Annotated in this window: 163 protein-coding genes, 6 tRNA genes and 1 pseudogene; 108 read left to right on the forward strand and 62 right to left on the reverse strand. The window is 71.1% G+C overall.

Features of this window, described 5'->3' with window-relative positions; genetic code table 11:
• Window positions 1–174 precede the first annotated feature (174 nt).
• The gene (gene corA, locus ACIP79_RS36835; protein ID WP_401230865.1) at window positions 175–1,173 is read right to left on the reverse strand and encodes a magnesium/cobalt transporter CorA; all 999 of its coding nucleotides are present in this window, start codon (window positions 1,171–1,173) and stop codon (window positions 175–177) included.
• A gap of 98 nt (window positions 1,174–1,271) precedes the next feature.
• Here corA and ACIP79_RS36840 point away from each other — a divergent pair, with 98 nt between their 5' ends.
• The 4 genes from ACIP79_RS36840 to mshC all read left to right on the forward strand — a co-directional run bounded on the left by ACIP79_RS36840 (window position 1,272) and on the right by mshC (window position 4,823).
• Window positions 1,272–1,958: a histidine phosphatase family protein gene (locus ACIP79_RS36840; protein ID WP_401230868.1), complete on the forward strand. Its 687-nt coding sequence runs from the start codon at window positions 1,272–1,274 to the stop codon at window positions 1,956–1,958.
• A gap of 132 nt (window positions 1,959–2,090) precedes the next feature.
• Complete coding sequence (locus tag ACIP79_RS36845; protein WP_383683071.1) at window positions 2,091–2,681, forward strand: DUF3090 domain-containing protein; 591 nt, start codon at window positions 2,091–2,093, stop codon at window positions 2,679–2,681.
• Window positions 2,645–3,463, forward strand: coding sequence for an SCO1664 family protein (locus tag ACIP79_RS36850; protein ID WP_401230871.1), 819 nt, complete (start codon window positions 2,645–2,647; stop codon window positions 3,461–3,463). Before ACIP79_RS36845 ends, ACIP79_RS36850 begins: the two co-directional genes overlap by 37 nt.
• A 130-nt stretch (window positions 3,464–3,593) precedes the next feature.
• Window positions 3,594–4,823: a cysteine--1-D-myo-inosityl 2-amino-2-deoxy-alpha-D-glucopyranoside ligase gene (gene mshC, locus ACIP79_RS36855; protein ID WP_383683066.1), complete on the forward strand. Its 1,230-nt coding sequence runs from the start codon at window positions 3,594–3,596 to the stop codon at window positions 4,821–4,823.
• Between the two features lie 103 nt (window positions 4,824–4,926).
• On the opposite strand, the gene ACIP79_RS36860 is transcribed toward mshC, so the two are convergent.
• The 8 genes from ACIP79_RS36860 to ACIP79_RS36895 form a co-directional block, all read right to left on the reverse strand.
• Window positions 4,927–6,060 (reverse strand): PAC2 family protein, encoded by a 1,134-nt coding sequence (locus ACIP79_RS36860; RefSeq protein WP_401230876.1) that lies wholly within the window; start codon window positions 6,058–6,060, stop codon window positions 4,927–4,929.
• A 226-nt stretch (window positions 6,061–6,286) separates the two neighbouring features.
• Complete coding sequence (locus ACIP79_RS36865) at window positions 6,287–6,958, reverse strand: FadR/GntR family transcriptional regulator (RefSeq protein WP_401230878.1); 672 nt, start codon at window positions 6,956–6,958, stop codon at window positions 6,287–6,289.
• Between the two features lie 123 nt (window positions 6,959–7,081).
• Window positions 7,082–8,383 carry an amidohydrolase gene (locus tag ACIP79_RS36870; RefSeq protein WP_401230881.1) on the reverse strand — a complete coding sequence of 434 codons (1,302 nt, stop codon included), beginning with the start codon at window positions 8,381–8,383 and terminating at the stop codon, window positions 7,082–7,084.
• On the reverse strand, window positions 8,380–9,141 hold the full coding sequence (locus ACIP79_RS36875) for a purine-nucleoside phosphorylase (RefSeq protein ID WP_401230883.1): 762 nt from the start codon (window positions 9,139–9,141) through the stop codon (window positions 8,380–8,382). Before ACIP79_RS36875 ends, ACIP79_RS36870 begins: the two co-directional genes overlap by 4 nt.
• Complete coding sequence (locus ACIP79_RS36880; RefSeq protein WP_401230886.1) at window positions 9,138–10,013, reverse strand: ABC transporter permease; 876 nt, start codon at window positions 10,011–10,013, stop codon at window positions 9,138–9,140. The genes ACIP79_RS36875 and ACIP79_RS36880 overlap by 4 nt, the downstream gene beginning before the upstream one ends.
• Window positions 10,013–11,137, reverse strand: coding sequence for an ABC transporter permease (locus ACIP79_RS36885; protein WP_401230889.1), 1,125 nt, complete (start codon window positions 11,135–11,137; stop codon window positions 10,013–10,015). Before ACIP79_RS36885 ends, ACIP79_RS36880 begins: the two co-directional genes overlap by 1 nt.
• A 1-nt stretch (window position 11,138) precedes the next feature.
• Window positions 11,139–12,689 (reverse strand): ABC transporter ATP-binding protein, encoded by a 1,551-nt coding sequence (locus ACIP79_RS36890; RefSeq protein WP_401230892.1) that lies wholly within the window; start codon window positions 12,687–12,689, stop codon window positions 11,139–11,141.
• Window positions 12,670–13,719 carry a BMP family ABC transporter substrate-binding protein gene (locus ACIP79_RS36895; protein WP_401230895.1) on the reverse strand — a complete coding sequence of 350 codons (1,050 nt, stop codon included), beginning with the start codon at window positions 13,717–13,719 and terminating at the stop codon, window positions 12,670–12,672. The genes ACIP79_RS36890 and ACIP79_RS36895 overlap by 20 nt, the downstream gene beginning before the upstream one ends.
• Window positions 13,720–14,023: 304 nt before the next feature.
• Between ACIP79_RS36895 and mtnA the strand changes: the two genes are divergently transcribed.
• On the forward strand, window positions 14,024–15,055 hold the full coding sequence (gene mtnA, locus ACIP79_RS36900; RefSeq protein ID WP_401230898.1) for an S-methyl-5-thioribose-1-phosphate isomerase: 1,032 nt from the start codon (window positions 14,024–14,026) through the stop codon (window positions 15,053–15,055).
• A gap of 433 nt (window positions 15,056–15,488) precedes the next feature.
• Here mtnA and mtnB read toward each other — a convergent pair whose 3' ends face one another.
• From mtnB to ACIP79_RS36915, 3 genes are read right to left on the reverse strand one after another with little or no spacing between them, the layout of a single operon-like run.
• Window positions 15,489–16,097: a methylthioribulose 1-phosphate dehydratase gene (mtnB, locus tag ACIP79_RS36905; RefSeq protein WP_401230901.1), complete on the reverse strand. Its 609-nt coding sequence runs from the start codon at window positions 16,095–16,097 to the stop codon at window positions 15,489–15,491.
• Window positions 16,094–16,813 carry an acireductone synthase gene (mtnC, locus tag ACIP79_RS36910; RefSeq protein WP_401230904.1) on the reverse strand — a complete coding sequence of 240 codons (720 nt, stop codon included), beginning with the start codon at window positions 16,811–16,813 and terminating at the stop codon, window positions 16,094–16,096. The genes mtnB and mtnC overlap by 4 nt, the downstream gene beginning before the upstream one ends.
• Window positions 16,810–17,409: an acireductone dioxygenase gene (locus tag ACIP79_RS36915; RefSeq protein ID WP_383683040.1), complete on the reverse strand. Its 600-nt coding sequence runs from the start codon at window positions 17,407–17,409 to the stop codon at window positions 16,810–16,812. The genes mtnC and ACIP79_RS36915 overlap by 4 nt, the downstream gene beginning before the upstream one ends.
• 614 nt (window positions 17,410–18,023) lie before the next feature.
• On the opposite strand from ACIP79_RS36915, the gene ACIP79_RS36920 reads away from it, so the two are divergent.
• The 4 genes from ACIP79_RS36920 to mtnK all read left to right on the forward strand — a co-directional run bounded on the left by ACIP79_RS36920 (window position 18,024) and on the right by mtnK (window position 23,004).
• Window positions 18,024–19,121 carry a substrate-binding domain-containing protein gene (locus ACIP79_RS36920; protein WP_401230908.1) on the forward strand — a complete coding sequence of 366 codons (1,098 nt, stop codon included), beginning with the start codon at window positions 18,024–18,026 and terminating at the stop codon, window positions 19,119–19,121.
• 136 nt (window positions 19,122–19,257) lie between these two features.
• Window positions 19,258–20,733 (forward strand): sugar ABC transporter ATP-binding protein, encoded by a 1,476-nt coding sequence (locus ACIP79_RS36925; protein WP_401231196.1) that lies wholly within the window; start codon window positions 19,258–19,260, stop codon window positions 20,731–20,733.
• A gap of 55 nt (window positions 20,734–20,788) precedes the next feature.
• Entirely contained in the window at window positions 20,789–21,832 is a 1,044-nt protein-coding gene (locus tag ACIP79_RS36930; RefSeq protein ID WP_401230911.1) for an ABC transporter permease, read from the forward strand.
• Between the two features lie 11 nt (window positions 21,833–21,843).
• Complete coding sequence (gene mtnK / locus ACIP79_RS36935) at window positions 21,844–23,004, forward strand: S-methyl-5-thioribose kinase (RefSeq protein ID WP_401230914.1); 1,161 nt, start codon at window positions 21,844–21,846, stop codon at window positions 23,002–23,004.
• Here mtnK and ACIP79_RS36940 read toward each other — a convergent pair.
• From ACIP79_RS36940 to ACIP79_RS36960, 5 genes are all read right to left on the reverse strand, one after another.
• Complete coding sequence (locus ACIP79_RS36940; protein WP_401230917.1) at window positions 22,972–25,917, reverse strand: NACHT domain-containing protein; 2,946 nt, start codon at window positions 25,915–25,917, stop codon at window positions 22,972–22,974. The two genes, mtnK and ACIP79_RS36940, sit on opposite strands and share 33 nt — an antisense overlap.
• A gap of 202 nt (window positions 25,918–26,119) precedes the next feature.
• Window positions 26,120–27,736: an FAD-dependent oxidoreductase gene (locus ACIP79_RS36945; protein ID WP_401230919.1), complete on the reverse strand. Its 1,617-nt coding sequence runs from the start codon at window positions 27,734–27,736 to the stop codon at window positions 26,120–26,122.
• Window positions 27,737–27,744: 8 nt separating this feature from the next.
• Window positions 27,745–29,313 (reverse strand): glycerol kinase GlpK, encoded by a 1,569-nt coding sequence (gene glpK, locus ACIP79_RS36950; protein ID WP_401230921.1) that lies wholly within the window; start codon window positions 29,311–29,313, stop codon window positions 27,745–27,747.
• Window positions 29,314–29,435: 122 nt separating this feature from the next.
• On the reverse strand, window positions 29,436–30,227 hold the full coding sequence (locus ACIP79_RS36955; protein ID WP_401230924.1) for an MIP/aquaporin family protein: 792 nt from the start codon (window positions 30,225–30,227) through the stop codon (window positions 29,436–29,438).
• A gap of 350 nt (window positions 30,228–30,577) precedes the next feature.
• Window positions 30,578–31,342 carry an IclR family transcriptional regulator gene (locus ACIP79_RS36960; protein WP_401230926.1) on the reverse strand — a complete coding sequence of 255 codons (765 nt, stop codon included), beginning with the start codon at window positions 31,340–31,342 and terminating at the stop codon, window positions 30,578–30,580.
• Window positions 31,343–31,610: 268 nt separating this feature from the next.
• Here ACIP79_RS36960 and metH point away from each other — a divergent pair, with 268 nt between their 5' ends.
• From metH to ACIP79_RS36980, 4 genes are all read left to right on the forward strand, one after another.
• Window positions 31,611–35,141, forward strand: a complete 3,531-nt coding sequence (metH, locus tag ACIP79_RS36965; protein ID WP_401230929.1) for a methionine synthase — start codon at window positions 31,611–31,613, stop codon at window positions 35,139–35,141.
• 98 nt (window positions 35,142–35,239) lie between these two features.
• Window positions 35,240–35,941, forward strand: a complete 702-nt coding sequence (locus ACIP79_RS36970) for an HAD family hydrolase (RefSeq protein ID WP_383691563.1) — start codon at window positions 35,240–35,242, stop codon at window positions 35,939–35,941.
• 454 nt (window positions 35,942–36,395) lie between these two features.
• Complete coding sequence (locus tag ACIP79_RS36975; protein ID WP_401230931.1) at window positions 36,396–38,000, forward strand: ABC transporter substrate-binding protein; 1,605 nt, start codon at window positions 36,396–36,398, stop codon at window positions 37,998–38,000.
• An 83-nt stretch (window positions 38,001–38,083) separates the two neighbouring features.
• On the forward strand, window positions 38,084–39,667 hold the full coding sequence (locus tag ACIP79_RS36980; RefSeq protein ID WP_401230934.1) for an ABC transporter substrate-binding protein: 1,584 nt from the start codon (window positions 38,084–38,086) through the stop codon (window positions 39,665–39,667).
• A 76-nt stretch (window positions 39,668–39,743) separates the two neighbouring features.
• On the opposite strand, the gene ACIP79_RS36985 is transcribed toward ACIP79_RS36980, so the two are convergent.
• Both ACIP79_RS36985 and ACIP79_RS36990 read right to left on the reverse strand, forming a co-directional pair.
• Complete coding sequence (locus ACIP79_RS36985) at window positions 39,744–40,415, reverse strand: response regulator transcription factor (RefSeq protein ID WP_266467029.1); 672 nt, start codon at window positions 40,413–40,415, stop codon at window positions 39,744–39,746.
• Window positions 40,416–40,429: 14 nt separating this feature from the next.
• Complete coding sequence (locus tag ACIP79_RS36990) at window positions 40,430–41,371, reverse strand: RecB family exonuclease (protein WP_401231198.1); 942 nt, start codon at window positions 41,369–41,371, stop codon at window positions 40,430–40,432.
• Between the two features lie 261 nt (window positions 41,372–41,632).
• Here ACIP79_RS36990 and ACIP79_RS36995 point away from each other — a divergent pair, with 261 nt between their 5' ends.
• The 3 genes from ACIP79_RS36995 (at window position 41,633) to ACIP79_RS37005 (ending at window position 44,868) form a co-directional block, all read left to right on the forward strand.
• Window positions 41,633–43,147 carry a site-2 protease family protein gene (locus ACIP79_RS36995; RefSeq protein WP_401231200.1) on the forward strand — a complete coding sequence of 505 codons (1,515 nt, stop codon included), beginning with the start codon at window positions 41,633–41,635 and terminating at the stop codon, window positions 43,145–43,147.
• 53 nt (window positions 43,148–43,200) lie between these two features.
• The gene (locus tag ACIP79_RS37000; RefSeq protein WP_383688854.1) at window positions 43,201–44,103 is read left to right on the forward strand and encodes a tRNA (adenine-N1)-methyltransferase; all 903 of its coding nucleotides are present in this window, start codon (window positions 43,201–43,203) and stop codon (window positions 44,101–44,103) included.
• A gap of 189 nt (window positions 44,104–44,292) precedes the next feature.
• Window positions 44,293–44,868: a hypothetical protein gene (locus tag ACIP79_RS37005; RefSeq protein WP_401230938.1), complete on the forward strand. Its 576-nt coding sequence runs from the start codon at window positions 44,293–44,295 to the stop codon at window positions 44,866–44,868.
• Between the two features lie 92 nt (window positions 44,869–44,960).
• Here the strand turns inward: ACIP79_RS37005 and ACIP79_RS37010 are convergent, their stop codons facing one another.
• Entirely contained in the window at window positions 44,961–45,260 is a 300-nt protein-coding gene (locus tag ACIP79_RS37010) for a ferredoxin (protein ID WP_383681886.1), read from the reverse strand.
• 260 nt (window positions 45,261–45,520) lie between these two features.
• Between ACIP79_RS37010 and arc the strand changes: the two genes are divergently transcribed.
• The 6 genes from arc to prcA all read left to right on the forward strand — a co-directional run bounded on the left by arc (window position 45,521) and on the right by prcA (window position 51,588).
• Complete coding sequence (arc, locus tag ACIP79_RS37015; RefSeq protein ID WP_387181427.1) at window positions 45,521–47,287, forward strand: proteasome ATPase; 1,767 nt, start codon at window positions 45,521–45,523, stop codon at window positions 47,285–47,287.
• Between the two features lie 234 nt (window positions 47,288–47,521).
• Window positions 47,522–49,033, forward strand: a complete 1,512-nt coding sequence (gene dop / locus ACIP79_RS37020; protein ID WP_387181424.1) for a depupylase/deamidase Dop — start codon at window positions 47,522–47,524, stop codon at window positions 49,031–49,033.
• A 167-nt stretch (window positions 49,034–49,200) separates the two neighbouring features.
• Complete coding sequence (locus tag ACIP79_RS37025) at window positions 49,201–49,419, forward strand: ubiquitin-like protein Pup (RefSeq protein WP_365577047.1); 219 nt, start codon at window positions 49,201–49,203, stop codon at window positions 49,417–49,419.
• 338 nt (window positions 49,420–49,757) lie between these two features.
• Window positions 49,758–49,934 (forward strand): endonuclease domain-containing protein, encoded by a 177-nt coding sequence (locus ACIP79_RS37030; RefSeq protein WP_401231202.1) that lies wholly within the window; start codon window positions 49,758–49,760, stop codon window positions 49,932–49,934.
• A complete protein-coding gene (gene prcB, locus ACIP79_RS37035) occupies window positions 49,886–50,731 on the forward strand; it encodes a proteasome subunit beta (protein ID WP_383681892.1) in 846 nt (281 codons plus the stop codon). The genes ACIP79_RS37030 and prcB overlap by 49 nt, the downstream gene beginning before the upstream one ends.
• A gap of 110 nt (window positions 50,732–50,841) precedes the next feature.
• Window positions 50,842–51,588, forward strand: a complete 747-nt coding sequence (gene prcA / locus ACIP79_RS37040) for a proteasome subunit alpha (protein ID WP_401230946.1) — start codon at window positions 50,842–50,844, stop codon at window positions 51,586–51,588.
• Between the two features lie 286 nt (window positions 51,589–51,874).
• On the opposite strand, the gene ACIP79_RS37045 is transcribed toward prcA, so the two are convergent.
• Window positions 51,875–52,897, reverse strand: coding sequence for a LacI family DNA-binding transcriptional regulator (locus tag ACIP79_RS37045; protein ID WP_401230949.1), 1,023 nt, complete (start codon window positions 52,895–52,897; stop codon window positions 51,875–51,877).
• A 108-nt stretch (window positions 52,898–53,005) separates the two neighbouring features.
• Here ACIP79_RS37045 and ACIP79_RS37050 point away from each other — a divergent pair, with 108 nt between their 5' ends.
• From ACIP79_RS37050 to ACIP79_RS37105, 12 genes are all read left to right on the forward strand, one after another.
• Entirely contained in the window at window positions 53,006–54,265 is a 1,260-nt protein-coding gene (locus ACIP79_RS37050; protein WP_401230952.1) for an MFS transporter, read from the forward strand.
• A gap of 9 nt (window positions 54,266–54,274) precedes the next feature.
• Entirely contained in the window at window positions 54,275–55,636 is a 1,362-nt protein-coding gene (gene pafA / locus ACIP79_RS37055) for a Pup--protein ligase (protein WP_383681898.1), read from the forward strand.
• A gap of 212 nt (window positions 55,637–55,848) precedes the next feature.
• Window positions 55,849–56,853, forward strand: coding sequence for an FKBP-type peptidyl-prolyl cis-trans isomerase (locus tag ACIP79_RS37060; protein ID WP_383681899.1), 1,005 nt, complete (start codon window positions 55,849–55,851; stop codon window positions 56,851–56,853).
• Window positions 56,854–56,922: 69 nt separating this feature from the next.
• Window positions 56,923–57,294, forward strand: coding sequence for an FKBP-type peptidyl-prolyl cis-trans isomerase (locus ACIP79_RS37065; protein ID WP_389633574.1), 372 nt, complete (start codon window positions 56,923–56,925; stop codon window positions 57,292–57,294).
• A gap of 160 nt (window positions 57,295–57,454) precedes the next feature.
• Window positions 57,455–58,408, forward strand: a complete 954-nt coding sequence (locus tag ACIP79_RS37070; protein WP_383681902.1) for a helix-turn-helix transcriptional regulator — start codon at window positions 57,455–57,457, stop codon at window positions 58,406–58,408.
• Between the two features lie 15 nt (window positions 58,409–58,423).
• On the forward strand, window positions 58,424–59,452 hold the full coding sequence (locus ACIP79_RS37075; protein WP_383681903.1) for a helix-turn-helix transcriptional regulator: 1,029 nt from the start codon (window positions 58,424–58,426) through the stop codon (window positions 59,450–59,452).
• Window positions 59,453–59,625: 173 nt separating this feature from the next.
• A complete protein-coding gene (locus tag ACIP79_RS37080; protein ID WP_383681905.1) occupies window positions 59,626–59,886 on the forward strand; it encodes a hypothetical protein in 261 nt (86 codons plus the stop codon).
• A gap of 103 nt (window positions 59,887–59,989) precedes the next feature.
• Window positions 59,990–60,184, forward strand: a complete 195-nt coding sequence (locus ACIP79_RS37085; RefSeq protein ID WP_383681907.1) for a hypothetical protein — start codon at window positions 59,990–59,992, stop codon at window positions 60,182–60,184.
• Window positions 60,185–60,423: 239 nt separating this feature from the next.
• On the forward strand, window positions 60,424–60,717 hold the full coding sequence (tatA, locus tag ACIP79_RS37090; RefSeq protein WP_266467080.1) for a Sec-independent protein translocase subunit TatA: 294 nt from the start codon (window positions 60,424–60,426) through the stop codon (window positions 60,715–60,717).
• 47 nt (window positions 60,718–60,764) lie between these two features.
• A complete protein-coding gene (gene tatC / locus ACIP79_RS37095; RefSeq protein WP_401230960.1) occupies window positions 60,765–61,715 on the forward strand; it encodes a twin-arginine translocase subunit TatC in 951 nt (316 codons plus the stop codon).
• Between the two features lie 31 nt (window positions 61,716–61,746).
• Window positions 61,747–62,637 (forward strand): diacylglycerol kinase, encoded by an 891-nt coding sequence (locus tag ACIP79_RS37100; protein ID WP_401230963.1) that lies wholly within the window; start codon window positions 61,747–61,749, stop codon window positions 62,635–62,637.
• A gap of 41 nt (window positions 62,638–62,678) precedes the next feature.
• A complete protein-coding gene (locus ACIP79_RS37105) occupies window positions 62,679–65,540 on the forward strand; it encodes a DEAD/DEAH box helicase (RefSeq protein ID WP_401230966.1) in 2,862 nt (953 codons plus the stop codon).
• 122 nt (window positions 65,541–65,662) lie between these two features.
• On the opposite strand, the gene ACIP79_RS37110 is transcribed toward ACIP79_RS37105, so the two are convergent.
• The 5 genes from ACIP79_RS37110 to ACIP79_RS37130 form a co-directional block, all read right to left on the reverse strand.
• Window positions 65,663–66,778, reverse strand: a complete 1,116-nt coding sequence (locus ACIP79_RS37110; RefSeq protein ID WP_401230969.1) for an LLM class flavin-dependent oxidoreductase — start codon at window positions 66,776–66,778, stop codon at window positions 65,663–65,665.
• Window positions 66,779–67,012: 234 nt separating this feature from the next.
• On the reverse strand, window positions 67,013–68,686 hold the full coding sequence (atzF, locus tag ACIP79_RS37115) for an allophanate hydrolase (protein WP_401230972.1): 1,674 nt from the start codon (window positions 68,684–68,686) through the stop codon (window positions 67,013–67,015).
• A gap of 56 nt (window positions 68,687–68,742) precedes the next feature.
• Window positions 68,743–72,267: a 5-oxoprolinase/urea amidolyase family protein gene (locus ACIP79_RS37120; protein WP_401230975.1), complete on the reverse strand. Its 3,525-nt coding sequence runs from the start codon at window positions 72,265–72,267 to the stop codon at window positions 68,743–68,745.
• Window positions 72,264–72,914 carry an urea amidolyase associated protein UAAP2 gene (locus ACIP79_RS37125; protein WP_401230977.1) on the reverse strand — a complete coding sequence of 217 codons (651 nt, stop codon included), beginning with the start codon at window positions 72,912–72,914 and terminating at the stop codon, window positions 72,264–72,266. Before ACIP79_RS37125 ends, ACIP79_RS37120 begins: the two co-directional genes overlap by 4 nt.
• Window positions 72,911–73,735: an urea amidolyase associated protein UAAP1 gene (locus ACIP79_RS37130; protein WP_401230980.1), complete on the reverse strand. Its 825-nt coding sequence runs from the start codon at window positions 73,733–73,735 to the stop codon at window positions 72,911–72,913. The genes ACIP79_RS37125 and ACIP79_RS37130 overlap by 4 nt, the downstream gene beginning before the upstream one ends.
• 145 nt (window positions 73,736–73,880) lie before the next feature.
• On the opposite strand from ACIP79_RS37130, the gene ACIP79_RS37135 reads away from it, so the two are divergent.
• From ACIP79_RS37135 to ACIP79_RS37160, 6 genes are all read left to right on the forward strand, one after another.
• Entirely contained in the window at window positions 73,881–74,507 is a 627-nt protein-coding gene (locus ACIP79_RS37135; protein WP_401230983.1) for a TetR/AcrR family transcriptional regulator, read from the forward strand.
• A 296-nt stretch (window positions 74,508–74,803) separates the two neighbouring features.
• On the forward strand, window positions 74,804–76,396 hold the full coding sequence (locus ACIP79_RS37140) for a sensor histidine kinase (RefSeq protein ID WP_401230985.1): 1,593 nt from the start codon (window positions 74,804–74,806) through the stop codon (window positions 76,394–76,396).
• Complete coding sequence (locus ACIP79_RS37145) at window positions 76,393–76,800, forward strand: roadblock/LC7 domain-containing protein (RefSeq protein ID WP_266467101.1); 408 nt, start codon at window positions 76,393–76,395, stop codon at window positions 76,798–76,800. The genes ACIP79_RS37140 and ACIP79_RS37145 overlap by 4 nt, the downstream gene beginning before the upstream one ends.
• Window positions 76,797–77,276, forward strand: coding sequence for a DUF742 domain-containing protein (locus ACIP79_RS37150; RefSeq protein WP_401230988.1), 480 nt, complete (start codon window positions 76,797–76,799; stop codon window positions 77,274–77,276). The genes ACIP79_RS37145 and ACIP79_RS37150 overlap by 4 nt, the downstream gene beginning before the upstream one ends.
• Complete coding sequence (locus tag ACIP79_RS37155; protein WP_383681924.1) at window positions 77,257–77,877, forward strand: ATP/GTP-binding protein; 621 nt, start codon at window positions 77,257–77,259, stop codon at window positions 77,875–77,877. Before ACIP79_RS37150 ends, ACIP79_RS37155 begins: the two co-directional genes overlap by 20 nt.
• Before the next feature lie 76 nt (window positions 77,878–77,953).
• Window positions 77,954–79,441, forward strand: a complete 1,488-nt coding sequence (locus tag ACIP79_RS37160; RefSeq protein ID WP_401230992.1) for a cytochrome P450 — start codon at window positions 77,954–77,956, stop codon at window positions 79,439–79,441.
• Here the strand turns inward: ACIP79_RS37160 and ACIP79_RS37165 are convergent.
• The 4 genes from ACIP79_RS37165 to ACIP79_RS37180 all read right to left on the reverse strand — a co-directional run bounded on the left by ACIP79_RS37165 (window position 79,435) and on the right by ACIP79_RS37180 (window position 84,757).
• Window positions 79,435–80,403, reverse strand: coding sequence for an RluA family pseudouridine synthase (locus ACIP79_RS37165; protein ID WP_401230995.1), 969 nt, complete (start codon window positions 80,401–80,403; stop codon window positions 79,435–79,437). The genes ACIP79_RS37160 and ACIP79_RS37165 overlap by 7 nt on opposite strands.
• A gap of 4 nt (window positions 80,404–80,407) precedes the next feature.
• Complete coding sequence (locus tag ACIP79_RS37170; protein WP_401230998.1) at window positions 80,408–81,961, reverse strand: amino acid permease; 1,554 nt, start codon at window positions 81,959–81,961, stop codon at window positions 80,408–80,410.
• Between the two features lie 967 nt (window positions 81,962–82,928).
• The gene (locus ACIP79_RS37175; protein ID WP_401231001.1) at window positions 82,929–83,765 is read right to left on the reverse strand and encodes a siderophore-interacting protein; all 837 of its coding nucleotides are present in this window, start codon (window positions 83,763–83,765) and stop codon (window positions 82,929–82,931) included.
• A 62-nt stretch (window positions 83,766–83,827) separates the two neighbouring features.
• Complete coding sequence (locus ACIP79_RS37180) at window positions 83,828–84,757, reverse strand: 5'-3' exonuclease H3TH domain-containing protein (RefSeq protein ID WP_401231204.1); 930 nt, start codon at window positions 84,755–84,757, stop codon at window positions 83,828–83,830.
• A 185-nt stretch (window positions 84,758–84,942) separates the two neighbouring features.
• Here ACIP79_RS37180 and ACIP79_RS37185 point away from each other — a divergent pair, with 185 nt between their 5' ends.
• From ACIP79_RS37185 to ACIP79_RS37205, 5 genes are all read left to right on the forward strand, one after another.
• A complete protein-coding gene (locus tag ACIP79_RS37185) occupies window positions 84,943–86,031 on the forward strand; it encodes a glycine betaine/L-proline ABC transporter ATP-binding protein (RefSeq protein WP_401231004.1) in 1,089 nt (362 codons plus the stop codon).
• Entirely contained in the window at window positions 86,024–88,633 is a 2,610-nt protein-coding gene (locus ACIP79_RS37190; protein WP_401231006.1) for an ABC transporter permease/substrate binding protein, read from the forward strand. The genes ACIP79_RS37185 and ACIP79_RS37190 overlap by 8 nt, the downstream gene beginning before the upstream one ends.
• A gap of 184 nt (window positions 88,634–88,817) precedes the next feature.
• Complete coding sequence (locus tag ACIP79_RS37195; RefSeq protein ID WP_401231008.1) at window positions 88,818–89,789, forward strand: hypothetical protein; 972 nt, start codon at window positions 88,818–88,820, stop codon at window positions 89,787–89,789.
• Between the two features lie 149 nt (window positions 89,790–89,938).
• Entirely contained in the window at window positions 89,939–90,517 is a 579-nt protein-coding gene (locus ACIP79_RS37200) for a helix-turn-helix domain-containing protein (RefSeq protein WP_401231011.1), read from the forward strand.
• Complete coding sequence (locus tag ACIP79_RS37205) at window positions 90,504–91,253, forward strand: helical backbone metal receptor (RefSeq protein WP_401231014.1); 750 nt, start codon at window positions 90,504–90,506, stop codon at window positions 91,251–91,253. The genes ACIP79_RS37200 and ACIP79_RS37205 overlap by 14 nt, the downstream gene beginning before the upstream one ends.
• On the opposite strand, the gene ACIP79_RS37210 is transcribed toward ACIP79_RS37205, so the two are convergent.
• Complete coding sequence (locus ACIP79_RS37210) at window positions 91,180–92,340, reverse strand: TDT family transporter (RefSeq protein ID WP_401231016.1); 1,161 nt, start codon at window positions 92,338–92,340, stop codon at window positions 91,180–91,182. The genes ACIP79_RS37205 and ACIP79_RS37210 overlap by 74 nt on opposite strands.
• A gap of 70 nt (window positions 92,341–92,410) precedes the next feature.
• On the opposite strand from ACIP79_RS37210, the gene ACIP79_RS37215 reads away from it, so the two are divergent.
• Entirely contained in the window at window positions 92,411–93,400 is a 990-nt protein-coding gene (locus tag ACIP79_RS37215; RefSeq protein ID WP_401231019.1) for a LysR family transcriptional regulator, read from the forward strand.
• Between the two features lie 130 nt (window positions 93,401–93,530).
• Here the strand turns inward: ACIP79_RS37215 and ACIP79_RS37220 are convergent, their stop codons facing one another.
• Complete coding sequence (locus tag ACIP79_RS37220) at window positions 93,531–94,211, reverse strand: gamma-glutamyl-gamma-aminobutyrate hydrolase family protein (protein ID WP_401231022.1); 681 nt, start codon at window positions 94,209–94,211, stop codon at window positions 93,531–93,533.
• A gap of 76 nt (window positions 94,212–94,287) precedes the next feature.
• Window positions 94,288–95,025 carry a FadR/GntR family transcriptional regulator gene (locus ACIP79_RS37225; RefSeq protein ID WP_401231024.1) on the reverse strand — a complete coding sequence of 246 codons (738 nt, stop codon included), beginning with the start codon at window positions 95,023–95,025 and terminating at the stop codon, window positions 94,288–94,290.
• Between the two features lie 77 nt (window positions 95,026–95,102).
• On the opposite strand from ACIP79_RS37225, the gene ACIP79_RS37230 reads away from it, so the two are divergent.
• Genes ACIP79_RS37230 through ACIP79_RS37245 form a run of 4 tightly spaced genes read left to right on the forward strand, consistent with a single transcriptional unit; the run spans window position 95,103 to window position 99,589 of the window.
• Complete coding sequence (locus ACIP79_RS37230; protein WP_401231027.1) at window positions 95,103–96,467, forward strand: glutamine synthetase family protein; 1,365 nt, start codon at window positions 95,103–95,105, stop codon at window positions 96,465–96,467.
• Window positions 96,468–96,475: 8 nt separating this feature from the next.
• Window positions 96,476–97,855, forward strand: a complete 1,380-nt coding sequence (locus ACIP79_RS37235; RefSeq protein ID WP_401231030.1) for an aldehyde dehydrogenase family protein — start codon at window positions 96,476–96,478, stop codon at window positions 97,853–97,855.
• Complete coding sequence (locus ACIP79_RS37240; RefSeq protein ID WP_401231033.1) at window positions 97,852–98,643, forward strand: 3-oxoacyl-ACP reductase; 792 nt, start codon at window positions 97,852–97,854, stop codon at window positions 98,641–98,643. Before ACIP79_RS37235 ends, ACIP79_RS37240 begins: the two co-directional genes overlap by 4 nt.
• Before the next feature lie 43 nt (window positions 98,644–98,686).
• On the forward strand, window positions 98,687–99,589 hold the full coding sequence (locus tag ACIP79_RS37245) for a DUF2510 domain-containing protein (RefSeq protein WP_401231207.1): 903 nt from the start codon (window positions 98,687–98,689) through the stop codon (window positions 99,587–99,589).
• A gap of 17 nt (window positions 99,590–99,606) precedes the next feature.
• On the opposite strand, the gene ACIP79_RS37250 is transcribed toward ACIP79_RS37245, so the two are convergent.
• The gene (locus ACIP79_RS37250) at window positions 99,607–100,809 is read right to left on the reverse strand and encodes an amino acid deaminase/aldolase (protein ID WP_401231036.1); all 1,203 of its coding nucleotides are present in this window, start codon (window positions 100,807–100,809) and stop codon (window positions 99,607–99,609) included.
• Between the two features lie 1,958 nt (window positions 100,810–102,767).
• Here ACIP79_RS37250 and ACIP79_RS37255 point away from each other — a divergent pair.
• Complete coding sequence (locus tag ACIP79_RS37255; RefSeq protein ID WP_401231039.1) at window positions 102,768–103,862, forward strand: hypothetical protein; 1,095 nt, start codon at window positions 102,768–102,770, stop codon at window positions 103,860–103,862.
• On the forward strand, window positions 103,859–105,061 hold the full coding sequence (gene mycP, locus ACIP79_RS37260) for a type VII secretion-associated serine protease mycosin (protein ID WP_401231041.1): 1,203 nt from the start codon (window positions 103,859–103,861) through the stop codon (window positions 105,059–105,061). Before ACIP79_RS37255 ends, mycP begins: the two co-directional genes overlap by 4 nt.
• An 11-nt stretch (window positions 105,062–105,072) precedes the next feature.
• Here mycP and ACIP79_RS37265 read toward each other — a convergent pair whose 3' ends face one another.
• Window positions 105,073–106,053 carry a serine hydrolase gene (locus ACIP79_RS37265; protein ID WP_401231043.1) on the reverse strand — a complete coding sequence of 327 codons (981 nt, stop codon included), beginning with the start codon at window positions 106,051–106,053 and terminating at the stop codon, window positions 105,073–105,075.
• A gap of 149 nt (window positions 106,054–106,202) precedes the next feature.
• Between ACIP79_RS37265 and ACIP79_RS37270 the strand changes: the two genes are divergently transcribed.
• Window positions 106,203–106,934, forward strand: a complete 732-nt coding sequence (locus ACIP79_RS37270; protein ID WP_401231046.1) for an SseB family protein — start codon at window positions 106,203–106,205, stop codon at window positions 106,932–106,934.
• A 93-nt stretch (window positions 106,935–107,027) separates the two neighbouring features.
• Here the strand turns inward: ACIP79_RS37270 and ACIP79_RS37275 are convergent, their stop codons facing one another.
• A complete protein-coding gene (locus tag ACIP79_RS37275) occupies window positions 107,028–107,396 on the reverse strand; it encodes a DUF1844 domain-containing protein (RefSeq protein WP_383686038.1) in 369 nt (122 codons plus the stop codon).
• Window positions 107,397–107,752: 356 nt separating this feature from the next.
• On the opposite strand from ACIP79_RS37275, the gene infC reads away from it, so the two are divergent.
• The 10 genes from infC (at window position 107,753) to ACIP79_RS37325 (ending at window position 119,126) form a co-directional block, all read left to right on the forward strand.
• Window positions 107,753–108,457, forward strand: a complete 705-nt coding sequence (gene infC, locus ACIP79_RS37280; protein WP_401231049.1) for a translation initiation factor IF-3 — start codon at window positions 107,753–107,755, stop codon at window positions 108,455–108,457.
• A 152-nt stretch (window positions 108,458–108,609) separates the two neighbouring features.
• Window positions 108,610–108,804 (forward strand): 50S ribosomal protein L35, encoded by a 195-nt coding sequence (rpmI, locus tag ACIP79_RS37285; RefSeq protein ID WP_003947156.1) that lies wholly within the window; start codon window positions 108,610–108,612, stop codon window positions 108,802–108,804.
• Window positions 108,805–108,914: 110 nt separating this feature from the next.
• Window positions 108,915–109,298 (forward strand): 50S ribosomal protein L20, encoded by a 384-nt coding sequence (gene rplT, locus ACIP79_RS37290; RefSeq protein ID WP_019066261.1) that lies wholly within the window; start codon window positions 108,915–108,917, stop codon window positions 109,296–109,298.
• 204 nt (window positions 109,299–109,502) lie between these two features.
• A complete protein-coding gene (locus ACIP79_RS37295; protein WP_401231054.1) occupies window positions 109,503–110,360 on the forward strand; it encodes a TrmH family RNA methyltransferase in 858 nt (285 codons plus the stop codon).
• A gap of 51 nt (window positions 110,361–110,411) precedes the next feature.
• On the forward strand, window positions 110,412–111,626 hold the full coding sequence (locus ACIP79_RS37300) for an ATP-binding protein (protein ID WP_401231057.1): 1,215 nt from the start codon (window positions 110,412–110,414) through the stop codon (window positions 111,624–111,626).
• A 155-nt stretch (window positions 111,627–111,781) separates the two neighbouring features.
• Entirely contained in the window at window positions 111,782–112,909 is a 1,128-nt protein-coding gene (pheS, locus tag ACIP79_RS37305) for a phenylalanine--tRNA ligase subunit alpha (protein ID WP_401231059.1), read from the forward strand.
• Complete coding sequence (gene pheT, locus ACIP79_RS37310; protein ID WP_401231062.1) at window positions 112,909–115,416, forward strand: phenylalanine--tRNA ligase subunit beta; 2,508 nt, start codon at window positions 112,909–112,911, stop codon at window positions 115,414–115,416. The genes pheS and pheT overlap by 1 nt, the downstream gene beginning before the upstream one ends.
• Before the next feature lie 352 nt (window positions 115,417–115,768).
• On the forward strand, window positions 115,769–116,791 hold the full coding sequence (locus ACIP79_RS37315) for a PP2C family protein-serine/threonine phosphatase (RefSeq protein ID WP_401231065.1): 1,023 nt from the start codon (window positions 115,769–115,771) through the stop codon (window positions 116,789–116,791).
• Window positions 116,792–117,122: 331 nt separating this feature from the next.
• Window positions 117,123–118,463 carry a transcriptional regulator gene (locus ACIP79_RS37320; RefSeq protein ID WP_401231067.1) on the forward strand — a complete coding sequence of 447 codons (1,341 nt, stop codon included), beginning with the start codon at window positions 117,123–117,125 and terminating at the stop codon, window positions 118,461–118,463.
• Between the two features lie 117 nt (window positions 118,464–118,580).
• Window positions 118,581–119,126: an NUDIX hydrolase gene (locus ACIP79_RS37325; protein ID WP_383685213.1), complete on the forward strand. Its 546-nt coding sequence runs from the start codon at window positions 118,581–118,583 to the stop codon at window positions 119,124–119,126.
• Between the two features lie 45 nt (window positions 119,127–119,171).
• Here the strand turns inward: ACIP79_RS37325 and ACIP79_RS37330 are convergent, their stop codons facing one another.
• Window positions 119,172–119,429, reverse strand: coding sequence for a hypothetical protein (locus tag ACIP79_RS37330; RefSeq protein WP_383685212.1), 258 nt, complete (start codon window positions 119,427–119,429; stop codon window positions 119,172–119,174).
• A 276-nt stretch (window positions 119,430–119,705) separates the two neighbouring features.
• On the reverse strand, window positions 119,706–120,566 hold the full coding sequence (locus ACIP79_RS37335; RefSeq protein WP_401231071.1) for a 3-hydroxybutyryl-CoA dehydrogenase: 861 nt from the start codon (window positions 120,564–120,566) through the stop codon (window positions 119,706–119,708).
• 169 nt (window positions 120,567–120,735) lie between these two features.
• On the opposite strand from ACIP79_RS37335, the gene ACIP79_RS37340 reads away from it, so the two are divergent.
• Entirely contained in the window at window positions 120,736–122,046 is a 1,311-nt protein-coding gene (locus tag ACIP79_RS37340) for a glycoside hydrolase family 10 protein (protein ID WP_401231074.1), read from the forward strand.
• Between the two features lie 104 nt (window positions 122,047–122,150).
• On the opposite strand, the gene ACIP79_RS37345 is transcribed toward ACIP79_RS37340, so the two are convergent.
• Window positions 122,151–122,345 carry a DUF1918 domain-containing protein gene (locus ACIP79_RS37345; protein ID WP_401231076.1) on the reverse strand — a complete coding sequence of 65 codons (195 nt, stop codon included), beginning with the start codon at window positions 122,343–122,345 and terminating at the stop codon, window positions 122,151–122,153.
• A gap of 204 nt (window positions 122,346–122,549) precedes the next feature.
• Here ACIP79_RS37345 and ACIP79_RS37350 point away from each other — a divergent pair, with 204 nt between their 5' ends.
• On the forward strand, window positions 122,550–122,987 hold the full coding sequence (locus ACIP79_RS37350) for a GNAT family N-acetyltransferase (protein WP_401231078.1): 438 nt from the start codon (window positions 122,550–122,552) through the stop codon (window positions 122,985–122,987).
• 62 nt (window positions 122,988–123,049) lie between these two features.
• Window positions 123,050–123,643 (forward strand): histidine phosphatase family protein, encoded by a 594-nt coding sequence (locus ACIP79_RS37355; protein WP_401231081.1) that lies wholly within the window; start codon window positions 123,050–123,052, stop codon window positions 123,641–123,643.
• Here ACIP79_RS37355 and ACIP79_RS37360 read toward each other — a convergent pair.
• A complete protein-coding gene (locus ACIP79_RS37360; protein WP_401231083.1) occupies window positions 123,625–124,116 on the reverse strand; it encodes a DUF6314 family protein in 492 nt (163 codons plus the stop codon). The genes ACIP79_RS37355 and ACIP79_RS37360 overlap by 19 nt on opposite strands.
• Before the next feature lie 137 nt (window positions 124,117–124,253).
• Between ACIP79_RS37360 and ACIP79_RS37365 the strand changes: the two genes are divergently transcribed.
• A complete protein-coding gene (locus tag ACIP79_RS37365) occupies window positions 124,254–126,728 on the forward strand; it encodes an alpha-L-arabinofuranosidase C-terminal domain-containing protein (protein ID WP_401231085.1) in 2,475 nt (824 codons plus the stop codon).
• Between the two features lie 97 nt (window positions 126,729–126,825).
• Here ACIP79_RS37365 and ACIP79_RS37370 read toward each other — a convergent pair whose 3' ends face one another.
• On the reverse strand, window positions 126,826–127,608 hold the full coding sequence (locus ACIP79_RS37370) for a LysR family substrate-binding domain-containing protein (protein WP_401231088.1): 783 nt from the start codon (window positions 127,606–127,608) through the stop codon (window positions 126,826–126,828).
• A 189-nt stretch (window positions 127,609–127,797) separates the two neighbouring features.
• On the opposite strand from ACIP79_RS37370, the gene ACIP79_RS37375 reads away from it, so the two are divergent.
• Complete coding sequence (locus tag ACIP79_RS37375; protein WP_401231090.1) at window positions 127,798–128,202, forward strand: DUF5997 family protein; 405 nt, start codon at window positions 127,798–127,800, stop codon at window positions 128,200–128,202.
• A gap of 91 nt (window positions 128,203–128,293) precedes the next feature.
• Here the strand turns inward: ACIP79_RS37375 and ACIP79_RS37380 are convergent, their stop codons facing one another.
• Window positions 128,294–129,058, reverse strand: coding sequence for an SAM-dependent methyltransferase (locus ACIP79_RS37380; protein ID WP_401231209.1), 765 nt, complete (start codon window positions 129,056–129,058; stop codon window positions 128,294–128,296).
• Between the two features lie 248 nt (window positions 129,059–129,306).
• On the opposite strand from ACIP79_RS37380, the gene argC reads away from it, so the two are divergent.
• From argC to ACIP79_RS37405, 5 genes are read left to right on the forward strand one after another with little or no spacing between them, the layout of a single operon-like run.
• The gene (gene argC / locus ACIP79_RS37385; RefSeq protein WP_401231093.1) at window positions 129,307–130,335 is read left to right on the forward strand and encodes an N-acetyl-gamma-glutamyl-phosphate reductase; all 1,029 of its coding nucleotides are present in this window, start codon (window positions 129,307–129,309) and stop codon (window positions 130,333–130,335) included.
• Complete coding sequence (argJ, locus tag ACIP79_RS37390; protein WP_401231096.1) at window positions 130,332–131,483, forward strand: bifunctional glutamate N-acetyltransferase/amino-acid acetyltransferase ArgJ; 1,152 nt, start codon at window positions 130,332–130,334, stop codon at window positions 131,481–131,483. The genes argC and argJ overlap by 4 nt, the downstream gene beginning before the upstream one ends.
• On the forward strand, window positions 131,480–132,391 hold the full coding sequence (gene argB / locus ACIP79_RS37395; RefSeq protein ID WP_383685194.1) for an acetylglutamate kinase: 912 nt from the start codon (window positions 131,480–131,482) through the stop codon (window positions 132,389–132,391). The genes argJ and argB overlap by 4 nt, the downstream gene beginning before the upstream one ends.
• On the forward strand, window positions 132,388–133,590 hold the full coding sequence (locus tag ACIP79_RS37400) for an acetylornithine transaminase (RefSeq protein WP_401231100.1): 1,203 nt from the start codon (window positions 132,388–132,390) through the stop codon (window positions 133,588–133,590). Before argB ends, ACIP79_RS37400 begins: the two co-directional genes overlap by 4 nt.
• Window positions 133,591–133,597: 7 nt before the next feature.
• Window positions 133,598–134,134, forward strand: coding sequence for an arginine repressor (locus tag ACIP79_RS37405; RefSeq protein WP_387181295.1), 537 nt, complete (start codon window positions 133,598–133,600; stop codon window positions 134,132–134,134).
• An 85-nt stretch (window positions 134,135–134,219) separates the two neighbouring features.
• Here the strand turns inward: ACIP79_RS37405 and ACIP79_RS37410 are convergent, their stop codons facing one another.
• The 8 genes and pseudogenes from ACIP79_RS37410 to ACIP79_RS37445 all read right to left on the reverse strand — a co-directional run.
• The gene (locus tag ACIP79_RS37410) at window positions 134,220–134,957 is read right to left on the reverse strand and encodes an FAD:protein FMN transferase (RefSeq protein ID WP_401231212.1); all 738 of its coding nucleotides are present in this window, start codon (window positions 134,955–134,957) and stop codon (window positions 134,220–134,222) included.
• 43 nt (window positions 134,958–135,000) lie between these two features.
• Window positions 135,001–135,816: an FMN-binding protein gene (locus tag ACIP79_RS37415; protein ID WP_401231103.1), complete on the reverse strand. Its 816-nt coding sequence runs from the start codon at window positions 135,814–135,816 to the stop codon at window positions 135,001–135,003.
• Between the two features lie 19 nt (window positions 135,817–135,835).
• Window positions 135,836–137,173 carry a ferric reductase-like transmembrane domain-containing protein gene (locus ACIP79_RS37420; RefSeq protein ID WP_401231215.1) on the reverse strand — a complete coding sequence of 446 codons (1,338 nt, stop codon included), beginning with the start codon at window positions 137,171–137,173 and terminating at the stop codon, window positions 135,836–135,838.
• A gap of 201 nt (window positions 137,174–137,374) precedes the next feature.
• The gene (locus ACIP79_RS37425; RefSeq protein ID WP_401231105.1) at window positions 137,375–138,076 is read right to left on the reverse strand and encodes a L,D-transpeptidase; all 702 of its coding nucleotides are present in this window, start codon (window positions 138,074–138,076) and stop codon (window positions 137,375–137,377) included.
• Between the two features lie 158 nt (window positions 138,077–138,234).
• Window positions 138,235–138,387 (reverse strand): hypothetical protein, encoded by a 153-nt coding sequence (locus tag ACIP79_RS37430; RefSeq protein ID WP_401231108.1) that lies wholly within the window; start codon window positions 138,385–138,387, stop codon window positions 138,235–138,237.
• Window positions 138,356–139,816, reverse strand: a complete 1,461-nt coding sequence (locus ACIP79_RS37435; protein ID WP_401231111.1) for a peroxidase family protein — start codon at window positions 139,814–139,816, stop codon at window positions 138,356–138,358. The genes ACIP79_RS37430 and ACIP79_RS37435 overlap by 32 nt, the downstream gene beginning before the upstream one ends.
• Window positions 139,817–140,028: 212 nt before the next feature.
• On the reverse strand, window positions 140,029–140,616 hold the full coding sequence (locus tag ACIP79_RS37440) for a pyridoxamine 5'-phosphate oxidase family protein (RefSeq protein ID WP_401231113.1): 588 nt from the start codon (window positions 140,614–140,616) through the stop codon (window positions 140,029–140,031).
• Window positions 140,617–140,745: 129 nt separating this feature from the next.
• A pseudogene (locus ACIP79_RS37445) lies at window positions 140,746–141,189 on the reverse strand (hypothetical protein); the annotation flags it as partial.
• Between the two features lie 384 nt (window positions 141,190–141,573).
• Between ACIP79_RS37445 and argH the strand changes: the two are divergent.
• The 11 genes from argH (at window position 141,574) to ACIP79_RS37500 (ending at window position 152,889) form a co-directional block, all read left to right on the forward strand.
• Entirely contained in the window at window positions 141,574–143,001 is a 1,428-nt protein-coding gene (gene argH, locus ACIP79_RS37450) for an argininosuccinate lyase (protein WP_401231115.1), read from the forward strand.
• Between the two features lie 174 nt (window positions 143,002–143,175).
• Entirely contained in the window at window positions 143,176–144,147 is a 972-nt protein-coding gene (locus ACIP79_RS37455) for an aldo/keto reductase (RefSeq protein ID WP_401231117.1), read from the forward strand.
• A gap of 87 nt (window positions 144,148–144,234) precedes the next feature.
• Entirely contained in the window at window positions 144,235–144,783 is a 549-nt protein-coding gene (locus ACIP79_RS37460; protein WP_383689024.1) for a TetR/AcrR family transcriptional regulator, read from the forward strand.
• A complete protein-coding gene (locus ACIP79_RS37465) occupies window positions 144,780–146,324 on the forward strand; it encodes an MFS transporter (RefSeq protein ID WP_401231119.1) in 1,545 nt (514 codons plus the stop codon). Before ACIP79_RS37460 ends, ACIP79_RS37465 begins: the two co-directional genes overlap by 4 nt.
• Before the next feature lie 100 nt (window positions 146,325–146,424).
• Window positions 146,425–146,679 (forward strand): hypothetical protein, encoded by a 255-nt coding sequence (locus ACIP79_RS37470; protein WP_401231120.1) that lies wholly within the window; start codon window positions 146,425–146,427, stop codon window positions 146,677–146,679.
• Window positions 146,676–147,686: an AAA family ATPase gene (locus tag ACIP79_RS37475; protein ID WP_401231123.1), complete on the forward strand. Its 1,011-nt coding sequence runs from the start codon at window positions 146,676–146,678 to the stop codon at window positions 147,684–147,686. Before ACIP79_RS37470 ends, ACIP79_RS37475 begins: the two co-directional genes overlap by 4 nt.
• Entirely contained in the window at window positions 147,683–148,597 is a 915-nt protein-coding gene (locus ACIP79_RS37480; RefSeq protein WP_401231126.1) for a DUF58 domain-containing protein, read from the forward strand. The genes ACIP79_RS37475 and ACIP79_RS37480 overlap by 4 nt, the downstream gene beginning before the upstream one ends.
• A 34-nt stretch (window positions 148,598–148,631) precedes the next feature.
• Window positions 148,632–149,582 carry a VWA domain-containing protein gene (locus tag ACIP79_RS37485; protein ID WP_401231129.1) on the forward strand — a complete coding sequence of 317 codons (951 nt, stop codon included), beginning with the start codon at window positions 148,632–148,634 and terminating at the stop codon, window positions 149,580–149,582.
• Between the two features lie 238 nt (window positions 149,583–149,820).
• A complete protein-coding gene (locus tag ACIP79_RS37490) occupies window positions 149,821–150,816 on the forward strand; it encodes a S1C family serine protease (protein ID WP_401231132.1) in 996 nt (331 codons plus the stop codon).
• Window positions 150,817–150,943: 127 nt separating this feature from the next.
• Entirely contained in the window at window positions 150,944–151,612 is a 669-nt protein-coding gene (locus tag ACIP79_RS37495) for a response regulator transcription factor (protein ID WP_383687001.1), read from the forward strand.
• Window positions 151,609–152,889: a sensor histidine kinase gene (locus ACIP79_RS37500; RefSeq protein ID WP_401231136.1), complete on the forward strand. Its 1,281-nt coding sequence runs from the start codon at window positions 151,609–151,611 to the stop codon at window positions 152,887–152,889. The genes ACIP79_RS37495 and ACIP79_RS37500 overlap by 4 nt, the downstream gene beginning before the upstream one ends.
• A 102-nt stretch (window positions 152,890–152,991) precedes the next feature.
• Here ACIP79_RS37500 and ACIP79_RS37505 read toward each other — a convergent pair whose 3' ends face one another.
• Window positions 152,992–153,681 (reverse strand): lysophospholipid acyltransferase family protein, encoded by a 690-nt coding sequence (locus ACIP79_RS37505; RefSeq protein ID WP_401231139.1) that lies wholly within the window; start codon window positions 153,679–153,681, stop codon window positions 152,992–152,994.
• A gap of 291 nt (window positions 153,682–153,972) precedes the next feature.
• Between ACIP79_RS37505 and ACIP79_RS37510 the strand changes: the two genes are divergently transcribed.
• The 3 genes from ACIP79_RS37510 to ACIP79_RS37520 all read left to right on the forward strand — a co-directional run bounded on the left by ACIP79_RS37510 (window position 153,973) and on the right by ACIP79_RS37520 (window position 156,337).
• The gene (locus ACIP79_RS37510) at window positions 153,973–155,136 is read left to right on the forward strand and encodes a glycerophosphodiester phosphodiesterase (RefSeq protein ID WP_401231142.1); all 1,164 of its coding nucleotides are present in this window, start codon (window positions 153,973–153,975) and stop codon (window positions 155,134–155,136) included.
• A 144-nt stretch (window positions 155,137–155,280) separates the two neighbouring features.
• The gene (locus ACIP79_RS37515; RefSeq protein ID WP_401231145.1) at window positions 155,281–155,787 is read left to right on the forward strand and encodes an RNA polymerase sigma factor; all 507 of its coding nucleotides are present in this window, start codon (window positions 155,281–155,283) and stop codon (window positions 155,785–155,787) included.
• A 46-nt stretch (window positions 155,788–155,833) separates the two neighbouring features.
• Entirely contained in the window at window positions 155,834–156,337 is a 504-nt protein-coding gene (locus ACIP79_RS37520; RefSeq protein WP_401231147.1) for a GNAT family N-acetyltransferase, read from the forward strand.
• A gap of 24 nt (window positions 156,338–156,361) precedes the next feature.
• Here ACIP79_RS37520 and ACIP79_RS37525 read toward each other — a convergent pair whose 3' ends face one another.
• The gene (locus ACIP79_RS37525; RefSeq protein ID WP_383687014.1) at window positions 156,362–156,733 is read right to left on the reverse strand and encodes a hypothetical protein; all 372 of its coding nucleotides are present in this window, start codon (window positions 156,731–156,733) and stop codon (window positions 156,362–156,364) included.
• Window positions 156,734–156,902: 169 nt separating this feature from the next.
• A complete protein-coding gene (locus tag ACIP79_RS37530) occupies window positions 156,903–157,262 on the reverse strand; it encodes a hypothetical protein (RefSeq protein WP_383687011.1) in 360 nt (119 codons plus the stop codon).
• A 68-nt stretch (window positions 157,263–157,330) separates the two neighbouring features.
• Between ACIP79_RS37530 and ACIP79_RS37535 the strand changes: the two genes are divergently transcribed.
• The 10 genes from ACIP79_RS37535 to ACIP79_RS37580 all read left to right on the forward strand — a co-directional run bounded on the left by ACIP79_RS37535 (window position 157,331) and on the right by ACIP79_RS37580 (window position 171,006).
• Window positions 157,331–157,978, forward strand: a complete 648-nt coding sequence (locus ACIP79_RS37535) for an HAD family hydrolase (protein ID WP_401231151.1) — start codon at window positions 157,331–157,333, stop codon at window positions 157,976–157,978.
• 371 nt (window positions 157,979–158,349) lie between these two features.
• Window positions 158,350–159,393 (forward strand): methionine ABC transporter ATP-binding protein, encoded by a 1,044-nt coding sequence (locus ACIP79_RS37540; protein WP_383689635.1) that lies wholly within the window; start codon window positions 158,350–158,352, stop codon window positions 159,391–159,393.
• Window positions 159,390–160,127, forward strand: coding sequence for a methionine ABC transporter permease (locus ACIP79_RS37545; protein ID WP_383689636.1), 738 nt, complete (start codon window positions 159,390–159,392; stop codon window positions 160,125–160,127). Before ACIP79_RS37540 ends, ACIP79_RS37545 begins: the two co-directional genes overlap by 4 nt.
• A 92-nt stretch (window positions 160,128–160,219) precedes the next feature.
• Entirely contained in the window at window positions 160,220–161,047 is an 828-nt protein-coding gene (locus ACIP79_RS37550; RefSeq protein ID WP_401231155.1) for a MetQ/NlpA family ABC transporter substrate-binding protein, read from the forward strand.
• A 94-nt stretch (window positions 161,048–161,141) separates the two neighbouring features.
• Window positions 161,142–161,975, forward strand: a complete 834-nt coding sequence (locus ACIP79_RS37555; RefSeq protein ID WP_401231158.1) for a MetQ/NlpA family ABC transporter substrate-binding protein — start codon at window positions 161,142–161,144, stop codon at window positions 161,973–161,975.
• A gap of 146 nt (window positions 161,976–162,121) precedes the next feature.
• Window positions 162,122–162,757: a GNAT family N-acetyltransferase gene (locus ACIP79_RS37560; protein WP_383686379.1), complete on the forward strand. Its 636-nt coding sequence runs from the start codon at window positions 162,122–162,124 to the stop codon at window positions 162,755–162,757.
• Window positions 162,758–163,023: 266 nt separating this feature from the next.
• Window positions 163,024–164,235, forward strand: coding sequence for a precorrin-6y C5,15-methyltransferase (decarboxylating) subunit CbiE (gene cbiE / locus ACIP79_RS37565; RefSeq protein WP_401231161.1), 1,212 nt, complete (start codon window positions 163,024–163,026; stop codon window positions 164,233–164,235).
• Between the two features lie 345 nt (window positions 164,236–164,580).
• On the forward strand, window positions 164,581–168,621 hold the full coding sequence (gene cobT, locus ACIP79_RS37570; RefSeq protein WP_401231163.1) for a nicotinate-nucleotide--dimethylbenzimidazole phosphoribosyltransferase: 4,041 nt from the start codon (window positions 164,581–164,583) through the stop codon (window positions 168,619–168,621).
• Between the two features lie 175 nt (window positions 168,622–168,796).
• The gene (cobA, locus tag ACIP79_RS37575; RefSeq protein WP_401231166.1) at window positions 168,797–170,032 is read left to right on the forward strand and encodes a uroporphyrinogen-III C-methyltransferase; all 1,236 of its coding nucleotides are present in this window, start codon (window positions 168,797–168,799) and stop codon (window positions 170,030–170,032) included.
• A 155-nt stretch (window positions 170,033–170,187) separates the two neighbouring features.
• Window positions 170,188–171,006, forward strand: a complete 819-nt coding sequence (locus tag ACIP79_RS37580; protein WP_401231169.1) for a TrmH family RNA methyltransferase — start codon at window positions 170,188–170,190, stop codon at window positions 171,004–171,006.
• A gap of 36 nt (window positions 171,007–171,042) precedes the next feature.
• Here ACIP79_RS37580 and ACIP79_RS37585 read toward each other — a convergent pair whose 3' ends face one another.
• Window positions 171,043–172,338, reverse strand: coding sequence for a serine/threonine-protein kinase (locus ACIP79_RS37585; RefSeq protein ID WP_383686386.1), 1,296 nt, complete (start codon window positions 172,336–172,338; stop codon window positions 171,043–171,045).
• Between the two features lie 196 nt (window positions 172,339–172,534).
• Between ACIP79_RS37585 and ACIP79_RS37590 the strand changes: the two genes are divergently transcribed.
• The 4 genes from ACIP79_RS37590 to ACIP79_RS37605 all read left to right on the forward strand — a co-directional run bounded on the left by ACIP79_RS37590 (window position 172,535) and on the right by ACIP79_RS37605 (window position 174,739).
• Complete coding sequence (locus tag ACIP79_RS37590) at window positions 172,535–172,774, forward strand: hypothetical protein (RefSeq protein WP_266824867.1); 240 nt, start codon at window positions 172,535–172,537, stop codon at window positions 172,772–172,774.
• Between the two features lie 244 nt (window positions 172,775–173,018).
• Complete coding sequence (locus tag ACIP79_RS37595) at window positions 173,019–173,228, forward strand: hypothetical protein (RefSeq protein ID WP_401231171.1); 210 nt, start codon at window positions 173,019–173,021, stop codon at window positions 173,226–173,228.
• Between the two features lie 208 nt (window positions 173,229–173,436).
• Window positions 173,437–174,372, forward strand: coding sequence for a phosphotransferase family protein (locus ACIP79_RS37600; RefSeq protein ID WP_401231174.1), 936 nt, complete (start codon window positions 173,437–173,439; stop codon window positions 174,370–174,372).
• 73 nt (window positions 174,373–174,445) lie between these two features.
• Window positions 174,446–174,739 carry a zf-TFIIB domain-containing protein gene (locus tag ACIP79_RS37605; protein ID WP_399211743.1) on the forward strand — a complete coding sequence of 98 codons (294 nt, stop codon included), beginning with the start codon at window positions 174,446–174,448 and terminating at the stop codon, window positions 174,737–174,739.
• A gap of 70 nt (window positions 174,740–174,809) precedes the next feature.
• Here ACIP79_RS37605 and ACIP79_RS37610 read toward each other — a convergent pair.
• The 5 genes from ACIP79_RS37610 to ACIP79_RS37630 form a co-directional block, all read right to left on the reverse strand.
• Window positions 174,810–174,884, reverse strand: a tRNA-Val gene (locus tag ACIP79_RS37610).
• A gap of 39 nt (window positions 174,885–174,923) precedes the next feature.
• Window positions 174,924–174,995: transfer RNA gene (locus ACIP79_RS37615), tRNA-Val, on the reverse strand.
• A gap of 34 nt (window positions 174,996–175,029) precedes the next feature.
• A tRNA-Val gene (locus ACIP79_RS37620) sits at window positions 175,030–175,101 on the reverse strand.
• Window position 175,102: 1 nt separating this feature from the next.
• A tRNA-Cys gene (locus tag ACIP79_RS37625) sits at window positions 175,103–175,176 on the reverse strand.
• Window positions 175,177–175,215: 39 nt separating this feature from the next.
• Window positions 175,216–175,288: transfer RNA gene (locus ACIP79_RS37630), tRNA-Gly, on the reverse strand.
• A 157-nt stretch (window positions 175,289–175,445) separates the two neighbouring features.
• Here ACIP79_RS37630 and ACIP79_RS37635 point away from each other — a divergent pair.
• The 3 genes from ACIP79_RS37635 (at window position 175,446) to ACIP79_RS37645 (ending at window position 178,303) form a co-directional block, all read left to right on the forward strand.
• Complete coding sequence (locus tag ACIP79_RS37635; RefSeq protein WP_401231177.1) at window positions 175,446–176,483, forward strand: chorismate-binding protein; 1,038 nt, start codon at window positions 175,446–175,448, stop codon at window positions 176,481–176,483.
• Window positions 176,484–176,596: 113 nt separating this feature from the next.
• Complete coding sequence (locus tag ACIP79_RS37640) at window positions 176,597–177,418, forward strand: aminotransferase class IV (RefSeq protein WP_401231180.1); 822 nt, start codon at window positions 176,597–176,599, stop codon at window positions 177,416–177,418.
• 60 nt (window positions 177,419–177,478) lie between these two features.
• The gene (locus ACIP79_RS37645; RefSeq protein ID WP_401231183.1) at window positions 177,479–178,303 is read left to right on the forward strand and encodes a GNAT family N-acetyltransferase; all 825 of its coding nucleotides are present in this window, start codon (window positions 177,479–177,481) and stop codon (window positions 178,301–178,303) included.
• Window positions 178,304–178,338: 35 nt separating this feature from the next.
• On the opposite strand, the gene ACIP79_RS37650 is transcribed toward ACIP79_RS37645, so the two are convergent.
• A complete protein-coding gene (locus ACIP79_RS37650) occupies window positions 178,339–178,857 on the reverse strand; it encodes a DsbA family protein (RefSeq protein ID WP_401231186.1) in 519 nt (172 codons plus the stop codon).
• A 212-nt stretch (window positions 178,858–179,069) separates the two neighbouring features.
• Here ACIP79_RS37650 and ACIP79_RS37655 point away from each other — a divergent pair, with 212 nt between their 5' ends.
• Both ACIP79_RS37655 and ACIP79_RS37660 read left to right on the forward strand, forming a co-directional pair.
• On the forward strand, window positions 179,070–179,525 hold the full coding sequence (locus ACIP79_RS37655) for a hypothetical protein (protein WP_401231189.1): 456 nt from the start codon (window positions 179,070–179,072) through the stop codon (window positions 179,523–179,525).
• A gap of 156 nt (window positions 179,526–179,681) precedes the next feature.
• Window positions 179,682–179,834, forward strand: coding sequence for a hypothetical protein (locus ACIP79_RS37660; protein WP_010988207.1), 153 nt, complete (start codon window positions 179,682–179,684; stop codon window positions 179,832–179,834).
• 84 nt (window positions 179,835–179,918) lie between these two features.
• On the opposite strand, the gene ACIP79_RS37665 is transcribed toward ACIP79_RS37660, so the two are convergent.
• On the reverse strand, window positions 179,919–180,479 hold the full coding sequence (locus ACIP79_RS37665) for a CGNR zinc finger domain-containing protein (RefSeq protein ID WP_387186835.1): 561 nt from the start codon (window positions 180,477–180,479) through the stop codon (window positions 179,919–179,921).
• 276 nt (window positions 180,480–180,755) lie between these two features.
• Window positions 180,756–181,169 carry an SsgA family sporulation/cell division regulator gene (locus ACIP79_RS37670; RefSeq protein ID WP_003959770.1) on the reverse strand — a complete coding sequence of 138 codons (414 nt, stop codon included), beginning with the start codon at window positions 181,167–181,169 and terminating at the stop codon, window positions 180,756–180,758.
• 191 nt (window positions 181,170–181,360) lie between these two features.
• Between ACIP79_RS37670 and ACIP79_RS37675 the strand changes: the two genes are divergently transcribed.
• Entirely contained in the window at window positions 181,361–181,795 is a 435-nt protein-coding gene (locus ACIP79_RS37675; protein WP_401231193.1) for a TIGR02611 family protein, read from the forward strand.
• A gap of 93 nt (window positions 181,796–181,888) precedes the next feature.
• A tRNA-Val gene (locus ACIP79_RS37680) sits at window positions 181,889–181,963 on the forward strand.
• Window positions 181,964–182,451 lie beyond the last annotated feature (488 nt).

Genomic DNA, 182,451 nt, shown 5'->3' on the forward strand with positions numbered 1-182,451 from the left:
CTTCGGCGGTGGTCGGGGGCGGGGCGGGTTTGCACACCCTCGGCGCCCCGGGGCGCCGGGCGGGGGGGGGGGCCCCCCGCCGCGCCCCCCGGCTGGGGGGGTGGGGGGCGCCCCCGGGCGCGCCCCCCCCCACTACCGCACCGGATCAGCGACGGTCCCTCCGAAGAGGCCGGTTCACAGCCAGCCCCGCTGCTTGAACTTGCCGTACAGGCCGACCTCCAACCCCACCATCAGCAGGATCACCGCCGGATACGCCCACACCCAGTGCAGCTCGGGCATGTGGTCGAAGTTCATGCCGTAGATGCCCGCGATCAGGGTGGGGACCGCGGCCATGGCCGCGAACGCGGAGATCTTCCGCATGTCGTCGTTCTGCCGCACGCTCATCTGCGCCAGGTGCGCCGAGAGGATGTCCGAGACGAGCCGGTCCAGACTCTCGACGGATTCGTTCACGCGCATCAGGTGGTCGTTGACGTCGCGGAAGAAGGGCTGTGCCCGCTCGTTCACGAAGGGCACGGCCGCCCCGTAGGGTCCCGTGCCCGCGAGCCTGGTCAGCGGGAGCGCCAGGGGGACGGTGGCCCTGCGGAACTCCAGGACCTGCCGCTTGAAGGTGTAGATCCGCGAGGCGGTCGTCCGCGAGCCGCCGAGATTCGGCGAGAAGACCTCCGTCTCCAGCTCCTCCAGGTCCGTCCCCAGTTCGGTCGCCACGTCCAGATAGTGGTCGACGACGGCGTCGGCGATCGCGTAGAGCACCGTCGTGGGCCCGTGCCGAAGCTGCTCGGGGTCGCTCTCCAGGAGACGCCGTACCGCCGCCAGGGGCGATCCCTCGCCGTGCCTGACGGTGACCACGAAGGAGTCGCCGATGAAGATCATGACCTCGCCGGTGGAGACCCGGTCGCTCTTCGGCTCGTACACGACCGGCTTGAGGACCACGAACAGTGAATCGTCGTACACCTCCAGCTTGGGACGCTGGTGCGCCTTCAGGGCGTCCTCGACGGCCAGCGGGTGCAGCCCGAACTCGTCGGTGACGAGATCGAACTCCCGTTCCGTCGGCTCGTGCAGCCCGATCCAGAGGAACGCGTCACCCTCGGCACGGGCTTCGGCCAGCGCGTCGGAGAGGTCGTCCGGCCCCTCGGTCCGGCGCCCGTCACGGTAGATGGCGAAGTCGACGATCACGGAGCGTATTCTCCCGTCGTGGTGGCCGGGGCGCACGCCGGGTACCGGGTGCCACCGCCCCGGCCGGGTCCCCGTGGCACCCGTTTACGCTGGGCCGCATGCCCACTCTGATCCTCGTACGGCACGGACGCTCCACCGCCAACACCTCCGGCCTGCTCGCCGGCTGGACGCCCGGCGTCGCCCTGGACGAGCGGGGCGCCCAGCAGGCCGCCGCACTGCCCGGACGGCTCGCGGCGCTGCCGATCTCCGAGGTCGTCGCAAGCCCCCTGCAACGCTGCCAGGAGACCGTTCAGCCGCTCCTGGACGCGCGGCCGGAACTCCGGGCGCACACCGAGGAGCGGATCGGGGAGGCCCACTACGGCGACTGGACCGGCCGCAAGCTCGCCGAACTCATGGACGAGCCGTTGATGGAGGTCGTCCAGACGCATCCGTCGGCGGTTGCTTTCCCGGGCGGGGAGTCGATGCGGTCCATGCAGACGAGGGCCGCGGAGGCGGTACGCGAGTGGAACGCGCGCGTGGAGCGCGATCACGGCGCCGACGCCGTGTACCTCATGTGCTCGCACGGCGACATCATCAAATCCCTTGTTGCGGAAGCACTCGGACTTCATCTTGACCTCTTCCAGCGGATCTCTGTCGAACCGTGTTCCATCACCGCGATCCGCTACACACGAATGCGACCCTTTCTCGTGCGCCTCGGGGACACCGGTGATTTCGCGTCCCTGGCGCCGCGCGAGGAACCCCCGAGCGGTGACGCCACGGTCGGGGGCGGTGCGGGCGCACCGTGATCGTCGGCCGCAGTAGGGTGAAGCGGTCGAAGCAGCGCAGTAGTTGTCATCCGTAGTGCATTCGTAGTTGTCAGCAGTCGATGCGGGCCGCGCCGTCAGCCGGTCCTCATGCCGAATCAATGGAGACAGGACGTGTCCCGTCAGGTGTTCCTCTACGACCCCCCGGACCGTTTCGTGGCCGGTACGGTCGGGTTGCCCGGGCGCCGTACCTTCTTCCTGCAGGCCACCTCGGGCCCCCGGGTGACCAGCGTGGCTCTGGAGAAGACGCAGGTGGCGGCGCTCGCCGAGCGGATGGACGAGCTCCTCGACGAGGTCGTACGGCGTACGGGGGGCAGCGCGCCCGTCCCGGCCGTGGCCCCCACCGAGGTGTCCGACACCGCTCCCCTCGACGCCCCCGTCGAGGAGGAGTTCCGGGTCGGCACCATGGCGCTGGCCTGGGACGGCGACGAGCAGCGCATGATCGTCGAGGCGCAGGCCCTCGTGGAGCTCGACGCGGACTCAGAGGAGGACCTCGCCGACGCCGAGGAGCGACTGCTCCAGGACGAGGAGAACGGCCCGCCGATGCTCCGGGTCCGCCTCACCGGCGCGCAGGCCCGTGCCTTCGCCAAGCGAGCCCTCGACGTCGTCAACGCGGGCCGGCCGCCCTGCCCGCTGTGCAGCCTCCCGCTCGACCCGGAAGGACACGTATGTCCGCGCCAGAACGGATACCGCCGCGGAGCGTGACCACGGCCGAGCTGCTCGCCAAGGGCGAGCTGAAGGTGCGCGGACGCATCCGCGAGGCCTCGAACGCGGTGCTCTACTGCTCCGTGTCCTACGAGGGCCGGGAAGCGTTCTGCGTCTACAAGCCCGTCGCCGGGGAGCAGCCCCTGTGGGACTTCCCGGACGGGAACCTGGCGCGCCGCGAGGTCGCCGCGTACGAGGTGTCCCAGGCGACGGGATGGGGGCTCGTGCCGACCACCGTGCTGCGCGACGGGCCGTACGGCGAGGGTATGTGCCAGCTCTGGATCGAGGCGGCGCCCGACGCGGAACTGCTGGCCCTGGTGGACGCCGAGGAGCCGGCGGAAGGCTGGAAGGCGATCGGGTTCGCCGAGGTCGAGGAGGGGAAGACGGCGCTGCTCGTGCACGCCGACGACGCGCGGCTGCGGAAACTCGCCGTCCTCGACGCCGTGATCAACAACGCGGACCGCAAGGGCGGCCATCTGCTGCCCGGCGGCGAGGGACGGCTGTACGGCATCGACCACGGCGTCACCTTCAACACCGAGAACAAACTGCGGACCCTGCTGTGGGGCTGGGCGGGGGAGTCGCTGACCGACGAGGCGCTCTCCGTACTGGCCGGCCTGCGGGACGCGCTGGCGCCCGGCGAGCCGCTCGCCACCCGGCTGGCCGAACTCGTCACGGCCGCCGAACTCGACGCCACGCGCGCGCGGGTCGAGGCGATGCTGGCGTCCGGGAAACATCCGGAACCGGGCGGGGAGTGGCCCGCGATTCCCTGGCCGCCGGTCTGACGGCACCCGGGGAGGCACACGACCCCGGTGACCCCGGCGCACATCGTCACGGGTCGCGCAAGAAGGCCTTCCCTGCCATCGGACCTGGTCCGGTTCGTATACGTAACTTCCGGCCGGTTACGCTCATGGCATGTATGCCTGGCCCGCTTCCGATGTCCCCGCCCTGCCTGGTGAGGGCCGCGACCTCCGGATCCACGACACCGCGACCGGGGGGCTCGTCCGTCTTGACCCCGGTCCCGTCGCCCGAATCTATGTGTGCGGCATCACGCCGTACGACGCGACCCATCTGGGACACGCGGCGACCTACAACGCGTTCGACCTCGTTCAGCGCGTGTGGCTCGACACCAAGCGGCAGGTTCACTACGTCCAGAACGTGACCGATGTCGACGATCCGTTGCTGGAGCGCGCGGAGCGGGACGGCGTCGACTGGGCGGCGCTGGCCGAGAAGGAGACCACTCTCTTCCGCGAGGACATGACCGCCCTGCGGATGCTGCCCCCGAAGCACTACATCGGCGCCGTCGAGGCGATACCGGGGATCGTTCCGCTCGTCGAGCGGCTGCGCGACGCCGGGGCGGCGTACGAGCTCGAAGGGGACGTCTACTTCTCCGTCGAGTCGGATCCGAACTTCGGCAAGGTCTCCAACCTGGACGCCGCCGCCATGCGCCTGCTGTCCGCCGAGCGCGGTGGCGACCCGGACCGTCCGGGCAAGAAGAACCCCCTCGACCCGATGCTCTGGATGGCAGCCCGTGAGGGTGAGCCCAGCTGGGACGGCGGCTCGCTCGGGCAGGGCCGTCCCGGATGGCACATCGAGTGTGTCGCCATCGCCCTCGACCACCTCGGAATGGGCTTCGACGTCCAGGGCGGCGGCTCCGACCTCGCTTTCCCGCACCACGAGATGGGCGCCTCGCACGCCCAGGTGCTGACCGGCGAGTTCCCCATGGCCAAGGCGTACGTCCACGCCGGCATGGTCGCGCTGCACGGCGAGAAGATGTCGAAGTCCAAGGGCAACCTCGTCTTCGTCTCCACGCTCCGGCGCGACGGGGTCGACCCGGCCGCCATCCGGCTCGCGCTGCTCGCGCACCACTACCGGGCCGACTGGGAGTGGACGGACTCGGTCCTCGAACAGGCCCTCGCGCGGCTGGAGGACTGGCGGGCCGCGGTCTCCCGCCCGGACGGGCCGTCCGCGGACGCCCTGGTCGAGGAGATCCGGGCCGCCCTCGCGGACGACCTGGACGCGCCGACCGCGCTCGCCGCGGTCGACCGCTGGGCCGCGCTCCAGCACGAGCGCGGCGGCACGGACGAGGGCGCCCCCGGCGTCGTGTCGCGCGCCGTGGACGCCCTCCTCGGAGTGGCCCTCTAGCAACGGACCGGCGCCGGGCGGGACTCGGGAACTGCTGAGGGGCGGTGCGCGTTGTGCGCACCGCCCCTCAGCCGTTCAGCTGTCGTCCTGGAGTCCTCGGCGGTCAGTCGTCCGAGGGGTCCGTGGGTCCCGTGGTACCCGAGGCATCCGTGGTACCCGAGGGCCCCGCGGAATCCGGAGAGTCCGTGGAACCCGGAGACTTCTTGGGCTTGTCGTCGGCGCTCTTGTCCGAGCCCTCATCGGCAGGCCCAGGCCCAGGCCCGGACTCCGCTTCCGGTTCCGCTTCCGGCAGTTGCGGCTTCCCCGGCCAGGGCCGGGGAGCGGGGCCGTCCCGGAGGAAGGAGGCGGCGTCGCCGCTCTCGGTCGCGTGGCCCCCGGGCTGGGTGGCCGGACCGCCGCCGTCCCGTCTGCGCAGATAGCGCTCGAACTCACGGGCGATCGCCTCGCCGGACGCCTCCGGCAGATCGGCGGTGTCCCGGGCCTCCTCCAACGACTGCACGTACTCGGCGACTTCGCTGTCCTCGGCGGCCAGCTGGTCGACGCCCAGCTGCCAGGCCCGCGCGTCCTCGGGCAGTTCGCCCAGCGGAATGCGCAGGTCGATCAGGTCCTCCAGACGGTTGAGGAGGGCCAGTGTCGCCTTCGGGTTCGGCGGCTGCGACACGTAGTGCGGTACGGCCGCCCACAGCGACACCGCCGGTACGCCCGCGTGCGTGCACGCCTCCTGGAGGATGCCGACGATGCCCGTGGGCCCTTCGTACTTGGTCTCCTCCAGGTCCATGGTGCGAGCGAGGTCCGCGTCGGACGTCACCCCGCTGACCGGCACCGGACGTGTGTGCGGGGTGTCACCGAGCAGGGCGCCCAGGATCACCACCAGTTCCACGCCGAGCTCGTGCGCGAAGCCGAGCAGTTCGTTGCAGAACGAGCGCCATCGCATCGACGGCTCGATACCCCGGACCAGCACCAGGTCACGCGGTTTCTCGCCGCCGACCCTGACGACCGACAGCCTGGTCGTCGGCCATGTGATCTTGCGTACACCGCCGTCCAGCCACACGGTGGGGCGGTTCACCTGGAAGTCGTAGTAGTCCTCGGCGTCCAGCGCCGCGAACACCTCGCCCTTCCATTCCTTGTCCAGATGCGCGACCGCGGTGGAGGCTGCGTCGCCGGCGTCGTTCCAGCCTTCGAACGCGGCCACCATGACCGGGTCGACCAGCTCGGGAACCCCCTCGAGCTCGATCACCCAGTGCCTCCTTCCGACGTGCCCTCACGTACGCCCCAACCTTACGGCGTGCGAAGGGGGCCTCCGCAGCCCCCTTGCACGGGGGAGTGAACGGATCACTGCCCCACCGGGGCACCGGAAACACGCGTGATCGTCACCGGGCGGCATCCTCGGGTCATCGGATGAGTCGCTCCGGGGGGCCGCCTGGATGACCGGGACTCCCTTCCGGCCGGGCCGGAGGGGCGGTTCACAGGGTCGAGCGCAGCCACTGTTCCACGCTCGCGATGTGCACCGTCGCCCACGACCGGGCCGCCTCCGCGTCGCGGTCGCGCAGGGCCGTGAGGATCGCGCGGTGCTCGCGCAGGGTGCGGCCGACCGCGTCCTCCTGGGTGAGGCCTCGCCAGACGCGGGCCCTGGTGGTGGGCCCGGAGAGGCCGTCGAGGAGGGAGCAGAGCACCGAGTTCCCGGAGCTGCGCACGATGCCGCGGTGGAACTCCAGGTCGCAGGCGACGAGTTCCTCCACCGAGGGTGTTTCGCCCAGTACGTCCAACTGGGCGGTCAGCGCGTCCAGTTGCTGTTCGCTGATGCGCGAGGCCGCCATCGCCGTGGCGGCCGGCTCCAGGATGCGGCGGACCGCGAGGAACTCGAGGACGGTGTCGTCGCGGTGGAAGTCGACGACGAAGCTCAGTGCCTCCAGCAGGAGTTGGGGATCCAGGCTGGTGACGTACGTGCCGTCGCCCTGCCGGACGTCCAGGATGCGGATGAGCGACAGGGCGCGCACCGCCTCGCGCAGGGAGTTGCGGGACAGCCCCAGTTCCGCGGCGAGTTCGCTCTCCTTGGGAAGCCGGTCGCCGGGGCGCAGCGAGCCGGAGACGATCATTCCCTTGATCTTCTCGATCGCCTCGTCGGTGACTGCCATGGCGGCCTCCCAGTCGTTCGCGATGCCTTCCGGGATGTCGCCAGGGCATCCGTTCAGAGATCCGATGTCTCGGCCCATTATGTGGGTCAGCGGGCTGAACAGGGGCCGGAATCCCCTGTCGGCTCAGGCGAGGGCCTCCAGGTCCGCCAGCGCGCCGGCCTCGTCCAGGGTGGTGAGCGCGCGGTCCCGCATCAGGATCCTGCCGTCGACGACCGTGTCCCGTACGTCCGCGCAGTGGGCGGCGTAGGCGAGCGTGGACCAGGGGTCGTGCAGGGGCCGCAGATGCGGCGCGGCGAGGTCGAGCACGATCAGGTCGGCGCGCTTGCCGGCCTCCAGCGAACCCAGGTGGTCGCCGAGGCCCAGCGCGCGGGCGCCCTCGATCGTGGCCATCCGCACGGCCTGTTCGGCACCGACCGCGGTGGGATCCCCGGCCGCCTTGTGGACGAGGGCCGCCTGCCGCACGGCACCCAGCATGTCCAGGGTGTTGGAGCTGACCGCGCCGTCCGTGCCGAGGCCGACGGTCACCCCGGCGCTGAGCAGCCGCGGAACCGGCGCGATCCCGCAGCCGAGCTTGAGGTTGGAGACCGGGCAGTGCGCGACCGACGTGCCGGTGCGGGCCAGGGCCGCGATCTCGGGGCCGGTCAGATCCACCGCGTGGGCGAGCAGCAGGTCGGGGCCGAGCAGTCCGAGCGAGTCGAGCAGCTCCACCGGGCGCCTGCCGTGGGCGACCTCGACGGTGGCGACCTCGGTGGCGTTCTCCGCCGCGTGGATGTGCAGCAGCGCGCCGAACTCCCTTGCCAGCGCTGCGATCTCGACGAGCTGGGCGGGCGAGAGCGTGTACGTCGAGTGCGCGAACAGGACCGGCCGGGCACCCGGCCGGGCCGTCACTCGGTCGGCCAGGTCGCGGCGTGCCCACTCCAGCCGGTCCTCGTACGCGATGCCGTCCGCGGGGCCGGGGACGTCCATGAAGGTCGGCCCGGTGTGCAGCCGCCAGCCCGCCTCACGCGCCGCCCGCTCGGCGGCCTCGTGGAACCAGTACATGTCGAGCGCGGAGGTCACCCCGGCCCGTACGCTCTCGGCGACCGCGACCCGGACGGCCGCCGCGACGTTCTTCGGCGACAGCAACTCCGCTTCCCAGCGCAGTACCCGCTCCAGGAATCCCTGGAGGGTGACGTCGTCGGCCCGGCCGCGCAGCAGCGTCATCGCCAGGTGGGTATGGGTGTTGACGAGTCCCGGCAGCACGAGGCAGCCGCTCGCGTCCAGGGTGTCCGTGGCCGCGTACCGCTCGCGGAGTTCCGCGGCGGGCCCGACCGCGAGGATCTCGCCGTCCCGGACGGCGACCGTGCCGGACCGTACGAAGGTCCCGGCCTGGTCGACGGTCAGTACGTCCCCGCCCTCGACCAGCAGGTCGGCCGGCTCGCTCATGCCGTCGGCTCCGCGTGCTCCTCGGCCAGCAGCCGCAATGCCTCCAGGGACACCACCGCGCCCCGCTCCACACCCTCCGCCACGACGTCGCGGTGCGGGTCGTAGCCGCCGGTGCTCTCCTCGTCGACCAGTTCGTCCGCGTTCGCGCCGTCGACGACGAGCACCCCGCCCGCCACGAGACCGCGCAGGGAGGCGGTGACCAGCAGCGCGGACAGCTCCATCTCGATCGCTGCGAGGCCCGCGTTGTCGTAGGCGTTGAGCGGGATCAGTCCGGGCTGGAACGCCGCCCGGGTCCACACGAGGCCACGGTGGTGCGGGGCGCCGGCCGCGCGGGCCGCGCGCTGGAGTGCGAGGACCGCCTCGGGGGCGGACACCGCCGGGTACTCCGGCGGCAGCAACTGCTGCGTCACACCGTCGTCCCGTACGGCCGCCTCCGCGATGACGAGGTCCCCGTCGCCGATACCGGGACGCATCGACCCGGCCGTGCCGAAGCGCAGGAAGGTCGTGACGCCCGCGTCGGCCAGCTCCTGGAAGAGCAGGATCGCGCCGGGCGCGCCCACCCCGTGCGAGGCGACGGTGACCGGCAGACCCTTCCAACTCCCGCTGAACACACGGTACTCGCGGTGGTACGACACTTCCTCGGCGGCGTCGAGCAGTGCGGCGACGGCCGCCGCGCGGGCCGGGTCGCCGACGACGAGGGCGTACGGCGCGAGGCCTGTGCGCGGTATGCGGGTGACGGGCAGCAGGTCCTGGGTCATGTGGCGGCTCCGGCGGGTTCGGTGGGGCGGGTACGGCGACGGCGGTGGGCCGTCGTGAGGAAGAGGGCGCCGAGCGTGACGACGTACGGCGCGGCGTCGGTCGCCTGCTGCGGCAGACCGAGGCCCTGGAGACGGAAGCCCGCGGCCTCCGCGAGGCCGAAGAGCAGCGCGGCGAGCAGCACACCGAGGGGCAGCGCGCGGCCGAGCATCACCGCGACGACGGCGATCCAGCCGCGCCCCGCCGTCATGTTTTCGGAGAACAACGTGACGTTGCCGAGCGCGAGTTGGGCCCCGGCCAGGCCGCACAGCACGCCGGAGACGAGCACGGCCGCGTACCGGTACCTCGCCGGGCTCACCCCGAGAGTGGCCGCCGCCTCGGGTGCCTCGCCGACCCCGCGCAGCCTGAGTCCCCACACGTGCCGGGACAGCATCAGCGCGGCGACACCGACCGAGGCCCACGCCAGGTAGGCGAGCGGCGAGAAGCCACCGACCAGTGGCAGCCCGGCGAGTGACGGATCGTCAAAAGTGCCCTGTACGCCGAAGACCGTACGCAGCAGGAAGCTGGTCAGACCCACGGCGAGGAGGTTCATGGCGATGCCCAGCACCACCGCGTCGCCGCGCAGGGTCACCGTGCCGACGGCGAGGATCAGCGAGTACGCGGCGGCGGCGAGCGCGGCGGCGAGGACGCCGAGCCAGGGGCTGCCGGTGAACCAGCTGGTGGTGACGGCGGTGAAGCAGCCCATCAGCATCATGCCTTCGAGGCCGATGTTGAAGACACCCGCGCGTTCGCAGACGGCGCCGCCCAGCGCCGCCAGCAGGATCGGGGTGAGTGCCCGCAGCGCGGACATGAGGAGATCGGAGTCGAAGAACATCACACGGCCTCCTTCCGCCGGAACCGGCGCAGCCACTTGTCCGGGAAGGTCAGCCGGGCGGCCAGGAACACGATGACGATGGCCTGGAGCACCTGCGTGAGTTCGCGCGGCACCTCGGTCGTGCGTTCCATGGAGAGCCCGCCGACCTCAAGTACGGCGAAGAAGAACGAGGCCAGGACCGTGCCCAGCGGGCCCGCCGCCGCGAGCAGCGCGGCCGTCAGGCCCGTCCAGGTGTATCCGGGGGCGGTGAGCGCGCCGTCGAGGAAGCGGTACGGGAAGCTCAACACCCCGATGGCGCCCACGAGTCCGGCGAGCGAGCCCGACACGGCCATCAGCCGGAGCGTCAGACCCTTGCGCTCGACGCCCGCGTACGCGGCGAAGCGGGAGTTGAGGCCGGTCATCCGGATCTCGTACCCCACCGCCGTACGGGAGTCCGCGAACCAGTACGCCGCCGCGGCGGCCACGATCAGCAGCAGGCCGACCGTCACGGTGGTGTCGCCGAAGGCGGGCAGGGCCACGCCGTCCGGGAGTTGACGGGTCTGGGGAAGGCTGGAGCCGGGTTCCTTGAGCGGATAGCGCACCAGGTAGGAGGCGAGCGAGGACGCCGGGTAGCTGAGCAGCAGGCTGCTCACCAGGAGCGGTACGCCGAGGTGGTTCTCGCAGAGCGCGGCCAGGGCCGCGTACCCGGCGCCCGCCGCCATGCCGGCGAGCAGCGCGAGGACGACGGTGAGCGGGGCGGGCAGCGGCGAGTAGAGGCCGGTGACCGCCGCCGCGATGCCGCCGAGCACCAACTGCCCGTCGCCGCCCAGGTTGATGAGCCCGGCGCGCAGCGGGATCGCCAGCGCGAGGGCCATGCCGAGCACGCTGGTGGTGGTGCTCAGCGTCGAGCCGATGCCGTCGGCGCCGAGGGAGCCGCTGATGACGGCGCCGTAGGCGGTGACCGGATCGGCGCCGGTGCCCACCAGGAAGAGCGCGCCGATGACGACTCCGGCGAGGACGGAGAAGGTGACGGGGGAGCGGAGGGCACCGGCGACGCGGGAAAGCCCGGTTCTCCGGGAGGCCTCCGCGGTCCGGGCCTCCGCGGTCCGGGCCTTCTCGGGTCCCTCTGTTTCGGTCTGGGCCATGTCAGTCTCCGGCCTTCGCCGACGAGGTGCCGCCCGCCATCGCCAGGCCCAGCGTCCGCTCGTCCGCCTCGTCCCTGGTGTACGTCGCCGTCACGCGGCCCTCGTACATCACGAGCACGCGGTCCGCGAGCCCGCGGATCTCGCTCAGCTCGGCCGAGACGAGCAGCACGGCGTGGCCGGCGTCGCGATAGGCGACCAGTTCGTCGTGGATGTTCTGGATGGCGCCGATGTCGACGCCCCGGGTCGGCTGCTCCACGAGCAACAGCGGTGCGTCGTGCGCCAGTTCGCGGCCGATCAGCAGCTTCTGGAGGTTGCCGCCGGACAGTGCGGAGGCGGCCACCTCGGGCGAGGACGCCTTGATGCCGAAGCGCTCGACGAGACGCCGTGCGTGATCCCGTACGGCCGAGGGCGCCAGCAGTCCGTACCGTGCGGACAGCGACGTGCGGTGGTGGCCCATTGCGAGGTTGTCGGCGACGGACGCGGCCGGCGCGGTACCGACCGCGTGCCGGTCCTCGGGCACATAGGCCAGGCCCCGGGCGCGCCGTTCGGTCGCCGAGGCGTGCGTGATGTCCTGCCCGCGCAGGGTCACTCGGCCGTCGGTGACCGGCCGCAGCCCGGCCAGCGCCTCGATCAGCTCGCTCTGCCCGTTGCCCGCGACCCCCGCGATCCCGACGATCTCGCCCGCGCGGACGGTGAGTTGGACGTCACGCACGGCGGCCGTGCCGAGACCCGACACCTCCAGTACCACGTCACCCGGGGTGCCCGTGGCGTGCACGCGGTCCAGGTCGACCGCGCGGCCCGTCATCGCCGCGGCGATCTCGTCGGCGCTCGTCGCGGCGGTGCGCAGCCCGGCGACGACCCGGCCGTCGCGCAACACCGTGACGTTGTCGCTGCCTTCGAGGACCTCGCGCAGCTTGTGCGTGACAAGGATCACCGTACGGCCCTGCGCGGTGAGCGACTTGAGTACCGCGAACAGTGCGTCGGCCTCGGCCGGGGTGAGCACCGCGGTCGGCTCGTCGAGGATGAGCGTACGGGCGCCGCGGTGCAGCAGCTTCAGGATCTCCACGCGCTGCCGAAGGCCGACCGGCAGGTCACCGACCCGGGCGTCCGGGTCCACGGCGAGGCCGTGCTCCTCGGCGAGTTCGCGCACTCGCCGCCGCGCCGCCGCCCGGTCGACAAGGCCGAAGCGGCGCGGCTCGGCGGCGAACACGACGTTCTCGGCGACGGTCAGCGAGTCGAACAGCTTGAAGCTCTGGTGCACCATGCCGAGCCCGGCGGCCATCGCGGCGCCGGGATCCGCGAAGGACACCTCACGCCCCTCGATCAGCACCGAACCGGCGTCGGGCCGTTCCATCCCGTACAGGACGGACATCAGGGTGGACTTGCCCGCGCCGTTCTCACCCATCAGGGCGTGGATCTCGCCGCGCCGGACCGTCAGGTCGACGGCGTCGTTGGCGAGCGTGCCGGGGAACCGCTTGGTGATTCCCCGGAGTTCGACGACGACCTCGGCCTGCGCCGTGACGGGACCGCTCTCAACCGGCTGCGGGGTCATCGACCTTCAGCTCTCCGGACACGATCTGGTCGCGCAGCGCCTCGACCTTCGTCAGGACGTCCTTGTGGTCGGCGATCACGCACTTGGAGGTGTCGACGCCGGACTCCAGGCCGGTGAGGCTGATGCCGCCCTCCTTGAGGCCGTACGAGATCGTCTTGCCGGTGTTGCCGTCGAGGACCTGCTTGACGCCCTCCTCCACCGCGACGTCCGTCTTCTTGATGACGTTGTCGACGACCGTGCCCGGCGCGGAGGTGCACTGGTTGACGTCGACGCCGTACGCGTAGGCGCCCTTGGCCTTCGCCGCCTCGAAGACGCCGTAGTTGCCGGCCGCTGCCGCCGCCATGATCTGGTCGGTGCCCTTGGCGAGGAGGGCGTTCGCCTGCTCCTTGGCGCGGGCGGAGTCGTCGAACGGGGACTGGCCGCCGACGAACCGCGTCGAGGCGCTGGTCTTGGGAGCGACCTTCTTGGCACCGGCCGCGAACGGGTCGCTGTAGCGCCGGAACTGGGGCGTGTCCAGGACGTCCACCGCGCCGACCTTGCCGCTCTCGCTGAGCAGTCCGGCCTCGGCGCCCGCCAGGTACACGCCCTCGTGCTCACGGAACGTCGCGCAACTCACGTTCGCGTACGTCTTCGTCGTGCACGCGTCGACCATCAGGAACTGCTGCTTCGGGTGGGCCTCGGCCTGCTGCGCGACCAGGTCGGCGAACTCGAAGCCGACCAGCACGATGACGTCGGGCTCGGCCTCCACGGCGGCGGCCACGTTCTGCTGCTCGGACGCGGTGTCCGAGGACTGGTACACCTTCTGGGTTCCGTCGTGCGCCTTGGCCGCCGCCTCCACACCGGAGACCGCCAGCTTCAGGAACTCGTTCTGCCCCACGGGGTCGGGGGTGACGAGCGTGAAGGACCTGCCGCTGCTCGCTGAGCTGTCGGACGCGCTGTCCTTGGCCGCCGCGTTGCAGGCCGTGGCGAGCAGTGCGGTGCCCGCCGCGAGAGCGGCGAACTGGAGGGAGCGGCGGTTTCTGCGGTACATCGGGATGACCTTCCGGAGGGTGCGGCAGGGCACGCTGTGCGGGAGCGCGGAGGAGGTGACACGTGACAGTCACGGCGGGAGCTGAACTGCGGGTCAGCTACAACAGCCGTTGGCGGCGCACCGGCCGAAGTCGAGGAAGCGACGCCTGGTGAGCAGCATGGATCCCTCCTTCGCGACGGTCTCGGGCCTGCGGGAGCTGGACTGTAACACCGGTTTCCGGACACCTGCCCGACTGTCTCGAACTGTGGTTCGCACAGGTCATGTACGGTGTCGCGCACTGTCGGAACTTCAGGAGTGCCCCGTTATGCCCCAGGAACTGCGCGCTGTCGACTGGACCGGAAGCAGCCTCGCCCTCATCGACCAGACCGTGCTTCCGCACCGCACGGAGACCCGCGAAGTCCGCGATGTGGACGGTCTGGTGGACGCGATCAAGAGGCTCGTCGTCCGGGGCGCGCCGGCCATCGGGGCGGCCGGGGCGTACGGCGTCGCGATCGCGCTGCTCCAGGGGGAGCGGGAGGGCTGGGACCGCACGCGGGTGCTCGCCGAGATCGCCCGAGTCCGGGACGCCCGGCCCACCGCCGTCAACCTCATGGTCTGCGTCGACCGCGTGCTGACCCGGTTCGACGAAGGGCTGGAGGCGGTCCTCGCGGAGGCCGCCGCCGTCCAGCGCGAGGACGTCGAGGCGAACCGGGCGATGGGCGCGTTCGGCGCCGACTGGCTCCTGAAGCGCACCGACGTGGGCCGTCCGCTCCGGGTCCTGACCCACTGCAACACCGGCGCGCTCGCCACCGCGGGCTGGGGCACGGCCCTCGGCGTCATACGCGAACTGCACGCGCGCGGCCTCGTCGAGGTCGTGTACGCCGACGAGACGCGCCCCCTGCTCCAGGGATCCCGCCTGACCGCCTGGGAGTTGGTCCAGGAAGGCATACCGCACTATGTCCAGGCCGACGGCGCCGCCGCGGGCACGATCCTGCGCGGCGAGGTCGACGCGGCGATAGTGGGTGCCGACCGCATCGCCGCGAACGGCGACACCGCCAACAAGGTCGGCACCGTGGGCGTCGCACTGGCCTGCGCCTACGCCGGCGTGCCGTTCCTGGTGGCCGCCCCCACCACGACCGTGGACCTGTCGACCCCCTCGGGCGACGACATCCACATCGAACTCCGGGGCGAGGAAGAGGTGTTGGAGTGGTCCGGGATACGGACCGCTCCCACCGCGTCCCGCGGGCACAACCCGGCGTTCGACGTCACGCCAGGGCGGCTGGTGACCGGGCTGGTCACCGAGCGCGGAGTACTGGAGGTGGCGGCGGGAGAGCTGCCGGGGGAGCACCTGAGGTAGGGCCTGTCTGACAATTCCCGTCTGCCCCGCGACGCCATGCACGCACTCTCGCCGCACCGGGCGCAGACCCAAGTACGTCCAGTACGAGGGTCCACGCCCGGCCCTCCCCCAGCCTCCGGCCGGGGGGACCCCCAGAGCACGCACCTGACGCCGCGAGGCCGCCCTCCGGGCGACGACGGGAACTGTCAGACAGGCCCGAGGGGTGTCGTTTGGATCAGCCCGGGTCCGCGGCGCCTGGCACGGCACCTCGCCGCGTTGTCGCATCACCCGAGTACGCCCGGTACGCGGATGACGCTCCGCCTTGCGATGCACCGCACCAGCCGCCGCGGCCTCATCCGGCCTGATCCGAACACACCCCCTGACCCGCCCACTGCCATCAGCGCGCGAGAAGCCGCGCTCCGGTGCTGTCGCCGGAGCGCGGCTTCGTGTCGGTTCAGCGCTGGGACAGCTCCAACTCGAGGAGCCACTCGACCACTTCGGCGTGGTGGCGGGCCTGGCGGGGATCGGCGCCCCAGACGTAGAGGCCGTGACCGGCGACGACGACGGCCGGCATCCGGGGATCCCGGGCCGCCTCCAGCCGGTCGCCCAGCACCTTCATGTCCTGGCTGTTGGCGATGACGGGGAGGGTCACCTCGACGTCATGCGCGGGCTGGCCGATGCCCTTGAGCATCTCGATGTCCTTGAAGGCGATGCCGCCGGGTTCGCGGCGGCCCATCGCCACGGACGCCACCGTGTGGACGTGCACGACGGCGCCGGCACCGGTCAGCGCGGCCACCCGGGCATGCAGCTCGGCCTCGGCCGACGGCCTGCCGCCCGACACCGCCGCGCCCGCTCCGTCCACCAACACCACGTCGGCGGGGGTCAGTTCACCCTTGTCGTGCCCACTCGCCGTCACCGCGAGGCGGAGCGGGTCACGGGACAGGACCACCGACAGGTTCCCCGACGTGCCGCGCATCCAGCCGAAGGAGGCGAAACGGGCCGACTCGGCGGCCAGCACCGCGCCCGCCTCCTCCAGGTCCAGTGCTGAGGTCTCGACGGTCATGCGGTGCTCCTCGCGATGGTGATCTCGTCGAACGTCCCCGCCTCGGGGTGATCGCCGACGCCCTGTTCGTAGTACGGCTCTCCGGGGCGGCGTACGCCCACGGCCCGCCAGCCCGCGGCACGCGCCGCGTCCAGTTCGCCGGGCCGGTCGGAGAGGAAGAGGATCCGGCCCGGGGCCTCGCCCAGATCGGCCGCGATCGTCGCGTACGACTCCGGTTCCTGCTTGGGTCCCGCGTTCTCCGTGTCGTACAAGCCCTCGACGAGCGGCAGCAGATCGCCCTCGGGGGCGGCCCGGAACCAGGCGCGTTGCGCGGCCACGGAGCCGGACGAGTACACGTGCAGGCGGACGCCCGCCGCGTGCCAGCGGCGCAGCGCCGGGACGACGTCGTCGTAGAAGTGCGAGACGAGGTCGCCGCGCGCGAAGCCCTCGGCCCAGATGAGGCCCTGGAGGGTTTTCAGGGGGGTCGCCTTGCGGTCCTCGTCGAGCCACTCGCCGAGGGCCTTCTCGACGCGTACGGCGTCGGCGTCTGGCTCGCCGATCAGCTCACGTACCTGCGCGAGGGCCCGGACCACGTCCGGATCACCGCTCCGTTCCGAGAGCACCGCTCCGAAACGAGAGCGCGAGTACGGGTAGAGCACGTCAACGACGAACCCCGTGGCGCTCGTGGTGCCCTCGATGTCGAGCACCACGGAGTCGATGTCGAAGTGCTGGGTCACGCGGCGGCCTTGTCCTTCGCGTACCCGGCGTCGATCGTGTCGTAGTCCGGGAAGCGGGACGCGATGGGGGAGCCGGTGAAGCTGCCGATCCAGCCGTCCTCCTCGTGGAAGAAGCGGATCGCGGTGAAGGCGGGCCTCGTGCCCATGTCGAACCAGTGGGTCGTGCCGCGCGGCACCCCGAGCAGGTCGCCCTTCTCGCAGTACACGGCGTGCACCTCGCCGTTCACGTGCAGGTAGAAGATCCCGGACCCCGAGACGAAGAAGCGCACCTCGTCATCGTCGTCGTGCGTGTGCTCCTGGAGGAACTTCTCGCGCGCGGCCTTCGCCTTCACCGGGTACTCGGGGTCCTCGCTCGGGTGCAGGCCGAGCACGTCGACCGTGGTGAAGCCCTCCTCGGCGTTCAGCTTCTCGATCTCCTGGCCGTAGGCGGCGAACACGGTGTCGCTGTCGGCGTCGGCGGGCACGTCCTCGCGGATCGGCCACTGCTCGTAGCGCACCCCTATCGGCGCGAGCGCGGCGGCGATCTCGACGGGGTCGGACGTACGGCGCACCACCGTCTCCGAGCCGGACTCGGGCCAGGTCGTCAGCAGGGTCATGGGAGCAACTCCAGGGACTGGGAGGGATGTCCGAATGCTGGACAGGCATCCGGACGGGGGAGGGGAGGAAACAGGGGGCGCGGCACACCCGGGCGCGGTGGGCGGACGGGGGGTGTGGGGCCGGTCGTCAGCCGCGACACGCCGCGCCGGTACAGCGTCGCATCGCTGTCGCGCGTGGTGTCGTCATCGGAGCCTCACTGTCCCGGGTTCGGGTGCCGGTCCCGAGATGGTAACTCCAGGCGGGCGGTCGGCCGAGTGTGACGAAGTTGTTGTCTCAACTATTGAGAAAGGTTGTCCACGGCTTTGACGCCTGGCTGGAAACGTTCACATGATTCGCCTATGAAGACGCTGCTGCTCGTAAGGCGGCTGTACGTGGACTTGCTCCGGTCGACCACAGCCAGCTGTCGCTGACCTGTCCCGGAGCCTCAACGCCCGCGCCCCGCACGGCACTCCCGTGAGGAAGGGCCTCCCTCCCCTCGTACGGGACGTACGAGTCGGATGAGGAGGAGGTACCACGCCCGCGCGGCCGTGGCGTGATTTCTCCCTCCGGCGCTCCGGACCGGCACTTCCCCTCCTCCTCGCCACCCTCCCTCGCACCGCCCTCTGGAGCCCTCGTGTCCCGTATCCGTGTCCCCCTCGCCGCCCTCTCGCTGGCCTCCGTCTCGGCCCTCCTTCTCGCGGGCTGCTCCCAGTCCACGAACGCCTCGGAGAGCACCGGCGACAAGGCCGCCCCGGCCTCCGCCGCGACCGGCACGAAGCCCGCGCCCTTCAGCAAGGGCGGGGTCAAGGTGGCCCTGGTCCGGCAGAGCGGCGCCGGCGACTACTTCGAGCAGTGGGGCAACGGCGCCAAGGCGCAGGCCAAGGCCCTCGGCATCGACCTGACCGTGTACGACGCCCAGGCCGACAACGCCAAGCAGGCCACCGACCTGTCCTCGGCCATCAACTCCGGCGCGCAGGCGATCATCGTCGACCACGGCTTCCCGGCCACCATCCAGCCGGAGATCGACAAGGCGGTGAAGAAGGGCATCAAGGTCGTCGTCTACGACGTCGAGCAGACCAACAAGTCGGTCGTCAGCACCAAGCAGGACGACGCCAGCATGGCGCAGGCCGTCCTCGACGTGATGGGCACGGAGCTCGGCAAGGACGCCAAGGTCGGCTACGTCAACGTCGCCGGATACGCCGCACTCGACAAGCGCGACAGCGTGTGGAAGAAGACCGCCGACGCCAACGGCTGGCAGCAGGCGTTCAAGGTGGGCAAGGTCACCGACTCCACGGCCACCGACAACGTCCCCCTCGTCTCCGCCGCGCTCACCCAGCACTCGGACGTGACCGGCGTCTTCGCCCCGTACGACGAGCTGGCCAAGGGCACCGTCCTCGCCGTCCAGAACAAGAAGCTCCAGGACAAGGTGAAGGTCTTCGGCGCGGACGTCTCCAACGCCGACATCCAGAACATGACCGCCGCGGACAGCCCGTGGGTCGCCACCGCGGGCACCGACCCGTCGGCGGTCGGCGCCGCCGTCGTCCGCACCACCGCCCTGGAGCTCGCCGGCCAACTGAACAAGACCTCGGTCGAGTTCCCGGCCGTCGCCATCACCCAGGACTTCCTGCGCGAGAAGAAGATCGCCAACATGGACCAGCTCCGCGCGGCGCTGCCCGCGCTGAACCTGTCCAAGGTGAGCACGGCGGACTGGATCGCCAATGTCGCCCACTGACAGTCCTTCCGGTACCGGAACCGGCGGCTCTGCCGGGCCGGACGGCACCGGCGGCCCTTCCGGTTCCACCGGCGCCGACAGCCGAACCGGTACCGCCGGTACCGCCGGCGCCGCCGTGCGCCTCCGTGAGGTCAGCATGGCCTTCGGCGGCAGGACGGTCCTGGAGTCGGTCTCGCTGGACATCGCGCCGGGCAGCGTCGTCGCGCTGCTCGGCGCGAACGGCGCCGGCAAGTCCACGCTGATCAAGATCCTGTCCGGCGTGCACACCGACCACGGCGGGGAGGTGAGCGTGAACGGTGAGACCGCCGCGCTCAACTCCCCGCTCGCCGCACGCCAGTTGGGCATCCAGACCGTGCACCAGCGGATCAGCGAGGGCATCGTGCCCGGCCTCACGGTCGCCGAGAACCTGGTCTTCGAGGAGCTCGCCCAGAGCCGGGGCAACCCCTTCCTGAACGGGCGCAGGCTGCTCGCCCGCGCCCGCGAGATCCAGTCCGCCCTCGATCTGGGCTGGAGCGACACCGTCCTGAGGCGCGATGTCACCGAACTCGGCATCTCCGACCGCCAGTTGCTCATCCTGGCCCGCGCCCTCGCCACCCGCCCCCGGCTGCTGATCCTCGACGAGCCGACCTCCGCGCTCTCCGCCACCGAGGCTGAGCGCCTCTTCGCGCTCGTCGGACGGATGCGCGCGGAGGGCATCGCGGTCCTGTACGTCTCCCACCGGCTCGGCGAGATCGACGCGCTCGCCGACCGCCTGGTCGTCCTGCGGGACGGCCGTCTCACGGAGGACCAGGTCAGGCCCTTCGACTGGGACAGCGCCCTGCGCGCCATGCTCGCCCAGGCCCACGAGGCGACGAGCGCCCGCCCCCAGCGCCTCGGGCAGCAGGGCGAGGTGGTGCTCTCGCTGCGCGGAGTCCCGCTCCTGGCCGGCCGCACGCCCCAGGACCTCGACATCCGGTCCGGCGAAGTCACCGGCGTGGTCGGCCTGCTGGGGGCGGGCAAGACGGAACTCGCCCGCGGACTGTTCGGCGCCGACCGCTTCACCGGCGGAGCGGTCGAGCTGAACGGCAGGCCGTACGCGCCGCGCCGCCCCGCCGACGCCATCGGCAGCGGCGTACACCTCGTACCGGAGGACCGGCACGCGGACGCCCTGGTGCCCGGCTGGTCGCTGGCGCAGAACATCTCGCTGCCGTTCCTCAAGTCCCTCTCCACGGCCGGGCTCGTGAGCCGCGGCAGGGAGGACGCCCTCGGCCGCGCCACCATCGAGCGGCTCGGTGTCGTCGCCCGCGACGAGCACAGCACCGTGGAGGAACTGTCCGGCGGCAACCAGCAGAAGGTCGTGGTGGGCCGCTGGCTCGCCGAGACCCCCCGTGTCCTCATCCTGGACGAGCCGTTCCGGGGTGTGGACATCGGAGCGCGCCGTGACATCGGCCGCCGCGCCCGCGCCCTGGCCGCCGAAGGCGCCGCGGTCCTCGTCCTGTCCGCCGACGTCGACGAGATCCTGGAGGTCGCCGACCGGGTCGTCGTCCTCGCCGCGGGCGAGATCCGCCTCGACGCGTACGGCGAGGACGCGGAGCGCGACCGCGTGATCCAGTCCATCTCGGCGTCCCTCTGATGCCGGGCACAGCCGTCGGCGTCCGCCCGATTCCGGTCACACCAGGAAGTACGCCATGACCACCACACAGAGCGTCCCCACGAAGACGGCCGCCCCCTCGCCGCTCGCCGCCGCCGGCCCGCGGGTCCAGAGCGCCGTCATCAAGTACGGCTTCATCTTCGTCACCGTCACGCTCTTCGCGTACTTCGCGATCAGCGAGCCGTCCTTCCGCGACTCGGCGACACTCCTGGACACCCTCAGGTACGTCTCCGTCGCCGCGATCCTCGGACTCGGCGTCACGCTCACCATGGCGGTGGGCGGGATGGACATGTCGGTAGGCGCGGTGGCCGGACTCGGCGTGACGGTCGCCGCCAAGACGATGGTCTCCTACAACCAGGTCGGCGTGGTCGCGATCCTCGCGGTCATCGCGGCGGGCGCCCTGGCCGGGCTGCTGAACGCCCTGCTGATCGTCGTCCTCAAGATCCCCGACATGCTCGCCACGCTCGGCACCATGTTCGTGATCCAGGGCACCAAACTCATCCTGGTCGACGGCCAGTCCATCACCCCCGGCATGACGCAGTCCGACGGCACCACCGCCCCCGGCAGGTTCACCGAGGGCTTCCTGCGCATCGACCGCGGCACCTTCCTCGGCATACCCGTCTCCGTGCTGATCTTCGGCGGACTGACGGTGATCGCCTGGGTGTTCCTGGCCCGCACCCGCTGGGGCCGGGTCCTCTACGCGATCGGCGCCAACCCCGAGGCGGCGCGCCTAGCCGGCATCCGCGTCGGCGCCTACCGGGCCCTGGCGTACGTCCTCTCCGGCGTGCTGGCCTCCATCGGCGGCCTGATCCTGGCCGCCCGGATCGGCCAGGGCGACGTCTCGGCCGGTACCTCCCAGCTCCTGGAGGCCGTCGCGGTGGCGCTGGTCGGCACCTCCGTCCTCGGCCGGGGCCGCCCGAACGTCTGGGGCACGGCACTCGGCGCCGTCCTGATCGGCATCATCACCACCGGCCTGACCATCAAGGGCCTGCCGTACTACACCCAGGACGTCGTCGAGGGCGCGGTCCTCATCCTCGCCCTGGTCTTCAGTTTCACCCTGTCCAAGCGCCGCACCGCATAAGGGAGTTCACGATGGGCTACCGCATCCTGGAGACCGAGGACGTCGCCGGCTACCTGCGCGAGCGCGGCCACTGGGACCTCACCGACCCCGAGGTCCGCGAGGTCTCCGACGGCAACATGAACCGCGTCTTCCTCGCCACCTCCAAGGACGGGACCCGCAGCCTCGCCGTCAAGCAGGCGCTGCCCTGGGTCCGGGTCGCCGGACCCTCCTGGCCGATGAGCCCCGAACGCGCCGACGCGGAGGCCCGCGCCTACGAGCGGGTCGCCGCCGTCGCCCCGGACAAGATCCCGGTGATCCACGGCTACGACCCGGAGAACTACGCGCTCGTCATGGAGGACATGTCCGACCTGGAGGTCCTGCGCACGGTCCTCAACGAGGGCGCGCCGTACGGCCCCGAAACCTCCGCGAGGATCGGCGAGTTCGTCGCCCAGCTCTCCTTCACCACCAGCGACTTCGGCCTGGCCTCCGCCGACCGCAAGGCGCTGATCGCCGCCTCCGTCAGCCCCGAGCTGTGCGAGATCACCGAGGACGTCGTCCTCTCCGAGCCGTACATCGAGCACGAGCACAACCACTGGCTCCCCGAACTCGACGACCTCGCCGCCGAGTTCCGTGCCGACATCCGGTTGCGCACCGAGGTCGCGGAGCTCCGCCATGTCTTCATGACGAGCGCCCAGGCCCTGCTCCACGGCGACCTGCACACCGGCAGCGTCATGGTCGGGGTGCGCGAAGGCGCCCCGGTGGTACGGGTCTTCGACCCCGAGTTCTCCTTCGTCGGGCCGATCGGTTTCGACCTCGGCCTGTACTGGGCCAACACGCTCGTGTCCCGGGTGCGTGCCGCCGCCCTGGGGACCGAGAGCGACCACGCGGACCAACTCCGGCTCTCCTGGGAGGCGTTCGAGGCCGAGTTCCGCCGCCTCTGGCGAGGCCGCGTCGACACCTTCTTCGACGACGCCTACCTCGACCGCTTTCTGGCCCGCGTCTTCACGGAGTCGGTCGGTTTCGCCGGCACGGAGATCGTCCGCCGCGTCATCGGCTTCGCCCACCTCACCGACCTGACGACGCTGCCGGATCCGGTGCCCGCGTCCCGGCGGTCCCTGCTGCTCGGGCGTGAACTGATTCTCAGGCGTGCGGAGCTGACCTCACCCGAGGACGTCGAGGCGCTCCTCCACTGAGGAAGCGCCCGCGGGCACGGCACCGGCGAGCCGCCGTTGCAGCCGCTGGTGGCGGAACTCGTAGTACGCCCCCGACTGGCGCAGCACGCCCCGCCGGTGGGCCTCGTCGAGGAAGGCCATCAGCCGCCAGGGAGCGCGCCCCGTCGCGGCCAGCCAGACGCGGGTGACCAGGAAGCGGCCCCAGGCGCTCAGCGCCAGCGCGGTGGCGCCGACCGGAACCCACAACTGTGCCCCGGCGGTGGCGACTCCGCCCCAGTCGTGGGACAGCAGGACGACGGGGAGACAGACGACCGCGGCGAGCAGGGCCGCGATGCCGCCGCGCGCCAGGGACGCGGTCCGGTCGGTGCGCAGCGTGCTGCGGGGCCCCGCGGCACGCACGACGTCGGACGGCGCGCTCAGCGCCCGGTAGACACCGCAGACGCACCCGCCGACCAGACCGACCAGCAGCCCCGAGGCGAGGATCGGCGGCAGACAGCGCGCGACGAGTCCCAGCACCGGTCCGTCGGTGAGCCAGGCACGGGCCGGTTCCGGCAGCACGGACCGCATGTTCGCCGCGTACGCCCTCCTGTCCGCCCCCGGCGCCGTGGTGTCGCCCGGGGTGAGGCGCACCGTCACCGAACCCGCGCGGGACTCGAACACCGTGTGCCAGGAGCTGAACGCGGCGCACCTGCGCCCGGGAAGCAGCGGGATCTCACAGCTCGGCGGCGTCGTACCGGCCGGATAGGCGACCGCGAGCTTTCCGCGGTCCGGTACCAGCAGCGTGCCCTTCAGCCGGCGGTGCGTGGTCGCCGTCCTGAGCCCGTTCCGTTCCAGGAACCGCCACTCGCCGATGCGCTGTCCGTCGAGATCCACCCGGGTACCGGACTTGAGGACGGTCACCGCGACGGCGGCCGTCCCCGCGACCGAACTCGCGACCACGCCGATGAGCAGCGTGGCCGCCAGCCCGCGCGCCAGCCCCGCCGTGAAGTCGCGGGAGATCCGGCTTCTGCCGGGAAGGGACGGGCTGTCCCGCACGGCCCGCCGCGTACCGCCCAGCAGCAGGGCGGTGCCGGCCACCGCGCACATGGCTCCGGCGAGCGCGGTCCACTGGGTGACGGCCACTCCCAGGAGCACGGCCCCCACCAGGTCCACCCCGCACGCCAGCAGCACGGCCCCGCAGACCAGGACCGTGGCGCGGCCCTGGTGTCCCGTCCAGGGCAGACCCAGCGGCACCGGCCGGCGGGGCAGCCCGGCGACTCCGAAGAACATGGTCAGCAGCAGCGCGAAGAGGCAGCTGCCGAACAGGTCGGGCAGCAGACCGTCGGTGACGGCGCCGAAGCGGAAGCCGAACCGCAGGTCGTCGGTGAGCGCGAAGCCGGTCCACAGAGCCGTGGCGACCACCGTGGTGATGACCAGCCGCTTGGACAGGGAGTCCCGCCGGCCGAGCGGACCCCTCCGCCTGGGCAGCAGGAAGGCGGCCCCGAACGCGTATCCGAGGGTCTGGCCCGCCATGGCGACGAGGACCGACGCGGAGTCCTGGGCCCCGGCCCCGTGGTCGGAGGCGCGGGCCAGCGCGACGGCCGGGAGGATCGCGAGGGTCGCGGCGAGAGCCACCAGACCGGTGGCGTACGCCCGTACCAGCCCCGGCAGTGCCGAGTCGAGCTCCCACCAGGCGAGCCGGCCCGTGCCGCGCCGCTCCAGGTTCCTGGCCAGCAGCGCGAGCCGGCGCCGTGCCTCGGCTCCCCGTTCGGGCCCGCAGTCCGCGAAGGCGGCGGGCACGAACGCGTCCAGCAGGTGCTCCTCGATGTCCCCGGCCGTCGGGAAGCGGCCCGGGTCGAGGAGTTCGACCGGGTCGCGCGAGGTGTCGCCGTACACGGTGCGGGCCAGCGCCACCATCAGGGGGACCCTCAGCACGTCGGCCAGCGGACCGGGTTCCCGCGCGAGGCGGCGCAGCACCGGTGTCCACACCGTCTCGCCATGAGCGCCGTCGCGGGCCCCGGGGCGGGCCGTCCGCTCCAGGTAGGAACCGGCCTGCTCCTCGTCCAGCGGCAGCAGTTCGACGACCTCGGCGGCGGTCAGCACGTCGCCCGCGCGCACCGTGGCGGCCCAGGCCTCGGTGCGGCTGGTGAGCAGCAGCGGGAGGTCGTCGTCGAGTTCGGAGTTGATGTGCCGTACGGCCTCCGCGTACGCCGACCGGGGCAGTTCGTCGAAGCCGTCGAGGACGGGAAGGATCAGCCCGGTGTCGAGCAGGGCGCGGGCCAGGGTGGGCCGGCCGTCGGCGGACGCGGCCAGCAGCCGGTGGTCGGCGGCGAGGCGCTCGGCGAGCCAGTCGCGCAGCCGGCTGCCCCGCGGATCCCAGCTCGCCAGCGGGAAGATGACCGGGACGGGCCCGCCGGGTTCGCGTACGGCCAGTTGTCCGAGGGTGAATCGCAGGGCCAGCACGCTCTTGCCCGAGCCGGGACCGCCGAGCACCACCAGCCGCCGGCGCGGCAGGGCCGCGAAGGCGCCCGCGATGCCGTCGGCCCAGGGGCCGGCGTTCCGGGGCGCGGGGAGGGGCACACCGGGCCGGATGTTCTCCGGGTGGTCCACGAGCCACCGGTCGGCCGGGGCCCAGCACACCTCCAGCGGCCCCGGATCCTGGAGCCTGCGCAGCCGGGACTCGGCCGCCCACTGCTCCCGTACCGCCAAGGCCAGCGCGTCGGCCGTCTGCCGCCGTACGTCCTCGGCGGGCCGCTGCGGCTCGGCGCCGTCACGCAGCGCGTCGGCGAGGAACGCGGCGACCGACACCACGGCCGCGATCACGGAGACGAGCACACCCGCGGTGTTCTTGTCCCGGGAGTCGTGGAGTACGACGGCGAGCGCAACGAGCGCCGTGCCGCACACCCCGAAGACCGCGCGTCGCCGCGTGCGCGCATTCCGCCACCAGCCGCTCATCACGCGCGATCTCCCTCTGCTCCGATCCGCGCGGCCACCGTTGTGTCCGTCACGCGTAGTGACAACGCGGGACAGCGGAGGGAGGGGAGGGGCGCGTGAGGCATTCAGGGGGCTGTCGGTTGTTCGACGGGGCGGACAGGGGCGCACGGCAGAGGGGTGGCTCCCCCCGTGGGAGCCGCCCCTCGATCCGGCCGGTGTACTCCTACTTCTTGTCGAGCAGGTCCTGCACCCTGCCGCGGACCTCGTCCGTGGCGAGGCCCCGGATCGTCAGCGTGGTGCGGCGGCGCAGCACATCGTCCGCCGTCTCGGCCCACTCGTTGTCCCGGGCGTAGACGACCTGCGCCCAGATCTCCGGGGCGTCCGGGTGGACGCGCTCGGCGAGCCGCGGGTCCTCGTTGGCGAGGCGCGCGATGTCGAAGGCCAGCGAACCGTAGTGGGTGCCCAGGTGCCTGGCGGTGTCGGCCGCCATGCGCGGGCCGGTCCCCGGACTGTCGATGAGCAGGCGGTGCGCGACGGCCCGCGGGTTGGCGACGCCCGGCAGGGGCATCTTCCTGGGCAGCTCGGAGACCGGCTCGAAGCCGTCACCGAGCGGGTGGCCGGGCAGCGACTCCAGCTTCTTCATGACGGTGCGGCCGATGTGCCGGAAGGTGGTCCACTTGCCGCCCGCCACGGACAGCATCCCGCCGGGCCCTTCGGTGACGACCGTCTCCCGCTTGGCCTTCGACGTGTCGCCTGGCCCGCCCGGCAGCACCCGCAGACCGGCGAAGGAGTACGTGATCAGGTCACGGGAGAGCTGCTGGTCGCGGATGGAGAACGCGGCCTCGTCCAGGATCTGCGCTATGTCCTTCTCGTTGACCGCGACGTCCCCCGGGTCGCCCTCGTACTCCTCGTCGGTCGTACCGAGCAGCAGCATGTCCTCCCAGGGGAGGGCGAAGGTGATGCGGTACTTGTCGATGGGGGTGGCGAGCGCGGCCTTCCAGGGGGCGGTGCGCTTGAGGACCAGGTGCGCGCCCTTCGACAGGCGGATGGACGGCGCCGCGTTCGGGTTCTCCAGCCTGCGCAGGTGGTCGACCCACGGGCCGGTCGCGTTCAGCACCAGACGGGCGGTCACGCCGAACTCGTCGCCGGAGAGCCGGTCCCTGAGCTGGGCACCGGTAACCCGGCCCTGGGTGAAGCGCAGCTCGGTGACCTCGGCGTGGTTGAGGACGACGGCGCCCGACTCGACGGCCGCGCGGACCGTCATCAGGGCCATCCGGGAGTCGTTCATCTGGTCGTCGCCGTACACGGCCACGGCCTTGAGGTTGTCGGTGCGCAGCTCGGGCACGTCCTGCGCGGCCTTGGCGGGGCTCAGCAGGTGCCCGACGCCGTCGCCGAAGGCGGACAGCGCCGAGTACGCGAACACACCGGCACCGAGCTTCGCGGCGCCGTGCGGGCCGCCCTTGTACACGGGGAGGTAGAAGGTCAGCGGGTTCGCCAGGTGGGGTGCCACCTGGCGGGAGACCGCACGGCGCTCGAAGTGGTTCTCCGCCACCAGCTTCACCGCGCCGGTCTGTAGGTAGCGCAGACCGCCGTGGAGAAGCTTGGAGGAGGCGGAGGAGGTGGCGCCGGCGAAGTCACCGGCGTCCACCACGGCCACCCGCAGCCCGGACTGCGCCGCATGCCAGGCGGTGGAGATGCCCAGGATGCCGCCGCCGATCACGAGAAGGTCGTACGTCGCCTTGGAGAGCTGCTCCCGGGTCTCGGCCCGGCTCGGATTCGAGCCGGAGACCGGGCGCGTACCGAGGGCAGGTACGGACTGCAGGGTGGACTGGGTGCTCATGCGGGTTCTTACTCCTCGCCAGAGTTGTCGTCGAGCCAGCCCATGGACCGTTCGACGGCCTTGAGCCAGCTCTTGTACTCACGGTCGCGGGTCTCCGCGGCCATGTTGGGGGTCCATTCCGCGGCCCTGCGCCAGTTGGCGCGCAGGTCCTCGGTGTTGGTCCAGAAGCCGACGGCGAGGCCGGCGGCGTAGGCGGCGCCGAGGCAGGTGGTCTCGGCGACCATCGGGCGCACCACGGGGGCGTCCAGGACGTCGGCCAGGGTCTGCATCAGCAGGTTGTTGGAGGTCATGCCGCCGTCGACCTTGAGCGCGGTGAGCTCGACACCGGAGTCCTTGGTCATGGCGTCGCTGACGTCACGGGTCTGCCAGGCGGTGGCCTCAAGGACGGCGCGCGCTATGTGCGCCTTGGTGACGTAGCGGGTCAGGCCGGTGATGACACCGCGGGCGTCCGGGCGCCAGTGCGGGGCGAACAGGCCGGAGAAGGCCGGCACGAAGTAGGCGCCGCCGTTGTCCTCGACCGACGAGGCGAGCGTCTCGATCTCGGCGGCGGACTTGATCAGGCCCATCTGGTCGCGCATCCACTGCACCAGCGAACCGGTGACGGCGATGGAGCCCTCAAGGGCGTAGACCGGCTTCTGGTCGCCGATCTGGTAGCCCACGGTGGTCAGCAGCCCGCTGTAGGAGTTGATGATCTTGCTGCCGGTGTTCATCAGCATGAAGGTGCCGGTGCCGTACGTGGACTTGGCCTCGCCCTCGGCGAAACAGGTCTGGCCGAACAGGGCCGCCTGCTGGTCGCCGAGCGCGGAGGCGACGGGGATGCCGCCGAGCAAGTCGCCGAGCCTGCCGCCGGTGATCTCGCCGTAGACCTCGGCGGAGGAGCGGATCTCGGGGAGCATCGCCAGCGGAACGCCGATCGACTCGGCGATCTTCGGGTCCCACTGCATGGTGTGCAGGTTCATCAGCATGGTGCGCGAGGCGTTGGTGACGTCGGTGACGTGCCGGCCGCCGTTCACGCCGCCCGTGAGGTTCCAGATGACCCAGCTGTCCATCGTGCCGAAGAGGATGTCGCCGGCCTCGGCGCGCTCGCGCAGGCCCTCGACGTTGTCGAGCAGCCAGCGGGCCTTGGGACCGGCGAAGTACGAGGCGAGCGGCAGGCCCGTCTCCCGGCGGAAGCGGTCCGGGCCGACGTTGCGGCCGAGTTCCCGGCAGAGGGCGTCGGTGCGGGTGTCCTGCCAGACGAGCGCGTTGTGCACGGGCTCGCCGGTGTTCTTGTCCCAGAGCAGCGTGGTCTCACGCTGGTTGGTTATGCCGATGGCCTTGATGTCGTCGCGGGTGATGCCGGCCTTCTCGATGGCCGAGGCGACGACCTCCTCGACGTTGGTCCAGATCTCGGCGGCGTTGTGCTCGACCCATCCCGGCTTCGGGAAGATCTGCTCGTGCTCCTTCTGGTCGACGGAGACGATCCTGCCGTCCCGGTCGAAGACGATGCAGCGGCTGGACGTGGTGCCCTGGTCGATCGCGGCGATGAAGGGCCCTGCGCCGTGGGAGAGGGTGCCAGTGGTGGATTCGTCGGTCACGGTGTGCTCCTGAAGGTTCCGTGTGGAAGGGCGGTATCTACGGCGCGTCGCTGTGCGGCGGTGCTGTGTGAAGCGGTGCGGTCGAAGCGTGCGGCTCTTGGGCGGTGCTCACAAGCGGTGCTCTAAGCAAAGGCGAGGTTGTAGATGCCCGCAGCGATCGCGCCGCCGATCAGTGGACCGACGACCGGGATCCAGGCGTAGCTCCAGTCGGAACCGCCCTTGTTGGGCAGCGGGAGCAGGGCGTGCACGATGCGCGGACCGAGGTCACGTGCCGGGTTGATCGCGTAGCCGGTCGGGCCGCCGAGGGAGAGGCCGATGCTCACCACGACGAGCGCGGTGATCAGGGCGCCCAGGGTGCCGAGGCCGTCGCCGTCGCCGTTCAGGCCCTGCGTGAGGATCGCGAGGATGAGCACGAAGGTGCCGATGATCTCGGTGGCGAGGTTCTGCACGACGTTGCGGACCTCGGGGCCGGTGGAGAAGATGCCGAGCACGGGGCCCGCGCCCTTCTCCTCGGCCTCGACCGACTTGGTCCTGGCCTTCTCGCCCGGATCGCCGACGATCTCGCGGTCCGTGAGGTGCGCCTGGAACTGTCCGTAGTACGCGACCCAGACCAGCGTGGCGCCGATCAGGGCGCCCAGCAGCTGGCCGGCCCAGTAGACGGGGAGGTCGTCCCATCCACCGTCCTTGATCGCCAGCGCCAGGGTCACGGCCGGGTTGAGGTGCGCGCCGGACAGGGGCGCGGAGATGTAGACCGCGGTCATGACCGCGAAGCCCCATCCGAACGCGATGGCGAGCCAGCCGGCGTTGCGTGCCTTGGAGGCCTTCAGCGTGACGGCGGCGCACACGCCACCGCCCAGCAGGATGAGAACGGCGGTACCTATGGTCTCGCCGATGAAGATGTCGGAGCTGGACACCCGCGACTCCTTTGTCCTTCGTCCAGGGGAAGCCGAACCCCGGGTCCCTCCGGTGGTTCGTGCTCTCAGGAGAGAGAGCGATGCGGTCCTTGGCGTTGTCACACTGTAACTCGTATTGCCGTTAAGCGTTCGACAATGCCGACCGATGGACGGGAGTCTTGCTCCCGCGTTACCGGCACGTCAAGAGTTCGGTTATCGAAAACGCGATCGTTATTGATCGCTGTGGGCTATCGATCTTGGAAGCGCGTGACGAAGGCCGGGACGCCCATGGCATCCCGGCCTTCTCTCGTACGAACCTCAGAACTTCGCCGGCCCGGCCCGTCCGAACCGTCCCGCTACGTCCCCGGGCCTCAGAACCGTCCCGCGCCCAGGTCCCGCGAGACCGCGCGGGCGCAGTCCCGCACCGCCGCGATCAGCTCGGGACGCAGCTCCCCGTCCTTGCAGACCCGCTCGACGGCCCCGGTGACGCCCACCGCGCCGACCGGCATGCGCCGCCGGTTGTGGATCGGGGCGGCGACCGAGGCGACTCCTGTCCAGGTCTCCTCGACGTCGTCCGCGTACCCCCGCGCGCGGGTCAGGTCGAGGACGCCCTCGAACTGGTCCAGTTCGCTCACGGTGCGCACGGTGAAGGCCTTGCGCTCGGCCTCCAGGACCTCGCTGTGCGCGACCGGATCGTAGGCGGACAGGACCTTGCCCAGCGCTGTGGAGTGCAGCGGCTGCATGGCCCCGACCTCCAGCACCTGGCGGCTGTCGTCGGGCCGGAACACGTGGTGGACGATCAGGACCCCCTGCTGGTGCAGGACGCCCAGATAGACGCTCTCGCCGCTGGAGCGGGCCAGGTCGTCCGTCCAGACCAGGGCGCGCGCCCGCAGTTCGTGCACGTCGAGATAGGTGGTGCCGAGCCGCAGCAGCTCGGCGCCCAGCTGATAGCGCCCGGAGACACCGTCCTGCTCGACGAAGCCCTCCTGCTGGAGGGTGCGGAGGATGCCGTGGGCCGTACCCTTGGCCAGACCGAGCGAGGAGGCGATGTCCGAGAGGCCGAGCTGACGCTCGCCGCCCGCGAGGAGCCGCAGCATCGCTGCTGCCCGTTCGAGCGACTGGATGTGCCGTGCCATCGCCGTGCTGCCTCCGTCCCCTTCGACCGACGGCGGACGATTCGCTGCCACCGTTCGGCAATGTCGAACACTACCGGTCCTTGCCGACCTCCCGCTATCGGACGGTCGCCACATGTTGCGTCCATCCGGGCACCGCCGTCGCGCACGTCACGACGTTCCGTCCCGTGGACTCCCCGACCCTATGGCCGCGCTCCGGGCTAACCTGACTCCGTGCGCGTTCCATGGGAAGCGCAAAGCCGACAGCCGTCGCACTCCAGGGAGCACTTTCATGGCCTCGTTGCCGAATCCGTCCCTCACGTCCGAGCTTGCCGAGAGCCGGACACGCGCCGAAGAGCTCCGCCAGGCCCTCGCCACCCGTGTCGTGGTGGCCGACGGGGCGATGGGCACGATGCTTCAGGCGCAGGACCCGACGCTGGAGGACTTCCAGAATCTCGAGGGCTGCAACGAGATCCTGAACGTCACCCGCCCCGACATCGTCCGCTCGGTCCACGAGGAGTACTTCTCCGTGGGCGTCGACTGTGTCGAGACCAACACCTTCGGCGCCAACCACTCGGCGGCGACCGAGTACGAGATCGCCGACCGCATCCACGAGCTGTCCGAGTCGGGCGCCCGGATCGCCCGCGAGGTCGCCGACGAGTTCGCCGCCCGGGACGGCCGCCGTCGCTGGGTCCTCGGCTCGATCGGCCCCGGCACCAAGCTGCCCTCGCTCGGCCACATCACCTACGACGTGCTGCGCGACGGCTACCAGAAGAACGCCGAGGGCCTGCTGGCCGGCGGCGCGGACGCCCTGATCGTGGAGACCACGCAGGACCTGCTCCAGACCAAGTCCAGCCTGGTCGGCGCGCGGCGCGCGATGGAGGCCCTGGGCCTGGAGGTGCCGCTGATCTGTTCGCTCGCCTTCGAGACCACCGGCGTCATGCTGCTCGGCTCGGAGATCGGCGCGGCCCTCACCGCGCTGGAACCGCTCGGCATCGACCTCATCGGCCTGAACTGCTCGACCGGGCCCGCCGAGATGAGCGAACACCTCCGCTACCTGGCCCGCCACTCGCGCACGCCGCTGATGTGCATGCCGAACGCCGGCCTGCCCGTCCTGACCAAGGACGGCGCGTACTTCCCGCTGACCGCGCCCGAGATGGCCGACGCGCAGGAGAACTTCGTACGCGACTACGGCCTCCAACTGGTCGGCGGCTGCTGCGGATCGACGCCCGAGCACCTGCGCCAGGTCGTCGAGCGCGTCCGCGACATGACACCCGAGACCCGCGACCCGCGCCCCGAGCCCGGCGCCGCCTCCCTCTACCAGACCGTGCCGTTCCGCCAGGACACCGCCTACATGGCGATCGGCGAGCGGACGAACGCCAACGGCTCGAAGAAGTTCCGTGAGGCGATGCTGGAGGCCCGCTGGGACGACTGCGTGGAGATGGCCCGCGACCAGATCCGCGAGGGCGCCCACATGCTCGACCTCTGCGTCGACTACGTCGGCCGGGACGGCGTCGCCGACATGAAGGAGCTGGCCGGCCGTTTCGCCACCGCCTCCACGCTGCCCCTCGTGCTCGACTCCACCGAGGTCGAGGTGCTCCGCGCGGGCCTGGAGAAGCTCGGCGGCCGGGCGGTCATCAACTCCGTCAACTACGAGGACGGCGACGGCCCCGAGTCCCGCTTCGCGAAGGTCACCGCCCTCGCCCAGGAGCACGGCGCCGCCCTCATCGCCCTGACCATCGACGAGGAGGGCCAGGCCCGCACCGTCGAGCACAAGGTCGCCATCGCCGAGCGGCTCATCGAGGACCTGACGACGAACTGGGGCATCCAGGAGTCGGACATCCTCATCGACACCCTGACCTTCACCATCTGCACCGGTCAGGAGGAGTCCCGCAAGGACGGCGTCGCGACCATCGAGGCCATCCGCGAACTCAAGCGCCGCCGCCCGGACGTACAGACCACCCTGGGCCTCTCCAACATCTCCTTCGGCCTCAACCCGGCCGCCCGCATCCTGCTCAACTCCGTCTTCCTCGACGAGTGCGTCAAGGCCGGCCTGGACTCGGCGATCGTGCACGCGTCGAAGATCCTGCCGATCGCCCGCTTCGACGACGAGCAGGTCCGGACGGCCCTGGACCTGATCTACGACCGCCGCGCCGAGGGCTACGACCCGCTCCAGAAGCTGATGGCGCTGTTCGAGGGCGCCACCACCAAGTCGCTCAAGGCGGGCCGCGCCGAGGAACTGGCCGCGCTCCCGCTGAACGAGCGGCTCAAGCGGCGCATCATCGACGGCGAGAAGAACGGCCTCGAACAGGACCTCGCCGACGCCCTGGAGACCCGCCCCGCCCTCGACATCGTCAACGAGACGCTCCTGGACGGCATGAAGGTCGTCGGTGAGCTCTTCGGCTCCGGCCAGATGCAGCTGCCGTTCGTGCTCCAGTCCGCCGAGGTGATGAAGACCGCGGTGGCCTACCTGGAGCCGCACATGGAGAAGTCCGACGCGGAGGGCAAGGGCACCATCGTCCTGGCCACGGTGCGCGGCGACGTCCACGACATCGGCAAGAACCTCGTCGACATCATCCTGTCCAACAACGGCTACAACGTCGTCAACCTCGGCATCAAGCAGCCGGTCTCCGCGATCCTGGACGCCGCCGAGGAGCACCGGGCCGACGTCATCGGCATGTCCGGCCTCCTGGTCAAATCCACCGTGATCATGAAGGAGAACCTCCAGGAGCTCAACCAGCGCGGCATGTCCGCCGACTACCCCGTCATCCTCGGCGGGGCCGCGCTGACCAGGGCCTACGTCGAGCAGGACCTGTACGAGATCTACCAGGGCGAGGTCCGCTACGCCCGCGACGCCTTCGAGGGCCTGCGCCTGATGGACGCGCTGATCGGGGTGAAGCGCGGGGTGCCCGGAGCCGTGCTGCCCGAGCTGAAGCAGCGCAGGGTGCGCCCCGCGGCGGCGGCCCCCGAGGTCGAGGAGCGCCCCGAGGAGGGGCACGTCCGCTCCGACGTCGCGATCGACAACCCCGTGCCCACTCCGCCCTTCGCGGGCACCCGCGTCATCAAGGGCATCCAGCTCAAGGAGTACGCCTCCTGGCTGGACGAGGGCGCGCTCTTCAAGGGCCAGTGGGGCCTGAAGCAGGCGCGCACGGGCGACGGACCGACGTACGAGGAACTGGTCGAGACCGAGGGCAGGCCCCGGCTGCGCGGCCTGCTGGACAAGCTCCAGACCGACAACCTGCTGGAAGCGGCCGTCGTCTACGGCTACTTCCCGTGTGTCTCCAAGGACGACGACCTGATCATCCTGGACGAGCAGGGCAACGAGCGCACCCGCTTCACCTTCCCGCGCCAGAGCCGCGGCCGACGCCTCTGCCTGGCCGACTTCTTCCGCCCGGAGGAGTCGGGGGAGACGGACGTGGTCGGCCTCCAGGTCGTCACCATGGGCTCGCGGATCGGCGAGGAGACCGCCAAGCTCTTCGAGTCCAACTCCTACCGCGACTACCTCGAACTGCACGGCCTGTCCGTCCAGTTGGCCGAGGCGCTGGCCGAGTACTGGCACGCCCGGGTACGCGCCGAACTCGGTTTCGGCGGTCAGGACCCGGACGCGATGGAGGACATGTTCGCCCTGAAGTACCGGGGCGCCCGCTTCTCCCTCGGCTACGGCGCCTGCCCGAACCTGGAGGACCGCGCCAAGATCGCGCAGCTCCTCGAGCCGGAGCGCATCGGGGTCGTCCTCTCCGAGGAGTTCCAGCTCCACCCCGAGCAGTCCACGGACGCGATCATGATCCACCACCCGGAGGCGAAGTACTTCAACGCGCGCTGATCGGACACGACGTACACTGGTCGGTCCACCGCAGGCCGGTTGCCCCCTTGGTACAGAGGGGCGACCGGCCTGGTTGTCCCTCAAGGAGGTGCGCCAGGATGACCAGTACGGTCCCCGCGCTCGGTACCCGTACGGCCGAAGGCTCCGCCCTGGAAGCCGTGCTCCTCGACATGGACGGCACCCTGGTGGACACCGAGGGCTTCTGGTGGGACGTCGAGGCCGCGGTGTTCGCCTCCCTGGGCCATGTGCTCGACGAGGCCTGGCGCCATGTCGTCGTCGGCGGTCCGATGACCCGCAGCGCCGGTTTCCTGATCGAGGCCACCGGCGCCGACATCACCCTCGCCGAGCTGACCGTCCTGCTGAACGACGGCTTCGAGGCCCGGATCGGCAACACCCTGCCGCTGATGCCGGGGGCGGCCAGACTGCTCGCCGAACTGGCGGCCCACGAGATCCCCACCGCCCTGGTCTCCGCCTCGCACCGGCGCATCATCGACCGCGTCCTGGCCTCGCTCGGACCGCAGTACTTCGCGCTCACCGTGGCGGGCGACGAGGTGGCGCGGACCAAGCCGTTCCCCGACCCGTATCTGCTGGCCGCCGAGGGGCTCGGCGCCGCACCGGCCCGGTGCGCGGTCATCGAGGACACCGCGACGGGCGTCGCCGCGGCCGAGGCCGCCGGCTGCCGGGTGGTCGCGGTTCCCTCGATCGCCCCCATCGCGCCCGCCGACCGGCGCACGGTCGTCACCTCGCTGGAAGAGGTCGACCTGCCCTTTCTCCGCGGCCTGATGACGGAAATGCGCTAAGCGTTCACCCAGCGTGCGGAACTGAAATGCGGGAAAGGCCCAGGGCGCCCCTCCCGGGGGTACTGGCGGACGGCCGCCGGAACCCCCGGGGGAATTCGGTCCCGGACGGGATGGCCGAATTCCGGTACGTGTCAGGCGAGTTACCAATGTGACGTTCGCCACTCGACAGAGGGTCGACATCGGGTCTGGTGTATGCGGTCAACCCCCTTTCCCGGGTGGTCGACGTGCCCTTGTGTCCTGATTGGTGAAGAGCTGCACGAATCCTTCCGCTGTCGGGTTATCGGTGCGTCCACGCCCGGTTTCACAGCGTGATGGAAGCTCAACTCCGGCCGCTGAGGGCCCCGGTGACAGCGCGGACTAATGTCATCGCGAGAACATCGCCGTATCCCCGTGACCCGCAGCACCACCCCTGCATGCCGGCTCGCGGAATCTACAGCTCTGGAGAAACTCGAGCATGAACCGCAAGACTTTGGTGCTGCCGGCCATAATCGGCCTGCTCACCCCGGTGCTCGCCGCGTGTGGGGGGTCCGACGGCGGAAGCGACGGTGGAGACCCGATCGTCGTCGGTACCACCGACCGGTTCATCGCATCGAAGGATGCCCCGGCGCCCCTCGACCCGGCATACGCCTACGACGTCGGCAGCTGGAACATCCTCCGTCAGACCGTGCAGACGCTGATGATCATTCCGCGCGGTGACGGCGACCCCCAGCCCGAGGCCGCCGAGCAGTGCGGCTTCACCGACACGGGCAACGAGCGCTACGCCTGCACCCTGCGCAAGGACCTGAAGTTCTCCGACGGCAGCACCGTCACCGCGAAGGACGTCAAGTACTCCATCGAGCGCGCCCTGGACATCGAGGCCGACAGTGGTGTGTTCGCGCTGCTGTCCACCGTCGACACGGTCGAGACCCAGGGTGACCGCGAGGTGATCTTCCACCTCAAGACCGCGGACGCCACCTTCCCGTTCAAGCTGACGACCCCGGTCGCCGGCATCGTCAACCCCGACGACTACGAGAAGAACAAGCTGCGCGACGGCTTCAGCATCGACGGCTCCGGCCCGTACTCCTTCAAGGCCGAGACGAAGGACGGCGAGCTCGTCAACGCCGTCTTCACCAAGAACCCCAACTACAAGGGCGTTCTGACGGTCAAGAACAGCCAGGTCCAGATGCGCTCCTTCGCGGACGCCAAGACCATGGGCACGGCGCTCGACGACGGCGACATCGACATGATGACCCGCTCCATGACGCCGGAGCAGATCAACAAGCTCGGCAGCGCCACCGACAGCGACATCGACCTGATCGAGATGCCCGGTCTGGAGATCCGCTACCTGGCCTTCAACACCGACGGCCCGGCGGTGAAGAACACGGCGGTGCGCCAGGCGATGGCCCAGGTCATCAACCGCAGCGAGCTCGTCTCCAAGGTCTACGGCACCGCGGCCGACCCGCTCTACTCGCTGGTCCCGGCCACCATCACCGGCCACTCGAACGCGTTCTTCAACAAGTACGGGGACCCCAGCGTCGCCAAGGCCACGGCGCTGCTGACCGCGGCCGACATCACGACGCCGGTCAAGCTGACCCTGAACTACACGACCGACCACTACGGCTCGGTCACCAAGGAAGAGTTCGAGCAGCTCAAGAAGCAGCTCAACGACAGCGGCCTGTTCCAGGTCGACATCAAGGGCACGCCCTGGGACACCTTCGTACCCGCCGAGCGCAAGGGCGACTACGAGGTCTACGGCATGGGTTGGTTCCCCGACTTCCCCGACGCCGACAGCTTCCTGGCGCCGTTCCTCGACAAGGACAACTTCCTCAAGTCGCCCTACGCGAACAGCACGATCATCGACAACCTCATCCCGCAGTCCCGGCGCGAGGCGGACAGGCTCACCGCCTCGAAGAGCTTCAACGAGATCCAGGACATCGTGGCGAAGGACGTACCGGTGCTGCCGCTCTGGCAGGGCAAGCAGTACATCGCCGCGCGGGACGACATCACCGGCGCGGAGTGGGCGCTCAACTCCTCCTCCACGCTGCAGCTCTGGGAACTCGGCCGCGGAGTCAGCGGCTGACGGACCCGTACGGCCGGGCCCGCCGACGGGCCCGGCACCGGAGGGACCCCACTCCTCCGGAGAACCAACGACAAGGCACAGCAGTGAACATGCGTAACCCATGGCCAGTCCTGTCCGTCACGACGGGACTGGCCATCGGCCTGCTCTCCGGCTGCGGCTCCCAGCAGGGCGGCACCGGGAGCACCGGCTCCTCCATCGTGATGGGGATGTCCGACGACGTCCTCGCCACCGACCCCGCGTCCGGCTACGACCCGGGGTCCTGGCTGCTCTTCAACAACGTCTTCCAGTCGTTGCTGAGCTTCCCCAAGGGCGGCACGGAGCCGCAGCCCGAAGCCGCCGAGGAATGCTCGTTCACGGGCACCGGCACGACCGTTTACTCGTGTACGTTGCGCGGCGGCCTGAAGTTCAGCAACGGTGACGCGCTCACCTCCGAGGACGTCAAGTTCTCCTTCGACCGCATCCTGAAGATCAACGACACCGCAGGCCCCGCGATCATGTTCCCGATGCTGGACAAGGTCGAGACACCGGACGCCAGGACCGTCGTCTTCAGGCTCAAGTACGCCGACGCCACCTTCCCGAGCAAGATCGCCTCCGGCGCCGGCTCGATCGTGGACCACCGGCAGTACGCCGACAACGGACTGCGCAAGGACGACGAGGCGGTCGGCTCCGGCCCGTACAAGCTGGACTCGTTCGGCCGGGACGAGGCCGTCTTCTCCGTCAACGAGAACTACCGCGGCACCGCGAAGGCCAAGAACTCCGGCTTGACGCTGAAGTTCTTCCACGGCGACCAGACGGCGCTGAAGACCGCGCTGGAGAACAACGAGATCGACATCGCCTACCGGGGCCTGGCCGCCGACGACATCGCGGACATCGAGAACGACACCTCGACCGGCAGGGGCGTCAACGTCGTCGAGGGCAGCAGCGCCGAGGTGCAGCACCTGGTCCTCAACACGGACGACCCGGTGACGGGCAAGCTCTCGGTACGCAGGGCCATCGCCTACCTGCTTGACCGTCAGGCCCTGGTCGACGAGGTCTACCAGGACACGGCGACCCCGCTCTACTCGGTCGTCCCGGCCGGTATCGCGGGCCACAACACGGCCTTCTTCGACACCTACGGCGCCGGCCCCTCCCAGGCCGAGGCCGAGGCCGCGCTGCGCGCCGACGGCATCACCGAGAAGGTCAAGCTGACCCTCTGGTCGACGCCCTCACGCTACGGGCCGTCCACCGACCGGGAGTTCAAGGCGATCGCCGAGCAGCTCAACGCCGGCGGCCTCTTCGAGGCGACCGTCAGGTCCGTACCCTTCGACCAGTACGAGAAGGACATCGCCAAGGGCAGGTACGGCGTGTACGTGAAGGGCTGGGTGCCCGACTACCCGGACCCGGACAACTTCACGGCCCCCTTCTTCGGCGAGGGCAACGTGCTCGGCAACAACTACACCAACAGCACGATCACCGGTGAACTCATCCCGGAGACCGCCGCCGCGAGCAGCCGCTCCTCGACCGAGGCCGCCTACGGCGAGCTCCAGGACATCGTGGCCGACGAACTGCCGCTCATCCCGCTCTGGCAGGCCAAGCAGTACGCGGTCGTCCGCGACAACGTCTACGGCCTGGAGTACTGCCTCGACGCCTCGACGGTCTTCCGTTTCTGGGAGATCAGCAAGGACTGACCAGGACCACGTACACGGAGGGCGGCCACTTCCCCGGGGAAGTGGCCGCCCTCCGTGCGCTGTCGCGTGCCGGCTTCTACTGCGCGCCGGGGCGCACCAACCCGCTCTCGTACGCGTACACCGCGGCCTGCACCCGGTCGCGCAGCCCCAGCTTGGTCAGGACGTGGCCGACGTGCGTCTTGACTGTGGTCTCGCTGACGAAGAGGTCCGCCGCGATCTCGGCGTTGGACAGCCCGCGCGCCACCAGCTTCAGCACCTCGACCTCGCGGTCGGTCAGCGTGTGCAGGGTGTCCGGCACCGGCTCGTCGCCGGACGGCAGATGGCTCGCGTACTTGTCGAGCAGACGGCGGGTGATGCTCGGCGCGAGCATCGCCTCGCCGGAGGCGACCACCCGGATGGCCTGCACCAGTTCGTTGGCCGGCGCGTCCTTGAGCAGGAAACCGCTGGCGCCCGCGCGCAGCGCCTCCACCACGTACTCGTCGAGGTCGAAGGTGGTCAGCACCAGCACCTTGGCCGGACCGTCCCGGCCGGGGCCGGTGATCTGCCGGGTCGCCTCGACACCGTCCATCCGGGGCATACGGATGTCCATCAGAACCACATCGGGCTGCAGGGCACGGACCTGGTCGAGTGCCTGGAGACCGTCACCGGCCTCGCCGACGACCGCCAGATCCTGCTCGGCTTCCAGGATCATCCGGAAGCCGGTGCGCAGCAGCGGCTGGTCGTCGACCAGTAGGACGCGGATGGCCACGTGAGTCTCCTTCGCTAGTCCGGCCCCATTCTGCCCTGCTCGGTGTCGGCGGACTCCGGCGCCCTGACCGGCAGAGGGTAGGGCGGGGGAGTACCGCCGAATTCCGGACAGGACGCCTGGTGGTCGCACCAGCCGCAGAGCTTGGTGGGCCGGGGCCGCCAGTCACCGGTCTCGGTGGCCTCCCGGATCGCCTCCCACAGCGAGTGCAGCTTCCGCTCGACCCGCTCCAGGTCCGCGATCACCGGGTCGTACGTCAGTACGTCGCCGCTGCCGAGGTAGACGAGCTGGAGCCGGCGCGGGACCACCTGCTTCAGCCGCCACACCACCAGGGCGTAGAACTTCATCTGGAACAGGGCACCCTCGGCGTACTCCGGCCTCGGCGCCTTGCCCGTCTTGTAGTCGACGATCCGCACCTCGCCCGTCGGCGCCACGTCGACGCGGTCGATGATGCCGCGCAGCTTGAGGCCGGAGTCGAGGCTCGCCTCGACGAACAGCTCCCGCTCGGCGGGCTCCAGCCGGGTCGGGTCCTCCAGGGTGAACCAGCGCTCCACCAGCCGCTCGGCGTCACCGAGCCAGCGCGCCAGCCGCTCGCCGCCGGGGTCGTCGGCGAACAGCTCCACGACCTCCGGCCGGCTCTCGCGCAGCCGGTCCCACTGACCGGGGATCAGGGACTTGGCGCGCGGGGCCGTACGCTCCGTCGCCGGCGCGTCGAAGAGCCGCTCCAGGACCGCGTGCACCAGCGTGCCGCGGGTGGCCGCCTCGCTCGGCTTCTCGGGGAGCTTGTCGATCACCCGGAAGCGGTAGAGCAGCGGGCACTGCATGAAGTCGTTCGCGCGCGAGGGCGACAGGGACGCGGGCGGCAGGGCGGTCGGCCTCACCACCGCCGCGACCGCCGCCACCGCCGGGACGTCGGCCGCGGTTTCGACGGGCGCGTCCGCGGTGCCGGTCCCGACCATGCCGCCGGTGCCGGTGTCCGTCCCGGTCCCGGTCCCGGCCGTGACCTCGGCTTCGGTCCCGGCCACGTCCTCCGTGCTGGTTTCCATGACGACAGACCTTACGGCTCACCACTGACAGCGATACGGCCGCGGCCGCGGCTACGGCGCGGAAAACAGAGGGGGTGCCGGGGCGGAACGCGTCGCGACGGACGCATACCATCGACCACAGACCTCCTGCTCCGCGTGACCGGGAGCGAGGGACGCTTCGAACGAGGGGACATCGTGGACGAGAGCGGCGGGAGCGGGCAGCCGCGCTCCGGTACCGACGAGGCGACCGAGCGCCACGAGGGGCCCCAGGCCCCCGGGAGCCCGGCCGCGGACGCCACGCGCCCCGAACAGGAGGGGCCCGAGCGCCCCACCGGGCCCACCACCCCCGCCGCCCCCACGGAACCGGAAAGCGACTCCGAGACCCCCCGGCCCGCGGACGGGACCGGACCCGGCACCGACCTCTCCAAGGAACCCCAGGCCCGCCCCGACGCCACCCCGCCGTACACCAGTGCGCCGGGTGAGAGCGGGACCGCCGACGCCCCGAGGTCACACGCCGCCTCCGGTTCCGGCAAGGGACGCCCGCCGCGGCGCGAGAAGGGCCCCGGCGGCGGACTGCTCATGGGCCGCCCCTTCGGCGTACCCGTGTACGTCGCTCCCAGCTGGTTCCTCGTCGCCGCTCTGATCACCTGGGTGTTCGGCGGCCAGCTCGACCGCGTGCTGCCCGAGCTCGGCGCCCTGCGCTACCTCGTCTCCCTCTTCTTCGCGGTCGCCTTCTACGCCTCCGTGCTCGTCCACGAACTGGCCCACACGGTCGCCGCCCTGCGCTTCAAGCTGCCGGTGCGCCGGATCCAGCTCCAGTTCTTCGGCGGGGTGTCGGAGATCGAGAAGGAGTCGGAGACCCCGGGCCGGGAGTTCGTGCTCGCCTTCGTCGGCCCGCTGCTCTCCCTCGTCCTGTCCGGCGTCTTCTACCTCGCCATGCAGACCGTCGACCCGGGCACCGTGCCGGGCGTCCTGCTGGGCGGCCTGATGATCTCCAACCTCATCGTCGCCGTCTTCAACCTGCTGCCCGGACTGCCCCTGGACGGCGGCCGCATGCTCCGCGCCGTCGTCTGGAAGATCACCGGCAAGCCGATGAGCGGCACGATCGCCGCCGCCTGGGTGGGCCGCGCCCTCGCCGTCTCCGTACTCATCGGACTGCCCCTGCTCACCCAGACCGGAGCGTTCGGCGAGGCCCCCGAGGACATCGGCGGCATGGACACCGTCACCGACGCCCTGCTCGCCGCCATCCTCGCCGCGATCATCTGGACCGGCGCCGGCAACAGCCTCCGGATGGCCCGCCTGCGCGAACACCTCCCGGAACTGCGCGCCCGCGCACTCACCCGGCGCGCGGTCCCGGTCGAGACGAGCACCCCGCTCTCCGAAGCGCTCCGCCGCGCCAACGACGCCGGCGCCCGCGCCCTGGTCGTCGTCGACGCCGACGGCCAGCCGCTCTCCCTGGTCCGCGAGGCCGCCATCGTCGGCGTACCCGAGCACCGCCGCCCCTGGGTCGCGGTCAGCGGCCTCGCCCAGGACCTCACCGACGGCATGCGGGTCTCCGCCGAGCTCGCGGGCGAGGACCTCCTCGACGCGCTGCGCGCCAACCCCGCCACCGAGTACCTGGTCGTCGAGGAGTCCGGCGAGATCTACGGCGTGCTCTCCGCCGCCGACGTGGAACGCGCCTTCGTCAAGGCCATGGCCCGCCCCTCCTAGGACCGCCCCGCACGATGGTCCGCGCCCTCTTCCAGGACCGGTAGGCTGGTCACATGTCCGAACCGACCGGTGCCGCCCGCAGGCGCGGGCCCTTCAAGGTCGGGGACCAGGTTCAGCTGACCGACCCCAAGGGCCGCCACTACACGTTCACGCTCGAAGCCGGAAAGAACTTTCACACCCACAAAGGTTCCTTCCCGCACGACGAGCTGATCGGTGCTCCCGAGGGCAGCGTCGTCCGCACCACGGGGAACGTCGCCTATCTCGCGCTGCGCCCCCTGCTCCCCGACTACGTCCTGTCCATGCCCCGCGGCGCCGCCGTGGTCTACCCCAAGGACGCGGGGCAGATCCTGGCCTTCGCCGACATCTTCCCCGGCGCGCGCGTCGTGGAGGCGGGCGTCGGCTCCGGCTCGCTCAGTGCCTTCCTGCTGCGCGCCATCGGCGACCAGGGAATGCTGCACTCCTACGAGCGCCGCGAGGACTTCGCCGAGATCGCCCAGCAGAACGTGGAGCGCTACTTCGGGGAACAGCACCCCGCCTGGCAGCTCACCGTCGGCGACCTCCAGGACAACCTGTCGGACACCGAGGTCGACCGGGTCATCCTCGACATGCTCGCCCCCTGGGAGTGCCTGGAGGCCGTCTCCAAGGCGCTCGTCCCCGGCGGCATCCTCTGCTGCTACGTCGCCACCACCACCCAGCTCGCGCGGACCGTCGAGTCCATCCGCGAGATCGGCTCCTTCAACGAGCCGACCTCCTGGGAGTCGATGATCCGCAACTGGCACGTCGAGGGCCTGGCCGTCCGCCCCGACCACCGGATGATCGGCCACACCGGCTTCCTGCTCACCGCCCGCCGCCTCGCGGACGGCGTCGAGCCGCCCATGCGCCGCCGCCGCCCCTCCAAGGGCGCCTACGGCGACGACTACACCGGTCCGAACGCCGACGGCGGCATGGGCCGCTGACGTAACCAACGCACCACGACTGTGGCCGAGTTCCCCGGACAGCCCGGGAACTCGGCCACAGCGCTCTGTCGTTGACGCGCCGCCGAAATACCCGTCAGGAACTCCCGACCCCGCCGTTCCACCACACTGTGACGTGTGGCACCATGCGGGACACCCCCACCGGCACAGCCCTCACGGGAGACACTCCTAGTGCAGCAATCCGCCGTCCCGGAACTGGCACACACGCACACCAGCCCCATCCAGTGGGTCGCCACGGCCACGGCCATCGCCGGAGTCGTCGCGTTCTCCTCCGTACTCCAGCCCGACCCGGCGACGGCGGCCCAGCCCGGTCCCGGCGCGAAGCCGGCCAGGACCGCGGTGGCGGCCCCCGATCCCTCCGGCGTCGACTTCCCGATCGAGTGCGGGCCCGCCAAGGTCCTCGTCCAGAAGAAGGCCTCCGGAGACCTCGACGGAGACGGCCGGCCGGAGACCGTGGCCGTGGTCCGGTGCGACGCCGGCTCGGGCACCCCGCCCAACGGCGTCTACGTCCTCACCCGGGCCGCGGACGAGTCCGAGCCCCGCGTGGTGGCCACCCTGGTCGACCCCAAGGACCGACTGAGCGTCACCGACTTCGCGCTGAGTGACGCCGCCGTCACCGCCACCCTCCTCGGATACTCCTCCGCCGACGTGCCGAGCTGCTGCCCGGACGTGAAGGACCTCGCCAAGTGGCAGTGGAAGAACGGCGCGTTCGTCCGCTCGACACCCTCCGGCGCCCAGAGCGTCTGAACGCCCCGCGAAGCCCGGGGCACGCGAAAACACCCTCCGCGCCGCGGAGGGTGTGAGAAAGCAGACAAGCGTGACAGAGGGCGCCTCACGCCTCACTCCGCGTCAGGACCGTAGACCTCGACCTTGTCCGAAACCCGACGCACGTGGATGCAGTCGCCCGGACACTCCTTCGCGGAGTCCGTCACGTCGGTCAGGAGCGGCAGTGGTACGGGCGTTGTGGCGCCCGGGGCCTGGAGCAGTTCGTCGCCCGCGCCCCTCACGTACGCCAGGCCGTCGATGTCCAGCTCAAAGACCTCGGGCGCGTACTGGACGCAGATCCCGTCGCCGGTACAGAGATCCTGGTCGATCCAGACCTCGAGCGCCTCGCCGTCGACTCCTGCCTCCTGCTGCACGGTCGTTTCTCCTGCCGTTTCCTGTGCCGAGCGAACCGATATCCCTGCAAGTCGGGCCAGCTCTGACGGGTGTTGAACACTTCGACCCTACCTCCGGCCGCTTCCCAATCACGTTGGGTGGGTATTCCACTGGCGTGAGGGAGAGCGCAAGGGTGAAGATCGGACACACCCCGACAGTCTTTGTGATCTAGGGGTTTCAATCGACACCCACCCAGGTAGGGTCTGGAAGCGTCCAGCTCCCCTTGGAGGAGGTGAGGACCGTGGCAGCCCACGACGACGACATGAACCGCGGCATCCGCCCGGGAAGAGGGTCCGATGACCCCGCCGGGCAGGTTGCCTACCTTGAGCAGGAGATCGCCGTCCTGCGACGCAAGCTCGCCGACTCTCCGCGGCACACGAGGATTCTCGAAGAGCGGATCGTCGAGTTGCAGACGAACCTGGCCGGCGTGTCCGCCCAGAACGAGCGGCTCGCCAACACGCTCCGTGAGGCCCGCGACCAGATCGTGGCCCTCAAGGAAGAGGTCGACCGGCTCGCACAGCCGCCGGCCGGCTTCGGAGTCTTCCTCGTGGCGAACGAGGACGGCACGGCGGACATCTTCACCGGGGGCCGCAAGCTCCGGGTGAACGTCAGCCCCAGCGTGGAGCTCGAAGAGCTCAGGCGTGGCCAGGAAGTGATGCTCAACGAAGCCCTCAACGTGGTCGAGGCCATGGAGTACGAGAGCGTCGGTGAGATCGTCACCCTCAAGGAGATCCTCGAGGACGGCGAACGCGCCCTCGTGCAGGGGCACACCGACGAGGAACGGGTGGTACGGCTCGCCGAGCCGCTCCTGGACGTCGTCATCCGCCCCGGCGACGCCCTGCTTCTCGAACCCCGTTCCGGCTATGTCTACGAAGTCGTACCGAAGAGCGAGGTCGAGGAACTCGTCCTCGAAGAGGTCCCGGACATCGGCTACGAGCAGATCGGCGGTCTGGGCAACCAGATCGAGCTGATCCGCGACGCGGTCGAGCTCCCGTATCTCTACCCCGACCTCTTCAAGGAGCACGAACTGCGGCCGCCCAAGGGCGTCCTGCTGTACGGGCCTCCCGGATGCGGCAAGACGCTCATCGCCAAGGCGGTCGCCAATTCGCTGGCCAAGAAGGTCGCCGAGGTGACCGGTCAGTCGACCGGCAAGAGCTTCTTCCTCAACATCAAGGGCCCCGAGCTCCTGAACAAGTACGTCGGCGAGACCGAGCGGCAGATCCGCCTGGTGTTCCAGCGTGCGCGTGAGAAGGCCAGCGAGGGCACGCCCGTCATCGTCTTCTTCGACGAGATGGAGTCCCTGTTCCGCACTCGTGGATCGGGCGTCAGCTCGGACGTGGAGAACACCATCGTCCCCCAGCTGCTCGCCGAGATCGACGGCGTGGAGGGCCTGGAGAACGTGGTCGTGATCGGCGCCTCGAACCGCGAGGACATGATCGACCCCGCGATCCTGCGCCCCGGCCGGCTCGACGTGAAGATCAAGATCGAGCGCCCGGACGCCGAGGCCGCGAAGGACATCTTCGCGAAGTACCTGACGGAGCGCCTGCCGCTCCACTCGGACGACCTCGGTGAACACGGCGGCGACAGGGCGGCCACGGTCACCAACATGATCCAGACCGCCGTGGAGCACATGTACGACGAGTCCGAGGAGAACCGCTTCCTCGAGGTCACGTACGCCAACGGCGACAAGGAGGTCCTGTACTTCAAGGACTTCAACTCCGGCGCCATGATCGAGAACATCGTCGGCCGCGCCAAGAAGGCGGCCATCAAGGCCTTCCTCGACCAGAACCAGAAGGGTATTCGGGTCTCCCACCTCCTCCAGGCATGCGTGGACGAGTTCAAGGAGAACGAGGACCTGCCGAACACCACCAACCCGGACGACTGGGCCCGAATCTCCGGCAAGAAGGGCGAACGGATCGTGTACATCCGTACGCTCGTCACCGGAAAGCAGGGCGCGGACACCGGCCGCTCCATCGACACAGTGGCCAACACCGGTCAGTACCTGTAAAAGACAGGGCGGCTGCGGGTGCCCTACGTGGGTACCCGCAGCCGACTGCTTTCCGGGTCACGGCTGGAGCGAGGCAATGACGCAAATGATCTCCCCACCAGGGCAAAGGCGTTCTAGGCTCTTTCGTACCGCCGAGTCGCGCAGTGCGGGGACGGGCACCGCACATACGCCGGAGAAACAGCGGTACTTGAGCAGTGCTCCCGACCGAGAGCACTGCCGGGCAAGGAGGGCCGCATGACCGTACGGCGAGTAATGGGCATCGAGACGGAGTACGGGATCTCCGTCCCCGGCCACCCGAACGCCAATGCCATGCTCACCTCGTCCCAGATCGTCAACGCGTATGCCGCGGCGATGCACCGGGCGCGCCGCGCCCGCTGGGACTTCGAGGAGGAGAATCCGCTGCGGGACGCACGGGGCTTCGACCTCGCCCGTGAGTCCGCGGACTCCAGCCAGCTCACCGACGAGGACATCGGGCTGGCCAACGTCATCCTCACCAACGGGGCGCGACTGTACGTCGACCACGCACACCCGGAGTACAGCTCCCCGGAGGTCACCAACCCGCTGGACGCCGTCCTGTGGGACAAGGCCGGCGAGCGCATCATGGCGGAGGCCGCCGAGCGCGCGGCCCAGCTCCCGGGCGCCCAGCCGATCCACCTCTACAAGAACAACACCGACAACAAGGGCGCCTCCTACGGCACGCACGAGAACTACCTGATGAAGCGGGAGACCCCCTTCTCGGACATCGTGCGCCACCTCACGCCGTTCTTCGTCTCACGTCAGGTCGTCACCGGAGCGGGCCGCGTCGGTATCGGGCAGGACGGGCACGAGCACGGCTTCCAGCTCAGCCAGCGCTCCGACTACTTCGAGGTCGAGGTGGGGCTGGAGACCACCCTGAAGCGCCCGATCATCAACACGCGCGACGAACCGCACGCGGACGCGGAGAAGTACCGCAGGCTGCATGTGATCATCGGCGACGCGAACCTCTCCGAGATCTCGACCTACCTGAAGCTGGGCACGACGGCCCTGGTCCTCTCGATGATCGAGGACGGCTTCATCGCCGTGGACCTGGCGGTCGACCAGCCCGTGCGCACCCTTCACCAGGTGTCGCACGATCCCACGCTCAAGCGCCTGGTCACGCTCCGTAGCGGTCGGACACTCACCGCTGTCCAGCTCCAGATGGAGTACTTCGAGCTGGCCCGCAAATATGTGGAGGAGCGGTTCGGGTCGGACGCCGACGAGCAGACCGTGGACGTCCTGCTCCGCTGGGAGGACACCCTGAACCGCCTGGAGAACGACCCGATGAGCCTCTCCGGAGAGCTCGACTGGGTCGCCAAGCTGGAGGTCATGGAGGGCTACAAGCGCCGCGACGACCTCGACTGGGACGCCGCCAGGCTGCACCTGGTCGACCTCCAGTACGCCGACGTACGGGCCGAGAAGGGCATCTACAACCGTCTCGCGGCGCGCGGAAGGATGAAGCGCCTCCTGGACGAGCAGGACGTCGAGCGGGCCCGTACGAAGCCGCCCGAGGACACCCGTGCGTACTTCCGCGGGCGCTGCCTGGAGCAGTACGCCGACGACGTCGCGGCGGCCTCCTGGGACTCGGTGATCTTCGATCTGCCGGGCAGGGACTCGCTCCAGCGCGTCCCAACCCTGGAGCCGCTTCGCGGAACGCGTAATCACGTCAAGGAGCTCCTGGACCGCTGCCGGACCGCCGAAGACCTGGTCAAGGTCCTGTCGGGCGGCTGAGCGGGCCACTGCGGCTCTCGAGGCCCAACGGGCCGGACGGGGTGGAAACAGGCGCCGTCCGGGAATCATCGGGGTGGCACCCGGACGTTGTAGCAACTGTGGGGCCGATGTCGGACCCTGCTTGTAGGGTCTGATCAAGAACGTCGAACCGAGCGGGGTGAGGGTTTATGGCGACCAAGGACACCGGCGGCGGACAGCAGAAGGCGACGCGCAACACCGAGGAGGTCGAGGAGCAGGCGCAGGACGCGCAGGCCACGGACGACCTCAAGGAGCGCCAGGAGAAGCTGAGCGACGACGTGGACTCCGTCCTCGACGAGATCGATGACGTACTCGAAGAGAACGCCGAGGACTTCGTTCGGTCATTTGTTCAAAAGGGCGGACAATAGCGACTGTGCCGTCTTCGCTCCTCGCGAAGCGGTGCACCGAACGCGAGCGGGATCTCGCCGCTCGCTTCGCCGGCTGTCCACACGGACCGGCATGACGGCCCCAGCGCGATGCCGGTAGTGCGAGGCGGAGGTATTCCGGCCACGCATTACCGGCGACGCGGTGAAGCGCTCGCCATGACGGTGCGCGAGAAGTCGGGCATCCCCGAGTCGTCGGAGAGCCTTCAGCGGTCGAGAGACCGTGTGCTGCGCCATTACGGCTTCTCCGAAGCTGAACAGCGTGCGCTGGTCGCCTCACGACGAGGCTCTCCGTGATCCCTTCGAAAGCTCCGGCCATTCATGTGGATCACTGCCACGGGACGGGTAGGGTCCGTGGCGTACTGTGCTTCAACTGCAATTCGGCCATCGGCAAGTTGGGAGATGATCCCGACGCTGTTCGTCGGGCTGCCGCCTACTTGGAAGGATCCCCGTGGAAGCCAACACTCGTAGCACCGGGCGTCTACCGGCTGCCTTCCTGACGCCCGGGTCGTCGTCCTTCATGGACTTCCTGTCCGCGCACCAGCCGGAGATGCTCCCGGGCAGGCGGCAACTGCCGCCCACCCAGGGTGTGATCGAGGCACCGCACGGCACGACCATCGTCGCCGTCACGTTCCCCGGCGGTGTCGTCCTCGCCGGTGACCGGCGCGCGACCATGGGCAACGTCATCGCGCAGCGGGACATCGAGAAGGTGTTCCCGGCGGACGAGTACTCGGCCGTCGGTATCGCAGGCACGGCCGGTCTCGCCGTCGAGATGGTCAAGCTGTTCCAGCTCGAACTGGAGCACTTCGAGAAGGTGGAGGGCGCCACCCTCTCCCTGGAGGGCAAGGCCAACCGCCTGTCCACGATGATCCGTTCGAACCTCGGCATGGCCATGCAGGGCCTCGCCGTCGTCCCCCTCTTCGCGGGCTACGACGTGGACCGTGAGCGGGGCCGCATCTTCTCCTACGACGTCACCGGCGGCCGCTCCGAGGAGCACGGGTTCGCCGCCACCGGCTCCGGCTCGGTCTTCGCGCGCGGTGCCATGAAGAAGCTCTTCCGCAAGGACCTGGCCGAGTCCGAGGCCACCACCCTCGTCGTCCAGGCCCTGTACGACGCGGCCGACGACGACTCGGCGACCGGTGGTCCCGATGTCGCCCGCCGGATCTACCCGATCGTCACCGTGATCACCGAGGACGGATTCCGCCGTCTCGACGACGAGGAGTCCTCCGAGATCGCCCGCTCGATCCTGGAGCGGCGCCTCGAGCAGCCCGACGGACCGCGGGCAGCGCTGCTCTGACAGCGGTTTCTTGACTGCTGCTATGACGGCGGCCTCTTCGACGGCGTCTTCCTGGCGGCTGCTTCTTGGCAAGTGATCCAGTGACTTCCACAGAAAGGGACGGATAACCGGTGTCGACGCCGTTCTATGTCTCACCCCAGCAGGCGATGGCCGACCGGGCGGAATACGCCCGCAAGGGCATCGCCCGTGGTCGCAGCCTCGTTGTGCTGCAATACGCCGACGGCATCGTGTTCGTCGGCGAGAACCCGTCCCGCGCGCTGCACAAGTTCAGCGAGATCTACGACCGGATCGGCTTCGCGGCCGCCGGCAAGTACAACGAGTACGAGAACCTGCGGATCGGTGGTGTGCGCTACGCCGATCTGCGGGGTTACACCTACGACCGCGACGACGTGACCGCCCGCGGTCTCGCCAACGTCTACGCCCAGACGCTGGGCACGATCTTCTCCAGCGCGGCCGAGAAGCCGTACGAGGTGGAGCTGGTCGTCGCCGAGGTGGGGGACACCCCCGAGGGTGACCAGATCTACCGGCTGCCGCACGACGGGTCGATCGTGGACGAACACGGGTCGGTCGCGGTGGGTGGCAGCGCCGAGCAGATCAGCAGCTATCTCGACCAGCGCCACGAGGACGGCATGTCGCTGGCCGAGGCGTTGAAGCTGGCCGTGCAGGCGCTGTCGCGCGAGGCGAACGGCGGGGAGCGGGAGATTCCGGCGGAGCGGCTGGAGGTCGCGATCCTGGACCGTACGCGGCCGCAGCAGCGCAAGTTCAAGCGGATTGTCGGGCGGCAGCTGGCTCGGTTGCTGGAGGCGGACGGGGCGTCGACCGCCACCGAGGCGGAGGATCCCGACGACGACGAGTGAGTTTGCTTCGTCTTGTCGCTGCGCGTGCCCCGGGCCTTGTCGGCCGGGGCTCGCGGCGGTTCTGGGGGCGGCGGTGCGGGGCGGTGGGGGGCGGTGCGTTGTGGTGCTGCGGTGCGTTGTGGGTCGGGGCCGGGGGGCCGGTACATCCGCCCGTCGCCGATGGGCACCTTGGTTTGTTGTGGGGCTTGGCGGCGGTGTGACCACGTACGCGACGGGCATTTGATGTACCGGCCCCCCGGCCCCTTCCGTGGGATTCCGGCCGGCGGTGCGTGGAGCCGCGGGGTGCCTACGCAGTCGCGGCGGCCGGTGGGGCTGTGGAGCCTCGTACCACCAGGGTGACCGGGATGTCGTCCTGGGGGGGTGTGCGGCCTTCCAGGACGGCCAGGAGGGCTTGCATGCCCTGTTCGCCGAAGAGTTCGGCGTCGAGGCGGACGGTGGTGAGTTCGGGGTCGATGGCTCTGGCCAGGGCCAGGTCGTCGAGGCCGGTGACCGAGAGGTCGTCGGGGATGCGGAGGCCCAGGCGGCGGGCCGCCTTGTAGGCGCCGGCGGCCAGTTTGTCGTCGTCGCAGACCAGGGCGGTGGGGCGGGGGCCGGGAGCCGCCAGGGCCGTTTCGGCGGCTTCGAGGGCGCCTTCCATGGAGATGGGGGCGCGGGCTGTACGGAGGTGAGTGCCGGGGATCTCGGAAAGGCGGGTGGCGAGTTCTTGGGCGCGTACCTCGAAGGTCCAGGAGGGGATGTCGGCCGCCAGGTGCAGGAAGTGGCGGTGGCCCAGGGCCAGGAGATGTTCGGCGACCTGGCGTACGCCGTCCCTGATGTCGAGGTTGACGGTCGCCGCGCCCAGACTGCCCTCCGGGTCGCTGTCGAGCATGACCAGGGGGAGCTGGTCGCCGCGGATCGCGGTGAGGGCGTCGGCGGCCATCGAGGAGGCGATCACGCCGTCCAGGGCGGCGCGAGCCGAGCCGAAGGGGTCGCGGGCCGGGCCGATGCCCTCGGGGGAGGGGTAGAGGACGACTCCGAAGCCGTGTTCGGCCGCCACTCGGGCGGCGCCCGTGTAGACGCCGGCGAAGAACTCCGTGGTCAGGGCGGGGACCACGAGGAGGACCGTACGGGTGCGGCCCAGACGCAGGTTGCGGGCGGCCAGGTTCGGCCGGTAGCCGAGCTCCTGGGCGGCCTCTCTCACCCGTCCGGCCGTCGCCTCGGAGACCCGGCCGCGCCACTTGTCGCCCAGCACCAGCGAGACGGCGGCCTGGGAGACGCCGGCGGCCTGGGCGACGTCCCGGCTCGTGGGGCGCGTGCTACCTCGTGCCACCGTCGACCTGCTCCCTCGTATGGACTCGCGGACTGCGCACATGGTACGTATGGGAGAGGAGGTTATACGTAAAACCTCCACTGCTTCGGGATTACGGAAGGGCGCGTCATGGCCGCGGGATATCTGGAGATCCTCCGGGCGAGGCATGCCGCGAGGCTGCTCGTCGGCACGCTCACGGGGCGGCTGCCGAACGCGACCGCCGCCATCGCCGTCGTCCTCTTCGTGCGCGCGGAGGGCGGCACGTACAGCCTGGCCGGTGGACTGGCCGCCGTGTACGGGATCGCCAACGCCGTGGGGCAACCGCTGCTCGGGCGGCTCGTGGACCTCTACGGGCAGCCGCGTGTCCAGTTGCCCGCCGCGCTCGTCTCGGCCCTCGGGATGGCGCTCTTCGCCTTCTCGGGCACGGACCCGCTGGCGCTCGCGTACGCCGCCATGGTGGTCGCCGGGCTCTTCACGCCCCCTCTGGAGGGCGGCCTCAGGGCGCTGTGGCCCTCCGTCCTGCGCAAGGAGGGGCAGGTGCACACCGCGTACGCGATGGACGCCGTGGCGCAGGAAATCATGTTCACCGTCGGGCCGCTGCTCGTGACGCTGTGCGTGGCGCTCTGGTCCGCCGAGGCCGCGCTGCTTGTCCTGAACGTCATCGGCGTCCTGGGCGCCCTCTCCGTGGTCGTGTCGGCGCCCTCGCGCGCGTGGCGCTCGGCTCCGCGGGAGGCGCACTGGCTCGGGGCCCTGCGTTCGGCGGGGCTCGTGGCCCTGCTCGGCGCCTTCCTGTTCGTCGGGATCGCGCTCGGCTCGATCACCGTCGCCGCGGTGTCGTACTCCGACGGGCACGGCGGGGACGCGGTCTACGGATGGCTGATGGCGGGCATCGGCCTAGGGGCGCTCGTCGGCGGCACGGTGTACGGCGCGCGGCAGTGGACCGGCGCGCCCGAACGGCGACTGCGGCTGCTCGTGGCGCTCCTGGCGGTGTGTTACGTGCCACTGACGCTGGTGCCGAGTCCGGTGGCCATGACGGCCCTCACCGCGCTCGCCGGGGTCTTCCTGGCGCCGTGCATCGCCTGCGCGTTCGTGCTGGTCGACCGGCACGCCCCCAAGGGCACCGTCACCGAGGCGTTCTCCTGGCTTGTGACCACGTTCACCGTGGGAGCGTCCGTCGGAACGGGGCTCGCGGGCCCTGTCGTCGAGTGGGGCGGAGCGGTGTGGGGCTACGCCGTACCGGGGGCCGCGGGAGCCGCCGCACTGGTGGTTCTGCTGGCCACGGGGCGGGTCCTCGCAGCTACCGGGAACACGGCGGTCGTCGCGGTCTCATCGGAAAATGATCCAAACCGTGCCGTCGAACCCCGTTTGCGCTCAGGGGATCGGGCGTAATGTTCAGTCATGGACCGCCGCATTTTCGGGCTGGAGAACGAGTACGGCGTCACGTGTACGTTCAGGGGACAGCGCCGCCTGTCTCCCGACGAGGTGGCGCGGTACCTCTTCCGCCGTGTCGTGTCATGGGGCCGCAGCAGCAATGTCTTTCTGCGGAACGGTGCCCGCCTCTATCTCGACGTGGGATCACATCCGGAATACGCGACTCCCGAATGTGACAACGTGACCGAACTGGTCACCCACGACAAGGCCGGCGAGCGCATTCTCGAAGGACTCCTTGTAGACGCAGAACGACGCCTGCACGAGGAAGGAATCGCGGGCGACGTCTACCTGTTCAAGAACAACACCGACTCTGCGGGCAACTCGTACGGGTGCCACGAGAACTATCTGGTGGCCCGGCACGGGGAGTTCTCCCGGCTCGCGGACATTCTCATCCCGTTCCTCGTCACGAGGCAGCTCCTCTGCGGCGCCGGCAAGGTGCTGCAGACTCCGCGCGGCGCCGTGTACTGCGTCAGCCAGCGCGCCGAGCACATCTGGGAGGGCGTCAGCTCCGCGACGACCCGCTCCCGGCCGATCATCAACACCCGCGACGAACCGCACGCGGACGCCGAGCGCTACCGCAGGCTGCACGTCATCGTCGGCGACTCGAACATGTCCGAGACGACCATGCTCCTCAAGGTCGGTGCCACCGACCTCGTGCTGCGCATGATCGAGGCGGGCACGGTGATGCGCGACCTGACCCTGGAGAACCCGATCCGGGCGATCCGCGAGGTCAGCCACGACATCACGGGCCGGCGCAAGGTGCGCCTGGCCAGCGGCCGTGAGGCCTCCGCCCTCGACGTGCAGCGCGAGTACTACGAGAAGGCCGTGGACTTCGTCGAGCGCCGCGGCATCCGCACCGGAACCGTCGAGCAGGTCCTCGAACTGTGGGGCCGCACGCTCGACGCGATCGAGGCCGAGGACCTCGACCGGATCGGCACCGAGATCGACTGGGTCATGAAGTACCAGCTCATCGAGCGCTACCGAGCGAAGCACAACATGACCATGTCCAACCCGCGCGTCGCGCAGATAGACCTCGCCTACCACGACATCCACCGTCGGCGCGGCCTTTACTACCTCCTGGAGAGGAAGGGCCAAGCCGCCCGGATCTGCAACGACTTGAAGATCTTCGAGGGCAAGTCCGTGCCCCCGCAGACCACTCGGGCACGATTGCGCGGCGACTTCATCCGGCGCGCTCAGGAACAGCGCCGGGATTTCACGGTCGACTGGGTGCACCTCAAGCTCAACGACCAGGCGCAGCGCACCGTGTTGTGCAAGGACCCGTTCCGCAGTGTCGACGACCGGGTGGAGAAGTTGATCGCCGGAATGTGAGCGAAGTGTTCCGGGTCCGATCCGGAACACGAAGAGGGCGTCGTACGTTTTTCCGTACGGCGCCCTTCTCATGTCGAAAGTGCTGTTCGGGGGGACAACCCCCGGACCTCCGGCCGGAATCCGGGGCGGGCCGGAACCCCGGACGCCGGCCAAACGTCAGTAAGGTAGCGCGCACGCCATCAACCAAGATCGACCGAACGAGGGCCCCCACCGTGCGCCGACGCTCACTTCTTCTAGCCGTACCCGCTGGACTCGTCACACTCGCCGCGTGCAGTGACGACAAGTCGGACACGGCTGAGTCCAGCAGCAGCCCGTCGGCCTCGGCCTCCGCCGGCGCCTCGGCCGCGCCGCCGCCGAAGATCGTCGACGGTCCGCTGCCGGCCATCACGGCGGGCGCGAAGTTCGGCGAGAAGCCCACCGTCGCCAAGGGCAGCGGCGACCCGTCGAAGGACCTGGCCGTCAAGACGGTCATCGCGGGCAACGGCAAGGCGGTCGCGGAGAACGACTACGTCCAGGCGCACTACCTGGGCCAGGTCTGGGCGACGGCGAAGGTCTTCGACAACTCCTACGACCGCAAGACGCCGCTGCTCATCCAGCTCGCCCAGGGCAGCATCATCGACGGCTGGCGCTACGGCCTGGCGGGCAAGAAGGTCGGCAGCCGCGTCGAGATGGCCGTGCCGCCGACCTGGGGCTACGGCACGGAGGGGAACACGCAGGCGGGCATCAAGGGCACCGACACCCTGGTGTTCGTCGTCGACATCCAGGACACCTTCAACTCCAAGAGCTCCGCCAAGGGCAAGACGGTCGCACAGGACGACGCCGCCCTGCCGAAGGTGGGCACGAACACCGACGGCAAGGCCCCCTCCATCGACGTACCGAAGTCGGACGCCCCGACGAAGCTCGTGGCGAACTACGTCATCGAGGGCGACGGCGCGGAACTCGCGGCGGACAGCACGGTCCTGGTGCAGTACGAGGGCGTTCTCTGGGACACCGGCAAGGAGTTCGACTCGACGTACGGCAGGGACGCTCTGACGTCGTTCTCGCTCACCCAGGTCGTCAAGGGCTGGGCGCAGGGTCTGACGGGCAAGAAGGTCGGCAGCCGCGTCCTGATCGTCGTCCCGCCGAGCCTGGGATACGGCGACAGCCCGCCGGAGGGAAGCGGTATCAGCAAGGACTCCACGCTGGTGTTCTCGGTCGACATCCTGGCGAAGATGTAACGCCCTCGGGGATGTGAGACTGTCGGTACTGCCTTAAGGCCTTTACGCGAACAAGCAGGAGCTAGAGACGTGAGCATCGAGAAGCCCGAGATTGACTTCCCGGGCGGCGAGCCCCCGGCGGACCTCGAGATCAAGGACATCTGGGAGGGCGACGGGGCGGTGGCCAAGGCCGGCGACTTCGTCAAGGTCCACTACGTGGGCGTTGCCTTCTCCACCGGCGAGGAGTTCGACGCCTCCTGGAACCGCGGCACCCCGCTCGAGTTCCAGCTCGGCGTCGGCCAGGTCATCAGTGGCTGGGACAAGGGCGTGCAGGGCATGAAGGTCGGCGGCCGTCGCCAGCTGGTCATCCCCGCGCACCTCGCGTACGGCGACCGCGGCGCCGGTGGCCGCATCGGTCCCGGCGAGACGCTGATCTTCGTCTGCGATCTCGTCGCCGTCTGATCGACCAGGTCGCGGTCTGATCTTCGTGCGTCTTCCGGCGAGGTCTGACCGAACTTGATCATTTGGGGCCCATGCCTGTTCGGGCATGGGCCCTCGGCTTTTGTCCGGACACGTCGGAGCGGTACGGTCATCGGTCGGAAGCATCATAGGAAGGGCGTCGATGGCCATTGCCAAGGCCGAGCGGCTGATGAACCTCGCGCTGTGTCTGCTGGGGACACGGCGGCCGCTCAGCAAGCGCGAACTCCGCGAGTCCATCGAGGCCTATCTGGAGGCGAGCTCGGACGACTCCTTCAACAGGATGTTCGAGCGGGACAAGGACGATCTGCGCGAACTCGGCCTGGTCATCGAGACGGTGGAGAACCTCGACGGTGAGGTCGGCTATCTCGCGCGCCGCGACAGCAACCGCCTGCCCGCCATCACGCTCGACGCCGAGGAGGCCGCCGCCCTCGGACTCGCCGCCAAGGTCTGGCAGCAGGCCCGCCTCGCCGGCGCGGCGAGCGGCGCCCTCCAGAAACTGCGCGCCGCAGGCCTGCCCGAGGACGTCGACCCCTACGAGCCGCACGGCGCGCTCGAACCGCACATCCCCGTGCACGAGGCGGCCTTCGAACCACTGATGCTGGCCTGCCGCGACCGCCGCCCGGTCGCCTTCGACTACCGCAAGGCCACCGCCGCACGCCCCGAACCCCGCAATGTCGAGCCCTGGGCCCTCGAATGCTGGCGCGGCCACTGGTACCTGGCGGGCTGGGACCGCGACCGCGGGGCCGAGCGTGTCTTCCGGCTCTCGCGGATCACCGGCAAGGTCCGCACCAGGTCGGGCCGCTACACGGCCGAGGTGCCCGACGTCGTCACCGTCCGCGAGACCGTCGCCGGCTGGGCGGGCGAGATCGCCGACCGTTCCGCGCTGATCCGGCTGCGCACCGGCGCCGGCTACCCGCTGCGGGCCAAGGCCGTCTCCGTACGGGAACTGGACGGCGGCTGGGACGAGTTGGAGATTCCGTACGGGCACGGTCTGGACGCCTGGCTGGTCGAGTTCGGGCCCGACGTGGTGGTCCTGGAACCGGCCGAGCTGCGGGCGGATGTCGTGGACCGGCTGCGCGCCGTGGCCAAGGGCTGAGGGGGACGTAGGAAAGTGGCAGGAAAACCGGCCAGGCCCACGAACGCGATCGACCAGACCCGGCGGATGCTCTCCCTGGTGACCTATCTGCGCGAGCGCCCCGGCGCCCGCGTCAGCGACGTCGCGCGGGCCTTCGGGATCACCGAGGACGAGCTGATCTCCGACCTCGACGTGCTGCCGCTGTGCGGGACCAGCTTCCGCGGCGGCGACCTGCTCGACATCGACACCGACGGCGACCGGATCTGGTGGCGCAACCCGGGCGCGCTCGGCGCGGACGCGGCCGAGCCGCTGCGGATCGCCGCCGACGAGGCGACCGCGCTGCTCGTGGCCGCCCGCGCGGTGTCCACCCTGCCCGGACTGCGCGAGGGCGACCGGCAGGCGCTGCTGCGCGCCACCGCCAAGGTGGAGGCCGCCTCGGGGGAGGCGGCCGGAGCCTCCTCCCGGCTCTCGGTCACCTTCGAGTCCGAGGGCGGCGTCTTCGCGGACGTCGACCGGGCCATCTCCGAGCGCCGCCGACTCTGGATCCGCTACTACTCTCCCTCGCGCGACGAGCTCAGTGAGCGCGAGATCGACCCGATCCGGCTGGTCAGCGTCGGCCACACCTACGTCGAGGCCTGGTGCCGCCGCTCCGAGGCGCGCCGCACCTTCCGGCTGGACCGGGTCGCCGAGATCCGCATCCTGGACGAGCCGTCCGCCCCGCCCGAGATCGAGATGCGGGACCTCTCCGAAGGGCTGGTGCAGCCGGCGGCGGAGGATCCCGAGGTGGTCGTGGAGGTGGGTCCCGGCGGGCGCTGGGTCGCGGAGTACTACCCGCACGACAGTGCGGATGAACTCGCGGACGGCGGGCTGCGTATCACCTTGCGGACTCCCGATCCCACCTCGCTGCGACGGCTGGCACTGCGGCTGGGCCGGGACGGCCGGATCGTGTCACCGCAGGCTCTCGCGGACAGCGCCCAGCTGGCGGCCCGCGAGGCCCTCGCGGCCTACGACGGGCTTCAGGGAGTACAGGACGGGCCGTACGACAGGCAGGAGCAGGGGCTTTGAGCACGTCGACGTCGACAATGTCCGGTGCGATGTCCGGGGCATCGGAGAACGCTGGTGCGGCGGGGGCCGCCGGTGGGGCGGGGACGGCCGGTGCGGTAGGGACGGCAGGGGCGGCGGGGACTGCCGGTGCTTCGGGCCGGGCCGTCGCGTCCGCGTCCCCGGGCGGCCCCGAGATGTCCGTCGTCACGGCCTTCGCCGGTATGAGGAGGGTGGTCGAGACGGTCTTCCGGGCCGGCTGCCCGGACTGCGGAGCCGAGTTCGAGCTCGGCGCGAGCGCCCTGATGCTGGCCATCGGCGGATCGAGCCGTACCACCTTCTACTCCTTCACCTGCCCGGAGTGCGACGCCGCCGTGCGCAAGCCCGCCGGTGAACGCATCGTCGAACTCCTCACCGGGGGCGGAGTGCGGACACTGCGTCTGCACTCGACGGTCTGAGGGTCTGAGGCTCTGCGTGTCCGAGGGCCCGCGGGTCCGCGGGTCCTGAAGGAGTGACCGGGGCGGTGCCCGGGCGACGTCGGCGTCGTCTAGGGTCGGCGTCATGTTCTGGCCGATGTTCGCTGTCGCTGTGGGTTTCCTGGGAATCGCCGTCATCGGCGTGCTCGCTGTCCGTGTCTTCCTCGAAGCGGAGCGTCTGGGCAGGCAGGTCGCCGATTCCGCAGACCGCATAGGCAGGGCCGCCGAGGACCTGGAGCGCTCGGCCGTGACCACGGCTCGCTCTGTGGACGCGCTGTGAGTCGGGGGTCCACCGCGCTCCGAGTGGCTTTCGCCCTGTCACCTTTCCGGTATCGGCAGGTACGCTGCTGGTCGCGGCCCCGATAAACGAGGCGCGGGTCGCGAACTGGGAGTACGCACAGGGATTGCCTCGCGTTTACCCCTGAGCGTTACGATCGCTGTCAGCGCGACGATCGGACACATGTCCGACCGATCGGACAGCCCCCATTCCATGCCGCCTCGGTGAGAAGGTAAAGAATTATGTTCGGAAGGCTCGGAGCTCCCGAGATCATTCTCATCCTCGTCGTCATCATCCTGCTGTTCGGCGCGAAGAAGCTTCCGGACATGGCGCGCTCGCTCGGCAAGTCCGCGCGCATCCTGAAGAGCGAGGCCAAGGCCATGAAGACGGAGGGCCAGGACACGGCCGCCGCCCCGGCCGCCCCGCCGGCCACCGACGAGCAGCCCCCGGCTCAGCGCACCATCCAGGCCGCGCCCGGCGACGTGACCAGCTCCCGCCCGGTCACCGAGCCGACGGACTCGACGACCAAGCGCTGACGCAGGGCCGGTGACCTCCGGCCCTCCGCACGAGATGGGAACGTGGGTTGCTGAAGCCTGCCCGCCAGAAGGAGAAGGATCCCGAGGGGCGGATGCCCCTCGCGGAGCACCTTCGCGAGCTCCGCAACCGGCTTGCGAAGGCGATGCTGGCCATCGTCGCGATCACCGTCGTCGCCGCCTTCTTCTACAACGACATCATCAATCTCATCACCAGACCGATCCTCGACTCGGTCGGCTGTGACCAGAGCTTCGAGCAACTGGCGAAGTCGACGTCCACCGAACCGTGCGCGCAGATCACCATCAACGGTCTGCTCACCCCCTTCACGCTCGCGCTGAAGGTGTCGCTGATGGCCGGTGTCGTGCTGGCCTCGCCGGTCTGGCTCTACCAGCTCTGGGGCTTCGTCGCCCCCGGACTGCACCGGCACGAGAAGAAGTACGCCTACGCGTTCGTCGGCACCGGCGCCCCGCTCTTCCTGGGCGGCGCCTACTTCGCCTACACCGTGCTGCCCACCACGGCGAAGGTGCTGCTCGACTTCACACCGTCCGGCACGTCCAACCTGCTGCCGCTGGACGATCTGCTCGACCTCGTCACGCGCATGGTGCTCGTCTTCGGACTCTCCTTCGAGCTGCCGCTGCTGCTGGTCTTCCTCAACCTCACCGGAGCGATCACCGGCAGGCGGATGCTCAGCTGGTGGCGCGCCATGATCATGGGCATCACGGTCTTCGCGGCCGTGGCCACCCCCAGCACCGACCCGCTGACCATGCTGGCGCTCGCCGGGCCGATCTGGATCCTGTACTTCGGCGCGGTCGCCTTCTCGCTGCTGAACGACCGGCGCAGGCGCCGGCGCGACGCCTCGGGACCAGCCGACGACGAGGCCTCCGAGCTGGACCTCACTCCCGAGGCCATCGGCGAGGTCGAGACGGTGTCGGCCAGCCGGGCCGCGCTGCCGGAGCAGGCGAGCAAGGACCGGGTCAACGGTTATGACGACGTGACCTGAGGAACCGCGAAGAGATCATAGGGTCGGGCTCGTGACCAGCGAGATCACCCTCTTCGTCAATCCCACCGCGGGACGCGGCCGGGGCGCCCACGCGGCGCAGCCGGCCGCTTCCGCATTGCGGGCGGCGGGATTCTCCGTCCGTACGGTCGTCGGGGAGAACGCCGAGGACGCCCTCACGCGCGCGCGTGCCGCAGTGGCGGAGGGGACGGGCGCCCTGGTCGCCGTCGGCGGGGACGGCATGGCGAACCTCGCCCTCCAGGCCGTCGCGGAGACCCGGACGCCGCTCGGCCTGGTCGCCGTGGGCACCGGGAACGACTTCGCGCGTGCCCTGGGCCTGCCCGTACGCGATCCGGCGGCGGCGGGGCGGGTGATCGCCGAGGCTCTCAAGACGGAACGGCTGCGTGCGGTGGACCTCGGCCGGGTGGGCGGCCGCTGGTTCGGCACCGTCCTCGCCTCCGGCTTCGACTCCCGGGTCAACGACCGGGGCAACCGGATGCGCTGGCCCGTCGGCCGTATCAAGTACGACCTCGCGATGCTCGCCGAACTGGCCGCCTTCAGGCCCCTCTCGTACCGGATCACGCTGGACGACGGCGAGGTCCGGGAGATCGAGGCGACGCTCGTCGCGGTCGGCAACGGACCGTCGTACGGCGGAGGCATGAAGATCTGCGCGGGCGCGGAACTGGACGACGGCCTGTTCGACGTGACGGTGGTCGGGGACTGCGGCCGCATGACCCTGCTGAAGGTGTTCCCGAAGGTCTACCGGGGCACGCATCTCGACCACCCCAAGGTCACCGTGTACCGGGCGGCGAGGGTCGCGCTGGCCGCCGACGGCGTCACGGGGTACGCGGACGGGGAGCCGCTGGGGCCGCTGCCGCTGACGGCTGAGTGTGTGCGTGGCGCGGTGCGGGTGGCGATTCCCTGAGCTGCGGGGACCCTCGGGTTTCGCGGGTGTGGATCCGGATATTGATCGTTGTGTTGTCAGTGGCTGCCGGTAGTCTCGAAAGCACGATGACAGAGGAACTCTCCCCGGCCGAGCGGTACGCGGCAGCACGGAAGCGCGCTGTCGAGCAGGCCACCGCACTCGCCGGCTTCCGCGAGATGTACGACTTCGGCCTCGACCCCTTCCAGATCGAGGCCTGCAAGGCGCTCGAGGCGGGCAAGGGTGTGCTGGTGGCCGCGCCCACCGGATCGGGCAAGACGATCGTCGGTGAGTTCGCCGTGCACCTCGCCCTCCAGCAGGGCAAGAAGTGCTTCTACACGACGCCCATCAAGGCGCTCTCCAACCAGAAGTACGCCGACCTCTGCCGCCGGTACGGCGCGGACAAGGTCGGCCTGCTCACCGGTGACAACAGCGTCAACTCCGAGGCTCCGGTGGTCGTGATGACCACCGAGGTGCTGCGCAACATGCTGTACGCGGGCTCGCAGACCCTCCTCGGTCTCGGCTACGTCGTGATGGACGAGGTGCACTACCTCTCCGACCGGTTCCGGGGCGCCGTCTGGGAAGAAGTGATCATCCACCTCCCCGAGTCGGTGACCCTGGTGTCACTCTCGGCGACGGTGTCGAACGCGGAGGAGTTCGGCGACTGGCTGGACACCGTCCGCGGCGACACCCAGGTGATCGTCTCCGAGCACCGGCCCGTGCCGCTGTTCCAGCACGTGCTCGCCGGGCGCCGGATGTACGACCTGTTCGAGGAGGGGGAGGGCCACAAGAAGGCCGTCAACCCCGACCTCACGCGGCTGGCGCGGATGGAGGCGAGCCGCCCGTCCTACCAGGACCGCAAGCGGGGCCGTGCGATGCGCGAGGCGGACCGGGAGCGCGAGCGCAGACAGCGCTCGCGGGTGTGGACGCCGAGCAGGCCCGAGGTCATCGAACGCCTGGACGCCGAAGGGCTGCTGCCCGCCATCACGTTCATCTTCAGCCGCGCGGCCTGCGAGGCCGCCGTCCAGCAGTGCCTGTACGCGGGTCTGCGGCTGAACGACGACGAGGCGCGCGTCAGAGTGCGCGAACTCGTCGAGGAGCGCACGGCGACGATCCCGAGCGAGGACCTGCACGTCCTTGGCTACTACGAGTTCCTGGAAGGCCTGGAGCGCGGCATCGCGGCCCACCACGCGGGCATGCTGCCGACGTTCAAGGAGATCGTCGAGGAGCTGTTCGTACGCGGCCTGGTCAAGGCCGTGTTCGCCACCGAGACCCTCGCGCTGGGCATCAACATGCCCGCCCGCTCGGTGGTGCTGGAGAAGCTCGTCAAGTGGAACGGCGAACAGCACGCCGACATCACCCCCGGCGAGTACACCCAGCTGACCGGTCGCGCCGGACGCCGTGGCATCGATGTCGAGGGCCACGCGGTGGTGCTGTGGCAGCGTGGCATCAGCCCCGACCACCTCGCGGGACTCGCGGGCACCCGCACCTATCCGCTGCGCTCCAGCTTCAAGCCGTCGTACAACATGGCGGTGAACCTGGTCGAGCAGTTCGGCAGGCACCGCTCGCGCGAACTGCTCGAAACGTCCTTCGCGCAGTTCCAGGCCGACAAGTCGGTCGTCGGGATCTCCCGGCAGGTGCAGCGCAACGAGGAGGGGCTCGACGGCTACAAGGAGTCCATGACCTGCCACCTCGGGGACTTCGAGGAGTACATGGCGCTGCGCCGCGAGCTCAAGGACCGGGAGACCGACCTGGCCAAGCAGGGAGCGGCACAGCGGCGTGCCGAGGCGGCCGTCGCGCTGGAGAAGCTCAAGCCCGGCGACGTCATCCACGTCCCGACCGGCAAGTACGCGGGGCTCGCGCTGGTGCTGGACCCCGGACTGCCGGCCGGGAGGTCGAACGGCCATCGGGGTTTCGAGCAGCACGACGGGCCGCGCCCGCTGGTGCTCACCGCCGAGCGCCAGGTGAAGCGGCTCGCGTCGATGGACTTCCCGGTGCCCGTCGAGGCGCTGGAGCGGATGCGGATCCCGAAGTCCTTCAACCCGCGCTCGCCGCAGTCGCGCCGCGATCTGGCGTCCGCGCTGCGCACCAAGGCCGGGCACATCGTCACCGACCGGCATCGCAAGAAGCGGGCCGAGGCCGCCGACGACCGTGAGATCGCCCGGCTGCGCACGGCGATCAGGGCTCATCCCTGCCACGGGTGCAACGACCGTGAGGACCACGCCCGTTGGGCCGAGCGCTACCACCGGCTGCTGCGGGACACCTCGCAGCTGGAGCGCCGTATCGAGGGCCGGACGAACACCATCGCCCGTACCTTCGACCGGATCGTCGCGCTCCTCACCGAGCTCGACTACCTGCGCGGCAACGAGGTCACCGAGCACGGCAAGCGGCTCGCCCGGCTGTACGGCGAACTCGACCTGCTCGCCAGCGAATGCCTGCGTGCCGGTGTCTGGGAGGGCCTGACCCCGCCCGAACTCGCGGCGTGCGTCTCGGCTCTGGTGTACGAGTCGCGGGTCGCCGACGACGCGATGGCGCCGAAGGTGCCGTCCGGCAAGGCGAAGGCCGCGCTCGGTGAGATGGTGCGGATCTGGGGGCGGCTGGACGCGCTGGAGGAGGACTTCGGGATCACCCAGACCGAGGGTGTCGGTCAGCGTGAGCCGGATCTCGGGTTCGCGTGGGCGGCGTACGAGTGGGCTTCCGGCAAGGGGCTCGACGCGGTGCTGCGTGAGGCGGAGATGCCGGCGGGGGACTTCGTGCGGTGGTGCAAGCAGGTGATCGATGTGCTTGGGCAGATCTCGGCGGCGGCGCCGGTGGCCGGGGCGGCGGACTCCACGGTCGCGAAGAACGCGCGCAAGGCGGTTGACGGGCTGTTGCGGGGGGTTGTGGCGTATTCGTCGGTGGGGTGAGTGCTGGTGGGGGGCTTGGGTGGGGTGGCGGGAGTTTTCGCCCCCTCCGCCCCTACCCTGCCCGTCTTTCTGGGGCTCCGCCCCAGGCCCCGCTCCTCAAACGCCGGAGGGGCTGATTGTTCTCAGGCGTCGGAGGGGCTGACGTCTCCACGGATCCTGTCGCGCTTCGCGACCTCCTCGCGGACGATCGGGATGACGTGGCGGCCGAAGTCGATGGCGTCGTCGAGGAGGTCGTAGCCGCGGGCGGAGAGGATGTCGACGCCCAGGTCGTAGTAGTCGAGGAGGGCCTGGGCGACCGTTTCGGGGGTGCCGACCAAGGCGTTGGAGTTGCCCGCGCCGCCTGTCTCCGCCGCGGTCGGGCTCCACAGGGCGCGGTCGTGGCGGTCGCCCTCGGCGGCCACCGCCAGCAGACGCTGGGAGCCGGTGTTCTCCGGGTTCCGCACGGGGTAGCGGCGGTTGAGGAGTCCACCGGACCTACGGGACTTGATCCTCGCGAGGGTGTCGTACGCCTTCTCCCAGGCCAGTTCCTCGGTCGGCGCGATGATCGGGCGGAACGCGACCTGGATCCTGGGCACGTCCGTGCGGCCCGCCGCCTTGGCCGCGGTCCTCACCGACTCGATCTGCTCGGCGGTCTGGGCCAGCGGCTCGCCCCAGAGGCAGTAGATGTCCGCCTCGGCGCCACCGGCCTCGTACGCCGCGGGGGACGAGCCGCCGAACGAGACGAGCGGGTGCGGTTGTTGGACGGGGAAGGTGTCGCTGACGAAGTCGTTGAAGCGGTAGTGCGTGCCCTCGTGGTCGAAGGGCTCGTGCGAGGTCCACGCCTTCTTGATGATCTGGATGGCCTCGCGGGTGCGGGCGTACCGCTCGTCCTTGGTGAGGAAGTCGCCCTCGCGCTGCTGCTCGTGGTCGTTGCCGCCGGTGATGAAGTGCACCGCGAGGCGGCCGTCGCTGATGTGGTCCAGCGTCGCGAAGGTCTTGGCCGCGAACGTGGGGTACGAGACGTTCGGGCGGTGGGCGACCAGGATCTGCAGCTTCTCCGTACGCGCGGCGATGTACGCGGCGGCCGGGGACGGATCGGGGGATCCCGAACCGTACGCGAACAGGACCCGGTCCCAGCCGTGGTCCTCGTGGGCGCGGGCGAGCCGGAGCGTGTACTCCCTGTCGAAGGAGACGCCACTGCGCGCGGTGACTTCGGAGCCATCGTTGGTTGCGGCTATGCCGAGGAACTCGACGGGCATGGGAATGCGGCCTCGATTCAGCTGTGCGGAGGTGTCGTGCGGTGACGGAGAAGGCGTGGGTTCTCGTCAGGCACTACACGCCGCCGACCACACACGACCGAAGTCGATGTGGTCGCGGGTGACCAGCCGCGGCTGAGGGCGCATGGCTTCAGTGGAACAGGCTATCCTGGACCGAGTCAACCGGGCCTCGCCCGGACGCGCCCGGACCCGAACTGCCTTGTTTGCGAGGCGCGTTCACGATCGGGTACGGAGGTAGGCGCGCCAGCCGCCGTACTCGGTGATGTCCCTTGCTCCTTCGAGCGCGGCCGGTTCGCACAGGAAGCCCGGCACGTGGGTGCCGTCCGCCAGGTCGACGCGGCCCAGAGTCATCGGGCGGGGGAGTCCGGCGAGCAGGCCGCCGAGGCCCTCGGCGGGGAGCTGCCAGACCTCGGCCTCGACCGCGGCTCCGTCGGCTCCCGCGTGGACGAGACCCGGCTTCGGGGGAGTGGTGGACAGCGCGTGCAACCGGTAGACGGGCGCCGTGCTGGTGGCTCGCTCGAACTCGGCTCCCAATGCGAGGAGTTGGCCGTTGAGCGGCTCGCCCGACAGGTGGGCGCCGACCACGGCGACGCGCAGCCGCGGCTGGAGTAGGCGGGCGACACGGGCGAGGCGCTCGTCGGTGAACGCCGGGCCGATCAGCATCACGCCGAAGGGCAGCCCGGACACGGTTCCCGCGGGCACCGCGACCGCCGCCAGGTCGAAGAGGTTCGTGGAGTTGGTGAAGCGGCCCAGGCGCGCGTTGGCGCCCAGCGGGTCGGCGGCGACCTCGGCGAGGGTGGGATGCCCCGGGGTCGTCGGCAGCAACAGGGCGTCCGCGTCACCGAGTTGGGCGAGGGCGTCGGCCCGGAGGACGGCCAGGCGCTCCTGGTCGGCGTAGAGCTGGTGGGCCGGGATGTCCCGGGCGCGGGTGATGATCCCGGCGACGGTCGGGTCGAGTCCGGCGCCGCCCTCGCTGATCAACTTGTCGACAAAGCCTCCTACCGCGGTGTAACGCTCGGCGACGAACGCGCCCTCGTAGAGCATCGCGGCGGCCTCGGTGAAGGGGCTGAGGTCGAGAGTGCGCAACTCGGCTCCCGCCGAGCGGAGGTGGTCGACCGCCGCCTCGTACGCCGCCGCCCAGCCCTCGTCCAGCTCGCCGAGCTGCGCCGGGGAGGCGACCGCCACGCGCCATGGGCCGGGCGTTCGCTGGGGGAGGGGTGGAAGGGCGCGGCCCGGCGGAGCGGCCATGTGCGCGAGGGCCTGTTCGGCTTCCGGGAGTGTGCGGGCGAAGACGGTCACGCAGTCGAGGGAGGCGCAGGCGGGAACGACGCCGGCCGTCGGGACCAGGCCGCGGGTCGGCTTGAGGCCGACGATGCCGTTGAAGGCGGCGGGCACGCGGCCCGAGCCCGCCGTGTCGGTGCCGAGGGCGAGGTCGACGATTCCCAGGGCCACGGCGACGGCCGATCCCGAGCTGGAGCCGCCGCTGATCCTGGCCGGGTCGAGGGCGTTCCGTACGGCGCCGTGCGGGGAGCGGGTGCCGACCAGGCCGGTGGCGAACTGGTCCAGGTTCGTGGTGCCGAGGACGATCGCGCCGGCCGCGCGGAGGCGGGCGACCACGGGGGCGTCTTCCTCGGGGGTGTACGCGTACGCCGGGCAGCCGGCGGTGGTCGGCAGGCCCGCGACGTCGATGTTGCCCTTCGCGGCGAGGAGTCTGCCGGCGAGGGGGAGGTGTTCGCCCGCGGCGACCCGAGCGTCGATGGCGCGCGCCTCCTGCTCGACCTCCGCCCGGGGGCGCAGGTCGATCCAGACCTCGGGGCGGCCGACCTCCTCGATGCGGGCGTACGCCCTTCGAGCGCGGGTCAGGGTGGGGGTCAGGGTGCGGGACGACATCTGTACTCCTCGCGCGGGGTCTCGTGCGTGCTCGACTGCGGACCGGCCGGTGGGACTCAAGGGACGGGGGCCAGCACGATCAGTGCGGTGCCCGCCTCCACCTGGTCGCCGGGTTTCGCGAGGATCTCGGTCACCACGCCGTGCATGGGGGCGGGCACCCTGGACTCCATCTTCATGGCCTCCAGGGCGAGGAGGGGCTGTCCGAGGGTCACCTCGTCGCCGGGTCGGACATTCAACTGCCATACAGAGGCGGCGAACTCGGCCTCTATCAGGCGACCGCCCGCCGGGACGGTCACCTCGGCCGCGGGAGCCGTGGACGCCGGGACTGCCTCCGCCCGGGTGAACTCGCCCGCCGCCTCCCACGCGTCGCGCTCCGCGGCGAACGCGTCGCCCTGCCGGGCCCGGAACTCCCCGATGGAGTCGGCGTTCTCGGCGAGGAAGGACTCGTACGCGGCGAGGGAGAACTCACCCTCCTCGATCCGCGGGACGAAGCGGCCGGAGATGATGTCGGCCCGCAGATCGAGCAGTTCACCGGGTTCGACGGGATACCACCTGACGCGGTCGAAGAAGCGAAGCAGCCAGGGTGAGCCGGGCTGGAACGCGCCCCGCTGCTGCCAGGGCGACCACACCTGGGTCGTACGGCCGACGAACTGGTAGCCGCCGGGGCCCTCCATGCCGTAGACGCAGAGGTAGGCGCCGCCGATGCCCACCGAGTTCTCGGCGGTCCAGGTGCGCGCCGGGTTGTACTTGGTGGTCACCAGGCGGTGGCGCGGGTCCAGCGGTGTCGCCACCGGAGCGCCCAAGTAGACGTCGCCCAGGCCCAGTACGAGGTACTCCGCGTCGAAGACCGTGCGGTAGACGTCGTCCACCGAGCCGAGGCCGTTGACGCGGCGGATGAACTCGATGTTCCACGGGCACCAGGGCGCGTCGTCGCGGACGCCCGCCATGTAGCGGGCGATCGCCTCACGGGTGGCCGGGTCGTCCCAGGAGAGCGGGAGGTGGACCGTGCGGGAGGGCACGACCAGTTGGTCGCTCGGGGGAAGTGCCAGGACGATCTGCCGTACGGACGCGAGGAGTTCGCGCTGTGGCAGCCGGCCTGGGTCCGTCTGGATCTGGAGGGAACGGATGCCGGGGGTGAGGTCGGTGACGCCGGCGATCGCCGCGTCGGCGACCGCCTCCATCAGCGCGTGCACCCGCATGCGCAGCGCCAGATCCAGCTGCATGGGGCCGAATTCGACCAGCAGGTTGTCGTCGCCGCTGCGCCGGTACGTCACGTCGCCGTCCCGGGCGAGGACGCCGCCGTCGACGATCGCGGCCCGCGGCGAGCCGTCCTCGGCGACCGGCGTGAAGCGGACCGTGTCACCGGGGCGCAGCTGGCCCAGCTTCCAGCGCTCCGAGCTGACCACCGTCGCCGGGCAGACGAAGCCGCCGAGCGAGGGGCCGTCCGGGCCGAGCAGCACCGGCATGTCGCCCGTGTAGTCGACGGCGCCGACCGAGTAGGGCGTGTCGTGGATGTTGGAGGGATGCAGTCCCGCCTCGCCGCCGTCCTTGCGGGCCCAGCGGGGCTTCGGACCGACCAGTCGTACGCCCGTGCGCGCCGAGTTGAAGTGGACCTTCCAGTCGGCGGCGTAGAAGTCGTGGATGTCCTCCTCGGTGAAGAACTCCGGTGCCGCGTGCGGGCCTTCGAGGGCCCCGACGTGCCAGCGCGCGCCGAGGACCGGCCGGTCCTCGGCGGGGACGGGAGCGGTGGGATGCGTGCCCGGGGACGCCGATCCGCCGTGCAGCACGTCACCCGTCCGCAGTGTCCGTCCGCCGTGGCCGCCGAACCGGCCGAGGGTGAAGGTGGCGGCGCTGCCGAGGAACGCGGGCACGTCCAGGCCGCCGCCCGCGAAGAGGACGTAGGTGCGCAGGCCGTGTTCGGCGGGGGCGCCGATCTCCAGAACGGCCCCCGCGGGCACCGTGACCGGCTCCCACTGCGCGACCGCCGTGCCGTCCACGGCGACCGGGGCCGGAGCGCCCGTCACGCACACGGTGGTGGCGTGGGTGAAGCGCAGGGCCGGTCCCTGGAGCGTGCACTCCAGGCCGGGGGCTCCCTCGTCGTTGCCGAGGGCCCGGTTGCCGAGGCGGAAGGACAGGTCGTCCATCGGGCCGCACGGCGGCACCCCGACCTGCCAGTAGCCGGTGCGGCCCGGCCAGTCCTGGACCGTGGTGAGCGTCCCGCCGGTCACGACCTCCACGCGCGGCGTCGGGTCCACGACCCCGGCGAGCGTCGCCGTCGTGTGTTCGGCCGCCCTGAACGACCGCTCCGAGAGCGCCGCGCGGACCAGCCCGAGGTTTGTCTCGATGCCGTCGACCCGGGTGCCGGCCAGTGCCGCGCCGAGCCGCTCCAGCGCCTGCGCCCGGTCCGTCCCGTACGCGATGACCTTGGCGAGCATCGGGTCGTACGAGGTGGTGACCTCCGTGCCCGTCTCCACCCAGCCGTCGACGCGGACGTCCGGGGGGAACTCGACGCGGGTCAACAGGCCCGCGCTGGGCCGGTGTTCGCGCGAGGGGTCCTCGGCGTACACCCGGGCCTCGACGGCGTGACCTCGCGGCGTCCCCGGGTCCCGTACGACCTCCGACTCCCCGCGGGCCAGGCGCAGCATCCAGGCGACCAGGTCGACCCCGTAGATCTCCTCGGTGACCGGATGCTCCACCTGGAGACGGGTGTTGACCTCCAGGAAGTACGCCTCCTCGCGGGCGGCGTCGTACACGAACTCGACGGTTCCGGCCGAGCGGTAGTCGACCGACTCGCACAGGTCGCGTGCCGCCGTGGTGAGTTGCTCGCGAACGGCGGGCGGGAGACCGGGTGCGGGGGCCTCCTCCAGCACTTTCTGGTTGCGGCGCTGGAGCGAGCAGTCACGGTCGCCGAAGGTGACGACGCGGCCCCGGCCGTCTCCGAAGACCTGCACCTCGACATGGCGGGCGCGTTCCACGAGCCTTTCCAGGAACACCCCCGCCGAGGAGAACGAGGCCGCGGCGACCCGCTGCACGCTCTCCCAGGCACCGGTCAGTTCGTCGGCGGACCGACAGGCCGACATGCCGATACCGCCGCCACCGCCCGTCGCCTTCAGCATCACGGGATAGCCGATCCGCCCGGCCTCGGACAGGGCCTCCTCCAGGCCGGAGAGGAGCCCGGTGCCCGGCGCCATCGGTACCCCCGCCGCCTCCGCCGCGGCCCGCGCCGTGTGCTTGGCCCCGAACAGCTCCAACTGCTCCGGTGTCGGGCCCACGAAGACGATCCCCGCCTCCTCGCAGCGGCGTGCGAAGGCCGCGTCCTCGGAGAGGAAGCCGTAGCCGGGGTGGATCGCCCCGGCGCCGGTGTCCTTCGCCGCCTTGAGGACCAGGTCGGCGTCGAGGTAGGACTCCTTGGCGGGTGCCGGGCCCAGACGCACCGCCTCGTCGGCGAGCCGGACGTGGGGTGCGGAGCGGTCGGGGTCCGCGTACACGGCGACCGTGCGCAGGCCGAGTTCGCGGGCCGTCCGGATGATCCGCACCGCGATCTCGCCCCGGTTGGCGACGAGCAGCGTGTCGAAGGTCATGCGCGGGGACCTCCCATCGTGGAGGCGGATCCGTCGGTCTCGAAGGCAGGCCCGGCGATCGTCATCTCCACCGCCGTCGGCTCGAAGCCGTTGCAAGGGTTGTTGATCTGGGGGCAGTTGGAGACCAGCACGAGGACATCGCGTTCGGCGCGCAGCGTCAGGCTCAGCCCCGGTGCGGAGATGCCGTCGACGATCCCGAGGGCGCCGTCCTTCTCGACCGGCACGTTCATGTACCAGTTGATGTTCGAGACCAGGTCCCGCTTGCCCAGGCCGTACCGGGCGCCCTCCGCGAGGAAGTTGTCCACGCAGGCGTGCTGCGACCAGGTGTGATGGCCGTACCGGAGGGTGTTGGACTCCTTGGAACAGGCGCCGCCGACCGTGTCGTGCCGGCCGACCTGGTCCTCGGTGACCGTCATCAGCGGGGTGTGTTCGTTGGACATGAGCACGCTGCCCGTGGTGAGGAAGAGGCCGCCCCGCGCCTGGATCGTGTCGGGCGCGCTGTAGCGGACGGCCGTGTCGTGGGCGTCGTACACGAGGAAGTCGACGGCCTGGTTGCCGTACAGGTCGGTGATGGTGAGCGTGCCGCCCTCGGGTACGACGGCCGACCAGGCGGCGCGGGCGGGAACGGTGACCGTGCGCGTGCTCATGCGAGCCCCCTCGCGGCGAGGAATTCGGCGGTGTTCAGGAAGGCGCGGCGGCCCTCGGGCGTGGCCTCCCACAGCGGATCGCCCGGCCCGGTCGCCGCGGAGCGCCAGGCGAGCACCTCCAGCGGTGAACTCACGTACTCCGCACGGAGATCGGCCGGATGTGGCACGTTCGCGATCAGCACGATGACGTCCTGCTCGGCGCGCAGGGTCACGCTGCCGCCCGCGCCGGCCGAGCCGGTGAAGTCGAGCACGCCGTCGTCGCGTACCTCCACACCCTGGAAGAAGGAGAGCGAGGGCGGCAGATCGCGCGGCCCGAGCCCGTTCTTGGCCGCGGCCAGCTTGAACAGCTCGCGGCCGGCCGGGGACGCGGACTGCGGCGTCCCGTCCCCGTACCGCTCGGTGTTCCGTACGAGGGTGGAGGTGCCGCACAGCGTGTCGTGCCGCCCGGAGGTGTCGGCGATCAGCGAGGCGAGCACGCGGCCCTGGTCGGACAGCAGGAGCCGCCCCTCGCCCAGGTAGGCGTTCCACTGGACCTTGACGGTGTCCGCCACGTTCAGCCGCTCCCACGGGCGGTCGGCGACGTGCAGGAGCAGGTGCGCGCAGGCGTCGCCGGTCAGGTCGGTGAGGCGCAGTTCGGTGCCGCGGGCCAGCACCCGGTGGGTGTAGTTGCCGCCCGCCACCGTCTCCGCCCACACCAGGTGGCCGGCCTCGCAGGGCGGCGCGGGCCAGTCGCTCGCCGGGACGACGGGCATGGCCCCGGCGCGGGTGCCGTCCTGGGAGCGGGCGTGAGCGCGAGCTCCGTACGGGGTTGCTGTCGCCATCGCGGGACCTCCGGCTCCGGGTGATTTCTGTCGCCCGACAGAAATTAGGAGCGGGGAGGGTCGAAGCCGTGTCCCGTGCGTTGCCGTCCGGTTACCGATCCCTCACGGTGATCGTCGCGTGACCCCGTGTGCGAGGATCGAACACATGGGAACCGGTGGTGGACGACGGGTCGGCCGGCCGCGGGCGGATCAGCGGCCGGACAGTGGTCTGTCGCCGCGCGAGGAACTGCTCGACGCCGCCGCCGAGTTGTTCACCACCCGGGGGTACGCCGCCACCACGACCCGCGCCGTCGCCGAGCGGGCGGGCATGCGCCAGGCGTCGATGTACCACTACGTCTCCGGCAAGGAGGAGCTGCTCGCCGAGCTCCTGGAGTCCACGGTCACGCCCTCGCTCACCCTCGCCCGGGAACTCCTCGCGGACGACACGGCCCCGGCCGAGAAGCGGCTCTGGGAGCTGTGCCGCAAGGACGTCGAGCTGCTCTGCGGCGGGCCGCACAATCTGGGCGGGCTCTATCTGCTGCCCGAGGTGCGCACCGAGCGCTTCGCGGGGTTCCACGCCGTACGGGCCGAACTCAAGGACACCTACCGCCAGTTGCTCGCGGCGACGGGCGCGGGTGGCGCGCTCGCCAAGGGTGAGCTGGCGCTGCGCACGGACCTGCTGTTCAGTCTCATCGAGGGAGTGATCCTCGTGCACCGCTCCGATCCGGAACGGCCGGTGTCGGCGTTCGCCGAGGCCACCGCGGACGCGGCGCTGCGCATCGCCGGGATCTGACCGCTCCGGGCTCGCTCGGGACACGGGTTTCGCACGCCCGTACGCCATTACGCACCGTGTGCGAACGACATCACAGCGTATAAATGGGCAGAGGGTACTCCTGTCGCCTGGGCGATTTCAGGTGCTTGCTGAATATGACACGGCGATGATCCGGTCGGACTAAGCTCGCCCGCAGCGCACCGAGTTGAGATGTATTCGTGCGCTTGTTCCCAAAAGTTCCGAAGATTCAGTTTGATCCATGCCGTTTCCCCGCAAAACTCCCCGATCCCCCAGTCGATTTGTCTTAGAGGGCATACATGGTGAGTGTTCAATCGCCTCCCGGTGGCCGCGAACTTCCCTACGCGCGCGTGCTGTTGCTGCCGGCCATAGCGATGGCCGCGGTGACCGGAGCCGCCGTCGCCGTGGTGACGGACCCGGCCCGGGCCGCCGTCGGCTGGTGCGGAACCATCGCGACGCTCCTGATCATCGCGGTCGGCGCCGAAGCCGTACGACGCGGTCGCGTCGCCCGCGATCTGCGCCTCGATCTGGCGCACCGCACCACATATCTCGAACAGCGCGTCGCCTCCCACGACCAGGAGATCCTCTACTTCACCCACGAGATCCTCCCTGTCGCGCTCGACCGGCTGCACGCCGGAGCGTCTCCGGCGGAAGTGATCCGCACCCTCCCCGAGACGGATCCCGACCTGCCCGAACTGTCCGCTCCGCAGCGCGAGTTGCTGAAGAGCGTGCTCAAGATGATCGACCGCGAGGAAGCGATGCGCGACTCCGCGCAGCGTGCCTTCGTCAACATCGCCCGGCGCGTCCAGGCGATCGTCCACCAGCAGAACAAGGAACTCCGTGAGATGGAGGAGGACCACGGGCGCAACCCGGAGGTCTTCGACGACCTCCTGCGCATCGACCACGGCACCGCGCTGATCGGCCGTCTCGCCGACTCCATCGCGGTGCTCGGCGGCGGCCGTCCCGGACGTCAGTGGCCCGAGCCCGTACCGCTGTTCAGCGTGCTGCGCGGCGCGATGTCCCGCATCCTGGAGTACCGCCGCATCGAGCTGCACAACGTCGTCGAGGTCGCCGTCAACGGCGTGTCCGTCGAACCGCTCATCCACGCCGTCGCCGAACTCCTCGACAACGCCACGCGCTACTCGCCGCCGCACACCAAGGTGCACGTCACCGCCATCGAGGTGCAGACCGGCATCGCCGTCGAGATCGAGGACGGCGGCGTCAGCCTCAGCGACGAGGCCCGCGACAAGGCCGAGGACCTGCTCAGGCAGGCCGCCCTCGGTGTCGACATGGACGCGCTCGGCGCCAACCCGCGGCTCGGCATGGCCGTCGTCGGCCGGCTCTCGAAGATGTACAACCTCCAGGTCTCGCTGCGGCAGTCCGCGTACGGCGGTGTCCGCGCCGTCCTGGTCGCGCCGCGCGCCATGCTCACCACCGACGACGCACCCGGTCTCGCGCACGGCATCGGCATCGCCTCCGTCCCGACCATGGACACCGACGGCGTGGAGGGCCCCAACCGCAAGCCCAAGAAGCGCCGCCCGACCACCGGCCCGCGGGTCCCCACCCCTCTCGGCGCCATGGAGGACGACGTCCCCCAGGTCACCGAGTGGACGGCCAACGGCCTGCCGCAGCGCCGCAGTCGCGTCAAGGTCTCCTTCAGCCAGCGGATCGCCGAGGCCCGCGCGGACGCGGCCGCCGCGGAGGCCGCCGAGGCCGCGGCGCCCACGTGGTCGCCCGAACCCGTGCCGGAGGAGAAGGAGCCCGAACCCGGCCTGTGGGTCGAGGCGTTCATGGAAGGGCTCAAGGGCGATCCGGATCCGGCCGCCGCCGCGACCGGCACCGACACCAGGCCGGCCCCTGTGGAGGCCGACGACGAAGGGGACCTCAAGTGATCCAGCAGCGCGCCAACTTCGACTGGATGCTGAAGGAACTCGCCGACGGCGTACCGGGAGTCCAGCAGATCGTGGTTCTCTCCGCCGACGGACTGCGCATCGCCAGGTACGGCGGCGACCCGGACGCCGCCGACCGTGTCGCCGCCGCCTGCGCGGGCCTGCAGAGCCTGGCCGGAGCCGTCGCGAGCGAGATCCCCAACAGCGACGGCCGGATGCGCATGGTGATCATCGAGATCAACGGCGGCTACTTCTACCTGATGTCGGCGGGGCCCAACGCCTACCTCGCGGTCCTCGCCAACCAGACCGCCGAACCCGGCCTGATGAGCAACCGCATGCGTGACCTCGTCGTGCGGATCGGAGCCCATCTGACGAGTCCGCCGAGGCGCAACGGGCAGACCGTATGACTCCTCCGCAACGCCGACGGCGCTATCCCAAGGAAGAACCGGCGGGACCTCCCGTCGAGGGTCCGCCCAGTGAAGAACCCTCTCAGGGGGGACCCCCGAACGAGGGATCTCCGAACGAGGGATCTCAGAAAGAGGGCCAGGACCCGAAGAACCCCGAGCGGCTGTATCTGCTCACCGGCGGGGCCGAGGGCGGCGACCGGGCCGCCCTCGACCTGGTCACGTTGATCGTGGCCCGCGCCGAGGCGCCGCCGCCCAACGCCCAGCCGGAGAAGTCGGCCCTGGTCCGGCTCTGCACGGCCCCCCTGTCCGTGGCCGAACTCTCGGCCTATCTCAACCTGCCGGTCAGCGTGGTGACCGTCCTGCTCACCGAGTTGCTGGCGGCCGAACTGGTACAGGCGCGCGCCCCGATCGTCCGCTCGGCGCTCCCCGACCGTTCCCTCCTCGAAGCGGTGATGCATGGACTTCAAAAGCTCTGACACCATCACGGGCCCTCGCGCCGAGGACCATCTGCCGCACACCACCCAGGCAGCCGTGAAGATCGTCATCGTCGGCGGCTTCGGAGTGGGCAAGACGACCATGGTGGGCTCCGTCAGCGAGATCAAACCGCTGACCACGGAGGAGACCATGACGCAGGCCGGGATCGGGGTCGACGACAACTACGGCTCCGAGACCAAGACGGCCACCACCGTGGCCATGGACTTCGGCCGGATCTCGATCACCGAGCAACTGGTGCTCTACCTGTTCGGCACACCGGGCCAGGAGCGCTTCTGGTTCCTGTGGAACGGCCTCTTCGAGGGGGCGCTCGGCGCGGTCGTGCTCATCGACACCCGCCGCCTGGAGGTCAGCTTCGACGTCATCGGCCGCCTGGAGGAACGCGGTGTGCCGTTCGTCGTCGCCATAAACACCTTCCCGGACGCGCCCGACTACCCGATCGAGGACCTGCGGGCCGCGCTCGACCTGGCCGACGAGATCCCGATCGTGCAGTGCGACGCACGCCGCCGCGCCTCCAGCCGCGACGTCCTGATGACGCTGATGCGCTTCCTGCACTCGCTGGCGATGGCCCCGTCGGGCGCCTGAGCCCCGTACGGAACGACGAACGACCGGCCCCTCACCGGCAGAAACCCCCCAAGACACCAGTTTCGGAGCGATCACCGTGACGCCTGAATCCCCCTCCCCGACCGGTATGAACGACCTCACGCTCGAGCCGCCGCCCGGCTGCCCCGCCCACGGCTCGGGCCCCGGCGGGCTGCGCCGGCTGTACGGACCCGAGGCCGAGGACCTGGAAGCCCTCTACGACAAACTCCGCGCCGAACACGGCGCCGTCGCCCCCGTGCTGCTCCACGACGACGTGCCGATCTGGGTGGTGCTCGGCCACGGCGAGAACCTGCACATGGTGAGCACCCCCTCGCACTACGCGCGCGACAGCCGCCTGTGGACCGCGGTCCAGGACGGCACGGCGGGCCCCGAACACCCGCTCGCACCGCACATCGCCTGGCAGCCCATCTGCTCCCACGCCGAGGGCGACGAGCACCTGCGGCTGCGTGGGGCGGTGACCGGAGCCATGTCGACGATCGACCACCGCAGCCTGCGGCGGCACATCAACCGTGCCACCCAGCGCCTGGTCAACGAGTTCTGCGAGCAGGGCAGGGCCGACCTGGTCGGCCAGTTCGCCGAGCACCTGCCGATGGCCGTGCTGTGCGAGATCCTCGGCATGCCCGAGGAGTACAACGACCGCATCGTGCAGGCCACCCGCGACCTGCTCAAGGGCACCGAGACCGCGATCGCCAGCAACGAGTACGTCCAGGGCGTCCTGTCCCGGCTGACGGCCCGCCGCCGTGCCCAGCCCGAGGAGGACTTCACCAGCCACCTCATCAACCACCCCGCCCGCCTCACCGACGACGAGGTCACCCAGCACCTGTGGCTGGTGCTGCTCGCCTCCTACGAGGCCACCGCCAACCTGATCGCCAACGTGCTGCGCATGGTCCTCACCGACCCGCGCTTCCGCGCCCAGCTCAACGGCGGCCAGATGACGGTCCCCGAGGCGGTCGAGCAGTCCCTGTGGGACGAGCCGCCGTTCAGCGCGGTCCTCGGCTACTTCGCCAAGCAGGACACGGAGTTGGGCGGCAGGCGCATCCGCAAGGGCGACGGACTGCTCTTCGGGATCGCGCCGGGCAACGTCGACCCGAAGGTACGACCGGACCTCGCCGCCAACATGCAGGGCAACCGGTCCCACCTCGCCTTCGGGGGCGGCCCCCACGAGTGTCCGGGCCAGGACATCGGCCGTGCCATCGCCGACGTCGGTGTCGACGCCCTGCTGATGCGGGTGCCCGATGTGCAACTGAACTGCGAGGAGAGCGAGTTGCGCTGGCGGGCGTCGATGTCGTCACGCCACCTGGTGGAGCTGCCGGTGCGGTTCGAGCCGAAACCCCTCCAGGACGTCACGCAGTTGCCCGCCCTCCACGCGATGCCGCGCCAGCGTCCCACCTGGCAGGTCACGACCGAGCGCACGGAGCCGGTCGCGCCCGCCCCGCGGCCGGTGGCGCCGGAGCCCGCCCCGACGCCGGAGCCCGCCCCGACGCCGGAGCCCGCCCACCGGCTCGGCGCCTGGCAGCGGTTCGTGCGCTGGTGGCGCGGCTACTGAGCCGTCTCCGCCAGGAGGCCCGGCGACGCCCAGGTGTCGTACGAGTCCCAGGCCTCCAGCACCCGCCCGCTGACGAACCGGTGCTCGTGCCCCGTGACCGGGTCGGTGAACTCCAGTCTCCGCGCCAGTAGTTGGAGCGGACGCCGGAAGTCACCGGCCGGCACGGGCCCGGTCACCACCGGGTACAGCGGATCGCCGAGGATCGGCACGCCCAACGCGTTCATATGGACCCGGAGTTGATGGGTCTGCCCGGTGCCGGGTGTCAGCCGGTAACGCCCGAGGCCCTCGCGGCGGTCGGTCAACTCGACCAGGCTGACGGCGTTCGGCTCGCCCTCGACCTCCCGGGCGGCCATCACGCCGCGCTCCTTGACGATCCGGCTGCGGACGGTGCTGGGGCGCGCGAGGCCCGGGGAGTACGGGGCGATGGCCTCGTACTCCTTCGTCACCAGCCTGGCGCCGAACAGCGACTGGTACGCGCCGCGTTCCTCGGGCCGCACCGTGAACAACAGGAGCCCGGCCGTGAGCCGGTCGAGGCGGTGCGCGGCGCCGAGCGCCGGGATGCCGAGGTCCCGCCGCAGCCGGGCGAGGGCGGTCTCGGTGACGTGGCTGCCGCGCGGGGTGGTGGCGAGGAAGTGCGGCTTGTCGGCCACCACGATGTGCTCGTCGCGGTACACGACGTCGAGCGCGAACGGCACCCGCTCCTCGTCCGGCGGCTCCCGGTGGAACCACACGAACGCCCCCGGCGCGTACGCCGTGTCGGACGCCACCGGCCGCCCGTCCGCCCCGACGATCAGTCCGTCGGCGATCATCCCGTCGATCATCTCGGCCGGCGGCGCCAGCCGCTCCACCAGGTGCTCCCGCACGGTGGCCCAGCCCCCGCCCTCGGGCAGCCTGATCCGCACGGGGTCGACCCCGTCACGCTGCGGCAGGGGAGAGGGCGGGATCCGGGATTTGCGTCTCACCTGGTCAAGCGTACGAGGCCGGAACCGCCTCGGCGGTCTCCGGGACCGCGGTACGTGACTTGTACGCCCGGTAGGCCACTCCCAGGACGAGCGTCGCGCCGAGGAAGAGCAGCGTGAACCACTGGAAGTACCAGTGCCCGCCCGCCGGGTCGTACACCGCGGCGCGCGGCCAGGCCAGGTTGACCGTCATGAAGAGGCCGTACAGGAGGGCGACCACGTTGACCGGGACGCCCCAGCGGCCGAGGGAGAAGAGCGGGCGGCCCTCCTCGTCGACGCCGTCGGGGCCGGGGAACTGCCCGCGCAGTCGTCGGACCAGGAGCGGCCCGGTGACCATCGCGTACGCCAGGTACAGCATCACGATGCAGGTGGTTCCGATGGCCAGGAAGGCTTCCGGGGAGGCGAAGTTGAGGAGCAGTACGGCGGCGGCGAGTACGCCGACGACCAGGGCCGGGGCGTTCGGCATGCCGGTGCGCGGATTGACCTTGGCGAGGCGGCCGGAGAAGGGGAGCCGTCTGTCGCGGGCCATCGAGAAGAGCATGCGGGAGGCGGCGGTCTGGATCGCCAGGGTCGCCACCGCGATGGCCACCACCACGTCGGCGAGGAGCGCGCGGCCCACTCCGTCGCCGAGGGTGCTGGTCAGCACATAGCTCAGGCCCTCAAGGCCGAGGCGTCCGTCGGTGAGGCTCGGGGCCGCGAGCAGGCCGCCCATGACGATCAGCCCGCCGAGCAGGCCCGCAGCGCCGAGCGCCGTGAGGATCGTCCGGGGCGCGGTGCGGCGCGGATAGCGGGTCTCCTCGCTCATCTCGCCGGCGCTGTCGAAGCCGATCATGACGTACGCCGCCATGAAGGAGCCCACCATCAGCGCTCCGAGGAGGCCGGTGCTGCCCTCGGCGGTGTGGAAGGTGATGCCGGGGGTGCGCTCGGAGTGGGTGAGCAGCAGCACGATGATCAGAACGGCGCCGATGATCTCGGCGGTCACTCCGACCCGGTTGATCAGGGACATCACCCGGTTGTCGAGGACGTTCACCAGCGTGGTCAGGACGAGCAGGATCACCCCGAAGACCGCGGCGTTGGCCGCGCCGTCGGCGCTGGTGGGTGCCGGGTCGCTGCCCACGAGCTGGAAGCCGGACCAGATCGCGGGGAGCACCATCTGGAGCGCGAGGGCCGCAGCCGCGACCACCACGATCTGTCCGATCACCATGATCCAGCCCGCGAACCAGCCGAAGGAGAGGTTCGAGAGCCGGGAGGACCACTGGTAGATCGCGCCGGAGATCGGATAGCGCGCGGCCAGTTCCGCGAAGCACGCGGCGACCGTCAACTGGCCCACCAGGACGGCCGGCCAGGTCCAGAAGAAGACGGGGCCGCCGAACGCGTACCCGAAGGCGAAGAACTGGAAGACGGTCGTCAGTACGGAGATGAAGGAGAAGCCGGCGGCGAACGAGGCGTACCGGCCGAGGCTGCGGTGCAGTTCCTGGCGGTAGCCGAACTCGGCGAGGGAGTGGTCGCCGGGGGAGTCCGGGGGGTCGGGGCGTACTTTGGACGGGGCGGTGGTCGTCACGGTGGCACCTGCCTTCGGCGCGGAGGGCGAGCGGATTCCTGTCGGGTGACAGAAATTAGGGAGGGGCTGTTTCGCTCGCGTGACGCGGCCATGTCTGCGACGGGCCTAAGTCCTCACGCCCTTGCCGACGGAGACGGATCGCGATACATCGCGTGTATGGGTACTGGTCCAGGAGCTTGAGTCGATCACCGGCGTCAACGCGGTCCCGCTGCTGCCGGCGGCCTTCCTGGCGGTTCCATTTATGGCGCCGTCCGGGATGACGGGCTGGGTGCGGTACGCCGACGACGTAGGTTCGCTCAACTGGGCGGTGACCGTGGGGTGGGGTGCTGTCTGCGGACCCTGGGCGGGATGATGTGCTCGGCCGCGGCGGTGCGCTGCTCGCGTCGGCGATCACCGCGGGCACCTCCCGGGCCTGCTGAGCGGCGCGGGCTACGGCGACAGCCTCACCCTGCGTGCCCTGCTCACCCACACCAGCGGCCTGTACGACTGTGGCTGGCGATCCGGATGTGCGGGGGCGTACCGGGGGACGGTGTGGCCCGGCGGCGGGCCGGTGTGGGTCCCCGTCCGACGGGGTGGGGCCCCGCCCCGTCGGACGTCCGGGGGCGGCCCGCGTCAGGCGCGGGTGCCCTTCGGGAGCGGCGGGTACTTTTCGGGACCGGCTGGGCGCCTTTCGGGACCGGAGCGCGCCCTGGGGGACCAGGGTCGCCTCGTCCCGGGTCGGGGCCAGCGCTTCCGAGTTCCCGGTCCCGCGCGCCTGGCTCTCGGGCGAGGGTGTCGTGGGTAAGCGAGGGTGTGTTTCAGGAACCGGCTCCGCGCCTGCCGGCGTCCGGGTGTGCGCTGGGTCAGGGAGGGTGTCTCGGGAAGCGGCCCCGCGCCGCTCGGCGTCCGGGCGGGCGCGTCTCCGGACCCGGGCCGGTGCTACTCGGGGGCCCGGGTCGATGCTGGTCGGTATCGCGGCGGGACCGCCTCAGGCGGACGCCTCCTGCTCCGCCTCCACCTGCGCGTTCCACTCCCGCTTCGACGCCTGCCAGCCGTCCTCGTTGTGCCCGAGGCGCCAGTAGCCGGAGATCGACAGGTCCTCGCGGGGGAACTCGTGCTCGACCCGGAGCTTCCGGCGCAGCTCCTTCACGAAGCCGGCCTCGCCGTGGACGAAGGCGTGCACCCTGCCCTCGGGGAACTCCAGGGCGCGTACGGCCTCGACGAGCGCCTCACCGGCGGGCCGGTCGCCGCGGTGCAGCCAGACGACGTCCACCACCGAGTTGATCTTCTGCTCTTCTTCGGGTCCCGAGATCTCCACGAAGGCGTGCGCCACGGCACCGTCGGGCAGCGCCTCCAGAGCGGCGGCGATCGCCGGCAGCGCGCTCTCGTCACCGGCCAGCAGATGCCAGTCCGCGGTCGGGTCCGGCGCGTAGGCACCGCCGGGGCCCATGAACCGTACGACCTCGCCCGGCTGGACGTTCGCCGCCCAGGGGCCGGCGAGGCCCTCGTCGCCATGCACCACGAAGTCGAGGGTCAGCTCGCGGTGTTCGGGGTCCCAGTGCCGCACCGTGTACGTGCGCGTCACGGGCCACTGGTCACGCGGGAACTCCGCGCGGATGACCTTCATGTCGAACGGCTCCGGGTAGGTGACACCCTCGGCGCCGAACAGCAGCTTCACATAGTGGTCGGTGCAGGTGTCGGCGCTGAAATCCGCGAGGCCGTCGCCGCCGAGTACGACCCGCTGCATGTGCGGGGTGAGCCGCTCGGTCCGCACGACGTGCGCGGAGTGCGGTGCGGGGGTCCTGCGTTCCGGACGCTCTGCCATGACGGCCTCCCAGTTCACGAGCTAAGGCTTACCTAAGTTAGCACCTCCCCTTAGTTAACACGTCAAACCTGAAGAGTCGAGAGCAACCTGTGCAACGACCCGCCCAAACCCCAGCGTACGGCCAGCTCGTCCAGCACGGCCGGGGCGCGCGGTACGCGGGGCAGCGCCACGTCCACGTCGGGCAGCGGCACGTCACCCGCGACCTTGACCACCGTGGGCGCCACCGCGACGTACGGCCGTGACTCGTCGAGGCGCTTGCGCTGCGACGGGGTCAGCTTCGCCTTCGGGTCGTCCACCGCCGCCATGATCCCGGCCAGGTCGCCGAACTCGGCGAGCAGCTTGGCCGCCGTCTTCTCCCCGATGCCGGGAACTCCGGGCAGTCCGTCGCTGGGGTCGCCGCGCAGCAGCGCCAGGTCGGCGTATCCCGGGCCGTCGACGCCGTACCTCTCGCGCAGCCATGCCTCGTCGGTGATTTGGAGCAGGCCGACGCCCTTGATGGGGTAGAGGACGCGGATCTCCCGCTTGTCGTCGACCAGTTGGTAGAGGTCGCGGTCGCCGGTGACGATGTCGACCGGGCCGGTGGCGCGTCCGGTGAACGTGCCGATCACGTCGTCCGCCTCGTAACCCGCCACTCCCACACGGGCGATGCCCAGCGCGTCGAGGACGGCCTCGATCACGGGCACCTGCGGGGAGAGCGTGTCGGGCACCTCCTCCTCGTCCGGGCCGGTCTCGGCCTCCGCGGCGACGCGGTGCGCCTTGTAGGACGGGATCAGGTCGACCCGCCACTGCGGGCGCCAGTCCGCGTCCATGCAGGCCACCAGGTCGTCGGGCCGGTGGTCCTTGACGAGGCGGTCGATGAACTCCAGCAGCCCGCGCACGGCGTTGACCGGCATGCCGTCCGGGGCTTTCACCGAATCGGGAACCCCGAAATAGGCCCGGAAGTACAGGGAGGCGGTGTCGAGCAGCATCAGGCGTCTGGTCACGCCTCGCATCATGCCGTACGGCACTGACAGCGAAGGCCATCGACAGTGACCTGGGCCACTCTTGCGTTTGCCTCGAACGCTCGGGGGCAGGCGCCGCCTCTGAACGACGCCGGGCGCGTCGTTCGACTGTCGTTCAACCGACGTTCACGCGCTCCACCGTCGAAGCGCTCACACCCTCCGGACGAGAGGCACACGTGTCATCCAGGCTAGAGGCCGAGCATCTGTATAAGGTGTTCGGCAGACGACCCGAAGAGGCGATGGAGCGACTCCGGCAGGGGGCGGACCGTGAGGACCTGCGCGCCGAAGGAACCACCGCCGCGGTGATCGACGCCTCGTTCACGGTGGAGCCCGGCCAGATCTTCGTCGTGATGGGCCTGTCCGGTTCCGGCAAGTCGACGCTGCTGCGCATGCTCAACGGGCTGCTGGAGCCGACCGGGGGCCAGGTGCGCTTCGACGGCCAGAACCTGACCGGGCTCAGCGGCCGCGAACTGCGCGAGGTCCGGGCGAAGAAGATCAGCATGGTCTTCCAGCACTTCGCGCTCTTCCCGCACCGCAGTGTCCTGGAGAACGCCGCGTACGGCCTGGGCGTACAGGGCGTGCCGCGCGCCGAGCGTGACGAGCGCGCCGCCAAGGCCCTGGAGCTGGCCGGTCTCGGCGGCTGGGAGAAGTCCTGGCCCGACGAGCTGTCCGGCGGTATGCAGCAGCGCGTGGGGCTGGCCCGCGCGCTCGCCACCGACGCCGACCTGCTGCTGATGGACGAGTCGTTCAGCGCACTCGACCCGCTGATCCGCCGTGACATGCAGGACCAGCTGATCGAGCTCCAGAAGAAGCTGAAGAAGACCATCGTCTTCATCACGCACGACCTCAACGAGGCCATGCGGCTCGGCGACCGGATCGCCGTCATGCGCGACGGCCGCATCGTCCAGATCGGCACCGCCGAGGACATCCTCGTGCGCCCCGCGGACGACTACGTCGCCTCCTTCACCCAGGACGTCGACCGTTCCCGCGTGCTGACCGCGGAGTCCGTCATGGACACCGACCTCCGCGGCGACGAGGCGGACTGCGCCTGCGACACGGTCATGCCCGACACGTCCTTCAACGACGTGTGCGCGATCAGCGCGCGCCTCACGCACCCGGTCGCCGTGCTCGACACGAGACGGAAACTCGTCGGCGTCATACCCCGGCAGCGGCTGATCAGCTTCCTCGGTGACGAGCAGGCCGAGCCCACGCCCTGCGCGGCTCCGCGCGACGAGTCCGCGAAGGCGGTGGGCGCCGGTGCCTAGGATTCCCTTCGGTGACTGGGTCAACGACACCGTCGACTGGCTGCTCAATCACATGGCGTGGCTCTTCGACTTCCTGAAGACCGTGTTCGACGGCGCCTACGACGGCATCAACGCCGTCCTCCAGGCCCCGCAGCCGCTGCTCCTGGCCGGCATCTTCGCCGTGATCGCGTTCTGGCTGCGCGGCACGTCCGCCGGTGTCCTCACCTTCCTGGGATTCGCGTTCATCGACTCCCTCGAACTGTGGGAGGACGCGATGGTGACCCTCTCGCTCGTCCTGGTGGCGACCATCATCGCGCTCGTCATCTCGGTGCCCGTGGGCATCTGGGCGGCGCGCTCCGACCGGGTCAGCAGCGTCGTACGCCCCGTTCTCGACTTCATGCAGACGCTGCCCGCGATGATCTACCTCATCCCGGCCATCCTGTTCTTCGGCACCGGCGCCCCCGCGGGCATGGTCGCCACCCTGATCTTCGCGCTCGCCCCCGGCGTCCGCATGACCGAGCTGGGCATCCGCCAGGTCGACAAGGAACTGGTCGAGGCCGCCGACGCGTTCGGCACCAGCCCCCGCGACACCCTGCTGCGCATCCAGCTCCCGCTGGCCCTGCCCAGCGTCATGGCGGGCGTCAACCAGGTCATCATGCTGGGCCTGTCCATGGCCGCCATCGCCGGCATGGTCGGCACCGGCGGCCTCGGCGGCGACGTGAACCAGGCCATCGGCCAGCTGAACGTCGGCCTCGGCTCCGAGGCGGGCGTCGCCATCGTCATCCTGGCGATCTACCTCGACCGGATGACCAGCGCCCTGGGCACCCAGGTCTCCCCGCTCGGCCGCCGTGCCGCGGCCAGGCTGCGCGCCGCCCAGGGCCTGAAGATCTGGTCCTACCGGCCCCGCCCGTCCGTGGCTGTCATCGGTGTCGTCGTGCTCGCGCTGGTCGCGGGCGGCATGGGAATCTTCGGCGGCACGGACTCCACCTCCACCGCCGCCGACGGCAAGGACGTCGGCCAGGGCAAGAAGATCAGCATCGGCTACATCCCCTGGGACGAGGGCATCGCCTCCACCTTCCTGTGGCAGGAGATCCTGGAGCAGCGCGGCTACGAGGTCGAGACGAAGCAGCTCGACGCGGGCCCCCTCTACACCTCCCTCGCCCAGGGCGACATCGACTTCCAGACGGACGCCTGGCTGCCGACGACCCACGCGGAGTACTGGAAGAAGTACGGCAAGGACCTCGACGACCTGGGCTCCTGGTACGGCCCGACGTCGCTGGAGCTGAGCGTCCCCTCGTACATGAAGGACGTCGACTCCCTGGACGACCTCAAGGGCAAGGCGGCCGAGTTCGGCGGCAAGATCACCGGCATCGAGTCCAGCGCCGGAATGATGGGCCTGCTCAAGACCAAGGTCCTCAAGGAGTACGGGCTCGACAAGGAGTACGAGGTCGTCGACAGCTCCACGCCCGCGATGCTGGCCGAACTGAAGCGCGCCTACGCCAAGCAGGAGCCGATCGTCACGACGCTGTGGTCGCCGCACTGGGCGTACAGTGACTACGACCTGAAGAAGCTCAAGGACCCGAAGGGTGCCTGGGGTTCGGGGGACGGCGTGCACACGCTCTCCCGCACGGGCTTCGCCAAGGAGAACCCGGTCGTCGGCGAGTGGCTCAAGAACTTCAAGATGACCGAGAAGCAGCTCACCGGCCTGGAGTCGGAGATCAACAAGGCCGGCCAGGGCAAGCAGCAGGCCGCCGTGCGCGCCTGGCTGAAGAAGAACCCCGGCGTCGTCGACAAGCTCGCCCCCGTCGAGTCCGGCAAGGCCGCCGCCGAGACGAAGCGCGCGCTGGACGTCGCCTGGTTCCCCTGGGACGAGGACGTCGCCGTCACCTACCTGTGGAAGAACGTCCTGGCACGGCGCGGCTACACGCTGAACCTGAAGCAGATGGATGTCGGCCCCGTCTACACGGGCCTCGCCTCCGGTGATCTCGACCTCAACTTCGACGCCTGGCTGCCGTACGCCCAGGCCAACTACTGGGATCAGCACAAGAACGACCTGAGAGACCTCGGCACCTGGTACGAACCGACCTCTCTGGAGATCGCCGTCCCCGGCTACGTGAAGGACGTCAAGTCCCTCGCGGACCTCAAGGGCAAGGGTGACACCTTCGGAGGGAAGATCATCGGCATCGAGCCGGGCACGGGCGAGATGAACCTGCTCAAGACGAAGGTGCTGCCGGGCTACGGCCTGGACAAGGAGTACAAGGTCGTCGACGGCTCCACGCCCGCGATGCTGGCCGAGCTGAAGCGCGCGTACGCCAAGAAGGAGCCTGTCGCGGTCGTCCTGTGGTCGCCGCACTGGGCGTACAGCGAGTACGAGCTGACCAAGCTCGCGGACGACAAGAAGCTGTTCGGCGAGGGCAACACGATCCGGACCATCTCCAGCAGGAAGTTCCCCGAGCAGTATCCGCAGCTCACCGAGTGGATCAAGAACTTCACCATGAGCGAGGACGAACTCGGCAGCCTGGAGGCCGAGATCAAGGACCGTGGTCAGGGGCAGGAGGAGGACGCCGTCGCCGCCTGGCTGAAGGAGCACCCCGACATGGTGGAGCGGATGACTCCGCAGTAGTCCGGGCGGCGGTGCACCGTCGCCTTCCTCGACGCCGGCGGGCGCCGGTGGTTCGCCGAGGGGTGGACCTTCGTCGCGCGGGGCCTGTGCCCCGTGTGGCGAAGGCCACCCCTCGCGGAGTTCCCGGGGCCCGCCACGGGTCCGTACGCTCGGCTCCCCCTCTCCCGCGTTCCTGTGAGACCCCGTGCGATCCCTGCTCCGCGCCCGCCTCCTCGGCGCCCTCCTCCTGGTGACGGTGACGACCGCGCTGCCGAGGGCCGAACCGGCGCCCGCCTCCGCCGCCATGACGCGGCTCGTGTCCCTGGCCGGCGACGTGCGCGACGCCGACGGCCACGCGTACGGGGTGCGCGACGACTCGGGGCGCACCATGGACACCGCGGAGATCACCCAGGCGCCGGACGGCACCTATCTCGCCGTCTACCACTCGACCCTCGCCGACGGCCGCTTCCACTCGGCCCTCGCCACCTCCACGGATCTGCGGACCTGGACCCGCCGCCACGACTTCGGCGCGGGCACCAGCCAGCCCACCCTCGCCCTCGACGGCGCCGGTGGCTACGTACTGGCGTACGAGAAGGATCCGGACAACCACATCGCGGTACGCGGCTACGCCGATCTCGGCGCCCTGCTGGCCGGACACGCCGACCGTGCCTACGACGCCCCGCGCACTCTCTCGCCGTGCGCCGAGGGCACGCCGGACATCACCGCCGTGCGGAACGGCACGGTCTCACTCACCGGCCACTACCGGGCGGACTGCGACACCGACCGCCAACTCCGCGCCGTACTCACGGACTTCACGACCTGGCACGCCGAGTCCGACCAGCGCCTGGACCGGGCACTGGAGGCGTGGGGCACGAGCGGCAACATAGGCGACCGCTCGACCGTCCAACTCGCCGGAACGAGGCTGGTGTTGATAGAGGGACAGCGGTGGCGCGAGGACTTCGGAAGCTGGCGGACGTATGCCTACGATCCGGTGACGGGAAGGGCGGACCCGCTGACGGTGCGCACCCACGGCGGCAGCCGGGCCTTCGCCAACCCCTCCACGACGCTGCTCACCGACCCGGACGGGCATCCGGCCCTGCTGGTCAGCCTTTTCGTGCCGAGCGAGGGCGCGGCACCCGGCGAAACGGGCCAGCTCCTCTATTGGCGCGAACTGTAGCCCCCACCCACCTTCCACGTGTCGGCGATGTGACGGGTGCGTGAAACGGTTTGCCGAACATGCGTAGGGTGCAAACAACTCTTCAGAAGCGGTGCGCCGAAGCACTGACCGTAGAAGCGACCGACGACGCGAGGGAGGGAGCCGAAACGATGGGCGACCACAAAGAACAGCCCCTGCGGGTGGGCGCGGCAGTGCGGCGGCGGCGCCGCACGCTCGACCTCACCCTCGCCGTCGTGGCCGAACGCAGCGGCCTGTCGGTGCCCTTTCTCAGCCAGGTCGAGAACGAGCGCGCCCGCCCCAGCAGGACGTCCCTGGAGAGGGTCGCCGACGCGCTCGGCACCACCGCCGTCGAACTGCTCGCCGCGGCCGACCCGGCGTGCAGCGTGGACGTCGTGCGCGCCGAAGCCGCCGTGTACGCCCACGAGGCGCGCGTACGCCCCCTGGTGCGCGGTCACCACCAGTTGCACGCCACCGAGTTCACCGGCGACCACGACGAGGGCCGCGAACTCCAGCTCCGCAACGACAAGTTGATGTACGTCGTCGACGGAGCCGTGGAGGTCGAGGCGGAGGGCCGCGCCCATCGCCTGGGGCGCGGCGACACCATGTACCTGACGGGCGGCGTGCGGCACCGGTGGCGGGCCACCGTGCCGGACACCCGGGTGATCGTGGTCGAGCTCGCCGACCACATCGACGCGGTGGAGGACCGGCACAACGTTGGCAGGCACTGACCCGGGCCGTGCCGCCCCGCGCGTCGTGTCCCTCGTACCCTCGCTCACCGAGGCCGTCGCGCTCTCGCTGCCCGGCGTCCTGGTCGGCGCGACCGACTGGTGCACCCACCCGGCGGACCTCGACGTCGTGCGGATCGGCGGCACCAAGAACCCCGATGTCGACGCCGTCCTGCGGCTCGCCCCCGACCTGGTCGTCGCCAACGAGGAGGAGAACCGCGAGCCCGACCTGACCGCCCTGCGCGCGGCCGGCGCCGAGGTCCTGGTCACCGAGGTACGGGACCTGCCGGGAGCCTTCCGCGAGCTGGAGCGGGTGCTGCGGGCGTGCGGGGCGCGGGACCGGCCGCGCTGGCTGGACGAGGCGGAGGCGGCGTGGGCGGAGCCGGTGCCCACCGGCCGTCGCACGAGCGCGGTCGTACCGATCTGGCGCCGGCCCTGGATGGTGCTCGGCCGGGACACCTTCGCCGGGGACCTGCTGGACCGCCTCGGTGTCGACAACGTGTACGCGCGGCACGAGGACCGCTATCCGCGCGTCCCGTTGCCCGACCTCAGGGCCGCGGCCCCCGCACTCGTGGTCCTCCCCGACGAGCCGTACCGCTTCACCGCCGACGACGGACCCGAGGCGTTCGAAGGCGTGCCCTGCGCACTCGTCGACGGACGCATGCTCACCTGGTACGGGCCGTCACTGGCGCGGGCTCCGCGGGTTCTGGGCGAGGCGCTGCGAGCAGCTCGCCGCTGAGCAGGCCGCGGACCGTGCCGACGCCGGCCACCGCCCAGGCCGCCACCAGCAGGGCGTACAGCGCGACCGCGAGCACGTCGAGGGCGACCAGACCGGTGTGCCGGGCCAGCCCCTCCGTGCCGGTGACGCAGGTCCCCACCGGGAAGGTGAACGCCCACCACGTCATCGCGAAGCCCATGCCCCGCCGCCGGGCACGCAGCACCAGCGCGCCGGCGAGAGCGAGCCAGAGCAGCGCGAAGCCCATCACGGAGACGCCGTAGAGGACGGCGAGCGCGCCGAAACCCTGGTCGTACGGGGCGGGCACCACGCCGGGTGCGAGGTCGGCGAACTTACCCACCGCGGTCGTGGACTGGCCGAGCGGGCCGAGCACCAGGAACAGCGTCGGGGTCAGGGCGAGCGGCAGCGGGTCACCCGCGACCATCCGGGCGAAGATCAGCGGCAGCATCAGCGAGGTCGCCAGCAGGCTCAGCCCGAACATCGCGAAGCACCCGAGGAAGAGGGCCTCCCGCGCCTGGCCGGGCGGCAGATACGGGACGAGGAGCGGGCCGAGAGCGGCGGACACCATCGGCGCGACGACCGGGAGCAGCCACACCGGGCTCGCCCGGCCGGGCTCGATCCGGTGCCGGGTCACCATGAGGTACGGGACGGCCACGGCGCAGGCGAGACCGATGACCGTACCGGCGACGAACAGCACGGCGTCCAGCGCGACCGCCGCCTCCAGGCCGATCCAGTCCCTGCCCACGACCAGGGCGCCGCCGCCCACCGCCAGCAGGGCCATGGAGAGGCAGCCGTAGAAGGGGGCGGTGGCCGGGTCGAGGAAACCGGCGCGGGCCCGGTCGCGGTGGTGCGTCCAGTGCAGGGCCCGCGCGACCAGCAGGACCACAAGCATCGCCAGCGACAGCGCCCAGACCGCGGCGCAGCCGGTCCGCAGGCCGGGAACCGCCCCGGGGAGCCCGGCACCCGCCGTGGCCACGATCGCGGTGCCCATCACCGAGGCGTACCAGTTGGGGCCGAGATGGCGGAGAGCCGCGGTGTGCCGGGTTCCGGCCTTGGCGAACGGTGTGACGGGGTGGGCTGCGGCGACCATGACTCCACGGTCCTGCCGCCGGGCGCTCCCCACCAGGGAGTACTGCGCTATGAGGGCATAAGCTGGCTTTATGAGTGGGAGTGCTGGGTCCGGCGGACGGACGGGGGTCGCGCACCGGGTGCCTGATCTGGGGGCGATGGAGCTGCTGCTCGCGGTGGCCCGGCTGGGCAGCCTCGGGCGGGCCGCACGGGAGCTGGGCATCACGCAGCCGGCGGCCAGTGGCCGGATCCGCTCGATGGAACGGCAACTGGGCGTGGCCCTCGTCGACCGCTCGCCGCGCGGATCGCGTCTCACGGACGCCGGCGCGCTGGTCACGGACTGGGCGCGGCGGGTCGTCGAGGCGGCCGAGGCGTTCGACGCGGGGGCGCAGGCGCTGCGGGACCGGCGGGACTCCCGGCTGCGGGTCGCGGCGAGCATGACGATCGCCGAGTACCTGCTGCCAGGCTGGCTGATCGCGCTCCGCGCCCAGCGTCCGGACACCGCGGTGTCCCTCCTCGCCGGGAACTCGACGGTGGTCGCCGAACGCCTCCTCGCCGGGGAGGCCGATCTCGGCTTCGTCGAGGGACTGGCCGTGCCGCCCGGACTCGACTCGGCGGTCGTCGCGCACGACCGGCTGATCGTGGTGACCGCGCCGGACCATCCGTGGGCGCGGCGGCGATCGCCGCTGGGTGCGGCGGAGTTGGCTGCGACACCGCTGATCCTCCGCGAGGAGGGGTCCGGTACCCGGCAGGTCCTCGACGCGGCCCTCGGCGGCCTTGCGCGGCCCCTCATCGAGCTGTCCTCCACGACGGCGGTCAAGGCGTCCGTCGTCAGTGGTGCGGGTCCCGCCGTCCTCAGCGAGCTGGCCCTCGGCGAGGAGCTCTCCGCCCACCGGCTGGTGAGCGTTCCGCTCGCGGACGTCCAGCTGCGGCGGGCCCTCCGGGCGGTCTGGCCGACCGGACACCGCCCGACGGGCCCGGCCCGGGACCTCCTGTCGCTGACGCGGGGGTTTTCCTCGCCCCCTCCGCCCCTACCCGTCCCGTCCCTGGGGGCTGCGCCCCCAGACCCCCCTTCGCGCTGACGCGCTCGTCCTCAATCGCCGGACGGGCTAAGAAATAGCCCCTCCGGCGTTTGAGGAGCGGGGGTTCGGGGGCGGAGCCCCCGAGAGACGGGACGGGAAGGGGCGGAGGGGGCGAAAAACTCCCCGGCGTTCACGACGCGGCGTTCACCAGGCCCCCCATGACCCGCACGTCGTCCCCCATCTCCGGATGCCACTGCACGGCCAACGCCCAGGCGCCGCCGGGAAGTTCGACGGCCTCCACCGTCCCGTCCGCCGCGCGCGCGGAGACCCGCAACCCCTCCCCGAGCCGATCCACCGCCTGATGGTGGTACGTCGGCACGGCGGACACCTCGGGTACGAGAGAGGCGTACAGACTCCCCGCCACGGGGATCACGTCGTGGTGCCCGACCACCCCGACGTCCTTCACATGCCCGTCGAGATGCTGGACGAGCGTGCCTCCCAGGGCGACGTTGAGGAGCTGCATACCCCGGCAGATGCCCAGGAGCGGCGTGCCGGAGGCCAACGCGGCGTCGATCAGGGCGAGTTCCCAGGCATCGCGCTCGTGCGCGGGCGGCCCGGTACGCGGCGAACGCTCGGCCCCGTAGCGGGCGGGATCGACGTCCGGGCCACCCGCGACGACCACCCCGTCGAGGCGGGCGACGACCGCCGCCGCGCGGGACGGACCGTCCGGCGGCAGCATCACGGCGAGCCCCCCGGCCCGCTGCACGAGCCGCGGATAGCCGGCCGGCAGCAGCGCCGCCTCCAGCTCCCACACGCCCCAGCGCGCCGCGGACTCCAGATACGTACTCACACCGATCAGCGGTCTGGCCACCCTGTCTCCTCCGAGCTCATTGGAACGCGCCCATACCTTTGCGGTGCGGGCGGCGGGAAAGCAAGCCCCCGCGGCCTCACGTCAGGAACCCCCGCAGCAGCGCCGCCGTCCCCCCGCAGTGCTCCCGCATCACTTCCCGCGCCCCGTCCGCGTCCCCGTCGAGCACCGCCTCGACCAGCGCGCCGTGCTGGTGCTGGGAGTGCTCCAGGTTGCGCACGAGGAGCGGGATGCAGTCGAGGAGATCGTTCACCCGGGCGCGTACGGCCGCGTACTGGGCGGTGAGCGAGGGGGAGCCGGACAGTTCGGCGAGGGTGAGGTGGAGCAGGGTGTCCAGCCGGCGGTAGTCGGCCAGCGGGGCGTCCCGGGTGCCGGCGAGAGCCTCGCGCAGCCGGCCGGCCTGCCCGTCGTCGAGGCCGTGGGCCGCGCAGAGACCGGCCGCACCCACCTCCAGCACCTCGCGGAAGCGCAGTACGTCCTCGATGTCGACCTCGGCGACCCGGCGCCGCAGTTCGTGCTCACCGGGCGCCTCCGTCCTCGCCAGCACGAACGTGCCGCCGTACCGTCCGCGGCGCGACTCGACCAGCCGCTGGTCCTGCAACACCTTCAGCACCTCGCGCAGCGTCACCCGGCTGATGCCGAGCCGCTCGGCCAGGTCCCGCTCGGCGGGCAGCCGTTCACCGCCCGGGACCAGGCCGAGCCGGAGGATCTGCAGGATCTGCTCCAGCGCCTCCTCGAAACCGTTGCCCGCCCGCACCGGCCGCAGCACCGACGTCAGCCGGTCGTCCGCCCCGCCGTCGGATTCCGTCCGCGTCATCCGGTCGTGCCCCCTTCCCAAGCAATGGTTCTCAGCAATACCTTATGACTCTCGGCTGACCCAAGGAGGCTTTTCCGGTGGCAGACCGCACACCCCCGCTCACCGTCGAGGAACTGCGCGACCTGGTCGCGGGCGGCGAGATCGACACGGTCGTCCTGGCCTTCCCCGACATGCAGGGACGGCTCCAGGGCAAGCGGTTCGCCGCGCGATTCTTCCTCGACGAGGTCCTCGAACACGGCACGGAGGGCTGCAACTACCTGCTCGCCGTCGACACCGAGATGAACACCGTCGACGGTTACGAGATGTCCTCCTGGGACCGGGGATACGGCGACTTCGCCATGCACCCCGACCTGAGCACCCTGCGCCGGGTTCCCTGGAACGAGGGCACGGCCCTGGTCGTCGCCGACCTCGCGTGGAACGACGGCTCCCCGGTGGTGGCCGCGCCCCGCCAGATCCTGCGCCGCCAGCTCGACCGGCTCGCCGAACTCGGTCTCACCGCCCAGGTCGGCACGGAGCTGGAGTTCATCGTCTTCAAGGACACCTACGAACAGGCCTGGGACGCCGGGTACAAGGGGCTCACCCCGGCCAACCAGTACAACATCGACTACTCGGTGCTGGGGACGGGACGGATCGAGCCGCTGCTGCGCCGCGTCCGCAACGAGATGCAGGCCGCCGGCCTCACCGTCGAGTCCGCCAAGGGCGAGTGCAATCCCGGCCAGCACGAGATCGTCTTCAAGTACGACGAGGCCCTGGTCACCTGCGACCAGCACGCGGTCTACAAGACCGGAGCCAAGGAGATCGCCTCCCAGGAGGGCGTCTCGCTCACCTTCATGGCGAAGTACAACGAGCGCGAGGGCAACTCCTGCCACATCCACCTCTCGCTCACCGACAAGGACGGCACGAACGTCATGGCCGGCGACGGACCGGGCGGCATGTCGGACGTCATGCGGCACTTCCTCGCAGGACAGCTCGCCGCGCTCCGCGACTTCTCGCTCCTCTACGCCCCGAACATCAACTCCTACAAGCGGTTCCAGCCGGGCTCCTTCGCCCCGACCGCCGTCGCCTGGGGCCAGGACAACCGCACCTGCGCCCTCCGGGTGGTCGGCCACGGCCGCTCCATGCGCTTCGAGAACCGGCTCCCCGGCGGCGACGTCAACCCGCACCTGGCCGTCGCCGGGCTCGTCGCGGCCGGGCTTTACGGCATCGAGAAGAAGCTGGAACTGCCGGACGCGTGCACCGGCAACGCCTACACCGCCGGGTACGACCACGTCCCCACCACCCTGCGCGAGGCCGCCGAGCTCTGGGAGAACAGCCCCGTCGCCCGAGCCGCCTTCGGTGACGAGGTGGTCGCGCACTACCGCAACATGGCGCGCGTCGAACTGGACGCCTTCGACGCCGTGGTGACCGACTGGGAGCTCCGCCGCTCCTTCGAACGCATGTGAGGCCGAACGTGTCCCGACCCTACGAACTGGAAGTCCTCGACCCGGCGACCGAGGAGATCGTCGCCACCGTCCCCGGGGCCACCGAGGCCGACGTCGACGCCGCCGTCGTACGGGCGGGAAAGGCACAGGTCCGGTGGGCCGCCCTGGCCCCGGGCGAACGCGCCCGGCTGCTGCGCCGGTTCGCCGTCGTCGTCGACGAACACCTGGAGGAGCTCGCCCGTCTCGAGGTCCGCGAGGCCGGGCACGTGATCGGCAACGCCCGCTGGGAGGTGGGCAACGTCCGTGACCTGCTGGACTACGCGGCCGGTGGAGTGGAGCGGCTCACCGGCCACCAGATCCCGGTCGCCGGCGGTCTGGACATCACGATCCTCGAACCGCTCGGCGTCGTCGGGATCATCGCTCCGTGGAACTTCCCGCTGCCGATCGCCGCCTGGGGCACCGCCCCGGCGCTCGCGGCGGGCAACGCGGTCGTCCTCAAGCCCGCCGAGACGACCCCGCTCACCGCCCTGCGACTGGCCGAACTCGCCCTGGAGGCAGGCCTTCCCGAGCACCTCTTCCAAGTTCTCCCCGGCGCGGGTCCCGTCGCGGGCAACGCACTCGTCGAACACCCCGGTGTCGCGAAGATCGTCTTCACGGGGTCGACCGCCGTCGGTAAACAGGTGTTGGCGAAGGGCTCGGCCCTCCTCAAGCGCGTCACCCTCGAACTCGGCGGCAAGAGCCCGAACATCGTCTTCGCCGACGCGGACGTCGAGGCCGCCGCCGCGGCGGCTCCCATGGCCTTCCTCGACAACTCCGGCCAGGACTGCTGCGCCCGCACCCGCATCCTCGTCCAGCGCTCCGCCTACGACCGCTTCCTCGAACTCCTCGCCCCCGCCGTCGAGTCCGTCGTCGTCGGCGACCCGTCCGACGAGCGCACCCAGATGGGGCCGCTGATCTCCAGGGCGCAACTGGAACGCGTGCGTTCGTACGTCGCCGCCGACGCGCCGGGCATCCACGGCAAGGCGCCCGAAGGCCCCGGCTTCTGGTTCCCGCCCACCGTCCTCACCGAGGTCGAACCCCACGCTCGCGTCGCCGTCGAGGAGGTCTTCGGCCCGGTCGCGGTCGTCCTCCCCTTCGACGACGAGGCCGACGCGATCAGGCTGGCCAACGCCACCGACTACGGCCTGTCCGGCTCCATCTGGACCCGTGACGTCGGCCGCGCCCTGCGCGTCTCCGCGGCCGTCCGCGCCGGGAACCTGTCCGTCAACTCCCACTCCAGCGTCCGCTACTGGACCCCCTTCGGCGGGTTCAAGCAGTCGGGGATCGGCCGCGAACTCGGCCCGGACGCCCTCACCGCCTTCACCGAGACCAAGAACGTCTTCATCAGCACGGAGGGTCCCGCACAGTGACGTCACAGACCTCAGAGACCATCTGCCGCCGGCTGGTCGGCCGTACCGCCGTCATCACCGGCGCGGGCAGCGGCATCGGGCTCGCCACCGCGCGACGGCTCGCGTCCGAGGGCGCGCACGTCGTCTGCGGCGACGTCGACGACACGAGCGGCAAGGCCGCCGCCGAGGAGGCCGGCGGAATCTTCGTCAAGGTCGACGTCACCGACCCCGAGCAGGTCGAGGCGCTCTTCGGGACGGCGTACGACACCTACGGCTCCGTCGACATCGCCTTCAACAACGCGGGTATCTCACCCCCCGACGACGACTCGATCCTGGAGACCGGCCTGGAGGCCTGGAAGCGGGTCCAGGAGGTCAACCTCACCTCGGTCTACCTGTGCTGCAAGTCCGCGATCCCCTACATGCGGCGCCAGGGCAAGGGCTCCATCATCAACACCGCTTCCTTCGTGGCCCGGATGGGCGCGGCGACCTCGCAGATCTCGTACACGGCCTCCAAGGGCGGTGTCCTGGCCATGTCCCGTGAACTGGGCGTGCAGTTCGCCCGGGAGGGCATCCGGGTCAACGCGCTGTGCCCCGGACCGGTCAACACCCCCTTGCTCCGGGAGCTGTTCGCCAAGGACCCCGAGCGGGCCGCGCGCCGGCTCGTGCACATTCCGGTCGGCCGGTTCGCCGAGGCGGACGAGATCGCCGCGGCGGTCGCGTTCCTGGCCAGCGACGACTCCTCCTTCGTCAACGCCAGTGACTTCCTGGTGGACGGCGGAATCTCGGGCGCGTACGTCACGCCGATGTAGCGGGGCCCGGTGCCTGTCACGGCACTAGGGTGCCGGGATGAGCATGACGCCGCCGCCCGGTTGGTACCGCGACCCGTCGTACCCGCTCGCCGAGCGCTGGTGGGACGGGACCGCGTGGACCGAACACCGACGCCAGACGTCCCAACAGCTCCCGGCCGGGCCGGAGTTCCCCGACGGGGGCTCCGGCCGCGCCAGAGCCGTCGCCCTCGTCGTCGCCGTCACCGTGCTGGTCGCCTCGATCGTCACCGGCGCCGTGCTCCTCGACCGGGGCGACGACCCCGGCGCCGTCGCGACGAACCCCGAGCCGCCGTTCGCGTCCTCCTCCAGGCCGTCCCCCTCCACCACCCTCACGCCCGCCCCGCCCCCGTCCGAGGATGCCGGCGTCGTCGTGGACGAACTCAACGGCATCACCTTCCCGTTGCTCGACGGCTGGGTGCGGCCCGAGAACGTCACCGAGGACGACGTCGTACTGACGACGCCGGGCACCTACGACTGCCCCGGCGACCCCGGTCTCTGCCACCACGGACGGGTCATCTCGCGCACGGTCACCGGGAACGACGAGAAGTCCCCGAAAGCCCTGGCCGAGCGGGACATCGCGGAGGCCGCGGACAGCGCGTACGACCGTGACATCCTCGACCGGCGCCCCTACGACGGCATCGACTCCCACAAGCGGGTCAAGGCCGGGCCGGTCGCCGTCGCGGGGCGGGCCGGGTACTTCGTGCGCTGGCAGGTCAGGACCGCCGCGGGGCCCGGGGGTTACGTCCAGTCGCTGGCGTTCCCGGCGGGCGTGGGCTCGCAGGCGCTGGTCATCGTGCGGTTCGCCTTCGACGCGGGCGCGGCCGGGCCGCCGCCGGCCGACATGGACCGGATCACCAAGGGGATTCGGCCGGTCGGCGACGCGGACACCGGCGGCGGTGTGGGGAGCAGCATCGGCCCGTCCCGGTAGGCCGGGGAGGGCGTGCGTCAGAGGAAGGTGTGGCCTTCCCCGCGGTACGTCGGGACGGACTCCGTCACCGAGTCGCCCGCCACCAGGTGGAGCGTGTCGAACCGCTCGCACAGCTCACCGGCCTTGGCGTGCCGGAACCACACCTTGTCGCCGATCAGCAGGTCGTCCGCGGGGGCGCCGATCAGCGGTGTCTGCACCTCGCCGGGGCCCTCCTGGGGGTCGTACCTCAGCCCTTCCGGGAGGTAGGGCACCGGCAGCCGGTCGGGGCCCGCGGCGCCCGACGCCGGGTAGCCGCCGCCGAGCACGGTCACGATCCCGACGCCCGGGCGGCGGACCACGGGCTGGGCGAAGAGCGCGGCCGGACGCCCGCTGAACGAGGTGTAGTTGTCGAAGAGCCGCGGCACGTACAGTCCCGACCCCGCGGCGATCTCCGTGACCGAGTCCTCGGCGGCGGTGTGCTGCACGCTGCCGGTGCCGCCGCCGTTGACGAACTCCAGGTCGGGCTCCACGGCCCGTACGGCACGGACGACGTCGGCGCGCCGCTGGACGAGCTCCTTGCGGGCGGTGGCCTGCATCAGGCGGACCGCCCGCGAGCGCAGCGGCCGTCCCTCGACCGCGTCACCGACACCCGCGATGTGGCCCTCGTACGCCATGATCCCGACGAGTTTGAACCCTGGGCGCCGGGCCACCGAGCGCGCCAGCTCGGCGAGTTGGGCGGCGGAGCGGAGCGGTGAACGCAGGGCGCCGATCCGGACCCGGCCGCCGAGCAGCTGGAGGGAGGTGTCCAACTCCAGGCAGACGCGCACGACTTCGGTGCCGCCCTGGCGTGCCTCGTCGATGAAACGCAGCTGGGCCGGGTCGTCGACCATGACCGTCACGGCGGCGGCGAGCTTGGGGTCCGAGGCCAGCTCGGCGAAACCGCGGGTGTCGGCGGACGGGTAGGCGAGCAGGATGTCGTCGAAGCCGGAGCGGGCCAGCCAGATCGATTCGGCGAGGGTGAAGGACATGATCCCGGCGAAGCCGTCCCGGGCGAGGACGCGTTCGAGGAGGGTGCGGCAGCGGACGGATTTGCTGGCGACGCGGACCGGTTTGCCCCCGGCCCTGCGGACGAGGTCGTCCGCGTTCGTGTCGAAGGCCTCCAGGTCCACGATCGCGAGTGGGGCGTCGAGGTGAGCGGTGGCCCGGTCGTAACGGGCCCGGTCTGCGGCGCGGGCAGTCATGACCGAAGCCTGCCAGACAGGATTACCGCAGGGTAGGGGGACGATCCGGGCAGATGCCCCGGGCCTGCCGACTGGTTCCCTCCGGGCCCGTGTCAACCCGTAGAGTGACGCGCACGCAGGGAGGAACGACCTTGCCCGGGCGGGGCGCGCCCGGGGTGACGGCCCCCCGGCGCGGGTATGCGTGCCCGTGGCGGGCGACCCGTCCGGACGCCCTCCCGCAACTGCAGCTACGGCCCGGCAGAGCTCCGAGACGAGCCGACTGCCCGGTTCGAGGAAACGGGGGGTGCATGAGCACGGAAGCGCGCCGGGCCTCGATCCCCCCACGCCCACCGACCCCACCCCACCCACCGACTCCGCCGCCCCCGGACCAGCCCCCCACCCCGGACACCCCACCACCCCCGGACCACCCCCCGAGGCCGAGCCGGCCCCCGACACCGGACCGACAGCCGCCCGCGGACCAGCACCCGACGTCAGGCCGACAGCCGCTTTCGGACCCACGCCCGACGCCGGACCGACAGCCGGTTGGGGACCAACGCCCGGCGTCAGGCCGACAGCCGCTTTCGGACCAACGCCCGGCGTCAGGCCGACAGCCGCTTTCGGACCAACGCCCGGCATCCGGCCAACCACCGCTCGCCGCCCAGCCGTCGGCAGCGAACTGGCCCCCGATCGCGGGCCAACCATGGCCCCCGACCCGCCCTCCGACCTCGGAACAGCCCCCGAGCCCAGCTCAGCCGCCGGCCCCGAACCAGCCCCCGGGGTCGGGCCGTTCGCCGTTCCTGGACGAGGGGCGGAGTCCGGAACAGCCTGCGGTGCCGGGTCAGTCCCCGCCGCCGACCCGGCCGTCGGAGCCGGACCGACCGCGCTTCTCGGACCGCCTGTCGGCCCCGCTCCGCCCAACGAGCGAGGAGCAGCCCGCGAGGCCGGGTCAGTCGGCACCCTCGGCACCCCCGAACCAGTCGTCGGCCTCAGCCCGTTCGCCTTTCGTGGATGAGCGCCGGAGCCCGGAGCAGTCGTCAGGGCGGGCCCAGTCGGCACCGCAGGACCGCCCGTCGGCTTCGGCCCGTTCGCCGTTCCCGGACGCGTCACGAGGCCGGGATCAGCCTGCTGGGCCAGGTCGGTCGGTGCCCCCGAACCAGTCACCGTCCTCTACCCGTTCGCCGTTCCCCGACGGGCCGCGAACCCCGGAGCAGCCTTCGCGGGCCGCCCAGCCGACGCCACAGGACCGCCCATCGGGGCCGAGCCGTCCGCCGTTGTCGGATCAGTCCGCGGTGCCGGGTCAGTCGGCGCCCTCGAACCAGCCGTCGGCCTCAGCCCGTTCGCCTTTCGTGGACGAGCGCCGGAGCCCGGAGCGGCTTTCAGGGCGGGACCAATCGGCGCCGCAGGACCGCCACCCGTCCGTTTCGGGCCGTCCGCGGACTTCGGAGCGGTCGGCGGCGCCGGGACGTGCGGTGGCGTCGAACGGGGCTTCCGTTACGGACGGTTCGCGGACTCCGTTCCGGTCCATGTCGCCGGGGCGGACCGACGTGCCCGGGCGGAGCCCCGCGAGTGGAAGCTCCCCGGCCAGGGGGGCGGTCCCGCCGCCCCCGCCACAGAGCCCGCCGCCGGGACAGGACCCGACGAGTGGACCCCGGCCGACGCGGTCCGGGGCTGCTCCGTCGCGTCCGCCCGGGGCCCAGGACGTGCCGTCGAACGACGCCCCGCTTCGGTTCAGGCCCGCGGAAGCGTGGGACGGCGACGCCGAGTCGCGCCGTACCGGTGAGCTGTCGGCGGGGCGGTCTTCCACCGCTGGACCCCGGACGGGGTCGCCGCAGCGGCCCGGCACCGCCGGGCCGGCTCGGCCCGCAGGGCCGCCCGCGGAGCGGATCGGTACCGGGCCGGCTCCGGGAGCGCGGTCCGGGGAGGGTGACGGCGGTCCCCGTACGTCGGGGGCGGACGCGGGTGGTGGACGTGGTCCTCGCGTGCCGGCGCCGCCGAGTTCGTTCGACTTCTTCGACTTCTCCACCGACGCGGAGGCTCCGGTTCCGGAGGCGCCCCCGGTGCGGCCGGCCGGTACGGCTCCGCGCCCCGGGCAGGGCGCCCGTCGCTTCCCGGGCCTGCGCCCGTCGCGCAGGCCCGACCAGACATCGCCGCCCCCGCCACCCGCCTCCGCGCGGTTCCCCGACGCACCCCCCGTGCCCGAGAGTCCCGCCCCCCGGCCCACGCCCATACCCGAACCCCCGGTCGTGGAGCGCCCGTTCGTCTTCTTCGGACGGCCGGAGGCGTTCGACGACAACGTTCGCGTACGCCGCCGAGGGACCCGCACCCGCCCCAGGGCACTGGCCGCCGCGGCCTGTGTCGTGCTGGGATTCGGCCTCATCGGCGGTGCGGTGACCGGGAGTTGGCTGACGGGTGAGAGCTCGGCGGGCGACGACGCGCGGACCGAGTTCGCCGCGGCGGGCGAACTCTGGCACAGCGTGCCCGTGGACCAGCTCTTCCCGCCCACCGTGCAGGGCGACGGCGCGGGCCCCGGCGGCGCCGACCGCGTCTGGACACGGGTGGCCGTCGCCCCGGACACCGGCTGCGCGAACGCCTTCGACCCCCTCCTGCGCAAGGCCCTCGCCCCGGCCGGCTGCCTGCGGGTGCTGCGCGCCACCTACACGGACGCGACCCGCAGCCTGGTCACCACCGTCGGCCTGCTGTTCACCAAGGCGGACGCGAGGGCCATGACCTCGCTGAAGGCCCGCTTCGAGAAGGACGGCCTGGACCGGCGTACCGACCTGATGCCCCGCCCGTACGCGGTCGGGAACACCGCCGCGGCCGGCTTCGGCGACGACCAGCGCGCCTCCTGGACGGTGTCGGTCCTCACCGACGCCCCCGTAGTCGTCTACGCAGTCTCCGGCTTCGCCGACGGCCGCGACGTCACCGCCCCGCAGCCCGCCGAGGACGCCATGAAGCCCGGCGCGACCACGGACCCGGCGCAGGCCGGACTCGGCCACGACGCCCAGGGTCTCGCCGACCGCGTGGAGCGGGGTTTCCGCAAGACCGTCCCCTCGGCCACGGAGAAGCCGTCATGACCCACCCGGCACCCCGGTCCGGCGCCCGGGGACGGCGCGGAGCCGGACTCCTCACCGTCCTGCTCGCCGCCTCCCTCGCCCTCGTCCCCGCCACCACCGCCCACGCCGACGGCATCCGCGCCCAGCAGTGGGCGCTCGACGCGATGCACACACAGGAGGCCTGGCAGACCACGAAGGGCCGGGGTATCACCGTCGCCGTCCTCGACACGGGCGTCGACGACCAACACCCGGACCTGGAGGGCAACGTCCTCACCGGCAAGGACATGGTCGGCTTCGGAGCGTCCCGCGGCGACCGGGCCTGGGCCAGGCACGGGACCGCCATGGCGGGGATCATCGCCGGCCACGGACACGGTCTCGACGACGCCGACGGCGTGATGGGCATCGCCCCCGAGTCCCGGATCCTCCCCGTCCGCGTCATCCTCGAAGACGGCGACTCCTCCCGTACGAAGGCCCGCAACACCCGCGGAAACGCCCTCGCCGACGGCATCCGCTGGGCCGCCGACAACGGCGCCGACGTCATCAACCTCTCCCTGGGCGACGACTCCGCGTCCGCCCACCCCGAACCCGCCGAGGACGAGGCCGTCCAGTACGCCCTGAAGAAGGGCGCCGTCGTCGTGGCCTCGGCCGGCAACGGCGGCGAGAAGGGCGACCACATCTCCTACCCCGCGGCCTACCCGGGCGTGATCGCCGCGACCGCCGTCGACAGCAACGGCACCCGCGCCTCGTTCTCCACCCGCCGCTGGTACGCCACGGTCAGCGCCCCCGGCGTCGACGTCGTGATCGCCGACCCGGACGAGCGGTACTACGAGGGCTGGGGCACCAGCGCCGCCTCCGCGTTCGTCTCCGGCGCCGTGGCGCTCATCAAGGCGGCCCACCCCGGCCTCTCCCCGGCCCAGATCAAGCAGCTCCTGGAGGACACCGCCCGCAACGCCCCCACGGGCGGCCGGGACGACTCCCGCGGCTACGGCTTCATCGACCCCGCCGCCGCCATCAAGGAGGGCGGCCGGCTCAAGCCCGAGGGGATCAAGACGCAGTACGGCCAGAAGTACTTCGGCTCCGGTCCCGACACCCCCCAGGACGACACGGACTCCATCGGCTGGGCGGGCCCGCTCGCGGGCGGCATCGGCGCGGTGCTCCTCGCCGCGGCCGTCGTCCTGTGGCGAGGCCGCAGGGAACCCCGCGAGTACGACGGCTTCTGACGAACCCCGGCCTAGTCCGAGGCCGAAGCCGTACCGCTGGACGCCCCCTGGAGCGCGGCCACCGCCGCCTTCGCCGCCGCCTCGACCAGCGAGATCCCCTTCGCCTTCGTCGTGGTGCCGTTCGACAGCACCGCGACCAGGTAGTCGTGACCGTCGGCGGTGACGCGTCCGATGCTGTTGATGTCCCACAGCCCGGTCGTGCTGCGTGCCAGCCAGCCGTTCTTCAGGGCCCACTCGGAGCCGTCGGCCGCGGCGGACACCCCCCAGTGCTGGTCGACGGCGATCTCACCCATGAGCCCGCGCACGTACGTCCGCGAGGTCTCGTCGAGCTTCGAGTCGTCCCCGAACACCTGCCGCAGCAGGGTGAGCTGGTCGGCGGACGTGGTCTGCGTCAGACCCCACAGGGCGCCGTCGCCGCCGGTCGTGGACGTCAGCCCGAAGGTCTGGTTCGCGGTGTCGAGACCGTCCGCCTGCCCGATCGCGTCCCAGAGGGTGCTGGCGGCCGTGTTGTCGCTGTTCTCGATCATCAGGGTGGCCTGGGCCTTCTCCGCCGCGGTCAGCTCCCGGCCCGCGTCCTGCGCCTGGAGCAGCAGCGTGGCCAGGATGTCGACCTTGACGATGCTCGCCGTGTCGAAGGCCCCCTCGCCGTAGGCGGCGCTCTCGCCGGAGTCGACGTCGAGCACGGACACCGACACCGCGGCACCGTCCTGGACGGACACGGACGTCATCCCCTCGGCCAGGAGCGCGTCCGGGGACACCTCGGGCGCGGGCGCTGTCACGGGTTCCACCGGTGCCTCCTCGTCGGCGCTCGGTGACGCCGATGCCGCGGAGGCCGACGATACGAGGTCCGGGCCGGTGTGCGCCTGGGCCCTCATGTATGCGGTCCCGGCCGCCGTACCCCCGACGAGAACGACGGAGGCCACCGCGGCGTAGACGAAGTGCCTGCGCAGGGGCGGTCGAGTGCGACGGCGGCCGGATCTTTCTCGGTCCATTCCGCGATGCTGGGCGCCGGGCCTGTGCCCGTGGTTAGACCCGTGTGAAATGTGCGTCAGGGGCCGATGAGAATCCCCTGAGACGTGTCACCCCGGGGTTTCGGGGGCCGCACAAGCCCAGCAGCATCCCCCCGATAGGGTCGGGGACCGTGGCGAACAAGAACATTCCCGACCCCGGCTTCTCCGACGACGACGGCTCCGCCGATCCCCGGCTGGCCGCGGCGCTCGCCGCCTGGGCCGAGGACCGCACCGCCGTACGGCCGGTCCTGGAGGCGCTCAAGGGGGCCCGGCTGCTCGTGCCCGTCGTGGCCGTGCTCGGCGAGGTCGAGGAGGACGAGAACGGACTGCGCCACGAGAAGACCAGCGACATGGCGGTCCCCACCCTCAAGGCGGGCGGGCGCACCGCCCTGCCCGCCTTCACGTCCACGGGGTCACTGGCCCGCTGGGACCCCGAGGCCCGCCCCGTCGCCGTACCCCTGCACCAGGCCCTCCAGGCCGCCGCGCACGAGCGGGCCGACACCGTCGTACTCGACCTGGCGGGGCCGGTGCCCTACGAGCTGACGGGTCCCGCGCTGCTCGCGCTCGCGGAGGGGCGTACGGACCCGGATCCGCTCGCCGACCCGGCCGTCACCGAGGCCGTACGCGCGGCCGTCGCCGCCGAGACCGCGGTGCTCAGCGCCCACCTCGGCCCCGGGCAGGCGGACGGCACCCTGGCGCTCGTACTGGATCCGTCCGCGCCCGCGGCCGAGACCGCCCGCGCGATCGCCGGACGGCTGGCCGCCGACGAGACACTGCGCGGGCGCCTGGTGCGCGGCCTCGACCTGGCGCTCATGCCGGCCGGAGCAACGCCACCGGGCTCGCCCCTTTACGTACGGCAGTAATGCGCCCCCTTGCGTACGGCCGTAGCGGGGCGCCGCACGTACGGCGATAGCAGAGCGCCTTACGTACGGCGGCGGTAGCGGGCGCCGCCTCCGTCAGCCGTAGATCGGGCCGGTGTACTTCTCGCCCGGGCCCTGGCCCGGCTCGTCCGGGACGATCGAGGCCTCGCGGAAGGCGAGCTGGAGCGACTTCAGTCCGTCGCGCAGCGGCGCGGCGTGGAAGGAGCTGATCTCGGTGGCGCTCGCGTCGAGCAGCCCGGCGAGCGCGTGCACCAGCTTGCGCGCCTCGTCCAGGTCCTTGTGCTCGTCGACCTCCCCTTCCTCTTGCGGGGCCAGGCCGAGCTTGACGGCGGCGGCACTCATCAGGTTGACGGCGACCGTCACGATCACCTCGACCGCCGGGACCTCGGCGATGTCGCGGGTCATGGTGTCGTAGTCGGGCGTCTGGGGAGGGGTGTCACTCATGAACCCCACGATAGGGGCCTGGCGCGCGAAGGCCCCGATCGGCCTCGGTTAGCCGTTCCCCGTCCGAGCTGCTAACCTTGTGTAACGACCGGCCGGACACTTATGTGCTCGGCCCACAAGTGGAGGCTCCGATCTCCCACCTGACTGTCCTCCGGGACGGCGGGTCACCCGGTCAGGCGGTCACCATCGTTCCGTACGGACGATGGAGTCGCCCGAAGTGCGCCCCGCGGATCACCGCGGCGGTGCTCCGGTAATCCTTGGAGCCCCGCCTGTGTCCCGTCCGGGGCATTTTTCATGCCCCGCGGTGGTTGGTCCAACTGTCATCAGAGACATACGCGGCTGTCCGCCAGACCGCCGTGTGGTGCTACCGAGGAGGATCCATCAGCACCGAGCCCCGCATCAACGACCGGATTCGCGTTCCCGAGGTGCGACTTGTCGGTCCCAGCGGCGAGCAGGTCGGGATTGTTCCGCTTGCCAAGGCCCTGGAGCTTGCGCAGGAGTACGACCTCGACCTGGTCGAGGTGGCGGCGAGCGCTCGCCCGCCCGTCTGCAAGCTCATGGACTACGGGAAGTTCAAGTACGAGTCGGCCATGAAGGCCCGTGAGGCGCGCAAGAACCAGGCGCACACGGTCATCAAGGAAATGAAGCTCCGGCCGAAGATCGACCCGCACGACTACGACACCAAAAAGGGTCACGTCGTCCGGTTCCTCAAGCAGGGCGACAAGGTCAAGATCACGATCATGTTCCGTGGTCGCGAGCAGTCCAGGCCGGAGCTCGGCTACCGACTGCTCCAGCGGCTCGCGACGGACGTCGAGGATCTCGGGTTCATCGAGTCGAACCCGAAGCAGGACGGCCGAAACATGATCATGGTTCTCGGTCCGCACAAGAAGAAGACCGAGGCGATGGCCGAGGCCCGTGAGGCCCAGGCGGCTCGCAAGGCGGAAGCGAAGGCCAACCCGGGCAAGTCGCAGAACCACGCGGGCGACGACATCCCGGACGCCGACGAGGCCGACGACGTCGAGACCGCCGAGGCTCCGGCCGAGGCGTCCGCGGAGGTCTAGATCCCAGGGCGAACGCCCCGGGAGCCCGGGACGAGAGTCCAGGGAGTCCCGGGACAGCCGTCCAGGGATGCAAACCGACATATATGACGTTCCACCGTGCCCGGTTTAACGACCGGGCACCGGAACGCCACTGACGAGGAGAGAACGGCGCTATGCCGAAGAACAAGTCGCACAGCGGTGCCAGCAAGCGCTTCAAGATCACCGGCTCCGGCAAGGTGCTCCGTGAGCGCGCCGGCAAGCGCCACCTGCTCGAGCACAAGTCGTCCCGCCTGACGCGCCGCCTCACCGGCAACGCCGAGATGGCCCCGGGCGACGCCAAGAAGATCAAGAAGCTTCTCGGCAAGTGACGTCTCGGCGCCTGATCCCTCGATCACCGCGCGCCGTACGTCAGGACCGGGACCCCATCGATTTCGGGCCGTGTGAGTCCCACCACGGCCCCGCTGCAAGGAGTTAACAAGTGGCACGCGTCAAGCGGGCAGTCAACGCCCACAAGAAGCGCCGGGCAATCCTCGAAGCCGCCAGCGGCTACCGCGGTCAGCGCTCGCGCCTGTACCGCAAGGCCAAGGAGCAGGTCACCCACTCCCTGGTCTACAACTACAACGACCGCAAGAAGCGCAAGGGCGACTTCCGCCGGCTGTGGATCCAGCGCATCAACGCCGCTGCCCGCGCCAACGGCATCACCTACAACCGCTTCATCCAGGGTCTGAACGCGGCCAACATCGAGGTCGACCGCAAGATCCTCGCCGAGCTGGCCGTCAACGACGCGGGCGCGTTCGCCGCGCTCGTCGAGGTCGCCCAGAAGGCGCTGCCGTCGGACGTCAACGCGCCGAAGGCCGCGTGACGCTGACGCTGGCCTGAGCCGATACAGCCGGCCTGAGTCGTGTGCTCAGGCCGTGTGCTGAGCCGGTCAACCGGACCCGTAGGCCCTGCCGGCCTACGGGTCCGCTTGCGTCCGCCGTCGTCCGTTGTTCGTCGTCCGTCGGTGGCGGTGGGTTGCTCGCGCAGTTCCCCGCGCCCCTGGGCTTCCTCCCTGAAGGTGAGTTGCTTGGTTGCCGCTCCTGAACTCATTTCCCCCAAGTCGCCCCGTGTCCTGGCCGCGCGGCGGCTGGCCAGGCGGAACTTCCGGGGGAAGGAGCGGCTGTTCCTCGCCGAGGGGCCGCAGGCCGTGCGGGAGGCGGCGGCCCACCGTCGCGACGGGAACGCGACCCTCGTGGAACTGTTCGCGACAGTCGAGGCGGCGGAGCGCTACGCCGACATCGTCGCGGACGCCCGGAACGCCGGCGCCCGCGTGCACCACGCCGCCGAGGACGTGATCGCCGAGATCTCGACGACCGTCACACCGCAGGGTCTCGTGGGCGTCTGCCGCTTCCTGGACACGCCCTTCGAGGAGATCCTCGGCGCGCGCCCCAAGCTCGTCGCCGTCCTCGCGCACGTACGCGATCCGGGGAACGCCGGCACCGTGCTGCGGTGCGCCGACGCCGCCGGAGCCGAGGCCGTCGTCCTCACCGACGCCTCCGTGGACCTCTACAACCCCAAGGCCGTACGGGCCTCGGTGGGCTCCCTGTTCCATCTGCCCGTCGCCGTCGGCGTGCCCGTCGAGCGAGCGGTGCGCGGACTCAAGGACGCCGGTGTCCGGATCCTGGCCGCCGACGGCGCCGGGGAGGACGACCTCGACGACGAGCTGGACAAGGGGACGATGGGCGGCCCGACCGCCTGGGTGTTCGGGAACGAGGCGTGGGGGCTTCCGGAGGAGACCCGCGCGCTGACCGACGCCGTCGTCCGCGTACCCATCCACGGAAAAGCCGAGAGCCTGAACCTCGCCACCGCCGCAGCCGTATGTCTCTACGCGTCCGCCCGCGCGCAGCGCGCCTCCGGAGGGTGCCGCTCCGTCACCGAGAGCTAGTAGGGTGACCTGCTCGGGGGCCCACTGCCGGACGAGAGGTGGGATACGGGGATGAGTGTCGGCACGAGCGGCGCGCACAAGGCGCCGCGAGCACGGGACGCCCGCGGCATGCCCGCGTCCCGGCGCGGTGATGCCGCCGAACTCGGAGCCGGCCCGGACCCGGAGCCCGGAGCAGGCCTGGTCGCCGGACTCGGAGCCGGACTCGGCATCGACCCCGACGACCTCCCCGACGGACTCGTCGTCGCCGACGAACGCGGGCGCGTGATCTGCTTCAACGCCGCCGCGGCCCGTATCGCCGCCGTGTCCGCCGCCGACGCCCTCGGCCGCCCGCTGGAATGGGCCCTCCCTTTAGAGGACCTCGAAGGGCGCAGATGGTGGCAGCTCACCGACCCGTACGGCGGTCTCGCCATCAGGGTCGGACAGCCCGAGCGGAACCTGCTGCTGCCCGGCGGGCGCGAGGTGCTCGTCACCGCGCGGTACGTACGCACGCGCCCCACCGGCCCCGTCCAGCGTGTCGTCGTCTCGCTGCGGGACACCGAGGCCCGGCGCCGCACCGAGCGCAGCCACGCCGAGCTGATCGCCACCGTCGCCCACGAACTGCGCTCCCCGCTCACCTCCGTCAAGGGTTTCACGGCCACCCTGCTGGCCAAGTGGGAGCGCTTCACCGACGATCAGAAGAAACTCATGCTGGAGACCGTCGACGCCGACGCCAACCGCGTCACCCGGCTCATCGCCGAACTCCTCGACATCTCCCGCATCGACTCCGGACGGCTCGAAGTGCGCCGCCAGCCCGTCGACATGGGCGCCGCCGTCGGCCGGCACATCCAGGCCTACGTCGCCTCCGGCCAGTCCGCCGACCGCTTCCTGGTGCGCATCGAACATCCGCTGCCCGCCCTGTGGGCCGACCCCGACAAGGTCGACCAGGTGCTCAGCAACCTGATCGAAAACGCGGTGCGCCACGGCGAGGGAACCGTCACTATCGAGGTGACGCCCTCGGCCTCCCCACGTGAGGGGGAGGACGGCAGGAACGCCGCGACATCGGTCACGGTGAGCGACGAGGGCACCGGCATCCCGGAGGAGTCCATGAACCGCGTCTTCACCCGCTTCTGGCGGGGCAGCAAGCGCGGCGGGACGGGCCTCGGGCTCTACATCGTCAAGGGCATCGTCGAGGCCCACGGCGGCTCCATCACGGTCGGCCGGGCCCCCGGCGGCGGCGCCCAGTTCCGATTTACGTTGCCCGTGAGCACCCCGGCGTACCTGCTGTAACGCCGACGAGGGCCCACGGGCGCAATCACTCAGCTCACCCCCGTTAGACTCGGCCTCTGGCACCTTTGCGTCCCCGTTTCATGTTTCAGGGACGATGCGCGTCCCCCGAGTCGGGACGGGGACCATCAGCCAGCCAAGCGGAAGCACGGGAAGAGATGTCGGCACCGAACAAGTCGTACGACCCTGTAGAGGTCGAGGCCCTGAAACCGGAAGAGATCGAGCGCATGCGGGACGAGGCGCTCGCCGCCTTCGCCGCCGCCGGTGACCTCGACGCGCTCCAGGAGGCCAAGGTCGCCCACACCGGCGCCGCCTCCCCGTTGTCCCTCGCCAACCGCGAGATCGGTGCGCTGCCCCCGCACGCCAAGGCGTCCGCGGGCAAGCTCGTCGGCCAGGCCCGCGCCGCGGTGAACAAGGCGCTGGCCGGCCGGCAGGCCGAGCTGGAGGCCGACCGCGACGCCCGGGTGCTGGTCGAGGAGGCGGTGGACGTCACGCTGCCGTACGACCGTGTCCCGGCCGGCGCCCGGCACCCGCTGACCACGATGATGGAGCGGGTCGCGGACGTCTTCGTGTCCATGGGATACGAGATCGCCGAGGGCCCCGAGGTCGAGGCGGAGTGGTTCAACTTCGACGCCCTCAACTTCACGCCCGACCACCCGGCCCGGCAGATGCAGGACACCTTCTTCGTCCAGGGCCCCGAGGGCACCCGGGGCGACGAGTCCGGCGTCGTGCTGCGCACGCACACCTCGCCCGTGCAGGCCCGCGCCATGCTCGACCGCGAGCCGCCGGTCTACGTCGTCTGCCCCGGGCGGGTCTTCCGCACCGACGAGCTGGACGCCACGCACACCCCGGTCTTCCACCAGATCGAGCTCCTCGCCGTCGACGAGGGTCTGACCATGGCCGACCTCAAGGGCACCCTGGACCACATGGTCCAGTCGCTCTTCGGCGCCGACATGAAGACCCGGCTGCGGCCGAACTACTTCCCCTTCACCGAGCCGTCCGCCGAGATGGACATGCTCTGCTACGTCTGCAAGGGCGAGTCCGTCGGCAACCCCGACCGCCCCTGCCGGACCTGCTCCAGCGAGGGCTGGATCGAGCTGGGCGGCTGCGGCATGGTCAACCCGCGGGTGCTGACCGCCTGCGGCGTGGACCCGGAGAAGTACAGCGGATTCGCCTTCGGGTTCGGCATCGAGCGGATGCTGATGTTCCGCCACAGCGTCGAGGACATGCGAGACATGGTCGAGGGCGACGTCCGGTTCACCCGGCCGTTCGGGATGGAGATCTGATGCGGGTCCCGCTTTCTTGGCTGCGGGAGTACGTCGACCTGCCGGCGACTCAGACCGGGCGCGACGTCCAGGCCAAGCTCATCTCGGCAGGCCTGGAGGTGGAGACCGTCGAGCAGCTCGGCGCCGACCTCAAGGGACCGCTGGTCGTCGGCCAGGTGCTGACCATCGAGGAACTGACGGAGTTCAAGAAGCCCATCCGCTTCTGCACCGTCGACGTCGGCACCGCCAACGGCACGGGTGAGCCCCAGGAGATCGTCTGCGGCGCCCGCAACTTCGCCGTCGGCGACAAGGTCGTCGTGGTCCTGCCGGGCGCCGTGCTGCCCGGCAACTTCGCGATCGCCGCGCGCAAGACGTACGGCAAGACCTCGCACGGCATGATCTGCTCCGGCGACGAGCTGGGCATGGGCGACGACGGCAGCGGCGGCATCATCGTGCTGCCGCCCGAGGTCGAGGTCGGCTCCGACGCCATCGAGCTGCTCCAGCTCGTCGACGAGGTCCTCGACATCGCCGTCACGCCCGACCGCGGCTACGCCCTCTCGCTGCGCGGTGTGGCCCGCGAGGCCGCCATCGCGTACGGGCTGCCGCTGAGCGACCCGGCGCTGCTCGACGTACCCGCCCCGAACGCCTTCGGGTACCCGGTGCAGGTGTCCGACCCGTTCGGCTGCGACCGCTTCACCGCGCGCACGGTGACGGGGCTCGACCCCGAGGCCCGCTCCCCGATCTGGCTCCAGCGCCGCCTCCAGAAGGCCGGCATGCGCCCGATCTCGCTCGCCGTCGACATCACCAACTACGTGATGCTGGAGCTGGGTCAGCCGCTGCACGCCTACGACCGCACCCGCGTCCAGGGCGCGATCGGCGTGCGCCGGGCCGAGCAGGGCGAGAAGCTCACCACCCTCGACGGCGTCAAGCGCACGCTGGACGCCGAGGACCTGGTCATCACCGACGACCGCGGTCCGATCGGCCTGGCGGGCGTCATGGGCGGCGCGAACACCGAGATCGACGACACCGAGGGCACCACCACCGAGGTCGTCATCGAGGCCGCGCACTTCGACGCGCTGTCCATCGCCCGTACCGCACGCCGGCACAAGCTGGCCTCCGAGGCGTCCAAGCGCTTCGAGCGCGGCGTCGACCCGCAGGCCGCGTCCGCCGCGGCCCAGCGGACCGTCGACCTGCTGGTGATCCTCGCGGGCGGCACCGCCGACGCCGGCGTCACCGAGGTCATCTCGCCCTCCGCGCCGCACACCATCACCATCCCGGCGAACCACCCGGACAAGGTGGCCGGTGTCGACTACGGCCGCGAGACCGTCGTACGCCGTCTCCAGCAGGTCGGCTGCGACGTGTACGGGCAGGACGAGCTGATCGTCACCGTGCCGTCCTGGCGGCCCGACCTGACCGACCCGAACGACCTGGCGGAGGAGGTCATCCGCCTGGAGGGCTACGAGAACCTGCCCTCCACGCTGCCGAAGCCGCCGGCGGGCCTCGGTCTGACCGAACGGCAGCGGCTGCACCGCCGCGTCGGGCGGGTGCTGGCCGGCGCCGGATACGTCGAGGCGCCGAACTACCCCTTCATCGGCGAGCACGTCTTCGACCAGCTCGCACTGGCCGCCGACGACCCGAAGCGCAGGGTCGTCAAGCTGGTCAACCCGCTCTCCGACGAGGAGCCCGCGCTCCGTACGACGCTGCTGCCGGGCCTGCTCGGCGCGCTGCGCCGCAACGACGGCCGTGGCAGCCACGACCTCGCGCTCTTCGAGACGGGCCTGGTCTTCCACCCGCGCGAGGAACTGCGCGTCGCCGGGCGGCTGCCCGTCGACCGCCGTCCCACCGACGAGGAGATCGCGTCGCTCACCGCCGCGCTCCCCGCCCAGCCCCGGCACGCCGCCGTCGTCCTCACGGGCGCCCGCGAGCAGGCCGGCTGGTGGGGCAGGGGGCGCCCGGCCGACTGGGCCGACGCGATCGAGGCGGCACGCTCGCTGGCCCGCGAGGCGGGGACCGAACTCCTCGTCCGCGCCGGGCAGTACGGGCCGTGGCACCCCGGCCGCTGTGCCGAACTGGCCGTCGTCGTCGACGGCGCCGACCAGGTCATCGGGTACGCCGGTGAGCTGCACCCCGGTGTCCTGAAGACGCTGGGACTGCCGGCGCGCACCAGCGCGATGGAGCTGGACCTGGACGTGCTGGAGCAGGCGAGCACCGGTGTCCCGAAGGGTCCGAAGATCTCCGCCTTCCCGGTGGCGACGCAGGACGTGGCACTGGTCGTCGACCGGTCCGTGCCGCACGTGGACGTCGAGAAGGCGCTGCTCCAGGGCGCGGGCGAACTGCTGGAGTCCATCCGGCTGTTCGACGTCTACGAGAACGACGAGCAGCTCGGCGAGGGCAGGAAGTCCCTGGCGTACGCGCTGCGCTTCCGTGCCGCGGACCGGACGCTGACCGTCGACGAGGCCTCGCAGGCCCGTGACGCGGCGGTCGCGCTGGCCGCCGAGCGGACCGGAGCGGTGCTGCGCGGCGCCTGACCCACCGCACGAGGGCAGTTGAGGGGTACACCCGGACCACCGGGTGTGCCCCTCACTCCTTCGAGTGACAAGTCCGGGCGATCTGGCCCGATCGGGGCATGCGGTCGACAGAATCGGACCGGCCTCGCGGAGGCCCTCTGCGCTGGCAGGGCCTATTGGGGGGCCAATCGGCATGATCCAAATAAAGGCTGGAGGGGCTCCCTGCAGGGCGACGCCCCGTAGGCACGGGCGGATGCTGGCCAGGGCGGTGCGCGGGGGAAGTCTCCGGCCGCGCAGAAGGCGTGGCCTGCGGCTCGGCCTCGGCCGGGCGGTTCGGCGGGCCGGCCCTCCTCCGCTGCGGCGGGTGCTGAGCATGGGGCTGCCCACCGCCTGGGGCGCGATGGCGATCACGTACAAGCTCGCGTGCCCGCTCGCCCGGGAGGACGGGCTGGGCGCCCGGATCGTCACCTGCGCGGTGTTCTTCGCGGTCGGCACCGGGCTGATACTCCACGTCAGGACCACGTTGCTGCGGGAGCTGCGGCAGATCCGCAGGATCGCGGGCGCCGCCCAGAACGTGCTGCTGCGGCCGCTGCCTCCGCGGATCGACGGCCTGAACGTCGCCGCGGCCCAACTCTCCGCGGACCACGGCGCGATCGTCGGCGGTGACCTGTACGAGGTGATCGCCACCGAACACGGTGTGCGGGTCGTCATGGGCGACGTCCGCGGGCACGGCCTCGGGGCCATCGCCACCGTCGCCGCCGTCCTCGGCAGCTTCCGCGAGGCGGCGCACGACGAACCCCGACTCGACCGCGTACTGCGGAGACTGGACCGGGCGCTGGCCAGACACCTGCGCGAACGCACCCGGGCCGAGCATCCTTCGTCGGGCCTCGACCCCGACGGCCCGGCCGGCGAGGAGTTCGTCACCCTGCTGCTCCTGGAGATCCGCCGGGACGGCGAGGTGTACGCCCTCAACTGCGGTCACCCGTGGCCGTATCTCCTGCGCAGCCACGCGGAGCCGGCCGGTGTGCGCGGTCATGTCGAGCGGCTGTCCTGCCTCGAACCCCTGCCCCCGCTGGGGCCGTTCCCGCTCCCGGCCGAGCTGCCCTACGTGCGCTGCGGTCAACTGCTGCCCGGCGAGGGGCTCTTCCTGCACACCGACGGTGTCGAGGACGCGCGCGACGGACGAGGCCGGTTCTTCCCGCTGCCCGCCGTGCTCACCGACGCCGTCCGGGTGCAGCCGGTCTCGCCCCAGTCGGTGCTGCGCGCGGTGTTCAGCCAGGTCCTGCGCCACACGGGCGGAACGCCGGCCGACGACATAGCGCTGCTGGTGCTGCGCAACGACCGAAAACGCGTGCCGGCACAGCAGGTTCACTCCGTGATCCACCACGTCACGTGAGCCGGGCTCTCGCCGTGAGCTGGGCTCGCCGTGAGCTGGGCTCGCCGTGAGCTGGGCTCGCCTTGATCCGGCGGTGCCGTCCGCCCCGCCACGGAGTGTCGGGCAGGCAGCTGGGCGGACGGCGCGGGATCGGGCCGCCGCACTGTACGAGGGGGAGCCGGCGGCCCGGCCGGCCTCTTGCGAGGCATCTCAGTCAACCGGCAGTGCACGCTCCGCGACAGCGCGTGCACGGCGTGGATGCGGGCACTCCGTTCACACCCCGTGTGAAACGGGCCGCCCTACTGTGATAGCACTGTCGACACCGTCGGCACCGAGCCACCCGGGGGCCTCCATGCATCCCAACACTCTGCTCGACGCGATTCTCGACGAGGCGGGCATCTCGCACGCGGGACTCGCCGCCCACGTCAACCAGGCGGGGAGGGCGCGCGGTCTCGCGCTCAGGTACGAACACACCGCTGTCGCACGGTGGTTGAAGGGCCAGCGCCCGCGCGGCCAGGTGCCCGACCTGATCTGCGAGGTGCTCGCGGCCCGGCTGCACAGGCCCGTCACGCTCGACGACATCGGACTGGGCGTACCCGGTGAACCGGCCACCCCGCACGGCACCACGCTCTCCGGTTTCGTCGAGCGGGCCACCGCCCTGTGGCGCTCCGACGAACAGCAGCGCCCGCACATCCTCGGCGCGCCCGCCGTCACCGGGACACCCGCCGTCATGCCGGTGTGGGAGTGGGAGAACCCGCCCGAGGACGTGGACGTCTCGCGCGGCGGACGCCACGACGTGAGCATGGCCGACATCGACATGCTCCGCGCGGCCCGCGCCCACTACGAGCAGATGTACCGCAAGGCCGGCGGCATCGCGACCCGCACCCGGATCGTCGGTTTCCTCAACTCCGAGACGGCCCCGCTGCTCCGCGGCAGCTACACCGACGCCACCGGCCGCCAACTCCACCGCGCGACCGGCGGGTTGGTAGCCATCGCGGGCATCTGCGCCTACGACTCCGACGCCCACGGACTCGCCCAGCGCTACTTCCACCAGGCGCTGCGCCTGGCGAAGGCCAGCGGGGACAGGGGACTCGGGGCCTACGTCATAGCCCTCCTGGTCAACCAGTCGCTCTTCATGCGCGAGCACCGGCAGGCCGTCGCCTTCGCCGAGGCCGCGCTGCGCGCCGCGGGGCGGCAGATCACCCCGGCCCTCGCCTCCGACCTCTACGCGATGCAGGCCAAGGCGTACGCGCATCTCGGTGACGGCAGCGGCGCGCTGTCCTGCATCCGGCGGGCCGAGCAGGCGGCCGACCGCATCCGGCGCGGTTACGAGCCCGACGAGACCGGCTATGTCCAGCCGGGTCTGGTCAACGTACAGGTGGCGGAGGCGCTGCTCAGCCTCGGTGACCTGGTGGCGGCGGCCGAGCACGCGGTGGCCGCCGTGGACACCCCGGCCCACGACCGGGGACGGGTGCACCGGCTCGCCATGCTCAGCCAGATCGAGCTGCGCCAGGGCAACGCCGACAAGGCGGTCGCCACCGCGCTCCAGATGGCCGAACAAGCACGGGGGATGGAGTCCCAGCGGCTGCGCGACAGACTGCGCGCGGTCCGCGAACACCTGGTGACCAGTGGGTGCGCCGGTACCTCCGAGGCCGCCGAGCTCATCGACGGGGCACTGCGCGTACCGCTGTAAGAACGCCGGGCCGCTGCCGAACCGTTCGCCGTTGCCGAACCGTGCGCCGCTGTGCGCCTGCTGTCAGAACGCTCCTGCTGCCATATTGCCATCTACTCGGCGGAAGGTGGCAGAACCGTGCAGTGGACGAAACAGAACGAACAAACTGTGTATAAAAACCGCTGGTTCACAGTCAATCTCGCAGATGTGGAGCTGCCGGACGGACGGCATCTCGATCACTTCCTGATACGGATGCGGCCGGTGGCGGTGGCCACCGTGGTGAACGCGGCCAACGAGGTGCTGCTCCTGTGGCGGCACCGCTTCATCACCGACAGCTGGGGATGGGAGCTCGCGGCGGGGGTCGTGGAGGACGGCGAGGACCTCGCCGTCGCGGCGGCCCGCGAACTGGAGGAGGAGACCGGCTGGCGACCGGGGCCCCTGCGCCCTCTGATGTGCGTCGAGCCCTCGAACGGGCTCACCGACGCCCGGCACCACATCTTCTGGGCGGACGAAGGCGCGTACATCGGACACCCGGTGGACGACTTCGAGTCCGACCGTCGGGAGTGGGTGCCCCTCAAGCTCGTCCCCGACATGGTCGCCCGCGGCGAGGTCCCGGCCGCCAACATGGCTGCCGCACTGCTCCTGCTGCACCATCTCAGGCTCGGGCAGGACGCGTTGCCCTGATCAACCCCCCGCCGTCCCGGGGCGGACGGGAATTGTCGGACAGGCCTAGTGGCCCAGAGCCTGCCAGATCGTCACGGCCAGCGCGCCCACGGCCGCGACGACCGCGAGCGTGGGCAGGGGCCAGCGGGTGTGTTCGAGGGCGACGACCCGTGCGCTCAGGTCGTCGAGGTCCTTGGAGGTCTGGTCGTCGCGCTGGGTGAGCAACGCCAGTCCGCCTTCGATGCGGGTGAGACCCACCTCGATGGACTGGCGTAACTCCGCGAGTTCCCTCGGTGCCACGGGATGCTCGGGGTTGGCGGTCACGAGTCCGCTCCTTTCCGTAGTCGTCTGAGCCGTTGACTGCCCACAGAAAGTCAACTCGCCTGGTGGTTGCGTGGGGAGCGTGTGCGAGCGGCATATGCGGGCCCGGCGCGCACACGGTGTGTGAATGACGCGGGCCCGGCACCGAAAGAGGTGCCGGGCCCGCGGGAGCCTGACCGTGCGTAGTCAGGGGGTGCGTGTATCGGGGGCTGCGCGTATCCGTGGTCGGGAGTCTCAGGGGCGCGAGTCTCAGGGGTGCGAGCTTCAGGGGTACGAGTTTCAGGCGTACGTGTAGAAGCCCGAGCCCGACTTCCGGCCGAGGCGTCCGGCGTCGACCATGCGCAGGAGCAGCGGGGGAGCGGCGTACAGCGGCTCCTTGAACTCCTCGTACATGGAGAACGCGACCGAGGCCACCGTGTCCAGGCCGATCAGGTCGGACAGCTTGAGCGGGCCCATCGGGTGGGCGCAGCCGAGCTCCATGCCGTTGTCGATGTCCTCGCGGCTCGCGATGCCCGACTCGAACATCCGGATCGCGGAGAGGAGATAGGGGATCAACAGCGCGTTGACCACGAAGCCGGAGCGGTCCTGGGCGCGGATCGCGTGCTTGCCGAGGATCTTCTCAACAAGCGCCTGCGCCCGGCTGAGGGTGCCCTCGGAGGTGGTGAGCGCCGGGATCAGCTCGACCAGGTTCTGCACCGGGGCCGGGTTGAAGAAGTGGATGCCGATGACCTGGTCGGGACGCGAGGTGGCGACGGCGAGCCTGACCAGCGGGATCGAGGAGGTGTTGGAGGCGAGGATCGCGTCCTGCCGGGTAACCACCTGGTCCAGGACCTGGAAGATCTCGGTCTTCACCTGCTCGTTCTCGACGACCGCCTCGATCACCAGGTCGCGGTCGGCGAACTCGCCGAGGTCGGTGGTGAAGCTGAGCCGCGCCAGAGTCGCGTCCCGCTCCTCGTCGGAGATCTTCCCGCGCTCGGCCGCCTTGGAGAGGGAGTTGAAGAGCCGGGTGCGGCCTATCTCCAGGGCTTCACCGGTGGTCTCGGCGACCTTGACGTCGAGGCCGGCGCGGGCGCACACCTCGGCGATGCCGGCTCCCATCTGGCCGCAGCCCACCACTCCGACGCGTTCGATGTCGGTCACATCGTCCCTTTCCGCTGATCATCGGGCCCGGCAGGGTTCCCCGTTGCCCGGCGTCTGCTCCGATCGTGCACGTTACCCCCAAGTATCGATGATCGATCGTGCGGGTCGGGCATGCTGTGCGCAGAGACGGTCCGTGACCGGGCGGACCCGCTGTGCGAGGGGTGCGGAGATGGAGCGACTGTCACGCCGGACGTTCGGGCTGGGTGCGGCGGCGACACTGTCGGGGTTCGTGACGGCGGGCGACGCCGCGGCGGTCGGGCGCGGTTCCGCCGCGGATGGCGGCTTCGCGACCGGCGGCTCCGCGACCGGCGGTTCCGGGGCCGGCGGTGCCGTCGGCCGTGGCCCCCGCGCGGTGGGGGAGATGCGCGGGATGTGGCTGGCGACGGTCTCCAACCGCGACTGGCCCTCGCGCACCGCACTGACCGCGACCCGCCAGCGCGCGGAACTGATCGCCCACCTCGACACGGCCGTGCGCCGTCGGCTCAACGCCGTGATGCTCCAGGTGCGCCCCACGGCCGACGCGCTGTGGCCCTCGGCGTACGAGCCGTGGTCCCAGGCCCTCACGGGAGTCCAGGGCCGGGATCCCGGCTGGGACCCGCTGGGCACCGCGGTCACCGAGGCGCACGCGCGGGGCCTGGAGCTGCACGCCTGGTTCAACCCGTACCGGATCGCGAACCACACCGACCCGGCGAGGCTGGCGGCGAACCACCCGGCCCGCCGGCATCCCGACTGGGTGGTCCCGTACGGCGGGAAGCTCTACTACAACCCCGGGCTGCCCCAGGTCCGCGCCTTCGTCCAGGACGCGATGCTCGACGCGCTGCGGCGGTACGAGATCGACGCCGTGCACTGGGACGACTACTTCTACCCGTATCCCGTCGCCGGGCAGGACTTCGACGACGACGCGGCCTACGCGGCGCACGGCGCGGGTTTCCGGGACCGGGCGGCCTGGCGGCGCGACAACATCGACCGGCTGGTGCGGGAGACGGCGGCCCGCGTCAAGGAGATCCGGCCGTCGGCGCGCTTCGGGATCAGCCCCTTCGGGGTGTGGCGCAACGCGAGCACCGATCCGCTCGGCTCGCCGAGCCGGGCCGGTGTGCAGACGTACGACGATCTGCACGCCGACACCAGGAAGTGGGTCAGGGAGGGCTGGATCGACTACATCGTTCCGCAGCTGTACTGGAGCATCGGCTTCGCCGCCGCGGACTACGCGAAGCTCCTGTCGTGGTGGGCGAAGGCCGTGGAGGGCAGCGGCGTGCGGCTGTACGTGGGAGAGGCCCTCTACAAGGCCGGTGACCCGGCGCAGCCCGCCGCCTGGCAGGACCCGGCCGAGTTGTCCCGGCATCTCGCCCTCGCCCACGACCACCCGCAGGTGGCGGGGCACGTGTTCTTCTCGGGCAAGGAGGTCGGGGCGGACCGGATCGGTGCGATGGCGCGGGTCGTCGCCGACCACTACCAGCGGTCGGCGCGGTCACCGCGCTGACACGGGGCCCGGCCGTCGACCGGCCCCCGCGCTGCCGAGGCGGACCAGCGACGCGGCTTTCGTACCGCTGAGTCCGGCTGTCGCCGCGGCTTTCTCGCGTCGGTCTACCGGGCGGTGTCCGGGTGCCGGATCTCGGAGTCCGCGCCGGGCGAGCACACTGCCTCGTGCCCGTCCTCGAAGCGCACGCGGTACGGGGGAGTGCCCTCGGCGCCCATGACCTCGACGATCTCCGCGATCCTGTCGTGCTGTCCGACGATCCGGCCGTGCTGCACCAGCTGATCGCCCTTGGTCGCACGCATCTGAACGGCTTCCTCGTGCTGTACGGGAGTAGCGGTCCGTCGGCTGTACGGACGCACGGGCCGTCCGCTGTACGAACGCACGGTCCGTCATCGCAAGTCTACGACCGGCGGCGCCGCTTGACGCTGCCGGTGCACCGGCCGTCAGCCCGGGGCCCGTGTGAAAACCGCTCGACCTCCGCCGCCCTGAACTGCGACTCTCCCCGCATGACCGATACACAAGGCCTTCCCGAGAGCTACGAGATCTCCGCCGACTCCGGCCGGCTCGACGTCGACCGCATCCACCGCTGGCTCTCCACCGACGCGTACTGGGCCCTCGGACGCTCCCGTGAGACGCAGGAGAGGGCGATCGCCGGGTCGCTCAACTTCGGGGTGTACGACGGGACTTCGGGGGAGCAGGTGGCGTACGCGCGGGTGGTGACGGACGCGGCGACCTTCGCCTGGCTCTGCGACGTCTACGTCGATCCGGCGGCGCGGGGCAAGGGGCTCGGCAGCGCCCTGGTCACCGCCGTCCGCGCGCACCTCGAACCGCTCGGTGTACGCAGGGTGCTGCTCGCCACGCACGACGCGCACGCTGTATACGAGAAGCGCGGTTTCAAGGCGCTGGAACGCCCTGACCAGTGGATGGCGCTCATCCTGGGGTGACTCCGCGTGTACCCTCCGTCACCCCTCTTGACCTGCGGAGTTCCAGGTTCGACGATCTCGGCATGCATGTACGGGTCACGTTCGTCGCCGCCGCGCGCAGCTCGTCACTGCTGGCGGAACGCTTCGAGGACGACCGGCCGCTTGACCAGGCGGGCTGGGCGGAGGTGCAGCGTGCGGCCCCCGAGCTGGTGCCGCTGGCCGCGGCCGAGTTGCGCTACTGCGCACCGACTCCGCGCAGCCGGGCCACCGGGGACGCGCTCGGCTACCGGCCGCTAGTCCAACTCGCCCTGCGTGACTGCGACATGGGCAGGTGGCGGGGCCTCACGCTCGGCGAGGCGATGGCGCGCGAGCCCGAGGCCGTCGACAGCTGGCTCGCCGATCCGCGCTCCACGCCCCACGAGGGTGAGGCGATGCTGTCCTTCATCGGCCGCGTCGGCAACTGGCTGGACACCCGGCCCGCCGACGACGGCGGTCGTATCGTCGCGGTGGCCGAGCCGTCGGTGATCCGCGCCGCCCTCGTCTACGCGCTGATGGCACCGCCCTCCTCGTACTGGAACGTGGACGTGCGCCCCCTGTCCACGGTCACCGTGATGGGCAGCGCGGGGCGCTGGAGCCTGCGTTTCGAGGGGGCGTTCCCCTACGCCTCGCGGGTGTAGTCCGTGGCCAGTACCAGATCCTTGGCCGGGCCCGCCACGCGCCATACGGTCCGCCAGCGGTGTGCGTCGAGGACGGTGAACTCGCCCCGGTAGAGGTCCGCCGAACAGGGGTGATCGGCGACGAACCGCCCGGAGGTCAGGTCCAGGTCGTGGAAGGGGCGGCCGTCGGAGAACCGTACGTCCGCGGTGCCCGCGCCCTGCCCCGGCAGGAACCACAGTGTCCGCTCGGCGGGCCGCGGAGTGCCCTGCCAGACGAAGGTGCCGGACTCGTGGTGCAGGAGACCGGTCTCCTGGCCGGCGTCTCCCGGTCGGCCCGTGTTCTGAGCCGAGTCGCCGGCTTCCAGCGGTCCGAAAACCGTCGTCCCTGTGAAGTGGCCCTCGGCGCCGCTCGCCAGATCGCGCACCGTGCGTTCCACCCGCCAGTCACCGGCCAGGTACGCCAGCAGGTCCGCCACTGGCCAGAACTCGCCCATCCTGTCCCGCTTTCCGTCACTTCCGATCCTGCGCGATCCATTGACGCGCTCCGGTCCCCTCCCTATCTTGCCGTTCGAAGTGCTGATCGTTGTCCGATATGTCGAACAATTCAACACTACAGAGCCGCGGAGTATCCATGTCACGCACCCGCACCCGCTGGAGACTCGGACTCACGGCCACCGCCCTCCTGGTGGCCTCCGCAGTCCTGCCGGCACCCGCGAACGCCGAGGACGTCGCCGACTACGCGATCACCGTCAACCCGGCCGCCAAGGGCGCAAAGATCGACGACACCATGTACGGCGTCTTCTTCGAGGACATCAACCGTGCCGCCGACGGTGGCCTGTACGCGGAGCTCGTGCAGAACCGCTCGTTCGAGTACAGCACCGCCGACAACGGCTCCTACACGCCGCTCACTTCCTGGAGCACCACCGGCACCGCGCGAACCGTGGACGACGAGGGTCGGCTCAACGCCCGCAACCGCACCTACCTCGCCCTCGACGGCGGCTCGGCGGTCACCAACTCCGGCTACAACACCGGGATCTCCGTCGAGAGCGGCAAGGCGTACGACTTCTCGGTGTGGGCCCGCGCGGACGCGAGAGCGCCGTTGACGGTGACGCTGCACGACGCCGACGGGGCGCTCGCCGAGGCCCGTCAGGTGACCGCGCGCGGCGGCTGGGCCAAGTACCGGGCGAAGTTCACCGCAACCCGGACCAGCACCACGGGCCGCCTCACCGTCGCGGCCGGCGGCCCGGTCGCGCTCGACATGATCTCCCTGCTGCCCCGGGACACGTACAAGGGGCACGGCCTGCGCGAGGACCTCGCCCGGAAGATCGCCGACCTCCGGCCCGGCTTCGTGCGCTTCCCGGGCGGCTGTCTGGTCAACACCGGGAGCATGGCCGGATACGACGAGGCGTCGGGGTACGAGCGCCGGCGGTCCTACCAGTGGAAGGACACCGTCGGTCCGGTCGAGCAGCGCGCGACGAACTCCAACTTCTGGGGCTACAACCAGAGTTACGGGCTCGGCTACTACGAGTACTTCCAGTTCTCCGAGGACGTCGGTGCGATGCCGCTGCCCGTCGTGCCCGCACTCGTCACCGGCTGCGGCCAGAACCGGGCCGTCGACGACGATGCCCTGCTCCAGCGGCACATCCAGGACACCCTGGACCTGATCGAGTTCGCCAACGGGCCGGTGACGAGCGAGTGGGGCAGGAAGCGCGCGGCGATGGGCCACCCGAGGTCCTTCCACCTCACCCACCTCGAAGTCGGCAACGAGGAGAACCTCCCCACCGAGTTCTTCGCCCGCTTCACGAAGTTCCGCGCCGCCATCGAGGCCGAGTACCCGGACATCACCGTCATCTCCAACTCCGGTCCGGACGACTCCGGTTCGACCTTCGACACGGCCTGGCAGCTCAACCGGGACGCCGACGTCGCCATGGTCGACGAGCACTACTACAACAGCCCGCAGTGGTTCCTCCAGAACAACGACCGCTACGACTCCTACGACAGGAACGGCCCCAAGGTCTTCCTGGGCGAGTACGCGTCGCTCGGCAACACCTTCAAGAACGCGCTCTCCGAAGCCGCCTTCATGACCGGCCTGGAACGCAACGCAGACGTCGTGAAGCTAGCCTCGTACGCCCCGCTGCTGGCCAACGAGGACTACGTCCAGTGGCGCCCGGACCTGATCTGGTTCAACAACCACGCCTCCTGGGGATCGGCCGACTACGCGGTGCAGAAGCTCTTCATGACCAACGTCGGCGACCGGGTGGTGCCGTCCAGCGCCACCGGCACACCGTCCGCCGGCGGTCCGATCTCCGGCGCCGTCGGCCTGTCGACCTGGGCGACCACGGCGGCGTACGACGATGTCAGGGTGACCGGCGCGGACGGAACCACGCTGCTCACCGACGACTTCAGCGGCGACGCGTCCCGGTGGACGCACACGGGCACCGGGAGCTGGAGCGTCCAGGACGGGCAGTACGTGCAGAGCGACGAGGCCGCGACCAACACCATGGTCGAGGCGGGCGACCCGGCCTGGCGCGACTACGACCTGCATGTGAAGGCCACCAAGAAGTCCGGCAGCGAGGGCTTCCTCGTCGCCTTCGGCGTCAAGGACACCGGGAACTACTACTGGTGGAACCTCGGCGGCTGGAACAACACCACGTCGGCGGTGGAACAGGCCGTGGACGGCGGCAAGTCGACGCTCGTGTCCAGGGCGGGGTCCATCGAGACGGGCCGCGCGTACGACATCGACATCAAGGTGAGGGGTCGTCAGGTGACGCTCCTGCTCGACGGCCAGGAGTGGGGGAGCTTCACCGACGACAAGCCCGCCGAGCCGTTCCGCCAGGTCGTCACGCGGGACGCGAAGAGCGGTGACCTGATCGTCAAGGTCGTCAACGCCCAGGCGGTGGACGCCCGTACGGCGATCGACCTGGGCGGGGCGAAGGTGGGCCGCAAGGCCGCCGTGACCACTCTCCAGGCCGCGCCCGACGCCGTGAACACCGAGACGAGCACGGCGGTCGCCCCCGTGAAGTCCACCTTCGAGGGGGTGGCCGACACGTTCACGTACACCTTCCCGGCGAACTCGGTGACGTTCCTGCGGATCGGAAAGAGGTGAGGGAACAGCGGTGACCGGCGGGCGGTGACCCGCAGGCAATGACTCGCAGGCAATGGTTCGCAGGCAATGACCCGCATGCGGTGACCTGCCGGGCGGCTCAGGAACGGCGGCGGGGTTTGCCGCGCTTGGCGCCCTTGGTTCCCCCGGAGCCCGCGCTCCGGGGGTTCTTGCCCGTCGCCTTTCCGGCGGCGGGCTTCCGCTTGGCGCCGTTCGGTGCGGGTCGCTTGGCCTTGGCCTTGGTCTTGGGGTCGGCCGGAGCAGGTGAGGGGGTGCGTCCGCGGGTGCTGTTGACCGTGCGTCCGCGGACGATCCCGATGAAGTCCTCCACCAGGTCGGTGGTCCGCTCCTCCGGCCAGGACAGGGCGACCCGCGACTCGGGGGCGTCCGTCACGGGGCGGAAGGTGAGGTCCTTGCGGTGGTGCAGGCGGGCCAGTGACTGGGGGACGAGTAGGACGCCGATACCGGCCGCCACCAGTTCGACGCCGTCCTCCGTCGTGGCGGGACGCTCGATCGCCGGCTGCCCCGGCAGACGCTCCCAGCCCAGGGTGTCGTCGAGGGGGTGCAGCACGATGTCGCCGGCGAGATCGTCCGTGGACACCTCCTCGACGGCCGTCGCGACGTGATCCCTGGGGACCACGACCACCGTCGTCTCGGTGTAGAGCGGGATCGCGCTGAGGTCCATGCGGTCGACCGGCAGCCGTACGAAACCGGCGTCGGCGCCGCCGTCCCGGAGCACGTCGAACACCTCCGCGGCGGACACCGCGACCAGCGTCAGGGGGATGTCGGGCAGTCGCTCCTGCCAGATCCGCACCCACTTCGCGGGCGTCACCCCCGGGACGTACGCGAGCCTGAACGACGGGGATGCTTCGGAGCCGGTCACCCCGCCAGGTTACCGGCCGTGCGTGGCGGCGGCGTACGGCGGTGGGCGGAGGCGGCGTACAGAGGTGGTCCGAGGACGCGGGCCGTGGAGACCGACGGCGCGGGCCGTGCACGCGGGTGGCACGGTCCCCGGCGGTACGGACTGCCGCGCTGGTCGGAGCCGGGTCGTTCGCTCGTTACCCTTGACCCCATGACGTCGCACCAGAACACCCAGACGATGAAGCCGGCGACCGCGGCGAAGAAGCTGGGCGTGTACCTCGAGGCCACCCCCGCCGAGTTCCAGGAGGGCGTCGTCTCGCGTGCCGAGCTGGTCGCGCTCCAGACGGACCCGCCCCAGTGGCTGCTCGACCTGCGGCGCGACGGACCGCACCCGCGGCCGGTGGTCGCCGACAGGCTGGGCGTCTCCATCGCGGGCCTCGCACGCGGCGGAGTCACCGAGGCCCTCACCACGGAGCAGATCGAGGAACTGAGGTCCGAGAACCCCGACTGGCTGCCGCGGGAGCGCGCCACTCAGGCCGAGGTCCGCAAGGAAGCGGCCCGCCTCAAGGAGAAGAAGGCCGACGAGGCCGCACACGCCCGGGACGCGCGTTCCTGACGGACGTGCGGTCCTGACCCCTTCGACGAGCCCGCGCCGCTCGATCCGAAGATGAACGTGCTGTGCGCGTCAGGGCCACCGTCAGCGCCGCTCAGATCTTGCGCGCCACGCCCCCGTAGAAGCCGATCTCGCGGGCCGCGGCCGACGGCTCGGTGTCCGGGCGCCAGAACGGGACCTGGGCCAGACCGGGTTCGATCAGCTCGAAGCCGTCGAAGAACCGCTCGACCTCGGCGCGGGTGCGCAGGTTCAGCGTGGCGGTGGCCTTGTTGTAGACGGCTCGGGCGGCGGTGCGGTCGGCGAAGTCGCCCGTGGCGTGCGAGAGCACCAGGTAGCTCCCCGTCGGCAGCGCGTCACGCAGGGCGGCGATGACCTGGCCCGGCTTCTCCGCATCGGTCAGGAAGTGGAGCACGGCGACCAGCAGCAGGCCGACCGGCTCGTCGAAGTCGATGACCCGGCGCACGTCGGGATGGTCCACGACGGCCCGCGGGTCACGCAGATCACTGAGGACGATGCTGTTCGCGCCGGAGTGGCCGAGCAGCGCGTCGGCGTGCGCCTTCACGATCGGATCGTTGTCGACGTAGGCGACACGGACGTCCGGAGCCAGCTCCTGCGCCGTCTCGTGCACGTTCGGTGACGTGGGCAGCCCGGTGCCGATGTCGAGGATCTGACGGACGCCGCTGCCGACCAGGAAGCGGACGGCACGCTGGAGGAAGGCCCGGTTGGCCCGCACGCCGATCCGCGCCTCGGGCGCCGCGGAGATCAGCTCGTCGGCGGCCCGCTGGTCCACCTCGTAGTTGTCCTTGCCGCCCAGCAGATAGTCGTAGATCCGCGCGGGATGCGGCCTGCTGGTGTCCATCTCGTGCTCGGCGCGGAAGCCGTCCTGTCTCACGCTGCTGCTCCTCTCGGCAACCGCCGCGGTCCCCTTCGTCCGTCGACGGCTGACGACAGCCTCCCATATCAACTGCCGTGCCCATGCTCACAGTTACCGGTATCGGCGGCACGGGTACGGATCACGGGGCCGGCCGGTACATGGAGTGGCCACCCGGATGGATTGCATAAACGTGCATCGAAACGTATAGTCATGCCATCTAGGAGGAGGGTTTCATGGCGGTACGTGCTGCGGTGGCCGGAGCGAGTGGATACGCGGGCGGGGAACTGCTGCGACTGCTCCTGGCGCACCCCGAGGTCGAGGTCGGCGCGCTGACCGGCAACTCCAACGCGGGCCGGCGTCTGGGGCCGCTCCAGCCGCATCTGACGCCCCTGGCCGACCGTGTACTCCAGGAGACCACACCGGAGGTTCTGGCGGGTCACGAGGTCGTCTTCCTCGCGCTGCCGCACGGACAGTCCGCGGCCGTCGCCGAGCGGCTCGGCCCCGAGGTCCTCGTCGTCGACATGGGCGCCGACTTCCGGCTGAAGGACCCGGCCGACTGGGAGCGGTTCTACGGCTCCGCGCACGCCGGGACCTGGCCCTACGGCCTCCCCGAACTGCCGGGTGCCCGCGCCGCGCTGGAGGGTTCCAAGCGCATCGCGGTGCCCGGTTGCTACCCGACGGCCGCCTCCCTGGCGCTCTTCCCGGCGTATGCGGCCGCTCTCGCGGAGACCGAGGCCGTGATCGTCGCGGCCTCCGGCACCTCGGGCGCAGGCAAGGCGCCCAAGGCGCACCTCCTCGGCAGCGAGGTGATGGGCTCCATGACCCCGTACGGCGTCGGCGGCGGCCACCGGCACACCCCCGAGATCATCCAGAACCTCGGCGCCGCCGCGGGCGAGCCCGTCACCGTCTCCTTCACCCCGACCCTCGCCCCGATGCCCCGCGGCATCCTCGCCACGTGCAGCGCCAAGGCGAAGACCGGCGTCACCGCCGAGTCCGTGCGTGCCGTGTACGAGAAGGCGTACGCGGACGAGCCGTTCGTGCGTCTGCTCCCGGAGGGCCAATGGCCCGCGACGGCGTCTGTCCAGGGTTCCAACGCCGTTCAGGTCCAGGTCGCCTTCGACGCCGCCGCGCACCGCATCATCGCGATCAGTGCCATCGACAACCTGACCAAGGGCACCGCGGGCGGGGCCGTGCAGAGCATGAACATCGCTCTCGGGCTCCCCGAGGAGCTGGGCCTTTCCACGATCGGAGTCGCACCTTGAGTGTCACCGCAGCGAAGGGATTCCGGGCCGCGGGCATCGCCGCCGGGATCAAGGAGAACGGCAACCCCGACCTGGCCCTCGTGCTCAACGAGGGACCCCGTGCGGCGGCCGCCGGCGTCTTCACCTCCAACCGCGTCAAGGCCGCGCCGGTGCTGTGGTCCGAGCAGGTCCTCAAGGGTGGCCGGGTGAGCGCCGTGGTCCTCAACTCCGGTGGCGCCAACGCCTGTACGGGACCCAAGGGCTTCCAGGACACGCACGCCACCGCCGAGAAGGTGGCCGACACGCTGCACCTCAACGCCGCCGAGGTCGCCGTCTGCTCGACCGGCCTCATCGGCGTACTGCTCCCGATGGACCAGCTCCTCAAGGGCGTCGACACGGCCGCCGCGTCGCTGAGCGAGCACGGCGGCGAGAAGGCTGCCATCGCCATCAAGACCACCGACAGCGTCCACAAGACCTCCGTGGTCACCGGCGACGGCTGGACCGTCGGCGGCATGGCCAAGGGCGCCGGCATGCTCGCCCCCGGCCTCGCCACCATGCTGGTGGTCCTGACGACGGACGCGGACGTCGAGAGCGACGTACTGGACACGGCCCTGCGTGCCGCCACCCGCACCACCTTCGACCGCGTCGACTCCGACGGCTGCATGTCGACCAACGACACCGTGCTGCTGCTCGCCTCCGGCGCGTCGCAAGTCGTCCCGGACCAGGGTGAGTTCGCGGAGGCCGTCCGCAAGGTCTGCGACGACCTCGGACAGCAGCTCATCCGGGACGCCGAGGGTGCGAGCAAGGACATCAAGGTCGAGGTGGTGAACGCCGCGACCGAGGACGACGCCGTCGAGGTGGGCCGCTCCATCGCCCGCAACAACCTCCTCAAGTGCGCGATCCACGGCGAGGACCCCAACTGGGGACGGGTGCTGTCGGCGATCGGCACGACGAAGGCCGCCTTCGAACCGGACCGGCTCGACGTCGCCATCAACGGCGTCTGGGTGTGCAGGAACGGCGGCGTCGGCGAGGACCGCGAGCTCGTCGACATGCGCTACCGCGAGGTCCACATCGTCGCCGACCTCGCCGCCGGCGACCGGACCGCGACGATCTGGACCAACGACCTCACCGCGGACTACGTCCACGAGAACAGCGCCTACAGCTCATGAACAACACGACGCGGAAGCACACCGCGCTCCCCAAGGCCCAGATCCTCATCGAGGCGCTGCCCTGGCTCACCCGCCACCGCGGCAAGACGGTCGTGGTCAAGTTCGGCGGCAACGCCATGATCGACGAGGAGCTGAAGGCCGCCTTCGCGCAGGACATCGTCTTCCTGCACCACGCCGGCCTCAGGCCCGTCGTCGTGCACGGCGGCGGCCCGCAGATCAGCGCCGCCCTCGACCGGCACGGCATCGTCAGCGAGTTCAAGGCGGGCCTGCGGGTCACCACCGAGGACGCCATGGACGTGGTGCGCATGGTGCTCGCCGGACAGGTGCAGCGCGAACTGGTCGGGCTGCTCAACCAGTTCGGGCCGCTCGCCGTCGGGATGACCGGCGAGGACGCGCACACCATCACCGCCACCAAGCACCAGCCCCGGATCGACGGCGAACTGGTCGACATCGGCCGGGTCGGCGAGATCACCGCCATCGACACCGGCGCCATCGAGGCACTGCTCGCCGACGGCCGCATCCCGGTCGTCTCCTCGATCGCCCGATCCCAGGACGACGGACATGTCTACAACGTCAATGCTGATACGGCGGCTGCGGCACTCGCTGCGGCGCTTGGCGCCGAGACCCTCATGGTCCTCACCGACGTCGAGGGCCTCTACGAGGACTGGCCCGACAGCGACGAGGTGATCAGCCGCCTCACCGCCACCCAGCTGGAGAAACTGCTGCCCGAGCTGGCCAGCGGCATGGTGCCGAAGATGGAGGGCTGTCTGCACGCCGTCCGCAACGGCGTCACCACGGCCCGGGTCATCGACGGCCGGGTCCAGCACTCGATCCTGCTGGAGATCTTCACCGACGAGGGGATCGGCACGATGGTCGTGCCGGACGACACGACTCAGGGGGACGCGTGACCGGGACCAACGCAGAGCTCACCCAGCGCTGGCAGGGCTCGCTCATGGACAACTACGGCACCCCGCGGCTGCCGCTGGTGCGGGGCGAGGGCACCAGGCTGTGGGACGCCGACGGCAAGGAGTACCTCGACTTCGTCGGCGGTATCGCCGTCAACGCGCTCGGGCACGCCCACCCGGCGATCGTCGAGGCGGTCAGCAGGCAGATCGGCTCGCTCGGCCATGTCTCCAACCTCTTCGTCGCCGAGCCGCCCGTCACGCTCGCCGAACGGCTGCTCCAGCTCTTCGGGCGCGAGGGGCGCGTCTACTTCTGCAACTCGGGCGCCGAGGCCAACGAGGGCGCCTTCAAGATCGGCCGGCTGACCGGCCGCAAGCACATGGTGGCGACCCAGGGCGGCTTCCACGGCCGGACGATGGGCGCGCTCGCGCTCACCGGCCAGCCGGCCAAGCGGGATCCCTTCCTGCCGCTGCCCGGCGACGTCACCCACGTCCCCTACGGCGACGCGCAGGCCCTCGCCGAAGCGGTCACCCCGGACACCGCGCTGGTGATCATCGAGCCGATCCAGGGCGAGAGCGGCGTGGTCGTGCCCCCGGCCGGCTATCTGAAGGCCGCTCGCGCGATCACCGCCGCCACCGGCGCGCTGCTCGTCCTGGACGAGGTGCAGACCGGCATCGGCCGCACCGGACCCTGGTTCGCGTACCAGGCGCACGAGGGCGTGCTGCCCGACGTCGTCACGCTGGCGAAGGGCCTCGGCGGCGGACTGCCGCTCGGCGCCACCGTCGCCTTCGGACGCGCCGCCGAGCTGCTGAAGCCGGGCCACCACGGCACGACCTTCGGCGGCAACCCGGTCGTCTGCGCCGCCGGACTCGCCGTACTCGACACCATCGAGTCCGAAGGGCTCCTGGAGAACGTCAAGCGCGCCGGCGAGCGACTGCGGGACGGGATCGAGTCACTGGCACACCCGTTGGTCGGCCATGTCAGGGGCGCGGGCCTGCTCCTGGGTATCGTGCTCACCGAGCCGCTCGCACCCCAGGTGCAGCAGGCGGCTCAGGACGCCGGTCTCCTGGTCAACGCGCCCGCTCCCGATGTCGTACGGCTGATGCCACCGCTGAACCTCGGCGACGACGAAGTGGACGCGTTCCTCCAGGTCCTGCCCGGAGTTCTCGACGCGGTCGACGGGGAAGGACGAGCCGGGGAATGAGACGACGATGAGCCAGGCGCAGGACCACGAGCACGCGGGGCCCGCCGTACCGCAGACTCGCACCGCACGCCACCGCCGGATCGTGGACATCCTCAACCGGCAACCGGTGCGCTCGCAGAGCCAGTTGGCGAAGCTGCTCGCCGACGACGGGCTGATCGTCACTCAGGCGACGCTCTCCCGGGACCTGGACGAGCTGAACGCGGTGAAGATCCGCAACAACGACGGCGACCTCATCTACGCGGTGCCCAGCGAGGGCGGCTTCCGTACGCCGCGCGTGCCGCTGGGGGAGTCGGCGAAGGAGGAGCGGATGCGGCGGCTCTCCGCGGAGCTGCTGATCTCCGCGGAGGTCTCGGCGAACCTCGTGGTGCTGCGTACCCCGCCTGGGGCCGCGCAGTTCCTCGCCTCGGCGATCGACCAGGCCGAGCTGCACGACATCCTCGGCACGATCGCCGGGGACGACACACTGCTGCTGATCAGCCGCGATCCCACGGGCGGCCAGGCACTGGCCGACCACCTGCTGCGGTTGGCGCAGAACACGCACTGAGCCGTACGGCGGTGGGGGCGCGCCCCGGGTTCCGGGGGCTGCGCCGCCGCGTGCCGGGGTGACTTCGCGGATCCGGGTGAGGGGTTCACCCGAGCCGTTGCGCAAGTCCGCCCGTGCACCTGACCTCGTTGCCCGCCGTGATGAGCAGGGCGTCCACGTCCGGGAGCGACTCCAGCCAGTCGAGCGCCTGCCGTGAGCCCATCGCGAACGCGGCGGTGGCCCAGGCGTCCGCCCAGGTCAGGCTGGGGCCCACCACCGTCACGGCGACCAGGTCGGTGACCGCGGACCTGCCGGTGCGCGGGTCGACGATGTGCGCGCCGCGCTCGGCGGTGCCGGAGGTGGCCACGGCCAGTTCGTCGGCGCCCGCGGCGGAGACCACGGCCGCCAGGGAACCCGGGCGGAGCGGATCCGCCACGCCGACCCGCCACGGCCGGTGCGGCCCGGGGACGCCGCAGAGCTGGACGTCGCCGCCGCCGTTCACGTTGACGCCGCTCGCCCCGGCCGCGGTGAGGAGCCGCGCGACGCGCTCGGTGGACCAGCCCTTCACCAGGCCGGTCGGGTCCAACCGGCCTTCGTACCTGGTGCTGAACCACCCGTCGCTCAGCCGCTCGGCCTCGGCGCAGAGTCCGAGCACCTCGGCGACCTCCGGATCGCACTCGTCGACCGTCAGCTCGCCGTCCGCGAGCCGCGAGATCTGGCTGTTCTCCCGGTAGGTGCTGAACACCTCGTCCACCCGGTGGAGTTGGATGACCGCTTCCGCCAACGCGGCCTGGACGGCGGCGGGTTCACCGCCGCGCACGTCGAACGAGAAGACGGTGCCCATCACCTCCTCGACGTGGCGCAGTGCGGGCGGGGCCTCCGCCGGGTCAGGCACCGGCCTTGTCCAGGGCGGACTGGAGGGACTTCTTGTATCCGGCGCTGGTGTAGGTCGCTCCGGAGACGGCGTCGATGTCGGCGCTCTGGGTGGCTGCTGCCGCCTGGTTGAGTTGGGGTACGGCATTGCCGGTCACCTCCGTGCTCCGGCCGCCACTGGGCGCCTGGATGGCCTCGGCCTTGATGATCGAGGTGCCGTTCAGGGTGAGGCGGACCTGGACGGGCCCGTACTGGGTCTTGACCACGTCGCCGTCGACGGTCTGGCCGTCGGGGGCGGGGGCCGCGGGAGCCTTGGACGCCGTGGCGGACGGCTTCTCCGCGGGCTTCTCCGCCGGTTTCTCCGCGGGCGCGGCGGCGGCCTGGTCGAGGGCGGACTGGAGGGACTTCTTGTATCCGGCGCTGGTGTAGGTCGCCCCGGAGACGGCGTCGATGTCGGCGGTGCCCGCGGTGAGGGCGGCCTGGTTGAGCTTCGGTACGGCGTCCTCGGTGACCGTCGTGCTCTGGCCGCCGCTGGGCGCCTGGACGGCCTCGGCCTTGGTGATCTTGTCGCCGCTGAGGGTGAGGCGGACCTGGACCGGTCCGTACTGGGTGTCGGCCACGCTTCCGGTGACCGTACGAGTCTGGGACGACTGGTCGGAGCTGCCGCCCTGCGGCGACTCCTGCCCGGCCGCCGGCGGCTGGACCGCGCCGCCCTGCGCCGACGCGGAGGCCGGATCGGACCCCGGCTTCAGCGAGAGCAGCAGGACGATCCCGGACACGGTGGCGGCGGTTGCGAGCATGACACGCCTGAGGGGGTGGCTCTTCTTCATCGCTCCTGACTCCCGTCGCTCACATCTCGAACGACTCGTGATGGATGCGGCGGGCGGGGACCCCCGCGCCGCGCAGTGCTTCGTACACCTGCTGCGCGAAGCCGGGCGGCCCGCACATGAAGACGTCGTGGCTCTCGATGTCCGGCAGCTTGCGGCGCAGGCTGTCCGCGGAGATGTCCGGGCGCTCGCCGTCGGGGCTGTTCACCGCGTACATCAGCCGGGCCCCGCGCTCCTTGGAAATGACCGCCAACTCGTCCCACAGCGCCAGGTCCTGGGTGCTGTTGGCCCGGTAGAGCAGGGTCAGATCGCCGGAGGCGCCGGGCAGGGTCTCGAACAGCGCGCGCATCGGGGTGATGCCGACGCCGCCGGCCACCAGCAGGACCTTTCCGCGGCTGCGCTTGGCGGCGGTCAACGCGCCGTAGGGGCCCTCGGCCCAGACTCGGGTGCCGGGCTTCAGCTCGCGCAGCGCGGCGCTGTGGTCGCCGATCGCCTTCACGGTGATGCGCAGCATGTTGGGGCGGGGTGAGGCCGACAGCGAGTACGGGTGGGAGCTGAGCCGCATGCCGGGCGCGAGGAAGCGCCAGCGGAAGAACTGCCCTGCCTCGGCGCCCATCCGGTGCAGCTTCCGCCCGCTGATCAGCACCGAGACGATCCCCGGCGCCTCCTCGATGACCGCCTCGACCCGCATCCGGTGCCGCATGTTGAGCCGGACCGGCACGAACACGCGGTACCAGAGGACCAGCGCGGTGACCGTGCCGTACAGCGCGTACCAGGCGGTCGTCGCGGCCGGCTGGACCGCGAAGTCGTTGCCGGTGGTGAGCTGGTGCCAGAACGACAGGTACACGGCGGCATAGGTGAGCAGGTGGATGTGGTACCAGGTGTCGTACGGCATCCTGCGGCGCACCGGGCCGATGGAGAGCAGGCCGATGAGGAGGAGCAGTCCGGCGCCGATCGCGGCCTTGCCCATGTCCGGGAGTTGGGTCACCGAGTCGATGAACTGCTGCACGATGGCGGTGAATCCCCGGCCGGACTGGAGCGCGTAGCCGTACATCGTCAGCACGATGTGCGCGATGACCAGACAGAGTGTGTAGCGGCCGCTCATCGCGTGCCAGCGGGAGACCCGGTCGGAGCCGACCCGGCGTTCCAGCGCGGGCACCCGGGCCATCTGGAGCACCACGAGCGCCATCAGATAGCCGGCCAACAGCCCGGTGATCCGGCCCGCGTTGACCATCCTGCTGGTGTGGTCCGCGATGGACGGGGTGTTGCTCCACCACAGCCAGATGACGCCGGCCGCGCCCGCCCAGACGGCGAGCAGCAGCGGGACGGCGGGGTTGCGGCGCGGGCGGATACGGCGCATGGTCTGGCGCCGCGCGGCGCGGCCACCGGCGATCGTGGACACGGTTCCTCCGGGGTCGTCCGTGGGGACGGGGGCAAGGGGAGGGTCCCCCTTGGCCCAGAGGTACGTGGCGCGAGTGCCGTGTGTTCAACCGCCCGCCGAGACCTGTGCGAACTGGTGGGACCGGCGGTAACCGACCGCCCTCCGTGTCGGCGGCGCGGCTCAGTACCGGGTGAGCGAGGTCGCCCCGCCCGCCGTGCCGATCGCGATGTGCGGAGCGCGGGCCGGATCGGCCCACGTCAGGATCCGCCGCATCGCCTCCTCGGGCACGGACACACAACCGGCGGTCGCCGCCCGCCCGTTGACGTGCAGGAAGATGCCCGCGCCGCGTCCGCGCACCGGTCGCTGGTAGTTGAACCCGATGACGAGGCCGTACGCGTACTGCGTGCGGTACGAGATCAGGTGCTCGGACTCGGCGGCACGGCAGTCGGCGGCGCGCGGCTCGGTCCACCGGTTGTAGGCGCGGGAGTCGTTGTCCTGGCACCACCAGGAGTTCTGGCGGACCCGCCGGTAGGGGGTGCTGGTCCCGGCGGGCGCCGCCTTGATCCCGAACGCGTACGGAAGGCCGTACAGCCCGGTGGGTGTGGTGTTCGTGCCCTGTCTGCGGGAGCGGCCCTCCGTCAGTCCGCCGGCGCCGAACCGCGCGGCGGAGGACCCGGCCTCCACCCAGCGCCCGTCACGCCGGTCCCACCAGGTGAGGGTGCCCGTCGTCGAGGACGTGCGCGCAGCCCGCGCGGTGATGAGCTGGGTGCCGCCGCCGGTGTCCGCCATCCGTTCGGGCAGCGGGGGCGGGCCGCCCGGCGCCAGGCCCAGGGCGAGGAGGGAGACGGACACGAGGAGCACGGCGGCACCGGGACGACGCATGGACCGGACGCTACGCGCAGGTGGCGGCCGGGGCAGCCCGGGTGGGCCGTCCAGGCGTCGTCCGTCAGGGTGTCCGGCGCTGTCGCGGCCGGTGTTCCGTGGTTCCCGGGCGGTTCGCCGGTGCCCGGAAACCACGGTGCCCACGGAGTCCGCGTCGCTCAACTCGGCGTCGGGCCGAGCGGGTTGAGCAGGTCGGGATTGTCCTCGAACGCGTAGAGCAGCAGGTCGCTCATCCGGAAGGTGCTCGGGTTGACGCCGAGGCTGGGGCGCCACTCGGGATCACGGACGATGGAGCGCCGGCTGCCCTCCATGGCCCGGTGGAAGACCTCGGCGACGATGCGGCCGCCGACGCCGGTCAGCCGGCCGCCGCCCCTGACCTCGGCCTCCCTGAGGATGTAGAACCACAGCGGCGTCCTCGTCCTGACGAACTCCTGGTCCTCGGCGCTCAGTCCCGTCAGCGAGGCACCGCCGCTGCCCTGCTCGATCTCGTCCGGTGTGACGGTCCTCGTCCTCCAGCTTGAAGAACTCAGCCATCTCCTGGCCGGTCGCGAGCTTGAGCATGTTGGCCCGGGTGAGATTCCGGAAGGCGAGATTCCGCGCGATGTCCGGGACCGTGGTGTCCCGGGCTCCGGCGGACCCGAGCGGGAGCTGCTTGAGCACGTCCACCAGTACGGTGTCGACGCGCTTCGCCAGGTTGAACTGGTCCGCGGGCCTCATGAGTTCCTCGCGGCCGGTCTCGCTGAAGTCGAAGAGCCGGGGCAGATCCGCGATCCAGTTCGTCGGCAGCCGCTCCGAACTGCCCGCGTCCGGGTTGTCGTCGTCCGGCGGGAAGGGCAGGAAGTTGCCGCTGGTCGCGGAGAAGACGAAGATCAGCCGCAGGGTCGCGCGCGCGAGCGTGCCGGTGGCCTGGCCGCTGTTGAACACGCGGTTCCACTCGTACTCCTCGCGGACCATGCTGTGGCCCAGCCGGAAGGCCGCCACCGAGAACTCGACGGGCATGGTGGGGGTGTCGCCGGGCTGGAGCGTGCGGTACTCGTCCTTCGCGTCGTCGTCCTCGTACTTGATCCGGGGTGACACGTCGAAGTACCTGCGGCCGTGCCGGAAGACGTCGTCCACGATCCGGTCGTCGACGATCTGGATCAGATAGTCCGTGCGCAGCATCCACTGGTAGTGCTTGACGACCAGTTCGCGCGCGGTGTCGAAGAGCGCCGTGCTGTCCGTCCCCTTGGCCGCCAGGTCGCCGACCACCCTGTTGTGGAAGCGGATGAAGGCGCAGTGGATCTGGGCGACGGCGAGGTTCTCGTCGTTGCGGGCGTCGGGGATCAGCGCGGCCCGGCGTTCCCCGATCGACGAACCGATGCCGGCCCTGGGCAGGTCGAATCCGTCGAGTTCCTGCTGCGGTACGTCGTTGACGCCGTCCCCGGGGCCGCCCGACGCCTGAGTCCTGCCGGTGCGCAGCCGGACTCCGTCGGGCCCGTAGGACTTCCTGTCCTGCGGCTTCCGCGGGCCGCGCCCGTAGAGGCTGTCGAGGTCCAGGGCGGGAGAGCGGCCCTGGACGAGGTCGTCGACGGTGACGTCCTGCTCCAGGTCCCGTGCGGTGGCGTCAAGGGTCAGATCGTGGTCGACGAACTGTCCCAGGTAGGTGAATCCCGCCGGAATCGCGGGGTGGTCGGAGTCCGGGGTCCGTCCGGCGGGTGTCATCGCCGCGGCGAGCGACTCGCGCAGTGGCCTGCCGGTCACCGCGGTGCTCGGCTCGGGGCTCAGACGGGAGAAGCGGAACTTGCGCAGTGCGGCGATGGTCGACGGCTTCGAGGGCTCGACCGGTTCGTCGGCACCCGCCCCCGGATCGTTGAAGACGCCCTCGCCGACGACGTAGTAGGAGTTGCGGACATGACGCTTGCTCTGAGGTTCGCGTGCGGGTCGGTGGCGCGCGGTTCTCCGGGTGCGCGGGCTCAGGCCGGGGTGGGAGGCAGCGGCAGGGGCAGGCCGGGCAGTCCGTCCATGCTCGTCGCGATGTGGTCCTTCTTCTCGAAGTAGGCGTTGAGCGAGGCGTCGTCCTCGCGCGCGAAGCGCCTGGCGTGCAGGTCGCGGTCCTCGTCGTACGACATGTAGGGCACCGCGTAGCCGCAGGTGTCGCGGATGTGCTCGGCCGTCACGACGACGATCGCGCGCAGGCCGTGCGAGGCCGGGTCGGTGTCCGGGAAGCGGGCGAGCAGTTCACCGAAGCGCGGGTCGTCCCGGAAGACGGGTTCGCCGCGGCCGTGCACGCGGACGATGTTCGGCGGTCCCTGGAAGGCGCACCACATCAGGGTGATCCGGCCGTTCTCCCGCAGATGCGCGATCGTCTCGGCGTTGCTTCCCGCGAAGTCCAGGTAGGCCACGGTCAGTTCGTCGAGCACCGCGAAGGTGCCGGTGAGTCCCTTGGGTGAGAGGTTGACCGTGCCGTCGGCGGACAGCGGGGCGGTCGCGGTGAAGAAGAGGGGCTGTGCCTCGATGAACGTGCGCAGCCGGCCGTCTATGCGCTCATAGGTCTTTCCCATGGTCCAGGATTATCGATCAAACTCCTTACTTTGTCTAAGGAATAACGTGTCCGTGGCCGCCCCGGCCGGCGTTGCGGGGCGGCCACGGAGTCCGTCGTCCGGGCCCGAATCACCCGGTGGCGCTCACTGGTTGAGGACGCAGGTGGCCAGGGATCGGAGACCCTCCGGCTTGGCCGACGTACGGCCGATGGCGATGGCGATGCGGTCGATGGTGGACGTCCGCTTGTCGGCCAGCGGGCCGAGGATGGCGTTCTGGACGAAGTTGGGGCCGCCCTGGCCGACGGTGTTCACCAGTCGGGTGTTGGCCTCGGAGATCTGGGTGTCCAGCAGGGCCAGGTTCCGGGTCACTTCGGCCTGTGCGGAGGCGGGGATCGCGGGCAGGCTCGGCGCGACGGCCGGGCAGTTCACCGTCCCGGGAGACGCGGCCTTCGTCGTGGCGTCCTGGCCGCCGCTGTTCGAGGTCTCCCCGGCCAGTGCCGACCCGGCGATGATCGCGCCGGACAACACCACCGCGGAGGCGCCGCCGATCAGGGCGACGCGGCGCTTGTGGTACTTCGGAAGGGCCCTGGACATGGGAATGCCTCACTCGGGTCAGGGGGTGGGGAGCCGCCCGGCGGTCGTCCGGGCGGAGTGTCTCTCGGCGTACGAACGCGGCGCCTGCGTCCGGGGAGGAGTACGGGAAAGCGGTTTCCCGTGTTCAAAGGGCACGGGAAGAAGTTCCGCCGTCGACGGGTCGCCGGAGCCCTCGTTGACGAATCATGCAGAGAGCTGCATAATCATGCATCACGTACGCACGCGGCACGCATGCGGCACAGGGAATGTGACGCGAAGAGGAACCGGTGACCGAGCGCGGCGGACGGGACCTGACCCGGCCCGCATCCGTACTAACCTGACGACCGCCTTTCCACCCCTGTGGCGAGAGCGGTGGCACATCAACGGCTTTGAGGAGCAGCGCAAGTGAGCAGCAACAGCGGTGACGTACGGCTCTGGGGCGGACGTTTCGCCGACGGCCCCGCCGAGGCCCTGGCCAAGCTGTCCGCGTCGGTCCACTTCGACTGGCGCCTCGCTCCGTACGACATCGCCGGATCGCGTGCCCACGCCCGGGTGCTGCACAAGGCGGGCCTGCTCACCGAGGACGAGCTCACGCGCATGATCGCGGGCCTTGACCAGCTCGAAACCGATGTCACGGCTGGCTCCTTCGTGGGCACCGTCGCCGACGAGGACGTCCACACCGCCCTGGAGCGCGGCCTGTTGGAGCGCCTGGGCGCCGACCTCGGCGGCAAGCTCCGCGCGGGCCGCTCGCGCAACGACCAGGTCGCGACCCTCTTCCGGATGTACCTGCGCGACCACGCCCGGGTGATCGGCGGCCTGGTCGCCGACCTCCAGGACGCCCTGGTCGGCCTGGCCGAGGCCCACCCGGACGTCGCGATGCCCGGCCGTACGCACCTCCAGCACGCCCAGCCCGTACTGTTCGCGCACCACGTCCTCGCGCACGCCCAGGCCCTCTCCCGGGACGCCGAGCGGCTGCGCCAGTGGGACGACCGCACCGCGGTCTCCCCGTACGGCTCGGGCGCCCTGGCCGGTTCCTCGCTCGGCCTCGACCCGGAGGCGGTCGCCGCGGACCTGGGCTTCGAGCGCGGCAGCGTGGGCAACTCCATCGACGGCACGGCCTCCCGCGACTTCGTCGCCGAGTTCGCCTTCATCACCGCGATGATCGGGGTGAACCTCTCCCGGATCGCCGAGGAGATCATCATCTGGAACACGAAGGAGTTCTCCTTCGTCACTCTCCACGACGCGTTCTCCACGGGCTCCTCGATCATGCCGCAGAAGAAGAACCCGGACATCGCCGAGCTGGCGCGCGGCAAGAGCGGCCGTCTCATCGGCAATCTGACCGGCCTGATGGCGACGCTCAAGGCCCTCCCGCTCGCGTACAACCGCGACCTCCAGGAGGACAAGGAGCCGGTCTTCGACTCCTGCGACCAGCTGGAGGTCCTGCTCCCGGCCTTCACCGGCATGATGGCGACCCTGACCGTCAACCGTGAGCGCATGGAGGAACTGGCCCCGGCCGGCTTCTCGCTCGCCACCGACATCGCCGAGTGGCTGGTCAGGCAGGGCGTGCCGTTCCGCGTCGCGCACGAGGTCGCGGGCGAGTGCGTCAAGGTCGCCGAGTCCGAGGACAAGGAGCTGGCCGACCTCACGGACGAACAGTTCGCGAAGATCTCCACCCACCTGACCCCCGATGTCCGCTCGGTCCTCAACGTCCCCGGCTCCCTGGCGTCCCGCGACGGCCGAGGCGGTACGGCCCCGAGCGCGGTGGCGATCCAACTGGCAGAGGTGAAGGCCGATGTGGAGGCACAGCACACCTGGGCAACGGCGAAGAGCTGAGCGCTCGTAGGGGCACGGGGAGCCGCGCGGGCTCTCAGGGGCACGGGGAGCCGCGCGGGCAACCACGACGCACCCGCACCCGCCGTACCCACCGCACCACCCGAGCTCTGAGGCGAAGGTCATCCCGGGTTACGTTGGTCGCAGCCGCACCACAGCCGACCGACGGAGCCCGCGATGCCCTTCGCCCGACTGGCCACAGCGACCACCGCCACCCGCCGCATCGGACTGGGCCTCGCGGCGGTAGGCCGCCCCGGTTACATCAACCTCGGCCGCGACCACGACTTCGGAGACGACCGCGGCGTCGAGACGCTCCGCGCCCGCGCCCACGAACTCCTCGACGCCGCCTACGCCCAGGGCGTGCGCTACTTCGACGTGGCCCGTTCCTACGGCCGTAGCGAGGAGTTCCTCGCGGACTGGCTGCACGGCAGACCCGACGTCGACGACGTCGTGATCGGCAGCAAGTGGGGCTACACCTACACGGCCGGCTGGGCCGTCGACGCCGAGGCGCACGAGGTCAAGGACCACGGCGTCGGCACGTACGAGAGGCAGCGCGCCGAGAGCGCCGAGCTGCTCGGGGACCGGCTCGACCTGTACCAGATCCACTCGGTGACCCCGGACAGCCCGGCGCTCACCGACAAGGAACTGCACGCCAGGCTGGCCGACGCCGCCGCCCAGGGGCTCTCGGTCGGCCTCTCCACCAGCGGGCCCGCCCAGTCCGACGCGATCCGCGCCGCGCTGGCCGTGACGGTCGGCGGCGAACCGCTCTTCCGTACCGTCCAGGCCACGTACAACGCGCTGGAGACCTCCGCAGGACCGGCGCTCGCCGAGGCCCACGACGCCGGGCTCGCCGTGATCGTCAAGGAGGGCATGGCCAACGGACGTCTCGCCGCCGGGCACGCGCCGGGCGCGGTGCGGGACATCGCGGCGGAGACCGGGCTCGGCGCCGACGCCGTCGCCCTCGCGCTCGTCCTGCGGCAGCCCTGGACCACCGTCGTCCTCTCCGGCGCGGCCACCGTCGACCAACTCGCCTCGAACCTGCACGCGGCGGCCGTCGACCTCGACGAGGACCAGGTGGCCAGGCTCGACGCGCTGGCGGAGGATCCGGCCGCCTACTGGGAGCGGCGCGCGCGGCTGCCCTGGCACTGATCTCCCCGCTCGACCCTGGACCCTGCCGGGTGAGACCTGCATGGGTCTGATGAGACATTGTTGTCTCATGTGGTTTATGGTTGTCTCATGGCTGTCGACCGCGAACACGTGCTGCGCAGCGCAGCCGCCCTGCTCACCCGGAGATCCACCGCCACGATGGACGAGGTCGCCAAGGCGGCCGGGATCAGCCGGGCCACGCTGCACCGCCAGTTCGCCGGACGTGATGCGCTCGTGCGGGCCCTGGAGACGCTCGGCATCGCGGAGTGCGAGGCCGCCCTGGACGCGGCCCGCCTGGACGAGGGGTCCGCGCGTGACGCCGTACGCAGGCTGGTCACCGAGATCCGGCCCGCCGCCGGGCTCCTCGCCTTCCTCTACGGAGAGAACCAGCTCTGGGAGGGCGACCAGGACGACGGCTGGCTGCGGCTCGACACCCGGATCGGCGCGCTGTTCGTGCGCGGCCAGCAGAGCGGCGAGTTCCGCATCGACCTCAGCCCGGTCTGGCTCACCGAGGCGCTCTACGGGCTGATCGCCTCCTGCGCCTGGGCGACCCAGGACGGCCGGGTCGCCGGCAACGACTTCACGCACATGATCGTCGAGCTGCTGCTCGGCGGCGCGCTACGGAGAGAGGAACCATGACCAGCACCCTGCGGCCGGCATCAGTGGCGGAGGTGGAGAGGCGCCCGGGACGCTGGCTGGCGCTCTGCGTCCTCGTCCTCGCCGTGCTGCTGGTGGCCGTCGACGCGACCGTCCTCGGCCTGGCCACCCCGTACATCAGCGAGGACCTGAAGCCGTCCGGTACGCAGCTGCTGTGGATCGGCGACGTCTACTCCTTCGTGATCGCGGGCCTGCTCGTCTCCATGGGCAGCCTCGGTGACCGCATCGGCCGCAAGAAGCTGCTCCTGATCGGCGCCACGGCGTTCGGCGCGATATCCGTGCTCAACGCCTACGCGTCGACGCCCGAACTGATGATCCTGGCGCGGGCGTTGCTCGGTGTCGCGGGCGCGACCCTGATGCCCGCCACACTCGCCCTGATCCGCAACCTCTTCCACGACCCGCGCGAGCGCAGCCTCGCCATCGGCATCTGGGGCGCGACCGCCTCGGCCGGTACGGCGGTCGGCCCGGTGGTCGGCGGCTTCCTGCTCGAACACTTCTGGTGGGGCTCGGTCTTCCTGATCAACCTGCCCGTGATGGTCGTCCTCGTCCTCGTCGGCATCAGGCTGCTGCCGGAGTCGCGCACCCCGAACCCGGGCCCGTGGGACCTGACCAGCGTGGGCCTCTCCTTCGTCGGCATGATCGCCGTCGTGTACGCGGTGAAGGAGGCCGCCATGCACGGGATCACCTGGCAGCCGGCGGCCACTGCGCTGCTCGGCGCGGGGGCCCTGTACTGGTTCGTGCGGCGCCAACTCACGCTGCCCTCACCCCTGCTGGACATGCGGCTCTTTCGCCACCGCGGCTTCTCCGGAGCGGTGCTCGCCGACCTGTTCACCATTCTCGGACTGTCCGGGCTGGTCTTCTTCCTCTCGCAGTACCTGCAACTCGTGCAGGGGAGGGGCCCGTTGGAGGCGGGGCTCGCAGAACTGCCCGCCGCGATCGGCGCGGTGGCGGCCGGTCTGGTCGCCGGCACGGTCGCGCGGCGGTTCTCGGTGCGTGCCGTGGTCTCCGGCGGTCTCGCCGGGGTCGGCCTGGCACTCGCCGCGCTCACCCTGCTGACCGGGTCCACCGGCTACCCGCTGCTCGGCGGCGCCCTGCTGGTCGTCGGCGTCGGCGCCGGACTCTCCTTCACCGTCACGGCCGACGTGATCCTCTCCAGCGTGCCCAAGGAGCAGGCGGGCGCCGCTTCCGCGGTCTCCGAGACGGCGTACGAACTCGGCGCCGCCCTCGGTATCGCCCTCCTCGGCTCGATCGTGACCAGCGTGTACGCGGGCTTCGCCGGACCCGTGGGCACCCCGGCCGAGGCCCGTGAATCCCTCGGCGGGGCCGTCGAGTCGGCGGCCGGGCTGCCCGCGGACACGGCGGCGGCCCTGATGGACTCGGCCCGCGCCGCGTTCGTCGACGGGCTCACGCTCGCCGCGGGCATCGGCGCGGTGGTGCTGCTCGGCACGGCGGTGGCGGCCTGGTTCCTGCTGCGCGGGCAGAAGCTGGCGGAGAGCGCCGTGGAGGTCGTCCCCCCGGCCTGAACCGCAGGCCGGCCCAGGCTTTAAGCACGTTTTCGCCCTCACCTGATGGTCTTGGCTCCGTACCCGACGTCGTCCCACACGGCCGAAGGAGCCACCGACCATGACACGTCCGTCACCGCTTCCACGTACACCCCGCCGTACCCGCAGGACCGTGGCCGCCGCCGTCGTGCTGACCGCCGTCGGCCTGGCCGGCGGCGGTGTCGCGATCGCCGCCGACGGCGGCGGGGCCTCCGCCGAACAGACCCGCTTCGTCGTCAGGGAAGGCGCCCCCGGCAGCGGGGCCGCCGACCACGACGACTGCCCGGAGAAGACCGGGACCGGCGGCCCCGCCCCGTCCGACGCCGGGGCGCTGTGACCGCCCCGGAACGCGGCGCCGAGGACAAGCTCCTCGAAGAGGCCCTCTTCGAGGTGAAGCGGGTGATCGTCGGTCAGGACCGCATGGTGGAAAGGATGTTGACCGCGGTCCTGGCCCGCGGCCACTGCCTGCTGCAAGGGGTGCCGGGTGTCGCCAAGACACTCGCGGTCAAGACGCTCGCACAGGTCGCGGGCGGACAGTTCGCGCGGCTCCAGTTCACCCCCGACCTCATTCCCTCCGACATCACCGGCACCCGCGTCTACCGGCCCTCCCAGGAGACGTTCAGCATCGAACCGGGCCCGGTCGTCGCCAACTTCGTGCTCGCCGACGAGATCAACCGCGCCCCCGCCAAGGTGCAGTCCGCCCTCCTGGAGGCGATGGGCGAGCAGCAGGTGACCATCGGCGGCACCACCATCCCCGTCCCCCAGCCGTTCCTCGTCCTCGCCACCCAGAACCCCATCGAGTCCGAGGGCGTCTACCAACTCCCCGAAGCCCAGCGCGACCGCTTCCTGCTCAAGGTCGACATCCCCACGCCCAGCGAGTCCGAGGAGCTCACGATCCTCTACCGGATGAGCGTCGACCCGCCCCGGCCGCGCCCCGTCCTCACCCCCGAACGGCTCATCGCCCTCCAGCGCTCGGCGGACGAGGTGTTCGTGCACCACGCGGTCGCCGAGTACGCCGTACGTCTGGTCTGCGCGACCCGTGAACTCGCCGGACCCGGACGGCGGTTGGCCCACGGAGCCGGGCCCCGCGCCACGCTCGGCCTGGTGGCGGCGGCCCGCGCCCTCGCCCTGCTGCGCGGCCGGGCCTACGTCCTGCCCGAGGACGTGCACGACCTGGCCCACGACGTCGTCGCCCACCGACTCGTGCTGTCCTTCGACGCGCTCGCCGACGGCGTCACCGGGGCGGAGATCGTCGACGAGGTACTGGCGGGGGTGGAGCAGCCGCGCGTCAGTCCGCGCCAGGCCACGTCCGCGCAAGGGGACCCGGAGGGCGCGGCGGCATGAGCGGAACCCCGACCCTGCGCGAGCTGACCCCCGAACAGGCGCTGAAGCACCTGGAGTTGCTCTTCATCCGCCGCCCCGACGGCATCCTCCAGGGCGACCACCTGGGACTCTTCCCCGGGCCAGGCACCGAGCCCTCCGAGAGCCGCCCGTACGTCATCGGCGACGACGTCCGCCGGATGGACTGGAACGCCACCGCGCGCACCACCGTCCCGCACGTCCGGCTCACCCTCGCCGACCGTGAACTCACCACGTGGATCGTGCTCGACGCCTCCGCGAGCATGGACTTCGGCACCGCGCGGATGGAGAAGCGTGACCTGGCCGTCGGCGCCGCCGCGTCCGTCGCCTTCCTCACCGAGCGGGCCGGGAACCGGCTCGGCGCACAGATCACCGGCCCGTCGGGCATCGTCCGTATCCCGCCCCGCACCGGCCGCCACCACCTGCTCACCGTCCTGCGCGCCGCACTCGACCGGCCCAGGGTGGCGCCGGGGGCCGCGGGCACCACCCTCGCAGGCGCGCTGCACTCGTTGCGCGCGCTGCCCGTCCGCGGCCTGGTCGCCGTGGTCTCCGACTTCCTGGAGGCGGGCTGGGAGCAGCCGTTGCGGACCGTCGCCCACCGCCACCAGGTGCTCGCCGTCGAGACGGTGGACCCGCGCGAACTGGAACTCCCGAACGTCGGACTGCTCACCGTCGTCGACCCGGAGACCGGCCGCAGGCGTGAAATCCCCACCCACGCGCGGCGGTTCCGCGAGCGGTACGCCGAAGCGGCCCTGGAGCAGCGGGCGTTGATCAGGGCGTCCATCCGCCGGGCGGGCGCCTCCCACCTCCGGCTGCGGACCGACCGGGACTGGGTGCGTGACGTCGTACGCCATGTCGAGGGCCGGCGGCACCGTGCGGGAGGCGGCGCCGCGTGAACCGTATCCCCACGACTGGAAGGCGGGAGACGTCATGAGTCTGCGCTCGCCCGGCTGGCTGCTGCTCCTGGTGCCGCTCGCCGGACTGATCGGCGCCTATCTGCTGGTGCAGCGCGGGCGTGGACGGTACGCCGTGCGGTTCACCAACCTCGATCTGCTCGACAAGGTGGCGCCCAGGCGGCCCGGCCGGCGGCGGCACATACCCGCGGGCGCGTTCTGCGCGACGCTCGCGCTGCTGGTCGTCGGCTTCGCCCGGCCCGCCACCGAGGTGCGGGTACCGCGTGAACGGGCCACCATCGTGGTGGCGTTCGACGTGTCGGCGTCCATGGAGGCCACCGATGTGGAGCCGACCCGCTTCCTCGCCGCCCAGCGGGCCGCGCTCGCCTTCGTCGACCGGCTTCCCGAACGGTTCAACGCGGGTCTCGTCCCGTTCAGCGGCACCGCGACGGTGGCCGTCCCGCCGACGACGGACCGTGAGCTGTTGAGCGCGGCGATCGAGGGGCTCACCACGCGACAGGGCACGGCGATCGGCGACGCCGTCCTGGCCGCCCGTGACGCCGTGCGCACCGTCGACAGACAGTCCGAGACCGAGCCGCCGCCCGCCCACATCGTGCTCCTGTCGGACGGCTCCAACACCCAGGGCCGTCCCCTGGCGGCGGCGGCGGAGGAGGTCGCCGCCGACGAGATCCCGGTCTCGACCATCGCGTACGGCACCGAGGAGGGGACCGTCGACCTGCCGTCGGGCGACCGGATGCCCGTCCCCGTCGACGGACCGGCCCTGGAGGCGCTCGCGTCGAGCACGGGGGGCGCCTTCCACGAGGCCGCCACGGGCGAGGAACTCCAGGCGGTGTACGAGGACATCGGCAGCTCCGTCGGCTACCGCACCGAGGAGCGCGAGGTCTGGCAGTGGTTCGTCGCGGCCGGCCTCATCACCGCGCTCGCCGCCGCGGCGACATCCCTGCTCTGGTTCTCCCGCCTCCCGTGACGGGCACCTCCGGCCGTCCCCGGCTCCCTTCGCTTCGCTTCACTTCCCTGACCGAGGAGGAACGACCGTGACTGACGAGCGATATCCGGACGGTGAAGGGCGTGCGGTCGCGAGCCACGCGGATTTCGCCGACCGGCCGGAGCCGTCTCGCCCGCCTGGTCCGTCCCGGCCTTCCGGTCCGGCGCGGCCCACGGGGCCGGGGGCGGGGCAGGGGTCGGCGTCGGCGTCGGCGTCGGTTGTGCCGGGTCACGACGCCGGTCCTGATGGCACCCCACGCTCCGATGCGGACGGGGACGCGGGCGCGGATGCGGGCGCCGACCCCGCCTCTCCCTCCGCACCCCGCTCAGGACTCGGCGCCCCCCGTGGCCCGTCCTTCCTGCCCGGTCGGCCGCCGGCGCCCTTTGCCGTACCCGTACCCGTACCCGCCTCCGCGGCGCAGCCGTGGACCGACGATCCGCCGCACTACGCCGTCCTCCCGTCTCCGAACCCCTCCCCGGAACCCCGCGTCTCCCGCGGCGCCCGGCCCGTTCTCGTCGCGGTCGTCGCCGCGGTGCTCGCGGGCGGTACGGCGGGGTACGCGGCCGGGGCTCTCACGGGCTCCGAGGACTCGTCCGCGCGGACCGTCGCGCAGGGTGCGGGCGGGCTGGAGGCGGTCGCCGCGCGGGTGCTGCCCAGTGTCGTGTCCGTCGAGACGGCGGACAGCCAGGGCTCCGGGTTCGTCTTCGACGAGCGGGGTCGTATCCTCACGAACGCCCATGTGGTGGCGGGCAGTTCGCAGGTCTTCGTCGAGCTCCAGGACGGCCGCAGGCTGCGCGCCGACGTGGTCGGGGACGACCCCGCCAACGACGTCGCCGTCCTCGAACCCGAGACGGCCCGCGGCCTGGACGCCGCCGAGCCGGCCACCGGAGGCCCGCCGGGCGTCGGCGACACCGTCCTGGCGATCGGCTCCCCACTGGGCCTCAGCGGCACCGTTACCTCAGGCATCGTCAGCGCGCTGGACCGCACGGTGACACTGGGGGACCAGGGCGAGCAGCGGCGCGCCCTCCAGACCGACGCGTCGATCAACCCGGGCAACTCCGGCGGCCCCCTGGTCGACGCGGACGGCAAAGTCATCGGCATCAACACGGCCATCGCGACGTTGGACCGGCAGAGGGGCGGTTCCATCGGCATCGGTTTCGCGATTCCCGTGGCCGACGCGATGGACGCCGCGAGGGCGATCATCGACGGCGGCTGACCGCTGCCGGGCATGGGCCGACGCAGGGGTCGACGCCGGGGCCGACGTAGGGGCCGACGCAGGGGTCGGCACGGTGGCAGACGTAGGGGCCGACAGCGGCCGACGACGGAGGGCGGGTGCCGGGCGTATGAGACTGCTCGTGGTCGAGGACGAGGAGGACCTGGTCGTCGCGCTCAGGCTCGGCCTGGTCAGGGCTGGCTACGCCGTCGACGTGGCCCCGGACGTCGACACGGCCACCGAGAAACTGGCCGTCAACGAGTACGACCTGGTCCTCCTGGACCTCAACCTGCCCGACGGGGACGGCTTCTCGGTCTGCCGCGCCGTCCGGGCGACCCCCGGCGGCCCCCGCATCCTGATGCTCACCGCCCGCGACCGCCTCGCCGACCGGGTGCGCGGCCTCGACGAGGGCGCCGACGACTACCTCGTGAAACCCTTCGCGCTGCCCGAACTCCTGGCCCGCATAAGGGCGTTGCTGCGCCGCGAGGACGGCGGCACCTCGGTCGTCGAGGTCGGCCAACTCCGGCTGGACACCGCCCGCTTCGAGGCGTTCCGAGGTGAACGCCCGCTCCAGCTCACGCCGAAGGAGTTCGGCGTCCTGCACTATCTGATGACCCGTCCGGGACGCGTCGTCCCCACCGAGGAACTGCTCGAACACGTCTGGGACGAGCACACCGACCCGTTCACCAACACCGTCCGGGTGACGGTCGGTTCACTGCGCCGGAAGATAACCGGCGTCGAGGACCCGCTGATCGAGACGGTGATCCGGCAGGGCTACCGCCTCAAGGAGACGCCGTGAGGATCCCGCCCCGCCTGTCGGCGGCGAGGCGCACGCTCCGCCGGCCGAGGCTGCCCGCCTTCACCCGGACCGTCCGCCGGCCGAAACTCCCCGCCTTCACCCACACCATCCGCTTCCGCCTCACCGTCCTCTACTCGGGCCTGCTGTTCGTGCTCACCGCGCTCGTCCTCGGCGGGACCTACTTCGCGGTGGAGCGCAGCGGCGAGGCGCATCCCGTCACCAGACAGTTCACGGCCTCCAAGTACGTGGACAACGTGTACGTCGGCGAGATCGAGGCGGTGAAGGTCCAGGAGGTCGAGGCGGCCGTCAACTACGAGACGCTCGCCAACCTCCGCCGTTTCTCCCTGGTGATCCTCGGCGGGCTTGCCGTCACGAGCCTCGCGCTCGGCTGGATCCTCTCCGGCCGCGCCCTGCGTCCCGTCCGGGCCATCTCCCGTACGGCGGCGGAGATCCAGGCCACCGACCTGTCGCAGCGCATCCGCCTCGAAGGACCGAAGGACGAACTGCGCGACCTCGCCGACACCGTGGACTCCATGCTCGACCGGCTCGACGAGGCATTCCGCGCGCAGCGGCAGCTCATCGACGACGCCTCCCATGAACTGCGCAGCCCGCTTGCGATCATCCGCGCCAACCTGGACGCCGTACTCACCGCCGAGGAGTCCGACGAGCAGGAGCGCAGGGCGGCGGCCAGCAGCGTCGACCGGGCCACCACCCGGATGACCCGGCTCGTCGAGGACCTCCTCGCCACCGCCCGCCGCAACGCGCCCGCGCTCGCCGACGCGGACGTCGACCTGGCCGCGGTGGCGGGGGAGGCCTGCGAGGAGTTCGCGTCACTCGCCGCCGAACGCGGGCTTCTCCTGAGGCGTCGGCTGACCACGGGTCTGACCGTCATCGGCGATCACGACGCGCTGCGCAGAGCCGTCGGCAACCTGCTCTCCAACGCCGTACGTCTCGCCCCGGCCGACACCCGTATCACCGTCTCGGCCGGGAGGACGGAGAGCTGGCTGTGGACGTCCGTGCGGGACGAGGGGCCGGGCATCCTCGACGACGACCAGGCACGTGTGTTCGACCGCTTCTGGCGGGCCGGGGGCAACGGCGGTGGCCGCGACCGGCACGCCGGACTCGGGCTCGCGATCGTGCGGCAGATCGTGGAGTCGCACGCCGGTCAGATCAGACTGTTCTCCCGCGTGGGGGAGGGCTCGACGTTCGTCCTCTGGCTCCCCGCACCGGGCGCCGGACAGGCCAGCAGCGGCCCGCCGGACGAACAGCCCTCCTGAGCGGGGGCGCCGGTCAGCGGCGGGGCCGACCGTGAGTGAACGGCCCCCGCCCCCGGCAATCGGCCCCCGGCGAACCGGCGAACCGGCGAACCGGCGGAGCAGCTACGCCGCCTTCGCCTTCGTGGCGTACATGTCCACGTACTCCTGCCCCGACAGCCGCATGACCTCGGTCATCACGGAGTCGGTCACGGCCCGCAGGACGTAGCGGTCGCGGTCCATCCCCTCGTACCGCGAGAACTCCATCGCCTCACCGAAGCGGACCGTGACGCGGCCGGGGCGCGGGATGCCGGAGCCGCCGGGCTGGATCTTGTCGGTACCGATGATGGCGAACGGGACGATGGGCGCGCCGGTCATCATCGCGAGGCGGGCGATGCCGGTACGGCCGCGGTAGAGGCGGCCGTCGGGGGAGCGGGTGCCCTCCGGGTAGATGCTGAAGACCTTGCCCTCCTCCAGCACCCGGCGGCCGGTCATCAGCGCCGCGACTCCGCCGCGCCCGCCGTCGCGGTCGACCGGGATCATCCCGCAGCCGGTGAAGAACCAGGCCATCAGACGGCCCTTGACGCCCTTGCCGGTGACGTACTCGTCCTTGCCGATGAAGAAGACCTGCCGGTCACAGAAGAGCGGCATGATCATCGAGTCGATGAAGGTGAGATGGTTGCCGGCCAGGATCACCGGACCGTCGCCCGGAATGTTCTCCGCACCCTCCACCCGTGGGCGGAACATCAGGCGCATGATCGGTCCGAGCACTGCCTTGATGAGCGCGAAGCGGGACAACGGGCCCTCCGGTGTCAAGGGATTCGATATGAGTATGTGCAGGTGAGGACGATACTCGCGGCCCCCGGGGTATTGCACATCGGGTTCACCGAGTGGATACGCGCTGTTGACGTGCGTTTACCTGCGGGTACCCGGCCCCGCGCGTTCGAAGCGGCGGGTTCGAAGCAGCCGACGGGCCGTCAGCACGCTTGTCCCGTACGACATCCAGGGGCACCCGCGTGTTCCGCCACAGGTCTCCCTCCCGTCACGCAAGGGAACTTACGATCGACCCGCTTTGACAGGCTCGGGGGCACTACGGCGGGAGTAGTCATGGGAGCGCAGGAGTCGAACGGACAGGAGCGGGGTACCGCGCGGCGGACGCTGCTCGGAGCCGCGGTGCTCGGGGCGGGCGGGGCGGTCGTCGGACTGCCCACCGCGGCCAGTGCGGACACGCGGCGGTCGGGCGGCGGCTACCGGAGCCTGCCCAAGCCGACGATCATCGGACACCGCGGGGCCAGCGGCTACCGGCCGGAGCACACCTTCGGCTCCTACCAGCTGGCCCTCGACCTCGGCGCGGACGTCGTCGAGGCGGGCGACCTGGTGCCCACCAAGGACGGCCACCTGGTCTGCCGTCACGAGCCGGAGATCGGCGGCACCACGGACGTCGCGGACCACCCGGAGTTCGCGGGCCGCAGGACCACCAAGAGCCTCGACGGGGTCGCCACCACGGGCTGGTTCACGGAGGACTTCACGCTCGCCGAGCTGAAGACCCTGCGCGCGATCGAGCGCATCCCGGCCAACCGCCCGCACAACACCCTCTACAACGGACGCTGGGAGATCCCCACGTTCGAAGAGGTGCTCAAGTGGCAGGACGAGCAGACCCGCAAGCGCGGCAAGCAGGTCTGGATCTACCCCGAGCTCAAGCACCCCACGTACTTCCGGGCGCTCGGCCTCGGCACCGAGGAGCGGCTCGCCAAGCTGCTGCGCAAGGCGGGCAAGGACAGCAAGAACTCGCCGGTCATCATCCAGTCCTTCGAGCCGACCAGCATCCAGCGCATGAACAAGCTCGTCGACAACCCGCTCGCGGTGCTGCTCTCCTCCGCGAACAGCCGCCCCTGGGACTTCGTCGCCACCGGTGACCCGCGCACCGTCGCCGACCTCGTCACCCCCAAGGGCCTCAAGGAGATCGCCTCCTACGCCCAGGGCATCGGCCCCACGCTCGACCTGATCATCCCCAAGGACGCGAGCGGCAACTTCACCAAGCCGACCACGCTGGTCGAGGACGCGCACGCGCGGGGCCTGGTCCTGCACCCCTACACGATGCGCAACGAGAACCCCTTCCTGCCGTCGGCCTACCGCAAGGGCACCGACGCGGACGCCTACGGCGACGTCTTCGGCGTCTTCAAGGTCTACTTCGAGACGGGCATCGACGGCGTCTTCACCGACAACCCCGACACCGGCGTGCTCGCCCGCGCGGACTTCGTCAGCGGATGACCCCGGCACCCCGCGCGGACTTCGTCGCCGGATGACCCCGTCACCCCGCGCGGAACTCGTCAACGGATGACCCCGTCACCCCGGTTGGGGTGACAGACGGCCGCCCCGGCAACCACTCGCCGGGGCGGCCGCGTCGTGCCGCATATGACACACGAGATGGTTGCCACCCTGCGCCCGCTGCTCGCCGCCGAGGCCTCGGCGGAGGCATATGCGTCCGGCGCCGAACAGGGCGACCTGGAGCAGGCCGTCTGGCTGCGCCTCCTGGAGCGCCTCGACACCGACGGCCCGCCCGTCGACCCGCAGGGCTGGCTGCGCCGGGCCGTACGCTCCGAGGCCCGCCGCAGCCGTCGTACCGCCCGCGTCGAACAGCCGTACGCCGCCGATCCCGTCGACGACCGCGGCGCCGGCCCCGAGCAGCTCGCGATGACCGCCGCCCGCCGTCGCGCCCTGCACGACGCGGTACGCCGCCTGCCCGGCCGCTGTCCGAGCCTGCTGGCGGCGCTGCTCTCGCCCAAGGACCTCACCTACCGGGAGATCGCGGGGGAGTTGGGTATCTCACAGGGCAGTCTGGGTCCGGAACGTTCCCGATGTCTGGGATGTCTGCGGCGATTGCTGGCACCGGAGGTTGCGGCCGGAGAACCACGGGGATAGGAGTGAGGGACGACCGGTTGAACAGGTGAGCGGGAGGCGTGCACACATGGGCATGAGCGTGACCATCTCGGCGGCGACCACACAGGACGCCGAGCAGATCCTCAAGCTTCAGTACCTCTGCTACCAGAGCGAGGCCGAACTGTACGGCGACTACGGCATCGAGCCGCTCACCCAGCCGCTCGACTCCCTGAGGGCGGAGCTGGCCGGGGGCACGGTCCTGGTGGCCCGGCTCGGGGACGAGGTGGTGGCCTCGGTCCGCGGCGCCGTGGACGCGGACGGCACCGCCCGCATCAACAAACTCATCGTCCACCCGCGCATGCAGCGCCACGGGCTGGGCGGACGCCTGCTCGCCGCGATCGAGGCGAAGCTCGGCGCGGACGGCGCCGCCAAGTCCTACGAGCTCTTCACCGGCCACCGCAGCGACCGCAACCTGCGGCTGTACCGCAAGCACGGCTACGCGCAGGTCTCCACGGAGCGCGTGGACGAGCGCCTCACCCTGGTGACCCTGGCGAAGGGCGCCCCCGCGAGCGCGTTCGTGGCCAGCGCCTGAGCCGGTGCCGTCGGCCGACGCCGGTCAGCCGGTGGTCGTACGGGCGGCCTTGCGAAGCCAGTACATCGCCGACACCGGCAGCAGCACCGGGATGAACAGATAGCCCATCCCGTAGTCCGACCAGACCGTGGCGTCGGGGAACGCGGACGGCTCCACCAGCGTCCAGGTCCCGACGATCAGCACGCCCGCGAGCTCGGCGGCGCAGCACACCAGCGCCGCCCTGCGGGCCTTCTCGCCGCCCCGGACGAGCGAGTACGTGATGAAGCCGTAGACGAGCCCGGCGATGGCGGAGAGCGAGTAGGCGAGTGGGGCCTTGTCGAACTCCGTCGAGATCTGCACGGCGCTGCGCGAGACCGCGCCGACGACCATCACGCCGTACAGCCAGACCAGCAGCATGCCCGGCCCGCTGATGAGCCGGGTCCGCTTCTTCTCCGGGTCCGCGGTCCCCTCGTTCTCCGGGTCCGCGGTCCCCTCGTTCTCCGGGTCCGCGGTGCCGTCGTTCACCCGGTGCGCGGTCCCCTCGTCGCCCTGGTCCACGGTCCCGTTCTCCTCCGCGGCCGTCATCTCAGCCTCCCCAGATGTCATAGAGCCGCACTTCGAGAACGGCCAGGACGATGCCGCCCGCGGCCACGGTGATCGAGCCCCAGCGGGTGCGCTCCGCCAGCGACATGAAACCCGCCGCGGGGACGCACGCGAAGGCGCCGATCAGATACGCCACGAAGATCGTCGTGCCCTGGTCCGGCTTCTCGCCGCGAGCCAGCTGCACGATGCCGATCACCAGCTGGACCACGGCGAGCAGCGACACCACGGCCATGCCGATGAAGTGCCAGTCCTTGGTGGGCTGGTCCCGGTAGGCGGCCCAGCCGCACCAGGCGGCGAGCGCGAGCGCGGCGACGGCGGTCGCGACCGTCAGGGCATCAAGCATGCCGCGACCCTATTACGGGCCAAAAGGCCCGCTGCCCTCGCCCCCGGGGTGGCCGTAGGGTCGACGGCATGAAGATCCACGCAGAAGCCCTTCTCTTCGACAACGACGGCACACTCGTCTCCTCCCTGGAGTCCGTGAACCGCTGCTGGACCCGGTGGTACGAGGAGTACGGCATCGCCGCCGAGGACTTCGCCCGGATCGAACTGCACGGCCGCCCCGCCGCCGAGATAGCCGCCGACCTGCTGCCCGCCGGCCTCGTCCCCGAAGCCCTCGCGCGCATCGAGCAGCTGGAGGTCGACGACGTACCGGGCGGGGTGCTGCTGCTTCCCGGAACGGCCGAGTTCCTCGCCTCCCTCCCCGCCGAGCGCTGGGCCGTCGTCACCTCCGCCACCCGGCGGCTGGCCGAGGCCCGCCTCGCCGAGGCCGGCATCCGCCCCAAGACGCTGGTCACCGCCGACGACATCACCCGCGGCAAGCCCGACCCCGAGCCCTACCTCCTCGCCGCCCGCGAACTGGGCGTCGACCCGGCCCGCTGCGTGGTCTTCGAGGACGCTCCGGCAGGCCTCCAGGCGGGCCGCGCCGCCGGGATGACCACCGTGGCGTTGGCCACAACCCACCTGTCCGACGAACTGGACGCCGACCTCGTGGTCGAGGACCTCTCCGCCCTGTCGGCGCTGGTCACAGCGGCAGGCGTGGAGATCTCGGTGCGGGGCTGACAGCAGTCCACCGCTGTCCGGAATCCGGACAGCGGTGGTGGACGCCGCCTTGGTGTCTGCTTTACTTGATCCCATGACCACGACGAGCAACCGCATCCTTGCGACCGAGGCGACCATGACGCCCGGTGCTCGTTGTATGTGTCGAATGTGCGCCTTCTAGAGGGCCCCCGCACCACCCCGAGCCTCGCGCCCCGAAGCGAGCCGGCGCGCCCTGCCCGTCCCCCGGACGTGAGCGGCGCTGCCCCGCGCACACGATTCTGCTGACTTCCCGGCTGCCATCGCCACCGCGAGAACCGTGCCGCGTTCCCGACCGAATGCACCCGTGCCGGGCGCACACCCACGCCCCGCACTCGACAGTGACGGAATCCCCAGTGATCACGACCAAGGACCTCACGAAGGTCTACCGTTCGCGTGGCCGTGAGGTCACCGCCCTCGACGGCGTCGATCTGCACGTCCGCGAAGGCGAGGTGTACGGCGTCATCGGCCAGTCCGGCGCCGGCAAGTCCTCGCTCATCCGCTGCGTCAACCTCCTGGAGCGCCCCACCGCCGGCACGGTCACCGTCGCCGGCCAGGACCTCACGGCGCTCGCCGGCCGAGGCCCCCGCGCGGGCCGGGAGCTCCGCAGGGCGCGCAGCCACATCGGGATGGTCTTCCAGCACTTCAACCTGCTGTCCTCGCGCACCGTCCAGGACAACGTCGAACTGCCGCTGGAGATCCTCGGTGTCTCCGGCAAGGAGCGCTCCCGCAAGGCGCTCGACCTGCTCGACCTGGTCGGTCTCACCGACAAGGCGAAGTCCTACCCGGCGCAGCTCTCCGGCGGGCAGAAGCAGCGTGTCGGCATCGCCCGCGCCCTGGCCGGCGACCCGAAGGTGCTGCTCTCCGACGAGGCGACCAGCGCCCTCGACCCGGAGACCACCCGCTCCATCCTCCAGCTGCTGCGCGACCTGAACCGGCAGCTGGGTCTGACCGTCCTGCTCATCACGCACGAGATGGACGTCGTCAAGAGCATCTGCGACTCGGCCGCCCTGATGGAGAACGGCAGGATCGTCGAGTCCGGCACGGTCGGCGAGCTGCTCGCCACCCCCGGCTCCGAGCTGGCCGCCGCGCTCTTCCCGGTCAGCGGCGACGTCTCCGGCGACGACCGCACCGTCATCGACGTCACCTTCCAGGGCGAGGCCGCGACCCGGCCCGTCATCTCGCAGCTCTCCCGCACCTACAACATCGACATCTCGATCCTCGGCGCCGCGATGGACACCGTCGCGGGCAAGCAGGTCGGCCGGATGCGCATCGAGCTGCCCGGCCGCTACGAGGAGAACGTCGTGCCGATCGGCTTCCTGCGTGAACAGGGACTCCAGATCGATCTCGTCGAGAGGGCCGCCCAGGCGCCCGTACTGCTGAAGGAAGGTGCCAAGTGACCTGGTCGGAGATGCAGCCGCTGCTGTCCCAGGCGTGTTGGGACACCTTCTACATGGTGGGCTGGTCCACGCTCATAGCCGTCGTCGGCGGGCTTCCGCTCGGCATCCTGCTCGTCCTGACCGACCGCGGCGGACTGCTGCAGAACGTCCTCGCGAACCGGGTCATCGGGCAGATCGTGAACATCGCCCGCTCCATGCCGTTCATCATCCTGATGGTCGCGCTGATGAGCTTCACGCGCTGGCTCACCGGTTCGACGATCGGCCGCGAGGCCGCCATCGTGCCGCTCGCGATCGGGGCGATCCCCTTCTTCGCGCGTCTGGTCGAGACGGCCGTCCGCGAAGTGGACGGCGGCCTCGTCGAGGCCGTGCAGTCGATGGGCGGCAACACCTGGACCGTCGTCCGCAAGGTTCTCGTACCGGAGTCCCTGCCGTCGCTGATCTCCTCGGCGACCACCACGATCGTCGCCCTCATCGGTTACTCGGCGATGGCGGGCACCGTCGGCGCCGGAGGCCTCGGCGACATCGCGATCCGGTACGGCTACCAGCGCTTCGAGACCGAACTGATGTGGATCACCGTGGGAATCCTCGCGGTGGTCATCTCGGTCATCCAGTTCGCCGGCGACTTCGCCGCGCGTGGCCTGCACCGGCGCGGCGGCCAGTCCGGAGCCGCACCCCGGCTGCGGCTTCTGAAGGCCAAGGAGCCCGCCGGCGCGGACGTCGGCAAGGTCGCCTGAACACCTCTCGCCCGCGCACCTCCTCACCCACCCGCAGATCTCCCCGTACACCCGACACGGGGACGCTTCACCCACATGGAAAGGCACTTTTCGTGCGTAACGCCACCAAGATCACCACCGCCGTCCTCGCAGCCGGAGGCCTCACCCTCGGCCTCACCGCCTGCGGCTCGGACAAGGACTCCGCCTCCGACACCAGCGGTCCGCTGGTCGTCGCGGCCAGCCCGGTCCCGCACGCCGAGATCCTCGACTACGTCAAGGACAACCTGGCGAAGAAGGCCGGACTCGACCTGGAGGTCAAGGAGTTCACCGACTACGTCACGCCGAACACGGCGACCGAGGACGGGTCCGTGGACGCCAACTACTTCCAGAACCAGCCCTACCTGGACGACTTCAACAAGAAGAACGGCACCCACATCGTGCCCGTCGTCACGGTGCACCTGGAGCCGCTCGGCCTGTACTCCAGCAAGGTCAAGAGCGCGGACGAGCTGAAGAGCGGTGCGACGATCGCCGTCCCGAACGACTCGGTCAACGAGGCGCGGGCGCTCAAGCTGCTCGCCGCCAACGGGATCATCACGCTCAAGGACGGCGTGGGCAACGAGGCGACCCCCTCGGACATCACCAAGAACCCGAAGGACCTCAAGTTCAAGGAACTGGAAGCGGCCCAGACCCCGCGCTCCCTGGAGGACGTCGACGCCGCGGTGATCAACGGCAACTACGCCATCGAGGCCGACCTCTCGCCCGCCGACGACGCGCTCGTCCTGGAGTCCGCGACGGACAACCCGTACGGCAACTTCCTCGCGGTCAAGGACGGCAACGAGGACGACCCGCGGGTCAAGAAGCTCGCGAAGCTCCTCACCTCGCCCGAGGTCAAGAAGTTCATCGAGGACAAGTACGAGGGTTCCGTCATCCCGTCGTTCTGACCGAACACCGTTCTGAGCTGACATCCCGTCGTTCCGCTCGGACATTCCGTCGTTCCGACCGGACCGGACCAACGAGTCGCAGGGGGCAGTCGAAATGCGTAAGCACGTCATATCCACGGTCGGTTCCGCGATGGCCCTCGGCCTCGGTCTCGGCCTGACCGCCTGCGGTTCGGGTTCCGGCTCCGGCGGCGGCGCCGACGACGCACTGGTCGTCGGCGCCACCGCCGTACCGGCCGGCGAGGTCCTGTCGTACATAGACCGGGATCTCGCCGCCAAGGCGGGACTCGACCTGGAGATCCGGGAGTTCACGGACTACGTGCTGCCGAACACCGCTCTCCAGGAGGGCTCGCTCGACGCGAACCTCTACCAGAACCAGCCCTTCCTGGACGACTTCAACAAGTCCAAGGGCACGGACCTGGTGTCGGTGGTCAAGCCGTATCTGCCGCCCATGGGTGTGTACTCGAAGAAGATCGGGGACGTCACCGAGCTCGCCGACGGAGCCACCGTCGCGGTGCCCAACGACGTCACCAACGAGGGCCGCGCCCTCAAACTCCTCGCCTCCGAGGGCGTCATCACGCTCAAGGACGGTGCGGGCACGGCCGCGTCCCCCGAGGACATCACGGCCAACCCGAAGCACCTGACGTTCAAGGAGCTGGAACCCGCCCAACTGCCGCGCTCGCTCGACGACGTGGCGGCCGCGGTCATCAACAACAACTACGCCCAGGACGCGGGACTCAGCCCCGCCACCGACGCGATCCTCCTGGAGTCCGCGAAGGACAACCCCTACGCGAACCTCCTGGCGGTCAAGAAGGGCCACGAGGAAGACCCGCGGGTCGTGAAGCTCGCGGAGCTCCTGACCTCGCCCGAGGTCAGGAAGTTCATCGAGGACAAGTACAAGGGGTCGGTCCTGCCGGTCACTTCGGGCTGACGGTCCTCGTCACCGCCAGGGGTCCACTCCACTACCGGGAGTGGACCCCGTGGTGCGTCCCGGTGGTTTCATGCTGCATGCTGGGCAGTTCAGCAGGCCCGACGGTTTTCCGGGGCCCGAGGTTCCCGAAGGTTACGGAGCGGCGCATGACGAGCACCTTCCCCGACATCTCCATCAGCACGGAGCGGTTGGTCATGCGCGCGCTCGAGGACGAGGACGTCGCCGCCCTGACCGAGATGATGAACGACGAGATGGTGGCGGCCTGGACCGAGGTGCCCCAGCCCTACACCGAGGACGGCGCCCGCTCCTGGATCACCGACCAGGCGCCCGCCGAACGCGAGTCGGGCCGCGGACTCGACCTCGCCGTCACCGAGTTCCTCACCCAGCGCCTGGTCGGGATCGTCCAGCTCGCGAAGACGAACTGGCACGTACGGTCCACCGAGATGTCGTACATCATCGCCCCCTGGGCCCGCGGCGAGGGCTACGCCTCCGAGGCCGCGCTCGCCACCGCCCAATGGCTCTTCCGCGACCAGAAGTTCGAGCGGGTCGAACTGCGGACGGCCGCCGACAACACCGCCTCGCAGCAGGTCGCCCAGAAGATCGGCTGCATCAGCGAAGGCGTCCTGCGGGGCGCCTGCATAGCGCGCACCCGTACCGAGGACGGCGGCTGGACCGACGTACGCACGGACTACATCGTGTGGAGCCTCCTGCCCGAGGACCTCGACGGCGTGGGCGAGCAGTTCGCCGACAGCGGTTTCACGTCGTTCTCCGACTGGAACTGAACTCCGCGAGTCCGCTGGAGGAAAACGGGGGAGACCCCGGAGCGGGCCCGGAGCCCGTCGGCCCGCGAAGCCACCGACCGGAAGCCGCCGACCGTAAGCCGCTGACTGGAAGCTGTGACCGGAATCCGCGACCGGAATCCGCGGAACCGCGTCCGTTCTCCGGAGCCCGTCCGAGCACCGCCGGGCGGCACCAGGTACCCTCACGGAGCCTGCCCTCGGGCCTACCTCTGACGACCTGCGAAATCCTTGTCTGGAGACTGACGACGATGGCCGACCGGGTCACGGTGATCGGCTGGGACGGCTCGCCGCTGACCGCCGCGGCGCGCTCGGCTCTCGGCGCCGCGACACTCGTGGCGGGCACGGCCCACCACCTCGCGCTCCCCGAGGTACCCGCCTCCGCCGAACGCATCCGCCTCGGCAGCGTCGCCCTCGCCGCCCGCCGGATCGCCAACCACCGTGGCAGCGCCGTCGTCCTCGCCGACGGCGACCCGGGCTTCTTCGGCGTCGTACGGACCCTGCGGAGCCCCGAGTTCGGCCTTGAGGTCGAGGTCGTCCCCGCCGTCTCCTCGGTGGCCACCGCGTTCGCCCGCGCGGGAATGGCCTGGGACGACGCCCACGTCGTCGTCGCGCACGCCCGCACCCTGCGACGAGCGGTGAACGTGTGCCGCGCCCACACCAAGGTCGCCGTCCTCACCTCCCCCGGCGCGGGCCCCGCCGAACTCGGCCTGCTCATGGACGGCGTGCACCGCACCTTCGTCATCTGCGAAGCACTCGGCACCGCCGACGAGCAGGTCACGATGCTCACCTCGGACAAGGCCGCCGACCACACCTGGCGGGACCCGAACGTCGTGATCGTCATCGGCGGCTTCGTGGCCGCGGCCGACGGCGGCGGCTGGATCGCGGGACGCGAGCCGGGCGCGGGACCGCGCGGCTGGGCGCTGCCCGCGAAGGCGTACGGCGGCGCACTCGGCGAAGGCGAAACGGATCTGCTGCGCGCCGCGCAACTCGCCCGCCTCGGACCGCGCCTCGGCGACCTCGTCTGGGACATCGGCTCGGGCAGCGGCGCCTTCGCCATCGAGGCGGCCCGCGCCGGCGCCGCCGTCATCGCGGTCGACCGCAGTCCCGGCTCCTGCGCCCGCACCGAGGACTCCGCGCGCCGCTTCGGCGTCCAGCTCCAGATCGTGCACGGAATCGCGCCGCACGTCCTGGAGGATCTGCCCGAACCCGACGTCGTACGGGTCGGGGGCGGCGGAGTCGCGGTGGTCTCGGCGGTCGCCGATCGCCGTCCGCAGTGCATCGTCACCCATGCCTCGACCCGCGACGCCGCGGAACTCGTCGGCCGGCACCTGACGGAGCACGGCTACCAGGTCGAGTGCGCCCTCATCCAGTCCGTCGAACTCGACACGAAGGCCTGGACGGAGACCGAACGGAGCGTCGCGTTCCTGCTCACCGGGCGTCTGCCCGATCGCGCCCCGTGATCCTGTTGTCGTACTGCGCGCGGTAGGCTGGCCGATCGTTGTACCGCTCTCGGGGGATCAGCCTTTCGTAGGCCAATGTCCGGAAAGCACGCCCGTTTTGAGGTGTGTGTGGTACGGCGGAACCGGAGGACGCGCAACGTGGCGTAGTCCACAGCGGGCCCTCGCGGATCAAGCTGTCGCGAGGGCGGAACGACCGGGACAATGCCAGTTAATGGCTTTGTCGTCTTTCTTGGCCGGTCGTTCGTGCCGCTGGGCACGCGCGCTCGTTCTTCACCGTGGGGCGGTCGGTGCGCCGTTCCGGGCGAGCTGGACTTGGAAGCACTAACCGATGGGCGAGGGGTACGCATGACTGACACCGGCCAGGTCCCGGGCGAGGGACTGCCGGAGAACGCAGGCATGGTGGATCAGCCGGGCGTCCTCGCGCCGGGTGCCTACACCTACCTCGACCCCTCCGAGAGCCCCGCCGACGACGACCTGCTCCTCCTGCCGGGCGCGCCCGGGGCCCAGGGAGCGTGGGGCAACGAGGTGCCGCCGCCGGCCCCGATGCCGTTCGTCCACGAGCCGGGTGCGCACGAGGCGGGTCCGCTCGACCCGGGGGTCTATGAGCCTGGTTCGCACGAGCCGGGGGCCTACGAGCCGGGTGCTTATGAGCCGGGTTCGCACGAGCCGGTCGCGCTCGTCCCGGGCGCCTACGAGCCGGGTTCGCATGACGCCGGTTCGCACGAGGCGGGCGCCTACGAGCCCGCCGGACACGAGGCGCTCTCGCACGAGCCGGCTGGGCAGGTGCCTCTCGCGTACGAGCCGGTCGGACACGAGTCCCTACCGCACGAGCCGACCGGACACGAGTCACTCCCGCACGTTCCCGCCGTATCCGAACCCCTTCCGCTTCCGCACGACGCCGTCGGATCCGAGTCCGGCCCGCACGATGCCGCCGGATTCGAGTCCCTCCCGCAGGGGTCGGTACCGCAGGAGTCGGTCCCGCACGAGTCGGTCCCGCACGAGTCGGCCCCGGACGAGCTCGGTCCGCATGAACCCGATCCGCACGAGCCCAGTCCGCATGAACCCGGTCCCCACGAGGCCGCAGGGCGGGACAGCGGTTCGGTGGACCTCACCGCCGTCCGGATGCCGGAGCCCTTGCCGGAGCCCGTCCCGGCCCCGCAGCCGACGCCGCCCCGTCGCCCGCTGCATCTCGGCCCGCCGACCCCGGACGGCTCGTCGAGCCCGGTGCGTTCGCTCGCCGACCGCGGCCCCGCGGGCGCGCGGGTGAGCCCCGCGGCCGTGTACACCGCCCCGGTGGTGCCCGCACGCCACGCCGGTCCGCCGACCGCCGGACCCGAGTACCTCGACGTCCAACAGCTCTCCGAGAACCCGCCGCGGGGCGCGATGCCATGGGGGGCTCCTTCGTCCGGCCCGGAAGAGGCCGCAGCAGAAACGGTCGTCCCGGAGGCCGCGCAGGGCCTGGAGTCCGGTCCGGCCCCGGCGTTCGAGCCGGCCGCGGAGGTGGCCGACGGCTCCCCGCAGGCCGAGACGGCTCAGGACGCCCAGGCCCAGGAAGTGGCCGAGGCGGCCCCGGCGTCCACCGAGACGGCCCAGGAACCGGAGGCCGCGCAGTTCTCCGGACCCGTGCAGCTGTTCCCGGTGGCCCAGGACGAGGCCCACGGCGTCGCTCCCGAGGCAGAGGCCGCCCTCGCCGCGGACGGATCGCGGGAGCAGCGTCTCCTCCAGCCGCCCCTCGACGAAACCCCCTTCCCGGAGGCCCCGCACGCCCAGGTCGCCCCGGAGGCCTACGCGTCCGTACCGGCCACCGCACAGACCCCGGACGCCGAGTTCACCGCCCCCGAGCAGAACCCCGTACAGGAGCAGAACCCCGACGGGAACCAGGCACCCGAACAGGACCCGCGCGGAGCGCACGCGACCCCGCGGCAGGCCACCGAACTCACGGTCGTCCCCCAGCCGGCCGGGGCGACCGACGAGGCCCTCCAGGCGCCCTCGTCGGCGACCGGTCCCGTAGTCCACATCCCGGACCACGGAGCCCGGTTCGCGGACACGGGCTCCCACGCCGAGGCCCCGCACTCGCCCGGCCACGGACTTCCGCAGGCCCAGGAGCCCTCCGCGTACGCCGCGCCCGGACTCCCGCACGGCGTCCCGGCAGGTGTCGGCGCGTACGCCCAGGCCCCGCACACCGCTGTGGGCCAGGCGCAGGGCGAGCACTTCCCGGCCGCCCCCGGCGACGTGTCCGAACTCCCGGGCGCCCCCCTCGAACCCCACGCGAACCACTCCCTGGGCCAGTTCGTGCCGGTGGAGGGCACGGTGCCGACGACTCCGCACCTCGCCCCGACCCCGCCGCACGCCATGACGGTGCCGCCGTTCCCGACGGAGGAGCAGCACCCGGCCGAGGAGCCCGCCGCGGAGAACCCGCAGGTCCCCCTCGTCGAGTCCGAACTCGTGGAAACCGAGTTCGTCGCCCCCGTGCCCGCGCCCCGCGAGGCGGCGCCGACGGAGGCCGAAGCGGAGGCGCAGGCACCCTCCGGGCCGGAGCCGCTCCCGGCGGCCGTCGAGGCCGTGGTCGCACAGCAAGCGGACGACCTGGACACTCAGGGCGCCGACCAGGAAGAGAGCACGGCCGCAGTGGCAGACGTACGAGAGTCCACCGGCCCGGCGGCACCCGGCTACGACGACGCCGAGCGCGAGGCCGTCCTGCGGGTGATGCGCGAGCGGCGCGACATCCGCAACGGCTTCCGCAGCGACCCCATCCCGCACGACGTGCTGCTCCGCGTCCTGGAGGCGGCCCACACCGCACCGTCCGTCGGACACTCCCAGCCCTGGGACTTCGTGGTGATCCGCTCGGCGGACACCCGGCGTTCGATGCACGAACTCGCGGCCCGCCAGCGCGAGGCGTACGCGAAGTCGCTGCCCAAGGGCCGGGCAAAGCAGTTCAAGGAACTCAAGATCGAGGCCATCCTCGACACCCCGGTGAACATCGTCGTCACCGCCGACCCGACCCGCGGCGGCCGCCACACCCTGGGCCGCCACACGCAGCCGCAGATGGCCCCGTACTCCTCCGCGCTCGCGGTGGAGAACCTCTGGCTCGCGGCCCGCGCCGAGGGTCTCGGCGTCGGCTGGGTCAGCTTCTTCGACGAGCGCGAGATGGTCCGCGCGCTGGGCCTCCCCGAGCACCTGGAGGTCGTCGCCTACCTCTGCGTCGGCTACGTCGACGAGTTCCCGGACGAGCCCGAGCTGATGCAGGCCGGCTGGTCCAAGCGCCGCCCGCTCTCCTGGGTCGTCCACGAGGAGACGTACGGCCGTCGCGCGCTGCCCGGCGAGGAGCCGCACGACCTGCTCGCCGAGACCATCTCCAACATCCGTCCGCTGGACGCCAAGGCGCTCGGCGAGGCCTGGGAACGCCAGAAGCGGATGACCAAGCCCGCCGGCGCCCTCGGCATGCTGGAGATCATCTCCGCGCAGCTCTCGGGCCTGTCCCGGATGTGCCCGCCGCCGATCCCGGAACCCGCCGCGGTCGCGATCTTCGCCGGTGACCACGGAGTGCACGCCCAGGGCGTCACCCACTGGCCGCAGGAGGTCACCGCCCAGATGGTGGCCAACTTCCTCGGCGGCGGCGCGGTCTGCAACGCGTTCGCCAACCAGGTCGGCGCCGAGGTCTGCGTGATCGACGTGGGCGTCGCCTCCGACCTCCCGGCGACGCCGGGCCTGCTGCCGCGCAAGATCCGCGCCGGCACCGCCGACATGACGACCGGCCCCGCGCTGACCCGCGAGGAGGTCGTCGCGGCCATCGAGGTGGGCATCGAGACGGCCCGCGACCTGGTGGCGGCGGGCAACAAGGCCCTGCTGACCGGTGAGATGGGCATCGCCAACACCACCGCGTCGGCCGCCCTCATCTCGGTCTTCACGGGCACCGACCCGTCCGAGGTGACCGGCCGCGGCACGGGCATCAACGACGAGATGCTCGCCCGCAAGACCGAGGTCGTACGCCGGGCCATCGACCTCCACCAGCCGGACCCCGCCGACCCCATCGGCGTCCTCGCGGCCATCGGCGGCCTCGAACACGCGGCCATGGTCGGCCTCCTCCTCGGCGGCGCGTCCCTGCGTACGCCGGTGATCCTCGACGGCGTCAGCGCCGGAGCCGCGGCACTCGTGGCCCGCGCCATCGCCCCCGAGGTCCTCGCCGCCTGCATCGCCGGCCACCGCAGCGCCGAGCCCGGCCATGTGGCCGCCCTGAACAAGCTGGGTCTGCGCCCCCTGGTCGACCTCGACCTGCGCCTCGGCGAGGGCACCGGCGCACTGCTGGCGCTCCCGGTGGTGCAGAGCGCGGCACGGGCGATGCACGAGGTGGCGACGTTCGACTCCGCCGGGGTGACCGAGAAGTAGTCGCAGCGGCGAGGGCCCGGGGCGCAGGCCTCGGTTCGAGGAAGGGGCGGCCCCCGGGCGGCCCTGGGAAAGGAACCCCCTCGGTCGCCGCCGTATCGTGGACCCGAACCCGGAAACAGCACGTCAAGGCCGCTTCAGCCCAGCACGGCGGCCCCGCAGGAGGAGCCGTACCGCCATGGCCGAACACCCCGCCTACCCCGTAGGCCTCCGCCTCACCGGCCGCCGCGTGGTGGTGCTCGGCGGTGGCCAGGTGGCCCAACGTCGCCTCCCGGCGCTCATCGCGGCGGGCGCGGACGTCCACCTCGTGTCCCCGGAGGCCACTCCCTCCGTGGAGGCGATGGCGGACGCGGGTGAGATCACCTGGACGAGGCGCCAGTACGAGGACGGCGACCTGGCGGACACCTGGTACGCCCTGATCGCGACCAGCGACCACGAGGCGAACTCCCGGGCCTCCGCCGAGGCTGAACGCCACCGGACCTGGTGCGTCCGCTCCGACGACGCCGACGCGGCGACGGCGTGGACCCCGGCCACCGGCCACAGCGAGGGCGTCACGGTCGCGGTCCTCACGACCGACGCCCGGGGCCGCGACCCACGGCACACCGCCGCGATCCGCGACGCGGTGGTCGAGGGTCTCCGCGACGGCACCCTGGTGGCCCCCCACTACCGCACCCGCACTCCCGGAGTCGCGCTGGTCGGCGGCGGCCCCGGCGACCCGGACCTGATCACGGTCCGCGGCCGCCGGCTCCTCGCCGAGGCGGACGTCGTCATCGCCGACCGGCTCGGTCCGCGCGACCTGCTCGCCGAACTCCCGCCGCACGTCGAGGTGATCGACGCGGCGAAGATCCCGTACGGCCGTTACATGGCCCAGGAGGCCATCAACAACGCGCTGATCGAACACGCCAAGCAGGGCAAGTCGGTGGTCCGGCTGAAGGGCGGCGACCCCTTCGTCTTCGGCCGCGGCATGGAGGAGGCCCAGGCCCTCGCCGAAGCCGGCATCGCCTGCACGGTGGTCCCCGGCATCTCCAGCTCGGTCTCCGTGCCGGGCGCCGCGGGTATCCCGGTCACCCACCGCGGGGTCGCCCACGAGTTCACGGTCGTCAGCGGCCATGTCGCCCCCGACGACGAACGCTCCCTCGTCGACTGGCGGTCCCTCGGCCGACTGCGCGGCACGCTGGTCGTCCTCATGGGCGTCGACAAGATCGGCGCCATCGCCCGCACGCTCATGGACAACGGCAAGGCGGCCGACACCCCTGTCGCCCTGGTCCAGGAGGGCACCACGGCGGCCCAGCGCCGCGTCGACGCGACCCTGGAGACGGTCGCGGAGACCGTACGCACGGAGGACGTCAGGCCCCCGGCGGTCATCGTGATCGGCGAGGTCGTCAACGTCGGCCCAGGGGACCTCAGGCGATGACCCGCGGGAACCTCGGGCGACAGCCCTCGGGAACCCCAGCAGCAACCCCCGGGAGCCCCAAGCAGTAACTCCCGGGAACCCCAAGCAGTAACCCCCGGTAACGCAACACCTTCCCAGCCGTTGGCACCGCACCCAGGACAAGGCAGTATCACCCTGTGGCCGATCTCATCACCGTCGAGGACCCCGCCGACCCCCGTCTGCGCGACTACACGGGCCTGACCGACGTGGAACTGCGCCGCAAGCGCGAACCCGCCGAGGGCCTGTTCATCGCCGAGGGCGAGAAGGTCATCAGACGGGCCAAGGACGCCGGGTACGAGATGCGCTCGATGCTGCTCTCCGCCAAGTGGGTCGACGTCATGCGCGACGTCATCGACGAACTGCCCGCCCCGGTGTACGCGGTCAGCCCGGAGCTCGCCGAACAGGTCACCGGCTACCACGTGCACCGCGGCGCCCTCGCCTCCATGCAGCGCAAGCCGCTCCCGACCGCCGACGAACTCCTGGGGACCGCGCGCCGCGTGGTCGTCATGGAGTCGGTCAACGACCACACCAACATCGGCGCGATCTTCCGCTCCGCGGCCGCCCTCGGCATGGACGCGGTCCTGCTCTCCCCGGACTGCGCCGACCCGCTCTACCGCCGCAGCGTGAAGGTCTCCATGGGCGCCGTCTTCGCGGTCCCCTACGCCCGTCTCGACGCCTGGCCCAAGAGCCTGGAGTCCCTCCGCGACGCCGGCTTCGACCTCCTCGCCCTCACTCCCGACGAGAAGGCCAGGTCCCTCGACGAGGCGGCCCCGCACCGCATGGACCGCGTCGCGCTGATGCTCGGCGCGGAGGGCGACGGCCTCTCCACGAAGGCCCTGATGGCGGCCGACGAGTGGGTCCGCATCCCGATGGCCCACGGCGTCGACTCGCTCAACGTGGGCGCGGCGGCTGCGGTCGCCTTCTACGCCGTGGCGACCGGCCGCCCCGTCGCCTAGCCGGTCCGCCGGCCGATCCTCCGGCCGGTCCTCGAATCAGCCCCGGGAGCCGGGCAGTTCCTCGGGCACGGACTTGTAGGGCAGTGACTGCCGTACGTCGTCGCGTACGTGATGGTCGTCCTCAAGGCTCCGCGCCGGGCCCTGACAGCCCTGTGCCACCGCGATCCCCAGCGCGACCAGCAGGGTCACCACCACGAAGACGAAGAGCCGCTGACGCAGCAGCCGCGGGTTGGCGGGCCGCCTGCCGGTACCGGTGGTCCGGGGACCCGGACGCCCCGTGCCGCTGCGGGGCGCGGGCCTGCTGCCGGAGCGACCGGTGTTCCGCGAGGGAGCCGGACGCGCCCCCGACCTCGGGCCGACGCCGCCGTTGGTTCCGCCCGTCCGCGGCGGGGGAGTGCCCTGCGGACGCCGCTGGGTGCGCTGCTCGGCGTACTGCTCAGCGAGCCGCCCCGTCGGCCTGTCGGGATCGGTGCGCGGCGCGGGCGGCCGGACATCGGCAAGACCCTGCGTCTCGCGGGCCGCGATCTCCTTGAGCCGCAGCGACAGTTGGAGCGTGCTGGGCCGCTCCTGAGGATCCTTCGCCAGACAGGCGCGCACGAGAGGGGCCAGCGAGTCCGGTACGCCGTGCAGTTGGGGCTCCTCGTGCACGACCCGGTAGAGCATCACCTCGGAACTGCCGTGTCCGAAGGGGGAGTCCTGCGTCGCGGCGTACGCGAGCGTGGCCCCCAGCGCGAACACGTCCGTCGCCGGGGTGACGGTGGCCCCGCGCACCTGCTCGGGCGCGAGGAAGCCGGGCGACCCGACCGCCGTTCCGACGTGCGTGAGCGTGCTCGCGCCCGTCGCCCAGGCGATCCCGAAGTCGATGATCCGGGGCCCCTTCGGGGACAGCAGGATGTTGGACGGCTTGAGATCCCGGTGCACGACACCGGCCTCGTGCACCGCGAGGAGCCCCTCGGACAGGGCGGCGCCCACCGCGGCCACGTCGGCGGCGGCCAGCGGCCCCTCCTCGGCGACCTTGTCGTGCAGGGAGGGCCCGGGAACGTACTGCGTGGCGAACCAGGGACGCTCCGCCTCCAGATCCGCCGCGACGAGCCGCGCCGTGCACCCGCCGCGGATCCGCCGCGCGGCCGAGACCTCGCGCGCGAACCGCGACCTGAACTCCTGGTCCTCCGCCAGATCGGGCCGGATCACCTTCAGGGCGACCCGCTGCCCACGCCGGTCGGAGCCCAGGTAGACCACGCCCATCCCACCCGCGCCGAGCCGTCTGTGAAGCCTGAACGAGCCGACGACACGCGGGTCCTCGCGCCTCAGGCGCATCATCGCCATGTCCATCCCCGCTGCCCGGTCCGTTTGACGAGCCACAGCTTACGTTTACGCGGCCGGTGGCGCGCAGAGGCCGCGCCCTCTCGGCCCGATCGATTGTCAGTGCCGGGTGGGAAACTTGAAAGGTGGTCAGGGAGCGTGCGAACAGTACGGCTTTGGGCCGGCTGTGATCCCAACCATCCGTCACAGAAGGGGGATTGAACCCGTGAAGGGTGACCGAGTGGAGATAGTCGTGGACGCCGGGGACACGACGAGGACGTACGAGGTGGTGGCCAGCAGGGCGGGCCGCAGGGTGGAGACAGCGGTGCGCCGAGGGGTCGTGGAAGTGAGCGAAGTCACCCGAAGCGGATCAGTGGTGCGTACCGCCCGCTTCATGGCGACCCGCGTCCTGGCGTTGGTCGAGCAGCCGGTCCCCAGGGAAGACAGCTCGGAACAGTCGGGCTAGCCCGGGGCAGACCGGACACCCCCTCCGGGAAGACCCTGACGCCCAGGACCTCGTCTCCACCCAGGGGAGTAGTCCGCAGGTCATCGGTCATCCTCCGGGAGGCCCGCCAATCGGTACGAGGGCATGACGACCCATCGGTGCCGCGCCCCTAGATTTGAAGTCAAGCGGCGGGTGCAGCACTCGTCCCCCGAGGTCAGACACTCGCCGCTGCCAACCACAACAGAAGCTCGGTCAGGAGAGGACCATGGCCCACACGGCATCGCGGACAGTGATCCGCACGCAGGGACGCAGGGCATTCACCGCCGCGTTCGGCACCAGCCGCCAGGGCCAGCGCCACCCACTGGTGGCGACAGCGATGGTCCTCCCCCTGGCGGCCCTGCTCGTGGTCGTCTTCGGCGGCTGGGAAGCGGTGGTCACACAAGCGTCGTCCGTGGGCGTGATGCTGGGGCGCTGAGCGGCGCCCCAGGCCCGGAAGAGCGGTCCGGGCGGGGACATCCGGCCATGAAACCCCGTGGGGACGGGGGTGCGGCGGACGGCAAGAAACGCCCGCGCAGCTGGGGAGCTGCGCGGGCGTTGCCGTTCTTGAATTGATGGTCGCGGTTCAGGCCTCTTCGGTGCCTGCGTACGCTCACTGGGAACCGTAAGTACTCGCAGGGGGACTGGTGACCGCAGACGTGCTTACCGCGCTGACGGCCAAGGCGCGGGGCGCGGCTCACTCCGAGGGGGTGTGCTCGCATCCCGACACCGTCCTTGCCGACCGGCAGGACGGGACCGTTGTCCGGCACGGTGGCACCGTTGCCAAGGCGCACGCGCCGGGTACGGACCCGGGGGAGCTCTCCCGTCGGCTGGCGGTGGCCGCGGACCCCGCGCTCGCGGGCACCCTCCTCGCGCCGCTGCGCCCGGCGCCCGTCGACCTCCACGGCCGCCTGGTGACCTTCTGGCCGTACGGCGGTCCCGTCGACCCGGAGAATCCCGCGGCGGCCCCCTGGGAGGCCGCCGCGACGCTGCTGGCCCGTCTGCACCGGGCGCCCGCGCCGGACGGGCTGCCGCCCATGCGGGGCCCCGTCAAGGCGGCCCGCGCGGTAGCCCGGCTCAGGGCGGCGGGCCCGCACCCGGCGGCCGCCCCGGTCCTGCGCGCGTGGGCCGGCCTTCCGGCCTGGGCCCGCGCCGAGGCTCCCATGCCGGCCACGGCGACCCTCTGCCACGGCGACCTCCACCTGGGCCAGCTGGTGCGCCGGCCCGCGACGACCGGCCGCTGGCTCCTCATCGACGTCGACGACCTCGGCGTGGGCGTCCCGGCCTGGGACCTGGCCCGCCCGGCCGCCTGGTACGCCTGCGGCCTGCTGCCACCCGAGGACTGGACCCGCTTCCTGACCTCCTACCGGCTCGCCGGCGGCCCGGCCGTGCCCGTCCAGGGCGACCCCTGGCCCGCCCTGGACGTCGCGGCCCGCGCCCTCACCGTGCAGACGGCGGCGCTGGCGATCGCCAAGTCCGCCGCAGCGGAGCGTCCGTTGGACGAGGTGGAGCAGGCCGTGATCGACGCCTGCGACCGAATGAGCGGCGCCCCGCCCGAGTTGGCGAGCGATTTCGCGAAGTAGGGTGCAACCGACGGAAGCCGGGCAGTGTCTGTCCTGGCGGAAGCAGTACCGACGGCGAGGAGTTGAGCCGAGCATGCAGTGTCCGAAGTGCCATGCGCCGATGCACACGTACAACCGCAATGGCGTCCAGATCGAGCAGTGCAGCGGTTGCCGGGGGATATTTCTCGACTACGGCGAGCTGGAGTCGCTGACCCGGATGGAGTCCCAGTGGTCGCAGCCCGCGCCGCCGCCGCCCGGCGCTCCCTACCAGGGCGCGCCCGCGCCGGCCTGGGGCGCCCCGCAGCACGGCGGTCACGGAGGCCACGGCGGGCAGTACGGCGGCCACCACCGCCAGAAGAGCTTCGGCCGCATGCTCTTCTCGTCCTGAGACTCCCGGGGCCCCTCGGGGCCCCGGAACGACGAAACCCCCGGCCGACGAATCGGCTGGGGGTTTCGGCTGGTGCGCGATACTGGGATTGAACCAGTGACCTCTTCCGTGTCAGGGAAGCGCTCTCCCGCTGAGCTAATCGCGCAGGTCACGGGGCCGGGGCCACGCTCACTGCCGTACTGCGTGCGCGATACTGGGATTGAACCAGTGACCTCTTCCGTGTCAGGGAAGCGCTCTCCCGCTGAGCTAATCGCGCGGGGATCCTCGCGGACCGAGTCCTTGCGGACCAGTGGACGATACTGGGATTGAACCAGTGACCTCTTCCGTGTCAGGGAAGCGCTCTCCCGCTGAGCTAATCGTCCTTGGAGGTGGAGACGGGATTTGAACCCGTGTAGACGGCTTTGCAGGCCGTTGCCTCGCCTCTCGGCCACTCCACCAGGAGTGCGGGGGTTCGAGTGGAGCCCCCACGTCCTGCGAGCGGACGACCAGGTTCGAACTGGCGACCTCAACCTTGGCAAGGTTGCGCTCTACCAACTGAGCTACGTCCGCTTGTCGTTTCCGTTCCGCTTGCGCGTCGCGGCGACGAGTTGAACTCTAGCGGATTCCGGGGCCAGCACAAAAACGCGTTTGTGCAGCGTGCTGCGGTACGTCCACTCCAAGGACACGGCCGGGGCACCCGCAGGTCACCCACCCTAGACTCGACCGTGTGCCCGACCTCCCTCCTCTCGCCCGCTTCGGCGGCCTCGTCGCGACCGGTCTCACCGATGTGACCAGCGACCCGTCGGCCCTGGACTCCGCCGGCTTCTGGGCCGTGTCCGCCGACTTCGAGGGCCGGCTGGTCTGCGCCCGTTTCCAGGACGTACGTGAGGAGCCCGTACCGGCGCCGGTGCCCGGACGGTGGCACGGCCCGGCGACCGGTGACTGGAAGTCGTCGCTCGACCGCGCCGCGTACACGGAGGGTGTGCGGCGTATCCGCGCGCACATAGCGGCGGGTGAGGTCTATCAGGCCAATCTCTGCCGCGTGCTGTCGGCGCCCGTCGCCCCCGACGCGGACGTGGACGCCCTCACCGCCCTGCTCGCGCGCGGCAACCCGGCGCCGTACGCCGGAACGATCCGGCTGCCCGGCCATGGCGTCGAGACCGCCACCGCGTCCCCCGAACTCTTCCTGCGCCGCGCGGGCCGGACCGTCGAGTCGGGCCCCATCAAGGGCACCGGACGCACCGAGGCGGACCTGCTGGAGAAGGACTACGCCGAGAACGTGATGATCGTGGACCTGGTCCGCAACGACCTCGGCAAGGTCTGCGCCACCGGCAGCGTCACCGTCCCCGACCTGTGCGTCGTCGAGAAGCACCCGGGGCTGGTCCACCTCGTCTCCACCGTGCGCGGCGAACTGCGCGAGGACGCGGGCTGGCCGGAACTCCTCGGCGCCGCCTTCCCGCCCGGCTCCGTCACCGGAGCCCCCAAGTCCAGCGCCCTGCGGATCATCGACGCCCTGGAGACCGCGCCGCGCGGCCCGTACTGCGGAGGCATCGGCTGGGTGGACGCCGACCGCGGCACCGCGGAACTCGCGGTCGGCATCCGCACCTTCTGGATCGACCGGGCGGCGGGGATGCTGCGGTTCGGCACGGGCGCGGGCATCACCTGGGGCTCCGACCCGGAGGGGGAGTGGCGGGAGACCGAGCTGAAGGCCGCCAGGCTCCTCGCGGTAGCGTCGGGGGAGTACGAGGCAGGTGGGGGGCCCTGACCTGCGGTGTCCCGGGGGACGCCGCAGCCGGCAGCGGCTCCGCCGCGGGCCGGACCCCGGCCGGACATCACGTCGAACGACGGACCCGGCACTTTCCAGCGAGGTGAAATCCAGTGAAGCTCTGGCTCGACGGCGGGCTCAAGGACATCGAGACGGCCCGTGTCTCCGTGTTCGACCACGGACTGACCGTGGGCGACGGCATCTTCGAGACCGTGAAGGCGGTCGACGGGCGGCCCTTCGCGCTGACCCGCCACCTCGACCGGCTGACCCGCTCGGCGCGCGGCCTCGGGCTGCCCGAGCCGGACCTCGACGAGGTGCGCCGCGCCTGCGCCGCCGTCCTGGAGGCCAACCCCATGCCGCTGGGGCGGCTGCGGATCACCTACACCGGTGGCCACGGCCCGCTCGGCTCCGACCGCGGGGAGCACGGCCCGACCCTGGTCGCCGCGCTCGGCGAGTCCGGCAGGCGACCCGACTCCACCGCCGTGATCACCGTCCCCTGGACCCGCAACGAGCGCGGCGCCCTCACCGGCCTGAAGACCACCTCGTACGCCGAGAACGTCGTCGCCCTGGCACGGGCGCGCGAACACGGCGCGTCCGAGGCGCTGTTCGCCAACACGGTGGGCCAGTTGTGCGAGGGCACGGGTTCGAACGTCTTCGTCGTCCTGGACGGCGAGCTGCACACCCCACCGGTCGCCTCCGGCTGTCTCGCCGGCATCACGCGCGCGCTGACCGTCGAGTGGACGGGCGCCAAGGAGACCGACCTGCCGCTGGACGTCCTGGAGTCCGCCGAGGAGATCTTCCTGACCTCCACGCTGCGTGACGTACAGGCCGTGCGGCGGGTCGACACCCGTGAACTCCCCGGCGCGCCGGGCCCGGTGACCGCCAAGGCCATGCGGATCTTCGACGAGCGGGCCGGGAACGACCTCGACCCGTAGACCGGCCCCGGCGCCGAAACCGGGATGACGGCAGGCCGCGGGGCGGGTACAACACCTCTGATGACCACCACCCTGCGGCCGACCGAGCCGCTCCAGCACGCAGCCGACGGGACCCGTTCGCGCCACTACCACGTGTGCGTGAACAGCCGTCCCGTGGGCGTCATACACCTCGCGTCGCACTCCGGCCTCGGGCCGGCCGTCGCCCAGATCCGCGAGCTCCGCATCGAGGAGGCGGACCGCGGTCGCGGCCGGGGCACGGTGGCCGCGCTCGCCGCGGAGGAGGTGGCACGCGGCTGGGGCTGCGCGCGCATCGAGACCTCGGTCCCGGCCGACGCCGCGGCCGGACTCCGGCTCACCGAGGCGCTCGGATACGTCACCCGCAACCGCTACATGGAGAAGGCACTCGGCGAACTCCCGCCCGAACTGCCCGCGGGCAGCGACGTCCGCCCCATGACGCAGGCGGAGTACGGGCCCTGGGACCGGCAGGCCAGGGAGGGGTACGCGCGGGACTGGATCCGCCGCGGAGTTCCCGAGGCCGAGGCGTACGCCAAGTCGCACCGGGACCACGACCAGTTGCTGCCGCGGGGACTCGCCACCGAGGACATGCTGATCAGCGTCCTGGAACACGAGGGCGAGGTGGTCGGCGACGTCTGGCTGGCGAAGCGCGCGGACAGCGTCTTCGTCTACAACGTCGAGACCCGCGCCGCTCATCGCGGCAAGGGACACGGCCGTACGCTCATGCTGCTGGCCGAGGCCCAGGGTGCCGCGGCCGCAAGGAGCCGCATCGCGCTCAACGTCTTCGCCGGCAACACCCCCGCCGAGCGGCTCTACGAGTCACTCGGCTACGAGACGACGACGCACCACCTCTACAAGAGCCTGCTGTAGTACGAGGTGGCGGCGGCACGGGACCGGCGCAAGGGCTACACCCCTTCGGCCAGCAGGCGGTCGGCGATCTCCTGGACGCGTTCGCGCAGGCCCTGCTGGCTCTTGCCGCCGTCGAGACGTTCGCCGCCGATGACGTACGTCGGGGTGCCCGTCACACCGATGGCCTTGCCCTCGGCCTGGTCGGCGTCGACGATCAGGATGTGCCGGCCGTCGATCAGCGCGGTGTCGAACTCCTCGGCGTCGAGCCCGAGTTCACGGGCGACCTCGATGAGGAAGGGTTCGCCCGCGCGGTTCAGCTCCTCGACACGGCCGAGCACCGCCTCGATGTACGGCCACCCCTGCCCCTGCTCGGCCGCCTCCTCGGCGGCCTGCGCCGCGGCGAACGCGTGCTTGTGCTTCTCCAGCGGGAAGTGCCGCAGGCGCAGCTCAAGACGATCGCCGTAGCGGGCACGCAGCGCGCGCAGGTCGTCGAGGGCGCTGCGGCAGTCCGGGCACTGGAGTTCGCACCAGACGTCCAAAACGACGGCCGGGCGCGCGGATGAGGAGTCGTTCATGGACACCAGTCTCCCAGCCGCGGCGCGGGCACCCCAACCGGGACCGACGGGTGGAGGCGTCTCCACCTCGTGACGGGCCCTGGGGAGGAGCCCGACCCCGAGATGTCCCTGAGGTCCGCCCAGGGCATGGCACACCGGACGTCGGACGGTGCAGGATGGATGGGGACGAACCAACCGACCCCGCCCCACCCAGCCCCTGCCTGGAGGACCGGATGATTGCCGAGACCGTCTGTTCCGCCGTCTCCGCCGCCGGCCTGGGTATCGCCGCGGTCACCGCCTACCGCAGGCGTTTCCTGGCGGCCACGCGCATCGCCGCCTACTCTCTGGTGCCGGTCGGCCTGGTGATGACCGGGATCGTCGCCTGGGTGGCCGACACCGCGTTCAGCCCCAGCGCGTGGGCGGGCTTCGTCGTGCTCGGCGGCGCCTGGCTGCTGTTCATGATCACCCGGGTCGTGGAGCGCCGCGGCGGTGGTACGCGCAAGGAGCGCAGGGCGGCCCGTGCCGCACGGCGCGAGGCGGTGGCCCCCGCGGCCTCGGCACCCTCGCTGGGCCCGGCCACCCGGCCCGCCGCCCGACCGGCCGGCCGACAGGCCGCCACACCTCGTGCCACCGGATCGGGAGACGACTTCAGCGACATCGAGGCCATCCTGAAGAAGCACGGCATATGACCTGGCTATGACCGACTGAAACGACACAGAGATCTCACAGAGCGCGCCCAACCGATCACGTTCGAGCGTCGTCATCACGTGATCCGGCGAACTCCCGTGTTTTCTGGGCGTGTTGATCGCTAAGAGGGTCTTCCCTGCGTCATCATCGCCCGCGAGATGCTGGACACAACACAGAGCGACACCGCCGCTCCGCCAGAGGAGCGGCGAGGTTGTCTCTTCGCACTTTCCCAGCCACCGCTGATGATCTTCCTAGCGGTGATCGGCTGTCTCCTGCTCATGGCTTCGCTGCACGACCTGCTGCTGCTCTGAGCCGTACACGGAGCCCCTGGCGCCACCCGCCGAGGGCTCCGTCAACCCGCCGCTTCCGTGGACCGGACCCGCGGGGTACGCCCGTCAGCCCGCCGCCTCCTTGCGGCGCGCGCGGTAGGCGGCCACGTGGAGGCGGTTCCCGCAGGTGCGGCTGTCGCAGTAGCGGCGGGAGCGGTTGCGGGACAGGTCGACGAAGGCGCGTCGGCAGTCGGGCGCCTCGCACCGGCGCAGCCTCTCCTGCTCCCCGGCGACCACGAAGAAGGCCAGCGCCATCCCGCAGTCGGCCGCGAGGTGGTCGGCGATCGAGGCGCCGGGCGCGAAGTAGTGCACGTGCCAGTCGTAGCCGTCGTGGTCCGTGAGCCGCGGTGTGGTGCCGGCCGCGGCGACCAGCTCGTTTATGAGACCCGCGGCGACCCGCGGATCACCGGCCGCGAAGATCCGGGCGAACCTGCCGCGAACCTTGTGCACGGCCGAGAGGTCGTACTCCGACAGCTCCCCGATATCGCTGATCTCGTGCTTTCGTACGAAATCCGCGAGGGAGGCGACGTTCGCGAGCCCGTCACCGGTGGTGTGGTCCTCCGGCGCGGTGTTCACCAGATCGACCACGGCGTCGAGGGCACACCGGGTGTCGTGGGTGATCAGCACGTTTCGCTCCCTGGCCTGGGGGTCGGGCCGACGCCCGCCCGTGCTGGCCGATGGTAGTGGCTTCGCGGCGCGGGGGAGCGGGGCCTGTCCGGCAGGGACGCGGTCAGGGGCGACCGGACGGACGGCGTGAGGCGCCCGGAGGCCCGGCGGGCACGCGCACCGGCGCCGCCTCCGCGATGATCCGCGGTGACGGCGCCGGTGTGTGCGCTATGCGGTTGTCCAGGCCCGAGCCGTCTCCCCGAGTGGACGGCGCCGGGTGGCTCTGAGTGATTCTCGTCAGCTCTCGGCCAGGATGTGTGAGAGCTCCGTGTCGAGATCGAAGTGCCGGTGTTCCGTGCCGGGTGGCACGGCGGCGTCCGTTCGCTTCAGGAAGGACTCCAGGGCCCTCGCAGGGGCTTCGAGCAGGGCTTCGCCCTCCGGGGAGCTCAGGGCGATGCATACGACGCCCTGACCGTGGCTCCGGGACGGCCAGACTCGGACGTCGCCGGTACCGGTGGGCCGGTGCAGGCCCTCGGCGAGGAGGTCGCGGGCGAACACCCACTCGACGGTTTCCTCGGCTCCGGTGTGGAAGGTGGCGTGCACGGCGTAGGGATCGGCCGTGTCATACCGCAGTCCTGCGGGTACAGGCAGTGAGGACTCGCTCGACACAACGAGGCGCAGGTGCAGCTCGCAGCTGACCGTGGTGTTCATAAGCGCCAGGGCCTTTCGCTCAGTGTGCGCTCGGGGATTCGCACGTCGGCGAAATCGACATGCCACCTACGGTGCCGTTGTAAACCCCTCTGAGGGTTTTGCGTGCCTTTACGTAACTCATCCGGCCGAGAGCTCGTTCGCCGGATAGGACCATTCCGGTGACTGGTTTCTCTCGGGTAGGGTTTGGCCGTATGAATACGGGGAGTGACGAGCCGGGCGAGATCGCCACGGCTGATGACGAGACGACCGCCGAGCCGGCACTCGGTTCGCGGGCGCCGCATTTCATCAAGGCACGTCGAGCGCTGCATCTGAGCTGGCAGGTGGGCGTTTTCATCGTGGGACTCGCGGTCGTCGGCGCGGGTGTGATCATGCTTCCGCTGCCCGGCCCGGGGTGGCTGGTGATCTTCGGCGGCATGGCGATCTGGGCGACCGAGTTCGTCTGGGCGCAGCTCGTGCTCCGCTGGACGAAACGCAAGGTGACCGAGGCGACACAGCGCGCGCTCGATCCCAAGGTGCGGCGCCGCAACATCATCCTCACGACGATCGGGCTCGTGATCATCGCGGGTCTCGGTGCGGTGTACGTCTGGAAGTTCGGCTTCGAGATGCCGTGGAACATAGAGGAATGACGGTGCGGTCACGGGCCCCTCGGAGGGCCTCCGCCCCGCCTCTCGTGCGGTGCGGGGCACCCTCTGACATGGGGTAATGTTCTCCGTGCGCCCGGGCGATTAGCTCAGCGGGAGAGCGCTTCGTTCACACCGAAGAGGTCACTGGTTCGATCCCAGTATCGCCCACCACCGCGTCAGGCGGCCCATCCCCACGTACGACGTGGACCGGGCCGCCTTCGTCGTTTTCCGGCCAGGGAGCGCGGGCCGTCAGCGGTGCCACTGGGGCGGAGTGGGGCGGGGGAGTCGCCGGGCGGTTCCCGGGCTTGGCTCGGATCGCGTGGCTGCGTCTGCCGAGGCGGGTGACCTGCGGTGGGCGTGGTTCGCGGCGTGGGGTGTCCGAGGTGATCGACGGCCGCGGCGGGTGAGCCCCCGCAGGGCTCTGCTGCTCGGGGGGCCGGCTTCTTGCCTGCCGCCCACTGTGTGCACCGGGTGACGGGGATCCGGCGATCCCGACGCTGGGACCCGCGCGGGGAGATCCGACGCCAGAATTCCCCAGGTGACCTGCAACCCGACGTAATCCTTGCCTGCGGCCTGCGGCCTGCGGCCTGCGGCCTGCGGCCTGCGGCCTGCGGCCTGCGGCCTGCGGCCTGCGGCCTGCGGCCTGCGGCCTGCGGCCT

This window comes from Streptomyces sp. NPDC088747, from assembly GCF_044751025.1.
GTDB lineage: Bacteria > Actinomycetota > Actinomycetes > Streptomycetales > Streptomycetaceae > Streptomyces.

Bases quoted from the DNA above. Each gene is read 5' to 3' on its own strand.
- ACIP79_RS36840 (WP_401230868.1), top strand. From the start codon at position 1,272: ATGCCCACTCTGATCCTCGTACGGCACGGACGCTCCACCGCCAACACC.
- ACIP79_RS36850 (WP_401230871.1), top strand. From the start codon at position 2,645: ATGTCCGCGCCAGAACGGATACCGCCGCGGAGCGTGACCACGGCCGAG.
- mshC (WP_383683066.1), top strand. From the start codon at position 3,594: ATGTATGCCTGGCCCGCTTCCGATGTCCCCGCCCTGCCTGGTGAGGGC.
- ACIP79_RS36865 (WP_401230878.1), bottom strand. From the start codon at position 6,958: ATGGCAGTCACCGACGAGGCGATCGAGAAGATCAAGGGAATGATCGTC.
- ACIP79_RS36870 (WP_401230881.1), bottom strand. From the start codon at position 8,383: ATGAGCGAGCCGGCCGACCTGCTGGTCGAGGGCGGGGACGTACTGACC.
- ACIP79_RS36875 (WP_401230883.1), bottom strand. From the start codon at position 9,141: ATGACCCAGGACCTGCTGCCCGTCACCCGCATACCGCGCACAGGCCTC.
- ACIP79_RS36880 (WP_401230886.1), bottom strand. From the start codon at position 10,013: ATGTTCTTCGACTCCGATCTCCTCATGTCCGCGCTGCGGGCACTCACC.
- ACIP79_RS36885 (WP_401230889.1), bottom strand. From the start codon at position 11,137: ATGGCCCAGACCGAAACAGAGGGACCCGAGAAGGCCCGGACCGCGGAG.
- ACIP79_RS36890 (WP_401230892.1), bottom strand. From the start codon at position 12,689: ATGACCCCGCAGCCGGTTGAGAGCGGTCCCGTCACGGCGCAGGCCGAG.
- ACIP79_RS36895 (WP_401230895.1), bottom strand. From the start codon at position 13,719: ATGTACCGCAGAAACCGCCGCTCCCTCCAGTTCGCCGCTCTCGCGGCG.
- mtnA (WP_401230898.1), top strand. From the start codon at position 14,024: ATGCCCCAGGAACTGCGCGCTGTCGACTGGACCGGAAGCAGCCTCGCC.
- mtnB (WP_401230901.1), bottom strand. From the start codon at position 16,097: ATGACCGTCGAGACCTCAGCACTGGACCTGGAGGAGGCGGGCGCGGTG.
- ACIP79_RS36915 (WP_383683040.1), bottom strand. From the start codon at position 17,409: ATGACCCTGCTGACGACCTGGCCCGAGTCCGGCTCGGAGACGGTGGTG.
- ACIP79_RS36925 (WP_401231196.1), top strand. From the start codon at position 19,258: ATGGCCTTCGGCGGCAGGACGGTCCTGGAGTCGGTCTCGCTGGACATC.
- ACIP79_RS36930 (WP_401230911.1), top strand. From the start codon at position 20,789: ATGACCACCACACAGAGCGTCCCCACGAAGACGGCCGCCCCCTCGCCG.
- mtnK (WP_401230914.1), top strand. From the start codon at position 21,844: ATGGGCTACCGCATCCTGGAGACCGAGGACGTCGCCGGCTACCTGCGC.
- ACIP79_RS36940 (WP_401230917.1), bottom strand. From the start codon at position 25,917: ATGAGCGGCTGGTGGCGGAATGCGCGCACGCGGCGACGCGCGGTCTTC.
- ACIP79_RS36945 (WP_401230919.1), bottom strand. From the start codon at position 27,736: ATGAGCACCCAGTCCACCCTGCAGTCCGTACCTGCCCTCGGTACGCGC.
- ACIP79_RS36960 (WP_401230926.1), bottom strand. From the start codon at position 31,342: ATGGCACGGCACATCCAGTCGCTCGAACGGGCAGCAGCGATGCTGCGG.
- metH (WP_401230929.1), top strand. From the start codon at position 31,611: ATGGCCTCGTTGCCGAATCCGTCCCTCACGTCCGAGCTTGCCGAGAGC.
- ACIP79_RS36970 (WP_383691563.1), top strand. From the start codon at position 35,240: ATGACCAGTACGGTCCCCGCGCTCGGTACCCGTACGGCCGAAGGCTCC.
- ACIP79_RS36975 (WP_401230931.1), top strand. From the start codon at position 36,396: ATGAACCGCAAGACTTTGGTGCTGCCGGCCATAATCGGCCTGCTCACC.
- ACIP79_RS36990 (WP_401231198.1), bottom strand. From the start codon at position 41,371: ATGGTCGGGACCGGCACCGCGGACGCGCCCGTCGAAACCGCGGCCGAC.
- ACIP79_RS37000 (WP_383688854.1), top strand. From the start codon at position 43,201: ATGTCCGAACCGACCGGTGCCGCCCGCAGGCGCGGGCCCTTCAAGGTC.
- dop (WP_387181424.1), top strand. From the start codon at position 47,522: ATGACCGTACGGCGAGTAATGGGCATCGAGACGGAGTACGGGATCTCC.
- ACIP79_RS37025 (WP_365577047.1), top strand. From the start codon at position 49,201: ATGGCGACCAAGGACACCGGCGGCGGACAGCAGAAGGCGACGCGCAAC.
- ACIP79_RS37050 (WP_401230952.1), top strand. From the start codon at position 53,006: ATGGCCGCGGGATATCTGGAGATCCTCCGGGCGAGGCATGCCGCGAGG.
- pafA (WP_383681898.1), top strand. From the start codon at position 54,275: ATGGACCGCCGCATTTTCGGGCTGGAGAACGAGTACGGCGTCACGTGT.
- ACIP79_RS37070 (WP_383681902.1), top strand. From the start codon at position 57,455: ATGGCCATTGCCAAGGCCGAGCGGCTGATGAACCTCGCGCTGTGTCTG.
- ACIP79_RS37080 (WP_383681905.1), top strand. From the start codon at position 59,626: ATGTCCGTCGTCACGGCCTTCGCCGGTATGAGGAGGGTGGTCGAGACG.
- ACIP79_RS37085 (WP_383681907.1), top strand. From the start codon at position 59,990: ATGTTCTGGCCGATGTTCGCTGTCGCTGTGGGTTTCCTGGGAATCGCC.
- tatA (WP_266467080.1), top strand. From the start codon at position 60,424: ATGTTCGGAAGGCTCGGAGCTCCCGAGATCATTCTCATCCTCGTCGTC.
- ACIP79_RS37110 (WP_401230969.1), bottom strand. From the start codon at position 66,778: ATGCCCGTCGAGTTCCTCGGCATAGCCGCAACCAACGATGGCTCCGAA.
- atzF (WP_401230972.1), bottom strand. From the start codon at position 68,686: ATGTCGTCCCGCACCCTGACCCCCACCCTGACCCGCGCTCGAAGGGCG.
- ACIP79_RS37120 (WP_401230975.1), bottom strand. From the start codon at position 72,267: ATGACCTTCGACACGCTGCTCGTCGCCAACCGGGGCGAGATCGCGGTG.
- ACIP79_RS37125 (WP_401230977.1), bottom strand. From the start codon at position 72,914: ATGAGCACGCGCACGGTCACCGTTCCCGCCCGCGCCGCCTGGTCGGCC.
- ACIP79_RS37130 (WP_401230980.1), bottom strand. From the start codon at position 73,735: ATGGCGACAGCAACCCCGTACGGAGCTCGCGCTCACGCCCGCTCCCAG.
- ACIP79_RS37135 (WP_401230983.1), top strand. From the start codon at position 73,881: ATGGGAACCGGTGGTGGACGACGGGTCGGCCGGCCGCGGGCGGATCAG.
- ACIP79_RS37140 (WP_401230985.1), top strand. From the start codon at position 74,804: ATGGTGAGTGTTCAATCGCCTCCCGGTGGCCGCGAACTTCCCTACGCG.
- ACIP79_RS37150 (WP_401230988.1), top strand. From the start codon at position 76,797: ATGACTCCTCCGCAACGCCGACGGCGCTATCCCAAGGAAGAACCGGCG.
- ACIP79_RS37155 (WP_383681924.1), top strand. From the start codon at position 77,257: ATGGACTTCAAAAGCTCTGACACCATCACGGGCCCTCGCGCCGAGGAC.
- ACIP79_RS37175 (WP_401231001.1), bottom strand. From the start codon at position 83,765: ATGGCAGAGCGTCCGGAACGCAGGACCCCCGCACCGCACTCCGCGCAC.
- ACIP79_RS37180 (WP_401231204.1), bottom strand. From the start codon at position 84,757: ATGCGAGGCGTGACCAGACGCCTGATGCTGCTCGACACCGCCTCCCTG.
- ACIP79_RS37200 (WP_401231011.1), top strand. From the start codon at position 89,939: ATGGGCGACCACAAAGAACAGCCCCTGCGGGTGGGCGCGGCAGTGCGG.
- ACIP79_RS37210 (WP_401231016.1), bottom strand. From the start codon at position 92,340: ATGGTCGCCGCAGCCCACCCCGTCACACCGTTCGCCAAGGCCGGAACC.
- ACIP79_RS37215 (WP_401231019.1), top strand. From the start codon at position 92,411: ATGAGTGGGAGTGCTGGGTCCGGCGGACGGACGGGGGTCGCGCACCGG.
- ACIP79_RS37225 (WP_401231024.1), bottom strand. From the start codon at position 95,025: ATGACGCGGACGGAATCCGACGGCGGGGCGGACGACCGGCTGACGTCG.
- ACIP79_RS37245 (WP_401231207.1), top strand. From the start codon at position 98,687: ATGACGCCGCCGCCCGGTTGGTACCGCGACCCGTCGTACCCGCTCGCC.
- ACIP79_RS37250 (WP_401231036.1), bottom strand. From the start codon at position 100,809: ATGACTGCCCGCGCCGCAGACCGGGCCCGTTACGACCGGGCCACCGCT.
- mycP (WP_401231041.1), top strand. From the start codon at position 103,859: ATGACCCACCCGGCACCCCGGTCCGGCGCCCGGGGACGGCGCGGAGCC.
- ACIP79_RS37265 (WP_401231043.1), bottom strand. From the start codon at position 106,053: ATGGACCGAGAAAGATCCGGCCGCCGTCGCACTCGACCGCCCCTGCGC.
- ACIP79_RS37275 (WP_383686038.1), bottom strand. From the start codon at position 107,396: ATGAGTGACACCCCTCCCCAGACGCCCGACTACGACACCATGACCCGC.
- rpmI (WP_003947156.1), top strand. From the start codon at position 108,610: ATGCCGAAGAACAAGTCGCACAGCGGTGCCAGCAAGCGCTTCAAGATC.
- ACIP79_RS37300 (WP_401231057.1), top strand. From the start codon at position 110,412: ATGAGTGTCGGCACGAGCGGCGCGCACAAGGCGCCGCGAGCACGGGAC.
- pheS (WP_401231059.1), top strand. From the start codon at position 111,782: ATGTCGGCACCGAACAAGTCGTACGACCCTGTAGAGGTCGAGGCCCTG.
- pheT (WP_401231062.1), top strand. From the start codon at position 112,909: ATGCGGGTCCCGCTTTCTTGGCTGCGGGAGTACGTCGACCTGCCGGCG.
- ACIP79_RS37315 (WP_401231065.1), top strand. From the start codon at position 115,769: ATGGGGCTGCCCACCGCCTGGGGCGCGATGGCGATCACGTACAAGCTC.
- ACIP79_RS37320 (WP_401231067.1), top strand. From the start codon at position 117,123: ATGCATCCCAACACTCTGCTCGACGCGATTCTCGACGAGGCGGGCATC.
- ACIP79_RS37340 (WP_401231074.1), top strand. From the start codon at position 120,736: ATGGAGCGACTGTCACGCCGGACGTTCGGGCTGGGTGCGGCGGCGACA.
- ACIP79_RS37345 (WP_401231076.1), bottom strand. From the start codon at position 122,345: ATGCGTGCGACCAAGGGCGATCAGCTGGTGCAGCACGGCCGGATCGTC.
- ACIP79_RS37350 (WP_401231078.1), top strand. From the start codon at position 122,550: ATGACCGATACACAAGGCCTTCCCGAGAGCTACGAGATCTCCGCCGAC.
- ACIP79_RS37355 (WP_401231081.1), top strand. From the start codon at position 123,050: ATGCATGTACGGGTCACGTTCGTCGCCGCCGCGCGCAGCTCGTCACTG.
- ACIP79_RS37360 (WP_401231083.1), bottom strand. From the start codon at position 124,116: ATGGGCGAGTTCTGGCCAGTGGCGGACCTGCTGGCGTACCTGGCCGGT.
- ACIP79_RS37365 (WP_401231085.1), top strand. From the start codon at position 124,254: ATGTCACGCACCCGCACCCGCTGGAGACTCGGACTCACGGCCACCGCC.
- ACIP79_RS37375 (WP_401231090.1), top strand. From the start codon at position 127,798: ATGACGTCGCACCAGAACACCCAGACGATGAAGCCGGCGACCGCGGCG.
- ACIP79_RS37380 (WP_401231209.1), bottom strand. From the start codon at position 129,058: ATGGACACCAGCAGGCCGCATCCCGCGCGGATCTACGACTATCTGCTG.
- argC (WP_401231093.1), top strand. From the start codon at position 129,307: ATGGCGGTACGTGCTGCGGTGGCCGGAGCGAGTGGATACGCGGGCGGG.
- argB (WP_383685194.1), top strand. From the start codon at position 131,480: ATGAACAACACGACGCGGAAGCACACCGCGCTCCCCAAGGCCCAGATC.
- ACIP79_RS37405 (WP_387181295.1), top strand. From the start codon at position 133,598: ATGAGCCAGGCGCAGGACCACGAGCACGCGGGGCCCGCCGTACCGCAG.
- ACIP79_RS37410 (WP_401231212.1), bottom strand. From the start codon at position 134,957: ATGGGCACCGTCTTCTCGTTCGACGTGCGCGGCGGTGAACCCGCCGCC.
- ACIP79_RS37415 (WP_401231103.1), bottom strand. From the start codon at position 135,816: ATGAAGAAGAGCCACCCCCTCAGGCGTGTCATGCTCGCAACCGCCGCC.
- ACIP79_RS37420 (WP_401231215.1), bottom strand. From the start codon at position 137,173: ATGCGCCGTATCCGCCCGCGCCGCAACCCCGCCGTCCCGCTGCTGCTC.
- ACIP79_RS37425 (WP_401231105.1), bottom strand. From the start codon at position 138,076: ATGCGTCGTCCCGGTGCCGCCGTGCTCCTCGTGTCCGTCTCCCTCCTC.
- ACIP79_RS37430 (WP_401231108.1), bottom strand. From the start codon at position 138,387: ATGGAGGGCAGCCGGCGCTCCATCGTCCGTGATCCCGAGTGGCGCCCC.
- ACIP79_RS37440 (WP_401231113.1), bottom strand. From the start codon at position 140,616: ATGGGAAAGACCTATGAGCGCATAGACGGCCGGCTGCGCACGTTCATC.
- ACIP79_RS37455 (WP_401231117.1), top strand. From the start codon at position 143,176: ATGCCCTTCGCCCGACTGGCCACAGCGACCACCGCCACCCGCCGCATC.
- ACIP79_RS37460 (WP_383689024.1), top strand. From the start codon at position 144,235: ATGGCTGTCGACCGCGAACACGTGCTGCGCAGCGCAGCCGCCCTGCTC.
- ACIP79_RS37465 (WP_401231119.1), top strand. From the start codon at position 144,780: ATGACCAGCACCCTGCGGCCGGCATCAGTGGCGGAGGTGGAGAGGCGC.
- ACIP79_RS37470 (WP_401231120.1), top strand. From the start codon at position 146,425: ATGACACGTCCGTCACCGCTTCCACGTACACCCCGCCGTACCCGCAGG.
- ACIP79_RS37480 (WP_401231126.1), top strand. From the start codon at position 147,683: ATGAGCGGAACCCCGACCCTGCGCGAGCTGACCCCCGAACAGGCGCTG.
- ACIP79_RS37485 (WP_401231129.1), top strand. From the start codon at position 148,632: ATGAGTCTGCGCTCGCCCGGCTGGCTGCTGCTCCTGGTGCCGCTCGCC.
- ACIP79_RS37495 (WP_383687001.1), top strand. From the start codon at position 150,944: ATGAGACTGCTCGTGGTCGAGGACGAGGAGGACCTGGTCGTCGCGCTC.
- ACIP79_RS37510 (WP_401231142.1), top strand. From the start codon at position 153,973: ATGGGAGCGCAGGAGTCGAACGGACAGGAGCGGGGTACCGCGCGGCGG.
- ACIP79_RS37515 (WP_401231145.1), top strand. From the start codon at position 155,281: ATGACACACGAGATGGTTGCCACCCTGCGCCCGCTGCTCGCCGCCGAG.
- ACIP79_RS37520 (WP_401231147.1), top strand. From the start codon at position 155,834: ATGGGCATGAGCGTGACCATCTCGGCGGCGACCACACAGGACGCCGAG.
- ACIP79_RS37525 (WP_383687014.1), bottom strand. From the start codon at position 156,733: ATGCTGCTGGTCTGGCTGTACGGCGTGATGGTCGTCGGCGCGGTCTCG.
- ACIP79_RS37530 (WP_383687011.1), bottom strand. From the start codon at position 157,262: ATGCTTGATGCCCTGACGGTCGCGACCGCCGTCGCCGCGCTCGCGCTC.
- ACIP79_RS37535 (WP_401231151.1), top strand. From the start codon at position 157,331: ATGAAGATCCACGCAGAAGCCCTTCTCTTCGACAACGACGGCACACTC.
- ACIP79_RS37555 (WP_401231158.1), top strand. From the start codon at position 161,142: ATGCGTAAGCACGTCATATCCACGGTCGGTTCCGCGATGGCCCTCGGC.
- ACIP79_RS37560 (WP_383686379.1), top strand. From the start codon at position 162,122: ATGACGAGCACCTTCCCCGACATCTCCATCAGCACGGAGCGGTTGGTC.
- cbiE (WP_401231161.1), top strand. From the start codon at position 163,024: ATGGCCGACCGGGTCACGGTGATCGGCTGGGACGGCTCGCCGCTGACC.
- cobT (WP_401231163.1), top strand. From the start codon at position 164,581: ATGACTGACACCGGCCAGGTCCCGGGCGAGGGACTGCCGGAGAACGCA.
- cobA (WP_401231166.1), top strand. From the start codon at position 168,797: ATGGCCGAACACCCCGCCTACCCCGTAGGCCTCCGCCTCACCGGCCGC.
- ACIP79_RS37585 (WP_383686386.1), bottom strand. From the start codon at position 172,338: ATGGACATGGCGATGATGCGCCTGAGGCGCGAGGACCCGCGTGTCGTC.
- ACIP79_RS37595 (WP_401231171.1), top strand. From the start codon at position 173,019: ATGGCCCACACGGCATCGCGGACAGTGATCCGCACGCAGGGACGCAGG.
- ACIP79_RS37605 (WP_399211743.1), top strand. From the start codon at position 174,446: ATGCAGTGTCCGAAGTGCCATGCGCCGATGCACACGTACAACCGCAAT.
- ACIP79_RS37645 (WP_401231183.1), top strand. From the start codon at position 177,479: ATGACCACCACCCTGCGGCCGACCGAGCCGCTCCAGCACGCAGCCGAC.
- ACIP79_RS37650 (WP_401231186.1), bottom strand. From the start codon at position 178,857: ATGAACGACTCCTCATCCGCGCGCCCGGCCGTCGTTTTGGACGTCTGG.
- ACIP79_RS37655 (WP_401231189.1), top strand. From the start codon at position 179,070: ATGATTGCCGAGACCGTCTGTTCCGCCGTCTCCGCCGCCGGCCTGGGT.
- ACIP79_RS37660 (WP_010988207.1), top strand. From the start codon at position 179,682: ATGCTGGACACAACACAGAGCGACACCGCCGCTCCGCCAGAGGAGCGG.
- ACIP79_RS37670 (WP_003959770.1), bottom strand. From the start codon at position 181,169: ATGAACACCACGGTCAGCTGCGAGCTGCACCTGCGCCTCGTTGTGTCG.
- ACIP79_RS37675 (WP_401231193.1), top strand. From the start codon at position 181,361: ATGAATACGGGGAGTGACGAGCCGGGCGAGATCGCCACGGCTGATGAC.